This window comes from Enterococcus pallens ATCC BAA-351 (assembly GCF_000407485.1).
Taxonomy (GTDB): domain Bacteria; phylum Bacillota; class Bacilli; order Lactobacillales; family Enterococcaceae; genus Enterococcus_A; species Enterococcus_A pallens.
In genome coordinates, this window is record NZ_ASWD01000002.1 from 230686 (window position 1) to 461371 (window position 230686).

The 230686-nt window shown below is 41.6% G+C and carries 209 protein-coding genes, 2 pseudogenes and 1 other annotated feature (2 of these 212 running past the window's edge); of the genes and pseudogenes, 41 read left to right on the plus strand and 170 right to left on the minus strand.

Annotation, left to right across the window (positions count from 1 at the left end; genetic code table 11):
- Positions 1-363 carry the 3' portion of an SHOCT domain-containing protein gene (locus tag I588_RS07765; protein WP_010755597.1) on the plus strand. It extends 186 nt beyond the left edge of the window, so the window shows 363 of its 549 coding nt (coding positions 187-549); the start codon falls outside the window, past its left edge; the stop codon is at positions 361-363.
- 58 nt (positions 364-421) lie between these two features.
- Here the strand turns inward: I588_RS07765 and I588_RS07770 are convergent, their stop codons facing one another.
- From I588_RS07770 to dnaX, 11 genes are all read right to left on the minus strand, one after another.
- Positions 422-763: a P-II family nitrogen regulator gene (locus I588_RS07770; protein WP_010755596.1), complete on the minus strand. Its 342-nt coding sequence runs from the start codon at positions 761-763 to the stop codon at positions 422-424.
- A 15-nt stretch (positions 764-778) separates the two neighbouring features.
- Positions 779-1993, minus strand: coding sequence for an ammonium transporter (locus I588_RS07775; RefSeq protein ID WP_010755595.1), 1215 nt, complete (start codon positions 1991-1993; stop codon positions 779-781).
- A gap of 214 nt (positions 1994-2207) precedes the next feature.
- On the minus strand, positions 2208-3065 hold the full coding sequence (gene rsmI, locus I588_RS07780) for a 16S rRNA (cytidine(1402)-2'-O)-methyltransferase (protein WP_010755594.1): 858 nt from the start codon (positions 3063-3065) through the stop codon (positions 2208-2210).
- Between the two features lie 51 nt (positions 3066-3116).
- Entirely contained in the window at positions 3117-3467 is a 351-nt protein-coding gene (locus I588_RS07785) for a DNA replication initiation control protein YabA (RefSeq protein ID WP_034692566.1), read from the minus strand.
- Complete coding sequence (locus tag I588_RS07790; protein ID WP_010755592.1) at positions 3460-4284, minus strand: PSP1 domain-containing protein; 825 nt, start codon at positions 4282-4284, stop codon at positions 3460-3462. The genes I588_RS07785 and I588_RS07790 overlap by 8 nt, the downstream gene beginning before the upstream one ends.
- 30 nt (positions 4285-4314) lie before the next feature.
- Complete coding sequence (gene holB, locus I588_RS07795; RefSeq protein WP_010755591.1) at positions 4315-5256, minus strand: DNA polymerase III subunit delta'; 942 nt, start codon at positions 5254-5256, stop codon at positions 4315-4317.
- 1 nt (position 5257) lies between these two features.
- On the minus strand, positions 5258-5587 hold the full coding sequence (locus I588_RS07800) for a cyclic-di-AMP receptor (protein ID WP_010755590.1): 330 nt from the start codon (positions 5585-5587) through the stop codon (positions 5258-5260).
- Positions 5588-5600: 13 nt separating this feature from the next.
- Positions 5601-6245, minus strand: a complete 645-nt coding sequence (gene tmk, locus I588_RS07805) for a dTMP kinase (RefSeq protein ID WP_010755589.1) — start codon at positions 6243-6245, stop codon at positions 5601-5603.
- Positions 6246-6305: 60 nt separating this feature from the next.
- Positions 6306-6902, minus strand: a complete 597-nt coding sequence (gene recR, locus I588_RS07810) for a recombination mediator RecR (RefSeq protein WP_010755588.1) — start codon at positions 6900-6902, stop codon at positions 6306-6308.
- A gap of 28 nt (positions 6903-6930) precedes the next feature.
- Positions 6931-7245 (minus strand): YbaB/EbfC family nucleoid-associated protein, encoded by a 315-nt coding sequence (locus I588_RS07815; protein ID WP_174316921.1) that lies wholly within the window; start codon positions 7243-7245, stop codon positions 6931-6933.
- A 147-nt stretch (positions 7246-7392) separates the two neighbouring features.
- On the minus strand, positions 7393-9126 hold the full coding sequence (gene dnaX, locus I588_RS07820) for a DNA polymerase III subunit gamma/tau (protein ID WP_010755586.1): 1734 nt from the start codon (positions 9124-9126) through the stop codon (positions 7393-7395).
- A gap of 183 nt (positions 9127-9309) precedes the next feature.
- On the opposite strand from dnaX, the gene I588_RS07825 reads away from it, so the two are divergent.
- The 4 genes from I588_RS07825 to I588_RS07840 all read left to right on the plus strand — a co-directional run bounded on the left by I588_RS07825 (position 9310) and on the right by I588_RS07840 (position 13910).
- Complete coding sequence (locus I588_RS07825) at positions 9310-10539, plus strand: SPFH domain-containing protein (RefSeq protein ID WP_010755585.1); 1230 nt, start codon at positions 9310-9312, stop codon at positions 10537-10539.
- Between the two features lie 11 nt (positions 10540-10550).
- Positions 10551-11606: a TFIIB-type zinc ribbon-containing protein gene (locus I588_RS07830; protein ID WP_010755584.1), complete on the plus strand. Its 1056-nt coding sequence runs from the start codon at positions 10551-10553 to the stop codon at positions 11604-11606.
- Positions 11603-12430, plus strand: a complete 828-nt coding sequence (locus I588_RS07835) for a TPM domain-containing protein (protein WP_010755583.1) — start codon at positions 11603-11605, stop codon at positions 12428-12430. Before I588_RS07830 ends, I588_RS07835 begins: the two co-directional genes overlap by 4 nt.
- 187 nt (positions 12431-12617) lie before the next feature.
- Positions 12618-13910, plus strand: coding sequence for a serine hydrolase (locus tag I588_RS07840; RefSeq protein WP_010755582.1), 1293 nt, complete (start codon positions 12618-12620; stop codon positions 13908-13910).
- Positions 13911-13973: 63 nt separating this feature from the next.
- Here I588_RS07840 and I588_RS07845 read toward each other — a convergent pair whose 3' ends face one another.
- Positions 13974-14462 carry a GyrI-like domain-containing protein gene (locus tag I588_RS07845; RefSeq protein ID WP_010755581.1) on the minus strand — a complete coding sequence of 163 codons (489 nt, stop codon included), beginning with the start codon at positions 14460-14462 and terminating at the stop codon, positions 13974-13976.
- A gap of 320 nt (positions 14463-14782) precedes the next feature.
- Between I588_RS07845 and I588_RS07850 the strand changes: the two genes are divergently transcribed.
- The 3 genes from I588_RS07850 to I588_RS07860 all read left to right on the plus strand — a co-directional run bounded on the left by I588_RS07850 (position 14783) and on the right by I588_RS07860 (position 16823).
- On the plus strand, positions 14783-15034 hold the full coding sequence (locus tag I588_RS07850) for an AbrB/MazE/SpoVT family DNA-binding domain-containing protein (protein ID WP_010755580.1): 252 nt from the start codon (positions 14783-14785) through the stop codon (positions 15032-15034).
- Positions 15018-15353 carry a type II toxin-antitoxin system RelE/ParE family toxin gene (locus I588_RS07855; protein WP_010755579.1) on the plus strand — a complete coding sequence of 112 codons (336 nt, stop codon included), beginning with the start codon at positions 15018-15020 and terminating at the stop codon, positions 15351-15353. The genes I588_RS07850 and I588_RS07855 overlap by 17 nt, the downstream gene beginning before the upstream one ends.
- Before the next feature lie 255 nt (positions 15354-15608).
- Positions 15609-16823 carry a YdcF family protein gene (locus tag I588_RS07860; RefSeq protein ID WP_010755578.1) on the plus strand — a complete coding sequence of 405 codons (1215 nt, stop codon included), beginning with the start codon at positions 15609-15611 and terminating at the stop codon, positions 16821-16823.
- Between the two features lie 25 nt (positions 16824-16848).
- Here I588_RS07860 and I588_RS07865 read toward each other — a convergent pair whose 3' ends face one another.
- The 4 genes from I588_RS07865 to I588_RS07880 all read right to left on the minus strand — a co-directional run bounded on the left by I588_RS07865 (position 16849) and on the right by I588_RS07880 (position 21119).
- The gene (locus I588_RS07865; RefSeq protein WP_010755577.1) at positions 16849-17679 is read right to left on the minus strand and encodes an aldo/keto reductase; all 831 of its coding nucleotides are present in this window, start codon (positions 17677-17679) and stop codon (positions 16849-16851) included.
- 133 nt (positions 17680-17812) lie between these two features.
- The gene (locus tag I588_RS07870) at positions 17813-18805 is read right to left on the minus strand and encodes an RnfABCDGE type electron transport complex subunit D (protein WP_245569553.1); all 993 of its coding nucleotides are present in this window, start codon (positions 18803-18805) and stop codon (positions 17813-17815) included.
- Positions 18802-20118 (minus strand): electron transport complex subunit RsxC, encoded by a 1317-nt coding sequence (gene rsxC / locus I588_RS07875; RefSeq protein ID WP_010755575.1) that lies wholly within the window; start codon positions 20116-20118, stop codon positions 18802-18804. Before rsxC ends, I588_RS07870 begins: the two co-directional genes overlap by 4 nt.
- Positions 20119-20186: 68 nt before the next feature.
- Positions 20187-21119: an EamA family transporter gene (locus tag I588_RS07880; protein WP_245569552.1), complete on the minus strand. Its 933-nt coding sequence runs from the start codon at positions 21117-21119 to the stop codon at positions 20187-20189.
- A gap of 106 nt (positions 21120-21225) precedes the next feature.
- On the opposite strand from I588_RS07880, the gene I588_RS07885 reads away from it, so the two are divergent.
- A complete protein-coding gene (locus tag I588_RS07885) occupies positions 21226-21813 on the plus strand; it encodes a PepSY domain-containing protein (RefSeq protein WP_010755573.1) in 588 nt (195 codons plus the stop codon).
- 38 nt (positions 21814-21851) lie between these two features.
- Here I588_RS07885 and dapB read toward each other — a convergent pair whose 3' ends face one another.
- On the minus strand, positions 21852-22649 hold the full coding sequence (gene dapB, locus I588_RS07890) for a 4-hydroxy-tetrahydrodipicolinate reductase (protein WP_010755572.1): 798 nt from the start codon (positions 22647-22649) through the stop codon (positions 21852-21854).
- Between the two features lie 192 nt (positions 22650-22841).
- Between dapB and I588_RS07895 the strand changes: the two genes are divergently transcribed.
- Positions 22842-23213: a VOC family protein gene (locus I588_RS07895; protein ID WP_162141124.1), complete on the plus strand. Its 372-nt coding sequence runs from the start codon at positions 22842-22844 to the stop codon at positions 23211-23213.
- Positions 23214-23284: 71 nt separating this feature from the next.
- On the opposite strand, the gene I588_RS07900 is transcribed toward I588_RS07895, so the two are convergent.
- Positions 23285-30844 (minus strand): SpaA isopeptide-forming pilin-related protein, encoded by a 7560-nt coding sequence (locus I588_RS07900; RefSeq protein WP_010755570.1) that lies wholly within the window; start codon positions 30842-30844, stop codon positions 23285-23287.
- 199 nt (positions 30845-31043) lie between these two features.
- Here I588_RS07900 and I588_RS07905 point away from each other — a divergent pair, with 199 nt between their 5' ends.
- Positions 31044-31511, plus strand: a complete 468-nt coding sequence (locus I588_RS07905) for a DUF2798 domain-containing protein (RefSeq protein ID WP_010755569.1) — start codon at positions 31044-31046, stop codon at positions 31509-31511.
- 30 nt (positions 31512-31541) lie between these two features.
- Here the strand turns inward: I588_RS07905 and I588_RS07910 are convergent, their stop codons facing one another.
- The 12 genes from I588_RS07910 to I588_RS07960 all read right to left on the minus strand — a co-directional run bounded on the left by I588_RS07910 (position 31542) and on the right by I588_RS07960 (position 41058).
- Positions 31542-32285, minus strand: coding sequence for a uroporphyrinogen-III synthase (locus I588_RS07910; protein WP_081632972.1), 744 nt, complete (start codon positions 32283-32285; stop codon positions 31542-31544).
- Positions 32210-33103, minus strand: coding sequence for a hydroxymethylbilane synthase (gene hemC, locus I588_RS07915; RefSeq protein ID WP_010755567.1), 894 nt, complete (start codon positions 33101-33103; stop codon positions 32210-32212). The genes I588_RS07910 and hemC overlap by 76 nt, the downstream gene beginning before the upstream one ends.
- Before the next feature lie 19 nt (positions 33104-33122).
- On the minus strand, positions 33123-33944 hold the full coding sequence (locus I588_RS07920) for a formate/nitrite transporter family protein (protein ID WP_010755566.1): 822 nt from the start codon (positions 33942-33944) through the stop codon (positions 33123-33125).
- A 51-nt stretch (positions 33945-33995) separates the two neighbouring features.
- Entirely contained in the window at positions 33996-34121 is a 126-nt protein-coding gene (locus tag I588_RS28040; RefSeq protein ID WP_281169963.1) for a hypothetical protein, read from the minus strand.
- Between the two features lie 36 nt (positions 34122-34157).
- Positions 34158-34949 (minus strand): uroporphyrinogen-III C-methyltransferase, encoded by a 792-nt coding sequence (gene cobA, locus I588_RS07925; RefSeq protein ID WP_010755565.1) that lies wholly within the window; start codon positions 34947-34949, stop codon positions 34158-34160.
- 2 nt (positions 34950-34951) lie between these two features.
- The gene (locus I588_RS07930; RefSeq protein ID WP_010755564.1) at positions 34952-35254 is read right to left on the minus strand and encodes a nitrite reductase (NAD(P)H) small subunit; all 303 of its coding nucleotides are present in this window, start codon (positions 35252-35254) and stop codon (positions 34952-34954) included.
- A 1-nt stretch (position 35255) separates the two neighbouring features.
- Positions 35256-37688, minus strand: a complete 2433-nt coding sequence (gene nirB / locus I588_RS07935) for a nitrite reductase large subunit NirB (RefSeq protein ID WP_010755563.1) — start codon at positions 37686-37688, stop codon at positions 35256-35258.
- 167 nt (positions 37689-37855) lie between these two features.
- Positions 37856-38308: a precorrin-2 dehydrogenase/sirohydrochlorin ferrochelatase family protein gene (locus tag I588_RS07940; RefSeq protein WP_010755562.1), complete on the minus strand. Its 453-nt coding sequence runs from the start codon at positions 38306-38308 to the stop codon at positions 37856-37858.
- Positions 38293-38991 (minus strand): sirohydrochlorin chelatase, encoded by a 699-nt coding sequence (locus I588_RS07945; protein ID WP_010755561.1) that lies wholly within the window; start codon positions 38989-38991, stop codon positions 38293-38295. Before I588_RS07945 ends, I588_RS07940 begins: the two co-directional genes overlap by 16 nt.
- 10 nt (positions 38992-39001) lie before the next feature.
- Positions 39002-39634 carry a response regulator transcription factor gene (locus tag I588_RS07950; protein ID WP_010755560.1) on the minus strand — a complete coding sequence of 211 codons (633 nt, stop codon included), beginning with the start codon at positions 39632-39634 and terminating at the stop codon, positions 39002-39004.
- Between the two features lie 6 nt (positions 39635-39640).
- Positions 39641-40333: a sensor histidine kinase gene (locus tag I588_RS07955; RefSeq protein ID WP_010755559.1), complete on the minus strand. Its 693-nt coding sequence runs from the start codon at positions 40331-40333 to the stop codon at positions 39641-39643.
- Between the two features lie 296 nt (positions 40334-40629).
- Positions 40630-41058: a GAF domain-containing protein gene (locus I588_RS07960; RefSeq protein ID WP_010755558.1), complete on the minus strand. Its 429-nt coding sequence runs from the start codon at positions 41056-41058 to the stop codon at positions 40630-40632.
- A gap of 113 nt (positions 41059-41171) precedes the next feature.
- Between I588_RS07960 and I588_RS07965 the strand changes: the two genes are divergently transcribed.
- Positions 41172-42662 (plus strand): amino acid permease, encoded by a 1491-nt coding sequence (locus I588_RS07965; protein WP_428829816.1) that lies wholly within the window; start codon positions 41172-41174, stop codon positions 42660-42662.
- Between the two features lie 15 nt (positions 42663-42677).
- Here I588_RS07965 and I588_RS07970 read toward each other — a convergent pair whose 3' ends face one another.
- On the minus strand, positions 42678-43460 hold the full coding sequence (locus tag I588_RS07970) for a helix-turn-helix domain-containing protein (protein WP_010755556.1): 783 nt from the start codon (positions 43458-43460) through the stop codon (positions 42678-42680).
- A 653-nt stretch (positions 43461-44113) separates the two neighbouring features.
- On the opposite strand from I588_RS07970, the gene I588_RS07975 reads away from it, so the two are divergent.
- Complete coding sequence (locus I588_RS07975; protein ID WP_010755555.1) at positions 44114-45121, plus strand: hypothetical protein; 1008 nt, start codon at positions 44114-44116, stop codon at positions 45119-45121.
- A gap of 68 nt (positions 45122-45189) precedes the next feature.
- On the opposite strand, the gene I588_RS07980 is transcribed toward I588_RS07975, so the two are convergent.
- Genes I588_RS07980 through I588_RS08000 form a run of 5 tightly spaced genes read right to left on the minus strand, consistent with a single transcriptional unit; the run spans position 45190 to position 49239 of the window.
- The gene (locus tag I588_RS07980; RefSeq protein WP_010755554.1) at positions 45190-45915 is read right to left on the minus strand and encodes a tyrosine-protein phosphatase; all 726 of its coding nucleotides are present in this window, start codon (positions 45913-45915) and stop codon (positions 45190-45192) included.
- 15 nt (positions 45916-45930) lie between these two features.
- Complete coding sequence (locus I588_RS07985) at positions 45931-46716, minus strand: PhnE/PtxC family ABC transporter permease (RefSeq protein ID WP_010755553.1); 786 nt, start codon at positions 46714-46716, stop codon at positions 45931-45933.
- 9 nt (positions 46717-46725) lie between these two features.
- Complete coding sequence (gene phnE / locus I588_RS07990) at positions 46726-47520, minus strand: phosphonate ABC transporter, permease protein PhnE (RefSeq protein ID WP_010755552.1); 795 nt, start codon at positions 47518-47520, stop codon at positions 46726-46728.
- On the minus strand, positions 47507-48325 hold the full coding sequence (gene phnC / locus I588_RS07995; RefSeq protein WP_010755551.1) for a phosphonate ABC transporter ATP-binding protein: 819 nt from the start codon (positions 48323-48325) through the stop codon (positions 47507-47509). Before phnC ends, phnE begins: the two co-directional genes overlap by 14 nt.
- Complete coding sequence (locus I588_RS08000) at positions 48325-49239, minus strand: phosphate/phosphite/phosphonate ABC transporter substrate-binding protein (protein WP_010755550.1); 915 nt, start codon at positions 49237-49239, stop codon at positions 48325-48327. Before I588_RS08000 ends, phnC begins: the two co-directional genes overlap by 1 nt.
- 130 nt (positions 49240-49369) lie before the next feature.
- Here I588_RS08000 and I588_RS08005 point away from each other — a divergent pair, with 130 nt between their 5' ends.
- A complete protein-coding gene (locus tag I588_RS08005; RefSeq protein ID WP_010755549.1) occupies positions 49370-50023 on the plus strand; it encodes a GntR family transcriptional regulator in 654 nt (217 codons plus the stop codon).
- A gap of 267 nt (positions 50024-50290) precedes the next feature.
- Here I588_RS08005 and I588_RS27265 read toward each other — a convergent pair.
- The 15 genes and pseudogenes from I588_RS27265 to I588_RS08070 all read right to left on the minus strand — a co-directional run.
- A pseudogene (locus I588_RS27265) lies at positions 50291-50443 on the minus strand (tRNA epoxyqueuosine(34) reductase QueG); the annotation flags it as partial.
- A gap of 123 nt (positions 50444-50566) precedes the next feature.
- A complete protein-coding gene (locus tag I588_RS08010; RefSeq protein ID WP_010755548.1) occupies positions 50567-51916 on the minus strand; it encodes an MFS transporter in 1350 nt (449 codons plus the stop codon).
- Between the two features lie 39 nt (positions 51917-51955).
- Positions 51956-53536 (minus strand): alpha-L-rhamnosidase-related protein, encoded by a 1581-nt coding sequence (locus tag I588_RS08015; protein ID WP_010755547.1) that lies wholly within the window; start codon positions 53534-53536, stop codon positions 51956-51958.
- Positions 53537-53593: 57 nt separating this feature from the next.
- Complete coding sequence (locus I588_RS08020) at positions 53594-54841, minus strand: MFS transporter (RefSeq protein WP_174316922.1); 1248 nt, start codon at positions 54839-54841, stop codon at positions 53594-53596.
- A gap of 236 nt (positions 54842-55077) precedes the next feature.
- Positions 55078-56064: an AraC family transcriptional regulator gene (locus tag I588_RS08025; RefSeq protein WP_010755545.1), complete on the minus strand. Its 987-nt coding sequence runs from the start codon at positions 56062-56064 to the stop codon at positions 55078-55080.
- Between the two features lie 127 nt (positions 56065-56191).
- The gene (locus tag I588_RS08030; RefSeq protein ID WP_010755544.1) at positions 56192-57586 is read right to left on the minus strand and encodes an oxaloacetate decarboxylase subunit alpha; all 1395 of its coding nucleotides are present in this window, start codon (positions 57584-57586) and stop codon (positions 56192-56194) included.
- Positions 57579-58142: a citrate lyase holo-[acyl-carrier protein] synthase gene (gene citX / locus I588_RS08035; RefSeq protein ID WP_010755543.1), complete on the minus strand. Its 564-nt coding sequence runs from the start codon at positions 58140-58142 to the stop codon at positions 57579-57581. Before citX ends, I588_RS08030 begins: the two co-directional genes overlap by 8 nt.
- Positions 58123-59655, minus strand: coding sequence for a citrate lyase subunit alpha (gene citF / locus I588_RS08040; RefSeq protein WP_010755542.1), 1533 nt, complete (start codon positions 59653-59655; stop codon positions 58123-58125). The genes citX and citF overlap by 20 nt, the downstream gene beginning before the upstream one ends.
- Positions 59656-59657: 2 nt before the next feature.
- Positions 59658-60545 carry a citrate (pro-3S)-lyase subunit beta gene (citE, locus tag I588_RS08045; protein WP_010755541.1) on the minus strand — a complete coding sequence of 296 codons (888 nt, stop codon included), beginning with the start codon at positions 60543-60545 and terminating at the stop codon, positions 59658-59660.
- A complete protein-coding gene (citD, locus tag I588_RS08050; RefSeq protein ID WP_010755540.1) occupies positions 60533-60841 on the minus strand; it encodes a citrate lyase acyl carrier protein in 309 nt (102 codons plus the stop codon). The genes citE and citD overlap by 13 nt, the downstream gene beginning before the upstream one ends.
- A complete protein-coding gene (gene citC, locus I588_RS08055) occupies positions 60828-61847 on the minus strand; it encodes a [citrate (pro-3S)-lyase] ligase (protein WP_010755539.1) in 1020 nt (339 codons plus the stop codon). Before citC ends, citD begins: the two co-directional genes overlap by 14 nt.
- Before the next feature lie 15 nt (positions 61848-61862).
- A complete protein-coding gene (locus I588_RS28045) occupies positions 61863-61988 on the minus strand; it encodes an OadG-related small transporter subunit (RefSeq protein WP_010755538.1) in 126 nt (41 codons plus the stop codon).
- A 13-nt stretch (positions 61989-62001) separates the two neighbouring features.
- Positions 62002-63117 carry a sodium ion-translocating decarboxylase subunit beta gene (locus I588_RS08060; RefSeq protein WP_034692558.1) on the minus strand — a complete coding sequence of 372 codons (1116 nt, stop codon included), beginning with the start codon at positions 63115-63117 and terminating at the stop codon, positions 62002-62004.
- Positions 63118-63149: 32 nt separating this feature from the next.
- The gene (locus I588_RS08065; RefSeq protein WP_010755536.1) at positions 63150-63554 is read right to left on the minus strand and encodes an acetyl-CoA carboxylase biotin carboxyl carrier protein subunit; all 405 of its coding nucleotides are present in this window, start codon (positions 63552-63554) and stop codon (positions 63150-63152) included.
- A gap of 14 nt (positions 63555-63568) precedes the next feature.
- Complete coding sequence (locus tag I588_RS08070; RefSeq protein ID WP_010755535.1) at positions 63569-63904, minus strand: hypothetical protein; 336 nt, start codon at positions 63902-63904, stop codon at positions 63569-63571.
- 419 nt (positions 63905-64323) lie between these two features.
- On the opposite strand from I588_RS08070, the gene I588_RS08075 reads away from it, so the two are divergent.
- From I588_RS08075 to citG, 3 genes are all read left to right on the plus strand, one after another.
- Positions 64324-65670: a CitMHS family transporter gene (locus tag I588_RS08075; RefSeq protein ID WP_010755534.1), complete on the plus strand. Its 1347-nt coding sequence runs from the start codon at positions 64324-64326 to the stop codon at positions 65668-65670.
- A gap of 73 nt (positions 65671-65743) precedes the next feature.
- Positions 65744-66439: a GntR family transcriptional regulator gene (locus I588_RS08080; protein WP_010755533.1), complete on the plus strand. Its 696-nt coding sequence runs from the start codon at positions 65744-65746 to the stop codon at positions 66437-66439.
- Positions 66432-67322 carry a triphosphoribosyl-dephospho-CoA synthase CitG gene (gene citG, locus I588_RS08085; protein ID WP_010755532.1) on the plus strand — a complete coding sequence of 297 codons (891 nt, stop codon included), beginning with the start codon at positions 66432-66434 and terminating at the stop codon, positions 67320-67322. The genes I588_RS08080 and citG overlap by 8 nt, the downstream gene beginning before the upstream one ends.
- Here the strand turns inward: citG and I588_RS08090 are convergent.
- Entirely contained in the window at positions 67295-68005 is a 711-nt protein-coding gene (locus I588_RS08090) for a response regulator transcription factor (protein ID WP_010755531.1), read from the minus strand. The two genes, citG and I588_RS08090, sit on opposite strands and share 28 nt — an antisense overlap.
- A 54-nt stretch (positions 68006-68059) precedes the next feature.
- On the opposite strand from I588_RS08090, the gene I588_RS08095 reads away from it, so the two are divergent.
- Positions 68060-69880 (plus strand): sensor histidine kinase, encoded by a 1821-nt coding sequence (locus tag I588_RS08095; protein ID WP_010755530.1) that lies wholly within the window; start codon positions 68060-68062, stop codon positions 69878-69880.
- A gap of 10 nt (positions 69881-69890) precedes the next feature.
- Here I588_RS08095 and I588_RS08100 read toward each other — a convergent pair whose 3' ends face one another.
- From I588_RS08100 to I588_RS08155, 12 genes are all read right to left on the minus strand, one after another.
- Positions 69891-70313 carry a phosphate-starvation-inducible PsiE family protein gene (locus I588_RS08100; RefSeq protein WP_010755529.1) on the minus strand — a complete coding sequence of 141 codons (423 nt, stop codon included), beginning with the start codon at positions 70311-70313 and terminating at the stop codon, positions 69891-69893.
- A 220-nt stretch (positions 70314-70533) separates the two neighbouring features.
- The gene (locus tag I588_RS08105) at positions 70534-71949 is read right to left on the minus strand and encodes a PASTA domain-containing protein (RefSeq protein ID WP_010755528.1); all 1416 of its coding nucleotides are present in this window, start codon (positions 71947-71949) and stop codon (positions 70534-70536) included.
- A complete protein-coding gene (locus I588_RS08110; protein ID WP_010755527.1) occupies positions 71942-72616 on the minus strand; it encodes an ABC transporter ATP-binding protein in 675 nt (224 codons plus the stop codon). Before I588_RS08110 ends, I588_RS08105 begins: the two co-directional genes overlap by 8 nt.
- A gap of 12 nt (positions 72617-72628) precedes the next feature.
- Positions 72629-74098, minus strand: a complete 1470-nt coding sequence (locus I588_RS08115) for an ABC transporter permease (RefSeq protein WP_010755526.1) — start codon at positions 74096-74098, stop codon at positions 72629-72631.
- A gap of 43 nt (positions 74099-74141) precedes the next feature.
- A complete protein-coding gene (locus tag I588_RS08120; RefSeq protein ID WP_010755525.1) occupies positions 74142-74804 on the minus strand; it encodes an ATP-binding cassette domain-containing protein in 663 nt (220 codons plus the stop codon).
- Positions 74801-76075, minus strand: coding sequence for an ABC transporter permease (locus tag I588_RS08125; protein WP_010755524.1), 1275 nt, complete (start codon positions 76073-76075; stop codon positions 74801-74803). Before I588_RS08125 ends, I588_RS08120 begins: the two co-directional genes overlap by 4 nt.
- A 40-nt stretch (positions 76076-76115) precedes the next feature.
- Positions 76116-77216, minus strand: coding sequence for a sensor histidine kinase (locus I588_RS08130; RefSeq protein WP_010755523.1), 1101 nt, complete (start codon positions 77214-77216; stop codon positions 76116-76118).
- The gene (locus tag I588_RS08135; RefSeq protein ID WP_034692367.1) at positions 77207-77875 is read right to left on the minus strand and encodes a response regulator transcription factor; all 669 of its coding nucleotides are present in this window, start codon (positions 77873-77875) and stop codon (positions 77207-77209) included. Before I588_RS08135 ends, I588_RS08130 begins: the two co-directional genes overlap by 10 nt.
- A 167-nt stretch (positions 77876-78042) precedes the next feature.
- Positions 78043-79302, minus strand: coding sequence for a CaiB/BaiF CoA transferase family protein (locus I588_RS08140; RefSeq protein ID WP_010755521.1), 1260 nt, complete (start codon positions 79300-79302; stop codon positions 78043-78045).
- A 17-nt stretch (positions 79303-79319) separates the two neighbouring features.
- Entirely contained in the window at positions 79320-80321 is a 1002-nt protein-coding gene (locus tag I588_RS08145) for an electron transfer flavoprotein subunit alpha/FixB family protein (protein WP_010755520.1), read from the minus strand.
- Positions 80322-80331: 10 nt separating this feature from the next.
- On the minus strand, positions 80332-81117 hold the full coding sequence (locus tag I588_RS08150) for an electron transfer flavoprotein subunit beta/FixA family protein (protein WP_010755519.1): 786 nt from the start codon (positions 81115-81117) through the stop codon (positions 80332-80334).
- A 17-nt stretch (positions 81118-81134) separates the two neighbouring features.
- Positions 81135-82262, minus strand: coding sequence for an acyl-CoA dehydrogenase family protein (locus I588_RS08155; protein WP_010755518.1), 1128 nt, complete (start codon positions 82260-82262; stop codon positions 81135-81137).
- A gap of 354 nt (positions 82263-82616) precedes the next feature.
- Between I588_RS08155 and I588_RS26405 the strand changes: the two genes are divergently transcribed.
- Positions 82617-83636 carry an AraC family transcriptional regulator gene (locus I588_RS26405; protein WP_010755517.1) on the plus strand — a complete coding sequence of 340 codons (1020 nt, stop codon included), beginning with the start codon at positions 82617-82619 and terminating at the stop codon, positions 83634-83636.
- A gap of 136 nt (positions 83637-83772) precedes the next feature.
- Here I588_RS26405 and tnpA read toward each other — a convergent pair whose 3' ends face one another.
- The 9 genes from tnpA to I588_RS08205 all read right to left on the minus strand — a co-directional run bounded on the left by tnpA (position 83773) and on the right by I588_RS08205 (position 93940).
- Positions 83773-84246 carry an IS200/IS605 family transposase gene (gene tnpA / locus I588_RS08165; protein ID WP_010755290.1) on the minus strand — a complete coding sequence of 158 codons (474 nt, stop codon included), beginning with the start codon at positions 84244-84246 and terminating at the stop codon, positions 83773-83775.
- A gap of 179 nt (positions 84247-84425) precedes the next feature.
- Complete coding sequence (locus tag I588_RS08170) at positions 84426-85295, minus strand: ROK family protein (protein ID WP_010755516.1); 870 nt, start codon at positions 85293-85295, stop codon at positions 84426-84428.
- An 11-nt stretch (positions 85296-85306) separates the two neighbouring features.
- Positions 85307-86425, minus strand: a complete 1119-nt coding sequence (locus tag I588_RS08175) for a glycoside hydrolase family 172 protein (protein ID WP_010755515.1) — start codon at positions 86423-86425, stop codon at positions 85307-85309.
- Positions 86426-88516: a hypothetical protein gene (locus I588_RS08180; protein WP_010755514.1), complete on the minus strand. Its 2091-nt coding sequence runs from the start codon at positions 88514-88516 to the stop codon at positions 86426-86428. It lies immediately after the preceding gene.
- 90 nt (positions 88517-88606) lie between these two features.
- On the minus strand, positions 88607-89428 hold the full coding sequence (locus tag I588_RS08185; protein WP_010755513.1) for a PTS system mannose/fructose/sorbose family transporter subunit IID: 822 nt from the start codon (positions 89426-89428) through the stop codon (positions 88607-88609).
- Positions 89425-90231 carry a PTS sugar transporter subunit IIC gene (locus I588_RS08190; RefSeq protein WP_010755512.1) on the minus strand — a complete coding sequence of 269 codons (807 nt, stop codon included), beginning with the start codon at positions 90229-90231 and terminating at the stop codon, positions 89425-89427. Before I588_RS08190 ends, I588_RS08185 begins: the two co-directional genes overlap by 4 nt.
- A gap of 18 nt (positions 90232-90249) precedes the next feature.
- Positions 90250-90741, minus strand: coding sequence for a PTS sugar transporter subunit IIB (locus I588_RS08195; RefSeq protein WP_010755511.1), 492 nt, complete (start codon positions 90739-90741; stop codon positions 90250-90252).
- A gap of 18 nt (positions 90742-90759) precedes the next feature.
- Positions 90760-91188, minus strand: coding sequence for a PTS sugar transporter subunit IIA (locus tag I588_RS08200; protein WP_010755510.1), 429 nt, complete (start codon positions 91186-91188; stop codon positions 90760-90762).
- Between the two features lie 145 nt (positions 91189-91333).
- Positions 91334-93940 (minus strand): sigma 54-interacting transcriptional regulator, encoded by a 2607-nt coding sequence (locus I588_RS08205; protein ID WP_010755509.1) that lies wholly within the window; start codon positions 93938-93940, stop codon positions 91334-91336.
- 256 nt (positions 93941-94196) lie between these two features.
- On the opposite strand from I588_RS08205, the gene I588_RS08210 reads away from it, so the two are divergent.
- Entirely contained in the window at positions 94197-94820 is a 624-nt protein-coding gene (locus I588_RS08210) for a hypothetical protein (RefSeq protein WP_010755508.1), read from the plus strand.
- Positions 94821-94909: 89 nt separating this feature from the next.
- Here the strand turns inward: I588_RS08210 and I588_RS08215 are convergent, their stop codons facing one another.
- The 3 genes from I588_RS08215 to I588_RS08225 form a co-directional block, all read right to left on the minus strand.
- A complete protein-coding gene (locus I588_RS08215) occupies positions 94910-95335 on the minus strand; it encodes a heme-binding protein (protein ID WP_010755507.1) in 426 nt (141 codons plus the stop codon).
- 71 nt (positions 95336-95406) lie between these two features.
- Positions 95407-96279, minus strand: coding sequence for an ROK family protein (locus tag I588_RS08220; RefSeq protein WP_010755506.1), 873 nt, complete (start codon positions 96277-96279; stop codon positions 95407-95409).
- Positions 96280-96283: 4 nt separating this feature from the next.
- Positions 96284-97117 carry a helix-turn-helix domain-containing protein gene (locus tag I588_RS08225; RefSeq protein WP_010755505.1) on the minus strand — a complete coding sequence of 278 codons (834 nt, stop codon included), beginning with the start codon at positions 97115-97117 and terminating at the stop codon, positions 96284-96286.
- 90 nt (positions 97118-97207) lie between these two features.
- On the opposite strand from I588_RS08225, the gene I588_RS08230 reads away from it, so the two are divergent.
- The gene (locus tag I588_RS08230) at positions 97208-99379 is read left to right on the plus strand and encodes an alpha-galactosidase (RefSeq protein WP_010755504.1); all 2172 of its coding nucleotides are present in this window, start codon (positions 97208-97210) and stop codon (positions 99377-99379) included.
- 45 nt (positions 99380-99424) lie between these two features.
- Here the strand turns inward: I588_RS08230 and I588_RS08235 are convergent, their stop codons facing one another.
- Together I588_RS08235 and I588_RS08240 are read right to left on the minus strand one after the other, a co-directional pair.
- Entirely contained in the window at positions 99425-101056 is a 1632-nt protein-coding gene (locus I588_RS08235; protein ID WP_010755503.1) for a glycoside hydrolase family 13 protein, read from the minus strand.
- The gene (locus I588_RS08240; RefSeq protein WP_010755502.1) at positions 101049-103001 is read right to left on the minus strand and encodes a sucrose-specific PTS transporter subunit IIBC; all 1953 of its coding nucleotides are present in this window, start codon (positions 102999-103001) and stop codon (positions 101049-101051) included. The genes I588_RS08235 and I588_RS08240 overlap by 8 nt, the downstream gene beginning before the upstream one ends.
- A 218-nt stretch (positions 103002-103219) precedes the next feature.
- Here I588_RS08240 and I588_RS08245 point away from each other — a divergent pair, with 218 nt between their 5' ends.
- Both I588_RS08245 and I588_RS08250 read left to right on the plus strand, forming a co-directional pair.
- Entirely contained in the window at positions 103220-104716 is a 1497-nt protein-coding gene (locus I588_RS08245) for a sucrose-6-phosphate hydrolase (protein WP_010755501.1), read from the plus strand.
- 12 nt (positions 104717-104728) lie between these two features.
- Positions 104729-105712, plus strand: a complete 984-nt coding sequence (locus I588_RS08250; RefSeq protein WP_010755500.1) for a LacI family DNA-binding transcriptional regulator — start codon at positions 104729-104731, stop codon at positions 105710-105712.
- Between the two features lie 52 nt (positions 105713-105764).
- Here the strand turns inward: I588_RS08250 and I588_RS08255 are convergent, their stop codons facing one another.
- The 3 genes from I588_RS08255 to I588_RS08265 all read right to left on the minus strand — a co-directional run bounded on the left by I588_RS08255 (position 105765) and on the right by I588_RS08265 (position 108780).
- Complete coding sequence (locus I588_RS08255; protein ID WP_245569551.1) at positions 105765-106529, minus strand: aspartate/glutamate racemase family protein; 765 nt, start codon at positions 106527-106529, stop codon at positions 105765-105767.
- Between the two features lie 8 nt (positions 106530-106537).
- Positions 106538-107755 (minus strand): NAD/NADP octopine/nopaline dehydrogenase family protein, encoded by a 1218-nt coding sequence (locus tag I588_RS08260; protein ID WP_010755498.1) that lies wholly within the window; start codon positions 107753-107755, stop codon positions 106538-106540.
- 60 nt (positions 107756-107815) lie between these two features.
- Positions 107816-108061: a binding site (T-box leader), on the minus strand.
- 53 nt (positions 108062-108114) lie between these two features.
- Entirely contained in the window at positions 108115-108780 is a 666-nt protein-coding gene (locus I588_RS08265; RefSeq protein ID WP_010755497.1) for an HAD family hydrolase, read from the minus strand.
- Between the two features lie 257 nt (positions 108781-109037).
- On the opposite strand from I588_RS08265, the gene I588_RS08270 reads away from it, so the two are divergent.
- A complete protein-coding gene (locus I588_RS08270) occupies positions 109038-109298 on the plus strand; it encodes a PD-(D/E)XK nuclease family transposase (RefSeq protein ID WP_010755496.1) in 261 nt (86 codons plus the stop codon).
- Positions 109299-109374: 76 nt separating this feature from the next.
- Here I588_RS08270 and I588_RS08275 read toward each other — a convergent pair whose 3' ends face one another.
- The 3 genes from I588_RS08275 to I588_RS08285 are packed head-to-tail and all read right to left on the minus strand — an operon-like array spanning position 109375 to position 112574.
- Positions 109375-110355: a tyrosine-type recombinase/integrase gene (locus tag I588_RS08275; RefSeq protein ID WP_211219390.1), complete on the minus strand. Its 981-nt coding sequence runs from the start codon at positions 110353-110355 to the stop codon at positions 109375-109377.
- Between the two features lie 25 nt (positions 110356-110380).
- Positions 110381-111364 carry a tyrosine-type recombinase/integrase gene (locus I588_RS08280; protein ID WP_010755494.1) on the minus strand — a complete coding sequence of 328 codons (984 nt, stop codon included), beginning with the start codon at positions 111362-111364 and terminating at the stop codon, positions 110381-110383.
- On the minus strand, positions 111351-112574 hold the full coding sequence (locus I588_RS08285) for a tyrosine-type recombinase/integrase (protein ID WP_010755493.1): 1224 nt from the start codon (positions 112572-112574) through the stop codon (positions 111351-111353). The genes I588_RS08280 and I588_RS08285 overlap by 14 nt, the downstream gene beginning before the upstream one ends.
- 166 nt (positions 112575-112740) lie before the next feature.
- Here I588_RS08285 and I588_RS08290 point away from each other — a divergent pair, with 166 nt between their 5' ends.
- Complete coding sequence (locus tag I588_RS08290) at positions 112741-113385, plus strand: Rpn family recombination-promoting nuclease/putative transposase (RefSeq protein WP_010755492.1); 645 nt, start codon at positions 112741-112743, stop codon at positions 113383-113385.
- 97 nt (positions 113386-113482) lie between these two features.
- On the opposite strand, the gene I588_RS08295 is transcribed toward I588_RS08290, so the two are convergent.
- From I588_RS08295 to gnd, 10 genes are all read right to left on the minus strand, one after another.
- On the minus strand, positions 113483-114124 hold the full coding sequence (locus I588_RS08295; protein WP_010755491.1) for a bifunctional 4-hydroxy-2-oxoglutarate aldolase/2-dehydro-3-deoxy-phosphogluconate aldolase: 642 nt from the start codon (positions 114122-114124) through the stop codon (positions 113483-113485).
- 24 nt (positions 114125-114148) lie between these two features.
- Positions 114149-115222, minus strand: a complete 1074-nt coding sequence (gene uxuA, locus I588_RS08300; protein ID WP_010755490.1) for a mannonate dehydratase — start codon at positions 115220-115222, stop codon at positions 114149-114151.
- A 20-nt stretch (positions 115223-115242) separates the two neighbouring features.
- Positions 115243-115692 (minus strand): PTS sugar transporter subunit IIA, encoded by a 450-nt coding sequence (locus tag I588_RS08305; protein WP_010755489.1) that lies wholly within the window; start codon positions 115690-115692, stop codon positions 115243-115245.
- 19 nt (positions 115693-115711) lie between these two features.
- Positions 115712-116593 carry a hypothetical protein gene (locus I588_RS08310; protein ID WP_010755488.1) on the minus strand — a complete coding sequence of 294 codons (882 nt, stop codon included), beginning with the start codon at positions 116591-116593 and terminating at the stop codon, positions 115712-115714.
- An 81-nt stretch (positions 116594-116674) separates the two neighbouring features.
- Entirely contained in the window at positions 116675-117181 is a 507-nt protein-coding gene (locus I588_RS08315) for a PTS sugar transporter subunit IIB (RefSeq protein WP_010755487.1), read from the minus strand.
- 23 nt (positions 117182-117204) lie between these two features.
- Positions 117205-118062 (minus strand): PTS system mannose/fructose/sorbose family transporter subunit IID, encoded by an 858-nt coding sequence (locus I588_RS08320; protein WP_010755486.1) that lies wholly within the window; start codon positions 118060-118062, stop codon positions 117205-117207.
- A gap of 21 nt (positions 118063-118083) precedes the next feature.
- Positions 118084-118923: a PTS mannose/fructose/sorbose/N-acetylgalactosamine transporter subunit IIC gene (locus I588_RS08325; protein WP_010755485.1), complete on the minus strand. Its 840-nt coding sequence runs from the start codon at positions 118921-118923 to the stop codon at positions 118084-118086.
- 22 nt (positions 118924-118945) lie between these two features.
- On the minus strand, positions 118946-120043 hold the full coding sequence (locus I588_RS08330) for an iron-containing alcohol dehydrogenase family protein (protein WP_010755484.1): 1098 nt from the start codon (positions 120041-120043) through the stop codon (positions 118946-118948).
- Positions 120044-120060: 17 nt separating this feature from the next.
- Positions 120061-121059, minus strand: coding sequence for a D-isomer specific 2-hydroxyacid dehydrogenase family protein (locus I588_RS08335; protein WP_010755483.1), 999 nt, complete (start codon positions 121057-121059; stop codon positions 120061-120063).
- Between the two features lie 12 nt (positions 121060-121071).
- Positions 121072-121971: a phosphogluconate dehydrogenase (NAD(+)-dependent, decarboxylating) gene (gene gnd, locus I588_RS08340; protein ID WP_010755482.1), complete on the minus strand. Its 900-nt coding sequence runs from the start codon at positions 121969-121971 to the stop codon at positions 121072-121074.
- A 648-nt stretch (positions 121972-122619) separates the two neighbouring features.
- On the opposite strand from gnd, the gene I588_RS08345 reads away from it, so the two are divergent.
- On the plus strand, positions 122620-123519 hold the full coding sequence (locus tag I588_RS08345) for a MurR/RpiR family transcriptional regulator (RefSeq protein WP_010755481.1): 900 nt from the start codon (positions 122620-122622) through the stop codon (positions 123517-123519).
- Positions 123520-123572: 53 nt separating this feature from the next.
- Here the strand turns inward: I588_RS08345 and I588_RS08350 are convergent, their stop codons facing one another.
- The 20 genes from I588_RS08350 to I588_RS08450 form a co-directional block, all read right to left on the minus strand.
- Positions 123573-124394, minus strand: a complete 822-nt coding sequence (locus I588_RS08350; RefSeq protein WP_010755480.1) for an Asp23/Gls24 family envelope stress response protein — start codon at positions 124392-124394, stop codon at positions 123573-123575.
- Positions 124395-124508: 114 nt separating this feature from the next.
- Positions 124509-125087, minus strand: coding sequence for a TMEM175 family protein (locus I588_RS08355; RefSeq protein WP_010755479.1), 579 nt, complete (start codon positions 125085-125087; stop codon positions 124509-124511).
- A gap of 104 nt (positions 125088-125191) precedes the next feature.
- Positions 125192-126397, minus strand: a complete 1206-nt coding sequence (locus tag I588_RS08360; protein WP_010755478.1) for an ABC transporter permease — start codon at positions 126395-126397, stop codon at positions 125192-125194.
- Positions 126394-127071, minus strand: a complete 678-nt coding sequence (locus I588_RS08365; RefSeq protein ID WP_010755477.1) for an ABC transporter ATP-binding protein — start codon at positions 127069-127071, stop codon at positions 126394-126396. The genes I588_RS08360 and I588_RS08365 overlap by 4 nt, the downstream gene beginning before the upstream one ends.
- The gene (locus I588_RS08370; RefSeq protein WP_010755476.1) at positions 127064-128209 is read right to left on the minus strand and encodes an efflux RND transporter periplasmic adaptor subunit; all 1146 of its coding nucleotides are present in this window, start codon (positions 128207-128209) and stop codon (positions 127064-127066) included. The genes I588_RS08365 and I588_RS08370 overlap by 8 nt, the downstream gene beginning before the upstream one ends.
- Positions 128210-128369: 160 nt before the next feature.
- Positions 128370-129437, minus strand: coding sequence for a hypothetical protein (locus tag I588_RS08375; RefSeq protein ID WP_010755475.1), 1068 nt, complete (start codon positions 129435-129437; stop codon positions 128370-128372).
- A 330-nt stretch (positions 129438-129767) separates the two neighbouring features.
- On the minus strand, positions 129768-130535 hold the full coding sequence (locus tag I588_RS08380; RefSeq protein ID WP_010755474.1) for a helix-turn-helix domain-containing protein: 768 nt from the start codon (positions 130533-130535) through the stop codon (positions 129768-129770).
- Positions 130536-130552: 17 nt separating this feature from the next.
- Entirely contained in the window at positions 130553-131296 is a 744-nt protein-coding gene (locus I588_RS08385) for a recombinase family protein (protein WP_010755473.1), read from the minus strand.
- A 197-nt stretch (positions 131297-131493) separates the two neighbouring features.
- Positions 131494-134763, minus strand: coding sequence for a C-type lectin-like domain-containing protein (locus I588_RS08395; protein WP_010755471.1), 3270 nt, complete (start codon positions 134761-134763; stop codon positions 131494-131496).
- 111 nt (positions 134764-134874) lie between these two features.
- Entirely contained in the window at positions 134875-135519 is a 645-nt protein-coding gene (locus tag I588_RS08400; protein ID WP_010755470.1) for a hypothetical protein, read from the minus strand.
- A complete protein-coding gene (locus tag I588_RS08405; RefSeq protein ID WP_010755469.1) occupies positions 135519-136433 on the minus strand; it encodes a hypothetical protein in 915 nt (304 codons plus the stop codon). Before I588_RS08405 ends, I588_RS08400 begins: the two co-directional genes overlap by 1 nt.
- Positions 136430-137221 (minus strand): LPXTG cell wall anchor domain-containing protein, encoded by a 792-nt coding sequence (locus I588_RS08410; RefSeq protein WP_010755468.1) that lies wholly within the window; start codon positions 137219-137221, stop codon positions 136430-136432. Before I588_RS08410 ends, I588_RS08405 begins: the two co-directional genes overlap by 4 nt.
- Positions 137222-137248: 27 nt before the next feature.
- A complete protein-coding gene (locus I588_RS08415; protein WP_010755467.1) occupies positions 137249-138505 on the minus strand; it encodes a hypothetical protein in 1257 nt (418 codons plus the stop codon).
- Positions 138506-138562: 57 nt separating this feature from the next.
- The gene (locus tag I588_RS08420) at positions 138563-139513 is read right to left on the minus strand and encodes a signal peptidase I (RefSeq protein WP_010755466.1); all 951 of its coding nucleotides are present in this window, start codon (positions 139511-139513) and stop codon (positions 138563-138565) included.
- 13 nt (positions 139514-139526) lie between these two features.
- A complete protein-coding gene (locus I588_RS08425) occupies positions 139527-140612 on the minus strand; it encodes a glucosaminidase domain-containing protein (RefSeq protein ID WP_010755465.1) in 1086 nt (361 codons plus the stop codon).
- The gene (locus tag I588_RS08430) at positions 140602-140901 is read right to left on the minus strand and encodes a hypothetical protein (RefSeq protein WP_010755464.1); all 300 of its coding nucleotides are present in this window, start codon (positions 140899-140901) and stop codon (positions 140602-140604) included. The genes I588_RS08425 and I588_RS08430 overlap by 11 nt, the downstream gene beginning before the upstream one ends.
- Positions 140898-141362 (minus strand): signal peptidase I, encoded by a 465-nt coding sequence (lepB, locus tag I588_RS08435; RefSeq protein ID WP_034692358.1) that lies wholly within the window; start codon positions 141360-141362, stop codon positions 140898-140900. Before lepB (I588_RS08435) ends, I588_RS08430 begins: the two co-directional genes overlap by 4 nt.
- A gap of 51 nt (positions 141363-141413) precedes the next feature.
- On the minus strand, positions 141414-142541 hold the full coding sequence (locus I588_RS08440; protein ID WP_010755462.1) for a hypothetical protein: 1128 nt from the start codon (positions 142539-142541) through the stop codon (positions 141414-141416).
- A gap of 18 nt (positions 142542-142559) precedes the next feature.
- Positions 142560-143393, minus strand: a complete 834-nt coding sequence (locus tag I588_RS08445) for a coiled-coil domain-containing protein (protein WP_010755461.1) — start codon at positions 143391-143393, stop codon at positions 142560-142562.
- 388 nt (positions 143394-143781) lie between these two features.
- Positions 143782-144888, minus strand: a complete 1107-nt coding sequence (locus tag I588_RS08450; RefSeq protein ID WP_010755460.1) for a tyrosine-type recombinase/integrase — start codon at positions 144886-144888, stop codon at positions 143782-143784.
- A gap of 717 nt (positions 144889-145605) precedes the next feature.
- Here I588_RS08450 and I588_RS08455 point away from each other — a divergent pair.
- From I588_RS08455 to I588_RS27270, 6 genes are all read left to right on the plus strand, one after another.
- Complete coding sequence (locus I588_RS08455) at positions 145606-146370, plus strand: hypothetical protein (RefSeq protein WP_010755459.1); 765 nt, start codon at positions 145606-145608, stop codon at positions 146368-146370.
- 412 nt (positions 146371-146782) lie between these two features.
- Entirely contained in the window at positions 146783-146998 is a 216-nt protein-coding gene (locus I588_RS08460; protein ID WP_010755458.1) for a DUF1659 domain-containing protein, read from the plus strand.
- 2 nt (positions 146999-147000) lie between these two features.
- Complete coding sequence (locus I588_RS08465; protein WP_010755457.1) at positions 147001-147243, plus strand: DUF2922 domain-containing protein; 243 nt, start codon at positions 147001-147003, stop codon at positions 147241-147243.
- An 89-nt stretch (positions 147244-147332) separates the two neighbouring features.
- The gene (locus tag I588_RS08470; protein WP_010755456.1) at positions 147333-147725 is read left to right on the plus strand and encodes a hypothetical protein; all 393 of its coding nucleotides are present in this window, start codon (positions 147333-147335) and stop codon (positions 147723-147725) included.
- A gap of 59 nt (positions 147726-147784) precedes the next feature.
- On the plus strand, positions 147785-148378 hold the full coding sequence (locus I588_RS26800) for a DUF2922 family protein (protein WP_010755455.1): 594 nt from the start codon (positions 147785-147787) through the stop codon (positions 148376-148378).
- A gap of 77 nt (positions 148379-148455) precedes the next feature.
- Complete coding sequence (locus I588_RS27270; RefSeq protein WP_245569550.1) at positions 148456-148548, plus strand: type I toxin-antitoxin system Fst family toxin; 93 nt, start codon at positions 148456-148458, stop codon at positions 148546-148548.
- Between the two features lie 371 nt (positions 148549-148919).
- Here the strand turns inward: I588_RS27270 and I588_RS08480 are convergent, their stop codons facing one another.
- The 33 genes from I588_RS08480 to I588_RS08645 form a co-directional block, all read right to left on the minus strand.
- On the minus strand, positions 148920-149687 hold the full coding sequence (locus I588_RS08480; protein WP_010755454.1) for a helix-turn-helix domain-containing protein: 768 nt from the start codon (positions 149685-149687) through the stop codon (positions 148920-148922).
- A 17-nt stretch (positions 149688-149704) separates the two neighbouring features.
- Entirely contained in the window at positions 149705-150448 is a 744-nt protein-coding gene (locus tag I588_RS08485; RefSeq protein ID WP_010755453.1) for a recombinase family protein, read from the minus strand.
- Positions 150449-150645: 197 nt separating this feature from the next.
- A complete protein-coding gene (locus tag I588_RS08490) occupies positions 150646-153945 on the minus strand; it encodes a hypothetical protein (protein WP_010755452.1) in 3300 nt (1099 codons plus the stop codon).
- Between the two features lie 113 nt (positions 153946-154058).
- The gene (locus I588_RS08495; protein WP_010755078.1) at positions 154059-154706 is read right to left on the minus strand and encodes a hypothetical protein; all 648 of its coding nucleotides are present in this window, start codon (positions 154704-154706) and stop codon (positions 154059-154061) included.
- A 12-nt stretch (positions 154707-154718) separates the two neighbouring features.
- Positions 154719-155567: a BsaA family SipW-dependent biofilm matrix protein gene (locus I588_RS08500; RefSeq protein WP_010755451.1), complete on the minus strand. Its 849-nt coding sequence runs from the start codon at positions 155565-155567 to the stop codon at positions 154719-154721.
- Positions 155564-156322 carry an LPXTG cell wall anchor domain-containing protein gene (locus I588_RS08505; RefSeq protein WP_010755450.1) on the minus strand — a complete coding sequence of 253 codons (759 nt, stop codon included), beginning with the start codon at positions 156320-156322 and terminating at the stop codon, positions 155564-155566. The genes I588_RS08500 and I588_RS08505 overlap by 4 nt, the downstream gene beginning before the upstream one ends.
- 44 nt (positions 156323-156366) lie before the next feature.
- Positions 156367-157611: a hypothetical protein gene (locus I588_RS08510; protein ID WP_010755449.1), complete on the minus strand. Its 1245-nt coding sequence runs from the start codon at positions 157609-157611 to the stop codon at positions 156367-156369.
- Positions 157612-157674: 63 nt separating this feature from the next.
- A complete protein-coding gene (locus tag I588_RS08515) occupies positions 157675-158628 on the minus strand; it encodes a signal peptidase I (RefSeq protein ID WP_010755448.1) in 954 nt (317 codons plus the stop codon).
- 13 nt (positions 158629-158641) lie between these two features.
- A complete protein-coding gene (locus tag I588_RS08520; RefSeq protein ID WP_010755447.1) occupies positions 158642-159721 on the minus strand; it encodes a glucosaminidase domain-containing protein in 1080 nt (359 codons plus the stop codon).
- Positions 159711-160019, minus strand: a complete 309-nt coding sequence (locus tag I588_RS08525; RefSeq protein WP_010755446.1) for a hypothetical protein — start codon at positions 160017-160019, stop codon at positions 159711-159713. The genes I588_RS08520 and I588_RS08525 overlap by 11 nt, the downstream gene beginning before the upstream one ends.
- Positions 160016-160477: a signal peptidase I gene (gene lepB, locus I588_RS08530; protein WP_034692353.1), complete on the minus strand. Its 462-nt coding sequence runs from the start codon at positions 160475-160477 to the stop codon at positions 160016-160018. The genes I588_RS08525 and lepB (I588_RS08530) overlap by 4 nt, the downstream gene beginning before the upstream one ends.
- Before the next feature lie 54 nt (positions 160478-160531).
- On the minus strand, positions 160532-161686 hold the full coding sequence (locus tag I588_RS08535; protein ID WP_010755444.1) for a hypothetical protein: 1155 nt from the start codon (positions 161684-161686) through the stop codon (positions 160532-160534).
- An 18-nt stretch (positions 161687-161704) separates the two neighbouring features.
- On the minus strand, positions 161705-162604 hold the full coding sequence (locus tag I588_RS08540) for a coiled-coil domain-containing protein (RefSeq protein ID WP_010755443.1): 900 nt from the start codon (positions 162602-162604) through the stop codon (positions 161705-161707).
- A 368-nt stretch (positions 162605-162972) separates the two neighbouring features.
- Positions 162973-164079 (minus strand): tyrosine-type recombinase/integrase, encoded by a 1107-nt coding sequence (locus I588_RS08545; RefSeq protein WP_010755442.1) that lies wholly within the window; start codon positions 164077-164079, stop codon positions 162973-162975.
- 647 nt (positions 164080-164726) lie between these two features.
- Positions 164727-165494: a helix-turn-helix domain-containing protein gene (locus I588_RS08550; RefSeq protein ID WP_010755441.1), complete on the minus strand. Its 768-nt coding sequence runs from the start codon at positions 165492-165494 to the stop codon at positions 164727-164729.
- A 17-nt stretch (positions 165495-165511) separates the two neighbouring features.
- Positions 165512-166255, minus strand: coding sequence for a recombinase family protein (locus I588_RS08555; RefSeq protein WP_010755440.1), 744 nt, complete (start codon positions 166253-166255; stop codon positions 165512-165514).
- A gap of 197 nt (positions 166256-166452) precedes the next feature.
- Positions 166453-169698 (minus strand): C-type lectin-like domain-containing protein, encoded by a 3246-nt coding sequence (locus I588_RS08565; RefSeq protein WP_010755438.1) that lies wholly within the window; start codon positions 169696-169698, stop codon positions 166453-166455.
- Positions 169699-169810: 112 nt separating this feature from the next.
- Positions 169811-170449: a hypothetical protein gene (locus I588_RS08570; protein ID WP_010755437.1), complete on the minus strand. Its 639-nt coding sequence runs from the start codon at positions 170447-170449 to the stop codon at positions 169811-169813.
- Positions 170450-170461: 12 nt separating this feature from the next.
- A complete protein-coding gene (locus tag I588_RS08575) occupies positions 170462-171322 on the minus strand; it encodes a BsaA family SipW-dependent biofilm matrix protein (RefSeq protein WP_010755436.1) in 861 nt (286 codons plus the stop codon).
- Positions 171319-172059, minus strand: a complete 741-nt coding sequence (locus tag I588_RS08580) for an LPXTG cell wall anchor domain-containing protein (protein ID WP_010755435.1) — start codon at positions 172057-172059, stop codon at positions 171319-171321. The genes I588_RS08575 and I588_RS08580 overlap by 4 nt, the downstream gene beginning before the upstream one ends.
- Before the next feature lie 31 nt (positions 172060-172090).
- Positions 172091-173407, minus strand: a complete 1317-nt coding sequence (locus tag I588_RS08585) for a hypothetical protein (protein ID WP_010755434.1) — start codon at positions 173405-173407, stop codon at positions 172091-172093.
- Between the two features lie 53 nt (positions 173408-173460).
- Positions 173461-174438 (minus strand): signal peptidase I, encoded by a 978-nt coding sequence (locus tag I588_RS08590; RefSeq protein ID WP_010755433.1) that lies wholly within the window; start codon positions 174436-174438, stop codon positions 173461-173463.
- A 13-nt stretch (positions 174439-174451) separates the two neighbouring features.
- Positions 174452-175540 (minus strand): glucosaminidase domain-containing protein, encoded by a 1089-nt coding sequence (locus I588_RS08595; protein ID WP_010755432.1) that lies wholly within the window; start codon positions 175538-175540, stop codon positions 174452-174454.
- Positions 175530-175844: a hypothetical protein gene (locus I588_RS08600; RefSeq protein WP_010755431.1), complete on the minus strand. Its 315-nt coding sequence runs from the start codon at positions 175842-175844 to the stop codon at positions 175530-175532. Before I588_RS08600 ends, I588_RS08595 begins: the two co-directional genes overlap by 11 nt.
- Positions 175841-176302 (minus strand): signal peptidase I, encoded by a 462-nt coding sequence (gene lepB / locus I588_RS08605; RefSeq protein WP_034692346.1) that lies wholly within the window; start codon positions 176300-176302, stop codon positions 175841-175843. The genes I588_RS08600 and lepB (I588_RS08605) overlap by 4 nt, the downstream gene beginning before the upstream one ends.
- Positions 176303-176344: 42 nt before the next feature.
- Positions 176345-177499: a hypothetical protein gene (locus I588_RS08610; protein ID WP_010755429.1), complete on the minus strand. Its 1155-nt coding sequence runs from the start codon at positions 177497-177499 to the stop codon at positions 176345-176347.
- Positions 177500-177517: 18 nt separating this feature from the next.
- Entirely contained in the window at positions 177518-178420 is a 903-nt protein-coding gene (locus tag I588_RS08615) for a coiled-coil domain-containing protein (RefSeq protein WP_010755428.1), read from the minus strand.
- Between the two features lie 367 nt (positions 178421-178787).
- Positions 178788-179894 (minus strand): tyrosine-type recombinase/integrase, encoded by a 1107-nt coding sequence (locus I588_RS08620; protein WP_010755427.1) that lies wholly within the window; start codon positions 179892-179894, stop codon positions 178788-178790.
- Between the two features lie 503 nt (positions 179895-180397).
- Positions 180398-181432, minus strand: a complete 1035-nt coding sequence (locus I588_RS08625) for a C40 family peptidase (protein WP_010755426.1) — start codon at positions 181430-181432, stop codon at positions 180398-180400.
- 386 nt (positions 181433-181818) lie between these two features.
- Positions 181819-182856 (minus strand): galactofuranose ABC transporter, permease protein YjfF, encoded by a 1038-nt coding sequence (yjfF, locus tag I588_RS08630; protein ID WP_010755425.1) that lies wholly within the window; start codon positions 182854-182856, stop codon positions 181819-181821.
- On the minus strand, positions 182846-183853 hold the full coding sequence (locus I588_RS08635; RefSeq protein WP_010755424.1) for an ABC transporter permease: 1008 nt from the start codon (positions 183851-183853) through the stop codon (positions 182846-182848). The genes yjfF and I588_RS08635 overlap by 11 nt, the downstream gene beginning before the upstream one ends.
- A gap of 4 nt (positions 183854-183857) precedes the next feature.
- The gene (locus I588_RS08640; protein WP_245569559.1) at positions 183858-185348 is read right to left on the minus strand and encodes a sugar ABC transporter ATP-binding protein; all 1491 of its coding nucleotides are present in this window, start codon (positions 185346-185348) and stop codon (positions 183858-183860) included.
- Positions 185349-185605: 257 nt separating this feature from the next.
- On the minus strand, positions 185606-186607 hold the full coding sequence (locus I588_RS08645) for an ABC transporter substrate-binding protein (RefSeq protein ID WP_010755422.1): 1002 nt from the start codon (positions 186605-186607) through the stop codon (positions 185606-185608).
- Between the two features lie 259 nt (positions 186608-186866).
- Here I588_RS08645 and I588_RS08650 point away from each other — a divergent pair, with 259 nt between their 5' ends.
- Genes I588_RS08650 through I588_RS08660 form a run of 3 tightly spaced genes read left to right on the plus strand, consistent with a single transcriptional unit; the run spans position 186867 to position 190895 of the window.
- Positions 186867-187832, plus strand: coding sequence for an ABC transporter substrate-binding protein (locus I588_RS08650; RefSeq protein WP_010755421.1), 966 nt, complete (start codon positions 186867-186869; stop codon positions 187830-187832).
- Positions 187832-189289, plus strand: coding sequence for a sensor histidine kinase (locus I588_RS08655; RefSeq protein ID WP_010755420.1), 1458 nt, complete (start codon positions 187832-187834; stop codon positions 189287-189289). The genes I588_RS08650 and I588_RS08655 overlap by 1 nt, the downstream gene beginning before the upstream one ends.
- A complete protein-coding gene (locus tag I588_RS08660) occupies positions 189282-190895 on the plus strand; it encodes a response regulator transcription factor (protein WP_010755419.1) in 1614 nt (537 codons plus the stop codon). Before I588_RS08655 ends, I588_RS08660 begins: the two co-directional genes overlap by 8 nt.
- A 286-nt stretch (positions 190896-191181) precedes the next feature.
- Here I588_RS08660 and I588_RS08665 read toward each other — a convergent pair whose 3' ends face one another.
- The 8 genes and pseudogenes from I588_RS08665 to I588_RS08700 form a co-directional block, all read right to left on the minus strand.
- Positions 191182-192291: an ABC transporter ATP-binding protein gene (locus I588_RS08665; RefSeq protein WP_010755418.1), complete on the minus strand. Its 1110-nt coding sequence runs from the start codon at positions 192289-192291 to the stop codon at positions 191182-191184.
- A 43-nt stretch (positions 192292-192334) separates the two neighbouring features.
- A pseudogene (locus I588_RS27875) lies at positions 192335-193960 on the minus strand (alpha-glucosidase).
- On the minus strand, positions 193957-195621 hold the full coding sequence (locus I588_RS08675; RefSeq protein ID WP_010755415.1) for a glycoside hydrolase family 13 protein: 1665 nt from the start codon (positions 195619-195621) through the stop codon (positions 193957-193959). Before I588_RS08675 ends, I588_RS27875 begins: the two are co-directional and overlap by 4 nt.
- A 16-nt stretch (positions 195622-195637) precedes the next feature.
- Positions 195638-197863, minus strand: coding sequence for a glycoside hydrolase family 31 protein (locus I588_RS08680; protein WP_010755414.1), 2226 nt, complete (start codon positions 197861-197863; stop codon positions 195638-195640).
- 53 nt (positions 197864-197916) lie between these two features.
- Positions 197917-198555 (minus strand): YesL family protein, encoded by a 639-nt coding sequence (locus I588_RS08685; protein ID WP_010755413.1) that lies wholly within the window; start codon positions 198553-198555, stop codon positions 197917-197919.
- A gap of 74 nt (positions 198556-198629) precedes the next feature.
- Entirely contained in the window at positions 198630-200198 is a 1569-nt protein-coding gene (locus I588_RS08690) for a type 2 periplasmic-binding domain-containing protein (protein ID WP_010755412.1), read from the minus strand.
- A gap of 21 nt (positions 200199-200219) precedes the next feature.
- Positions 200220-201134 (minus strand): carbohydrate ABC transporter permease, encoded by a 915-nt coding sequence (locus I588_RS08695; RefSeq protein WP_010755411.1) that lies wholly within the window; start codon positions 201132-201134, stop codon positions 200220-200222.
- A gap of 18 nt (positions 201135-201152) precedes the next feature.
- Positions 201153-202079, minus strand: a complete 927-nt coding sequence (locus tag I588_RS08700; RefSeq protein ID WP_010755410.1) for an ABC transporter permease — start codon at positions 202077-202079, stop codon at positions 201153-201155.
- Between the two features lie 214 nt (positions 202080-202293).
- On the opposite strand from I588_RS08700, the gene I588_RS08705 reads away from it, so the two are divergent.
- Entirely contained in the window at positions 202294-203952 is a 1659-nt protein-coding gene (locus I588_RS08705) for a sensor histidine kinase (RefSeq protein WP_010755409.1), read from the plus strand.
- A 10-nt stretch (positions 203953-203962) separates the two neighbouring features.
- Positions 203963-205516 carry a response regulator transcription factor gene (locus tag I588_RS08710; protein ID WP_010755408.1) on the plus strand — a complete coding sequence of 518 codons (1554 nt, stop codon included), beginning with the start codon at positions 203963-203965 and terminating at the stop codon, positions 205514-205516.
- A gap of 168 nt (positions 205517-205684) precedes the next feature.
- Here the strand turns inward: I588_RS08710 and I588_RS08715 are convergent, their stop codons facing one another.
- The 9 genes from I588_RS08715 to I588_RS08755 all read right to left on the minus strand — a co-directional run bounded on the left by I588_RS08715 (position 205685) and on the right by I588_RS08755 (position 218810).
- The gene (locus I588_RS08715; RefSeq protein ID WP_010755406.1) at positions 205685-206743 is read right to left on the minus strand and encodes an aldose epimerase family protein; all 1059 of its coding nucleotides are present in this window, start codon (positions 206741-206743) and stop codon (positions 205685-205687) included.
- Between the two features lie 56 nt (positions 206744-206799).
- The gene (araA, locus tag I588_RS08720; protein ID WP_010755405.1) at positions 206800-208224 is read right to left on the minus strand and encodes an L-arabinose isomerase; all 1425 of its coding nucleotides are present in this window, start codon (positions 208222-208224) and stop codon (positions 206800-206802) included.
- A gap of 36 nt (positions 208225-208260) precedes the next feature.
- Entirely contained in the window at positions 208261-208959 is a 699-nt protein-coding gene (locus I588_RS08725; protein ID WP_010755404.1) for an L-ribulose-5-phosphate 4-epimerase, read from the minus strand.
- Between the two features lie 12 nt (positions 208960-208971).
- Positions 208972-210561: a xylulokinase gene (locus I588_RS08730; RefSeq protein WP_034692338.1), complete on the minus strand. Its 1590-nt coding sequence runs from the start codon at positions 210559-210561 to the stop codon at positions 208972-208974.
- Between the two features lie 151 nt (positions 210562-210712).
- Positions 210713-211786, minus strand: coding sequence for a GntR family transcriptional regulator (locus I588_RS08735; RefSeq protein ID WP_010755402.1), 1074 nt, complete (start codon positions 211784-211786; stop codon positions 210713-210715).
- Between the two features lie 120 nt (positions 211787-211906).
- Entirely contained in the window at positions 211907-213286 is a 1380-nt protein-coding gene (locus tag I588_RS08740; protein ID WP_010755401.1) for a glycoside-pentoside-hexuronide (GPH):cation symporter, read from the minus strand.
- 40 nt (positions 213287-213326) lie between these two features.
- Positions 213327-214193 (minus strand): helix-turn-helix transcriptional regulator, encoded by an 867-nt coding sequence (locus tag I588_RS08745; protein ID WP_010755400.1) that lies wholly within the window; start codon positions 214191-214193, stop codon positions 213327-213329.
- A gap of 31 nt (positions 214194-214224) precedes the next feature.
- Positions 214225-216600, minus strand: coding sequence for a hypothetical protein (locus I588_RS08750; RefSeq protein WP_010755399.1), 2376 nt, complete (start codon positions 216598-216600; stop codon positions 214225-214227).
- Between the two features lie 239 nt (positions 216601-216839).
- Entirely contained in the window at positions 216840-218810 is a 1971-nt protein-coding gene (locus tag I588_RS08755) for a glycoside hydrolase family 127 protein (protein ID WP_010755398.1), read from the minus strand.
- A gap of 216 nt (positions 218811-219026) precedes the next feature.
- On the opposite strand from I588_RS08755, the gene I588_RS08760 reads away from it, so the two are divergent.
- Complete coding sequence (locus tag I588_RS08760) at positions 219027-219965, plus strand: AraC family transcriptional regulator (protein ID WP_010755397.1); 939 nt, start codon at positions 219027-219029, stop codon at positions 219963-219965.
- A 154-nt stretch (positions 219966-220119) separates the two neighbouring features.
- A complete protein-coding gene (locus I588_RS08765; RefSeq protein ID WP_010755396.1) occupies positions 220120-221484 on the plus strand; it encodes a glycoside-pentoside-hexuronide (GPH):cation symporter in 1365 nt (454 codons plus the stop codon).
- A gap of 161 nt (positions 221485-221645) precedes the next feature.
- On the opposite strand, the gene arcC is transcribed toward I588_RS08765, so the two are convergent.
- From arcC to ptcA, 4 genes are all read right to left on the minus strand, one after another.
- Positions 221646-222578 carry a carbamate kinase gene (gene arcC / locus I588_RS08770; protein WP_010755395.1) on the minus strand — a complete coding sequence of 311 codons (933 nt, stop codon included), beginning with the start codon at positions 222576-222578 and terminating at the stop codon, positions 221646-221648.
- An 87-nt stretch (positions 222579-222665) separates the two neighbouring features.
- Positions 222666-223763, minus strand: coding sequence for an agmatine deiminase (aguA, locus tag I588_RS08775; RefSeq protein WP_010755394.1), 1098 nt, complete (start codon positions 223761-223763; stop codon positions 222666-222668).
- Entirely contained in the window at positions 223717-225135 is a 1419-nt protein-coding gene (locus I588_RS08780; RefSeq protein ID WP_010755393.1) for an APC family permease, read from the minus strand. The genes aguA and I588_RS08780 overlap by 47 nt, the downstream gene beginning before the upstream one ends.
- A 109-nt stretch (positions 225136-225244) precedes the next feature.
- Positions 225245-226264, minus strand: a complete 1020-nt coding sequence (gene ptcA / locus I588_RS08785) for a putrescine carbamoyltransferase (RefSeq protein ID WP_010755392.1) — start codon at positions 226262-226264, stop codon at positions 225245-225247.
- 290 nt (positions 226265-226554) lie between these two features.
- Here ptcA and I588_RS08790 point away from each other — a divergent pair, with 290 nt between their 5' ends.
- On the plus strand, positions 226555-227511 hold the full coding sequence (locus I588_RS08790; protein ID WP_034692334.1) for a response regulator transcription factor: 957 nt from the start codon (positions 226555-226557) through the stop codon (positions 227509-227511).
- A gap of 68 nt (positions 227512-227579) precedes the next feature.
- On the opposite strand, the gene I588_RS08795 is transcribed toward I588_RS08790, so the two are convergent.
- Complete coding sequence (locus I588_RS08795; RefSeq protein ID WP_010755390.1) at positions 227580-228302, minus strand: winged helix-turn-helix domain-containing protein; 723 nt, start codon at positions 228300-228302, stop codon at positions 227580-227582.
- Positions 228303-228645: 343 nt separating this feature from the next.
- Between I588_RS08795 and I588_RS08800 the strand changes: the two genes are divergently transcribed.
- On the plus strand, positions 228646-229512 hold the full coding sequence (locus I588_RS08800; RefSeq protein ID WP_010755389.1) for a LysR family transcriptional regulator: 867 nt from the start codon (positions 228646-228648) through the stop codon (positions 229510-229512).
- 384 nt (positions 229513-229896) lie between these two features.
- On the opposite strand, the gene tkt is transcribed toward I588_RS08800, so the two are convergent.
- A protein-coding gene (gene tkt / locus I588_RS08805; protein ID WP_010755388.1) for a transketolase crosses the window boundary here: on the minus strand, positions 229897-230686 show its end. It continues 1190 nt past the right edge of the window; the window shows 790 of its 1980 coding nt (coding positions 1191-1980); its start codon lies beyond the right edge, outside the window; the stop codon is at positions 229897-229899.

Here is a 230686-nt window from a genome sequence, read left to right on the forward strand (position 1 = left end):
GGCTACGCTTTGACCAATCGCCGCTTTATGATGGGTCAAAAGCGCTTAATTGGCGAAGATTTGAAAAGCATTCCCATAAATAATTTGCAAGATATTCAGCTGAAGATGGATTCTACTACAGCTACCTTAACAATTTTTACTTCTGATAATCCGGTGAGTATCATGTTGACCTCCCTTGAAGCAGAGGATATTGTTCAGAGTCTTAAGCAGAATGCTCAGGAAGACACTGCGTTGCCGAAGAAGGAAAAACCGCAAGAATCCTTAAGCAAAGCTGAGCAGCTGTTGAAAATGAAGGAGCTGCTGGATGCTGGCATTCTTTCTGATGAAGAATTTGAACAAGTCAAAAAAGATATTTTACAATAAAAAAAAGCAACTGGCTCAAACGGTCGTGTGACCGTCTGGAGCCAGTTGTCTTTTCCTATTAAATCGCTGCTTTACCAGATTCTCTGGTGCGGATACGAATAACTTCTTCAATTGGATAAACGAAGATCTTGCCGTTACCGTAATCCTCAGAGTGGCAAAGATCGATAATCAAATCGATCACACTATCTACTGCTTCATCATCTAAGACAAAGCTGACATTTACTTTAGGTAATAAGGTAGTAATTATCTCTTGACCGCGTACATGGGACTTTTGTCCTTTCTGTGCGCCACAGCCTAGTACTTGGGTAACGGTCATACCGCTGATCTCCACTTCTCGATCAACAGCTGCTTTTAACTCTTCTAATTTTTCTTGACGAATAATCGCTTCTACTTTTTTCATACTATTCCCTCCAGTTTAAGAATCCAAGCCCATAAAGGTTGGGTAGGCATTTTCATCGTGTTCGATTTGATCCAAGCCAATTGCTTCTTCATGTTCAGATACGCGAATTGGCATAATCGCTTTGATAAATGAGATAATCAAGAAGCTGGCAACCCCTGCAAAAACTAATGTAATCCCGATGCTGGCAAGCTGTGCTAGGAATAGATCCATTGAACCGTAGATGAGTCCTGTTCTTCCACCTACAGCAGGATCAGCAAAAATCCCAGTAACAATTCCGCCGAAAATTCCTCCAACACCATGACAACCAAACGCATCCAAGGCATCATCCAACCCTAGTTTTTGTTTGATGATTGCAATAAAGAAGTAACAGAAGGGACTAACAAACGCGCCAATTAGAATACTAGACCAAAGAGAGACAAAACCGGCACCTGGCGTAATTGCTACTAAGCCAACTACTGCACCTGTACATGCGCCTACTACAGTTGGTTTTCCATTCGTGATTTTTTCAATCAACATCCAAGAAAGCATTCCACAAGCAGCAGCTGTATTAGTCGTCAGCATCGCGTGAATCGCTAAACCATCGGCTGCTAATGCTGAACCGCCATTGAATCCAAACCAGCCAAACCATAATAAGCCTGCACCTAATACAACGAAAGGAACATTATGTGGACGATATTCTGTCAAATGATATTCGCGACGACGTCCTAAAACAATGGCCAATACTAAACCTGAAATTCCTGAACTGATATGCACTACGTTCCCACCGGCAAAATCAATTGATCCGATTTGATCTAAGAAACCGCCGCCCCAAACCATGTGAGCCATTGGGAAGTAAACAATCGGCAGCCATAAAGCGATAAAGAGAAAGATTGCGGAGAATTTCATTCTGCCTGCAACCGATCCGGTTAAAATTGCTGTAGTGATTAAAGCAAACATCATTTGGAAGAATGCGAATAGACCTTCAGGTATCCCGTCACCTTCAGTCATAGATACACCATTGAAAAAGACTTTATCCAAGTTTCCAATGAAGCTTCCTTCGCCGCTAAACGATAAAGAGTAACCGACTGTAATCCAAATCAGTGAGGCTAGCCCCATGGTACAGATTACCATCATCATGGTGTTTAAGATATTTTTGCGTCGCTCTAATCCTCCATAAAAGAAAGCTAACGCAGGAGTCATTAGAAACACCATTGCCGAACAAATTAAAATAAATCCAATATTCCCTGTCATAACACACACCTCATTCTTTAATATGTTACATATTCTAACACCATACAGAAAAATTACCAGTGATTTCCAAGCTTTTTTTCATCTTTTTCTAATTTAGTAACTATTCATGTTAGAAAACCTTACATTTATAATCGGTTTTTTTATCTGTTAATTGGTTTAGTAGCGATTATTTCACTAACAATAGAGTATAAAAAAAGACCGGATTTCTCCGATCTTACAGCTCATGAAATTCTTTGTATACTTCCTGTTTCTTTAGCTGATTACGCTTAGCCACTTCTTTAATCGCTTCTTTAGAAGAAAGGCCTGTTGCTATCAGATGCTCAACCTGCTCTTTCAAACTGCCTTCTGGAATTTCTTCCTCAACAACTTCCGAAGCTCCTGCTATCAGCAGGCAGCATTCTCCTTTTAAAGGATGCTCTGCCAAATAGTCAATCACTTCTTGCATGCTTCCGCGAATGTATTCCTCATAAAGCTTAGTGAGTTCTCGACAGATTACCACTTGTCGATCCTCTAGAACCTGTTCCGCATTCTTCAGCGTTTCCTTTACTCGATGCGGCGATTCGTAAAAAATCATGGTACTTGTTTGATTCTTCAACTGCTCCAGCTCTTTTTTCTGTTGGCTCTTTTTTCGCTGTAAAAAGCCATAAAAATAAAAAGGCTGAGGTGCCAGTCCTGAAGCAATCAATGCGGTCATCCCGGCAGTCGCCCCCGGCAAAGAGACAACCGGAATATTTTCTGCGATACAGGCTGCTACCAGCTCCTGACCAGGATCGCTAATCGAAGGCATTCCAGCATCACTTACCTGCGCGATTGTTTGTCCTTCTTTTAAAAGTGCAAGCAGTTCAGGAATCCGTTCGCGATAATTGTGCTCATGAAAGCTTTTTTGCGGAACCTTGATCTCGAAATGATTCAGTAATTTTTGCGTATTCCGCGTATCTTCACTAGCAATCAAATCTGCTGCCTGCAACGTTTTAACACTACGAAACGTCATATCCTCTAAATTGCCGATCGGCGTGGGAACAAGGTATAAGGTGCCCGTGTCGTGACTGCCATAGCTTCTTTGAATGTTCACTCATTCGTCCTCCTTGTCTCATTGAAAAAACCGGAACGAATTGTCCCGGTTTCATTTCCCTTGTTTGCTTTCGCGATAAATGACATCTAAACAAAATGCGCAAGGCTCATCGTGTTCCCGTCTGGACCCGTACAATAAGTTGCAGACATGGAAGCCATCTTCATAAATTTTTTCCAAATTCATCCGAGAACGTGACAGCTCTTGGCGTTCATCAGTAACCGGCGAAGCTTTCTGGTTCATTTCGCGAACCCGCTCTCTTAACCGTTCATTTTCCATTTCCAAGGTAGCATTTTTCTCAATTAGTTCTAGCAGATCTTCCTTCATCTCAGCTAGCTCGGCTACATTATGCTGCATTTCCTGCTCTAAACGATTCAGCCCATCATAAAGCGAACGTCTATCCATCATGCTGATCACCTGCTTTTACTGCCTGCAGCTCACTATAGTCGTATTCAATAGCAGTTTCTCGTCCAGGCAGACGAACTTTAATTACACGACTTAACAAGTTCAGGCCGATTACCCGCCCCTTGCCGTCTGGTGTTTGGACTTCTTTTCCGTAGTCTGGTAATTCACGTTTCGCAGCTTCATATTCGGTATTTTCATACTTCAAGCAGCACATTAAACGGCCGCATAAGCCTGAAATTTTGGTTGGATTCAAGGACAATCCTTGATCTTTGGCCATTTTAATCGACACAGGAATAAAGTCTCCCAAGAAGGTCGAACAGCATAACGGTCGACCGCAAGGACCAATCCCGCCTAAAATCTTCGCTTCATCACGTACGCCAATTTGGCGAAGTTCGATTCGAGTCCGAAACACCGAAGCTAAATCCTTCACTAATTCACGGAAATCTACCCGACCATCCGCAGTAAAATAGAAGATCATTTTGCTGCGATCGAAGGTATACTCCACTTGAATCAGCTTCATTTCTAGTTCATGATCCCGAATTTTTTCTTTGGCTACTTTAAAGGCTGCCTGCGCATCGCGTTCATTCTCCAGCGCTTTTTGCAGTTCTTTTTCTGAAGCTTTATGCAAAATTGTTTTTAAATCATCTGATAAATCACTAGAATCCATCTCTAATTTAGGGATGGCTACAGTGGCAATCTGATGCGCTTGTTGTGATTCAACTAATACTTTTTCATTATAATAGTATTCGTTTTTGCCTGGTGCATAATAATAAATATGCCCTGCTTCGCGAAAACGGACACCGACAACTTCAACCATTGGTCTCCCTACTCTCTGTAAAAAATAACATTAAGCAAATATAACATGCAACGTTATTTGTTCTGCAATATTTTGAAAGGATACATTGGCCTCTAGTTTCTGATTGGCAAGTAAAATCTCTTCTAACAGATGGTTATAGAAAGCGATGGACTGTTGATTTTGCTGAAGCATTTGATTACGCTTTTCTTTTACATAAAATGCCAGCATTTCAAAGGCTGTTCGCTGCTGCATCTTGTCCTTGAAAACTTTTACTAGTTTTTTTTGTACATAGATAAAGGCCTGCGGGTCCTGTTTTTCAAGGTAACTATACCATTGAATAACAGTATCCTTAGATTCATTAAACCATTCATCCTTTGATATTTCAACTGCTTTTGTATAACTATTTGTTAAATTCGTCAAGAGTTTCGCTGATTTGAGAGGGATATGGGCTTCTTTTTCCAACTGTTCGACCAATTTTTCTGTCGACAAGGCTTGAAAATGAATTATTTGACAACGTGAACGAATGGTCGGAAGGATCTTGCCGATTGCCTGTGTTTCTAAAATGATCATAAAATTCGCTGGCGGTTCCTCCAGAAATTTCAATAAGCTGTTGGCAGAATTGGTATTCATCCTTTCTGCTTCATGAATTAATACAACCTTTTTAGCTGATTCAAATCCGCTTTTCCCCAGCTCTACCTGCAGCTGGCGAATCTGTTCTACCTTGATGGTTTGACCATCTGGAGCGACCTCCACGACATCGGGATGCTCATGGTTGCCGATTCGCAGACAGTTGTTGCATTCTTCACACGGTAGTCCGTCTTTTAAGGACAGGCAGAACAGGTGCTTGGTAAACCATAAAGCCATTTCCGCTTTTCCGGTTCCCTGATCCCCTTCAAAAAGATAAGCATGGGCTAAACGACCATGCTTAAAGCTGTTCTGTAGTTGACGGAAAACAACCGGTTGAAGTTGTTGTAGTTTTTCTGCTTCTGTCATCTTAGTATTGGTGGAACCCTTCTACCGGCATTACGAACACGGTGGCTCCGCCTACTTCAACTTCCACTGGATAAGGAACTTGACCATCCAATGAAATATCCAAGGTAACAGGTGTCGTTACGTATTGGGTACGGGACTGACAAGTTTCCTTGATTAATCCCAGTGCTTCTTCTACCCGTTCATCTTCAATCCCGATGATAAAGGTGCTGTTGCCAGCCTTTAAAAATCCACCAGTAGAAGAAAGCTTGGTCGCACGGATGTTGGCATCGATAAATTCATTTGCTAAACGGTTGGAGTCCTTGTCTTGCACAATGGCCATAATTAATTTCATTTTCTACACCTCTCTAGTTTTGAAAATACTTAGGGTAACGGGAGATTAATTCGTAAAAACAATCCTCCACGACTAATTCTAGACGTTTTCTAGCGTCGATTTTAATAATACGTTCGGCGTGTTCATCTGCCAATTTTAAATAGGCATGACGTACCCGTTGATGAAATTGCAAGCCTTCTGCATCTAGTCGATCAATTTGATTGGTGCGACTGCTCATAATACGCTGCAGACCAGTATCAGAATCAACGTCTAAGTAAAGAGTGACATCAGGAACAGTTCCTTCAATGGCAAATTCATTAATTTGAGCGACTTCTCGCATCCCAATTCCCCGACCTGCTCCTTGATAAGCCAACGAGCTGTCGACAAAACGGTCACACAGCACAATTTTACCTTGCTCTAAAGCAGGCCAAATTTTCTCAATCAGATGCTGTCTGCGAGCTGCTGCATAAAGCAGTGCTTCTGTCCGATCATCCATTCGATCATTCTTAGGGTCCAAAATCACTTGGCGAATCTTTTCAGCGATCGGAATCCCACCAGGTTCTCTAGTTTTTACGATGTCCTTGGTGGCTACCTGCTGTAAGAGAGGAAACAATTCCTCAATCACGCTTGTCTTGCCAGCGCCGTCTGGACCTTCAATAGTAATAAATAAGCCGTTCACTCTTCGTTGCCTCCATTAGTTCTATTCTCATTGTACACAAAAACGTCGTGAAAGAAAAACCTAGAGTTCACGACGTCCTTCCACCGCTTTTAACAAAGTCACTTCATCTGCATATTCAATGTCGCTGCCAACGGACAAGCCGTGGGCCAAACGCGTAACTTTTATCCCTGCCGGTTTGATCAGCCGCGACAAGTACATGGCGGTTGCTTCCCCTTCAGTCGTAGCGTTGGTGGCAATAATGACTTCTTTCACTTCATCGTCATGCAGACGCTTAATCAATGGTGCGATATTGATATCTTCCGGGCCAGTCCCCTCCATAGGCGACAGAACACCGTGAAGCACATGATACAATCCGTGATAATCCCGAACCTTTTCCAGAGCCATAACATCCTTAGGCTCCTCTACTACTAAGATCGTACTGCGATCTCGAGTGGTATCACGACAAATTTCACAAGGATCTTCTTCAGTGATGTTGCCGCAGACACTGCAAAAATGCAGGTCCCGCTTCACACTGATCAGTGAGCGGGCAAAGTCATTTACGGTTTCATCCTTCATATCAATGGTAAAGAAAGCTAAGCGCGTAGCCGTTTTCTGTCCGATTCCCGGCAGCTTCATGTAGCTTTCGATTAGTTTTGCTATTGGTTCTGGGTATTGCATGGACTACTTCCTTTCAACCGAAAAGCAATTAGATCCCAGGTAATCCTTTGGTGTATTTACCCATTGTTTCTTCGGTTTCTTCGCTTATTTTTGTTAGCGCATCATTGACTGCCAAGATAACCATATCCTGCAGCATATCTGGATCTTCTGGATCAATTAATTCTGGATTGATTTCCATTGCTTTCATCGTTTTATCTCCAGTGAAAACAACTTTTACTAAATCATTAGCAGATGCACCGAAAAATTCTTTTGCATTCAATTCTTCTTGTGCCTTCATCATTTCCTTTTGCATTTTTTGCATTTGTTTCATCATACCTTGCATATTTCCCATTCCACGCATCACAATTGATCACTTCTCTTTCTTCTTTTTATCGATTAATTTTTCTATTATTATAGCTCACTTTAGATAGTAATTATCAAAAGCTGCTTAGAGCTAACTTGAAGCAAGTTATAACAAATTCTTCAAATTTGTCTGCATATTGCAGAGCGATTAGTCTTCTTGAATAGTAACTAAATCACCGAAAAGGCTTTTGGCTTGTTCAACGACTTGGTTTTCTTCCGGAATTAGTTCGATTTCGCCTTCTTCTTCCGTGTCGCTGACTTCCGGCTTCAGGTCTTTGTGCTGACTGACATAAGATTGGCGCAAACGCGGCCAGCTTTCTCGGGTAATAAAGACAAAATCTGGTGAGTAATCCTTAATCATTAGTCCTAATGAGTTTTGCATATTCGTACGTAATTCTTCGTTACCGTCTGCCCGCTGACAAACAATCTCATAATCAAAAGCTAGCAGCAGTAAGCTTGGTCCGGCGGCAACTGGCTCACTGGCCTTAAGCAGCGCGCGTTGTGTCACCGGTAAAGCCATCAGTAAGTCTTCCCATACGCCACGAATTCCTTGCAGATGATCCTTAGTCGCTTCAGACAGAACCTGGTAAACCCGTTCAGTCGGAATCCGATAAGCACTGCTGGTTTTCTTTGGTGCTCTTGCCTTTGGCTCTTCAGCTTTGGCTTGAGGGGCAGGTCGCTCCTTCAGCTGCTTGACTTCCGTTTGCAGCTGCACGATCTGACGTTTCAGCTCAAGAATTTCCTCACTGTTCACAGGAGCCGCTGCTGCAGGTTCTCCACCACTAACAGCTGGCGCTGCGTTGACTGGAGGTGCGGCTAGTTTTACCGTGGCAACCTCCAAATAGACATTGGCATGGTTGGTAAAACGAATTTCATTTTGCGTCTCGCTTAAAATCTTAATCATCCAATAGAAGCGATCAGCTGGTGTCTTCTCCGCCAACTCTTTGAAGGCTTCTGTTAAGTTGACCCGATCATTCAATAACTGCGGTGCTTGCTGATACATCAGCAAATCACGGCAATACAACAGTAAATCCTCCGTTAAGCGACGGGCCTCTTTCCCTTCTGCCAAAATATTTTCCAGCACCTCTAAAGCTGCACTGACATTTTGCGCTAAGCAGGCAGAAATAAAGGCATCCATCATTTCAGTAGTTAAGCTGCCGGTAACGGCTAGAGCATCAGCTAAGGTAATTGTTTCGTCACTAAAGGAAATCGCCTGATCCAAAATACTCAAGGCATCCCGCATCCCGCCTTCAGCAGCACGAGCAATTACTGACAAAGCCTGCTCCTCATAAGTCAGGTTGCTGGCATCTAAAATGTACTGCATCCGACCGACAATCGCTTGTACCCCGATTCGCTTGAAATCAAAGCGCTGTGTTCGTGAAATAATTGTCGCCGGAATCTTATGCGGTTCCGTGGTTGCTAAAATAAAAATCACATGCTCTTTTGGCTCTTCCAAGGTTTTCAACAAAGCGTTGAAGGCCCCAGTGGAAAGCATATGTACTTCATCGATAATATATACTTTGTATTCAGCAGTCGTTGGCGCATAGTTCGCCCGATCGCGAATGAAGCGGATCTCTTCGACACCATTATTGCTGGCCGCATCAATTTCAATAACATCCTCTTGGCGTCCCTCGGTAATCGAACGGCACATTTCGCATTCATTGCATGGTTCTCCGTCGACACTGTTGGGACAGTTGATGGCTTTGGCAAAGATTTTTGCAGCACTGGTTTTCCCGGTTCCTCTCGGTCCAGTAAACAAATACGCATGGGAGGTCTTTTTTTGTTTTATCGCATTTTTCAGCGTTTTGGTAATAGCCTCTTGTCCAACCACATCGTCAAAACGCTGCGAACGCCAGACACGATATAGTGCTTGATATGCCATAGTCACCCTCTTTTCTTTTGTGCCCTGCTTTAAAATCACCGCTCCCTATTATACGTGATTTTGTCAAAAATTACTACATTAATCCAGCTGGCTTAGCGAGTTTTTAAACTTGAAAAATCTTTATTTCTGAGCCCGATATTCTCTATGATATAATAAAAAAAGATATCTTAAGGAGGCTATTTTATGGGACTAATTAAAGCAGCAACAAGCACCATTGGCGGCGGCTTAGCGGACCAGTGGCTAGAGGTCATTGAACCTGCTGATATGGGGCAAACGACTGTTATGACTAAAGGCGTTGCCGTGCGTCAAGACGATCGCCGGGGATCAAATAAAAAAGGAACCAAGGACGTAATCACCGATGGTTCCGTGGTTCACGTTTACCCAAATATGATGATGCTTTTAGTTGACGGCGGCAAGGTCATTGACTTTACGGCTGAAGAAGGCTATTACACAGTGAAAAATGATTCTGCTCCTTCTATGTTCCAAGGTTCACTGAAGGAAGCCATCGCTGAAACCTTTGATCGCTTTAAATATGGTGGCGTGACTCCTCAAAAGCAGCAGGTTTATTACATTAACCTGCAGGAAATCAAAGGGATCAAGTTTGGCACACCCACACCATTGAACTATTTTGACAACTTTTATAATGCGGAGCTGTTTTTGAGAGCCCATGGTACGTACTCGATTAAAATTACCGATCCTATTTTATTCTTTGCCAATGCGGTACCGCGCAATCTGGAACAGGTGGACATTTCCGATATTAATGAACAATACCTGCAAGAATTTCTAACTGCCCTGCAAACAACCATCAACCAGTTGTCTGCTAACGGTGAGCGCATTTCCTATGTGCCATCAAAAAGCATGGAGCTGAGCAAATACATGTCCAATGTCTTGGATGATAACTGGCGTGAACTTCGCGGGATGGAAATTGTTTCTGTGGCAGTCGCTAGCATCTCTTATACTGATGACTCAACCGAACTGATTAACATGCGCAATAAAGGTGCCATGCTGGGTGATCCGGGAATTCGCGAAGGGTACGTGCAAGGTTCAGTCGCTCGTGGAATGGAAGCAGCAGGAAGCAATCAATCTGGCGCCGGCAATGCCTTCTTTGGAATGGGCATGGGAATGAATACGGGTGGCTCTTACCTGTCTCAGGCTTCAGAAACCAACCAGCAGCAAGCCCAGCAAAAACAAGCCCAGGGCGATACTTGGACCTGTCCGAAATGCGGCACTGAAAACTCAGGAAAATTCTGCAGCAATTGCGGCGAACCAAAGCCGGCTTCAGCGGACGCGGCAGCAACACCAAAAATTCAAATGAAATGCAGTGAATGCGGAGAAATCGTTGACTTGAGCAATGGCGTACCGAAATTCTGTCCTCATTGCGGCAAACCCTTTAAGGGAATTCCGCTGGATTAAGGAGGAAACTAATGGCTGATGTATTAACACACCATTGTCCCAACTGTGGCGGTCCTTTGACCTTTAACCCAGACGATCAAAAATTTCATTGCGATTATTGCTTGAGTATCTTTACTTCAGCCGATATTGACGAATTTGAAGCAAAGCATCCGGTAGAATCGGCGATTTCGGCAGAGGAAAAGGCCGAAACAGATGCAATGGACGTATTCAATTGTCCCAGCTGTGGGGCGGAAATCGTCACCGATGCCACTACAGCAGCAACCTACTGCTATTTCTGCCACAATCCGGTGATTTTAGCTGGGCGCTTATCGGGAGAGCTTTTGCCTAACAAAGTTTTACCTTTTCAAATTGATCGCCAAAAAGCGGAAGAACAATTTTTGGCTTGGACAAAGAAAAAATGGTTTATTCCGAAAGACTTTTTTAACAAGTCTCAAATTGAAAAGCTGACGGGTGTCTACTTTCCCTATTGGGTAGTGGATGCTCAGACACGAGGAGAATATACGGGTAAAGGGACTTCTGTGCGCGTCTGGGTTGTCGGAGATATCGAATATACCGAGACGAAGATTTACCAAGTCTACCGCAAAGGGAAAGCAACCATTAACAATTTAGTAAAAAATGCGCTAACCAAAAATCTTCAACAGAAAATGGTGGAGGCGGTTCAGCCCTTCCCGATTGATCAAGCAGTCGATTTCCAGACCGAATATCTGTCAGGCTTCCAGGCGGAGAAACGGGATATTGAAATTGCCGATATTACTCCTGAATTGCAGCAGGAGCTGAAAAAATACACCAATGATCTGCTGAGAGATACGGTTTCCGGCTATACCACCTTTAATAAAACCGGCAGCTCAGCAGCGATTAATTGGCAAAGCAACCATTACATGCTGCTGCCAGTTTGGCTGGTGACTTATCAGGGGAATAATGACAAGGTGTATTATTACGCCATGAACGGTCGAACGGGTAAAGTTAGCGGTATCTTGCCTATTAGTAATAAACGTCTGGCCTGGTTTTCATTAGGTATTTTCGTTGTTACGGCGATCATTATGTTGTTAGCGGGGTATTTCGTATGAGAAAGCTTATCTGGTTATTAGGCCTTTTACTAGTACTTGTTCCGGTAGGCGCTTTTGCTGCCGATGATACTGTTATTGATGAAGCCGCTCTGTTCACTCCTGAGCAGCAAACAGAACTGGCTAGTCTCGCCGATACGCTGAACGAGAAAATGGAAGGACAAGCCTTTGTCTTAACCACTAATTCGAATACAGAGGACCCGCAGCTGTTTGCTAACCAGCAGCTGAAAGCACGAGTGGGTGAAGACGGAAACGGCGCACTGCTGCTGTTAGATATGGGACAACGACAGCTTTATCTCACTTATTCGGGCAATATGATTGATTATATTACCGATCAAAGACGCGATAACATTCTAGATGCTGTCGAAGAAGCCATGCGGGATGGAAATTATTACCAAGCAGCCTCAAGCTATTTTACAATGGCCAGCGAATATGTCGATGCCGGTATTCCAAGCAATCACTATCGCGTTGATGGTGAAACTGGCGAAGTCGATGGCCAAACTAGTGAAGTCACTGAACCGCGTTCCCTGACTGAAACAGATGCAATTACTGCTTTGGTTGTAGGATTCATTGCCGCAATCGCCTTCTTCATTGTTGTCCGTATGCGATACCAGTTGAAGTTAGGAACCTATCGTTACCCGTATCGGGAACAATCCAGACTGGAATTAGAAGAGCGCCAAGATCAGCTGGTGAATTCCTTTGTCACCACGCGGCGAATTCCTAAGCCTTCCAAAGATAATAATGGCGGCGGTGGTTTCGGCGGTGGCGGCAGTACGACCAATTCCAGTGGTGGTGGAACCTTTGGCGGCGGCGGACGTGGTTTTTAACAAAATTCGTTATTTTTATAGTAGTTAACAGGAATCAAAACAACTGATTCCTGTTAATTATGGTGATTTTTGTAACGAAATAAGTAAAGACTTTCTTTCTTAATCTCGTTTAAAGCCTGAGAACACTTGAATTCAGCAGGATACTTTGCTAGAATTTTAGGGTTAAGAGAAAAAAAGGAGATTATTGATGCAAAATAAAAGAAAAATTCCCTTGCTTTTTGTAATTTTAGGTCTTTTTTTACAATTATTCACAGCAATTCCGGCACAAGCAGCCGATGATTTTACGATTAAAGCGGAGGCCGCCTTTGCGATTGATGCGGATTCGGGTAAAATCTTTTATGATCAAAATGGAAGCACCCCTTTGGCCATTGCTTCTGTTACTAAAATGATCACGACTTATTTAGTTTTGGATGCTATAAAGCAGCAAAGGACGACTTGGGATGCCCAGGTGCCTATTTCGGATTATGCAGCCGAAAATAGTACCAACCCAGAGTTATCCAACGTTCCTTTAAGTAAAGATCAAACCTATTCGGTGAAGGATTTGTATGATGCAGCCATTATTGAATCGGGAAATGCCGCTGCAATTGCCTTAGCTGAGTTTTTAGCTGGCAGCGAGCATGCCTTTGTAGATCAAATGCGTCAGCTGGTAGCCAGCTGGGGAATTACTGATGCGATTTTAGTGAATGCTTCTGGACTGAATAATTACTTTTTAGGAGATCGACGTTATCCTGATACAGGTGAAGAAGACGAGAACATGATGTCAGCCCGCAGTGTGGCCATTGTTGCTCGCCATTTGATTAAGGATCATCCTGAATATTTAGAAACATCCAAGGTTGCCAAAACCCAGTTTGCCCCAGGAACTGATTCCGCGGTTGAAATGGAAAACTCCAACAGTATGCTTCCAGGTTTAGCCAATGCCAAAGAAGGCGTAGATGGATTGAAAACCGGTACAACTGAAAAAGCCGGCGCCTGCTTTGCTGGAACAATGGAGCGTGACGGCCGCCGTGTCATCACAGTGGTATTGAATGCGTCAAACGAAGTCCGTGATAAAAATGCCCGCTTTGTTGAAACGAGTAATTTGATGGATTATTGCTTTAATAATTGGCAGCTGAAAACAGTTGATCTAGCTAATCAGCCGATGACTGGCGAAACTGAGCTTCCTGTTGTTGACGGTAAGCAAGAAGAGGTTCAACTGCAAAATGATGGCGTTGTTCAGGTTTGGGCGCGTAATGATATGGATTTGAATCAACTAACGACGGAAACCCAGATGAATGACACCTTACTGAATGACGGGAAATTAATTGCCCCAGTACGTAAAGGTGAAAAGCTTGGTGTGACTACAGTCAAATTGAATCAAGATGATTTAGGTTATGTTGATCCCAATGAAGCGCCTAGTGCCAGCGTAGTTACCAGCAGCTCAGTTGAAAAGGCCAATATCTTTTTGCTGATTTGGCGAAAAATTCTAGACTTTTTTAATTAAATGAAAGAACCGAGGATAGCTGCAGTACCCCCTTTTGGAGGTTGCAACGTTCCTCGGTTCTTTTTAACTGCTTGCTCGGATGGGGAAATACAGTTCAACTTCCCCTTCTGAAAAGCTTGGCAGATAATGCTCCTGCACAGCGCCAGCTAATTCAACCTTTTCTAAGGGAAAAACCTGCCCCAGCATCAGCTGAGTCGCTTCGTCAATCCGCTCGGCATCCGTTTTAATCGTTAGATAGGTCATTGCAGGAATTTCCCAGCGAATCCAGCCAAGAGGCGGTACTGCTTCCGCGGGTACTTGAACCCCTGCCAAATAGCGTCCTTCTTTTTGCCACGGCTCCAGCCAGTGATCGCCGTCACTCATGAGGCCCCATAAATGCAGCTGGCTCATATCGGCGGCATCGATCAGTCCGGCAATTTCCTCAAAGTGCTGATTCATTTGATCCCACAGCAAGGGAACCCACGAGCTTGATTCCTCGGCAAGTCCTCGACCTTCCTTGCCAATTACATAAAAATTAGGTGATTGCACGCGATTAATTCCTTTAATGTCCATAAATTTTCCTCCTAAATTCACTGATCAAGCTCATTATCATCAATCTTTAGCTATCTAAAGATAAAAAACTTTCGCCTTTAGTACAACAGTACAACTAGCTATTCTTCTTTTTTCTAAATCGAAGCGCAGGAAGAACTAACGCGATAAACCACCAGCGCTTTTTTATACCAATGAAGCTTCTTGATAAAGCCCAATATAAACTATCCTTCTTGCCAATCATTGTAATTATAACAAGTTTTCTAAAAAAATAGCAGTAATATGATGTGGCGCCCCCTGTTAAAGTTATAACGTGTTATAATGAAAAAAAGGAGATGCTTGTGATGGGAAAATTAAAGGTTCGTAAAATTGGTAATTCAGTTGGCGCACTTTTTCCAAAGGAATGGGGCTTACAGGACGGAGATATTTTAGAATATACCAAGGAAGGAAACAATTATATTCTAAATACCCAAAGTGCTGCCAAGCAGCATGACCGTCAGCTAATTGAAGAAAGCTTCGCTGATTTTGAAGTCGGTCGTTTTTCAACAGAAGAACAAATGAAGAAAGAGCTTGGAAACTATGGCTGGGGAGAATGAGCAAAAAAACTATCTGATTTTCTATGCAGCAAGCTTTACGGAGAGTCTAAAGGAGAACATTCGAGAGTGGGAAGAAGAGCTGGCTATTCCCGAGGAAAAGATCCGCACGTTTATCCAGTCGATTGACCGCTCGATAAATTTACTTAAGCTTTTTCCTGAGATGTACGAAAATGTCGCATCTATCTATGGTTTTTCGGAGCCTACTTATCGGATTTTAATTGGGAGCATCTATGGAATCTTTTATCGGATTGATCATGAGAATAAACGCATACTCATTGGAAATTTTTTTAAACAGAAACAATTGCACTTGCGCTTTTAGTCCAAGTAATCTGATTTCCATATCAAAATAGAAAAACAGAGCAGAACAATCCATACATGATCACTAGTGACCATGCATGGATTGTTTGATCTTTAAGTATCGTACATAATTTTTTCAATCAACTCTGCTAGCTGTGTGGATTGAAGGTTCCCTTTAGCAAGCCTACTGAGTATTAACAAAATGATCGGCTAAAAATCCTTCTCTGGCATTTTTTCTTGAATAATTTGCTATACTGATTGTGAAAGAGGTGTTAGGATGTATATCGCAAGAGATATAACTGCTCTTATTATTTATTTCATGATTATTGTTTTACTCAATATTTGGATAACCAAAGCTGGAAAAGAGGAACGTCTGCGTAAAAATCTGCTGGGGACCGGTGGATTTCTTATCCTGTACTTTTTATTAATCGAGATCCAGGAACGAACCTTTTATTTGGCCCTTCCAGTTGGTTTTTATTTGTTGTTCCACTTTTTCTATTTTAGAGAAAAGGCAAGACTGCGTAATGGCTGGCTATTCAATCTGTTTTTAATTAGCCTGTTTGCCTATTTGGGTGTTCTCTCCCTTACCTCAGCTTCTCTAATTACTATCGGGATCCTCTTTGTCTTGGGCGTACTGGGTATTTTGGTGCTGCTCTTCGGTTTTTATGCCCTGATTATTTTTCTGCTTTGGAACAGCTACTTGGTTTTTAAACGAGAATCTCATTCACTAGCCAACCTGCTAACCTTAATCTTGGCTTTGGGTGTGATTGTTGCTAGTGCTATCCGCAGATTTGGGACACAATTTGTTCCTAGCTGGTCAGCGCCGCTGTTGCTTATTCCTACGGCGATTCTGATCTATCTGTTTATTGTCTTTTGGAATTTTTTATCGATTTCTTTAATTTATCAGCTGAATGACCCTAAGCCAGATCAAGATTATGTAATTGTACTGGGAGCCGGACTGATCCAAGGGGAAAAAGTCTCCCCCTTGTTAGCCAAGCGAATCGATCGAGCGATTGCCTTTTACCATAAGCAAAGCCGCAAAACCTTGTCTCCGCCTCAATTGTTAATGTCTGGCGGCCAAGGTTCAGATGAAAAGGTTCCAGAAGCAGTCGCCATGAAAAACTATGCCTTAGAGCAAGGAATTCCGGAAGAGGAAATTCTAATTGAAACACATTCCACAACTACCTTGGAGAATATGCGCTTCAGCAAAGATATTATGGAACGGGAAAAACCAAGCGGCTATCGCGCGATTTTTGCCTCCAACAACTATCATATCTTTCGAGCAGGCATGTATGCCCAGCAGGTTGGCTTAAAGGCGGATGGTATCGGTGCAAAAACAGCGAAATATTATTTACCGAATGCCTTTTTGAGAGAATTCGCTGCTCTTTTAGTGATGAACAAGCGAATTCACATCATCATGGGCGCCCTCATTACCTTCGCTAGCGTTGGGCTTGCATTACTTCAATTGTTTCTTGACTGGTATGTCCGTTAAAGTCCTCGCTTGAGGGCTTTTTTTGTTAGAATTCTTGGTATTCAGCAGGATTTTGATTTTTCAAGCGGCCGTCTGGTTTAGATAAGCCATTGATTAGGGTCATTTCCTCAGCGGTCAGCTGGAAATCAAAAATATCTAGATTGGCTAATTGTCTCATAGTGCTGGAGGCCTTAGGAATTGGCAGTGTGTCCAATTGAATTTCCCAGCGCAGAATAATTTGCCCCACATTGCGGCCATATTTATTGGCGATTTCTGACAAAACAGGATGGTTAATTATTTCGCTGGCACGGCCTAGCGGGCTCCAGTCCTGCGTCAAAATGCCGCGTTGCGCATTGTATTCCCGTTGTTTTTCCTGATTGAAGTAAGGATGCAGCTCAATTTGATTGATTACTGGCAGTACACCGGTTTCAATTTCCAAGCGTTCCAGGTGTTCAGGTAAAAAATTAGAAACCCCAATCGAACGAACCAAACCAAAACGCTGCGCTGCAATTAAGGCTTGCCAAGCTTCTACATAACGGTCTTCCTTGGGATTAGGCCAATGAATCAAGTACAGATCGTAATAATCCAAACCTGCCCGCAGCAAAGATTCTTGAATCGTAGTAATGGCCTCATCGTAGGCATGATGTCTGCCTGGAAGCTTTGAAGCAACGATGATTTCCGAGCGCGGAACCTCTGAACGGCGAATGGCTTCCCCTACCGCTCCTTCATTTTCATAGTTAAAAGCCGAATCCAGTAACCGATAGCCGTTAGACAAGGCTTGAACCATCGTATTTACCCCTTCTAAGCCATTTAACTTGTAAGTACCAAACCCTACCTTTGGAACGACTAGTCCATCTCTTAATTGATACGTTTCCATATGCTTCCTCCTTTTTGTTTAGCTGCTTCTATCATACCTGTTTTTTTCAAAAAAAAGCGAGTAATCGACTTTAAAATCACAAAAAGCCTTGGAAATATCCGACGATTAGCCAAATAACCCCAAGGTCGATTTTTTACGTACGTTTTTCCCCATATACTCGGGGGATAATCAGATGATCAATCAGCGGGACAAAGCAATTCATGATCAATAAAATGAAGGTCATTCCTTCTGGCATCGAGGTAAACAGGCGCCAGCCCATCAAAAGCAAGCCACAGCAAATTCCATAAATCACTTCACCCTTAGGCGTTGTGGGCGAGGTGCTGTAATCGGTTGCCATAAAGAAAGCCCCCAGCATGGTAGCTCCGCCAAAAAGATGAGCAAAAACAATCGTCAGATCCCCTTGACCGACAATTAAAGCCACTACCGCAACTGTTGCCAGCATACACAGCGGAATATGCCAGGTAATCACTCGTTTATAAAGTAAAAACACCCCACCTAACAATAGTAAAATTGCAGTGGTTTCAGCATTTTTTCCAGCAATTAATCCCGTTAAGCTGTCGATCATTTGGGCGGAGGACAGACTTTCGCCAGCTTCGGCAGTCATCAAGGGCGTAGCTGTCGAAACAACATCCAGTCCACTGGTAGAAAACCATGGCTGCGGCTGCACATTGGCAGACATCTCCTGTACAAATACTAACCGCAAAACGGCTCGCCCCGTCAAGGCTGGATTCAACAAATTGCGGCCAATCCCACCAAACAATTCTTTCGCTAAAACAATCCCAATCACTCCACCTACTACGGGATACCACAAAGGCACACTAGCCGGCAAACTCATAGCTAAAAGCACTGCCGTAACCACTGCTGAAAAATCATTGGGCACCGTCTTTCTGCGAATTCTAAACCAAAGAATTTCACAAATCACACAGGTAGCAATCGAAATCACATACAGCAGCAGGGAACGCCAGCCAAAAAAGATAATCGAAGCGGCCACACTCGGTAAAAGTGCCAGTACCACCAGCTTCATGATACGATCCGTTTTCTCCCAGAATAGTAAATGAGGAGAAGCTTCCATCATTGGGTAGCGATTGCTGCGTAATGCTTCAAAGGAACGATTCTTCTCCATCATTCTGCCTTCCTTTCTTCAACTACCTGCTGACCAGCAATAATGTGCTCCGCTAAGTGACGGCGAGCGGGACAAATATACGTGCAGCAGCCGCAGTTAATACAGCTTTCTACATACAGCTTCTCCAGCCGCTCCCAATTTTGCTTCAAATAATTTTTCTCCAGCTGATGCGGCAGCAAACCGATGGGACAAACCTCCACACAGCGCGCACATTTAATGCAAGGGCTAGGCGTCATATCCTCATCATGCGTTTCATTAATAACAATTAATCCATTAGCTGATTTCGTCAAGGAAGCCGCTAACGTATCTACTGTGGTGCCCATCATAAATCCGCCGGTGATGATTTTAGACGGTTTTCCGTCAAAGCCGCCACAAAATTCAATCATGTCTTCAATGGTAGTACCTAATGGAAAATAGACATTCTTTTGTTCCATCACGTCACCAACCACCGAACAAATCCGATGACTCAACGGCCGTCCTGGTTCAATTGCTTCGTAAACGGCTACCGTGGTTGCCACATTGATAATTAAGTAGCCCACGTCCCGTGTCGAGCCACCAAAGGGTTCTTCTTTGCCCGTAACAGTTTTAAACAACATTTCCGTGCTGCCCTGAGGATAGACGGATGGGACCTCCATCACTGAAAGATTAGGAACGTCTTTACAATATTCCCGCATCGTTTGGATTGCTTCCTGCTTGTCATCTTCAATCGCAATGATCCCCTCCTTGGCACCCACGGCCTTCATCACGACCTTGCAGCCTTTCAGTAATTTTTCTCCTTCAGTCACCATTAAAGCCGCATCTGCCATTAGCAACGGCTCACATTCGGCCCCGTTGAAAATACAGGTGTGGATGTCTTCTTTAGGATTCAATTTAACATGACTGGGAAAAGTCGCACCTCCCAGACCAACGACCCCTGCCTCCTCGACACGCTGCACAATCGTTTCCCGATTCAGCTCTTCAAGCGGCTCATGGTGCTCCTCCTTTAACCGTTCTTGAAAGTCATTTTCGATAATGATGCAGGTCATTTCGTCCCCCTGCCCCTGATCAATTTCTTTGATACCCACGACTTTGCCGGAAACGCTGGCATGGACACTAGCTCCTAAGCCTTCATCCATTTTGGCAATGGTTTGCCCTAAATAAACCTCCTCACCAAGCGAAACGGTCACCTCAGGCACACCGCCAATATGCTGCTGCACTGGGATATATACTTTTTTAGGATTAATCTTTTCCACTTGTTTGTAATTCTCGATGCCTCGCAAATGCAAGGCTTCATCTTGATGTAAATCAATTCCACCCTTAAACCGCTGCTTCTTCATTCCATCTCCCCCCACATACTTTATATATTTAGTATAACACGAGAAAAAAACGGACAGCGGACTGTCCGTTATAATTTCTTTTGAATCAATAAAATCGACCCTAAAACCAATAAAAATCCTACGACCTCAAATAAAGTTAGCGGCAAGCTGAAAACTACAATTGAAAAAACCGTCGCCAACAAAGGCTCGAAGGCTGTTAAGGTGCTTGCCAGACTCGAACTAATATACTGCAGACTGGACAAGTATAAAAGAAAGGCCAGTGCAGTCCCAATGGTTACGACTAAGAAAATCGACACCATAGAGCCAGTCGTGAAGATCCCCGACGTCTGCCACATTGGCTGCAGGAGATTGGAAACGATGCTGCCAAACAGCATGCCCCAGCCAACCGTCACAAAGCTGCCGTAAGTCGCCAGCAATCGCCGCGGCTGCAAGGAATAGAAGGCCAAAGAAACCGCCGAACCAATCCCCCACACTAACGCACCGGCTGAGATGGATAAATTTGTAAATTCTCCTTTGGTTGCGATAAAAACCACTCCCAGCGCGGTGGTGAATAATAGCAGAATCGTCAAAAAGGAAGGGACTTTTCGTTGTTTGAAGGACTCATATAAAATGACGAAAAAAGGTCCCGTATACTGAATAATTGTCCCAAAAGAAGCATTGCTCAGCTCAATCGTCTTAAAGTAAGTCAGCTGAACAGCAAACATGCCAAAGACTGAAAAAATCAGAAGTGCTGCTAAATCACGCTTCTTTTTAAAGGGCGCAAAAACAGCTTCCTTCTTCCAGCCTTTTGCTAAGCCTAATAAAATAATTCCTGAGAAGAATAGCCGAACCGACACCAACCAATCTGCGCGAAAGTTATAATCGGTAAATAAGGATTGCCCCAAAATCCCTGAAATTGCCCAGAACGACGCAGCCAGCGCTGCGAACAAAATTCCTCGTTGTTTGATAACCCCCACCTGCTTTCTCAGCATATTATAATGGAAAAAACAGACAGCTGCCATTAGAAATCGTTTTCTGTCAGCAATTAACTTTTTCAAGGAGCTTTGGTAAAATAGAAGTGAAGACCTGTTGGCTTATTCTGGGATTTCGCAGTTAGGAGGAACCCCCATGAAAAAAATCGCTTTAACAATTGTTTTATTGTCCACTTTGACATTGGCCGGCTGTTCCCACCAAGGAAGTAATCCGCCACCAGCTGAACCTGAACCTGCCAGCTCTAGCATGTCGTCTGACACCAACCAATCAAAGGTCGGTATCGTTCAGCTAAAAGTATCTACTGAGGATGCTATCCAGCGTTATCGGGAGACTTACCCTGATACCGACATTACCTCGATCTCTTTAGAATACAAATTGGGCAGGCCAATTTATCAAATCGAGGGTGTTGATGATACAAAGGAATACGAACTCACAATTAATGCCGACACCAATGACATTTTGCAGCAGCAGGACGAAAACCTGGATCATGACGACCAAAACAAACGGCAAGAGGAGGCGCTGCAGCTAGATGGTATTCTAAACGCAGATAAAGTTGCTGAAATCGCCCATTCTAATGCTCGCGGCAGCGTTGTGGAAATGGAATTAACGAAGGATCTAGGTACCACTTATTGGGAAGTAAAATTAGAAGACGGCAAGCTTGAAACAGAGTTAAAGATTGATGCACAAACGGGAAATATTTTGGAAAAAGAGCAGGATGATTAGGAACAAAAGCGAGCCTTCCCAGCGGAGGCTCGCTTTTGTTAGAATTTGATGGCATCCTTAACCGTATAATACCCAGGCTTTTGGTCTGCTAAAAATGCAGCACAATCACAGGCGCCGCTGGCAAAGCAGCTGAAGTTGTAGCTGTGGTGACTGATTTCCAGCCGTTCACCGAAGCCGCCAAAGTTCACGATGTGGCTGCTTGGATAATCCCCCATGCGCATTGAATGATAGCCAATCGTATTTTCCTGGCGCAAGCTTTCACCTTTCCGACCAAATACGGCTACATCGGCAAGCTCAAGACCCAGCGCTTCTGCCAGCGCCTCACCTATTTCTTTAGAGGTACCACTTGGAGCATCCTTCTTCCAGCGGTCATGCATCTCGATAATTTCAATATCTGTTTCGTTGCCAATGGCTGTTGCCGCAATTTCCAACAAGCGGTTCATCACATTTACCAGCTTTGAAGTGTTGGCAGCGTACAACACCGGAATCTGTTGACTAGCTTCCTTGAATTTCTCCATTTCCTCTGGTGAAAAACCAGTCGTTCCACAAACAAATGCCTTTTTGTGAGCAACAGCTGCTTGTAAAGCTTCCAATGCCATTTCTCTAGTTGAAAAATCAATGAGTACATCGCAATCATCAATTACCTCTTCCAATCGATCCACTACTGGTACGTTCAGCGGATAACCGACTCCTGCTACATTTCCTAGGTCCTGGCCGATATACGCTCTTCCCACAGGACCTACGCCGCCAACCAGCGTCATGTCTTCCCGTTCTGCAGCAATCTGCGTAATTAATCGTCCCATTTTCCCCTTTGGACCTACTACAAGTACTTTCATACTTTTCGCCTCGCTTTTTACTTTGTTACTTGCAGTGTATCACGAAAGCTGGTAGTAAAATAAGAAATTTTGGAAAAGACCGGCTGATTTTAGTAAGCGGAATTGACTATTTCTTTATCTATCCGTTATTGTTCAGTTTTTTCTATGATACAATTTGTAAAACGTTTGCGCTTTTATATTTTACGAGGAGGGATGCTGGTGTTAGTAACTCATATTTATTTTAACGGCGAGTGCAAGAAAGCCATTGAGCTGTACAAAAAAGCGTTTGGTGCGACGGTTCAAACTCTGATAGAGGATGCCGAGCAGTCGCTTGTGGTTCATGGCGAAATCGTTATCCATAATGAGTTGTTAATGGTGAACGATTTTGGAAACAACGATGGTATTTCAACATCGGGAGGATACCAGATTTCGGTTCAATTTGACGACGAAGCTTCCCTGAAAAAAGCCTACACTGTACTGCAAGAACACAGTATTACCATCGAACCAATGCAGCCGACGGATTACAGTCCGTGTGTCGTTCGATTCATCGATCGCTTTGATGTCCGTTGGGCGTTTTGGGTTTAACGTCAACAATTTACCTGAACTTATCCACAAAGAAAAACACCCGCTAACGATTGTCAGCGGATGTTCATTTGCTATGGCCTATTTCTTCGTTTCAGCCAGAAGCCGACTCCCGCACTAACCACGATGAGAATCCCTACCAACCATAAGATTGGTGAATTTTGATCATTGGTTTGCGGATAACGGCTGCCCGTTGTGCTATTTGTACCATGTGGTGAAGCTGGTGTTTTCGGTGATGGTACTTTCTCGTTGGTTACCGTCGTTTCAACTGTTTTAGGTTTGCCCTCTGCTTTTGCAGGAATCACAAGCTTGTGCAGCTGATCGCTCTTTTGATAACCATTTGGTGCAATTAGTTCTTTGAAGTAGTAGGTACCTGGGGCCAACGCATTCAGGTTAATTTCTCCTTGCCCATTGGTATCCAAGGCTAATTCCAGAATTTCCTGTTTTTCATCCAGCAGCTGGAATACCGCACCCTTCAATTTTTCACCGCTGCCGTTCACCTTCGTCAAACGAGCTTGGCCTTGATAGTTGGTCCATTTACCTAAGTCTAATACTTTAGGTTGACCAGCCTGTTGAGCTTTAATCGTGAACTCTAAGGGTTTCGTATCACGAATATACCCGGCTGGCGCTTTGGTTTCCACTAATTGGTAGTCGCCTGGCGCTAGATCCTTCAGCTCAACTTCCCCCTGGCTGTTGGACACTAGTTTGCCGCTGTCTGGTACTTGATTGCCTTGCTGACTTTGTAACTGGAATTCGGCATCCTTCAACGGACGTTCATCCTCGTTTTGTTTAACTAAACGAATTCCTTGCTTGTAGTTGGCAAACTTGCCTAAATCCTGAACCTTTTGCTCAGCTGCTTTAGAAGCAATCGTAAAGTCGATTGGATCGGTGTTGACAATATAGCCGGCTGGGGCTTTCGTTTCTCTAAGTTCATAATCCCCAGGCTCTAAAGCCGTAATGTTAATCAGCCCTTCATTGTCAGAGTCTCTTTCTGTTATCTTGGTTTCATTCCCATTATCAACTTTCCAAAGCTCAAAATGAGCATCGGCCAAGGCTTTATCCTCTGCGTTTACCTTCTTCAGTTGAATGGTGCCTTTGAAGTTCATAAACTTGCCTACCTGCACGATGGCTGGTTTACCTTGCGCATTGTCTGCAATTGTAAATGGTTCAGAAGGTGTTTCGTTTAAGACATACCCGGGAGCCGCTTGAACCTCCTTGAAACGATACGTTCCTGGCGCTAGATTTTCGGCGGTGGCAATGCCATCGCTTTGACTTTCAATGCCCGTTGCGACTGTTTTCCCTTCTGCGTCAATGACGTCAAAGATAGCGCCTGGGAGAACCATTTCGCTACCGTTTTCCTCAGTGTATTTTTGAATTTGAGCCGTTCCTTGATAGTTGGTGGCTCCTAAGGTTTGCGCCTGACCACTGTCATCAATAAAGGTAGTAACTGTTTCTGGTGCACCGGCATTGTCTGCCGCGATTTCAAAGGCTGGTAAATCTGCTGTGTTCAGCAGATAACCGGCTGGCGCCTGTTCTTCCACAAAGCGGTACGTTCCCGGGCTTAGATTTTCTGCTGTTACTGACCCATCTTCCGCTGATTCCAGCCAATTAGCTTCATCCTGATAAGCTTCAACGGGGCTCCAGCCATCCGCGGTTTGCTGCTCTAAGCTGAATTTCGCTTCCGCCAATGGATTACCGGCTTCGTTTTGCTTAATCATCCGAGCAGAGCCTTGATAGTTCAACAGCTTGAGATCACCCTGGTCATTTGTTTTCACAACTTCCGGCTGCCCAAGTGCTGCATCAGAAATAGTGAATGGGACGGGTGTCGTATTGCGAATGTACCCGGCTGGTGCTTTTGTTTCGACAAACTGGTAATTTCCTGGTGCTAATTGATCAATGCGGACGGTTCCGGTTGCATCGGTTTCAAAGGTTGCATTCGGTTGAACAACCTCGCCAGCTTCGTTCAAAACTTCGAAGGCTGCATTTGACAAAACGGTTGTACCATCTGCTGCATATTTCACTAATTCGGCTGAGCCTAAGTAATTGGTTAGTGAAAGCGAATCTTGCTCATTTTCTTTCACGACCGCTGGTTTCCCGGCAGACTCAGCTGCAATCGTAAATGGAACCGGTGTTTCGTTGACTAAGTATTGCTTGTTAGCGGTGCTGACTTCCTTGAAATAATAATTTCCTGGTGCTAACCCTTCAACATAAACCTCACCAGCTGCATTACTTGTAGCCTCCGCAACTTTTTCGTTGCTAGCGGTATAAATTTCGAAGGCTGCTCCTGCTACGGGATCGTTGTCTTCGTTAACCTTCATTAACTGTGCTGCGCCTTTGTAATTGATGTTTTCGTCAGCAGCTATATCAATGTCTAGAATACCTGGATCACCAATTCCACCTGTTGGAACAGTGAAAGGAATCGGTTGAGTATTGCGGATATAGCCGGCTGGTGCTTCAGTTTCGATAAAGCGATAGCTGCCAGGGCTTAATTCCATTGCCCGGACATAGCCGTCTTCAGCTGAAAGGAAGTTTCCATCAGGATCGGCCCCTAGCTGTTCTGGGTTAGGAACTGCCTCCCATTGACCGTTGTTTTGGACTTCTAAGGAGTATTTTGCTCCTGCCAACGGGGTTGTAGCATTTTCACTAATCCGATCTTGGGCTAATTTTCTAAAACGAACATGCTCTTTATAGTTTTTAAAGGCGGTTGTTTCATCGTACACCAGCTTTTCGCCAGCATTGGTAATAAAGGTCGGCGTACTGCTGGCTGAGGTTGGCATGGTGAAGCGGATCACCGTATCATTACGAATATAACCACTCGGCGGTGTTACTTCACGAATGCGATATTCTTCGCCGGCCTGCAGGTTTTCAAAACTAAAGTAGCCATCCTGTCCAGAGGTAACTGGACTACCGACTTTGGTTGTTCCATCTGCTTTGTACAGCTGGAACACAGCTCCCGCCAGCGGCTTTTCTTCCCCTGGTTCAGCAAACACACTGCCATCCACTTTTCTAAAACGAGCATTGCCGAGATAGTCAATTAATGGATTGCTGGCGGTGTTCAGTTGAACCACAGCTGGTGAACCGTCCGTACCAGCTTGATCAATTGCAAAATTGAACAAATGATTGTTAACAAAGTACCCATCTGGTGCAGCCGTTTCCTTCACCCGATATTTCCCAGGAATTAAATCGGTTAATTCTAATTTTCCTTGGGCATTAGTAGTATAAATGGTTCCTGGTCGATAATCCGTAAAATCTTCAGAATTAAACGGTGCCCACTGAACAGAGAAGTTAGCTCCCTGCACTGGTACGCCAGCCTCATTATGCTTGTAAAGCTCCGCACTGCCTCGATAATTTTTAAGTGTTAAGGTATCTGTTGCAGTCCCATCGACTCGCACCTGCCGTCTGCCATCCGCATCTGGTGACACCGTAAAGGCCAAACGTGTTCGGTTAAAGAGATACCCTAAATTACCCGCCTCGTCTGTCGGAGGAATGATTTCAAACAATCGATAGTTGCCATCCGTCAAATTAGACAGCACCTTGCCTGAAGAATTCGCTGCAAAAGGCGAGTCATAAATTTCGTAATTTCCGTCAGCATTTTGCTTTTCTAAACTAAATAACCCGCCGGAAATAGCTTGATTCGCTGCATTTACTTTGTTAAAGGTAACTGACACCGGCTGGTTCTCAATGGTTTCTACCGCGTTCGCTGCAGAAGAATCCTGATTTACCACTAGCTCAATACCATTTACCAGCTCATCACTAATGGTATATCCGTTTGGAGCTTCTACTTCCTTCAAAATATAGCGGAAGCCATTGGTTGGATTGGTATTGGTATAAACCAGATTTCCAAATGTGGCACTGCCTGTTAGGTCTGTTGTCAGCTCATACAAGGGCTGATCTGGAATATTCGGATTAGCAAACACCCGGGTTAAAGTAAGCTTCGCTCCTGCTAAAACAGCTCCATGTCCATTTGTTTTACGAATCGTTACACTGCCCTTTTGCCCAATCGCTGTTCCGCTAGTATTAGAAATCTGAACTTGCGTGGCGGTCTCAGTGCCCGGACGTGGTATCACGCCTTCTTTAGTCGAAACATTCACTGAATTGCTCACCTGTTCAGAGGCAGTAGTGAAATTAGGTTTAGTACTATAGGTCAAACGATAAGGCTTCTCGATGAATCCTTTTTGGGTCTGACCATCCTCCAAGTAATTTTCGGAGAAGACAACCACCATCTGCTGCTGACCTGTCGTGTTATCGGTTGTGATGTTAACCGTGTAATCTGTCCCTTTGACTAAAGTCTGATTCGTTTCACTAACCGTTCCATCACTAGCCACTTCTCCCAAATGAATTTCGACTGAATCCGGATCAATGATTTGATTATTGGAGGGCGTATCAGTGATAGTCGGCTGTACCAGCAAGGATTGGTTTCGATTAATCCATAATCCCCAATTGATCTCATTGGTATTGGCGTCGTAGTTGACCGATTTATTCACCGTTTCCTGATTGTAGCGCAGGGAAATAGAGGCTGGTAAATTCTCAACAACTCCCTCAATGGATATATGGGCAATATTGTCATACGTACTTTGATCTTGTAGAATTTGACCTTTCAAGCTGGTTTTAAACTGGATCTGATACACACGAGGTGCACCTGCTGTATTCCAGCCAGGAATCGTTTGCTGAGCATCCCCTACAGAAATATTCAGTTCATTGGCAGCACCTGCAGGATCGGTAATAGTCCCATTGGAAAAATATTTTTCCGGTTCGGTGTAGTCGATATAACCTTGATCCTTTTGTTCTCCTTGATATTCAGAAGCTTGAGCAGCTATAAATTGTCCGTTAGCGTCATCAATTGTTCCTCGGGTAATCTTCAATGAGTCCTTAATATAGACTTGGTTTCCGGTAATCGGATCATTAAAGGTAAAGTTTTCTACCTGAGCATTGTTGTAGTTGGCCACAATCGTCCAGGTAATTTCTTTAGTCACTGGATTATAGCTGCCGGATTTTTCTCCTTTGTTGGCTTCCTGCGTACTAGTTTCAAAGCCATTATTCGATTTAGAATGGTGACTGGTATTGTTCTCGTCTGTCCAATCCAGTTCAATTCCGTTATTGTAGGCTAATCGTTGCGGATAAGGTGGATTCGTACTAGAAAACTGATTGTATTTTGTTTGGTACTCCATCCTAAACGTATGATCGGTTTCCTGATAATTATTCAAAAAACGAATCGTAAACTCACTATAAGGATCACCTTGCGCTTCGTTACCTGCGCCATTACTGGTAACGATATTGATTTCAAAATCTGGATTGCTGACGTTGCCTTGAGGTGTGCCATCAATCAACGTACGACCAGTCAATGTCTGATTGTTTGTCGTATCAACGATCCGAACGCCGGTTACATCCTGTCCCCCTTGCGGATAGTAAGGATACGAAAGATAGCCTTTTTCTGATTGATCCTGCTTGTCGGTAAACACCGCATTGTTTAGCTGATAGCCGTTGCGGTTAATATCTACTGACCACTTGGCAACTTTAGATCCAACCTCGACAGTTGGTCGATTCTTAATGACAGCCTGCTGCGCTGGCGGTGTGATATTTGGCGTAGTCGTAATCCCGCCGGTTTCTGCCCGATTGGTAATGACGGGATCATTTTCTCCCGAAACAATCGAATTCACTTTCGAGGTGTACTCAATATTAATCGCCTGATTTTGCTGAACAGTATCATTAAAAGTAACAGTCATCGTACTTGTTGGTGAACCTGGTGTAATAGTGACTGTATAGGCATCCGCAGGTACTGGCAGTCCTCGAGAGATTGCACCATTATCTGCAATAGCGACATAATAAGGCTGTACATCCTCCGCTTTTATATCCATGTTGCTTGAAAAAGTATCAGTTACAGTCGTTCCAGCGGCAATTTCCTTTTGCCCGTAATTATAACGAATCGTCCAGGTATACTCTTGGTTGGAGGCTGAATAATTGTCTTGAACCTTTTCAATTCGTTTGCCGTAATTAGCCGTTACCGTTGCACTGGCTGGCAAGTTGTTAAAGGTTGCGTTGTTGGTAAAGGTTGGATTTCCACCTTCTGACGGCTTAGCCTCATCATTAATCCGCGTAGTATAAACCACTCGGTAGGCTTGATTAATCGTACCGGAAAACGTGATATTGCCATTATTATCTATTTGGTACTGATCAGGTTCCAGTGCTGTGTTGCTGACTGAAGTGACTTCTCCATTAAAATTCACCTCCAGCGGAAATACTTGTGCTGACTCATAGGTAGTATTTGCCGGAAATGCTTCCGCTAAGGTTGGTGAAGCTAACGAAGACAAATCCTTATTTACATCGACTGACCAAATAATTTTTTCTGGATTGACCTGTTTGTCGAAGGTACCGGCCTTTGAAACAGACGTGCTGGTGGTTGGCTGAATCATCAGCGTCAATGGTGGCAGATTGTATTCACTAGGATAAATAATTTGATTGTTTCCTGGACGAGTAATCACCTGCTGATCAAAACGGGTAGAAAAATCAATCGCCCCGGTTTGAAAGGGTTCAAAGGTGCCCGTGGTTCCGCCGCTTGTATCGGTTAAAACAATGCGAATGGTTTTACTGGCAGGGTTAATCGTATATTTTCCCCAAATAATGCTTGGATCGTTGGGGTCAACCAAATTTTGATCGGCAATTAAAGAAGAAACATTCAAGCCCTGTGGCAAAGGTACTTCGTAATAATCACCAATTTGCAGCTGCGTACGAACAGTTTCTGGAATAGCAAAGTCAATGTGCAGACTACTGGGATCTGAAATGGTTGCTGGATTAGGAATGGTTGTTTCCACATTAGTAATAAAACGATCACCAGGAGAATATTGATCAATTAAATCTTTAATATTTTCGGCTTCACGCTGCGGTGCAGCAGCTCTTTGGACAGCCTCTTTATTTGATGAATCAGCTGATTCTTGGGTTTCGGTTGTTTTGCTGGAGCTGGTTGTTGTTTCGGTAGTACTGGCTTCAGACGATTGGGTTGTTGATTCCTCAGCAGTCGACTCAGACGATTGAGCTGTCGACGCGGCTTCGCTGCTGGTTTCGGTTGTTTCAACGCTACTTGATTCGTTGGCAGGCTGCGGAATTTCAGTGGTCAGCTGCTGTTGCGGACTAGCCGCGACTGTGATTTCCTTTTTGTCTGGTGAATCAACAGTTAATTTGATACGTACCACTGGACTACTATGCACATTCGGCTGTGTGACAAGGCGAAGTTGATTTTTAGTGATGGTCGTTGGTTTCAGCGGTTGAAGCGGGGACTCGGTTAATCCATCGCTGGAGGAGGTTGCTGCTTCAGGCTGGATTTGCGAAATACTTGACGGTTGATCGGCTGTTTCAGCCACAACAGTATTGTCTGTCGGCGTAACAGTTGCCTCTTGTACCGTGACTCCTTCATCGAAAGTGAGAATTGTCTCATTTATCGAAGACTGATCATTCCCCACGTCTAAATTGAGCTCCCCACTAATTTGTCCCTCGGCAGCTTCGGTTAGTTTAAACGTTTTTAATTGAATAATTTCATTGGTTGAAAGGGTTTCAGCAATTACCGTTAAAGGCGCAAGGTTGGAGAGTATTACGATAATTGTCATAAAAAAATAAATGATTTTGAAGCTGGTCTTTTTCATTTGTATCCTCCTTAATTACAACAGTTGTTATCTACTCGTTTATCTTATCAAATTACCCTATTTTTATGAAAAGATATGATTGTAAATGACAAGCTTCTAATTCTGAAATAGTTAAGGAAAATTTTTAAAAATAAAACTTACATGAAATTTTCAAATGTGCTATGGTAAAACCTGTACTTAAGAAAAGGAGTGGATTTATTTGCCAACAAACAAAAAAGAAGGAATTATTTTTACTACACTGATGTGCTTTTTAATGGTTTTGGGGATGAGCTCGTATAACCTGCTGCTTCACCAAAGCTTTACTCTTAGTGCTTTGCTGATTGGTTTAGTTCCGGGATTTGTGGTTGCGTTTATTTTGGATGTTTTTGTTGTGGGTGTTTATGCTAAGAAACTGGCGTTCAAGCTGCCAATTAACCGAGAAAAGAAATGGCAGGCGATTATTGCGATTTCTTCACTAATGGTTTTAGGGATGGTTACCTTCATGTCTTTATTCGGCATGATGATGGAAATTGGTTTTACCAGTCATTTGTTTTCTGACTACTTAATGGCTTGGAGAATGAACTTCATTGCGGCACTACCGCTGCAATTACTGTTCGTCGGACCTTTCTCACGGATGGTTCTACAAAAGATTCAAGCCAACAATGAGGAGTCACCAGCAGTCAGCTAAAACGAAAACGGACAAATCACAGCCTTTAGGCTAGATTTGTCCGTTTTCGTTTACTGCGGTATATTTTTCTATCAAGGTGGCTTTACAGCCCGTTTTTTCAATTGCCTGTTTGGTGGTTTCACCAATCGCGATCAATTCCAGCGGTAAATAATAGTGCTGATAAACAGAATAGAAACGTCGCCATGCAGATGGGCTGGTGAAATACACGCTTTGAACAGCTGCTTTTCTAAGCAGGTCATCCAGCTTGATCTGATTATCTGGCAAAAACAGATTTTGATAGGCGACAAAGCTGTGCACCTGATACGTATCTTCAAGCATTTGCTCCAGCAGATTGTCTGCCAGCTGACTTTTGGGATAAAAGATAGTGGTTGGCTGCGGATACAGCATTCGCCATTCCTTTACCATCTCCCGTTTGGTTTCCTTAGAGCTGATAAAAGCCGGTTCGACCCCCATTCTTCGAACGGCCTCCGCCGTTTTCTGGCCGATAACTGCTACATTGATCCCCGGCAGTACCTGGGCTAAAACTGTTGGGACTGCTGCCTGGCTGGTAAAAAACAGCCAGCTGCTCAAACGAAGCTGCTGCAATTCTTCCCCTGCTAACGGCAGAGTCTGAATCGATGTTAGCGGCAGCACCCTTGTTTGATAGCCGATTGCCTCAAAAAAAGCCTGATCTGCTGCATTCAGTCCATCCCCACGGGTCAGCAGTATTGTTTGCTGGGCATTACCTCCTTGATTGCCTGTTTGGCTAACGATAGCGGATCGCCTCCTGTCAATCGAATCCTAACACCTTCAGCTTCTAAATCCTCTGCCAAAAAACCATAAAATTCCCAGTCCCGCGATAATCGATTCGCAAAAGCACCAATCGGAATTTCGCAATTCCCATCCATCTGGCGCAAAAAGTAGCGTTCGGCCTCTGCAGCTAAATGCGTGTCTGGGTCACTGACCTGAGCCAACAGCTGCTGCAGCTCAACATCCTCCTTGCGACATTCAACGCCTAAAATTCCTTGTCCCACTGCCGGCACACATTCAGCTGGAGAAAGAATCCGATAGGCCGGCAGCTGATCAAAATAATTCATACGCTCCAAACCAGCACAGGCCAAAACAGTCCCATCCATGTTCTCAGTGACCATTTTTTTCAGTCTGGTTTCAATTTTTCCGCGAATAGGTACTATTTTCGCATGGGGATAAAGCCTGCTGATTTGCTTATTCCGGCGAATACTGCTGGTTCCAATAATAATTTCTTCCTTAGCTGCTAAATTCATTGGCTCCTTGAGAATCAAGCAATCATAGGGCATAGCTCGTTTAGGAGTAGCTGCTAACACTAGATCCTCAGGCAGGCGTGCTGGTAAATCCTTCAAGCTGTGTACGGCAAAATCAATCGTCTTTTGCTGCAAATGGTATTCAACTTCCTTTACAAAGACGCCCTTTCCCCCAATTTGGGTTAAGGGGGCGTGAGGCATACGATCGCCTTTAGTAGAAAGTCCGACAATCTCGATGTCTAACGGATAAATTTTTTTCAATTGATCCACTACTAGCTGGGTTTGACGCATAGCTAACGGACTTTTCCGCGTACCTACTCGTAAGGTCTTCATCATTTTCCCTCTATCTAACTTATTCTTCTATGATTATAGACGAGCTGTCTTGCTTTTCCAACTCTTTGCCAGCAGGCTTCATGCCTACCTTGAAGGCTAAAAAGTACATCCCTGCTAAAATGACTCCGCCGCCGACTAGATTGCCGCTCCAAACAAAGACCATGTTTTGCACAAATTCGCCAATAGTTGCTCCACCAGCTAAAATCCCTGCGGCAATTAAAAACATATTCGCTACCACGTGCTGATACCCTGCAATGACAAAACCCGCTACCGGCAGCAGCGTACCAAACATTTTCCCGACAAAATCACGGGAAGCCATATTCATGTAAACACCTGTACAAACCAAAATATTGCAGGCAATTCCCGATAAGAAGGCCTGCAGCGGCCCATCGGCTGTTCGTCCCTGGGCAACGGCAATCGTACGTTCCACAAATGCCCCCTGCAGCGTGTTGGAGAAATAACCGAAGAAAATCGCGACGGCTACTGCACCTACTAAATTAAACAGCGTAACTAGAAACATATTGCGTGCCCACTGCTTTAATGTAATTTCCTTGGCATACAAAGCCATACTGACTGCCAGCATATTTCCGGTAACCAGCTCGCCTCCAACCAGTAACAAACAAATAAGTCCAAAGGGAAAAATTAAGGCGCCCATTAAATTAACGAAGGTTCCCCACTCTTTTGGCATCGAACCCATCGTACGAATCATCGCTACGCCGGCTAATGCAATAAAAACACCCGCCATGATTCCTAATACTGCCGTGGTTAGAAGGCTGTAATTCGCCTTGGCTTTTCCGCGGGCAATCGCTTCATCTACTAACTCTTTTGGTGATAATGACATGTAAAACACTCCTACTAATTATTTTTTTGCCGTCTGTTTCCTCATGGATCGCTAATCCGGTTCAATTTCATAAACAGCCTTCGCTTGTTCATCAATGAACAATACTTGGCAAAAGGATTGCTCTGACAAATAGCGTTCGCTGATTTCGTCAAAGCGGCGATCCCGCTTTTCCCCCACCTGATGCCACCAAATATCGGCACCTTGACTCGTGAATTAAATCAATTCATCTATCGTTGGTTTTTTTGAGGCCACCAGCAGCATTCGTTCGCCAAACCTCGGCAATTGGTCAAACCAGCTGAATTTCGCTTCCGCCTTTACCGATTCGCCAATGATCGCCATTGCCGGATTCCTCATTCCTGCTTGGGTTACTTTTGCTTGGATAGTGGTAAAGTCGCCCACTACTTTTTGCTGACGGCCATAGGTTCCCCAACTAATTACGGCAATGTCAGTATCGGCTGCAAAGCCTTGCTGCTGCAGGTGTTTAAGAAATTTAGGCAAGGCCTCCATCCCCATATACAAACAAATCGTCTGCTCCTGCCCAAAAACGGGGAAGGTTTGCTGGTCGTCATTCTTCAAATGACCTGTCATAAAGGTTACCGAGCGCGCCTTGCCCCGTTCAGTCAGCGAAACTCCGCTATAGGCGGCAGCTCCACTTGCGGCCGTTATCCCTGGAACCACTTCAAAGGAAATCCCAGCAGCAGCCACGGCTTCCAGCTCTTCGGTTAAACGACCAAAGATCACTGAGTCGCCGCCTTTTAAGCGAACGACTCGTGGATAGCTTTGCTGACTTTCAAGTAATAGTCGGTTGATTTCACCTTGCTTCATGGTGTTTTGATAAGGTGTCTTTCCTACATAAATGAACTGACAAGTCTGTTTACAATGGAACAGCAGCAAAGGATTGACTAAGCGATCATAAATCACCGCGTCAGCCTCCTGCAACAGCCGCTGTCCTTTGACCGTTAACAATTCAATATCGCCAGGTCCGGCTCCGACAAACGAAATCATCGCTACACCTCTACAAAGATATCATCATCAATCACTTCAACTGGATAAACCTTCAGCTGACCTTCATCCGGCTCTTGAATGACACCATCAATCAACGAAATTTTGTATTCTCGCATCGGTTCATACAGATATTTCCCTGAAACAATTCCTTCTAAAACCGGTGCCTTAGTTAAGGGACAGTAATCCTCAATGGCAAAAATGCGGCCATCGCTGATTTGGAAAATAGCAATTTTTTGCTCCTCTAAAACGACCGAACGGCCAACCCGGGGCATTAGTTTTGATTTTTTAGTGGCTAATACACGCATATTATTCACCTGCTCCTACTAGTTCTGGTTTTTCGATGGTATACATTTTTTCACGCAGATCAACATCTTTGGTGATTGGTCCCCAGGCATCCTTGCGTCCTTTAGCTGCGATGGCTTTATTCAGCCCTTCCCACAGCTCCTTGCGTTTGTCTGCATCTAACAAAACGGTCTTTACATTTTCAAAGCCCATGCGTTCTACCCATGGTGCGGTCCGTTCCCCGTAAATACCGGTTTTTCGATAGTATTGCAGCATTGCCCCACAAAGATCGACAACTTCATCTTCCGTTTCAACCGTCACCAAGTGTTGTGCTTCAACCAATTCAGTCCCGCCATTTCCGCCGATCATGATTTGGAAGCCATTTTCAACCCCGATGATTCCGAAATCTTTGACTGCTGATTCGACACAGCTTCGAGGACAACCGGAAACGCCAACTTTAAATTTGTGAGGGGTATCAATGTATTCAAAGTTTTCTTCAATCCGAACCCCCAGCTCCATGGTTTTTTGCGTCCCGAAACGGCAGAAGCTTTGACCCACACAGGTTTTCACCGAACGGAAGACTTTGCCATAGGCTTGAGCAGCAACCATATCCAGTTCTTCCCAAATCTTCGGCAAGTCCTCTTTTTTCACACCGTACAAGCCAATCCGTTGAGAGCCGGTAACTTTTACCAGCGGCACCTGATAACGTTCTGCAACCTGCGCCAGCTTCATTAATTGCTGGGGCGAGGTCTGTCCGCCGCGCATTCTTGGTACCACTGAGAAGGTCCCATCTTTTTGAATGTTGGCATGCATCCGTTCGTTGGCAACGCGTGAGTCCCGTTCGTCTTCATGTTCTTCTGGCCAAGCTACGTTCAAGTAGAAGTTAACCGCCGGGCGACATTTCGAACACCCCTCAGCATTACGCCAGTCCAACGCGTCAAAGACTTCTTGGGTACTGGTTAAATGCTTGGCATAAATTTGCGTAACGACTTGATCACGATTCAAATCAGTACATGGACAAATGCCGGTAGCCGTCGTTACGGCATCGCCTAATTCGTATTCTAGCAAGGTTTGAACCTGCGGCTTACATTTCCCGCAGGAAGTTCCAGCCTTGGTGACTTTCCCCACTTCAGCGACACTGGATAAGCCTTTTTCACGAATTGATTGCAGGATTTTCCCTTTTTCAACCCCGTTACAGCCGCAGACAGTTTCGTCATCGTCCCATTCAATCACGTCTTGGCCCATGCCGGCCCCTTCGCCAATTGCCTGTAAGACAGCGATGGATTGTAAATCTTCAATCGTTTGTCCCTTTTTCATCATGTTGTAATAGCGACTGCCGTCATCTGTATCGCCATAAAGCACAATCCCTTGAATCTTGCCATCTTTTAGGAAGATTTTTTTGTATTTACGGGACGCACTGTCGAAGGCTTCGATACTGTCCATGCCTTCTGTATTCAAGATGTTTCCAGCTGAATACAGATCGGCACCGGAAACCTTCAAAGAAGTAAAGGTTTTAGAGCCTTGATATGCCTTAATCTCTGGTTGATCCGTTAACACATCTGCCAAGATTTTCCCTTGTTCAAACAATGGTGCAACTAAACCATAGCAAGTCCCATTATGCTCGACACATTCGCCTACACCATAAATATCCGGCAAACTGGTTGCCATGTAATCATCCACTACGATTCCGCGATTGACTGTTAAGCCGATTTCACGCGCCAGTTCAACAGCCGGACGAATGCCGATTGACATCACAATTAAATCGGTGTCGATTTCGGTATCATTAGAAAAACGCATGCCGCTCACTCGCTGCTCACCTAAAATTTCCTGGGTGCTATGCTCCATCAAGAATTTCAAGCCTTGGTCCTCCAGCTCAGCCTGCAGCAGTTTGCCTGCTTTCTCATCCAGCTGTGTCTCCATTAACCATTTGGCTAAATGAACAACGGTAACCTCCATGCCTTGCTCCTGCAGACCTTTTGCTGCTTCCAGCCCTAAAAGTCCGCCGCCGATAACGACTGCTTTTTTGTATTTGGCAGCTGCAGCCAGCATCTCAGCAGTATCATCAATTGTTCGAAACGCGACAACACCTGCTTTATCCGCACCTGGAATCGGCAGGATAAAAGGATGTGAGCCAGTTGCCATAATCAGCTTGTCGTAAGGAACCGTTTCGCCAGATTCCGTCGTAACAGTTTTCAATTCCGGGTCGACACCCACTGCTGGATTGTTATTGATCAAAAAGATCTGATTTTCTTCGTACCAGTCTAAGGGATTGGTGATGATTTCATCTACGGTCATTTTCTTTTGCAAGACATTGGACAGCATGATGCGATTGTAATTAGGGTATTCTTCCTTGCCGATAATCGTAATTTCGTAACGTTCAGGATCGCGATCCAAAATTTCCTCTACTGTGCGGACCCCGGCCATCCCGTTGCCGATAACAACTAAACGTTCTTTCATTCATTTCCACCTCAACCTGCTTATTGTTTGTTCATAACATCACAATAAAGGAAAAGCTGAGCCATTTATATTAGGGAATCCCCTATTTATTAGTCAAAAAGAGCAAAAAAATTTACAATAACGACTGATTTTGGTGCTTTATTCACTTTTTTGCCTAAAAAAAGCCGTTAGCTTTTAACTAACGACTTTAAGAAGCTTTGCACAGTTGCTCGTAGTTTTTTGGTTTTTTCTGGTGATTTTCCGCCGGTGGTAATCGCCAGACCGACGTCGCCCTCTTTGACAAAGGCCATATTGAAAAAGTTGCTGCGGCTTTGTTTAGTTGTGTCATTGACCAACTGCTGAGAAGTGGTTTCCTGCAAAATCTGCTGATTAACTGCTTCCTTATCGGTGCAAATAAAGATCATTTGAAAGCCTTTAGTATCGCCAGCTTGAAACGACCGCTTTTGCCAGACAATTTGACCGGCTTGCTCCAAGACCTTCAGCTCATCAGTTGCCTCAGGAGCCACTACGATTGGCCGACCGCCTTCTTCTACCAAGCCCTTAATCTTACGGGTAGCGATTTTTCCGCCGCCAATTACCAATACCTCTAAGCGACTTAAATTAACTAAGATTGGATACATGCGGCTTCCTCTAATCGTTCAATAATTGCCGCTGCTAGTGCCGGCTGATCCTGCAAGGTTGGCAGCAGCACGTCAATCGAGCCCCGCTGCTGCACAACTTCCTCTTTAATTTTCTTGGCTAAATAGCCTTCAGTCAAAAATAAACGCTGAATAATCAACAGTTCCGGATGCTGAACCAAAACTTCCTGGTAAAGATGGTCCCCATGATAATGGGCAGGATAAACTATTTTGCCGGTAGCCTGAGAAATTTCTTCTGCCAGCTGCTGCAGCTGCAGGTAAGGCTCTTCGTAATGAGGGGTGCCATGAGCAATCAATAAAACCGTGCTGTCAGCTGAAGCCGCCTCCTCCACCTGTTGAATCAAATATTGGCTGACAGCTTGGGTGGTTCCCAAGGTAGCTAAAATACGATAGGGCAATTTGCCCTCCAGCAAGGCCGCTGCTCGCTGCGGCAAGTCCTCTTTGGCATGAGTTGCTGGAAATAATAGGATCGGCAGGAAAATAATTTCCTCAACCTGCTGAGCTAACAAGCCGTCAATTGCCTCCTCCAGCGTTTGATGGTCTCCTTCCAGCAGACCAATTTTATAGGGACAGGTGAGACGCGGCGCTGTCTTTTCGATTAAAGCTAAGTTGGCTGTCGAGAGCTTATTTTTTCGTCCATGTAAAACAAATACAATTCCTTTCATGAGTCTCCTCCTAAAAATCTATTAAATGATGCTTCAAGCTGTACTGCAGCAGGCTGGCATAGCTTTCCAGCTGCAGCTTCTTGCGAACATTGGCTTTATGAACCTCTACCGTCTTCACTGAAATAAACAGACGCTCGGCAATTTGTTTGTTGTTGTAGCCTAAAGCTACCAGCGGCAGGATCTCTTTTTCCCGTTTAGAGAGACTGCCATACAAGGGGTCCTCTTGCTCCAAAGCAATCTCACTCAGAGCTTGCTCCGTATAGCCATCGTAGTGCCGTTTCCCTTGATAAACGGCACGAATCGTTTCGATCAAGGTTTCATCGTTGGCTGTTTTAAGGAGAAAACCATCCGCCTGAGCCTCCAAGGCTTCTCGTACATAAGACCGTTCATCATGCATTGTCAAAACAATCACCTTTACCTCAGGAAAAGATTCCTTTAAACGCTTAGTAGTCAGCAAGCCATTTTCTCCTGGAGGCATGCTGATATCAATTAGAACCACATCAATGTCGTTATTTTCCACCGTCATAAATACTTCATGACCATCGGCTGCATCGGCAACAACCGCCATATCCGGCTGGGCATTAATCAAAAAGGCCAAGGCATTGCGAATCATGGCATGATCATCAGCGATTAAAATCCTCATTCTTCTCTACCCCTCCTTCAACGGTACCTGCAGCTGAATAACGGTTCCCTGATTCGGCTGAGAATGAATCATCAGCTTGCTGCCAATCGAGGAAGCTCGTTCCCGCATATTAGCTAAACCAAAGCCGCCGCCCTGCTGAGTCATGTCAAAGCCGGCACCGTTATCCTGAATGCGAATAGCTAGCTGATTTTCTGTAAAGTCTAACGACAGATAAAGTAAATTCTCACCAGAATACTTCATAGCATTGGAAACTGCTTCTTGAATCATTCGATAAATAGCGATTCGCACAGGTTCTGTCAACGGCTGCTTAGCTCCAGTCACCGTTAGATCAATCTCGAAACCAGTCATTTCATTCGTTCGTTCAATAAATTGCTCTAACGCCTGAACCAGCCCAAACTCATCAATCGCCATGGGCCGCAGCTCACCTGCCAAATCCTTGATTTCATTCAGCACCTCCGAAAAATGCCGATCCAAGGCTTTCATCTTTTTCGGCTGTTCTTCCGCCGTCGCCCATTTCAACCCTCGGGCCTCCAGCATCAAGCTGTAAACACTTTGAGCAATCCCGTCATGGAGATTTTGGGCAATTTTCTTTCGTTCCAACTCCCGGACATTGTTCAAATAGTCAAACAGGGAGCCTTTCTGCTGATCCGCAGGCCGATTCTGAACCTGCAGCACCAGCTGCCCGTCAGCACTATCCACTCTGCCCCAAAACTCCTCTGTTTTGTCCTCTTCTTTAGTCAGCAAGACAAAAGGAAAACCTAGCGGCGAAACCTTGCCCTCCAGCGGACAATTTAAGCACTCGTCCTTTGTACTGTGTAAGGCACAGCCCTGACCACGGCTGATTTCCAGAACTGAGAGTAAATTAAACCGGTAGGTGTGCTCAATTTCCTGGGCTTTTTGGCTTCTGGCAACGAGTTGATCTTCATTATCTACTTAACCAGATGGCCTCTTGAATAGCTTTAAACAGTGTTTCATTTAACTCAAGCAAGACTTATTCACTTCCTTAATAGTTGACTAAGTTCGGCGGCAGCGGCCTCCAGCTGTTGTCTTTCCAACGCAGAAAACGAATGGTCCTCCCGATAACCACTCATCAAAACTGCCTGTACTTCCTTATCCTCCATCACTGGTGCAGCTAAGGCCGTTTGCAGCTTTTCGGTACGAGCTATCGGGTACTCCACCAGCTTGTCTGGCTGCTGATAAATGTGTTCATCCAGCTGCGTTCGGGCCGTTTTCCATACCATTCCGGCAATTCCCCGCCCTACCTGCAGACGAATATTTTTGTATGCTTCACTGCGATTGCCTGCGACATGCAGCCAACGTATTTCCTTTGGGGCATCCTCGGCGGCAACATCCATGGCAATTCCTAAAAAATCGCAGCCCCATTTTGCTTGATACCCCATTAACCATTCGCTTAACCGCTCCATCACGACTACTCCAATTCCCTATATATTTTTTTACTACTTGTAGTTTGTTATCCATTTCACTATGATAAAGATACTGATTCAGTACCATCATACCAGAAGTTTTAGAAAGGTGCGTGGGGAATTTGCGTAAGAATGTTTCCTTGCCAAGCTTAATTTTAATCATTACAACAACCGTCTATTCCTTTTCCAGTATGACCACGGCTTTCTTTATGTTAGGCAGCCGCTCGTTACTCTGGTTTTTGATTAGTGCTGCCTGCTATTTTATTCCCTATGCCTTGATTGTCGCTCAATATACTAAAAAATATGCCCAGCGTTCGGGATCCATTTATGATTGGCTGAAGGATTCCTTGTCGCCTAAGGCAGCGTTTGTGACCGCCTTTTTATGGTATTGCAGCTATTTTATTTGGATGATCAGCTTGTTTATGAAGCTGCTGATTCCGTTATCGATTTTACTTTTTGGACAGGATTTGACTGGAAAAATCGACTGGCTTGGCTTTCCACCTCAGGCTTGGCTGGCCTTCTTTGCCATTCTAGCCGTTTTCCTTTTAACCGCCTTAATTACTCGCGGCTTTCAAACGATTTTGTCCTTTTTGAAGCTCAGCAGCTATGCCATGATCGGCTTGCTCCTGCTGTCTTTGGTGAGTAATTTAACGATTATTTGGCAGCAGCCGCAGCTGATCGCCGTCAATCTAGCGCAAAGCTTGCAGGCACCCAGCTTTTTTGCCGGCACCAATGAACGTTTTTTATCTCAACTGCCCTTCTTTATTTTTTCCATCACTGCCTTTGGCGGCTTGGATACTGTTGCCAGCTTGGCTGATCGCACGAAAAAAAGTCAGACCCGTTTCCCTAAAGCGATTGTCTACAGTGCTGGATTGATTTTTCTGCTGTATTTTGGCGGTATTATTTTGTGGAGTGCTGCGGCTAATCTGGAACAGCTGAGAAGCGGTGATCCTATGCATTTAGGGAATTTGATGTATGGACTGATCGGAAGTACAGCGCATTCTCTGAGTCAGCTGTTCCATCTGAGCGGCAGTCAAAGTCAGCTATTGTATCAGGTATACATTCGTTACACTGCCTTTACTATGTTTGTTGCCTACCTCAGCTTGCTGTCGTCAATTACTTACGGTCCCTTGAAAAGCTTGATCCAAGGCACACCAAAGGAGCTTTGGCCGCAAAAATTGGTGCTCTTGAATAAGCAGCAAATGCCGGCGAAAGCTTTATGGGTACAGTCGCTGCTGTTAGCCCTATGTATTTTTGCTCTAGCCTTTAATCATTCCTTTGTCTCTGATTTATTTAATCAGTTAACGTACATGACGAATGTTTCGCGGGCACTGCCTTATTTTATCGTTGCTATGAGCTTTCCCTTCTTTTTGCAAAAGGGCATGGTTCAGCCGGACGAGCTGCTGCTTCAGCGAAGGAAAAGCAATTATACGCTGTCCTTTAGCGTTTGTACCTGTATCTTTTTAGCGATTGCCTTTCAAATTTATGAACCGTTAAAGATGGGCGATTACTTGAATTTTTTGACCTTAATTGTCGGTCCGTTAATTTTCGGTGGACTGGCCAGTTGGATTTATCAACGCTCTGAACGCAAGCAAATCGTGTAGAAAAAGAGGAATCGCTCACTGCGATTCCTCTTTTTGCGCCTGACGCTGGTGCATATATTCATAGATCGAATTTCCTTGGATTAACTCTGGCAGAATTTCATTGGGATCCTTAACCGGAACACCTTTTCTTTCCAGAAAAGCCACAAACTGCGGTAAAAAGCCTTTCGCATCGGCTGGCAGATCCAACGAAAAATCCCCTTGTTCCTTTGTTTTTACCGCTAAGTAAAATGGGTCCCGATTAACGTCAAGTGGTGAGTAACGGTCACGAATGACATAAGTAATGGCAATCGATTCAATCATTTCATAGGTTAAATTCGTTTGATTGCTTCTTTTTCTGATTAATTGCAGCGCTAATTTAAAAGGATTGCTGGAAAAGCTTTCTAACGTAATCTTCTGCTGATGAATTACCCAGTAATCCTCCACCAAGGTAGGCAGATTGGCTAAGGTGATTAGTAAAATTAAGACGATTACCACGAGAGAAATTACCCATGAAAATCCTAAAAGCGGCAGGAACATAAACAACAGCAGCCAGATAAACCAAAATTTCCCAATACTTGCCTTAAACATTCCTTTGCCTACTACATAAGGCTTTTTGAAAAAGGGACTGCCTTGAACCAGCTCATCCAGCGAAACATTGTAAAGATCACTCAATAAGATAAGATTATCGATACTGGGAACGGCTTCGCCATTTTCCCACTTAGCAACTGCTTGACGTGATAAATATAATTGATCGGCTAATTCTTGCTGTGTCCAATGTGCTTCCAGGCGCCGCATTTTTAATAATTGATTGATTTGCATTTTTCCTCAACTCCTCCTACCACTAGTGTACCAAATCCCGTCAAATAGGCACGCAACTGTTGGTTGACAAAGCAAAAAAGCTTTTAATGGACACTTCTTTTTGCTGGCTGCTTCCTCACTGATGCCATTTCCCTAGTCGACTATTTAGTTAATGGTACTTCCCAGAAATAGTTGAAAAAGGCTGCTTAAGGATTTATCACAGGATTACCTGTTTTGTGGCTGCTCTGCTTTTGAGATTCATCTCATTATCCTCTAGCTTTATTTTTCAAAAACTTGTTTTTTCAAATCTAGTATAGACGTATCGTACCTGACCTAGTTGTCTCGAAAATGGAAAAAGACTTTTCGTCGAGGAAATTGATTATGAGTTTAAAAGATAGTGCTGTTCAAGCTTTAACTGCAGGATTCTTGAAGCAAATCGATCTGTGTAAAGCGGATAACGCCCTCCATTAAAATAACGAGTGTTTTTTTAACAGCAAAAGAGTCTGCTTTGACACATCTTTATATATATGTTATTTACTCACTTATTTTCTATTGTATTCATGCCGGATTATAGGATTAATTATTGTTAATTAGAAATTATGCTTGATTTTGCCATTGGCCTATTTTATACTTATAACCATATTATAATAACGTAATGGATTGGAGCTGTAACAATGAAACCACTTGGCCAGAGACAATTTTTTGGAATGAAACGCGAGACGCTTGAGGCTCGCCTGATTGAAAACCATGCTCACGAAAAAGATAGCGCCTTCACGATTCAATCGGTACTGATTGCCCTCATTCGGAATGCCTTGAGTCCAGCTGATTTTTCTTTCCTGGCTAAGGAGTTAATTTGTACACTCTTTTTAGAAAAAAATGATCTCCAAGAGGTCAAGGAGCTGTGTATCTATTTTCGCCCATATTTTACCGATGATCAATGGGAAAAAGTGATCACTCGTCTCTTTCCAACCCCTCAGAAACGTTCAGCAATTACCGAGCAAGCTCGTTTATATAGTGAAAAATTCCCTCTGCTGCATTCCGGTGCACGGGACGTCGATACCAAGGCTGGCTTATTATCAACCTTTTTAGATGAACATGGCAAAAAGCATAGCTGGACCTTGAGTAATGTGGACCCGAATTTAACCTCCCAGCAGCACGAGGATTATTTGTCATTGCTAACTACCTTGACGATTCTGCAAAAGGACGGTGTTCGTCGCTTTACCGCGATTGTTGAAGTGAATTACACGCTTCACCAGACTAGTATTGGTCGTCGTACGCAAGAGGAAGTTGAGGCCAAAAAAGAGCTGACTGATGCTCTGCCGCGAGTAGCAACACTTGCCAAAACCGCACCGCAAAAAGAAGCGGATTCCGCTAAGTCGGATAAACAAGAAAACAACTCTGTGACAAACAACCCAAATCCAACGAAATCAAGTAAACTAGAGCAATCGGATTCCGTGTCTAAGCAGCCGCCATCACTTACTGAAACACCGCCTGAAGCCGATCCCTCTGATGAACTGAACGATGTTGAAAGTGTCACTGCCTACATGAACCAACTAAAAAGAAAAGCCGCTGGCAACCCACCTACCAGAGAAGAACGGAAAAGGCAAAATCAAATTAACAAAGCCTTAGGAAAAAAAGGCAAGAAAAGCAAAAAAAATAAAAAGAATAAGCGGCGGAAGTAGTTAGCAAGAATCGCTTGAACTGAATACAAAAAAACGCATAACCAATTGCTTGATTACACGTTAGGGGCTCAAACCAGGATTTTGTTGGGAACCATTCGGTCTTTCAGCTCCGTCAAGACGGCTTGCGCTACACCAAAGCTGCGCAAATAATTTTCAGCTGATTCATGATACGAATGCAGATAATCTAGAGCTTCCTCAATATAGCTAGGCAAGGAATACGACATTTCCACCGGATAGCTTCCGTGTGCGCGCATAAAGTTTGGATTTGCCTTGAGGTAGGTATGGGTAATTTGATAATTTGCGATAATATCCGCCTGACAAACGCCGGCTAATTCCAATAGAAATGCCGCAACAATTCCGGTACGGTCTTTTCCAGCGGCGCAATGAAACAGAATACAGCCTTCGCTTTCGGCAAACGCTTCAAAAATGTTAACCAAGCTGTCGGGATAGCGTTTCAAGCAATCCACATAAAAGCTGCCCATGGAATAATTCATTTCCTTGGTAATGTCCTTAGTGGCATCGGCTACATTGCCGGTCACTAAAGGAATATGCAGATTCTGAATCAGCGGAGAGCTCGGATTAGCCGACTCCCTTACCTCACTATCGCTGCGCAAGTCAACAATGGTCCGCACACCATAGTTTTCTAAGAAAGTGAGATCCTGCTCTGTTAAGTCAGACAGGCTGTCACTGCGTAAAAATTTTTGGAATTGGGTAATGCCCTGCTTTACAGGATAGCCTCCCAGCTCCCGAGTATTAAAGCTGCCGGCTAACGGCAAACGTGTGTAATTTGTCATCGTTTGATTTTGCTCCTATCTAATGGCTTTTTTGATTTGTCCAATCAGCAGTTCCACAGTGATCATGGTCACAAAGATGACTAAAATAATCGTGGAGATTTTAGCATACTCATACTTGCCGATTGAGCGTGTTAATACCATGCCGATACCACCAGCACCTACCATCCCTAAAGAGATTGATTCTGCAATATTGGATTCCAGCCGAATCGATGTCCAAGACAAAATCGGATTGGTTAAGCCTGGCAGCAAGCCTTCTGTGATCAGCTGCAGCCAGCCGGCACCGGTAGATTTCATGGTCTCGATAATTGCCGGGTCTTGCTCTTCAATCGAACTGATGAAGGACTTTGTTAAGTAACCCGTTGTTGGAAAAATCAGACCGACAACTCCAGCGGTATTGCCAAAGCCTAGGCTTGCTACCACAATTAAAATCCAGATTAATGCCGGGACTGCTCGCACAATTCCGACAATTCCCTTAATCAAACCGGCCAGTAAGGGATGAAGTGTTGTGTTGCTGGCCCCTAAAAAACTCAGGGGGATGGAAATAACAAAGCCTAAAGCTAAGCCGGCCACTGCCATGCAAAGAGAGACAAACAACTCAGAAATAATCGTCCCCAAATCCGAAAAATCTAGCACAAAGAATTTAGGCACTACCGCTCCCACTGAATCAAACCGACTGACAAAGGTCTTCACGTCCAGCTTTAAAAAATACAGACTCGCTGCAAATAAACTAATTAATCCCAGTCCAATGACGAGGGTGGTTACCTTTTCTCGTTTGCTGGATACTGCTATTTTTGCTTCCATAAGCTCCTCCTACCTTACAAATCGCCGCAGACGATTCACCACAAATTCTGTTGCCAGAACCATCAGCACTAAAATAATAATCAGGGACAGGGCTTCATGGTATTTAAACAGCCGAATATTGGTTTGAATCATGATCCCGATACCGCCAGCTCCTACCATCCCCAGAATTGAAGATGCTCGAATATTGATTTCAAAAGAAAACAGGGTCCAGTTAATCCAAGAAGGAATGAACTCTGGAATCAGGCCATGAAACAAAATTTGCCAATAAGAGGCACCGCTGGCCCGCAGTGCTTCCAGCTTACTGCCGGCAATTTCGTCAATCGAATCTGCATAAGATCGGGCCAGGAAACCTAATGTGGCGATAATCAATGCCAGCAGCCCTACCATATTGCCAATTCCAAAAATGTAAACCAGCAGCGAAGCCCAGACTAACACGGGAATATTTCTTAGAAAAGATATGAACATCCGTACAGCAATTCGCACCCAGCGAAAGGGATTGGTTTGCTCTGACATCAACAAGCCAAAAACAAAGGCTAAAATTGCTGAAAAGTAAGTCCCTACTACCGCAAACAGAATTGTTTCAACAATCAACGGCACATAGGTAGGCAGCTGACTAAAGTTGGCTGGCAGAAAATTGGTTAAAAAGAAGTGGAAGAAACCCGGAAAGGCCAGCAATGCCTCAAACACATTCACCTTTAAGTAGGCAAAAGCGAAAATAACCACAGCTAGAATCCCCATATACTTCATGATTGCTGAAAATTTCCGCTGGTCAGTCAAAACCACCTTATGACTAGATTTCTCCATAAGCCAAGCTTCCTTCCTCCATCACTGAAGCTGTTTTGCGCAGCTTCATTTGTTCTTCCTTACCTTGATAAATCATCGCAGTTGTTTGATCATCTAGTTCCTCGGGTTTGCCATCGAAAACGACTTTCCCTGCTTGAATGCCAATAATACGTGTCGCATATTTTTTGGCAAAATCAACCTGGTGCAGGTTTACAATGCAGGTAATGCCACGTTCCTTCGTGACATCCTGTAAATAATCCATCACAATATTAGCAGAATTAGGGTCCAAGGAAGCAATCGGCTCATCCGCCAAAATCAGCTTAGGATGCTGCATCATTGCCCGGCAGATGCCCACCCGCTGCATTTGTCCACCAGATAAGTCATTAGCCCGCTGGTAAATTTGCTGGCTCAGTCCGACCTTGTTTAATAAATCCACGGCCTCCTGCTTGTCACTTTCAGAATAGAGGCTAAACAAACTCTTGGCAAAGGAGATTTTCCCCAGTCGGCCATGTAGCACATTTTTGATCACGTTGGTACGGCCAATCAAGTTGTAATGCTGGAAAATCATGCCGATGTCTGAACGCTGGCGCTTCAATTCGCGGCCTTTAATCTTTTCCATGTGGGCACCATCAAAAATAATTTCGCCTTCTGATGGATCAATCATGCGATTAATTGAACGGATAAAGGTGGACTTGCCTGCCCCCGATGGTCCAATTACAACAATGAATTCTCCTTTATTAATGGTTAAATTAATATCCTTCAACGCATACTTTTTCTTGTCATAGGTTTTGCCTACATTTTTTAATTCCAGCAGCTTTTCTGTCATTATTCTGTCTCCTCAATGTTTAAGGTTTCGACCATTTCTTTTACAACGTCGTAATCTTCATCCTTGGCTTCCACAAAACGAACATCCTTACTGCCGTATAAGGTTTCAAAATAGTCGCCATTTTCATAATTCAAGTAGAAGTCTTTGATTTTGTCCTTCATTTCCTGCGGCAAATCCGCGCGGATAACAAAGCAGGCATTCGGAATAACATCTGTTTCGCCAACGATTCGAACATCATCTTCCTTCATCATACCGGCTTCCACCAGCTGAGGAATAATCTGTTCAGCCACAGCAGCTGCTTCATAGTCGCCTTTGATAACCCCCATAATACTGGAGTCATGCTTGCCAGAATAAGCGACTGTTTTGAAGAAATAATCTGGATTTTCCAGCTGATCTGGATCAAGATCCAATTCATTAACTAATTTTGATTTAGGAAACATGTAACCGGAAGAAGAAGCTGGATCAACAAAGGCAAAGGTCTTCCCCTTCAAATCTTCCAAGGACTGGGTTTCTTTGTCATCCTTATTCACAATGAACACGGTTCGGTAAGGCTTCTCAACCATTGAGGTGGTTGTCACCAGCGGTTCAACCCCGGCTACTTTTTTTGCTTGGTAATAGCTCATAGGAGTAACTAACAGGACATCTAATTTGCCTGCCTTCATGGCTTCAATTCCGACCGAATATTCTGCGCCCTCTAGTTCTTCTATCTCGATACCTAATTCTTTTTCCATATCCTTGCGAAACTGATCATTTTTGCTTCCTGCATCAGGATTGGTTTCATCCGGCATTTGAACAATTGTCAATTTATCTACTTCATCTGCAGCTGTCGCCGATTGATCATTTCCGCAACCAGTCATAGCTGCCAAAGCTGTGCCACATAGTAATGCCAAAACGGCTAGTTTTATTTTCTTCATTTTTTTAAAAGCTCCTTTTTTAAGTTTCAGTAGTATACCACTGAACAACTGTAGTATACTGTTGATGAAGAGCAGGAATCATCAAGATTCCGTAGTTTTTTTGTAAATTCTATGTAAAGGAATGAATGTCATGACTCAATCGATTGAATCCAGTGCGTACCAGGAGATCAAGCAAGCCATTCTTTATGGTCGGATTGAACCGGATGAAATTTTATCTGAGGCTTCTTTATCCAAAAAGCTGGGCCACAGCCGAACGCCGATCCGCTCTGCCTTGAAACAGCTGGAGCAAGAAAAGCTGGTAGTTTACAAGAAGAATCGCGGCGTGACTTTGCGTGAGGCTAGTGTGAAGGAAATGGTGGATGTAACTCAGATTTGTGTCGAGTGGATGATTTTGGCCACCAAAAAAGCCCAAACCGGACTAAGCATTCTTGATGTAGATGCTATCCAGGAACGACTAACTGCAGCCAAAAATTATCGCGCAGCTTTAGACTATGCGCAATATATTAATCAAATGCCCAAGGTTTACACCAAAATTATGGAAGCAGCCGGCAACGAATTGCTGATTCCTACCTATGAAAATCTGTGGGCCCGAGTAATCAGCACCTCTTTGTATCGCAAAATGGCGGATCCTCACAATTCACCAAAGAAAACGATCAGCACCGTTCAATTCTTTCAGGAATACTTGGCGCTGATTGAGAACAATCAGTTTGATCAAGCGATTGCTAAATTAATGGATTATCAAGAATACGCCAATCATCAAATTCTGCACTACGGCACCCTTTAGAAAAATTAAAAAAAGGTCGAATGATTTCAGTACTTCTACAAGTACCGGCTCATTCGGCCTATTTATGCTAATCTATCGATTGCCTGCTGGATTTCCTTCAGCGCTGCTTGATCTTGTTCTATTCGCTGTAATTCCTGCAAGTTCTCTAACCAAATGTCCGCTTCTTTCCCAACCGACCAATCGCTCAGGCTGCTGTTCCTCGAATTACCAGACGAACATCTTCCTTAGCTACCTTGAACAAGTCGGGTAAAGCGGAACGATCACCTAGGTTCGCTCTGGATATATCCGTTCCTTAATCACCGAATGCTCAAAACCTGAAGTGTAGGCTCATTCCTGCAAGGAAGCTTCCAATTCAGTGAACGGCTCCGCAGAAGCAAAGCCGATTTTATCAATTCCCAGCCGTTGACTTTCAGCGATGATTTTTCTTTAAGGGTCATTCTATAACTCCTCCCTTTAAGCTTGGTTATAACGGAGGAGCCTAATTTTTACGAAAAAAAGAGGACCCGCTGCGGCTTTTTTATGCCATCAGCGAGTACCTCTTTTTTATGCTGCTCTTTTTGCTTCCAATTCCTGTTTAATTTGCGGATAAATGCTGTCCAGCTGATAGAAAAGCATGGTCACAATGGAACCGATAATCAGCAGCAAAGGAATATACCCATACATGGCCTTGATTGCCCATACCGCCTGCGAACTTTGAGCTGCAGCCCCTGGTGTGTAATTTCCCCAAGCCAGTAAGGCTCCGGCGATCCCGCCAGATAAAGCTTGTGCCACCTTTCCTAAAAAACCGTTGATGGCCGAAAGTGAACCAGAAACGTTCACGCCGGTTTTCCATTCGCCGTAGTCCACTGGATCCGCCTGCATGGAGAAGTAAATACTTTCCTTCACGCCATAACCAATCGCTGAGACTACCGCTCCCGACAGGATAATCAAATGATTCACATCTCCCAGCAAAATAATCACAATTCCTAACGCCTGAACAACTGAAGCAGAAACATACAGATTCCGTTTACCTAGGCGTTTTGCCAAAAACGGCACGAAGAAGTTTGCAACCATTGGGACAATCGACATAATCGTTGCCACCGAAATCGATAAGGCGCGACTGCCTACCACCACCGTATAGTAATAAACTAAAGCACTGGTTTGAATAAAGAATCCGGTCCACATAAAGAGAATGTTCAAAGCAAAAATCAACCAAGGCTTGTTTTGCTTTAGGCTGGTAAAAATTTCTTTCACCGAAGCCTTCTCGGGGTTAATCGTCGCAGTTTCCCGAACACTAAAGAAGGTAAAGAAAAACAGCAGGCAGCCGATTACGCCAAAAATCGCCATCACAATTTTAAAGCCCACCGCTTGATTGTCCCCACCGAAGTAATTGACTAGCACTAAGGCAGATGAGCTAACTACGGTTGCTCCCATGAAGCCAAAGAATTTCCGGGAGGTCGATAAAGCGGTTCGTTCCTCCGTATCGTTCGTCAAGCTAGGCAGGATCGAAGCCATGGGTACATTCACGATCGTATAAGCCAACGAAAGACCAAAGTAAGTAATGTAGGCATATATCAATTTGCCATGAGCCGAAATATCCGGCACGTTAAAACAAAGAAAGGCAAACAAGGCAAAGGGCACCGCCCCAAAAAGAAAATACGGACGGGATTTGCCCCAACGGGTGTGGGTGTGATCAATTAAATAGCCAACCAACAGATCGGTGATTCCATCCACGAAGCGGGTCAAAACAAACATCAAACTAATCGCCGAAGCACTCAGCTGCATAATGTCAGTGTAAAAGAACAATAAATACAGCGAAATCATCTGCCAAATTAAATTACATGCCAAATCAGAAACGCCATAACCAATACGCTGCTGCCACTTTGAGATTGGTTTATCCGTCTGTGTACTCATTTTCAAAGACTCCATCTTCTTTCCCCATTTCTGTTGGTCTTACTTTATATATTTCTTGATTAAATATGCGGGTGTACAGCTCCAAGCATGGCAATAGCTGCTGATAATCGGACTGCCATAAGGTGAGAAGTCCAAATCCTCTGGCTTAAAGGCTTCCCAGAAAGTATCGGCCCCCATGCTGATCATCTTGCCCCAGTAATCCTTCATTAATTGCACTGCTGCTTCTGGCAATCCAGCCACAAACAGTGCCTCTACTACATGATGATACATGTACGGTGTACCAAAGCCGGTAATCGGAAATTGTTCTTTGATGGTTGTTTCCATAATTTCCTGATTAGTTTTAGTATCCATCACTTCAGCTAAAACCATCCAGACCTGACTGGCCACGTTTACTTCGCCACTGTCCTCAATTACAAATTGTTTTTTCGCTGCATCATACAAAGCGGTTTTAGCAAAGCTTTCTAATTTTTGGCAAGCTTCTTGATACTGGGCTAACTGCTGATCCTGCATTTTTTCCGCCAATTGGATAAAGCGTTTGATTGCATAAATCATGACGGCCTGCCCTGCAGTTGCTTTGTCAAAGTCGTTGGACCAATCAATAAATACTGGCCAATCTTCCGTTAACACTAAACGACCAGCTTCATCCACCTGCTGCAAAGCTAAATCTATTCCTTTTTTCGCTGCTGGATATAAATCCTGCAAAACCGCTTGATCTTGGGTATGTTGGACATAATCAAACAAGATCGTAGAAAAGAACAAGCTATAATCAAAGAGGAAGGTATCATCCGGTGTTAAATTAGGCTCGGTAAAAACGTTAGCCGGAATCTTGCCTTCGTCCGTCGTCATCCCGCCAAACAGATACATACAACGTTTCGTCAAAGCTAAATCATCAAAGGTGGCATAATTTGCTAAAGCCTGCAAGCGCAAATCGCCAATCCATAACCGGCGATCCCGTTTAGGTCCATCCTCAAAGACTGTTTGCATACAATCCTGCAGCGTTTTAACTGAAATATTGTAGATCGCCTCTAATTCCTTGTCCTCAATCACAGGCTGCGGCAGCTGTTCCATTGATACGCTGCTTTCTGCTGTGAAGGTAGGATTGCTGAAGCTGGCCTTCCATTTTGGCGAAGTATCAATCACACTCAGCTCGATATAGCGGCAGCTGTAGCGACGCGGCATTGCTAAGGTTGCCGGCAGCACATCCAGATGCACAAATTCCTCCTGAATCCATGACCGTGACAGCCAACCGTCATAGTCGGCGGACTCCGCCACGATTTCGGCCGGTACTTCGGCGAATTTTAACCGTAGATACAATGGCGCATCCATCGGCGAACCCACTGAATCAATATCAATGGTAAATTTCCCAACGTAATGATCGCCTAAGTCTAAGACGATTTTTTCATCTCGCCCCAGCGTATACTCAGGCAGCTGTCCAATGTTTTTCTCACTAACTACTGATTTGAAACCGTTGACACTTTTCCCATCAGGGACGATTTCGGCAATCGCAGTGGGTGTCACCGTTGTCTGAATCAAATCAGGCGTGTTGCTTTCCGCCTTGGCTAGTAGTTTTTCGTCGTGGTTCCAAACCACATCCTGATTAATTTGAAATGTAAATGCCATCTTTTTCCCTCCATGAATGGAGAAGCAATCCCTTGATTACTTCTCCGATTATTATCCTTAAACGGTTGCATCCTTCAGTTTTGATTCTTCGGTTGCTTGCTGCTCGCCAACGCCATGTTTCTTCTGCAGGCGCATCATGATCACTCCAGCAATTGTTGCCAGCAACACGATTCCGGCAAAGCCGTACATTGATGTTTGAATCCGGTCAGGTGCTACTAAAAATGGGGTTACGAAGGCAAACAAGCCGCAGCACATCCGAGAAAATCCGTTGATAAAGCCTTGTAATGATGCCCGAACCTCTGCTGGGAAGGACTCTTGAGTCCATACCTTGTAAATGGCTTCGCCAGCCAAAGGATTCCCAAAGTTGTAAAAAGCAATCGTGATTGCTAAAGCGATAAAGCCGGCACCGCCGCCAATTAAGGCCATACCCAGCATAGCTGCGAACTGAACAAATGCGCCAATAAAGAATGCTTTGTTGCGGTATTTCCCACCAGCCACTGAAGCAAAAACAATTGTTGTAGCTAAGGAAACAATGTTTAGAACAATTCCCAAACCAGTTGCTTGGGTTTGACTAGCCCCTGCATTGGTTAAGGCATAGGTTTGAAATTGGCCCCAAGTATTCGCCAGTAAATTCCAGCATACATAGAAAATTAAGATTGCGGCGAAGAAGCCCAGGTATTTGTTTTTATTTTGACCAAACAAGACCGTTTTGAAGGAAACTTCCTGCGGTGCATTTTGAATTGCTTTTTGTGCTAATTGACGAGCAGTCCCTTCTTCGTGAAACCGTTTGAACTTTTGTGAAAATGAACGCCATAACCAAGTAATTAAGGCAAAGGCAAACAAAATTCCAAAAACAATTCTTGCCCCTAAGACCCCTTCGATTCCTGAAAGCAGGAAGGAACAAATATACGAAATAAAAACCCCAATTTGCCAAAAAATCTGAGTAGAGGATACCAGCTGAGCCGAGGTTTGTTCATCCGGTGCATCATGGGAAACGACGGTTAAGCTGATTGGTAAATCGGCTCCAGAAGAAATTCCCATCACAATCACACCCGCTAATAGCATCGCAAAGCTATTTGACAGAATACATACACCAGCACCAATTGCGTAAAATAAATTCAACCAGTTAAACGAACGAATAAGACCGAAACCTTTAGTAATCTGACCGGCAAATAATGACCCGAAGGCAATCGCAAAGGTTAATCCTCCAGAAATAATTCCAACCTGACCAGCTGTCAATTCTAATCCCTTTTGCCAGACTGGAATAGTCGCTGACAAACCCACAATACAGCCTGATCCTAACATTGAGCCGATTCCAGCAGCTGTTGCTAATGGCGAATATTCCTTCACCAGTGTTGAGCTCTTTTGCTTACTCACAGTTAAACACTCTCCTTAAGTTCTATAATTTATTTGATTAACTACTTGAATTGTAAGCGCCTTACCGTTTTTCAGCTATTGCAAAATCCCACACATTTCTTATCCATTTCACAGATGAAGACAAAAAAACAAGAAGTACCGATCAAACGTACTTCTTGCTTTTCTTATGTTATATCCTTTGATAAAATCGCCGTTCTTAGCTCTTTTGGTGTTAAATCAGTGTATTTAGCAAACAGCTTATACAAGGAAGGGACTGTTTCAAAGCCGATCTCATAGGAAATCTCTTCAAAGCTTTTATCCGTTTCCTCCATCAATTCCAGCGCTGTCTGATACCGCAGCGAATTAATCAGCTCCTGAAAAGAACGGCCAGTTTCCTTCTTCAATTTGTTGCTGATGTAATTGGAATTATAGCCAAAATGCCGCGACAGCTCCGAAAGGGTTAAAGATGCATAATTCGCTTCAATATAGCGCAGGATGTTTAAAATTTCATCATCCCGTTCGCTGTATTGCTCCAAGCTGTCCTCCTCAATCACGCGAGTCAGCTCAATCATTAACAGGGACAGCCATAAATTCATCGCCCGCATGTAATAATTCTTTTTGCTGAAATATTCCAGCATCATTTGATGAATAATCGACTGCACGGCTGGATTATCGCCACTATGGAAATGAATAAAGGCATCGTGACTGCCATAATCGTTGGAGGCATTCATCAGAAACTCATTCACCAGCCCGTTAGATTTCACCATGTTCACCACAATCTCGGTGGTGATGGAGTCATCCCGCAATAAAATATTGATTAAAATATCATCCTCACCCAGCGCGTCAATCCGCTGAACAATTTCCTTATCAATCAGCAGAATTTCGCCTTCCTGCAGTTCAATCCGTTTGTCATTGATATACTGCACACAGCTGCCGGAAAACATGTAATTGAATTCCACAAATTCATGGGTATGCGCTGGCATCTCAGAATAGCGATGGTGCTTGTTTATAAAAATATTTCCCTCTTTGAAAAAGGACTTGCCCGGCATTTTAGGCACCGCCTCTTCATCATAAGGCAAATGCTGGTCATTAACATTGTAGCCTTCAATTCGCTGCTCCCGCTCAATCGCATTCTCAGCCCACAGCTGTCTTTTCAGTTCATTCAAATCCATGTGCTTCCCCCCTGCCATTCCGCTTTATTATAAACGTTTTCAATCAAAAAATGAACGCACAAAAAAACAGAAGCAACCAGCACTGCTTCTGTTTTCTATTTAAACTTATCATAAGGAGGATACAAAATTAAGGGATATCAATCGTTACTTGAACTGTTTGCAGAGGAACATCGTAAAAGCGATCTTCCCGACGGCCGAGAAAATCCTTGGCCTGCTGCGGGAATAAGGCATACATCAGAACATCTTCCTCTGATTTAGCGTATTCCTTGATTTCTTCTCGGAACGCTGGCAGCTGCGGCTCAATTAAGTCAGCCGGACGATTGGTAATCACTGCTTCGTCACCGATAATTTTTTCTTGTACTGCCGGATCAATTGGTGCTGGCGGACGGCCATAGAGCCCACGCACATAATCTTTGATTTCAGAAGGAACCAGTTTATAGCGTTCCTTGGATATAACATTCATTAGGGCTTGCGTTCCCACCATTTGCGACAACGGTGTAACCAATGGCGGATAGCCTAGATCGGCCCGAACCTTTGGCACTTCACTTAGGACTTCTTCATATTTATCCTGCATGCCCTGCTCAGTCAACTGACTTAGCAGATTGGACAACATGCCGCCAGGTACTTGATAGATCAAGGTTTTTGGTTCGATGTCCTTCACTTTAGGATTCAGAATGCCTTCATCACGGAAACGATCGCGAATCGGATTGAAGTAATTAGCAATTTCGCTCACTTTATCCATCTTCAAGCCTGTGTCAAAGCCTAGTTCTTCTAGCGCTAATGCCATTGATTCGGTTGCAGGCTGACTCGTACCGCTGGAGAAGGATGAAATAGCCGTATCGATAATATCCGCACCTGCTTCAGCAACCTTCAAATAGGTCATTTCTGAAATACCACTAGTGGCATGGGTATGAACTTCTAGCGGCAAATCAATTCGATCCTTGATCCGGCTGACTAGCTCAAACCCAGTCTGGGGCGTTAAAACACCCGCCATATCCTTAATACAAATTGAGTCAGCGCCTAAATCAGCCATTTCCTTCGCCAGCTTTACAAAATAATCCACCGTATGGATGTCGCTGGTAGTATAGGATATCGCGGTTTGGCAATGTCCGCCAGCTTCTTTGGCTGCCACAATAGAGGTAGTCAAATTACGCGTATCGTTTAATGCATCGAATACTCGAATGATATCAATCCCATTTTTAATGGATTTTTCAACAAAATCACGAACAACATCATCGGCATAGTTTTTGTAGCCTAATAAATTTTGACCCCGCAGCAGCATTTGCAGCTTGGTATTTTTGACTTCTTTGCGGATCAAGCGCAGTCTTTCCCATGGATCTTCATTCAAAAAGCGAATGCATGAATCAAAGGTGGCACCGCCCCACATTTCCAGCGAATGATAGCCTGCTTCATCTAAGGTTTTTAAAATCGGCAGCATATCCTCCGTTGGCATGCGCGTTGCGATTTGGCTTTGTTGACCATCCCGCAGTACGGTTTCCATGAACTGGATTTTTTTAGCCATGTTTCAACTCCTCTTCCTTTTCAACAATTTCAGCAATCGCCTGCTGCATTTCTAGAATGGAATGGGCTCTGGAACGGCCGCATTCCTTGGCATCCTTGTCACAAATAAAACAACGACGCGGGGCAAAGCCCAGCTCCTGTCTGCTGATGCTTTTAATTTTATCTCCCTCCTGCCACAGCACATCCAGGTCAACTAATCGACCATAAGGATGCTCTTCCTCAATCTGAACCATCTTGCTCTTCAGCTCTTGAGGCGCCAGCGGCAGCAGCAGATAATATTCCAGCCCCGTATTTTTCTCCCAATATAGATTGGCATTGGGAGAAATTCCGGTTAATTCCTGTTCAATTGCTTCAGTGATTGTTTTAAATATTTCCTCTAGCTTCACTGACGTCTTCACTGGACCAGGAATATTCATCGTCGCGCAAAGCAATGAACTCTGGTTGTCGGCGTGCAGCAAATCCTGTTGCATTGCCGCACGTTCTTCCCGGCTTTCCAGCATTTCCTCCAGTGAGATGTCTGGGCCGTTGAAGAGGTCATCAAACGTTTTTGACGACATCAATAATGGTCCCATCACGATATTCGATCAGCGCTACTACTTTGTCTCCGTATTGAATTGGCTCAGGATCCCCTACGATACTGTAAGCCTGCTCTTTTAGCTCTTCAATCGTGTATTGCGGTACAGCTAAATCTTTAAAGTGCTCAATCAGGTCCTGACGTTTTGGATTGATGGCAATCCCTACCTCGGTAATGACCACATCGATACTGTCACCAGGTGTAATTACCGTATTTACTTCATCCACGATTGTCGGAATTCTTCCCCGAATCAGCGGTGAAATCACCAAGCTCATCTTGCAGGCCATACTTGTATCGGAATGTCCGCCAGATGCCCCGCGAATTACGCCATCTGAACCGGTCATAACATTAATATTGAAGTTGGTATCAATTTCCAAAGCCGATAAAATCGCTGTATCCAGCTGATTGATAAATGATCCTTTGCTTAAAGGTGAAGCATACATGTTGGCATCAATTTCGTAATGCTGCGCATTTTTACCTAAGGATATCGCAGATGGATGATCGAAATCTTGGACGTCGATAATCTTTTCAACTAAGCCTTCCTCCAGCAATTCAACCATAGCGTTGGTAATACCGCCTAGTGCAAAGCTGGCCTTAATGCCGTCTTCAATCATGGCTTCCCGTAAGAAACGTGAAACTGCTAAGGACGCGCCGCCGGTTCCTGTTTGGAAAGAGAAGCCTTCTTTGTAATAAGGTGAACCGGTAATGACTTTAGCAGCATATTCGGCGATTAATAATTCTTTCGGATTCTTAGTGAAACGCGTCGCGCCTTTGGCAATCCCTTTTGGATCCCCGATCGCCTCTACTTCCACCACAAAATCCACATCTGTTTGAGGAATACTAATTGGTGTATTTGGGAATGGCACCAAGGTATCGGTAATGATGACCACTTGATCCGCATATTTCGCGTCCACCATAGCATAGCCTAATGAACCACAGGTAGCTTTGCCGACTGTTCCGTTAGCATTTCCGTAAGCATCTGAGCTAGGCGCTCCTAAGAAGGCCACATCAATATGAATGTCCCCCGCAGCAACTGCACGTGCACGTCCACCATGGGAACGAATTACTACAGGATTTTCCATAATCCCTTCCGAAATCGCAGCACCAACTTTATCTCGCAGGCCGCTAGAAGTGATATTGGTAATTACGCCATTTTTGATATGGTCAATCAACGGTTCATGCACATTGGCAATGGAGCTGGGTGCAATCGAAAGATTCTTAATCCCCATGTCCGCAATTTCCTGCATAACCATGTTCATCACATAGTCGCCTTCCCGGAAATGATGATGGAAGGAGATGGTCATGCCGTCCTTCAAACCGGTTTTTTCAATGGCTTCTCGTAAGCTGCCCACTAATTTTTGATCCCGTGGACGTTTAGGCTGAATGTGACGGCTAGCTTCTTGATAAGCATCAATATGAGCTAGTTCACCTTCGTATACACCATACTGATCCGCATAGACCTGAGGAATATCGCGATTCACTTTATTCATTACCATAATTAAATCTCCTCCTCGGTAATTAATTTTGCTGCTTTGGCTAAAGCAATCACTCGTTCTGCCCGTTCAACAATTGGTTTATCAATCATTTTACCGTTTAGCGAAATGACACCGGAGCCTTTTGCTTCAGCTTCACGAATTGCCCAAATGACTTCCTTGGCGTTTTGAATTTCTTTAGCGGTTGGCGCATAAATACTATTAACCAAAGGAATTTGGCGTGGGTTGATGACAGATTTTCCGTCAAAGCCTAGCTGTTTAATTAAGCGAACTTCGTCTTTGAAGCCTTCTGTGTTGTCCACATCTGAATAAACCGTATCAATCGCTGCAATTCCCGCTGCTCGTGCCGCATGCAAAATCATGCTGCGGGCAAAGAACAATTCCTGCCCATTAGGATAGCGGCGCGTTTTCATATTCGTCACATAGTCTTCCGCTCCTAAAGCGATACCAATTAGCCGCTCAGAAGCTTTAGCAATCTCGCGAGAATTCAGTACACCCTCAGCTGATTCGATCGCTGCCATCATTTTAGTGGTGCCGACTGGAATCTGATTGTCTTTTTCTACCTGAGTGATCACCGCTTCTACATCCACGATATCCTGAGCCGTTTCCGTTTTCGGCAACCGAATCACATCTACTCCAGCTAATACCATCGCTTCAATATCCAACGCACCGACAGTATCCAGACCGTTGATACGAACGACTGTTTCAACTTTGCTGTAATCAAAGGTTTTTAGCGCAAAGTGCACCAAGGTACGAGAAGAATCCTTTTCTTTTAAAGAAACCGCATCCTCTAGGTCGAACATAATCGAATCTGCTCCATATAAAGGGGCATCTCTTAACATAGCTGCATTGGCACCTGGCACAAACATCATTGTTCTTCTTAAGCGTTCCATGAGTCGATCTCCTTCCAGTTGTAGGCTTTTTGATCGGCTGCCCGATAAGCAGCGGTTACCGTACGGGCTTGAATGGTACAATCCAATGCGCCCTTATCCACCGCTACAACCTTGGCTGAAGTAATCCCCAGCTTTTCCAGCGTTTCCTTGATTACCTGGCGAATCTGATCACCAAACTGCTTTTCTACACTGCTGTCCAATTCGATTTCAATTGTTGAGCCTTCATGAGGATCAAGCGTAATCATAATGTCGCTTGATTCAACTGTACCGGCTACCGCACTCTTAGTAATTTCCACTGAACTCCACCTCTATTTTCTTGATTTTTTTCAAATAGTCATAGGTTGTTTTAGGAACAAGATGGGTTAACAATTCGACATCTTTTTCCTTTAATGCTTTACGTACATTGGTTGCACTAATTGCTGCACCTTCCACTTCCTTGCGAGGAACAATTACCAGCTCCAGCTCTTGGCCAAAAACCTCCTGCAATGAACGATTGTAGACCTCCGTTACTGGTGAAAATGGCTCCTCCCCAACAAAGCGGGAGCGAATATTCAAAATCGGTGCAATTTTTTCTTTAAACAGTTGAGCATCAACCGCGGCCTGAGTTTTGGCTACGGCTAGCGGTGCATTCTCTTTTAAGAAATAAGCTGGAAAGGTCGCTGTCGATACCATATAATCACGGCTAGGCAGGACAGTTACATTATCCAAATGGCTGACACCCAGCTTCACCATGTTCATTCGATCCTCACTAGAAAAATCCGAGCGATCCTCAGATAGAACAAAAACATAGACATGATCGCTCTTAGCTGCGGCCGTTTCCACTAAAAATTGATGCCCTTTAGTAAAAGGATTGGCATTCATGACAATACTGCTGGCTGTCCCTGTATGACGATGTTTCTCTAAGAGCTCCTGGTAGTCGTCAATATTAGGTGAGCCCTGCTCTGTAAACAGCACCGATTCGTTTTCTACTATCGTATGGAACCCCAGTGAGTGAAAAATTTTCGCCTCACTAGGTTTGGTATACAGGAAGTAATGATTCAGATCTTTTTCCCGCATCCGTTCCATTAAATGAATCATGATTTGAGTTAACAGGTTTTCTGACTGGTATTCTTTATCTACCGCTAAGCACTTAATAATGTTCTTTTGATAAGATCCTGAAGCAACCAATTGACCGTCTTTAAGTAGTCCTACTGTGTACTCGACACTTTCCTGCGGGCTTAAGCCGGAACGCTCCATTAGATCCGTCCATTGCTGAAGCATCGCTTTGTCTTTATCCAGCCAGAGCCTTTTTAAATCAAACATTTTAAAATCCCCTTTTTATTTTTTGACTGGGAACAATTTCGCTAACAATTGTGAAGCTACGTAAATAATCAGGATAACGACAAACACGCCGCCCCAACCAAATACCAATAGTTCAAATGACTTCATTAAATCTGCAGACATTCTTTTTTCCCTCCTAAACTAACAAGGCCAACAACAGCCCACCAGCAATAACTGAAGCAATCTGACCAGAAACATTGGCGCCTGCCGCATGCATTAGAATAAAGTTCTGCGGATCTTCCTCTGTTGCCATCTTCTGAATCACGCGACTAGACATCGGAAAGGCTGAAATACCGGCTGCTCCGATCATTGGGTTGATCTTCTCTTTACGGAACAGATTCAGTAATTTGGCGAATAGTACACCACCAACAGAATCCATTACAAAAGCGACTAAACCTAAGCCAATTACCATTAACGTATCTACCTGCAAGAATTCTGCATATTGCATTTTTACGGAAATAGAAAGTCCTAACAAAATACTAATAATATTCACCAGCTCATTTTGAGCAGTTAAGGATAGGCGATCCAATACGCCACACTCTCTTAACAGGTTCCCAAACATCAAGAAACCAACTAATGGCAGTGAAACTGGTGCAATCAGACCTGCAACAATTGAGATGACCACCGGGAATAAAATCTTCGCTGTTTGTGAAACCTCACCGGCACGATAATTCATGCGAATTTGACGTTCTTTTTTCGTCGTTACAGCCTTAATCGCAACTGGCTGAATAATCGGCACTAGTGCCATATAGGAATAAGCGGCTACCATGATGGCGCCCATGTATTTCGAATTCAGGGTATTTGCTACAAAGATGGAGGTTGGTCCATCGGCTGCTCCAATAATTCCAATCGAAGCCGCATCATTCAAATCAAACCCTAACAATACTGCGACAATAATCGTAAAGAAAATACCAAATTGAGCCGCAGCCCCAAATAATAGTAGAAACGGATTTTGCAGCAATGGTCCAAAGTCAATCATCGCCCCAATTCCGATAAACAACAGCAAGGGGAATAATTCCGTGCTTATTCCAAAATCAAACAATACTTGGAACGGTCCCGGTTCTCCTGCAGCACTCAACACACCGGAGTTCGGGAAGTTTACTAGGATTGTTCCTAACCCCATCGGTACCAGCAGGGTTGGTTCATATTCCTTCTTGATACCTAAGTACATTAGTACAGCGCCGATCACCATCATGACGATGCGTCCTGGCTCCTGCCCCATGCCTAAAACTCCTTCAATCAATGTTTCCAACAAAAGTCACTTCCTTTTTCCATATTTATTTCTTAACCAACTGTGATCAAAGGATCGCCTGGGTTTACTACATCGCCTTGTTGTACATGAATACCGGTAACGGTACCGTCACTGCTGGCCACAATTTCATTTTCCATCTTCATCGCTTCCAAAATCATTAATGGTTGGTTTTGCTTCACTGCATCCCCTACATTTACTAGAATTTTCAAAATAGCGCCGGGCATTGGTGCTGTCAGCGCATCGGCTCCCGCTGGTGCGGATGCTGCCGCTGGCGCTGCTGGTGCTTCTGCTGCAGGGGCTGCCGCTTGAACTGGTTCAGCAGCTGCAGGTGCCGGAGCTGCTGGAGCAGCCGGTGCTGGCTGAGGAACCCCGCCGATTTCTTCCATTTCTACTAAATATTCTTGACCATCAATTGAGATTTTAAATTTGCGTAACATTTTCTTCCTCCTAATTACTTTCTCTTTGAAATTTTTCGAACACTTAACTGACTGTCTGGATGAGCTCCCGCAGCTAGGCTGGCAGCAATCAACGCTACCTGTTTCGCTTCAGGATTTCGCTTCAAAATCCGCTTCACTACAAACTGACTGTCAGGCTGATCGCCAGTGGCTATGGCGGTGGCAATCAAGCTAACTAACGGATAGCCCTTTGGATCGGTAGCAATAAAAGCTGGCACTTCTTCCCATCCATCGTTATCTTTCGCCGGTGACTCTTCCTTCATACTCTTGGCAGTTGGCTGATCCATTTGTTCAATTTTATTCTTTTTAAAAAACTTATTGAATAAAGACACGTCAATCTCCTTTCCAACTTTATTTGCTTGAGTCCAGATTAAATGATTTCACCAGCAATTGGATAGTCTTAAATCCCGAATTATTGTTCTTTCATTGTTCCTTTTATAGAAAAAAACGGGTAAACTCCTTAAAAACGTTGATTTAATAGGTTTTTCAAGGCGTTAAGATTCTATTAATATCTTGTTAAGTAATCGCTAAGACTATCAGTTGATAATTGTTCTTTTCCTGTTCTTTTTTCCCTTTGGCTCTTTTTTGTGGAGGAAGAATTGATTATTCTATAGGTGCTAAGCGGTTACACACCCACGATAAATAACATAAGTATTATACAAATCAAAAAAAGCTATATTTTATCACCGGGGTTTGTCAACGCTTACAACAAAAAAGAGTTTTAGCTTCATATGAGAAAGGAAGGGAAAAAATGTTATTAACTGTATTGTCTTATTTAATGATTATTGTCTTTATGTTTGTAATCATGAAAAAGAAAATGTCCCCATTTACCTCGCTGGTGGTCATTCCATTAATCTTCACCTTAATTGCCATGGCGGCTGGGGTAGCTGAAAAAGGAAATATCGGGGATTTTGTTTTAGAAGGCATTAGTACAACCTCTACTACAGGTATTATGCTGCTTTTTGCTATTTTATATTTCTCTATTATGTTGGATGCGGGATTATTTGATCCGGTAACCAAGAAAATGATTCACTTTGCCAAAGGCGATCCAATGAAGGTGTTGATCGCAACGGCAGTAGTTGCAGCAGCTGTTTCATTGAATGGTGATGGAACAACCACTACCTTAATCTGTTGTTCAGCTTTTATTCCTATTTATAAGAAACTAAACATGAAAATGATGAACCTAGGTGTCTTGGTTATTCTACAAAACACTATCATGAACCTGCTTCCATGGGGCGGTCCAACAGCTCGTGCGATGGCCGTACTAGAAGTAGACGCCGACATCTTAAGTTATTTAGCACCAGGAATGGTATTATCTATTCTTTATGTAATCTTGTTTGTTGCTCGTCGTATGGGTAAACAGGAACGTGCCCGCTTAGGGATTACTGAATTATCTGATGCTGAAATTGAAGAAATGACTACTGTAACGGATCCAGAAACCTTAGAAATCCGTCGTCCGAAAAACTTTATCTTTAATGGTATTTTGACAATTGGTTTGATTGCCTGGTTAGTAGCTGGATCATTCTATGAGCCAATCGGTTTGCCACCATTATTGTTGTTCTTAGTTGGTACTTGTATCGCTTTAATGGTAAACTATCCAGTGCTGAAGCATCAGTCAGCTCGAATCGGTGCAAACGGCGGGGATGCTGTACAAGTAGTTATCCTAGTATTTGCAGCAGGGGTATTCATGGGCTTGTTCCAAGGCTCAGGAATGGCAACTGCCTTGGCTAACAGCTTCACCACAATTATTCCTAAACAACTAGCTGGCTTCTGGGGTTTAGTAATTGCCTTAATTTCAGCACCAGGTACTTTCTTCATCTCCAACGATGGATTCTACTTCGGTGTATTGCCGGTCTTGGCGGAAGCAGGTCGTGCTTACGGCTTTACCAATATGCAAATGGCTTTAGCCTCTTTAATGGGACAAGCCTTCCACTTATTGAGTCCTTTAGTAGCCTTTATCTATTTATTGCTGCGTCTAACAGGCTTAGACATGGGACAATGGCAAAAAGAATCTGCCAAATATGCATTAGGTATTTTCATAATCTTCATCGTTACCTTAGTATTATTTGGTTATATGCCACTATACATTCCTCAATAAGAAAACCTGCAAGGCCGGATTTCTGGCCTTGCTTTTCCTGTTTTATCCTATGCTAAATGAAAGGAAGAAAATCATGAGTCCTTACGTAGAAGCAATTCGTAAAAATTTGGACCTGACCCAAAATAAAACATTAAAGGTCTTAATTTATGAAGCATTTCGCAAAACAATTATTTTAGGAGAAATCCCGGCGGGCGCAAGAATCAATGAAAAAGAATTTTCTGAGGTATTGAATATCAGCCGTACTCCCATCCGCTATGCCATGACCCAATTAGTGAAGGAACAATTGGTGGAGCATGTACCAAGAGTTGGCATTGTTGTAAAGGGAATCAGTATTAAGGATGCCTACGAGATTTACGATATCCGCAAGGCGCTAGATACGATGGCTACTATTAAAGCCATGGAAAGCATGACGGAAGCTGATTTTGTTGAATTAAAGGAGCTGCTGGAATACGGTGAACAGCTAAATAAAGAAGACAAAGTAGAGGAAGTGCTGAAGAATTTCTCTGACTTTAATGCCTTCATTTATGAAAAAAGTCAGATGCCTCGCTTGAAATCAATTGTGCTGAATTTACAGGCTTACCTTGTCTATTTTCGCGATATTGCTATTCGCTCCTCCAATCGCCGAGACCAAGCCTTGAAGGAACACTGGTTAATTTATCGCGGTATGAAAACCAATAATGTTGAACAAATTACCTTGATTACCCATGAGCATTTGGAACGTTCACTGAAATTCATTTTAACGGAAATGGAGCGGCGGAAAATTGATTAGTCTAGAAAACGCCATTGTCAGCTGTGCTGAAAAAGCGCTGTGGCTGGAGGTAGCTTTAACGCCTAAGCCGGGACTGGTGGACCGAGTGACCAACGGCGCCCACAACGATATGGACTTTACTACCTTTATTCACAGTATTGTCAGTCTGCGTCCATTTCTGCAAAACTATTTTGAATTAGGCTATCAGCATACCGGCAGCCTACCTGATTTGTTCAATCAGCTAAGACAAACCGGCAGCTTAGCTGAAGAAGCTATGCTGACAGCAACAAAGGGGATCAATACCCATAAAGGTGCTAATTTTTCCTTTGCTGTATTGCTAGGCGCTACTGGCTTGTATCTTCAAGGAAAATCAGCTTCTCAGCTGCCCTTCTCACCTGCCGATACTCAAGCAATTCTAAAGCTGGCTAGTGAATTAACCAAGCCTTTGCTGGTGGAGGATTTTCAACATTTAAATAGGAAGAAAAACCTTTCCTATGGTGAAAAGCTATACTTAGAAAAAGGCAGTACCGGCATTCGCGGTGAAGCAGCGGCTGGTTACCCGGCTTTAGCAAATGTTCTGCTGCCCTACCTGCGGACCAATCAGCAAGAGAAAACCGATATCCTGCTGCTGCGCAGCTTGATTTATTTAATGAGTGAAATTGAAGACAGCAATCTCCTGCATCGCGGCGGCAGCGAAGCCTTAGAAACCGTTCGTAAAGAAAGCAAAAAAATTCATCAAGCAGCTCTTTTAGAAAAAGAATTGCTTAATGAACTCACAAATTATGATAAACTATTAACGAAGCGTCATCTTAGTCCCGGAGGTTCCGCCGATTTACTGGCTCTGGGAATTTATTTTGCTCAGCTGGAGGGCTTGTTCTACTCCCCATTTGGCAAAAAGGTGTAACCCAAGCCCCAAATAGTCTTAATGTATCGGGCATCCTTAGGGTCATCTTCAATTTTATTGCGCAGATGATTGATGAACACCATGATCGTATTGGCATCCATTTCGCCATCTCCCCAGACACTATGGTAGATCTGCTCCTTGGAGAAAACCTGATCGGGGTTCTCCATGAAGAACTGAATCAGCTTGATTTCCTTTGAGGACAGCTTGATGGGTTCGCCCTTTTTGTACAGCTGATAACGGCTGCGGTCAAAGCGAAAATCCCCCTCAATGATTTCATTCTTATTCTCAGTCGTCTGATGGTTCTTAAGGATTTTTCCGCGGTCCAGAGTGGCCACGACTTGAGCCTTTAACAAATTCGGTGAAAAAGGCTTGGTCATATAGTAGTCGGCCCCTACCTCTAGTCCGTTGATAATGTCCTCTTCATTCTTCTTACCACTAAGAAAAATGATTGGAACAACCTGATCCTGTTCTCTAATCAGCTGGGCCAAATGATAGCCGTCATTGTCATGCTCCAGACTGATATCTAGAATAAACAGGTCAAACTTGACACGACTCATAATATCAACCGTTTTTTCCACTGAGTCGCTTTGATAAATTAAAATACCTGTTGATTGTAATGATTTCCAAATTAAACGCCGAATGGCTGAATCGTCGTCTACAACCAAAATCTTTTCGTTTCTCACATTCGTTCCTCCTAATGATGGGTGGATATTTCTTTTTTTCGGAAAGGATCATTTATGAATAAACCTTCAAATAAATGGTTGATTATCAGCCTAATCAGCATCCTCTGCTTAACAATAATTGGGATTGTCGTGACGGCGACTACCTATCGCAGCACACAGAAGCATGCGCTGAAAATGGGAACTGATCAGCTAATTAAAATAAACGATTATGCAATCAATATTCTTACGTTAGAAATTGAGTCTTACTCCTTGTCGCTGGAGGATTATGCCTCCAATGTCTTTTTTGACGATACACCGCTGGAATTAACCAAAACCGAACAAATCGAAAACAGCTTAAGCAATAAATCAGCCGCTATTACGGGGCTTTATCTGCTGGATTTGCAAGGGAACCTGCTAGACGGCAAGTCATTTGAGAACAAAACCTTTACTTCTCAAGCTGAATTGCCGGCAGTGATAAAAAAGGACAGCTATTTTTCGAAAGCCTTAAAGGGGCAGGTAGATCAAAATGGCGACAGCTACTTTGAAGCTGGTCATGCTTATTTAAACCTGTATCGCTTGATAAAAAACAGTCAGAATCAGCCGATTGCACTGCTGATTTTGCCCCTTAATTTAGAGCAGCTGTATCATTCAACCTTGGATCCAGATGATCAATTCAGCGGCTATACCATGATTAAAGACCGCGATATGAAGGTGCTCATGCACCCCTCCCATGAACAAATCAGTTGGTCAATTGTGGAGGATCGTCAAAAAAAATACCCTGATCTTGATTATACCGATCTCGAACGCTTAGAAAAGACGCAATTAGCCAACGCTAATGGAACCATGAGCTATTATTCCTATTGGTGGGACAAAAAGGACCCTGCCCGTGCCCGCGTCCTCAAGCTGACTGCTTACCGCTGGATTACCATCGGAAAAGCCCGCTGGATCGTTGCCACCAATTCTGATTTTTATGAACAAAACGGCATGGCCATCCAAGAAAGTCTGATTATTTTAGGTCTGCTTTGCATCCTGCTGGCAACGATTTTACTGCTGGCCTTTAGTTTACGAAGCTACTCGCGGCGCAACCAAAGCTACCTTGAAAATTTACGCCTCATTGAACGACAAAAGCTGATGAACGAACGGCACTCCCTGGAAAAAAGCATGCTGCAGGAATCCAAACTAGAAACCATCGGCCTGCTGACGACTTCGATTGTTCATGATATGAATAATTTCTTAACTCCGATGATTGGTAATTTAGAACTAATGATCGAAGAACACCAGCAAAATCCAGAATTAGTCGAGGATCTGCAGGAAGTTTATCATGCTGCCCAACGTGGACAGAAGCTTTCTACCAATGTCCTGCGTTTTTCCAAACTGGCCTCTAATACGAAGGAGACCGTTAATATTACCTCCGCCGTTGCCGAAGCAATTGAAACAATGCGGATTCTGATTCCTAAAAAAGTTCGGCTGACCTTTCAACAGCAGGCTACCGGCTACAGCTATTTTGAAAAAGAAGAGCTGCAGGTAATTCTGTACAACTTGTTAACCAATGCCTACCAAGCTCGCAAAGCCAATACGGTGATTGATGTTTTGGTTAAACGGGCTGATGAACAGGAATGCCAGCAATTCCAAAAACATTCGCTGGCTTACAGTACCAAAGACTTTGCCTTAATTCAAATTACCGATAATGGGCCCGGTATCCCGAAAGAAATTGAAGACAAAATCTTCACGCCCTTCTTCACCACGAAAACTGCCAGTGGTGGTACTGGACTAGGTCTGTTTATTGTTTCCTCGATTATTAAAAAGAACGATTGGCTGCTTTCAGTCACCAGTTCAGATGCCGGAACCTCCTTTGTTATTGGAATTCCATTGACTGATGACCCGCCAACAACCTAACCAACGCCTTTCACAATTCGCTATCGGATTTGTGGAAGGCTTTTATTCGTTCTAAGATAAACAATACAAACACTAAAACTAAGATGGACAGTGCCAAAAAGAGTGTTTCGACACCTTCTCCCTGAGCCAGCAGCAGCTCCCGTAGAATCGCTGTAATACTAATCAAAATCAAGTAACGAACCGGAATATGATGGCCTTCCTTAACATAGCGCAGCAGCATCAAAATAATTTCCAGCAAAATAAACAACGTAGCAACTTCTTCAATTAAAATCGACAATTCTTCCATTGAAGCTAACGGAATAACATGGGTAATGATGGTAAAAATAGCTTCTCCCATAACAATCAAAACCACAATAATTAAAAGCGCTAACAAAAGGTCAATAAAAGAACTGATTCCTTTTTCAAATAATTTAAATTTATTCCCCAAACGCATTCCTCCTTATCCTTCCTTTAATTATAACGAAAAAAACCATGCTTTTTTAGCTAAACACAATAAAAAGACAATAAAATTTCTAGGTTTCCATCTCAGCAAACCTTCAGATTTCAAGATCCTTATAACAAAAAAAAGAACAACCACCGCTGAGTATAACACAAGCGATGATTATTCTTTTCATAATTACTAGTCATTTTGCTATTAAGGCTATAAACAACTTTTATTCTTGTCCTTGAGTATCTCCTTGGGACTCGCCGCTTCCGCCCTGCTGCTGATTGTTGCTGTTAGGAATACTATCTGCTGAGCCTAAATTTCCTAAACTAATATCCAGTGAAACTGTATAGTCCAGTGGCAGATAAACATTGCGGGTACTCATGCCCACCACGGTTCCTTTTGGCTGATCAGAATCCACATGACGGATGACATAATGAATATTGGCTCCTTTAGATTGAAACTCATTGTAAAAATACTTCTGCAAATCGCCTTCAACCGTCGTTCCTCTAAGATCCTTTAAATACGGTTGTCCCAATGAATACAATACTTGAACCCGTAAATCATTTTTAGCGTTTAGTACTGTCCCGGCAGCAACACTTTGAGAAACCAGCTGACCATACGGCAGATCGTTGGTATAAATCCCTTTTGCTTGAACCTGAACACCTTCGACTGCATTGGCGGCATCTTCTAAGCTGTAGTCTGCAAAGTTGGGAATCGTGAACCCTTTGCCTAGTGACACAACGACTGTCATGGCATCCTTTTTCGCAATTTTTTCGTCCTTCGAGAGATTTTGCGAAATAATGCTGTCTGCCGGTACATCGTTGGAGGTCGCTTCTTCGTAGGTCACATTAATTTCATTGGTTTTTGCCCAGGATTCTACTTCTCCCCGGGTTTTGCGAATGAAATCCGGCACTGCAATATTCTTCTTGTAGGTTTCCTTCCCTTTTGAGTAGAAGACCTTAGCAGCATCCTTGCGTCGATAATTTTGGTTGGTTACCTCAGGGTTGGCAATCTCAAAATTAAGATACTTCCCTTTCTCAGCTGTATCGCTATATTCCTCGATCAACGAAATATTGGTTGCCTGATGTTCCTTGATCCAATTTTCCGCCTGCTGCTTGCTTAAGGTTGAAAAGTCCGGCAGCTTCAGCTTCTGGTCAGGATCCGGTCCCTTGCTGGTCGTCAGCTGAAGATTGCCGCCTTTTTTGACCTGGCTGCCTGCTTTCTGCGATTGAGATAAAATAGTGTTGGCTTCCTTCTTCAGTGAAAATTCCTGTTTAGTCTCCACCTGTATTTTGTTTTCAGTTGCCCAGACCCGAGCTTCTGACAAGGGCTTGTCCGCGAAATTAGGCATTTTTACATGGCTAATCCGATAGTAGACCATTATACCGACAATTGCAGCAACGATCATCCCTATCACAATCCGTCTTTTTTTCTTCTTTTGCTTGGCTTGATAGGTATCGTCTATCTCAGTCATTTCAGTCTTTTGACGGCGGCTTTCGCTTTTTGGTTCCTCTGAAGCTGACGCTTGTTCAGGCTCCTCCTCGACGGGCTCTTTGGGGAGAGATGATGTTGGCTCATCAGAAGAGGGTTTGTCCGTCTTATGGTAGTTGTTGCTGTTAAAATTAGAGAGAAAATCACTCATAGCTGACCAACTCGCCTTGTTTTAGGAAGAAGGTTTTATCCGATTGCTTGGCAATTTCCTTGGAATGGGTAACCACAATCACACATTTATTGTGAGTGAAGGCCAGATCCTTGAAGATATCCACAATTTCCTGCTCCATTTCTTCATCCAAGTTGCCGGTGGGCTCATCCGCCAAAATGATATCCACATTCGTCGATAATGCCCGAGCAATCGCTACCCGCTGCTGCTCTCCCCCTGAAAGCTGTGTCACTAATCGGTCCGCCTTCGTCTTGGTAATACCAATATAATCCAACAGATTGTAAGCTACCTCCTGTTGAGCTGCTGGTAATTTATTATCTGTAATGGTCATAGCCACCAAAACATTTTCCAAAGCAGTCAAATAGGGAACCAAGTTGTAATTTTGGAAAATAATACTAATATCATCTCTGCGATACTCATCGTAGCCAATTTCTTTAATATTCTTATCGTGATAAAGAATTTGTCCGGACTTTGGTTCGTCCAACGCACTAATCAGTGATAAAAAAGTCGTTTTTCCTGAACCTGAATCACCTAAAATAGTATAAAACTGTCCCTGCTCAAAGCTAATCGAGGTATCCTGCAGAATAATCCGTTTTTGATCGCCATCCTGGTAAAAATAGCTTACGTTTTTTGCTTTTAAAATTGTCATCTAGTTTTCCTCCTACATCATGATTTTCTTTGGATTTAGGCGCATCACGTAGGTCAGCGGTAAGACAGCTGACAATAATACGGTAGCTAATCCTGAAACAAGGAACGTCACAATATAAGACAAGGAGAACGTCACTTCATAATTGTTGATGACATCATCGGTCGTTAGACCAGAGCCTAGACTTTGGCTGCCAGCCACAATCATCTGACTCCCTGCAGCACTTTGAACCTCGGCCAAGGCATCGCTGGAAACCAAAGATTCTGAGATCAGTTTTCCTAAGAAATTACCGGTCACTAACGACAGACACATCGCCACCAAACTAATCACTAACAGCTCCAAAACAACCTGACGCATAATATTCTTGCGGCGCTCGCCTAAGGAAAGGTAAATGCCCCACTCATGCTTTCTATCTCGTAAGAATAGAACCACCACTAACGAAATAATCAGTAAAGAGGCAATAATCGATAGAATCACCACATAGCCAGAAATCGTGGACAGCTTCTTCACACTAGCGCCAACCTTATCAAACTCATCGGTAGAGGCCGTCGCTTTGTAGCCTTCTGGCAGCATGGTACTCATTTCTTCCTTGAAGGCTTCGACATCATCGGGACTTTTCAAGGTATAAATTGGAGTAATTTGATCAGTGCTGCTGGCATCATCATAAGCTGCTGGATCAATTTCTTTGCCCTTTTCAAACTCAGCTTGGGTAATGGATTTCACCAACTTATTGGGCATGTACGCCGTATTAAACTGATCCATTTCCATGAATTGCTCTTGAATCCCGCCACCTTTGCCATCGTTTTTCTTTTTATCTAATTTAATTGGTTCAAAAAGGCCGACGATCTTCACTGAATGCTTCAATGATTCCTGAGAATCGGTACTGCCATCTGCTTTTTGCGAAACAAACGTGGTGTCCAGCACCATTTGATCACCGACACTTAAGCCGTTCTCATCGGCAACCTTTTTAGAAATCACCGCCGTTGATTGACCATTTTTGATATCCTCCTGTGACGGGAAGCTGCCTTCTACCAGCTTGACTTTTTTATTTTTAAAATCTGCCGGCTCGGTCTTATTGCTGCCCTTTAACGTCAGCATATTCATCCCGCCGTTGATACTAATACTATCCTGTTCTAACTGATAAGTTTTAAAGGAATCCAACGTAAGATAACCTGTGTAGCTGTAATCGTAATCCTTCACATAAGAAGATTCACCAATCTTTTTAACAAGCTCTTCTTTTAGAGGCTCCGGCCCCTTCATAGCTGCCGTTGAATCGCTACCCTGCATCAGCTTATCCAAGTCCACCTCAGCCGAGACGGTTGCCCCCAGCTGCTGCTTCATTTTTTTCTCCACATTTCCTGTAGACTGCTGAATTGCAATCGCTCCGGCAATGACATTTCCTAAAACAAAAATTACGGCAAAAAGAATCAATGATTTCCCTTTTCTCCGACTGACACTGCTCCATGCTCGCTTCCAATAATTCATTTGCTTTCCTTTCACTCGCCGAACAGTGTTGTACTCCCCCAGTTTACTGTTCTTTGATAAATAGTAGTTTTCCTCCATTCAAACCCCAAAGTTCATCAGCAAATTTGATCGTCGTGTGCGACTGTGAAGCGATAATTAAGCATTTTTCTTTTTGCCGGCAAAATTCAGACAGTTCCTCTAGCGTTTCCTCGATGGCCAGCTCTGAAAACAATTTGGACGGCTCATCCAGCAGCACTAGCGGCGCTTTGCTGGCCATTACTTTAGCCAAGCTCACCAGCTGCTGAGTTCGTTTATCCAGCTTGTTCACTGTCGTCTTGATTTGTTTCGGCGTTAATCCTACCTGTTGAAGAATAGTCGTCAGCTCACTAATCGCCACTTCCTGTTGGGCAATGGTTGCTTCCAATGCCAAATTAGCCAGCGGCGTATCCTTAACCAGACTGCCTGTTTGAAAAAGACAGCTGACCTTGCGTGCTCGATAATCGTCCCGGTTTATCGCGGTCAGATTTTGTCCATCAAACGTGATCGCCCCTTCTGAACAGGTCTTCAAACCAGCCAATAAATAAAGCAGCGTAGTTTTGCCAGACTGAGCATGGCCTAAAATCACATACACCTTGCCTGGTAAAAATTCCGCATTCAACTGATGAATAAGTTCAATTGCTGGTTTATTGGTAGAATAGCTGACATTTTTCAGTAAAAGCTGTCTCATATGCTTCTCCTTAACTGAAAAGAATACTCACCAAAGACAAAAATCATTCGGCTGGTTAATCCCACAATCACCAAAAGCATACTCGCAAAGTACGGCAATAAAAATTTCAAAAATTTACTATTTTCCAGTAATTGGCGAATTTCAGCAGCAGACAAATTTGCCTGCTTGATGGTGATTAAGGGAATCTGAGTGGTGCTAGTCTGGCGCAGGCCCCTTAACCAGTTTGCTACCAGGCCTTCACTAATGAAGCTGGCACAGACATAGGCTAAGCAAGAACTAAGCAGGGCAATCAATGTAATCTCAAGGATATTGCTGCCAATCAGCTGCATCGGCCGCATTCCCATCAAACGCAGTGCGAAAATATCTGATTCCCGCCGCTTGAATAGCTGACTATAAAACAGGACCACAAAGAATAAACTCAAAACTCCGGCAGCAATCACCCCATTCAACAGCAATTCTTGTTGACTGACAAAAGAGTCAAAAACCTGCAGATACTCCTGATCAGCGTAAATCTGGTACTGATCAAACGCGGGCAATTTACGCAGCTCTTTTTCAAACGCACGAGCAGCCTGCTGACTACTTAAACGCACCGTTACCGTATTGAAGCTGCTTTGTTTCCCTTCCGCTAAGTATTCGTTTGTTTGCAGATTGATGAATATTCCACCAAAAACCTCCTGCAGCTCCTGCTTGCCGGAAACAATCCCGACAATTTTCAGCTTTTTGCTGCCATTACCGATACTTAATTCATCTCCCAGCTTCAGCTTGTTGCCTTTAGCAACCTGTTCTGTCACTAGACAGGTGCCCTGCTCTAATGGCAGCTCTCCTTGAAAGGATACCTTCTTTGATGCCTGAAAATATCTTTTCAACGAAGCATTGTCCAAAGCAGTCACCCCCATTTGAGGAGTTCTCATTGTGCTGACAGCACCGGAATGAACGGTCTCAACATTTTCGCCCGCATCCATAACCAGACCTGTAACTTCCACCGCTGAGTAGCCCATCAATACGCTTTCTTCAACATTAGGCAATTCATTTAATGCTTGTAAATCGGCTTCATTCAAATTTGTGACATGCTCTTGTTTTTCAAAATCTGGTTTCACGTTTATCAGCGTGTCGGTTTGTTTTTTCGTTTCCGCCAGCGAATGTTCCACCGCCCCATAGACCTGCAGCAGGCAAAAGAAACTCAGCAGTATGCCAAAAAAAAGCAAGCCGATGAAAAAATCATTACGCTTATTCCGTTTCAGATTTAAAAAAGCATGTTGGATGAACATCATCACCATTTCCTCCTACCTCTGCATACTAGCAAATCAATTGTTAACTCTGTGTTAACTCTCCAGCACTGGGAAAAGTTAAATAAAAGGTCGATCCCTGCTGCTCTTCACTTTCCAAATAAACAAAGCCTTTACACAGGCTGCACACATGCATGACTACTGACAATCCAATTCCATAGCCATCCTGCTTCAAGCCATGAATCCGATAATTATGAGCAAATATTTCTGCTTGCTTCTTTTTAGGAATTCCAGCCCCCTGATCGGCTACCTTCAACAGCACACTGCCCTTTTTATTTTCCACCGATACCGTAATCGGCTGATCCTCGCCATACTTAATAGCATTGTCCACTAAATTAGAAATCGCCCGATAAATCCAACGATCCTTGCCGTAAATCAAGGCCGGCAGCTCCTCATCAAACTCAAAATGCAGCTGCTGATAATTCCGTTTATACAAATCACAAACCTCCGCACTAATCATCGCCACATCCACCAGCTCCTCAGTTAAATCCCCTTCATTGTTGGACAAGGTTAAAATATCGTCAATGCTGTCGGTCAAACGATCCAAGACCTGCAAATTGGCCTGCCCTGCAGCCTCCAGCTCAAGATTGGTTCGCAAAATAGCAATCGCATTTTTCTGTTCATGAGTTAAGTAACTGTTTAAGCGCTTGTAGTCAGCCAAATGGCCATCAAATTTCTGCTTCAAATTCTCAAAAGCACTAGAAACTGCTTCATCCTTCACACTGCCTTGAGACAGCTGCTCAATAAAATTCATGTCGTGAGTGATCGCCAAAACCTGCGAACCATATATTTTTCGCAAAACCGCCCACAGTACAAACGTAAGCAGCAAAATAACCCCACAGATCCCTAAAGCAATCGACGGCAAATATTTAAAATATTCCTTCATGTAGATATTGTCCAAGGTCTCACTGCTGACTGCCAGCTTGGAAACGGTCAAACTCTCATCACTACTGACCTCAATTTGAGCCTGCTCCATATTTTCTACAAAAAAAGTGTCGCCTAACGAATCAGCGACATTCATTTGAACAATATTGGTTCGCAGTAAAACAAAGCTGGAAATCAACACAGCCGTAACCAGCAGCGAAAAGACCAGCATGACTAAGGTCATTTTAAAATTTAATCGCATAGCTGATACCCCTTTCCTCGGATGTTCTTCAATACTTCCTTACCTGCTGCATCCCCTAATTTCTTTTTCAAGCGAGCCATATGCACCCGCAGCACCGAGGAAAAAGGATCAAAATCCTCGTCATAAACATGCTCTGCAATTTTCATCACCGGTACAATAGCCGGGTAATTTTCCGCAATACACAACAAAATATCAAATTCCTTCGGCTTCAGCTCAATTACCTGGCCGCTATAAGATACCTCACGACAAACCGGATTTACCACCAAATCGCCAATCGTAATTTGCGGCGTTGTTCGACCATGGAACCGGCGAATAATCGCCCGCAGACGCGCATTCAGCTCCAACAGCTCAAAGGGCTTGACCAAATAATCATCTGCACCAAAATCCAACCCCTTTGCTCGTTCCTGAATCTCATCTCGAGCCGTAATAATAATAATCGGCGTCTCAATTTCAGCACTTCTTAAAAAGTTAAGGATCTCCAATCCATCCTTATCCGGCAGGTTTAAGTCTAATAAAATCGCATCGTATTGATTCACAAAGGCCTTCTCTTCTCCTGCTATGCCAGTATAAGCCGCATCAACGGAAATATTTTCCCGCTCCAGCCCAGCCTTCACCGTATTCGCCAGCTCAATACTATCTTCAATCATCAATACTCTCATTTATTGAACACACACCCTTTTCTCTCTTGTTTCTAAGAATAGTATAGAAGATTTACCTTTGTCTACGCTTTTTTATTGAAGAAATCGTGAAGACGAGCTTCTAGAACGCTCAAAAAGTCTTGAAGAAACTGGATAATTCACCAGATTCTTCAAGACTTTTTCGTTTCTTAAATCAATTCTTTTTCCCGTAAAATCATAATCTTTTTATCATCATATTTCAAAATCTTCCGTAAAATATCTTCCGTATCTTGGCCTAAGCTTGGGGCTCCTCGCCAAACTTTACCAGGTGTTTCGCTTAATTTTGGTACCACACCAAAGGCAGTAACTTCCCCACCAGTTGTTTGATCCTGATACTTAATAAAGTTATCCCGCTTGATGAAGTGTTCATTCTTCAAGCAATCCTCCGCTGTATTGACCCGACTGCAAGGTACCTTCACCTCCGCCATTGCTTCTTCGATTTCCTCAGCGCTGCGAGCCAAACACCATTCAACTGTCTTTCTATCCAGCTCCTGTCCTTTTTCTGAAGCTACTGCTTCGACTCCTGAAGAACAATCCTTGTAATTAAAGTAGTCTAAATCAAAGCCAGCGCCCTTAATGAAGCGTTTGTATACACCTGGTCCAAAAGCACCCAAGGCCACATCGTATCCATCCTTTGATTTAAACAATCCATAAGGCTGGAAGGCAGCTGATTTATTCCCTGTTCGACCACGAACATTTCCAGTCATGGTATAGGTAGTAAAGGTATCACACATATACATCGCCATCGCTTCATATTGAGCCACATCGACAATTTGACCTTTTCCTGTTTTTTGTACCCCAGCATAGGCCGCAAAAATACCAAACACGGTCGCCATTGCCGAGACAAAATCGTTGGTCCAAGGCTTGGCAATCACCGGATCACCATCGGCATCTCCATTTAGGTTCATCCAGCCGGAAAAGGCTTGTCCAATCATATCGTAGGAAGCGCGGTCACAAAACTCAGGTACCCCGCCAAAAGCTGGATTTCCATACCCGCTAACATGAACAATAATCAGCTTTGGATTCACTTTCAGCAACTCTTCATCACGAATTCCTAGTTTTTCCAACCAAACCATATTCTCCATAAAAATATCTGATTCACGAATCAATTCATAAAAAGCTTCCTTGACCTCAGGGTGCTTTAGATTTAATTCCATCGTCATACTCAGCTTATTACGGCCATCTTGTACCCATGAAGTACTTACCTTTTTTCCATTAACATCAGCAAACGGAGCTAATCCTCTTAGCGTATCCCCTACTTTGGGACGTTCAATATGGATCACTTCAGCCCCAAAATCCGCCATTAATGTTGCAGCGTAAGGCATAGCTACTAAAGATCCAGTATCAACAATCCGAATGCCTGCAAAGGGACCAAATTCAGGAACTAAAAATTCTCTGTTTGTTGTCATATTCCTCGCTTCCTTTCTTATCCTTGCTGCTTGCGCTTGTTAATTTCATTAATTACTGCTGGAAGAAGTTCTGTATAATCTGCGACGATACCATAATCGGAAATGGCAAAAATTTCAGCAGATTGATTGCGATTTACACTGATAATCGTTTTGGCATTTTGCATACCAACAACGTACTGCACTGCCCCTGAAATACCAATATTAATAATCAACTTGGGCTTAACTGTAATACCGCTTTGCCCAATTTGAAGTTCGTGGGTAAACCAGCCTTGATCCACCAGCGGCCGCGTACATCCCACTTCCCCTTGAAGCAACTCCGCCAACTCATTCAATAGTGCCAAATCCTGTTGATTCTTAACTCCTCGCCCGCAAGACACAATAATCTCTGCTTCGGTAATCGCGCTGCCTGAAGCCGATACTGGACAGCTTTCAATGATTTCGTACGCTTCATCGTCCAGCACTTCCACTGCCTCTTCCCTTAATTTCCCTTGAGGATTAACTAAAGGCTCAATTTTAGAGAACACTCCTGGGCGAACTGTAGCCATCTGAGGTAGTGCGTTTTCAATAACAATCGTACACATAATATTTCCGCCATATGAGGGCTTCTCCTGAACCAGCAACCCTTGTTCGTCGATTGATAAATCTAAGCAATCAGCAGTCAATCCCGTTTGCAGCTGACACATGACCCGTGGTGCAAGATCTCTACCTTGTGAGGTAGCACTTAACAAGACAATCGCTGGCTGGTAGTCTCTAATCAACTTTACCAGTACACGTTCAAAAGTACGTGGTTTATAGTATTTCAACACCTCATCATCTACAATTCGTACGATATCAGCTCCGTAACAAAGTAGCTCTTGAGCAGCTTCCTTGATCTGACTGCCTAATAAAATTGCGGTGATTTCTTGATTAGCAGCTTTCTTCAACTCTAAAGCCTTCGCCAGTAGTTCAAAAGAAGCCTCCAAAACTTTGCCGCCCTTTTGCTCAGCAACCACCCAAATTCCGTTATTCTTTTTATCCATGACAGACCTCCTATATAATGTGCTGCTCTTCCAAAAGGTCCACCAAACCTGCAGCAAGTTCTTCTATAGTTCCTTCCAGCAACTGCAAATTACCTGTTTCATGAACCGGCTCATATATCTTGCGCACCGTTGAAGGAGAACCAGACTGACCCACGCGGTCTTCATCACACCCCAAATCCTCATTAGACCAGATAAATTGCGGTTTTTTACCAGCCTTCATGATATTAATCGGAGTTGCGTAGCGTGGTTCGTTTAGCTCGCTGGTAACGGTCAATAATGTCGGCAGCTTTACCTTAACAGTTTCCACACAATCATCCAGCAGTCGTTCACATAATAAGAATTGATCCTCTACTTCAATAGAACGAACAAAAGTAACCTGTGGCAACCCCAGCAAACTCGCAACAATCGGTCCTGTTTGCCCGGTGTCAGCATCTACTGCATGTCGGCCGAACAAAAGCACGTCTAACGAATCCAGCTTTTCGGCGGCTTTGGCTAACACATAGCCGGTTGCCAAAGTATCGGCCCCCACAAATTTGCGGTCACTCAACAATACGGCCTCATCACAGCCCATCGCCAAAGCCTTCTTTAAAGCAGCCTGAGCTTGCATTGGTCCCATTGTTAAAACAGTAACTTTGCCGTCCACCTGTTCCTTTAATTGAAGACCTGCCTCAATGGCATGCAGATCAAACGGATTAATCGTGCTTTCAATACCTTCTCGCTCCAAATTCCCCGTCTTAGGATCTATTTTTACCTCTACTGTATCTGGTACTTGCTTAATAAAAACAGCTATATTCATACGAAAAATCCTTCCTGTTACTGAGCCAAAACTGTACTACCAATCAACATTCGCAGAATTTCACTTGTTCCTTCGCCAATCTGCAGCAATTTAGCATCCCTAACAAACCGTTCAACATGATATTCTTTACTATAGCCGTAACCGCCGAACACCTGTAAACATTCATTACAAATGTTGAAGCAGGTTTCACCGCTAAACAATTTAACCTCGGCAGCCTCTAGCGTATGGCGCTTACCGGCAGCTTTAATTTGGGCCGCATTGTATGTCATTAGAGTCATGGCCCGAATTCCTGCTGACATATCTGCAAACTTGAACATCACACCTTGATGCTTGCCAATTGGCCGACCAAATGTATGTCGTTCATTAGCATATTTTCTCGCCAACTCCATCGCATGTTCCGCCAATCCTGTAGCAATGGCACCAATACTAATACGAGCACCATCCAAAGCAATCATGGCAATCTTGAAGCCATTTCCTAAATTCCCTAGCAAGGCATCCTTTGGCAAACGAAGATTATCAAAGGAAAGCTCGGTAGTGCTTGTTCCTCGCATCCCCATCTTGTTTTCGTGCTTGCCAACAATCAATCCTGGAGTATTTGCTTCGATAATAAAAGCTGAAACACCCCGAGCACCCGCATCCGGTTCAGTTTTGGCTAAAATGACATACACATCTGCGATTCCCGAATTGGTAATCCATGCCTTGCCGCCATTTAGCACCCAGCCATCATCTTCCGCCACCGCAATCGACTTAATTCCGGCTACATCACTTCCTGCACAAGCTTCAGTCAATCCAAACGCAAAGATCTGCCCAGCAGCGGCCATCGGTAAGTATTTCTTTTTCTGTTCTTCGGTACCATGATGCAAAATACAATCAGCTGCCAACCAGTGGGCATCTAAAAACAGGGCTTCACTAGCACTCCCTTTAGCAATTTCATGAATGACAATCGCACTTGTTACTGCATCACCGCCGCCACCACCATATTCCTCAGGCAAATGTATCCCCATTAAGCCTGTCTCACTCATTTTCTTGTGAAGGTCGTGGTCAAATCCGCTAACGTCCATCCAAGCATCCCGTGGCTCGACTTCCTTCTTTGTGAATTCTCTTACCATATCTCTAATCATGACTTGTTCTTCCGTAAAATCCATGTACCTATACCTCCTTCTTTTTACTTACACTCTTATTTTAGAAAGCGCTCTCTAATTTGTGAATAATCTATTTTGTGGTAAACCTCTGAAATCTTGCTCGATCCGATAGTAACAATCTAAAATTTTTTTTGCATACAATATTAATGAGCCATTGACAGATCAATACGAATCCTTTACTTTAAGGAAAAGTACCATTTTCCCCTTAATTTATTCTAATTTCTTACCAAGTCTCTATTCGATATCTTGCTTTTTCATCAAGAATATTGCTTACATTTTTTTCACAAGAAAGATTAGAAGAATTTCATTTATAATAAAGTTGTGCAGATGTGAGCAAACTGTAAGGGGGAAGACAACATGGTTCATGATCAGCCAAAGGATGCAACAGCCTTTTTCTCTTCTTTGTTAATCGGAGAAATCAAACAAACCTTAGATGATTCCTATCTGACTAACGAATTCATTGCCAATGCTTTAGCCGAAGAGGACGTCACAAATTTACATATTCAAAAAAATTCATTGCCTGAATCTTTAAAACTGGAACATTCTCGTTTCTATACGTACAATCAGCTGCCCAGCTTTGCGGCGGTAAAACCGTTACGTACAACCGTTGTGGACATCCCCGCCTCCGGTATTTTTATTCACTCAGATACACCCGTCTATTTAATTCTCTATACGATTGCAGGAAAGGGAAAGGTCTCCTTTACTGAACAAGAAATCTCACTAAGTACCAACGAAGGTATGATCATTAATTGTCAAAACTACCACAAATACTTTGCTGCCTCAGAAGACGCTTGGCGCAACATTATGATTCGCGTAACTGGCGATATGGTAAGTCATATTTACGAACAAATGGTGCAGGAACGCTATTACAAATTTTCTTTTTTTGATAGTGGACATTTTCGCTCCTTGCTGCGAGAGCTATTGTACCCAGCTGCCGACGCTGCCAGCTCTATTAGTACCAATGCTCTTTTTATTATCACTGAGCTATTGTGTGAAATTGGCCTGGAAATCGACAAAAAGAAGCGAAAACAGCATATAGTTCCCCATTACATCAAAGAAATTCAATATTATATGGAACAGCATTATCAGCACAATATTACGCTGGATACTTTATCCAAACAGTTCAATTTCAGCAAATACCATTTATCCAGAGAATTCAAAAAACACATTGGTCAACCACCCATTGATTACTTGATTGATCATCGCATCCAAATAGCTAAGGAACTGCTAGTCACTACTAATCTTAGTATTGAAGAAATCAGTCAGGCAGTGGGCATCTCCAATTCAAGCCATTTCTTTTATCTTTTCAATAAGAAAGAAAACACTTCTCCTTCTAAATTTCGCAATACCTTACCGAAAATTATGGATTCCAATTAACAATCAAAACCACCCGTGGTAACGGGTGGTTTGCTCTTCGGCTGAAAGCCTCTTTTACCGGCCTTGGCCTAAAAGGCCTTCTGAAGGGGCTTCCTCCCGCACCACTATTACCCACTGATTCTAAAAGAATCTCGGATTATTTCTTTTTGTTTTTTTCTCCTGTAAACGGATCATATTCTTCAAATAATGTTAACTGATCTGCTGCATAATCATCTTGTAATTGATTACGAATATATTCTGCTATCTTCTCCTTGTTTCGTCCGACTGTATCCACGTAATAGCCACGACACCAAAATTTTCGATTCCCATAACGATATTTTAGATTGGAATGACGATCGAATATCATCAAACTACTTTTTCCTTTCAAGTAACCCATGAATTGAGAAATACTTATTTTGGGCGGGACGCTAACAAGTAGGTGAATGTGGTCTTTACAGGCATTTGCTTCGAGAATTTCTACTCCTTTTCGTTCGCATAATTCTCGAATAATCTCGCCGATGCTTTGTTTGTATTTTCCATAGATAATCTGCCTTCTATACTTTGGGGCAAATACAACGTGGTACTTACATCTCCAACTGGTATGTGATAAACTTTCTTTGTCCTTTTTCATAAGGGTACCTCCTAATTTGTTTGCGATGCGGTCGGGAAACCAGCATCAGTTTAACATTCTAGGAGGTTTTTTCACTACCACGCTGGAAGCTCTCCGGAACCACCTGCATAGCAGGTGGTTTTCAAAGCATACAACAAAAAGGAACGAACAGACTCCCCATCTGCTCGTTCCTTATTCCTCTATGAATGCAGTTTACTATCTCTCGCCAGAGCCAAACATCCAACAGTCCCGGCATTATCTCCCAATTCTGGTGTTACGATATATTCTTCCAGCTTCGGGGTTTTCACATAGCCCTTCATCAGCTCTTCAAAGGCTTGGTAAATCTTAGGCAGTAATTGTTTCTGCTTCATGATTCCACCGCCTAAAATAATCTTGTCTGGTGACAACATCAAGGTAGTATTGTAAGCACATTGAGCCAAATAATAAGCTTCGATCTCCCAGTTTGGATCATCTGCCGCTAATTCCTGCCCTTTTTTGCCTGCACGTTTTTCCATTGCTGGGCCTGCCGCCATGCCTTCTAGACAGGTTTTATGGAAAGGGCAATTGCCTTCAAAGGAATCGTCTGGGTGATTGCGCACCAGCATGTGTCCCATTTCTGGATGACTGAAGCCCTCCACAAAGACGCCGTCTTGCAGTGCACCGCCGCCAACACCCGTTCCAACAGTATAATAAACCACACTAGAATATCCTTTTCCTTCGCCAGCGATATATTCCCCATAGCACGCCGCATTTACATCCGTTGTCCATGCCATCGGAATATCGAATTCTTTTTTCAAAGTGCCGACAAAATCAAAGTTCTGCCAGGCCAGCTTTGGGGTTGAAGTAATATAGCCATAGGTTGGTGAATCGCGATGAATATCAATTGGCCCAAAGGATCCGATTCCGATACTTTCTAATTCATGCTGATATTCCTTGAAGAAATCAATCACCAGCTTCATGGTTTCATCAGGGGTGGTAGTTGGGAAGCTCACCCGTTTTGTAATGTTTAAATCGCCGTCACCAATGGCACAAACAAATTTGGTGCCGCCTGCTTCAATTGCTCCGTACATTTATCAATCTCCTATCTTGGTAATCGTTCGCGCCGACTCAAGATCGGTGTAGCTAATCCATTTGAATCTGTTGAATACCAATAAGCTACCGTCGCTACATCATCCTGACGTTCAAACAGCTGCACATCATCATTACCAATCTGCTGCAGCGTAACTGTCAAATCTTCATTAAACACAATCGGGTCCTGCAAATGCCAGCGATACAAGCCGTGACATGGTAAGGCATCGTCTCCAAAGGCATGAACCGCATTTAGCTTGCCTGTTTCAAAGCGTTCGCGAGTGGTATCTCGATTGGACTGGTAGGGGTACCCGAGAAATGGCGTACAATAATTTTTAGCATGAGGACGGCCAAATTCATCAAACTCATGAAAGGCCCAAGCACCGCCAAAGTAGTCCTCTGTTCCAGTAGAGGTAATCGTCGGATAATTGGAATCGCCATCGATATAAAACTTAAATTCACCTTCACCCCACCAATATCTTTCCAAACAAGTTAATGCCAAATACGTTCCCACGTAATAACCGCTTCCCTTTAAACCACTAATCAGCTGATAGTCCTGCTGATAATTAGTCATTCGTTCTCGTCGCCAATTAGCATGGAAATACATCGTTTCCTCTGGTAATTCTTCCACCAAGGCATAGTTAATGGTGTAAAAAAAGGAAGTCATATCCTTGGGATGCTGATTTTCAATCGTAACTCTTGCTGCTCGCTGGAAGGGCATTTCAAAATAGGAATTAAAACCACCTGTCGGATTCACCACAATCGGCAACGAATTCACATCACAGCGCTGACCAAAGCCGTTGCAAAAGAAATCCCCTAACGGACTTTCCACAGCTGGAAATTCTGAATCCTCCCAATAAATTCGTAAAATCAAATCCCGCAGCACAAAACTGCCGAACTCCGTCCGATCACGAATCGTCATCCACATGTGGCGAATGATTCCCGGACCTTCAATTTGAGCAATCACGGTTTCTTCCCCGCTTTTCAACGGAATTGCTCCTTTGCCTTTACGACTTGGCCCCAATGGACTTGGCAGCATCGCCGCCTTGCCCTTCTCCCCCGTAGGATTTTCCGGCGTGATTGCTCGGCTTTGCATTTTTTTATATTGGGTAATTTCACTTAAAATACTCACTTAACTCTTCCTCTCTATCGTTACCTGATCCTTTACTAACCATTCAGTCGTTGAAAAACTCGCACCAGCTACCCTTAGCACAAACGGCTGCTCTCTGTGATTGACGACCACCACTTGTTCCTTCTCAAAATAAATACTCAGCTGTTTATCTCCTAATCGGAAATTCTCCCAAGAAAACACCTCTATCCCTTCCATTGGTGCAAAGGATAAAATCCCTGCTTCTTGCTTCAACCCTAAATAATGCGTAATAAACAAGCTGATAAAAATTCCCGAAGCCCAGCCGCATTTTCCACAACCAAAATTGCGCACCACTTCTCCTTGTTTAGGCTGTAACGGATAAGGCCACCACCACCAAGAACCATCCAAATCAGCCAATCGCTTTAAAACTTCCAGCCTTTTCTTGAATGCTACTGCATTTAGGGAGCCACTCATCAGCATCGTCGTATAGCCTGGAAACGTTGCGCCTGATTCCAATCCCCAGGTGATTCCTTCAATCGTCTCACTATAAGTAGGGTTTTCGGGGCTCGCTGCAAAACGCATGCTGTTTTGATAAATAAGATTTTCTATTGGTAAAAATCCGTAAAAGGCTGACAAGGTTGTGTCTGATTCCTCACCATCATGCATTAACAGATTGATCTTTTCCCCTTCAATCACTGCTTCCAAAAAGATCAATCCCTGCTGGAGAATCGGCTGCTGATACTGAGCCAATGAAGTATAAGCAGCACCACTTTGATCGGCCCCTTCTAAAAACTGCCGACCATACGGCCCTTCAATGGTTAGGAGCTCCAGAATATCAGCCTTAACCCTTTCGGCCACCTCTGAGTATTTGTCAGCCAGCCCTGTTTCTCCACTTGCTCGATACAACTGTGCCAGTCCCTCACAGGCTTTCCAAAAACAAATATTGGTGCCCGTATGATAATCTCCCAAGGCGTAGGCATCACTAATCCAAATGGAATGAACCAAATAACGGCTAGTATCTTCACGAGTCGCCAACAGTTCTTCCACTAACTGCTGACCCTTTTCACAAATTTCCGGATGTTCCTTAAAAAAATCGTTTCTGTAATAATCCAAATACAAGCTGCTTAACAATAAAGGTGCTAAAGCATTGCTCACTGAATGAGAGATTCCACCAGCAAATTTAGTGCCCGGAAATTTAATGGCGTATTGCTGAAACCATAAAATGGTCTGCTCCATCAGTTCCTGATCAAAAAACAAAAAAGGCAGCGAAGAATAATACATATCCTTATTCCAAATCCGGTTAGTCGCAGGATAACTGCCCCAGTTGCTGCCCACCAGCTGACCTTCTCGATTCATACCAAAGGCTGCAAAGCTCTGATAAGCCGCCCGCTGGAACAAGCTGGCTAGATACTCATCCTCCATTGTCAGCTTGCCAAAGCGTCCTCGAAAGTAGTCCATCGTATCCGCAAACCACTCCTCACAGTTGGCCACCGCAAAAAGATCCATCAGCTGATAACAATTAGGATCAATTAAGGCAATCGCTGCAGTAGTTGTTTTCTGAGGAGCGATTTGAACAGCTTTCAATTGCTGCCCTACAATCAGGACATTTTGCTGATCCGACAATTTTTGCTGATAGAGCTGCGGAAGCGCAAAGCTGACTTCCAAGGCCTCATTGCTTATGTTCTCCACTTCAAACCCATAAACTAGACAGCTCAACCGCTCTCCTGCAACAATTGGGCAAAACGGTCGAATTGTCAGACGAAATTCAGGATACTCATGAACAAAATGTGGATTCAGATTATCTTCTACATCTACTGTCACTCGATGCAGCCCATCGTCCAGCTGATACACAACCTGATTCACAGTTACCGTAAAGGAAATATTTTGGGTTTGGATCAGCTGCTTATTTACCCAAACTCCCGGCTTCTCCTCAGTCAAAAAATTCTGCTGGTAAAAGGTCAAGGTTTCCAAATTGCCAAAGACATCTAGATTAGCTAACACTTTTTGATTTGATACATCATAGGTCAATCCCTCATGGGACAAATTGCCTCGATAATAGCTGATCGTATTCTTCGTTGTATAGTGACCCTTTTCTATTTGCAATTGAAAATAAGGATTGGTTTTCTGCTTCATCAATTCATCTCCTTTAGATAGGCTAATTGTCTTTGAAAAGCCGAATAGGATAAAAAATGAGATGAAGAAGCCTCCTCATCTCATTACATTTTAGGCAATTCCTAAGAAGGAAAGTACGATACCTAATACCACGATACCGAAAATCATTTTGATTACGCCCACTTTTTTATCCAACAGCTTAAAGCAGCCTAGCGTGATTGCCAATGGGATAATCCCTTTAAAGATACTGTCCAGTACTTCCTGGACATTCATGATTTCTTCTCCCTTCATAGAGAAGGTTAAAATCGTATTGAAATTCACCATACTGATGGTCATCGCCCCCACCATGATTAAGCCTAAAATACTAGCCGCTTTAGTCAAAATTTCAATCAACCCGTTGGCATACATTTTTTCAATATATTTCGAACCCAGCGAATACCCCAGCAATCCACCATAATAACGCATGGCGTAGTTAGGAATATTGAACATAACTAAAAAGATGATCGGAGCGAAAATATTCCCCGCATTCGCTAAGTTAATCGCCAGCCCAGCTGATACTACACGCCAAACACCCCAAAACAATGAATCGCCAATTCCGGCTAAAGGACCCATCAAGCTCGTCTTAATCGCATTGATACTTTCTACATCAAAGCCGCTTTTTTCTGAATTTTCCTTTTCCATCGAAGCCGCAATTCCCATAATAAACGAGGCACAAGGAATCGTGGTAGAAAAATACTGGGTGTGACGTTCCAAGGCAGCCGCTTTTTGTTCCTCATCCTTGTAGAAATGATTGATAAACGGCATCATGGAATATGCGAAACCGCCGCCTCCCATGGTAACCGGATTGACTGAAGCGTACATGGTCATCGAGCGCCAAAACATTTTAGTGACTAGCTTTTTCTCTTCTTTAGTAATCGTTTGTCCTAATTTCATTGGAAAAATTCCTCCTCTTCTGCATCTAATCCCACCGATCCAGCAGGTCCTTCAGCTTGTGGTGCAGGTGCTTTTTTCAGCTGCATATCTCTTTGGGCAATAACAATGGCGATGATCGCACCGATTACTGCAATTGCAATTAACGGTAATTCGAAATAGGCCATCAATACCACACCTAAGAAGAACCAAACAGCGATCGATTTGCTCCAAAGCATCCGTAACAGCATCGCCATACCAACCGCTGGCAGCAGATTTCCAGCAACCGTCAAGCCGTTCATAATAACCTCAGGAATATTGTCTAAAACAGCCTTCACTACATCTGCGCCAAACAATACAGCAAAGAAAGGAATAAGAGCATACAGCGCATAGTGGACAACCCACATGAAGAAGTGCAGTGAAATGACACCCTTTTGATTGTTTTCTTTGGCTAAGGTTAAAAATTTAGCGGCCATCGGCCCACAAACAAAGGAGAAAATCATATTCATCAGCTGCAAGCCTAAAACAGCTAATGGAAAGACTAACGGAATAACGGCATCTATGTTTCCACCCATTTTAATTGCAAAAGCAGTCGCTAAGCCGGCAGCCAAGGAAGGTTCAGCCGTACTGGAGATCCCAATATTGACCACTCCCATAAAAATCGCCTCTAATGAAGCACCAACAATTAACCCAGTTTGCACATCTCCCATCAAAGCACCGGCTAAAGGAGCAACGACAATCGGTCGACTCAGCATCGCCATTCCAAACATTTCATGACCCGCAACGCCAATAAAGACTGCGAGTGCTACTACAAAAGCATCGTACATTTTTTCATCTCTCCTTTTTTAATTTGCTAACACATCTTTGGCTAAGCGTTTTTCCATTACTGGTGTCGCTTGAAAAACCGTCTCAGGATACAATTCAATCAATTCCCCCAAAGCAGTAATCTCATCAGGCGTCAGCATTACTTCTTTCGTCAAAAGCTTTTTATCTGGCGAAGGCGGCGTCATTTTACCGGCATTACCCACATTCATAAACTCAATTTGATTAGGAAAAGCTTTAGCCACTCTGACGGCATCCTTAACCGTTGGCACTAATACCATCAAACGCATTTCCTGTGATCGGGGATTTTGCAACAGCTGAATAGCGCCGTCTACCGATTTAATAATCGTTCGCACATCAGCGGGTGCCGCCATTTTCAAGGTCATCTTTTGAATATCATTTTCTGCTGCCTCATCGCTGGCTACTACTAAGCCATCCAAATTCAATGTCTTTGTCCAGGTCATGGCTACCTGTCCATGAATCAATCGTTCATCTACACGTACTGCTGTAATCATCTTGTTTCCTCCTATTTTTTAGCTAAAAAAATCTTCTTCTGCATCTTCAATTACCAGCTGCGGATCCAATACATTCATTTGTAATTCACGCCGCGACTTTTCAATCATTTCCTCCAACATTTCTGAAGTAATCGTTTCTGGTCCCAGTAAAATTTCCAAAATCACAGGGAAATTAAATCCGCTGATAATGCGAATCGCCAACCCCTCTCGCATGAAACGTTCCGTAATTTTCTGGTTCACACTGCCTCCATACAAATCAGTAAAAACAAATACTTCATCAGCTGCTTCTACACTTTGGATGAAGCCTGTTAATTCCCCATCCAAATCAACGCCTTCTTGATAGGCATTTATCGTAGTAATGCCTGCCGTTGATCCAGTGATCATTTGTATGCTGCTCAGCATCCCCTTTGCCAAATCGCCATGGGAGGCGATCAATAGTTTCTTCATAGGCTTAATTCCTTCCTTCTACATTTCACTTTTCTATAAAGCAAGTCCTGTGCCAACTTTTTATTTCCTTGATTTAATAGGCTTTTTTCGTCAAAAAAAGATGTGTCTAATCTCATTATGGCAGATTAGACACATCCTTAGACACTTATTTTTCGATGAATGGTCCCAGCAGCTCATACAGCAGCGAAATCTCATAAGCCGTGACCTTGAAGTTAAACTTCATCTCCATCGGCTGAAAAATACTGCGGGAAACATAATGAAATTCCTCCGCTTCCTTAGACATTTCTGGCAAGATATCCTCTGTTTTCTCAGTGCGAGCCAAAAATAAACGTTCAATCATTAAGGCTGTGTGCATGTAAAGATTCAGCTTCACCTTGCCATGCAGTTTGAACTGGTAATAATTTTCATACTTGGCTACTGCGGATTCGACTTCTCCCATTACCAAAGCCGGATTCAAAAAGGTCAATCGATCGGCAATTCCTTCAAAGGAGAAGAACTTCACCAGCTCCTCGATCAAACGCTGGAATTCCTGCGGGTTCATCTCCTCGCTTAATAATTCCTCCAGCTGCTGACCACCCTTTTCATCCAAAACATTGTAGATGTTGATATTGTCGATAGCAAAGGATTTAGGCAAATCAGATGTAGTAATCACCAGCTTGGTTTTGTTAAAGTAATTTTCTTCGTTTTGATTAATCAGTGTTTTCAGCTCTTTGTACTCCTTGGTAAAAACCTCTAAATTACTGGAGGACAAATGCTCGCGGAAAATATCCTTCAGCTTATCGGAAATTCCTAGCCCTGACATGCAGGAGATGATAATGTTGCTCTTTTTAGCAAAGCCTTCAAAGTACTGGACATTAATCGAATAGTTCGCATTGGCATCTTCAGCAATCCGATCAAAAGGAGCATTAATCGACATCTTCAAGCCGATATCTAAGGCAATCGAGGTAGTCAAATTATTAATCAGCAGCAGTTCGCCCTTCAGGTCATTTTTGATTTGGGTATAAATTTGATTCAACGAGCCCATATCCACAATCAAAACTAAGCTATCCGTATTCACTTGCTTATGGACAAAGGATTTGGTTTGCTCCACCAGCTCTGACACATTACTTTCTACTGGCATATCCAATGCTTCAAAAACATAATTTTCACACAGCTGATTGACTACTGACTGGATACTGGTGGCGGTACTTTCTCCATGAGCCAGCAGCAAGCCCTTCAGCTCAATTTTCTCATCCACATAATCAGACAAAACAAGAATCAAAATCAACAACAGCTGCTGCCGCTCTTGAAAGGTTTGTTTAGGCAAAGCTGCGATAAACTGCTCCGCAACATGAGCTGAACGGGGGTAATTCTTGGTTAGAACTTTAATCGCCCCTTGAAGCTCCTGGTTTGAATAAGCGATATGCGAAAAGAAGACGCTGCTCGTGCTGCCAGCCGCTCCGCTTTTTACCAGTCCATACTTTTTCATTACGATCCGATTCCATAAATATTGATAAGTGGCCGACAATAATTTTTGCAATTTCGTCGTTCCAGCTTGATTGACCTGTGCTAACAGCTCTAATACTTCACGTTTGATCGGTCCTTCATTTACTTCCAAGCCCTGATTAATTGCATCAACAATCACCTGCAGCTGCTTTTCATACGTAAAGCCTTCAGAAAAATAGCTCAAGTTCTTCTGCCATTCTACTAGAACATCTTCAGTAAACAAGACATCGTTCTTCAAATGAGGCAGCTCCAGCAGCTGAGCAAGTTCTTGCTCCGAAATTCGCAAGACCGGCCCCAGCTCCCGACTAAAAACACTGGCACAGCTGATCTTAACAATATTCTTCAGCCCACCAACATTGCCGGTAAAATCGTGAGCAACTAAAAGCGTTAAGGCTTCCTTAGTTAATAAAATATCCCGTTGAATCGTTTGCGCCTCCTGATGGAAGAACGTTTCGATCATATGCAGCTTCTCCATCAACGGACGACTATGAAAGGGTGGCAGCTCCACAGATAATTGAATCCGGCGTGCAAAGGTATCCAGCAAATACTCTTCTTTTCGTTCTGTCGTGGCAAAAATGAAGCGAACATTGGAAGTGGACCAAACTTGATTTTCCCCAATTGGTCGATAGTTGCCGCTATCCATAAACAAGAAGAGCTTTTCCTGATTTTCTTTAGACAAGCGATGGACTTCGTCTAAAAACAAATATCCTGTATCAGCTGCAGCCAACAAACCTTGTGTATCACTTTCAGCACCTGTGAAGGCACCCTTCTTGTAACCAAATAAGGTAGCTGCCAACAATTCCGGATTATCTGCATAATCCGCACAGTTCAGCACAACAAAAGGTGCATCCTCCGCCAAAACCTGCTGTTCAACAGCATAATCATGGATCTGCTTTGCTAAGTAGCTTTTCCCCACACCGGTATCACCTGTAATCAAGACACTTAATCCATTTGGCGGATACTTTACCGCAGCAATACACTGCTGGATGGCTTCCTTCAAGCTGCCGTTGTAGCCAATCACCTTGCGAAAAACCGTCGCCTCCTGCTCGCTTAACTGACCATTTTCAGATAAGTCTGCTTCCCAGCGAACCGGCTTTCCAGGAATTTTAGCCACTGCTCTTTCTTCTAACAAACGAGATAAATAGTGGCTGGCATTTTGACGGGAAATGTCCAGCTGTTCTGCCACTTTCTCAGCAGTAACCGCCCCAAAGCTTTGATTCAATTGGATCAAACAATCATAGACTCGTTCTTTTGCGCTTTTTCTCATCTTATTTCCCTCTTTACGATCTGTCTAAAACGATCATACACAAAATGATTTCAACTGTCTAATCAAGATTTACAGCAAATATCCATTAATTAGAATGAAACAGCCTCAAAAGATCAGTTATTCATCTATTATATATTCAATATATATAGTACTATTTTAGTGAGAGCATTACTGGGGAGTAATAAATGATTAAAAATAGGAGGGATGAATAAAAGAACGGAACGTCTAACCAAAACGGAGGGAAAAGAGGGAGAAAATGAAAAAGTTACTGAAGCTTGGGTTGGTTTTGTCCTTGGGATTAACTCTTACAGGCTGTGGAGCTGGCAACAGTGAGGAAACCATCACTCAACAATCACAAACAATTGAGTCACTGGAAAAAGAAAACAAGGAATTAACAAAAACGGTTTCTTCCTTAGAAAAAACCGTCAATTCCTATGAGAAAGAAAAGCAGGCCGAAACTAAAGAATCAAAAGAAGCGAAGGCCAAAGCTAAAAAGGCTGAAGAAGAAAAAGCGAAAGCTGCGGCTAAAAAAGCTGAAGAGGAGCAAGCGGCCGCTAAAAAAGCCGAAGAAGAACGAATTGCTGCCGAACAAGCCGAAGCTGCTAAAAGGGCCGAAGAAGAACGAATTGCCGCCGAGCAAGCAGAGGCTCAGCGCAAAGCAGAAGAAGCGCGAATTGCCCAGGAAGCGGCTGCCCAACAGCAGGCGGCCGCCGAAGCACAAGCACAACAGGCTGCTCAACCCGCTCAAGGAACAACGGTCTATATAACACCGACTGGCAGTAAATACCATACCCACAAATGCGGAAACGGCACGTACAATCCGGCAACTCTGGAGGAAGCCCAAGCACAAGGATTAACACCTTGTTCAAAATGTTACTAAGAAAGACTGCTCATTTTTCGAGCTATATACCTAAATTTTTAATGAACAGCGCAAGAAACTGACTTTCCCAGTTTCTTGCGCTGTTTTATCTAAATAAACTCCCGAACTGTTTCGGTCAATAGCGCATGGTCTTCATCATGCTTCAAGCCTGAAACTCCAATCACACCACGAACCTCATCATTAATAATTATTGGGAATCCGCCACCACAAACAGCGTACTGCTCATCGTTGAGCCAATCCTTGTAATCCTCCTGATGAAAAAAGACATACAGCGAAGAATGTCCACTGTCTAACACAGTCTTTTCTTTACGCTTTAGCCAATTGTCTTCACTTTTACCATCCATTAAATATTGAAATACCAGCAGGTCGTCGAAAAGAATTCGGACACCCACGCTTTTTAGCTGACGTTCCTTTACCTTTTCAATAATTCGCTGCGCAATCTTAAAACCCAGCTCATGTGTAAACTCGTTAAAAACTACCTTTTGCTCATCTTGAATCACTTGGTGTTTATCCATTCGACTGCCTCCTTCTTTTTTTAAAACAAAAGCCACTAAACGTTAGCTAACTAACGTTTAGCGACCTATTTTTATGAATGTAATTTGCTGTCTCTCGCCAGAGCCAAACATCCTACAGTCCCGGCATTATCTCCCAATTCTGGTGTTACGATATATTCTTCCAGCTTCGGTGTTTTCACATAGCCCTTCATCAGCTCTTCAAAGGCTTGGTAAATCTTAGGCAATAATTGTTTCTGCTTCATGATTCCGCCACCTAAAATAATCTTGTCTGGTGACAACATCAAGGTAGTATTGTAAGCACATTGAGCCAAATAATAAGCTTCGATCTCCCAGTTCGGATCATCTGCCGCTAATTCCTGCCCTTTTTTGCCTGCACGTTTTTCCATTGCTGGACCTGCCGCCATGCCTTCTAGACAGGTTTTATGGAAAGGACAATTGCCTTCAAAGGAATCGTCTGGATGATTGCGCACCAGCATGTGTCCCATTTCTGGATGACTGAAGCCCTCCACAAAGACGCCGTCTTGCAGCGCACCACCGCCAACACCCGTTCCAACAGTATAATAAACCACACTAGAATATCCTTTTCCTTCGCCAGCAATGTATTCCCCATAGCACGCCGCATTTACATCAGTTGTCCATGCCATCGGAATGTCGAACTCTTTTTTCAAAGTGCCGACAAAATCAAAGTTCTGCCAGGCCAGCTTCGGGGTTGAAGTAATATAGCCATAGGTTGGTGAATCGCGATGAATATCAATTGGCCCAAAGGATCCGATTCCGATACTTTCTAATTCCGTCTGATATTCCTTGAAGAAATCAATCACCAGCTTCATGGTTTCATCAGGGGTGGTAGTTGGGAAGCTCACTCGTTTTGTAATGTTTAAATCGCCGTCACCAATGGCACAAACAAATTTGGTGCCGCCTGCTTCAATAGATCCGTATACCATGTTGTCACTCCTCATTTTGATTAATTGCTGTCTCTGTAAATAATTGTTTATTTTTCTGATAGTCGCTAGGAGTCATTCCCAGCTCCATCTTAAACACTTTAGCAAAATAGTTGCCATTGGAAAAACCCACGTGCTGAGCAATGTCATCAACCGTTCGCTGCCCCTCAAGCAAGAAAGGCAGGGCTCGCATTACGCGATACCTTTTCAAGTAAGCCATCGGGGAACTGTCAAAGGCCTGTTCAAATAGTCGAATACTTTTGTATTTAGACAGCTGAAAAGTCTCCTCGATATCCGTTAAGCTAATCGGCTCTCGGTAATGCTGTTCTAAATAGGTTTTTATTTTTTCAGCCAGCGGATGTTCTTCCGTTTTCTTCGTCAGCAGCTCCTTTTTCAGCTCGACAATCAATTGGTAAGCAGCTTGAGTGTTGGAAAAAAACGCCAATTCCGGACACGCCCTCAGCTCCTCTACTAGGTTCGATAAAAATTGCTGAAAATGGGGGGAGCCCTTCTGTTGGCTTTGATTAATCGGATAGAACCACGGAAGAATATCTTTTGAAAACTCAAAGAATAGAAACTGCCAGTCAACTTGACCATAATACCGACTATCCCCAGGAACCTCCGCCAAAAAGAAGCTGCCAGCTTGCTGCCGAAAGGTCTGATCCGCAGTTTCAAAGGTTCCCGTCCCTGCCAACGTATACTGCAGAACGATCAAATTGTCTTTGCGTTTTCGACTGTCCCAATAATAGCTTTCACTGCCATGCCCATAGCCGACACCTTTTAAATAGGGCAGCGAATAGTGGTCCAAATAGTAATAATTATGCGAAAAATAGTTTTGCAATTTTTTACCTCATACCTACAATTATTTCGTCTTGTTTGTAATCGATTCGTTGCTTATTCTTACAGTATACAGAAGAAGGGAGCAGATTTCATGCCCATTTTATACGATTCCGAAAAACAGTTCTTCCATCTAACCAATTCCCAAATCAGTTATGTCATAGGGATTGAGAAAGACCGCTATCTAGTTCATCGCTATTTTGGCAGCGCCTTGCCTTTTTACACCGGCAGCAATGCTCTTCAACGGATTGACCGCGGATTTGCCACTAATCCTGACGAGCTGGATCGAAGCTTTTCACTAAATGCCCTGCCAATGGAGACCAGTACTCAAGGAAACGGCGATCACCGGATCAGCAATTATCAAATTCGCTCCGCCAACGGCTCAAACGTCACTAATTTCTTTTATCGCAGCCATAAAATCACTTCAGGCAAGCCCGTATTACCAGGTCTGCCTAGTTTACGTGGCGAACAAGCCGCAACCTTGGAAGTTTCCCTCTATGATGCTGTTCAAGATTTGGAAATGGTGCTGCTTTACTCTATTTATGACGATCAGCCAGTCATTACCCGTAGTGTTCGCTTTGAAAATCATGGAACCAACACGGTCTTTCTAGAAAATGCCGGTTCCATGATGCTAGATCTGCCTAGCACACAGTTTGATTTGATTACTTTAAATGGCGCACATACGAATGAAGCAAATCTTTCACGCCAGCCCCTGCACGCTGGCATTCAAAAAATCGAAAGCTCTCGAGGAACCAGCAGCCCTCAGCACCAGCCATTTCTGGCGCTCGCTGATCCAAGTACCAATGAATTCCAGGGAGAAGTTTACGCCTTTCATTTTATCTACAGCGGAAACTTTGCCGCTCAGGTTGAAGTTGAGCAATATGGCTCCAGCCGGATTCAATTAGGTATTCAGCCTGAAACCTTTGAGTGGCGCTTAGAACCTAAACAAGACTTTCAGACACCAGAAGTGGTCATAAATTATTCAACCGCTGGATTCAACGGGATGTCGCAAACCTTTCACGACCTGTATCAGCAACACTTAGTTCCAGCAGCCTGGCAAAAACAAGAACGGCCGATTTTGCTGAATACTTGGGAGGCTAATTATTTCGATTTTCATGAAACCGAGCTGTTAAGGCAAGCTGATCTTGCTAAAGAAACTGGAATTGAATTGTTTGTCTTGGATGATGGCTGGTTTGGTCAACGCAACGACGATACCTCTTCTTTAGGTGACTGGCAGGAAAATCTAGAAAAACTGCCCCAAGGGATTGCTGGACTAGCTGATAAAATCCATCAAAAAGGCCTGCAGTTTGGCCTATGGTTCGAACCAGAAATGATTTCAAGAAACAGTCAGCTGTTTAAAACGCATCCTGATTGGGCTCTGCAGGTTCCTGATTATCCACTGACTGAAGGACGGCGCCAATATGTCTTAGATTTAAGCCAGACGGTTGTTCAAGATTACCTAATTGAGATGTTAAGCAGTTATTTAGCTACGGGCAAAATTGACTACATTAAATGGGACATGAACCGGCATCTGACTGAGGTTGGCAGCCTAGCCTTTCCAGCGAATCAGCAAAAGGAAATTTCCCATCGCTACGTATTAGGCCTCTATCGGATTTTGGAAATAATTACCAGCAAGTATCCGGAATGCTTATTCGAAAACTGCTCCAGCGGCGGTGGACGTTTTGATCCCGGCATGATGCATTACATGCCTCAAACCTGGACGAGTGATAACACGGATGCCCTTTGCCGCAGTCAAATTCAGTATGGCTACAGCTACTTATATCCGCCAATTATGATGGGAGCGCATGTTTCTCCGGTTCCCAATCACCAGGTGGGACGAATCACCAATTTGCAAACACGCGGATTAATCGCTATGAGCGGCAACTTCGGCTACGAGCTGGATCTAACGAATTTGCCAGCCAACCAGCAGGCAGAAATTGCGCAGCAAATTACTTTTTACAAAGCGCATCGCTCCTTGTTCCAGTTTGGCCGCTTCTACCGTCTGCAGCCAGCCAACGAATTTTTTGCGACTGCCTGGCTGGTTGTCAACAAGGAAGAAGCGGCTGTGATCTACTTTAATGGTCTGGCTCGCCCAGCTGTACCAGTTAAATATTTAAAAACTCATTACCTGGAAGATCAAGCAATTTACCAAGATCTAGCAACTGGTCAACAAATCTCAGGCGCTGAATTAAACTACGCTGGGATTACTATTCCTCGAATTAAAGAAGATTTTGCGACCCTGCTTTTCCACTGGAAAAAGTGTTAACTCAAAGATTCCCTTGCCGCCATTGAACAGCTGCAAGGGAGTTTTTTATTTCTTACGTTTCACAGCGAATGCTTCATACGGCTTCAGCTGCGTCCATTGCTGAGAGCTTTCAGGATAGTTATGGATCAGCTCTTCAGCTGCTTGCCAATCCTGATCTGCTAAATGATAGCTTTGGGTTTCCTTAGAGAAATTAACAACTACCAAGATTTCCTCACTGCCAGTAAAGCGTCGATAAGCCAGCACCTCAGGATTATTGGCAGCAACAGCTTGATAGCTGCCTGACACAATCACCTGGTACTGTTTTCTTAGCTGAATCAGTTTCTGATACGTGTAGAAAAGTGACGTTTTATCTGCCAACGCTGCTTCCACATTGATCGTTGGATAATCAGGATGAACCGGCAACCAAGGCTCTGCTTCACTAAAGCCGGCATTGGTCTGCTGATTCCATTGCATTGGATGACGCGCGTTATCTCGTCCCTTAGCATTAATCGAAGCAATCACGTCTTCTACCGGATAGCCTTCTGCCACACGGTGATTGTAAGTCCGAATGCTTTCAATATCGTCCACTTCATCAATCGATTGAATCGGGTAGTTGATCATCCCAATTTCTTCACCTTGATAAATATAAGGTGTTCCCTTCATGAAATGCAGATAGATCGCCAGCATCTTGCCGCTCAATTCCCGGAACTTCGGTGAGTCATCCCCCCAGCGAGAAATAATTCGCGGCAGATCATGATTGTTCCAAAACAGCGAATTCCAGCCCTTTTGATCCAATTGAATCTGCCATTTAGAAAATACGTCATGCAGCTCCTGCGGGTCTAACGCCTTCAAATCCCATTTGCGTTTTCCTGGCTGTTTATCTAAATTAATATGCTCAAATTGAAAAACCATCGACAATTCATTCCGTTCAGGCCCCGAATACAGCTCCGCAATTTCAGGGGTTGCTCCCCAGGTTTCCCCAACAGTCAGAACATCGTATTTACCAAAGGTTTTCTGGTTCATTTCCTGCAATAGCTCGTGCAGCTTGGGACCATTTTTAGTAATACCACGATCCGGCTCTTTCCCAATTAAATCAATTACATCTAGGCGAAAGCCGCCAATCCCTTTGGCTAACCAATAATTCATCATATCCCAAATTGCCTGCTTCATCTTAGGATTTTCCCAATTCAAATCCGGCTGTTTTTTCGAATGAAGATGCAAATAGTATTCATCCAAATGAGGTACATAGGTCCATGCTGAGCTGGTGAAATTCGACTGTAAATCATTGGGTGGGCCACCATCAACACCTTTACGCCAGACATAAAAATCATAATAAGGATTGTCTGGTCCTTTTAGCGCCTCTTGAAACCAAGGGTGTTCATCTGAGGTATGATTCACCACTAAGTCCATCACAATTTTAATCTGGCTTTTTTTAGCTTCTTCAATCAGCCGATCCATATCCTCCATCGTGCCATATTCTGGACCGATGGCTTCATAGTCGCTAATATCATAACCGTTATCGTCATTAGGCGAACGATAAACAGGGCTCAACCACAGAGCATCTACACCCAAGAGGGCTAGATAATCTAGCCGTTGGGTAATACCATTCAGATCGCCAATTCCATCGTTGTTGCTATCTTGAAAACTGCGAGGATACACTTGATAAATGACTGCTTCTTGCCACCAAGGATTATTCATACGCTACACTCACTGCTACCAAATCATCGCCAGCAGAAACCTGCGCTTTATCTAAGTCAGCTACTTCTCCATAAGCCGCAGTATTCGTAACCAGCAGCATTACTGTATCATCGTAGCCAGCTTCCTTGATTGCTGTTCGATCAAAGGTTCCCAATAATTCGCCTTTCTTGACTCGTTCACCTCGTTTTTTATTGGTGGTGAAGAATTTGCCCGCCAAGTTAACCGTGTCAATACCGATATGGATCAAAATTTCCGCACCATTATCTGATTGAATCCCATAAGCATGCTTCGAGTCATACATTACCGTTAATACGCCATCTGCGGGTGCGAATACTTGATTGTCTTCAGGAATAACTGCGATTCCTTTACCCATCATTTCCGTTGAAAATACGGGATCATTGACTTCTTTTAAAGGAACCACTTTTCCCGCAACCGCAGTAGCTAAGACTTCATCATGGAGCACTGCTGCTTGATCAGGGTTCTCATTAATTGCAACCGCAGCTTTGTCGTCTGTTGTTTCTGTTGCGGGAACCTCCATTTTCTTTTTGCCGTAAACAAAGGTTAAAGCAAAACCAAGCACGAAGCTGATTACAACACCAATCATAAAGAATGGAATGGATTTAGGCGCAATGGAGATAAACCCGATCACACTGGCTGGTCCCATTGCAACGGACAATACATGGAAAATTCCTAACGATACACTGGCAATCCCAGAAGCAATCATGGCACAAATAAAAGGAAATTTCATCTTCAAGTTGATTCCGAAAATAGCCGGCTCGGTGATTCCTAATAAAGCTGAGATACTAGCGGAAGAAGCCAAGCTCTTTTGCTTCTCATTTTTAGTTAAAAAGAAAATCGCTAAGGTTGCTGCTCCTTGTGCAATATTAGCCATGGAAGCAACTGGGAAAATGAAGGATCCGCCAGTTCGAGCAACATCTGCCAGCAAGGTCGTCTCAATCGCCGGGAAGCTTTGGTGCAAGCCGGTAATTACAATCGGTGAGTAGAACAAACCGAAGATTCCTAAACCAACTGCGCCGGTCGTTTGATATAGCCACACTAAGCCGTCCGTTAAACCATCAGAAACCGTACGCATCACCGGTCCAACAATAATAAAGGTCAAAAATCCAGTAATAATAAGTGCTAACATTGGTGTAAACGTATAATCAAAAGCTGCTGAGATTTTTTTATGGAAGAATTTTTCCAAGGTCGCCAATATCCATGAAACGGCCAAGACTGGTAATACCGAACCTTGATAGCCGGCTTGGGCAACCTCTAAACCAAAAATATTCCAGTAAGGCATGGTACCTTCAGTAATCGCATTAGCAACCCCATAACCATTAATCAGATCAGGCATCACCATCGCCATCCCCATTGCGGCCCCAAGATAACCGTTTCCGCCAAAGCGTTTGGTAGCAGAGAAACCAACTAAGATCGGCAAGAAAGCAAAAGGTGCTGATGACAATAGATTAATAATACTGGCAACGTCTTTAATGTTAGGAAACATTTCAACGACTGATTGTGGGCCAAACAGATTAGGTGATGTCAAAACATTGTTGATCGCCATTAACAGACCACCAGCAACTAAAGCTGGGACAATTGGAACAAAAATATCAGATAATACCTTGATAAAGGCCATCGCTGGGTTAGTCTTTTTCCCCTCTGCTGCTACAGCTTTCAAGTCCTCTGTAGATGCTTCCTTTACATTGGTTAACTTAACCAATTCGGCATACACCTTATTTACGTCTCCTGGTCCAATAATAATTTGAAATTGTCCGTTAGCTTCAAAGGTTCCTTTAACGTCCTCGTTATTGTCCAAAGCAGCCTGATCAACCTTGCTGGGATCCTTTAATACTAAACGTAACCGAGTGGCACAGTGAGCAGCGGCTTGAATGTTGCCCTCCCCAACGGCTTTGTTTACCTCTTGTGCTACCTTTTGATGATTCATAATTATGCTCCTTCCCATGTAATCGCTTTTTTCATCCTAATCATACAAAGATATTCACCAAATGTCAAACGTTTAACAAAATTATTTTTAGAAAATCTCTAAATCCAAAATGAACCAATAATCATAAGGTGATCAAAAATGATATACGTTTGACATTTTTATGTAGATACAGTATCTTAATAGCAAAGGAATACGTTTTCTAAAAGGGGAGCTTACAAATGGAATTAATCAAGAATTGGACCGACGAACTGCGCTATCAGCCTTATTATCAATGGGACAAACAGTATAAGCAGCTGCTGACTGAAACAGTGAACCATTCTAAGTGGCGACAACATTATCACATTCAACCTGAAAGCGGCCTGTTAAATGATCCCAACGGCTTCTCCTATTTTAATGGACAATGGCATCTTTTCTATCAAGCTTACCCGATGGGACCAGTGCATGGGGTGAAATCCTGGTACCACGTTACTTCTAACAATTTGATTGATTGGCACTCAGAAGGATTAGCTCTTTTACCCGATATGGCTTATGACAGTCATGGTGTCTACTCTGGCTCTGGAATTGTCGTGGATGGTGAGCTGGTGCTGGCCTACACTGGAAATGTACGCGATCAAAACTGGCAGCGTAAGTCTTATCAAATGCTGGCAAAAATGAATCCACAAGGAGAAATCACGAAAGCTGACAAGCCTTTTATTCCGGCTCCGCCAAAGGGTTATACGCATGAATTTCGTGATCCGCAGGTGTTCAAGTATCAAAATCAATACTGGCTCTTGATCGGTGCTCAAACTGATCAGTCGGAAGGAAAAGTTTTAGCTTATTCTGGAGACAGCCTAGAAAACCTAATATTTCAAGGTGAGCTGCACTTTACTAACGAATCCATGGGCTTCATGGTGGAATGTCCCAATTTAGTGTTCATTGAAGAAACACCAGTACTTCTTTTCTGTCCACAAGGCTTAGACAAAGAAGTGTTGGATTATCAAACTATCTACCCAAATACTTATATTGTTGCTAAAGAATTTGATACCGAAAAACTGGCTCTTACACAACCAACTTCCTTGAAAAATCTGGACGAAGGCTTTGATGTTTATGCGACTCAAGCATTTAATGCTCCAGATGGACGGGCGTTAGCTGTCAGCTGGATTGGGATGCCTGAGATTGCTTATCCTAGTGATCAGGAAGGCTGGGCCCACTGCTTAAGTATCGTCAAAGAACTGAAATTGAAAAACGGCCATTTGTATCAAACACCTGTTAAGGAACAGGCCGAATTACGTCAAGAGCATACAATGCTTGCTGGCGAATTAACACCGCAGCCAACAACTTTACTAGCAAAAACGAACAACTGCTACGAGCTGATTTTGGATTTCCCTGCTGACAGTCAAGGAAAGCTGCATTTGTTTGCTGATCAGTCATTGAATCACTCGATGGTTATCGATTTTGACACAAAAAATGGTATGATTAAGGTGGATCGCACAAACGCTGGCAGTCCTTTTGCTGAAGAGTACGGAACTACGCGTTCTGTTTCCGTCGAAAAGAATCAGCCGCTTACCTTGCAGCTCTTAGTTGACCAATCCGTTTGCGAATTATTTATCAACGGTGGGCAACAGGTTGTTACCGCTCGAGTCTTTCCTGGCGAAGGAGAGGAATCAGTATTGATTGAAGGAGCAGGTTCTTATACAGGTGATTTCTGGCGTTTGCGCAAGATGAAAAACGACTAAGGAGTACAAGCAATGGCAATTAAATTAACCGATGTTGCTAAAAAAGCCGGGGTCTCCCCTACAACGGTTTCCCGTGTCATTAATAACTACGGATCATTAAGTCAAAAAACCATTGATAAAGTTCAGGCAGCTATGGAGGAGTTAAACTATCAGCCCAATTCTCTCGCCCGTTCCCTGCAAGGAAAAAACACCCAGCTGATTGGGCTCATTTTCCCAACGGTTTCGAATCCTTTTTTTGGCGAATTAGTGGATAAACTGGAAACCACGTTGTTCGAGCAAGGCTACAAAACAATTCTTTGCAACAGTGCCAACAACAAAGAAAAGGAACGGGCCTATATTAATATGCTGGCAGCCAATCGTGTGGATGGTATCATTGCCGGTGCTCACAACCTTGGGATCAAGGAATATGAAAACATCGGTCTGCCGATTGTTTCCTTTGACCGCTACCTGTCGGAAAGTATTCCGATTATCGGCAGCGACAACTTCCGCGGCGGCTATCTGGCAACCGAAAACTTATATCTGCGAGGCTGTCGCAAAATCGGTATTTTAACTGGTAGTTTAAAATCCAACTCTCCTACCAACGGGCGGCTGGAGGGGTATGAACAGCTGCTGCAGGAAAAAGAGTTGGCGCCTCGTATTTTCACCATTGATTCCCGAGCCAGCTCGATGGCTTTGAAGACATTGGAAATTAAACGAATTTTAGAAAAAGAAGACCTGGATAGTCTCTTCTGTACCGACGATTTAACGGCCATTCTAGTTTATAACATTTGCCAGGAAATGCAGATTTCAATTCCAGAAGACCTGAAGCTAATCGGCTACGACGGGACCAAATTCGTTCAGAATTATTTCCCGCAATTATCAACAATTGCGCAGCCGATTTCTGATTTTGCTGATTTGCTGGTGGATTTGCTGATTCAACGGATTACCACTCCTGATAAAAAATTGGAACAGCATTATTCCCTGCCAGTGAAGCTGATTCAGGGCAGAACAACCTAGAAAAAAGCGAGAAAATCAGAAGAGTGATTTTCTCGCTTTTGCCTTTATCTATTTAAAAATGACCATAATACGGCCGCTGCACCACACTGCTGTATACCCAATGAATCAAAGTAATAAAATCAAACACAGCGAGTCCGGTTGCCTGCTGCAATGCACAAGCATAGGGTGGCAAGTCACTGCATTCCAATAAGATTGCTCCAATCTCAGGATGCTCTGCTAGCTGATTCTGAATCATTGTCACCAAATCCTGTGTCAACTGTTGGTTGTCCAGCTGCGTTTTGCCCCAACGGATCGGAGCAAAGCTTTCTAAAGAACCAATTTCGCAAATTAAACAATCTTCCAGCTGTGCACCTGATTTGCGGAAAAATGCTGGACTCACATCCTCTCCACTAGCTACCAAGGTGAGAATTTTTTGCTGCTTTTTCAAGCCTAGCTTAATCAAAGGTACCTGACTAATGCTAGACATAAAAACGGGAATCTCTACAGCCTCTGCCACTGCCTGTTGGAAATGCCCAAAATAGCCGCATGCCCCAACAATTGCTCGGACACCACAATCCGCTAACTTTTTAGCAGCAGCTATAATTTGTGCCTCAATTGCAGCAGCTCCAGCAAAGAGTTCTTCAATCTCAAACTCAACCACCTCATACAAAACGGGAAAAGGAAATGTTGTGGCATTGGCTACATTTCCCGGAAGTTTAGGATAGTTTAGGTTCACAGCAATAATCCCGATTGCATAACCAGCAAACGGCGCAGCCGGCACTTGATGAACCCCCTGAAGTTCATTCGGATTGTTCAAGGTCCCTCTCCAATGCATCATTTGTCCTCCTATAGCTTGCCAGTTTCCAAGTACGTTAACAGCTCATCTTTTTCTAAATGACCAATTCCTAGATCATCCAAGGTCAGCCCTTCCTTTAAGAAATCCCGACCCGTCATCACAGACGCCAAAGTAATCATACTGTCGATAACTTTAGTTTCTACCCCAAATTTTTTGCCCAGCTCATGATAAATGTGGCAGCCTACTGGAATATCTTCAGTGATATACCGATCCTGAATACTGAAAGGACCAGTACCGATTGCCATTTCATATTGTTCATCAAACGGAACAATGCAATCATCTCCCATGTATTCAGGCCCTAAAATACTAGTCCGAGACAAGAAATTCTTTTTCGGGAAGCGCTGCAAATCCACACCAATCGCTTCAGCCAATGCCACCTCTTCTAAATAGAAGGCGTATTGCACTTTCGAAATCGATTCACAATAAGCATGGGAATAAATCGAGTAGGTAGATTTATCATTGCCGCCAAATACGCGCCCCCAGTTTTCCATTACCCCTACACCCAAAATCGTTCCCGGACAATGCAGCACCGGATTAACGTTACTAAAACCGACATCTAGAACCGTTTTCCCACTGGTTGGCCCGTCGCCTTCTGTAATCGCATCAAAACAGCCTAATTGTTTCGTGCTTTCCAAGAACGCTTCTTGATCAGTTGAAGGCAAGCTTGCCCCGCGTAAAGTAATCGCTCGATAGATCAAACCGATTTCTGAAGTCATCACACCGCCTTCCTTCACAACTCGCGCACCATAGGGGGCACTGGACCAGCCACCGATGATTACTTGCTTTGTGCAGTTGGCTTCCCGCATTTTTTTGCGTAATTTCAATGAACCAAAGTTGTCAGGAATAATATGGATAATCATGCCATCTTCTAACACCGGAACCAGTTCTTCAAAAAAGGCATCGTGGGCAATCGATGGTACGGCTACTATCAACAATTTACAGCCCTTCACACAATCCGCCACATTATCAGTAATCTTTTCAAAGCGAGCATTACCGGAACGCTTAAAGCCATACTTGCTGTTTTGCTTGCCGGTTATATTAATCCCTGTTCGTTTAACCGATGCCAGCGTTGTTTCAAAAAAATTGGGCAAATCACAAATATTAACCTTGTTTCCACCTAGTACACAATCCGCTGCAACGGCTTTGCCAGCTGCACCACCCCCTAAAACCGCTACTGTTGTATCTGGCAAATTTTCCTTCAAAACCATTTCCTTCACTCCTTTTTCTAAATAAAAAAAAACGCCCCTGATTTGCATACGAAATGCTAAACCAAGGACGATTACAACCTGTGATCGTGGTACCACCTTTTTTTACTTGTATAAACAAGCCTCTCAGCTACGGAAATGACTTCGATAGCCTCGTCGCGATATCGGGCGAACCCGCAGCACCTTAGGAATTCCCCTCAGCGACTGATGCCAAAAGACCATCTTCCTATCCGCTCGAATATCTCTTTTCACCAGCCAGAGACTCTCTAAAACTCTTGCAAATAGTACTCTTCTTTTCCATGCATAATTATTAAAAATAGATTAGTAATTACCTAGTATCTTATAATTACTCCCAGCGTCTGTCAATGCTTTTTCAAATAATCTAAAACAAGTTGCAAATCATTTCCTCGCTGAATGACTCCAGCTGGCACCTTAGTAATATCCAACTCAAAATTCGCATCCGGCACCATTAAAACCTTCAATCCAGCATTCTCAGCTGCCTGACTTCCGGGAATCGAATCTTCTACCGCAATCCCAGCATCAGCAGTAAAACCAGCCCGTTTTAATACTTCCAAATATACGTCTGGTGCTGGCTTCAGGTTTGCTACATCATCGCCAAATACCGGGTAATCAATATAGTCTAAGAACCCCAAGCCTGCTAACACATCTCCTGCCCGTTTGGCAACCGTAGATGTTGCCAAACCAACTGTATGGTTTTCCTTAGCTGCTTGTAATGCTTCCTTAGCATAAGGCTTAGGAGGAACCCTTCCCTCATCCAATTCTTGATAAAAATATTTTTCCCTAGTCTTACGAATTGCCATCACTAAATCTCGGTCGTTAGTCAGCTTCACCAGCTCTTCAGTGGTCTCATGATAGCCTTTGCCTACCCAGCCATGAAACATTTCAGCTGGCAGCTGAACTCCATGATAATTCGCTGCATACTCCCACCCATCGCGATAAACCCTTTCTGTATCAACCAATAGCCCATCCATATCAAAGATGACAATCTTTAACTCACTTTGGCTCATGTAACTCCTCCTAACAGTATTTACTTCTTCTTTCATTTTGACGGTTTTATTGTTAGATTGCAATGGGAATTGTCGTTATAGCCCTTTCTCCAAGGCAGCCAACAACTTTCACAAAACAACTTAAGCAATTTAGAATTTCAACGAATTTTTACTCTATTTTTGCGTATATTATCTTGAACCAGATTTTGATAGAGAATAGTCTGCCATGATATACTAATGGTGAAGAAATTCTCTATCCACGAAAGGTAGAGAATTTGATGAAGAAGATGTTCAAGGTTTTGCCTACAACTGACTTGTTATTCCGAAAATTATTTACAAGCAAGGATTCGTCTCATATTTTAAAAGCATTTGTCCAAGATGTTTTAGACAAAAATTTTAAGTCTCTGAAGCCAAGAGAGACGTATCATATTGACAACTATAAGAAAACCTTTAGCGAAGATCCAGAATTGCTGCGTACAGAAGTAGACATTTTAGCGGAAACGGAAGACGGTTGTCATGTCACTATTGAGATGTTATGAAAAGTAAATAGTTATGTAAAGAACATCAAAATAGTGCCCGTAGATCAACTATCGTGATGCTCTTTACTTTACATAACTAAAGTGAAGTTTTCAACCATTCAACCAATTCTGATTTTTTTTCGTCCGTATACTTTGTATCAGAATGAACTTCTGAATAGTTTTTTTCCAATATCCTTCGCTTTATTTCTGGGTTTACCCTTGCATAAATTTCTGTCGTATTCACTGAGGCATGTCCTAATAAATCTCGGATATAAATCAAATTAACCCCAGCTTCCAACAAATGCATGGCTTTACTATGCCTCAAACTATGGTTGGAAATTTTTTTGAGAAATAAGTGTGGATTCTCCTGTCGAGCTTTTTGGATATTTTTATCCAATATATACTGGACGCCTGCTCGGGTCAATTTCTTATTTACATTATTTCGAAAGACGTATTGTTCTGAAGAAATATTCAGATTTTGATCTTTAAGGTATTCCCTCAGTAAGTCACGGACTTCTAATGAAAAAGGTATTTGACGATATTTAGCGCCTTTTCCAAGAACCTCCACTGAAGGTGGCGAAGAAAAGCGAATATTACATATTTGGGTCTCAATTATCTCTTGAACGCGACAGCCTGTATCATACATAAAGGATAATAACGCCTTTTCTCTGCGCCCCTTTTTAGTAGTATTATCAGGCATAGATAAAAGTATTTTTAACTCTTTTATTGTTAAATATGCTATTTGTTGAGTGATCTTTTTTTTGCTAGGAATGTCTGTTATTCTTTCCCATTGACTCAAAAAGGCAAACTCTTTTCGTTTTAAATAATTCGCAAAACTTTTTAAGCAACCTAAGCGTTGATTTCTTGTATTGATACTATTTCCACGATTTTCTTCTAAATAGTTGAGGAACCTTTCAACGATTGCTTCATTAAAATCTTCTAGCTTTATGTTGTCAGAAGTAATTCTTTCGTGCGTTGCTAAATAGTCAAAAAAGAGCACGAAAGTGTCTCGATAAGATTCAATAGTCTTTTTTGAGCAACCTAAGAATTTAGTTAAATAACTTGAAAAATAATTCATCACATAAAATGAAAAGCCATGCATGTCAATCTTCCTCTCCTTGATAGAACAAGTTACCGATATACTTTTTCACTTTTGTGCTCACATTTTTATGTTGCTGAACGGTTAGTCGTAAATAGTTTTCAGTTTGAGTCAGGTGTTCATGTCCTAAATAAACAGACAATAAAGGAAGTGCGGCATAAAGATCAATTCCTTCTTTTTCTGCCTTTTCAAGCGCATGAATGGCAAACGTATGACGTAAGTCATGAATTCGAGGTAAATTACCGCCCTGTCGATATGGAATGTAAGAGTCTACTAGTAGTTTCCTATATCTACGATATAGAGACCCTATAGAATAATGTTCGTCATAAGAATTCGGGTGATGAAAAATGAATTGGTTAGGTTCTAAGTGGGAACTGTAAGAGGTCATATAGCTTTGTAATTGTGCATGCACACTATCAGATAATGGAATGATTCGACTTATATGATTTTTAGAATCAATGATTTCAATAATCCCTTGATCCACTTTACAATGTTTTTTCCGTAAATGCAGTCCTTCGGAGCGACGCAGACCACAAGAGTAGTACAAAATGAATAATAAGGTAAACGCATCATTTGAATAATCCTTTTGATTGACGATCTTTTTTAGATTATCAAATAGACGGATAATCTCCTCGTGAGTAAAAATGTAAGGGACAAAAGAGCTTTTCAGGTATCTCGGTTCAAATGGATCAATATAAATATTTGGATAACCCATGTCAGTTAATATATGACAAATATCACAGAGTACTTTGATTCGCATGTTATGGTAGACTTTTCCTTCATTGTCAGTTTGTTCGCACCATTTCTCATACATTTCCTGTGTAATAATTGGTTTCGTTGGTTTAAACTGACTGAGAAATTTTGCAATTCGTCTATAAAAACCAACATAGCAGTCGCCATAATCATAACCTATTCCTCGTTTGTATTGAATAACACGCTCAAATGGTTCGTTGTAAGGTTCGGCGAACTTATAATTATAAAAAGACATAAGGCACCTCCAAAGAAAATTCTCTTAATTTGGTTTCGTCAATGGTCAGATATTTCTCTGTCGATCTTATTTGCTTGTGTCCTAGAACATTAGAAATTGCGCTAATTGGAACTGACTCCTGCATCAAATTTGTCGCAAGTGAATGTCTCATGGCATGGGCCCCCGCATGCTTACCAGTAATATCAATTTCTGCTCTTAGAAAGACTCGTTTAACGATAGAAGAAATTCCACCAATAGAAAATTTGTGATAGGGAGCACAGCTAATTAAAAAAATATGATCCAAGTCCTCATTGACCGCTTTTCTGCTGTTCTTAATGTAATCTAACAAGGCAAATTTCATTTCGGGCAATAATGGAAGTGTCAGAGGTTCGCCGCTTTTCTTTTGCCTGATAAAGAAAACATCGTTTTCCCAATCAAGTTGCGCAAACGTCATCTCTAATAAATCAGATGCACGTATTCCAGTATAATAAAGAGTTGTAATAACTGCCATTTCAAGTTTACCTTGAACAGAGTTTATATCGATAACATCAAATGCTTTTCTCATATCTTCTTTACTATAATAAGATAATATAGATAATCTCTGACTAGAATGGATAACTGGAAAGATAGAATACCCAGAAAACGGGCAAATTTGTTTATCAAACATCCAATCAATTGCTTGTCTAAGATTTCCACGATGTAAATCCTTAGTATTTGGAGAGCTTTCTAAACTATTGATGAATTGATGGACAAGTGTAGTAGATAGTTCTCTAAATGAATAGACCCGGTTTTTATCTAAAAAAAGAAGGAATTTTCCCATTGTCCATAACTTATTTTTTTTTGCTTGCTTCTGACAAGTGATTAAATTATCTACGAAATCTTTGTATTCTAAATAAAAATCTAAAAATGCAGTAGGGATATTTGTATAAGCCGTGTTGTGATGTCTTAATAAGTAATTTCCAGTGTGATAAAATTCAAACAGTAAAAGTACGGGGCGGCGAAGAGTAAATTGTAATTGGCAGTTAGGGGCATCTAAATCAAAGTCGAAGGATTCTTTAAAAAAATTTCGAGCTTCATTAGAGTTCACCTTCTGAATATTTCTCTTAACACAGAAAGTTTCAAAAGTATGACCAATCCATAAAAAATGATCCAGTGTATTGTCGGAATATCCATCGCCTTTCATTTTTTTGATAAGTTGATTCATAGTAGGAACAATCTGATCGGTATCCATGTAAAAACCTCCTTTTCTTTTATTTGGATACAAATCAACTGTACCACCATCTTTCATTATGTGAAGAAAAAAGTGAATAGACATTGACAAATCAACGTCTGTTCACTCAACTTTACATAACTATTTACTTTTCATAACATCTCTTATGTAAAGCTTTGCATAAGAAATGCAAGTCCAGTCCCACGATTTTTTTGTTGAACGCGCGCTCTTTTATTTAGGAGAAGCCTATCGCAGCTCATTAGGCAATCAAGAAGTGGAGGATTTCATCAAAAGCAATAATTTTTCCGCTTTGCGCCCAACCTATGGTATTAATATCGTTGATTTTCATTTGTTTGAAAGAGAAGATCCGGCAATCCGCAAGTTTGCCCTGCTAGACTTGGATTCCCACAAATTGTTGCAAGCCCATCAAGGAGACGAATTGATTATTCTATGCTTTTTCAGTTTAAAGAATAAAATAATTGATCAAAACAGCCCTGCTTTTCTTTGGCAACAGTTTTTTAGAACTGGTGAAGTGCCCGATAATGCCCCAGATTATTTAAAAGAAGCTCAAAAAAAGACCAACTACTACTCGTTAGATGAGGAGGAACAAAAAATGATCATGAATATGAATAAGGCAAAGATGATTAACGATGCAGTGATGTCAACCGCAGTGAGAAAAGCTGAGGAACGTGGGATTAAAGAAGGTGCTGATATGAGATCAGTGGATATCGCTTTGAATCTCCTAAAGATGGGGCTTTCGGTGGAACAAGTGGCTGTTGGTACTGGCTTAGCCATTAAAGAAATTGAAGAAATTCGAAATAGTTTACAGTAACACGTTTACCTAGTTTCAGAGCTATTAAAAAATCTTCAATAAATTGTAGAAAACGTAATTAAAAACACCGGAGACTTTTACGTCCCCGGTGAAATTGTTACCCTTTGGTTCTCGCTACTAACTCACGTAAATTCTCATCCGCACTTTTTCCGTCGTCCTTTTTCAAAAGTGCTTCAGAAATAATGAATGAGCCGCCAACGCCAATGATATGATCATTTTCAAGATACTCCATGAAGTTCTCTTGGTTAATCCCGCCAGTTGGCAAAAACTTCACGTCGTAAAACGGCCCGCTTAACGCTTTGATTGCTTTTAAACCGCCATAAATATCTGCTGGGAAGAATTTTACAACGTTAATGCCGTATTCCATTGCTCGCTGGATATCTCCAGGTGTTGCAGTCCCTGGAAAGACTGGTACATCCCGTTCGATACAGTAGTCAATCACTTCTGGAACAATCGCCGGTGAAACAACAAATTTCGCACCATTTTCCAATGCCACCTTGGCCTCTGCTAAGGTTCTGACTGTACCAGCTCCCACAATTAATTCACCTGAAACAGCTAAGCGCTTGATGGCTTCAGCTGCTAGGTCGCTGCGAAAGGCAACTTCGATAAACCGAACATCATTTTTTACCAGTACTTCTTCTAGTTTATCTAAACAATCCAAATCAGTTACTGTATATAGTGGCAGTAATTTAACCTCCGCTAATTGTTGATAAAGTTCATGATCCATATTTGCTAACATCGTTCGTCTCACTTTCCCGCAAAATTAGTTTGCTTTCTTAGACTTAACTGCTGCTTCATGCAGACCCTGCAAGTAGGTAATTCCCATTGCCCGATCATACAAGCCATAACCAGGCATTGCAACTTCACCCCAGACAGTTCGACCATGGTCAGGACGGATTGGTCCCTCGAAGCCAACATCAACTAAGGCCTCCATTATAGCATACATATCTAGAGAACCCTCCGTACTTAAATGAGCCGTTTCTTTAAATTTACGTTCACCCATAAAGCCAACATTGCGGAAGTGAACAAAGTTAATTCTGTGACCAATTTCACGAACCATCTCAACTAGATCGTTATTGGGATCAGCACCAAGGGACCCTGTGCAGAAAGTAATTCCGTTATAAGGTGAATCAACGATGCTCAAAATTTTCTTCAGATCCTCTAGATTTTTAGTAATCCGTGGCAGGTCAAAGATTTCCCAAGGCGGATCATCCGGATGGATCGCCATTTTGACATCCATTTCCTCACATACTGGAATAATGCGAGTTAGAAAATATTCTAAATTTTCAAATAATTTTTCTTCTGTTACACCCTCATAGGTAGCCATTAAGCTGTTAAATTTTTTCAACCGCTCTTCTTCCCACCCAGGTAGCTTAAATCCTTTTGATTGGCTATGGATCAACTTATACATATCACTTGGTTCCATATTGTCCACAACTGATTGATCATAAACCAATGAATAGCTGCCATCTTCATTCTCATAATTTAAAGTTGTTTTAGCCCAGCCAAATATTGGCTTGAAGCTGTAACAAATCATATGAACATCGCAGGCTGATAAATTTTTGATAGTCTGGATATAATTATCAATGTACTGATCTCGTTCAGCTGTTCCGGCTTTGATAGCATCATGAATTGCAACACTTTCAATTCCTAAGAGCTCCAAGTTTTCCTTCTCGATGGAGTCCTTCAACTCTTGAATTTCGTTTACTTCCCAGACATCTCCTGGAAGTTTATTTAATAAAGTACCGACAATCCCATTCATACCTGGAATTTGACGCACATTGTTTAATGGAATGGAATCACCTTTCTCTCCATACCATCTAAATCCCCATTTCATTATAGACCTTCCCCCATTTCTTAAAAATCGTCCTCATCATCATCGTCTGATGCATCTACCATAGAAACATGCCACATGCTTAAGCTTTCAGTACCTTGGTTAATCACAGCTTGCGCAGTTTGTTCTACTGGCGTGCTTAAAATTTGATGATTAATCGTTTCTAGCAGCATTGGCAGGTTTACACCACCAATAATATATACCATTTCTTGCAATTCCGCTTCCAAGCTATTCACCATCAATACTGACTGGTTGTAAGGACTCGCACTTGCCAAGTCAACAAGTACAATAACACCTTCGCCTTGATTAACTTCAAGAATTGCTTCTTTGATTTTTGTTCCTAATGCTTGAACATCGTCTCCCTGATTCAGGTTTACAGTAGCGATGTTGTTGGTAGCACCGATGATGACTTCAGCTGAATCCTTCAATCCATCACTTAACTTGCCATGTGTTGCTATGACGATACCTAACATGTAAAAAGCCTCCTATTCTTTATTGGAACAACTTGATAATCTTCGTTAAATTTTCCATATTCAAAGTCTTTTGCTTTAGCTCTACTTTATCCAAAATATACTGAGTACCTTCTGAAGTTTCACTAACATTAGCACCAAATAAATAATTGATATTTCCTATCCCAGGATGCTGACGAACAGCTGATTGCTGCAACATTTCACTGGAGAATCCTTTTCCTTTAGCATGCAGTTCCGTATGAGCACCAACTGCATCCAAAGAATAAATTTTCGCTGATGACTTGCAGGAATCTTTCAGAACATTTAGCCCCACATCTCCATAAGCACCTTCATCAATAAAAGCGAAGGCCATCTTTTTGTTTTGTATACTATTAATCAACTGTAAGATAGCCAAAATAGATGACGTATTCCGAATCAACGTATTGCGATTCGACAATCCCTTAGCTACTTTCCCTAAAAAGATGAAATATGCTCCATAGCAAACCGCTACAAAGATAGTCAGAGGTGAAGAAAGATCAAAAGCACTTGGTGCAACTTGCATATAGGCAAAAGTAAATAGCAAACCTGCCAGCAGTGTCAACAAAGCACTGGCTAGAATAAAGCTTGTAGTTCCTTTGCTTTGTTTTTTTCGGTCAAATAAATAATAAGGACCAAAATGCTGAGGCGGTGTATCATAATAGGTGCAAATGATCTGATCGGCTTTTTCAATATCTCCAACGTAAATATTATTGGCAGCATATTTTTTATGACGGTTGTATTCAATCACCTGAATATCTTCCCTCATTTTGGCAATATCCGTAGCCAATGCCGTAATGAATCTACGTTTTTGTTTCGCGGTACGCCTTACCCGATATACATATTGATAACGAAACAGCCAATCGTTAAAAATCTCATTTTGTTCCATTTACTTCACTTCCCAACATTTTGGTCTTTCCTTAAAAGAAAATTACCATCGGATACTGCGTGATGGTAATTTTCAACAATTTTATAAACCGAATTGCCCTAATACATCCTTCAATGAAGACTTAGGTGCAGATGGTGTTGCTTGGAAATAAATATCCTCTACACCATAATCTTCATGCAATTCTTTTAGCTTTTCAGCATCTTCCTTGTTTAGATAAACAGACTTTGTTACCAACAAATCTTTGTCAGGATCTTTTTGAGCAATCCCACCGATATTCAATTCCTTCATTGGTAAGCCATGTTTAACCAAATCATAGATGACGCTAACAGTTTTGGTAATCAGGATACAATTGTAATCTTTGAAATTATACTCATCCCAATAGAATTTCGCTTTTTCTGGTGTAATAACTATGGTCTTTTGACCAGTACGACTTCCTGCACTCTTGTATAGATCACGCATAAATTTGTCTTTAGCTACTACTTCATCTACTACAAATATTGAGTTTACTCCACTCTTTTGTGATAAGGTCATCATTACTTGACCATGGATCAAACGCTCATCAACACGTGCTAAATTTACTACTCCCATTACGGATCACTTCCTTTTAAATTTTATAGAATTCCTACAGCTGCTAAAACAATCAGAATTGCTGTCAACCAAAGCAGTGCCTGAGTAACCTTCAAGCCCTTCTTGGTATAGAACCAATAGACACCCATTACGACAGCCAAAGGCAAGATTCCCGGAACAATTTGATCCAGTATTTCTTGAACAACAAATTCTCGACCCGACAGACTGAATTTCAAGGTTGATGCCACTTTGACATAGTTTCCAGCTAGAATCCCCATCATGAACAAACCAAGTACGGACAATGTTTCAATTGCTGTTTGCACACCTGTACTTTGCATCAAACCAGTTGCATTACGCCCCATTGAGAAGGCTTGCTGTGCGAAGAATACCCCAAGCAATACTTGATATAAAGCAAAACATACGAATGGGAATAACGCACCTAATGCGCTACCCTCTTGAGCCCAAGGAACAGCAATCGCAATAAAGATATATTGAACAGTTCCAGAGTCGATCGCATCCCCAATACCTGCTAGAGCGCCCATTAAACCGGCTTTGGTGTTGTACATTAAATCATCTTGCATCATAATTTCTTTTTGCTCATATTCTTCTTCTGCCCTTTGTTGTTCCATTGAGGACATTAAACCGGTAATAACTCCACCACCCCAGCTTAACTGAGTATTGAAGAATAGTAATTGCCGTTTGTAAGCAGCTTTTAACTTATCATCATCTTTGTATAATTTTCTTAAAATTGGCATCATAGCATATAGTAAAGACGGTGCCAAATAACGTTCAAATGAATGCGGAATTTCATTGGCAAAGTGCCAGCGAAGATACGCTTTGGTTACATCTTTTTTAGTAATTTCTTCTGGTGCTAAATTGGTTGTTTTAGTTGCTTCTGTCATTGTTTTTTCCCTCCTTATCAATTAAAATCCATCATCGTAATCATCGTCGTCATCATCCATTGAGGTTGGTGTACTTGATCCGCTGTCAGATGCTTGTACTAATTTACCTTTTTGTGATTGTACAAAAATTAAGGCAATAATTATGCCGAAGACAGCATAAGTAACCATGGTAATTTCCAATGATTTGAAGACAACACTCATGAAGTACGCAAGGAAGAAGAAGACCATGTAATCTTTTCGACCAATAACATAAACTGTTGTTGCAATCCCAATTGCGGCTAATCCGCCACCGACTACTTCTAGGACGTGGATAACTACGGTTCCCTCTAAAGCAGTAATGACATCTGCAATAACTGGTGCACCTAAGAACAATGCTACAAATACTAATGGTACAAATAATAAGAATGAAGCAATAGTTGGATAAGTAATGATTGAACGGGCAATTGCTCGTGGATTCAGATCTTCCACTGCTTTATCCGTGTATTTCCCTAAAAAAGTATTGATGAAGAATCTAAATTGATAAAGATAACTACCTAAAAGTCCTACTGGTACGGCTACGGCAATTGCCGCTTCTGGTTTCAAATTTCCTAGCAAAGCTACTGGTACGGCAATCGCTGCTGCGATAGAAGGTTCTGCCGGCATTGATCCACCCGGTGAGAATACCCCCATGTAGATCATCTGAAGTGCTGCGGTAACAATCATTGCCTGGGAAACATTTCCCATTACCACCCCTACAAAAAGTCCTGTCATTAATGGAGAGAAACGCAGGGTCAGTGTTGCCCCGCCCCCTAGCCATCTTGACATAACAGCCGCAACCCATAGCGCGATTAACAAACTCTGCATTACACTTAAAGTTTCCATATGTCCTCCTTTTGAAGCTCGTTTAATTTATATATTGCTCTAAACTTTCAATTGTTTCTTTTAATTTCTGTTTCGTAATGGTTAGTGGAATCAAATGAACCTTCTCTTTGGAATCAATGAATTCAACCAGCTGATCAAGCACCGCTTCATCCTCAGGGTAAATGCCCATTTGATGCATGGAAGTTGGTAAATTCAATTCCTGGTAAAACGGCATTAAACGATCAATGGTTGACCACTTGCCTTCCAGTGCCAGTTGGAAAAAGATTCCGTAAGCTACCTTTTCACCATGGAGATAACGGTGACAAGCTGGAATATATTTACTCATCCCATCGTGCATTGCATGGGCAGCAGCATTTCTAGCGTATTTATCTCCCAAACCGCCTACTAATCCAGCAACACCAAAGACAATTTCTGACAGATGAACAAATTCATCAGATAATCGCTGATCTTTCATGTCTTGAATAGCTTTAGCCGAATCACGCGTAATTACTTCTTCACAAAGCTTTGCCGTATACCCTGCCATTTGTAAAAAAGGCTCATTCTTTAAATGATCCTGTGCCAGAATGGCTTCTGATTCGTACCATTTAGCGATGGTGTCAGCCAATCCGGCAATAAAATAATCAACTGGTGAGTCAATCACTAGTTCAGGCTCTGTGATCAAGAAAGCAGCCTGCCGTAGAAAATGTTCACTCTTTCCTTCTGAATCTCCATTCTCCTTATACATCACTGCCAGCGGAGTCCAGGGAGCACAGTTACTAGCTAGTGTAGGGATTACTCCGAAATTTACATTGAATTTATGGGCAGCGTAACCAACCAAATCTGTCAATTTCCCTCCACCAACACCAATGATAAAATCAATGTCTTCCTTTTGAACCACTTCACCAATTAAGTCTGCTCCGTAATAGCTGCATTCCCCCGTGTACTGATGATAGGTAAAGCAATAGCTCTCCTCTTTTAAAAAGTCTAGGCGAGGTTGAGCCTTTTGCCACGATATAGTTCCATGAACAATCAATACATTTTTGGCATCATATTCTTCCAACAAGGCAGGGACCATTTCAAATGCATTTGAACAATACTGATAAAATTGTGGTCCTACCTTTACCTTCAAACCTTCTAACATCGGCAATTTCTCCCTGTCTATTTGATATAGCTGCTTACTGGCTGCACTGCTCTTTCCGGCAGCTGCCCTTTTGCCACATCCTCTACATCACGAACACATTTTTTACCCATTTCCTCAAGACATTCCATCGTATAAGCTGACGTATGCGGTGTCATTACCACATTGTCAAATGCTAGGTAGGGATGGTCTTTACGTCCTGGCTCTTCTTCTAAAACATCTGTTGCAAAACCAGCAATTTTGCCGGTCTTCAATCCTTTTACAACCGCTTGTTCATCCAATAACGCACCACGAGCACTGTTAGATATATAAACATGCTCCTTCATTTGTGCAATTTCCTTATCACCAATCATATGATAATTTTCTTCTGTTAAATTAGCACATAAACAAATGATATCCGCTGATTGGAGCAATTCCTCCAATTCAACTTTTTTCGCTCCACGACTCTGAATATCCAACTCTGATTTGTATGGATCGTAGGCTAGTACGTTGCAACGGAAACCATTTCGCAAAATTTCTACGACGCAGCTGCCGGTATTACCAACGCCTATGACACCCACAGTTTTATTAAATAAAGTCCGACCAACAAATTCAGCACGCTCTTCCCAACGGTCCTCAGTCACTCGCTGATGAGCTTCCACTGTTTTCCGTAAAATCGCCATCAAATTAGTTACATTATTCTCAGCTACGGCATCTCTTTCTACTAATGCCGGGATAATCGTCACAATTGTATTGTGCTTTTTAGCCGCTTCAGTATCGACATTATTAAAACCAATCCCATGTCGAGTAATTAAAATAAGTTCATCCTTGTGATCAAAAAATTCTTGCGTAAAAAATGGAGTAACACTCGCAATAATAATGTTATAACCCTGAAGTGTCTCTGCTAATTCCCGGCCTTTAATTTCACCATCCACTGTAAAATGCTTTACTGATCCAATCTCTTCCAAACGCTGAATATGTTCGGGAAATACTCGACCAAAACTACTGGAGTTAACAATTGCAATGTTGTATTTTGACATTTTTAAGCCCCTTTAATTGCTCTTTACGACAGCATGCCCACCGAAACCATGTCTTAATGAAGCGACGACCTTATTGGAAAAGCTGTCTGAAATTTTACTTTGGTTACGAACGAATAAGGATAACGCGATAGTTGGTACTGGAATATCCAAGCTTAAAGCCTCTTCGATCGTCCATTTTGCTTCACCACTGGCATCTACCTCGCCTTTGATTTCATCTAAATGAGGATCTTGTGCAAATGACTGCTCCGCTAATTCCATTAGCTTGGCCTCAATCACTGAACCATGGTTCCAAACGTTTGCTACTTTTTCTAGATCAAAAGAGTAGTCGGAAGCTTCCAACAGCTGGAAACCTTCACCAATTGCCTGCATCATGGCATATTCGATTCCGTTGTGCACCATCTTCAAATAATGACCTGAACCGGCCTTACCCGAATATAAATAACCATCCTCACAAGCTAAATCTTTCAAGAAAGGCTCAACGATCTTCACTGCCTCTTCATCACCACCGACCATTAAACATGCACCGTTACGAGCGCCTTCCATTCCACCAGACGTGCCGCAATCAACAAAATGTATACCTTGCTCTTTAGCTGCTTGATAATTCTTTAAGCTATCATTGAAATTAGAATTACCACTGTCAATAATCACATCGCCTTTATCAAGCGCTTTCAACAAGTCTTCCACTAATGAATTCGTAATTCTTCCAGCTGGTGTGCTTAGAAAAATTATCTTTTGTTCATCTAAAGAATCTAACAAAGCTTCAATTGTAGAAACCGTTTGAACAGTTGCTGCATCGGCTCGCTCACGTGCTTGGCTGCTTGCATCAAAACCAATAACTTCCCATTGTTTATCCATTACATTCAGCGCCATGTTTAAGCCCATTTTGCCAAGCCCAATGAATCCTATTCTCATATTTCTTGTTCACCGCCCTCCTGCTATACTAAAATCATATTGCGAAAAGAATAAATTGTAAACAATTACCCTAAATAAAAAATATTTTTTATTCGTGTTTTTTTTACTGTGTTATTCTATTCAATAAATTATCTACATAAGTTAAAGCACTCCTTTGTAACCGTTACCATCATTGTTACTGAGTTCTTTTGGCTTATAATCTGTTACAAAAATTAGAAAACACCAATAGAAGTATTAGATAAAAAAAACGATTACTATTATAGCAAGCTTTTTTACTACAGCAAAAAGAATTAAATAGGAGTTTTTTTAATAATACATTCCTCACTTTCAAGTAAGCGTTTCGATAAATGCTAGCTGTCTTTCACGACTGTCTCGATTTATCTTTACTTCAAATTCTTAAACCTGTTCTTATTTAATAAAATATTTATAGCTTTTGAATAAAGATTATTTATTTTGAAGGATTGGCTGTCAAACAGTTGATAAAAGCCGTTCTCATAGGCTTTTAGAAGAGTTAAGGACTTATATAAAGGAAAAAAGATATTTTGAAGAAATTGTCTTTTAGAGTACACTTCACTATAATGAGCATAAGATCTTTCGGAAAATCATCAATGTAACCGCTTGAATTAGAATTTGAATGGAGGAAAAGACATGAAAAACCATTACCTTGATCAGCGGATTAGAATAAAAAGACCCAAGCTTAGTGATACTGAGCAAAAAATAGCGAATTACCTTGTTCACTCAGAAGAAGGCGTTGCTCATAAAACCTTAGACGAATTAGCTAATGAAATTGGTGTTTCACAATCTTCTGTATACCAGTTCGTTAAACGAATCGGATATGGAGGGTTTCAGGAATTTAAAATAGATATTGCTCGCAATTCCAATTACCAGCCGAATTTCCAAGCAGTTAATACGATGAGCGGAACAAGCGGAACGGATGATATTACTTCAGAAGATTCCAGTATCGACATTGCTAAAAAAGTGCTGCAGTCAAATCTGCATTCCTTAAGCAACTCGACTCATTTTATCACTGAAGAGCTGTTAGATAATGCTCTAGCCTTAATATATTCAGCAAAGACCTTGCACTTTTTTGGTCAAGGAGGATCGACAATTGTAGCTTTCGACAGCTTCCATAAGTTTATACGAACTAAGTACCGCTGCAACTACGTTTTTGATTACCACATGCAGCTAAGTTTCGCAACTAAACTAACGAGTGAAGACTGTGTTTTTATCTTTTCACATTCGGGCCAAACTAAGGAATCAATCAATTTAGCCCGTCAAGTAAAAAAAACTGATGCTAAGCTGATTACTCTTACTGGTAATGGCGGTTCAGAGCTGGTCAACCTTTCAGACGAAGCAATTATTGTTGTTACTGATGAAAGCTTATTTCGAACAGAAGCCCTCTCTTCCAGAATCGGCTACTTAACAGTAATGGATATTCTATACACCAATGTCATGCATCACAACTACGATCAAAATACGGATTCTCTGAAGAAAATCCGGGATAATATCAGCACTACAAAGATTGACCCTCACAATTTCATGATGTAAAAAAAACAAGGCAAGACCGAAGATGGTCTTGCCTTGTAGCTATAGCTAATGGCCTATTTCACACGTGGTTCTTCAGATTTTTCTTCTTTTTTATCGTCATCAGACATTTCTTCACGTTTTTCGTTTACATATTCTTTGGCTTGGTCTGCTTGTTCAGAAGCTTTGTCTTGCAAGGTTTCTTTATCTTTTTCATGTTCTTCTTTGGTCTTAATGTCAACGACCTTCAAGTTCACTTCGATAACATCTAAACCTGTCATTTGTTTAACTTCTTTAGCAACTACTTGTTTTAGGTTGTTGAAGATTTCTTGGATGTCTTTGCCGTATTCAACAACTACGTCCATATCAATTGCTACTTGTTTTTTGCCAACTTCAGTTTCAATTCCAGCAGTATCGTCCGCATTGTTGCTGATCTTCTTAGCAGTGTTTGAGAAGAAGCCGCCATCTACGTTTAATAAACCATCTACGCTGTCTAATGCCACCGCAATAATTTTCTTGATTACTGAGTCGTCGTACTCAACTTCACCACGGATATTTTCGATGTCTTTAGTGTCAGTTGATTTTTGGTCCTTCTTGTCTGCTTCCTTATTCATATCTTTGTTCATGTCGTTACTCATAGCTTTCGCTTCCTCCTTATTATCTGAATTTTTTTCTTCACTTTTTTGCTTTACTTCAGCAGCTTTTACATCTTTGCCGCTTTTTGTTTCTTTGCTGTTTTGATCGTCTTTCACATCAGGTGATTTAACCTTTTGATCTTCGACCTTGTTTTCATCTTTTTTGATGTCTTGTGAATTTCCGCCGGCTGCATCATGTGCTTCTTTGACACTTTCGGTAACTTCTTTTTTCATGTCTTTATCTACTAAGTTTTGAATTTCCATGTTTCATCCTCCTCTTTTCTTATGTATTAAGCATAGAGCAGAATGTAAAAATTTCAAAATAAAACGCTTGATTGTGTCAATCAAGCGTTTTTCTTTATCCATTTTTGACTATTTTTAGTCCAAATTAACTTTTTCTAATCTCTTTTCAGGGATAAACCACAACAATAACATGAAACCATTAATCCCAATAACTAATAATGGATGGATTAACCAGCCGGCCAATAAAGCGATGACGTTCAGCGAAAGTGTCACCCACATTTTCTTATAATGACTAAACAATTTACCAATGGCCGAATTTTTTCCATTGCAACGGACTAGCGATAAACCCAACAGATAGTAAGCCACATCTGTTCCTAAAATAACTAAGCCATAAAAAATTTGCGGTGCCAGCGATGTCGGATAATCCGTGACCCAAACTGTCACATATGGAAAAAGTGACATCATCAAGATCAACAAATTATTCATCCACAACACTAAACCATCTACTTTTTTTACCATGTGAAAAAGGTGATGATGATTGTTCCAGTAAATAGCCAGCGAAATAAAACTGACCAAGTAAATGATAAATTGATGCGCATGGCCTTCAAAAGCAAAAAACGTGTCGCCATTTGGCTCGTGCAGCTCCAAAACTAATAAAGTCATAACAATGGCAATGACTGCATCGGTGAAGGCTTCAATTCTATTTTTAGGCATTCAAAATTCCTCCCTACATTCCTTTTTGAGTCTACTACATGTTCTCTGAAAAGTCTGGTTTGAAGCCTTTTACACACGAAAAAGACTCCTAAAAAATTAGGAGACTATTTCAAAATATCAATTAATTCCTTTTTAGCTGCTGCTGAAGCTGGTAGATAGCTGAAGCAAACACCAATCAACGTTGACGTTCCAATAGAAATCAAAACAGTCATCAAATCTGGACGAACTGAAAAAGGTAACGCAAAGGAAGCAGCAAAAGCAATTAGAATTCCTAACACATAGCCGATTATCCCACCACTCAAGGTTAGGACAATTCCCTCAAAGAGAAATTGCTGCTTAATGGATTTCGCATTGGCACCCAGTGCACGCCGTATTCCAATTTCTTTGGTACGTTCTGATACCGAAATATACATCATGTTCATTACCCCGACACCCGCTATAAATAACGAAATTGCTGCTACAGCACTAATGAACAGCGTCATCTGATCCAGCATAGAGCCCAATTGTTTTATCTCAGCTGAAGGATCATAGCTTTGATATTCACCTTGCAATCGGCTTTCTCCATTAACATTCAACTGCTTAAGTACCTTGTCCATCGCCGCTCCATCCTCTGTTTGCGTATTGAACTTGATTGCCAATACAGAGTGATCTTCCTTCTTACCTAAATAGCGGGTATAAGTCTTTTTAGGAAAATAAGCCAATGGTTCATAGTTTTGCGGACCGATCTCTCCAGAGGTATTAGCGGAGATGCCAACTACCGTAAATACTTGCCCATTCAATTCAAAGCCTTTATTTAAGGCCGCCTCAGCCGAACCAAAAACTTGCTTTGCAACAACTTCGTCTAGGACAACTACCTTATTTAATCCATCATTATCAGCTAGATTCAACTGACGTCCTGTTAAAATGGATAACTCGGTTTTTTCAGTTGGCTCAACAGTCATGGTCAGCTTCGTATTTTTGTCGTAGAAATCCACCGAAGGATTGCTGTCTTTTTTAGTCGCTTTGTAATAAGTAACTTCTTTCACTTCTGGCAGATTAGCGACCATATTTTTATCGGTTTGAGAAATTCCCGAATCTTCCTTGATCAGATTCTCAAAATCATTGTATTTGATATTGATGTATTGCGTCTGACCCGTTTCATCAGCTCCGGTTGTTTCTGCTAAAATATTACGCTTAAAACCATTCCCTAAAGCGACAATCGTAATCACTGCAGCAATCCCAATGATAATACCAAACATAGTCAGGAAGCTGCGGCGCTTATTTTTAAAAATCGAGCGAAAAGCGGTACGCCAAAGAATGTACTTTCTCATGATTGCACTACCTCCTCAATCATCTGTCCATCTCGGATCTTCAACAAACGGTCGCAATAAACAACTGTTTCTGGATCATGAGTAACGAGGATAATAGTAACCCCTTCATCATTCAACTGCTTAAACAGCTGCATAATCTCGTCGGTTGTATGAGTATCCAAGGCCCCTGTTGGTTCGTCAGCAATAATAAAGCTAGGCTGATTAATCAATGCCCGCGCAATTGCTACTCGCTGCTGTTGTCCACCAGAGAGCTGCTTTGGCAGCTGATCCAGCTTGTCCGCCAATCCTACCCTTTCCAACGCCTGCTTTGTCTTTTTTTGGGTTTCATTATGCTTAGCACCATTGTACAAAAGCGGCAGCTCGACGTTTTCCGCAACAGTCAAATTTTCAATCAGACTAAAATTTTGGAAAACAAAACCCACTGACTGATTACGAATCTCGGATAGTTCTTCATCCTTAAACTCATCAATTTCCCGACCTTTAAAGAAGTAATGTCCCTCGAACGTTCGATCAATAAAGCCTAAAAGATTAATTAATGTCGATTTCCCAGAACCAGACGGCCCCATAATCGCTACAAATTCACCAGCATCAATCGTAAAGTTGATATCATTTAGCACATTCAGCTTCGTCTCACCGGTTTCATAGTATTTATAAATATGCTCCAGCTTAATCATTGGCACTCACCTGAATCTCTGCGCCATCCTTCAAGTCAGCATCCGGATTTTCAATGATTTGATCCTTCGCTTTAAGCCCTGCTTGAACAACCTTGCGTCCGTTAACTTCTTGCGTTTGAATTTCCGTTTGCTTCACTTTGCCATTGTTGTATTTAAAGACATATTGCTTGTCTCCTTTTTGCTTAATGGCTGCATCAGGCAAGATAAGCTGGTCCTGTTTTAAGGTAATTACCGTTGATAAATCATCTGACCAAGGAAAATTTCCTTCCACAATAAACTCATAAGAAGCAACATTATTATTATCGTTACTAGCAGCAATCGCACTAGAGGCAACACTCTTGATCTTGCCTTCAGCCTGTTGATTATCGCCCACAGTGGCTACTTGAACGGTTTGACCAGGCACCAATTTGTCTAGATCATACTCTGTTACAATGCCTTTTATTTGTTTGGTTTTACTAGAGATTGTGACAACTGGTACTTCTGGTGAAGCTTTTCCCTTTTCTTCAACGGATACGATGCCATCAATTTCAGCATTAACAGTCGTTGAGGCTTGCTGCTGTTGTCCGGTTAGTACATCTTTTGCAGATTGGACGTCTTCGTAAGCACCCTGTACGGCAAAACGTGCTTGGCTTAATTGATCATTCGCCGATTGCAGCTCTGCTTGCTGCTGCTTCAATTGTTCGTTGAGACCAGCCTTTTCTTCCTCATCCTGTGCCTGTGCAAGCTTTCGCTGTGTATCAGCTATCTGGTTGGTCACTGCCTGAACCTGCCGCTCACCTGATGTAACAGCCGCTTCTGCCTGGGAGGCTTCTAAAGAGCTCTTATTCACCGCATGTTGTTGTGTAACCAGTTCATTTTGTGCGGTATCGTTTTGATATTCCAGTAAAGGTGTGCCCACGGAAACTTCCTGTCCATTGGCAACAGGAATCGTTTTGATTGCTCCTTTGGTAGTATCTAGAAAGTAAAGCTGCTTTTGAATCGGTTCAACTTTTCCCTTTAGCTGTAAAGAATCCGCAGTTTTTACTGTATATGCACTATATGTAGATTCCGATTTTCCTGATCTTAAGGCCATAAATCCACAACCTGCAATAACTAAACCCGCAACACCAGCAATAATTATTTTTGTCTTTTTCTTCATGTTTTTCCTCCAAATAAACTTTCTAGCTCTAGTTTACTGAAGGCAAGGAGAAATCGACATCGAATCAGCTAAAATCAATCTAACAAAAAAGTAAGGTGAGAGCGGACAAAAAAACAACCTAAGCTCGAAAAAGCATAGGCTGTTAATTAGCTGTGTATTTCTAAACTGCGAACTCTTGACTCAGCAAAGCTTCCAATCGTGCAAGCTGCTCATCATTAAGATAAGGCGAATAAGCACTCAGCAATGCTCGACGTTGTGCCTCATCTAATTCTGACATATTTGCTTCAAATTGCTGATACAGCATCTCGAACTCTCCATCTGACAGCTCTTCTAGTTCTTCATCCCCTTGATAAAATTCACCGGATACACCGCTCAGCTCTTGCGGTTCAAAAAGACTATCTAGCTCTTCCTCAGGAACAATGTCCTGCTCTTTTGGCATTGAAATAGCCTTCTTCGTTTTACTTGGCGTGAGTACGGCCTTCATCGTCATCTTTTGTTCCGAGTCCCGCATTTTTACCGTACAGTCCGTTTTTAATGTCTTTTTATTAATTTTCATTGTTAACGTCATATTGTGTAAACTCTCTTCAGTATCTTCACCGAGATTAACGCTTTTAGCTAGCTTTTCTAGCTCTTTGCTGGTGAAGGTGTGAGAAACGGTCTCGCCATCACTCTTGAAGCTGTCTTCTTTGGCTTTCTTTAACAAATTATTCGTTTTACTTCTAACTTCCTTAGGATCTAGCGTATCCTCGTCGTCATTATCTGCTGTCATTTCTTCTGGATCAATCGCAATATATTTTCCTTTTAACTCAGCTACTTGTTCTTGATTCACTTCAGCTGGCATACCAAAACTGTTCATGAACGTCAGCATGCCATCAACGAAGGAAGTCGATAGATACACTTCATTTCCTTTTCCAACTAATTCAATAGGCATTGTGTTCCCGAATGCTTTCACATCCGCATCAAAACGGAAGCTTTCATCTTTCTCGTCATACTGATAGTCCCCATCAATTGACATGTCTTTCAAGCTTTCACTTAACCTACTAGCCCAAGCTGCTCCAGTAGTCTGATTCATTTGAAAATCTGTGATCGACACCTCAAATTTTCCAGCATTGTACTCTTCACTGCCCAGCGCACTGTAAGCACCGATAAACTCTTCTTTCGGACTCTTGCTGCAAGCCCCTAAAAGCAAGACTACCCCAAGCAAAACTATTAACTTAACCCTTTTCATTTTCTTCTCCTCCAACTATGTCTTCGCCTTTTATCAGTCATAACAATGAAAGTGTTCCCCAACAGATGATTCATTCATCTTCTTACAGTATACCTAGTCCTAAAAAGAAAGAAAAGCCTGCTTGGCAGCATACTGCACTCTTTGCTTCTGATAAGAGAAATAGCTGTTTTTAAAGAGTTTTTGCTTGAATCAATAGCGAGCAATACATTTACAATAAAATTTGAGACTAATCCTAAAAAAATAGCTGAACGATTATGTCCTATCCTGACGAATAGACATACAATCGTTCAGCGTTTCTTTTTTCAGACCAGTATCAAACCTTTTTCTAATTTAAATAACCGACTGAGGAGAATACAGCTGTGCTTCCTGTTCCTCAGCTAACCAGCGTTGGTAAAACTCTTCATTTAGCTTATAACCTCTGCCCCATAGTGTGGTGATAATTTCATGGGAAAAGCCAATGTGCTCAAACTTTATTTTGATTTTATTGATCAAACAAGACAGCTGACTCATATTGGAGGAAGTCTGTCCATCATCCCACAGATATTCGCACAACTCCTGTCTGGACAATACGCCACCATGACTTTGTGCCCATAATAATCGCTCAAATACCTTTTTCTCAGTCTTAGAAAAACTCTTTTGAACACTTCGCAATAACCCAACCGTTGAAGTATTTACCTCACTTGTTGGAAAATCCAAGATTTGGATTTGACTAGTACTCACTCGCTGCTCTTCCAGTAAGCGAAGTGCATCCACCAGCCCTTCTCGCAATTCTTGAATCGTCGGACTTTTGATAATCCAATGATGAATCCCTTGTTCCAGCCATGCCTCCTGTTCACTAGCAGTTACAGATTCGCCTACACGAATAACGGCTAGTGAATAGCGATTTAAGGTTGGCAAGAGTTGTTCAGCTTCGCTGTTGCTGACTGTCTCACTAATAATTACTAGATGAAAATAAGAGATAACCGGTGACATTCTTCCTTTCTGTAGAGATTGAATCAAATCGGCTGAGCATAAGACTTCATAATTCAAATAGTGAAGCTGCTGAATCAAGGGTTCTTCGGATAAAACATTTTTCGTTAAAATAAGTACATGTTGCATGGGGATTCACCTTCTCTTTAAATTTTTGGTGTTTTCTTCTCTTTTATAGGCGGCCTTGCCTCGGTTTCTTCCGTATCGATTAGGACATTCCACAGGATGACCAATGTTACAACCACACAAATGGCTATCTGAATCCATAGCTGGTCGAAATAGGATTGCGCTAACTTAATACTAAAAATTGCCAGTAGGAAACAAATGACTAGGATAATCGCTAGTTGAACTTGTTTCAGCTCCTGTTGAACACGATAAGCTGTTTCTATCGGTACGCGTTTTCGTTGGGCTACTTGTCGAACGGAATTCTTCTCCACCAATAACCAGATCATTTCGCGATAGAGCTTGCGTGCTTCTGGCTCTCTGCTAAACAACGAATATGCATCCTTACTACGATCTCGTTCCTTCCCTGCTTTGACTAATACGGGATGAAGCAGTCGATCGTTCCGTAATGACCAACGAAAAATCTGGCGCCATTCTTCAATCGTTAGCTGTGGAAGATTGAGAACATCTAATGTCAGCTCCTGTGCATCTAACTGATCCAAGCAAGCCAGCAGCTGACGATAATCACGGGAAACAACTTCCCACGAAGCAATTACTAAATGGTCCCCTGGCTGAGCAAAATTCATTAACGCTTGAAATTCACTCGTCGGTGAGTGCAAGGCTTCCACCTCTTGTGCCCCATCAGAAAAGAGTTCGTCCACTGGGTAATCCTCCAGCATATCCAATTGTTGGGTCAGTTGAAACCCGCGTGCATAGCCAAGATTCATCGTGTCCTTCCTCTTTCTGTTGGAGTTTTTCGTTTTTCAGGTTTCCAACGCTGCTTTGTTCGCAGCAGTCGGGCTACTTTTTTCTGTAAATCCTGTTGAGTTCGCATCAGCGAGAACAGTAAATAGCTTTGGACCAATACAATCAGGCCTAGCACTAGTAATAATAGATAGACCATATTCTGTCTCGCCTCTTTCGTTTATTGGGTTTTAATTTCCCCTAAATCATTTTTCTTATAATCCCAGCTGTATGGTTGCGGAGTCTTTCCAGCTGTAGTTGGCTTTATATAAAGTGTAATAAAATACTCTCTATCCATATCTATATCTCTTCTTGAACGTTCTATGATCCCACCATATAAATCATTTTCTGTTTTGCCTTGGTGATCTGCTCCCATGGGATCGTTGGGGTCTTCAAAATGACGTGGAGTTATAAAATTACCTACATATTCATAAAATTCAGGCAAGATTAAGTTAAGGCTCAATTGATCAAGCTCATCGGTCATGTGTTTTGTACTTACTACAAACGTTTCAAAATCAGAAACCGCATCAGTATGTTGAGACGGTATTTGTGTTTGTATTAGTTGACTAGAATCCTCAACATGATTACCACTATCTACATCATATAGCGATGTTTTCAGATTCAAATATCCCTTTTCTGGATTAACTAATTGATTCTCAGGCTCCAGTACAACTTGGCGAACATGCAGCATGACTTGCCTATTCGCATAAATGAAGGCACCCTCTTGAAAATCTTTCGTAATGGTATACTGGTTACCTAGTGGTCGAGCACCTTGTACACTATCCCCCATGCGCTCTCTATGTTCCAAAAATGTGAATAATTCGAAGTCATTCGGTTGTGCTGTAATTTGTTTACCTATTCTTAACTCCTGATCGTAAATGATATCTCCTCGAGCGAGACGTTGAGTTTGACCTAAACGTTCAGTATAAGCTTGTATGTTAATTTTTTGAGGTATGGCTGCTTTCCAGCAAACATCTGTGATTTCTTCTCCCTCCGTTTGTCCACCGTATTCGGAGAATTCGACATAGTAACCGTGATTATATCGTTGATCATACCCTAAATCACCATGTAGATCATTCCATTCCTTACTGTCATCTTTAGCAAATTGAAGAATATATTCTCCGCCAACTTCGATGGCATTATTAGGCTCACCAGGTGCAAAAGAACTGTATGCATTTGCTGGAGTGTTACCAACAATTGCATCTTTTCCTACGAAAAAAACTTCTCCAGATTCAGGTCCTGAAACCCAGTACCAATCATCTTGATCAATGTCATATTCGTCTCTAGTTTGTGGAATAATAGAATCATCATCTATTTTGCTTCCATCCGCTAATACCGCTCTTGCTCCTCCAAGTAAGCCAGGCGCTCTGGCAATATTATCAAAAATAAAATCGTGTTCTTCTGCAGAAGTAATCGTCGCAAGATAACCAGTTAATCCCCTGTATCTCAACTGTTTAGCCTTATTGTATGCTTGAAACCAGTTTGTACCTGGTTCTGTTGTATCCTCTATAAACACGTAATAATGCGTCGTCCCATCTTCATCTACCCAAGAAGTATACACTTTCTCATGTAAAATTACCTTTATACTTCCTGAAGCATCGACAGGATCCGTAATGGTAAATCGTAATTCTTCTAAAAAATCTTTAATAGTTGCTGCACTATTATTGTCTTCCATCGCAAAACTAAAAGAATAGTAATCAACCGTTTCGCTGTTTTCAAAAGAGTACCAATCCATTGGTAAAGTTAATGAGGCAAAATCTTTAATTTCTGTATTCTTTGGAATTTGAATTTCGATGGATTTCATTTTGTCTTCAACTGAGCTATCTAATTCCACTTCTACTAATTTTGCTTCGTCAGCTGTTCGTTCAACTTCGAAGTCAACCTGTTGAGTGACATCTTTGATTTGCACTGTTGTAACCTCACTGACATTACCTGAACGATCTACTGCAATCACTTGAAGATATTTTTCTGAGTCCTGTTTTTCATTAATCGTAAAAGAAGCGGTTGTATTATAAGAAAGAGAATCATTGTTTGGTGCAACATACAAATTTGGATCAAATTCACTTTCATCAATTCGGTTATGAGTACTATCCTTCTTAGCTATTATACTTGCTTTATATGACACATCATCTGGTGTATCTACTACCTGATAAAAGTACCCCGCAATGTTACTAATAATTTCTTCTTCCACTGTATCGGATTTTTTAACACCATGATCCTTTATATCAGCTTCTACGTACCATCTGTATTTCTTTCCAACATCTTGAGCATTGACCCGAATATTTAAGTTTTCACGATCACCGCAACGTATATCTAGGCTTGGACTATTGGGAGCCTGATCATCTTCCACAGTACGCTCATTAGCATTATTTTCTAAAGATACTTGAGCCAAATTATAAAGAACATTGGCGATAATCTTATTTTCCCCAACTGTAGACTGTCCATTACTGTGTCCAGTCTGAATTGCAGCTACATTGTTATTGGTTTTTAAGTACCATCCGCCTCTCCATATTCCATCATCATAGATATCTTGTCTGTTAGTACTCGAAAAAGGTTCAATAAATTCAGCCCATACTGTCCCAACACTCTGATCAGAAAGTGTTGTATTATGCGTTTCAGGAATTGTCAATTCTTCTTCATTTTGCATTGCAAAAGGATACTTCATGAGATAACCATCGTTCAGAATTCTTACCTTTTCCCCACCCGTCCAAGAACTTGTATTTGGGATATAATTATTGGATACACTTAAGTCATCAGGAAACCCAATACCTAAGCTATCGTAAAATTCAAAAAAATAGTCCTTTCCACCAGGTGGAGGCTTTACTGTAACGTGTTGAAGCATTGTGTCATGCCCAAATAGCACACCTCTTCCAGAATCAATGAAAGCTTTTGTAGCATCATATCCATCTTTAGCTAACATTTTCTGATTGTAAAAGTCCCAGCTCCCAAACATTATCACATCATATTTATAGTTATCTCCGTCTTTTAGAATATTATTTGCACCAGCATTAAAGTCAGTAATAGTACAAGAATCTACTTCAATTAACTGATTATCATCTTTCCAATCCAATCCTGCCATCCAACCCTCTAACGTATCGGATTCGGGTTTATCGGGATATACATTTAACACTGTGATCTGTTGATTGTATTTAAGAGAACGTTGATTCCAATCAGTTTGGTTTTCAGATTGATACAGTTGATAACCATTTTGTGATAAGTTAGATAAGGAGTCCCAATTCAATTCAGCATAATTCTTCTTTTCAGTCTCATCCCATCTATTTTCTGCTGTTAAATCAAATTCCCCCTCAGTAATCACTGTTGATGCTTCAATTTTTTTAACAGAAACGGTTTTCGAATAAAAGTAATAGCCTGTCCCAACTAGTAGTGTTATCAGTATTGATAGAAATATACTTCGTTGTACACGTCTTTTCCTTATTTTTTCCACTTTCATCTTCTCTCCCTCTTTCAACACTTATCAAATCAATGTTCTACTCGATAAAACACTCACCTCATGAGTGTTGTTTCTTCATAACTACTGGGATACAGTGGGGAAACTGCATCCCTAATTTTCGGTCAATGCTTCTAATGCATCGTCCACCGCTTTTAATGGTGAGTCTGCTTCAGGTGTATTTCCTTGCCACCAAGCATCTCTATAGGCAAATTCTGCACAATTGATTGTTTCCACCTTCAAGGAAATCGTCAAGTCTGTCTGATGATAACGATCACTTAACTGATCCGGCAGCTTTACTGACTCAAACAAATAGCTAGTCCTGGCTTTGGCATCTAATCTCTTATTGTAGTAGTAGTACCCATCACCGCCATCAACCCAATCAGCTGTCACCATTCCTTCTAGTTCAATACTTGTACCAATGGGTAGTGGCAGAACTTGTTCATTTTGAGCATCTCCCACAATACTCTTTCGAACCTCTGGTAAGATCATGACACGTACAAACTGTCGGATTGTTCCCGTATTTTCGATTCGTACTTCTTTAGGGATGGATTGATCTTTTGGTATTTCGGTCATGGTTTCGTCAAAATTTTCCTCAAAAATCCTTGTTTCTACCTGTCCAACCTGAAAGTCATTTTCTTTACGATCTTGAGCAGTCATAGCTGCATAAACTAGATAGCTTCCTCCAATTAAAAGTAAAAAGCAGATAAAACCTAATACAAGGTAAAGTCGACGGTGAATTTTTCTTTTTTGCTTCATTATCCTCCGCCTCCTTGATTGCTTTTACTCATAAAAACCAAATGATCCTTATACATATCCTCTACTGGACTGCCAGCAATTCCCCAATCAGTTAGAATCGATTCGGTTATATCGTGGGCATCCATTTCAGGTACCAGTTTGTATAAAGCCCCCTTGTACTGATTGGCATATCCAGCATCTAAGGTAATGCTTTCCAATAAATTGACCGTTAGATTCTCTGTTTGAGGGGTCAATGGGTCATCCTTTGACTGTAAGACTTCAGAATAGTAGAAGAAACCATCATGGTAAAACCAATAGTTTTCCTCTCCAACTGTATCGTCAGGATCATCAAAAACCTTAGCAGCTTGAAAGTTCAACTGAAAGGCAGACAATGGTTCTGTTCTTGCCGCTTTATAAAGATAATCGTGATCTTGTACACTAGCATTGGCTACGTAATGCTTCGTTCCATCAACTGAATAAACATTACCAACCGCCCAAGTACTTGTGTTTTTTGTGTCAATTAACGTATCATTTTGCTCATCCAATTCATGAAGTGTCAGATTCGCATTCCCGTTTAAAATGTTGGCATCCTGTCGGTGATTATCAGTCGTGTCTATCTCAAATCCTACAAAAAACTCTTTAAAAGACAGCCGGACAATTGCCGGTGTTTCTCCATCATTCTTCACTCGAACAGCTTTCGTTTGCGTAGTTCCCGGTGCCCAATGAAAGACTTGGTTAAAGTCTTCATCAATTCGAGCAGATAATTGTTTGCGAGTGGCTTCACTGCGATTCACCCGTTCATCGTCAGAGGTAATCCAAGCATAGGTGCTACCTACGACCAGCAATAAACTCAGCACGAGAGAGAAGCAGGCGAATAATCCTTTACTGCGAACAAAGGTCCGAAACAAATGCCGACGTTTTTCTTTTTGGTTCATCCCTGCTCCTCCTCCCGTCGTTTTTTCCATAAGAACAAGACAATCAACACCAACAACATCCCGCTTAGAAACATATACACAATTTCTTCCCCAGTTTGTGGCAATCGTTTACCAGAACCAGAGGCTTGGGGAGGGCCTCCAGTATTTGGTAAATTGCCCCGACCAGTGCCCGATCCAGTTCCAGAATCAGACGGAGCTGTCGGAACAGAAGAATCAGAAGATGAAGGTTTCGTTGGTTCAGTTGGCTTAGTCGGCTGTTGATCTCTGGTTCCCACAAAAGTCCAGTAAAACTCCAGCTTGCTTTGTTCTCGCAAATCTTCATTCGTCAAACTGGAATCCAGTGTAAATCTTGCGGTTAAAAGTTTATCCGTACCGTACTTGCAAATACCCAGTTCTAACGGTGTCTTCGACCAGTCAAATTCACCATTGCCTAACAATGGTCCCTTGTAGATTTCCTTTCCATCCAGTACCAACGTCAACGTGATATGGTCTTTCCATAACACAGAACCACTAGAGGAAACTTCTTCTACCAACAGACCTAAAGAAAAAGGTTCCTCCAAGTCCAAACTACGGATGGTGATTTCCTTTTCATAGGTTTCACCTGGGAGAATATCTTGTAAGTCAATGTAATATTCTCCTTCAGAAGTGACATAAATCCCTTCTGAATCGGCAATGACTAAACCTGGTGGCAAGGTATTGGCAGCCTCACTAATTTGTCCATGACCAAAAGACAGGAGGAAAAGAGAAATGCCCAACAAACGGATTACCATTGATTTTAGGTAGTTCATACACCTCCTCCTCCCCAGTCCTCATTGTTATGCTCCGATGCGAGCAACCAATTGTTGCACAATTTTGTCCGTGTCACTATCATCTACCGCACCATCCAGATTCCAACCAGCTGAATCTTTCAATGCTTCTTCAGTGGCTTGAATTGCTTCCATCTTCACGACTAAATCGTATGTCGCATTGGTGTATTCGCCACCTAAATCTTTGTCATAAATCAATTTTTTCAATAGTTGAGGGGTTGTCACACTTGGCTTCAATGGCTCAGTGAAGTAGAACCAACCATCGTCTTTGTTGTAAACCCATTTAGTCGCTGCTAAAGCGTCAACCGTTGTAATGTCTGTCCCGTATCCGATACGGATATGGTTTTTGTTTAGCCCTGTTTTATCCGCTTGAACACCCTTCGCATCGTTATTTGCTAATGGAATTTGATCTGCGTCTGTTGCTGGAGCAGGTGTTGGAATAGAAGCAATTCCTAATGTTCCAATCGTGTAGTCATAATCCACTCCATGACGATTCCCTGTGGTTCCTAGCAAAGCATGACCGGTAAGCGTGTTGTCTTTATTAGGTAAAGAAGACTTCGCCCAGTTCACCACGGCATTTTGGTAACCACCTGCGTAGTAACTGTATTTCAAATCACTAACTTCAAATTCCCAATCTTTTGCAGCGAGAGCTCTGTCAGGAATGTCTTCGGTTGGTGTCACTGTATATTGCATTGCTTGGTATTCACCAGTCGCATACTCATGAACAACGACTGCTTCGTAACTTACAGAACGTTCGCTTGTTGTCGGATCAATGGTTAACCCACCTTTGACAAATAATTTCGTCTTTGCTTCTAATCCAGTTACTTGTGTACTTGGATCTGTCACTTCAGAGAAACCGTTGGCTGCACTGATTTTATCTGCGCTGTATTTAACGGGAACATGAGAAGTTAGTGTATTCGCAGCACTCGGATCATATTTTGCTCCAGCTACTGTGTTGTCACCATGAGAAACTACCCCTTTACTTGCTAAATGCTTCAGCACTTCTTCATAGGAAACGCGTACAAACACATTGGCATTTCCTGTATTCGTTACGCTTACTTCCTTCGTTGCTTCGGTTCCTGGTACCATTGGTTTTGGTTCCCATTTTTCATTTACGGTAACACTGTCATCGACTACTGCCGCCGACTCCACTCGGTTAATCCGTTGTTGTTGTGAGGTGATCCAGGCAAATGTCCCTGAAATTACCGCAACTAGTGCAAGCAATGCCGCGATGGCCAACAACTTTTTCTTTTTACGTTCTTTCATTTCTTTTCTCCCCTTAACGTTATATTTTTTATATAAACATTTGCAGTTAAACAAATGTTATATCCTTGATGGCTGGTGTCCCGGTTGGCTGCCCTTTTCTGGCGGTAGAAAATATGCCTTCAATACTAGAATAAAGCCAAAGGTGGATAAGGCACAGACCAAGCATAACCAGACATTTTCTTGAACAAAGGCTAAAAAAGTGCCCATCTTAGGAATGACAAACGTTACTTTACCGTAGACGCGATCCGCTTCTATAGGCGGATCATTACTGTTATTGGCGTCCCCTTTCGTCACGATGTATTCCCCTGGTACACCATTCAATTCATCCAGACGCTCCACCATCCTGTGGGTTAAGTAACGATCGCCTTCTCCTACCCGAAAAGTCACCACATCGCCTTCTTTGACCTCAGAACCATTCATCAATTTAACGATCACGATATCCCCTGCATAGAAACCACCTTTAGGCGAATCTGCCTGAGGTGCCATGGAATCTGTCAATACCTGATAAAAACGATGACCCAAAATAGCTGCATCTGATTTCTCACTGAAGGCAAACATTAAGGAACTCAACAGAATGCCAATCGTTAAGGTGTAGAAGAACAGATTATAGGCAAACAAGAAAATTTTTTGATTCGTGGATTTCTTCGCTTGTTGCAAAGTCGGTTTTCCTTGTTGCACAGGTCTTGGGCGCTGAGGTCTTGGCCTCGGTGGTCCCAGTTGTTCCCGTTCGTATCCATAGTTATTGGGTCGTGTTCGTAAATATCCTTGTCGGTTCGGCCTCCCTCTTGGTGGATAAGAATCCCGTGAAGGTGGCACTGTTCGACGTGAGTAATCACCTTCTCGACCTCGATTAGTTGGTCGTTGAGACGGATAGTATCTCCGATCCTCGTATTCTTCTTCGTAATAGTCACTTCTTCTAGTTGGTCGGCGATTGGAAGGGGCTTGTTCACGATACGGCGATTCGTCATACTCGTAGTCATGATCCCGATAGTCACGTTGTCTCGACATAGTTCCCCTTCTTTCATTGGACTGGTTGATTCCCTGACAGCTGCTTGGCTGGTCGCTGGGCAGTTGATGGAATAAATATTATCGGCTGCCTTGTTTGATTGATTTGTAGTTCCTGTTCACTACTCTCACCTGATCTTTCCACTGCCTGATTTTCTTCTGAACTATCTTCTTGTTGGATTGGCTCATTCACTGGTTGTTCTCGTTCTGTTTCAATACTTATTTCTGGGTTCTGATCATAGGAAGTTAACTTGTAGGCTTCAATCAGAGCAATCAGCTTCTTATCATAAGATGTATCTGTCGCATACTTTCCAGTTAAAGACTTTGCCGCTTCTTGATATGTTGCAGCATTCACTTTCCACGTTTCTTGGTAGAATCTAAAATTCCCTGAGAGACCATTTTTCAAAAGAGCCGCATAGTCTTCTAATGACTCTCTGTAACTAGGATATTGCCGAAAAGCAGATTGAATCGTATAAAGCTGTCCATTTCCTTTATCCTCTTGTGTTTTGAAGGACACCTGCTTGCCTTGATAACTACCTTTGATGCCAAACAAATTGTGATAAGGCGGCCGAGCTAACTGACTGTTGCCTGATCCTGTTTCTAAGATCGCTTGGGCAATCATGACTGACGCATACAGCCCTTCATTCCAAGCAATCTGTTGAGCATCCTTACCAATCAGTTGAATGAATGTTTCGGTTGTTTGATTCTTACTCACTGAAAACTGATAATTCTCTACAACTTTTTCTGCTGGAAGCGGTGTTTGAACCTGGCTCACTTCTTCTGAAACAGAAGTACTTGGCAGCTCTTGGTTTATTTTTGATTCACTTGTTTCGGTACTTGCAGAAAGTAATTCTTTTTCCTCGGTACTCTTTGTCTCTTTAATAGAAGAAACAGATGAAGAATCAATAGAGTCAATGACTTTGTCATTCTCCATACTGATAACAGTCGAATCGGTTTCTACCTCTGGGAGTGTCTCTGCTTGAGAAGAAACCATTCTCTTTGTTTCTGCCAGTACTGTTTGTTTTACTTGTTTTTGGCATCCAGTAAGAATAAACAAACAACTGCTTAACAAAAAACATCCCAGCAGAATTTTACCCTTCATCTGACCTCCGCCTTTCCGGTTGCCCCCGCGGTTTTCTTCTTGGTCGAGCCATTCGTTTTAAGTCTTGAAGTGTCGAATGGTAATGTAATGCCGTCATTCGTAAATAGATCGCCAATAACATCAGTAACAACAATAGAAACAATTGACTAACGGTTACCACTTCCTGAAAATCGGTGAAGTAAAAGAAAATTCCTAACACAACAACACCTAACAAGACGACCAGAGAAAACAACCAATAAACCCAATACCAAAAGGTGTACCATTCGATTTTTTCCTGCAATGTCTTCATTTTCGATAAAGCCCCTCATGGACGATCCCTAATATTTGGGGCTCGGTAATCAAGCCAAAATGGCGGCTGTCGCAAGACAATTCCCGATTATCTCCTAAAATAAAGTAATAGCCTTCCGGGATTCGATCTCGAGAAAAGTCATCCCAGATAAAGTCATCAGTCTCTGGGGCAAACGGATCGTGTACCCGCTTTTTATTGACAAATAATTTTCCATTATGATAATCAATCCGTTCTCCCGGCAGACCAATCACCCGTTTTAAGTAAGTCCCTTCTGGATTTTCTGGCGGATGCAGAACAATCACATCAAAGCGTTTAGGTTTATGATGGGCTGTAATTTGAATCACTTCCTCTTCTTTAAAGGTTGGGTACATGGACAAGCCGCTGACTGAGTATTTGGGATATAGCCAGTGATACGCTTGAAAGAAACTAAAAAATATCAGATACAGTCCGACAAAAAGCAGAGCGACTTTTGTTGGAAGCGGCCATCTGCTGAAAGGATTGCGTCTCCCACCTCAACCCGCCTCCTCGGCGTCTTTTACCGGGGGATCCTGATGCTCCCGGACCATCTTTTCTAAAATGGAACTTTCACCTTGAAGCAAATCAAAGTACGCTGCCTTGCCTAACAGGTTGTCGTAATCCATCTTCATTAATTTGACATACGGCTTACGAAACCAGGGCCTGGCGTGAACTTGCGCGCGAGATTCAATCACCTGACATTCATAGATCACAAAATGAATATCACGCGCAGAGAAATTGGCCTTGATCTGTTTGACTTGATCTCGTTCATAAACTAACTGATTCGCAGTCACAGTCATCTTTTCGGTCTTATTCACCAGCTCACCATTTAAATGCCACATTTGTTCTAAGAAGCGAGCCTTTTGTAATAGATAGGTATATTCTCGCAAGCTGATCTTCAGCGGTTTATCCCAGTTGCTTTCTTCTTTCTGTTCCTGTTTAAAGTACTGAATGCCGCTATAAAGCATGGAGAGCTCTAATTTCTCAATCACTAACTCCAGCTTTTGATTCACCGCTCGCAGGCGGGCCTTGCTTTGGCTTTCGAGATTTTCTTCCTCTTTTTGAACTCTATCGATTGATGATGTTTCGATTGAATCAACTGCTGTCGTAGTGGTTGATTGCTCTAATTCTTTCTCCAGTTGTTGGGCAGCTAATTCTTGGAAAAGCTGTTCGGCTCGCTTCAACGCTTCCTCTGGTGCCAAGGCAAATTGTTGAGACAGACTTTCTTCTAAATGGACCGCGAAAGGAAACCCTTCTTTTCTTAATGTCAGTGGTACAAAATCAAAGCGATAGACTTGACGTCCATATTTAGGTTCTTCTGTTTGTCCCTTTAGCCAAGCAAACTGAGGAAAAAACTGTTGAATAGCCTGCCAGAAAGCTTGCCAGTCAAATTCGCCTGGCTCTAACAACAGCTCCAGATGATAGCTGCCGTCCATCCATTGAAACAACTGTTTAAAATGGGACTGAATTTTTTCTCTTTGATTTCCATCTAAGCTGCCCTCTGGGGCATACAAATACTCACAGGCTTTTTCGATAGCCACTAATAAGTTTGTTTCAGCCAAAACATCGGTCATCTCTGGTGCCGGGGTGGGATACAGTGTTACTTGTGTCTGTTTCGTCTTCACTGTGGATCATCCCTTCTGTTACTCTTCATCTAATAGATGATCGCTGTTGGCTAATAATTTAACGAAAAACTGGGCCGTTTCTTCCTGTACTGCTCGCAGGCGCTTGCGGTAATTCTTGATCTCTTGTTTCATCACTCGCAGCTCTAAGGCCGCATCATGCATTAACTGTTGGGCTTCATGCTCGGCTTGGTGACGAATGCCATTGGCTTCGTATTCCGCCCGTTCCAGAATTTCCCGCTCTTGTTTTTTGGATTCCACCAAAACACTGGCCAGTTCATCCTTCATTTCCTCATTGGCTGATAGTTCTTGTTTTAATTGTTTGATTTGCTGCTTAGCCTCAATCAATGCAGAGGCATCGGATTCTTTTTCCTCTAGCTCTTGATTGAGTTGCTGGATCTCAGTTTTAACATGTTCCAGTTGCTCAGTTTGTTCAGTTAACTGACTTTTTTGCTGGTCGCATATTGCTTGTTGATCTTGAAGCTGCTGTTCTTTTTCGGTCAACGTTGTTGCCATACTGGTCAACTCAGTCTGTTTTACTTCTAATTGATGTTTTAATTGCGCTACCGTTTCTTCCAAGCGTTCAACTTCCTGTTGTAACGGTTGTTCCTTAGCAGTTGTTACTTCCTTTCGTCCTGTTTGTTCCTCTTGATAGTTATCTTCAGTTCGTTGGCGCGAACGTCTGCCTCCCCGTTCATACTCGTTATAGGGTTCAACTGGTCGTTCGTACCCTTCTTCTGGATAAGAATCGTACCCGTAATCCTCTTCATAACCTTCTTCGTACTCATCATAGTAGTAGTCTTCCTGTGGACCTTCTTGAAATGTCTCTTTTTTCTGCTTGCCAAATCCGAACATGCAGTTTCCCCTCCAGCTCATTCAAAATATTTTTGCTATATTTGATTCGTTGCTCTATACTTTTACTTAATATTGGTAAATGGCGATTATTTCTTTCCTAGTCTAAGTCAGACTAGGAAAAAACTTAATAAAGCTTATAAGGACAACAAAAAATCAGCTCCCGATTGACGGTAGCTGACGGTTGAAGAAATCAAAAAAAAATTCAATATTACCCATTAAATAACAATTTAAACAAGGAGTTACCCGCTTTTTAAAATAACACATGTTATATTATATTTTCTATTTCTTAACAAGACAAAAATATAGTGTATACTATTCAGTAAGCGCTTTCTCTCGATACGCAAAAAAATCCTTCCCAATATCCAAATTTGTTATTTTTGAAAGCGGTTTACAAGATTGCTTGTTCCATTTGAGCGACAACCTGAATTCGTTGTTCTACTAGGGTTCCTGCATAGGTATCTAACGTCATTTGAGTCGAACTGTGGCCTAATAACGCGCTAACACTCATGATATCTCCCTGACTTTCTAAACAACGCGTCGCAAAGGTATGGCGCAGCTGATGGAAATGGACATGGGTTAACCCCGCTTTCTTGCGAATGCGATGGAAATGATAGGTTAATAAACGTGGTTCCCACGGACGATGTTTCCGACAAAAGACATAAGGACCATCTGCCTGCTCTTTATGCTGCAGTAACTGATTTTTAACTGCTTGACTCATGGGAATCGAACGGGTAGAAGTCGCCGTTTTTGAACTGCTATAGAGTAATTCCGTTTTCCGACCATTGTACACCCCGAAAATTCGTTGGAACGTTGAATGGACATGGATCAGATTATTGTTAAAATCAATATCTTGCCAAGTAAGCGCAGAGATTTCACCAATCCGCAAGCCAGCATGCAGCGCCAATAGTGTGGGCAATCCTTGACCTTTTTCTTCCTTTAAAGCCACTGTTTCCAGTCTTTTTTGTTCTTGTTTTGTAAGCGCCTGGTTTCTATTTTTTTCCACTTTAGGAAGTTTGATCAATCCAAAAGGGTTTTCCTTTATCAGTTTTTTTCGAATTGCATGATTAATGCATTGTTTGGTAATTCGGAAGATGACTTGAATGGTCGAAGGCTTCAAATCCTGTTCCACCAAGGTCGTTAATAGCTCCTCTGCCACAGCTTCGTCCAATTCATTGAGGTTATACGGCCCAATCACCGACAAAACATAATGAACCAGCTTGTGTTCATAGTTGGCATAGGTAGAAGGCTTAACCCCAGGTTTTACCTCTTGTAACCAGCGATAGCCCCATTCGTTCAAAGGAATAGCAGCTTCTCCTTGAACCGTTTGGATGAGTTGATACTTTATTTTCAATGGATAAAGCTTTGCTCGTACTTCCTGTAATGACTTTCCGTATACAGATCCATACTTAGTTTTACCATTAGCTTTTTTACCTTTTGGATAACGACCCTCCCAACGTTTATCTTTGCGGCGATAGATATTTTCGCCTCTGCGCATGTGTGAACATCCTTTCTATTTTGACGGTAAATTTGACGGTATATAAAAACTACGATTTTTCCGCTTTTTACTACATTCGATTGACAAGTTACCTCTTTAATATGTAGAAGAGAATATCTAAATATTCATTTTAATTATTTTTATAAAAGATATTGCGTAATCATTAGCGATAATCTATAATTAAAACAACAGATGTATAAAAAATGAAAGACAACAACATAAAACGAGTAATAAAATCCTAGTCTGACTTAGACTAGGATTTTTTCATACTCACTCCTTAATTTTTTTAACTTAAAATCGCCAATTTTTTTCAAGTTATATCGCTATACAGTTTTCAGATTTACATATTCAATTATTCAAAAAATAACTTTTGTTATTCTATAAGAACAACATCCATGAAATTATATCATAATATTATACTGAATAATTATAAATTTTAGACTTTTCATCTATCAATACCTTACGTTTTTTTAACACAAGGTCATTTTTATGAGGTAAAATTGAAGTACGTCATAGTATTCATTCCTATGACTAAAGATTTCATCAGGCTGAAAAGTATAGAAGAACCACGAATCCATACCGATTGAGATGAGAGGCCTCTCATGACAAACCAGAAAAAAACAACTCGTTGATACGCGGTCAACGATAGTCGGTAGCTGATTCAAGGGAGTTTTCCGATCTTCTTCAGTGACTGAAAAAAAAAAGGAGTGTAAACATATGGGGAATTACCTTATTAGCGGTTGTATTGAAAGCGTTCTTTTGGAAAGTGACTTTTTTTCGGAGAATTGGGAGAAAGTGTTGGCTCAGCTAGAGCTGTATGCTCCACCAGAAGATCCTGTACTCTCGCTAGTGTTGCCAGTTCCTGAACGTAACGGGACTGCTCTCTTTGGTACAACAGGTGGGTATTATTCTCCTCATCAATCGTTGGCAGCCCTGAAAAGAGACGAAGCTGTCCATAATTATTTGGACTATACTGCCCTGTCTTATACTTTAAAGCGCTTCAGCTGCTTTGGGAACAAAGCACTGCCGTTGGTCAACCTGTGTTCGGTCTTATTTCCTATTGGAAGAGCGCGCAATGCCAGTTGGATCAATCCCTTAATGATTGACCAATTGAATGAACAGGGGCCATTTACTCAGATTCAATTGATTAATGGGCTCATCATCGAAGTAGCGATTAGCCATCAATCCATTCTTAATCGAGCAGAAGCTGCACTTTCTGTTTTATCTATGATCCAACGAGATTGTTTGATTGTCGGTAAAGCTGGCCCTCATTCACCTTTAGAGGTGCTGCAGCTGCCAAATACGCCTTTTGCGCAAGCCATCAGTCGGCAACCGTTGCTTCAACAGTTTCCACTACCTATTCGGGCGTTGAAAACAGCTTATGAACAAGCTTATGCGTTACAGACCCTTCTTCGTATGGAGCATTCGATCGAAGGGATGGACTGGATTCATGAGTCACTTCACACCCTACCTATTAAGTAAAACCAATTAAATTTATTCACGCAGCTAAAGCTGTCTTCGTTATTTAACTTCCCAGCCGGGAGACGAAGACAGCTTTTTTTCTGCCTGTTTTTTGGTGATTCACTAATACAAACATGATTATATCAACAAATATAGACTTTTAGTTCACAAACTACTTTTGGAATTTGGGACATGGGAAAATTTTTTTAAATGTCCCAAATGACCCCTTTTTCCGCTTTGAAAGCGAGTGAAAATTTACGAAAGCTGATTAAATGAGGATTCTCGAAAAATGAAAGGGACATTTTGGGACATGCCCAAGTACTTTCGTCGTTTTTCAATTTCATGTTATTGAAGTATGGTTTAGTCACCGGCCGGGAAACACAACTAGCAACACCAAATCAAATTCAAAACAGAACATGGAGGAATGAAAAAAATGATCCAAAAACTAGGGACGAAATTACAAGTACAAATCGAACAAGCAGGCGAAGACAAACAGAAGAAAGTGAACTTTTCAAATGTAATTGATAATCCACCTGAAGAAGATGTGGTGAAATTAGGCGAAATTATGGCAGATCTGTCTCAGCAAGGCAGTTCATTGGATAGTGTGATTATGACCGTGCAGTCACGTATTACGAAGGAGGTTGAATAAGGATGAATCGAGTCGTGAAATTAGTTTCTATGTTTAGAAATGGTGCAGGAAAAAGCCAAACGTGGTCTTTAAATAATCCAGACACAACTAAAACACCTTCACAAATTAAAGCTCTTTTGGAAGATTTAACTAAGCTGAACCTGTTCCAAAAGGATGGCATTCGCCTCTTTGATACAGTGGTTAGTGCGAAGTATGTCGAAACGATTGAAACACCGATCTTTGAAGAAGTTCCTGTTACACGCTAATTATTAGTCGAGAAGCAGCGGCAGACGTGTCGCTCTTCTCTTACTTTACTTACCTTATATAAATTATTTAGAGAAATGAGGAATCCATTATGATGTCAGAGCAACCCTTCACTCACCAGCAACTATTTAATCTAAAACTTGAAACCATCGAACAAAGACTCATGGAATATTATCAGGAAACCCAGAATGGCACCATGACCATCAAACTATTACTTGCTTTACGTGTACGATATCAGCTTGGTGCAAAGGAGTTCGCTCTGGTATTGCAAGACTTAGTTCGTTACTTATTTATGAATACCAAGGCTACGAAAACTATGAAGCAATTCTTCTGGTATTTCGTGGATTATTTTGAAACTAGCGAGTTGCGGATCTTGAATTTAAAACTGAATCCGGTTCGCAACTTTATCGAAAAAACCAAGTCTCTTATCAAGTCACAAGTTGCCAAGCTATTCCATACAGAAGCCGACACTGAAGCCACCTGAAAATGATACTTATTGTCTGTCTCACCTACGCGAATAAATAAAAGAAAGGAGTCCAGTAAATGATCAAACTAGTATCCACCTTCCTGAACAGTGCAGGAAAAACACATAATTTTACGGTTAAAGATCCGGATACGACCAAAAGTCCAGAAGAGATCAAAGAATCATTGAAGCTATTAAGCAGTTTACATCTGTTTGAAAAAGATGGCGTTATCCTGTTCCAAGAAGTGGTTAAAGCCAAATTTGTAGAAACCATTGAACGACCAATTTTCGAAGGCGACGAATTGTTTGGTGTTCCAGTACCAGAAGAGAAACCGGAAGAAATTGACCAGCCTGAACAACGGACAACACTACATTGCACCTGGCAGGAAGCGCCGAAAGTTCCAGAAATATCCTTAGATTTACCACCAATTAGAAGTGAGGTGCACGATACTCTGCGTTCTGTAGTTGAGAACGACGGAGAGGTTAAGGAAATTGCTGCAACTGAACGCCCTTCTATTGAAGTAACAACTACTTTAGATAAGGAAACCTCTTTAAATCCTCCTGCCGGAAGTCCTTATGATGCCGTGAAAGAAATGATTCGCCGGAGAAAACGGAGGAAGGCCAAAGAAAAAGAGCGTCAGAAACGGAACGGTCCACCTGACACCCCTTCTTGATTGTTTGATCATTTACCAGCGTAGGTAGATAAATTCTTGTCTGGATCATGATTAAGCACTGAAAGGAGGTGATGAACTTGCATCCTCTTGTGCAGTATATTTTAGCCCCAATCTTTGTTGGGGTGATTGTCGCTGTGGTTAATCACTGGCTAGACGATCATGATCCATGACGAAGCAATAGAGATTGACACTTGCGAATTGGGCCCATTCGCAAGTTGTTCAATCTTCTGCTATCAGATCTTACTACGCAAATTAAATTCGATCGTTGAAAACTAAATATTTATAGATTGGCGTACTGAAATAAAGGTTTAAGGTTATCTTTAGTGAGATGGACACATCACATCCTTCCTATGAGAAATAGTGATAGAGAAGTTTAAATGAACTGCTACTCTTTTTATTGTCTCTCTTGCAAAGACAAAATTCTTTGCCTTCTACATAGTAAAGTCATTAGGAGAATAAGTTGGTTACAGCATGCTCATTGCTTAAATATTTTCAATCCTAAAAAAGCACTCAATCAATATTGACTGAATGCTTTGAGCCACTAACTCATGGCAGAATAATACTTTAATTCTTCCAGCTGCTGGGAGTTTTCCAGCCAGTATTCGTAAAACGCACTGCTTAATTTGTAGCCTCTACCCCACAAGGTAGTGATGGTTTCGCCCTTAATACCATGCAATTCGAATTTGTGCTTCAATTTGTTGATTAAGCAAGATAGCTGGCTCATGTTTGATGAGGTGCCGCCATCTTGCCATAAGTAGTTGCACAGTTCTTGGCGGGATAAAACACCACTAGTAGAATAGGACTGAATTAAACATTCAAAAACCCGCTTTTCTGTTTTGGAGAGACTCTTAATCAACAACTTCAGATTATTCGAGGTAGTTTCTTCTCCCTGTATCGTAGGAAAGGTCAGAATTTGGTTACCGATTGCTACATCTTGTTTTACTTGTTGCTGCAGCTCGTTCATTTTTTCGCGTAAAAGTTCATAGCTGGTTTCTTTTGATATCCAGTCGACTAGGCCTCGTTCTTGCCAGTAGGCCTGTTCTTCCTCATTTGGGATATTTTCCACTACTCGCAAAACTAGTAACGGATGATTTTTCAACATTTGCAGAATATGTTCCACTTCTGAGTTACATAGACTTTCGCTTAAGATCATCCATTGAAAATAAGATAAAAATGGGCTAATCGTTCCTGCTTTCAATCGTTTGAACAGATCTGTCGAACAGAGAATCTCACAATTCATTCGTTGCAATTTCTGGACCAGCGGCTCTTCAGCCAAGGAGTTTTTCGTTAAAATAAGTACATGTTGCATGGGGACTCACCTTCTCTTTAAATTTTTGGTCTTTTCTTCTCTTTTATAGGTGGCTTTGCCTCGGTTTCTTCCGTGTCGATTAGGACATTCCATAAGATGACTAGCGTTACTACCACACAAATGGCTACCTGAATCCACAACTGATCGAAATAAGATTCAGCTAGCTTGATACTGAAAATTGCCAGTAGGAAACAAATCACTAAGATAATTGCTAATTGGACTTGTTTTAATTCCTGTTGTACACGATAAGCCGTTTCTATCGGGACTCGTTTTTGTTGGGCTACCTGTCGAACAGAATTCTTCTCCGCTAAAAGCCAGATCATTTCACGATAAAGCTTACGAGCTTCTGGTTCCTTACTAAACAAGGAGTAAGCATCTTTACTGCGGTCTCGCTCTTTTCCTGCCTTAACCAATACTGGATGGAGTAAACGATCGTTGCGTAATGACCAACGAAAAACCTGACGCCATTCTTCGATTGTTAATTGAGGCAAGCTCAGTACATCCAAAGTTAATTCTTGCGCATCCAGCTGATCCAAGCAAGCTAACAGCTGCCTGTAATCACGGGAAATAACTTCCCAAGATGCAATCACTAAATGGTCTCCTGGCTGGGCAAAGTTCATTAATGCCTGGAATTCACTTGTTGGTGAATGTAGAGCTTCTACCTCTTGTGCGCCATCAGAAAAGAGTTCGTCCACTGGGTAATCCTCCAGCATATCCAATTGTTGGGTGAGTTGAAACCCACGTGCATAGCCAAGATTCATCGTGTCCTTCCTCTTTCTATTGAAGTTTTTCGCCTATCGGAACCCGGCCGCTGCTTGCTTCGCAGTAGCCGAGTCATCTTATTCTGCAAGTCCCGTTGATCCTTCATCAGCGAGAACAGTAAATAGCTTTGGACCAATACAATCAGGCCTAGTACCAGTAATAATAGATAGACCACGTTCTGTCTCGCCTCTTTCGTTTACTTGGTTTTAATTTTTCCTAAGTCGTTTTTCTTATAGTCCCAGCTGTAGGGCTGAATTGCCTTTTGGTTTCCAGCATCATCCTCATTCGGTTTGATATAGAAGGTGATCCAGAATTCACTATTTTCAAGTGGTGAAATGATTGTCCCTTTATCAATTATGGCTTGTCCAAGTGCCAGTGACTGATGCCCTTGATCATGGCTTTGACCATTTGGATCAGATATTCCATGAGAAACAAATTGTCCTACATAGTGATAATTTTCTGGAACAACCAGAGACAAAAGGATCTCATCTTCATCATTTGCTAAATGATCCACAGAAACAGCAAACGTAGTAAACGAGAGTGAATCCGCTTGTTCCTGTGTATTTATTATTTTATTCGTCTGATATGTCGGTTCTGTGTCTACCTGACCAAGTAACCTATTTTCAATTTTCACATATCCCTCCTGAGGAATAACCAGTTTAGCAGAAGGATTCAACACTACTTGACGAACGTGTAGTAGGGCGTCTCCAGTCAAGGTTACATTTAAATGGCCTGTCATAGCAACATCCTTTGTGTGATGATTGTCAGTATTTTCTTTCCATACATATTCAACAATTTGAGGAACAACACCTGGACTTAGCGCACCTTGAATTTCGTTTATTAATCGCACGTTTAAGTCCTCAGGATTTTTGGTGGAGTCTGCCAATGTTGGCAACTCTCCGTTATCTAATGTGCTATCTGTTTCGTGTGTGGTATCAAAGTAATCATACACACGTACGTTTCCTCGTTCCCGGACATTCTGTGCATTGTGTCCACCTCGCAAACGAAACGGTATTGAATAATCATCAGCGTAAAACACCATACCATTTGTATCTTCTGGAGAATCATTTTCATTATTTGGTAGTGTATTGGTTGTTGTTACAAACACCCAAACACGATTAGTTAGGGACACACCGTTCTCTGGTTTATACGTCACATCCACTGGATAAGGCTTAGCAACCTTCGCATTTCGGAGCACATCTAATTGATCTTCATCTATTTCCACTTTTCCTGATATTTTATTAGAGTCTGTCCCATCTTCATCAAGTCCGTATCCTTGATCTCCAGTATTTTCATCATGGTCTTCTGTATTCCAAGCCTTTGTTTTAGCCAGTTCTTTGAATTTTTCAACCTTGAAAGCTTCAGGTATTGCTGCATCAATGCCAGTCAAAGGGATATGAAAGTTTTGGGCGTCTAGCGCATAGTCATCTGTTTCAATTGTTTGAAAAGTTTTTGCATTGATCCATCGAGAGGTAGTAGTCGTTTGTGATTCCGAGTCTGTTATAAAATAGGTCACTCTTTGTGGGCCTACTTCGTCTATGTCGAACCCTAATTTACTCCATTCAATATCAGCATCTATGTCCCTTGGATTTCTATTTATGCGCATTTCAATCCACTCTTGTCCTAAAGATGTATTTTCTGAGTCCATAGTGTCATATACTCTAACCGCATCATCATTACTAGAGTCAGCAAGTGTTCCATTTTTTCTACCAGTAATCAACCAATTGTCTAAACACGTCCAATTAAAAGTATTCTTGTCCGTGTTTCTTAAATCAACATCCGTAATATCGAGACTAATACTTTTTTCAGCTTTAATAACCGGTGGATAATCATCCTTAGCTTTAACAAACCCCATAAAGGCTTCTAAGCAAATTTCTCCTGGTTCTTCATCCGTACTAGTAATTGTCCCCGTTTCACCAATTTTATGGTGTTCATCGACAAATAGATTATTAGTAGAAATTGTACGTCCAAAAATTAAGGCTCCCCCATTACCTTGTTTCATGAAATCAGGCGAAATGGTACCATCAATAGTAAAAGCATAGAGTGATTGCCGGTCAAAATTTTGATCCAAAACACCTTGTACGTAAAAACTGTTTCCTTGAATTGTTGTAGATAATACTCGATGTTCAAATTCACCTTGTAAAGAACTAGTGGAACCAAAATAGAAGACTTTAGTTTGATCGTCAGGATTTTTTACGAAATTCAAAACGGTGTCTCTAGGATAGACTTTAACAGTCTCTTGAGTGTATTGTCCTCCCAATTCAATTCTTATCAACTTGCTCTCTGTTTCTTCTGTTGAAAAAATATAAACTTCATCCTCAGTACATAACTCCTCCACGACGTGTAGTTTTCCATTACTCTGACGCGTACTATTGTATAATACTTTTCTTCGTATCATAGGTCTTCCATTTGAGTTATCAATGTCATTTTTATCAAATATCTGAAACGTGCGTTGTGTTTCTCCACCTTGTGATCCAGCAAAATATTGATAGACTCCATATACATGATTTTCAGTTATTGTGGTACTTATAACATCTAAATACCCATAGCTAGCGTTTCCTACAGGATTATTAGCCCCTGCAGGGATATAGTTCTCTAAAGAATATTCATATTGGGTGCTATGGGTAAAACTTGGATTAACATTATTCCAACCGTTAATGGACATGGTGGCAATTGGAACTCTAAAACGCAAACACGGATTTGCGTTATATGCATTCCTATTATCAAAATATACTGTTCCTGCAATAGAAGTTTGTCTATTATTATTTGATGACGAATCAGCAATCGTTAAATATCCTACACCTAAAGTTGTTTGTGGCTTATTATTACCATTGACAGTAACTTTCTCTCTGGTAACAGAGATTGGATCCGTTGTTTCGTCAAGCATGTATTTATAATAATTGCTGCCACCACTAGTACCAACTAAAAAGTTTGTACCATTGTCAATAGAATACAATTTCGTATCTACACGATCGACTGTACTATTTAAATCACCTTGCATATCTTTATAAATACACACGCCAGAAGGGTTGATTACGCATACACCAATGATCCCACCTACACCCGTTCCAGACCCCCCTAAGAGGACAAAATAATTTCCTTCTATAGTTTGCTGAACATCTTTAACTGACCACCCTACACCTTGTAATCTTCCGCCTTTATCTATTGACTCACTCCAAAATGCTTCAACGTTTTCTTTTGTTAAAATAGGGATTGTTTCGCCAGGTTGCTGTACATATCCATCAAATTGAGTTGTTAACTCCTTAAGAGCCTGCTCTTCTAAATCTACTGCATCTATCGGCACCTTAAACTCTGTATTCCCACTTCCTAGATTTATACTACTTGTTGGGTGGGCAGAAACTTTTTCCTTTTTTTGAAAGGAATTTAACAATACAACAATACTGACTAAAAGAATCCCTAACATACAAATAAGTCTTATATATCTAGACCATTTTTTGTTGATTGGTCGTCGCTGTTCTATTTTATTCTTCCACATCTTCTTACTCCTTCTTTCAACACCTATCAAATCAATGCTTTAGTCACCATAAAACACTCACCTCATGAGTGTTGTTTCTTTTTATAAAGAGATACAGCGGGGAAACTGCATCCCTAATTTTCTGTTTTTCCTGTTAATGCTTCATCTACTATCTTTAAAGGATCTCCATTCACACTAGGAACAACACCTTGCCACCAAGCGTCACGATATACATGTTTCGCACAGTTAATGGTTTCAACCTTTAGTGAGATGGTGAATGTGGCATCATGATACTGATCACTTATTTGAGCAGATAATCTGATTTTTTCAAAAAGCGCTGTTGTTGGCTTACCAGGTTCTAGTGCTTCTTTAATATAGTAGTAATACCCGTCTTCTCCATCTACCCATTCAGTCGCATCCAGTCCCTCTAAAATCAAATCTGTTCCAAGCTTTAAGGACAATATCTGATAATTATCAGGATCTCCAGCAATACTCGTTCGGACCTCTGGTAAAATCATCACTCGTACGAATTGATTGATTGTACCGGTATTTTTAATCTTTACAGTCTTTGTAACCGAAGTATTCTTTTTTATCTCTTGAATACCTTCGTTGAAAACTTCGTCCAGCTCGGTTTCTACCTGCCCGATTAAAAAATCATTCTCTTTCTTGTCCTCTGCCGTCATTGCTGCATACACTAAATAACTTCCACCAAGCAATAGGAGGAGACAACTAACTGCAATGAATAGATAGAACTTTCGACGATTTTTTCTTCGCTGCTTCATCTTGCTCCTCCTTTACTTGACTAGTTTATCTTTGTATAACTGATAGGCATGATCATCGGTAGCTTGAATTCCCCAGTCACTGATTAGTTCTTTGGTCAGGTCATGAGCATCCATCTCAGGAACTAATTTGTACAAGGCTCCTTTATGTTGATTCCCATAAGCTGCACTTAACGTGACACTGTCCAATAAATTAGGTGTAACCTCTGTTGGCTGAAGGACCTCTGAATAATAGAAATATCCCTTCTCGTAATACCAGTAATTGGTGTCACTGGCAGTTGGAGGTGTATTTTGATCAAAAACTTTTCCAGCTTCAAAGTTCAATTCAATAGACGGTAAAGGATTTGCTCTTGTTCCTTTGTAAGGATACGTCTGATCTAATAAAGCAATATTGGCCTTATAATGCGTATTGGCCTTCTTTCCATACGTGTTGCCAACAACCCAGGTATTGGTTTTCTTGACATCTATCGTTACTGCACTGGGTGTTCCGTAGACTTTCAAATCGCCATTGCCATCACCAATACCATGATTGTCAGTGACATCTGTTTCAAAACCAACGAAGAATTCTTTTAGAGAAATGCGCACAATTGCTGGTGTTTCTCCCGTGTTACGCACTCGAACGTTTTTCTCCTTCGTGGTTCCAGGCGACCAGTGGAAAACTTGATTAAAGTCTTCTTCTACAATTGCCGATAATTTTCGGTCGTTAGCATCTGCTCGGTTCACCCGTTCATCGGCAGAGGTGATCCACGCATAGGTACTGCCTACGATTAATAACAAGCTCAACACTAGAGAGAAGCAGGCGAACAGTCCTTTACTGCGGACAAAGGTCTGAAATAGATGTTTTCGCTTTTCCTTCTGGTTCATCCCTGCTCCTCCTCTCGTCGTTTTTTCCATAGAAACAATGCAAGTAACACCAATAACAACCCGGAAAGAAACTGGTAAACAAGCTGTTCACCGGTTTGCGGCAAACGTTTTCCGCTACCAGAGGTTCCTGCAGCAATCGTTGAACCAGTTCTTGGTAAATCTCCCGAACCACCAGGCGCTTTAGAATCGCTTGGTACAGTAGGCTCTGTTGGTTCGCTGGGTTCCGTGGGTTTTTGATCCTTAGTACCAATAAAAGTCCAGTAGAATTGTAAGGTACTGTCTTCTCGCAAATCTTCGTTAGTTAAACTGCTTTCGACAGAAAATTTTGCGACGAGAATCTTTTCAGTCCCATACTTACACACACCTAGTTCCAAAGGAGTCTTAGTCCAATCCGTTTTGCCATCGCCTAATATCGGACCATGATAAATTTCTTTTTCATCCAAAGTTAAGGTCATAGTAATATGATCTTTCCAATCCAATGAACCCGTAGAATCAATTTTTTCCACCAGCATTCCTAGTGAAAAAGGCTCTTCCAAATCTAAACTGCGAATGGTTATCTCTTTTTCATACGTCTCACCAGGCAGAATATCCACTAAATCAACATAGTAGTCCCCTTCAGATGTTGCATAGACGCCATCAGAATCACCGATTACCATGCCAGGAGGAAGTGCTTGGGCGGCCTCTGCTGAGCGAATTCCTCCCAAACAAATAAGCAGACACAACCATATGCTGAGTTTAGCTTTGAGTTTGCGCAACTTTTTCCACTCCTCCCTTTTTCATGGTTTTATTTCCATAGTGATTATTGTGTTAATTTGTCGTAAATAGCCTTAGTAATTGGTTTATCTGCTGAAGTAATATCTAATTTCCAACCAGTACTATCAGTTAACGCCTCTTCTGTTGCTTGGATTGCTTCCATTTTTACAACTAAATCATAAGAAGCATTGGTATACTCTTTACCCATTGCACTGCCGAAGACTAATTTGTCCAACAATTCAGCTGTAGTCACACCGTTTTTCAGTGGTTGAGTATAGTAGAACCAACCATCTTCAGAGTTGTAAATCCAGTTATCTGTTGCGGCAGCTAAACCAGCTTGACCAATAACTGCTGCAGTATAATTTACGTTGATTTCACTCTTGCCTAAACCTGTAGCATTAGTGTCTGCTTGAACAGCTTTTTGTCCAGCGCCTGTAGGAATTTGCGCAGTGTTTGTTGTTACTGATTCACCAGGAATATTAACTAGATCCAATGCTGTAGTTGTGTAATTGTAAGTCACACCATGACGGTTACCACTTGTTCCCAACAAAGCATTCCCAGTTACTGATCCTGCTTCATCTTCTAATGAAGATTTTGCCCAGTTGGCAACAGTATGTTTATACCCATCTTCGTAGTAACCATATTGCGAATCAGAAACCGTATAGGTCCAATCTTTCGCATCATTACTTGTTTCAGTATCTTTGTTAGGAACAGAGACAGTCGCATTCATTACTTGGTATTTCCCAGTAGTATACTCATGAACAACTTTTGCTTCATCATTGTATGAAATAGCTCCAGTCACACCATCAACAATTCTTCCGCCTTTGACAAATAATTTTGTACTAGATTCCAATCCAGTTACATTTGTTGCTTCTACATAACCAGTCACTAATGTGTCTACAGGCATATGTTTGTCTAGGCCTGAATCATTTGCCTCATAGACATACTTAGCATCAACTACTGCTCCTGTACCAGTAGTCGGCGCATATTTAACGTTTCCTTTATCTGTCAAATGCTTTAAGACTTCTTCATAAGAAACCCGAACAAATACACTTGCAGTACCTGTGTTAGAGATAGATACTTTTTTAGTAGCCTCTGTACCCGCTACTAATGGCTTTGGTTCCCATTCCTCATTGATAGTTACACTGTTATCAACAACCGCTGATGAACTCACCTTATTGATCCGTTGATCTTGTGACGTAATCCAGGCAAATGTCCCGGAAATAGCTGCGATTAAGGCTAAACCTGCTGCTGCAGCCATCAGCTTTTTCTTTTTACTGTTCTTCTTCATTTCTTTTCCTCCTATAGTTTTCCTTTTTTTGTTTTTTTATATAAACACCTGCAATGCAGATGGTTATACCCCATTTGGATACCTATTTCTTTTGGTTGATTCTCTTACTGTGTCTGGTTGTAAAAAGTAGGCTTTGAGTACCAGAAAGAACCCAAAGGTCGATAAGATACAAACCAGACATAGCCACAGATTTTCTTGTACAAAATTCAAGACACTTCCCATTTTTGGAATGACAAAGGTGACTTTTCCGTATACTCTGTCAGCTGAAATTGGTGGATCCTTACTATTGTTGGCATCCCCTTTTGTAACGATGTAGTCGCCTTCTTTACCATTCAATTCAGTTAAACGCTCTACCATTCTATGAGTCAGGTAACGATCACCATCACCAACCTGGAAGGTAACGATATCTCCTTCCTTCACCTGACTGCCATCCGTCATCTTCACCAATACAATGTCGCCAGAGTAAAATCCTTTAGAAGGCGAATCCGGCTGTGGTGCCATCGAATCAGTCAACACGCGATAAAAGCGATGACCAAAAATAGCCGCATCGGACTTTTCACTAAAAGCAAACATCAGCGAACTCAACAAAATCCCAATCGTCAACGTGTAGAAAAACAAGTTGTAAATGAATAAAAAGATTTTTCGATTTGTAGACCTCTTTGCCTCTTGCAGTGGTGGCGTTCCTTGTTGGACAGGTCTAGGTCGTTGTGGTCGTGCTCTTGGCGGTGTCGATTGATCCCGGTCATATCTATAATCACTGGGTCGTGACTGTCCATATCGTTCCGTTGCCCTTCGAGGGGGATACGTTCCTCGGTCAGGCGGAACCTCCCGACGAGGATAGCCGCCTTCTCGCCCTCGATTAACTGGTCGTTGCGGTGGATAGGATCTTCGATCGTCATACTCATCTTCGTAATAGTTACGTCTTCTCGGTGGTCTATGATTTGAAGGGGCCCTGTCACGATATGATGGTTCGTCAAAATCATCGTCGTACTCCCGATATTCACGTTGTCTCGACATATCTCCCCTTCTTTCATTGGACACTTCGATTACCATATAGCTGCTTTGCTGGTCGTTGCGCAGTTGGTGGAATCATTACTGCTGTTTGTGTTGTCTTATTGACAATAATGGATTGTTCATCCGTTTCATTGGATGCTTCCCCTGGTTGGTTTTCTTCTGAACGCTCTTCTAATCGGATAGAATGATCCGTTAGTTGTCCGTTCTCTGCTTCAGCATTGATTACTGGATTTTGGTCGTAAATCGTTAAATTGTAGGCTTCGATCAGAGCAATCAATTTCTTGTCATAGGATGTATCTGTCGCGTATTTTCCAGTTAAAGCTTTCGCCGCTTCTTGATAGGTTGCAGCATTCGATTTCCACGTTCCTTGGTAGAAACCAGCATTGCTGGAAATTCCTTTTTTTAAAAGTGCCGCGTAATCTTCCAAGGATTCTTTATAACTGGGATACTGACGGAAAGCAGATTGAATCGTGTAGAGCTCTCCATTCCCTTTATCTTCTTGTGTTTTGAAAGATACCTGTTTGCCTTGATAGCTGCCTTTGATTCCGAACAGATTATGATAAGGCGGTCGTGCTAATTGACTATTGCCGGATCCTGTTTCTAAGATCGCTTGGGCAATCATGACCGAAGCATACAGCTCTTCATTCCAAGCGATTTGTTGGGCATCTTTGCCAATGAGTTGAATAAAAGCTTCGGTTGTTTGATTCTTACTAACAGAGAATTGATAGTTTTTCTCAACTTTCTCTGCAGAAAGTACTGGTTGAATGTTTACAGTCGTTTCTGGAGCTGATGGCAACGATTCACTCGATTCGTTTGTTACTTCTTTTGCTTCATTTACCGCAATAGATGAACGGTTTGTTTCGGCTGGTTTACTGTTCGTGCTTTCTTCGATAGACGAAGATATTACGGGTTTCGTTGATTCGACTGGCTCTTCAATGGTGTTGCTGCTAGCCACTTCGGTACTTACTGTTGTCTCCTGTTTTAGAACAGCCGTTTCCTTTGTTTCGGCTGATACAGCTTGCTTTGCAAATATTTGATAGCTGCTAAATAAACACACACATATCATCAAACTACCCAACAAAGCTTTACCCTTCATCCAGCTTCCGCCTTTCCTGCGGCCGCGGGCGTTCTCTTGGCCTTCTTGGTCTAGCGGCTGCTTGCTTCAGCTTCAACAGGACATTATGGTAATACAACGCAGTCATTCGTAAATAAAGTGCCAAAAGCATCAGTAATAATAGAAGAAACAATTGACTAACAGTGACTACCTCTTGAAAATCAGTGAAGTAGAAAAAGATTCCTAATACAACGACTCCTAACAGCACCGCTAAAGAGAACAACCAATAAACCCAGTACCAAAAGGTGTACCATTCAATTTTTTCCTGCAATGACTTCATTTCTCCGTGTTCCCCTCTTGGACGATGCCTAAAATTTGTTTTTCTGAGACTAATCCGAAAATTCGGCTGTCTTTAGAAATGGTGCGATTGTCTCCCAAGACAAAATAATAGCCTTCTGGAATGGGTTTCTTTGAGATACTTTCCCAAACAAAATCTTCCGTACGATAAGCAAATTCATCAGCAACTATTTCACCACTTACGAATAGCTCCCCGCTTTGATACTCAATCCGTTCTCCCGGCAGTCCGATCACTCGTTTCAAATACAACTCATCGGGGACATCCGGCGGGTGAAGCACTACCACATCGAAACGTTTTGGCTTGCGATGAGCTTTCACTTGTACAACTTCTTGTTCCCAGTAAGTGGGATTCATGGATTCCCCACTAACAAAGTATTTTGGGTACAACCAGTAGTAAGTTCGGAATGACATGAGAAATAGCAAGTAACAAAGAACAAATATTCCTGCTATTTTCGAAACTATTGGCCATTGATTTAATCGTGGAAATCTCCGACCTCAACCAGCCTCCTGGGCTTCTTTGACTGGTGTATCTCTTTGTTCCCGAACCATTCTCTCCAGCAGTGCACTTTCTCCTTGTAATAGATCGAAGTAAGCCGCCTTGCTTAACAAGTTGTCGTAATCCATTTTCATCAACTTGACATAAGGTTTTCGAAACCAAGGTCGCGCATGAACCTTTGCACGAGATTCGATTACTTGGCACTCATATAAGACAAAGTGAATATCTCTCGCCGAAAGATTCGCTTTGATTTGTTTCACTTGGTCTCGTTCGTAAACCAATTTATTTCCAGTGACAGTCATCTTTTCGGATTTGTTAATTAGTTCCCCATTTAAATGCCACATCTGTTCTAGAAAGCGAGCCTTTTGAAGCAAATAGGTATATTCTCGCAAACTGATTTTGATTCGCTTATCCCAGTCGCTTTCTTCGCTACTCTTTTGATCAAAATATTGAATGCCACTGTAGAGCATAGAAAGTTCCAATTTTTCAATTACCAGCTCCAGCTTTTGATTCACGGCCCGCAAACGAGCTTTACTTTGACTCTCTTGCCGAACCTCTTCTTTCTGGATTGGATCCATAGGCATTGTGGATTCTTGCGTCTGCTTGATTATTGGTTTAATTGGATTGGCCTCTTCAGGTTGTGGTTCTTGCACAATCCCTTCAGAAAAATGTTGTTCTGCTAATTCCAGCAACAGCTGCTCTGCTCGTTCCAATGCATTTTCGTTAGTTGTCGGAAACTGCTGATTCAAGCTATCCTCCAAATGAATCGCAAAGGGGAAGCCTGCTTCTCTGTAAACCAACGGAACAAAGTCAAAGCGATAAACCTGTCGACCATATTTTGGTTCTTCGGTCTGAGCATTTAGCCAAGCAAACTGGGGAAAGAACTGATGTAGTGCTTGCCAAAATGCTTTCCAGTTTAATGTTCCTGGGATCAAAAGTAATTCGATATGGTAGCTGCTATTCATTAATCGAAATAATTGCTCAAAATGCTGGTAAATCTTCTCTCGTTGTTCATCATTCAATGTGCCATGTGAGGCATATAAATATTCACAGGCTCGTTCGATTTCTTCTAATAACGATCGTGTGACTAACTCTTCCTGCATACTTGGAGCCGGTGTTGGGTAAAGAGTGAGTTGATTCTGTGATTGCTTCACCGAAAAACCTCCCCTCTTCTATTCGTCATCCAATAAGTTGTCGCTTGTCGCTAACAAACGCACAAAAAATTGAGTCGTTTCTTCTTGGACTGAACGCAGACGTTTACGGTAGTTTTTAATCTCTTGTTTCATGACTCGTAACTCTAGTGAAGCATCGTGAATGACTTGATGGGCTTCTTGTTCCGCTTGGCTGATGATTCCTTTAGCTTCGTATTCTGCCCGTTCCAAAATTGCGCGTTCTTGTTTTTTGGTTTCAATCAGAATCGTAGTTAGCTCCGCCTTCATCTCTTCATTTTCTTCTCGTGTTTGTTTCAGTTCCTTCACTTGTCGGCGTGCTTGAATCAAGGCCTCGGTTTGATTGGTTTGGCTGTCCTTCAAATCAGTTTTCAACTGTTCGACTTGTTTCAACAACTCTTGAATTTGACGATCTTTTTCAGACTGTAAGTTTCCTAGTTCTTCCTGCTTTTCCTTTTGCAGCTGGATTTCTTTTTCCTGTTGCTGCTGAAGCGCCTGATCTTTCTCTGACAAGGTGGCTGCCATAGTAGTCATTTCTGATTGTTTGACTTCCAGCTGATGCTTCAACTGTGCGACAGTTTCTTCCAACCGTTCGACTTCTTGTTGCAGTGGTGACTCTTGACGTTCAGGCTTTTCCTCAAGCTCTGGTCCTCGCATTGATTCAGCTTCGCCACCATAGCGGTTATCGTACCGCTCATCTGTAGAAGGTTCTGTGCGACTGCGTGAACGCCGATCTCCACGGTCATATTCCCGATAATTTTCTACTGGTCGGTCATAGTCCTCTTCGGGATACGAATTATATCCGTAATCGTCCTCGTACCCTTCGTCATAGTCATCGTAAAAATAGTCATCTTGAGTTGTTTCTTGATAGCTATCCTTCTTCTGTTTGCCAAAACCAAACATGCCGCTTCCCCCTCTATCCACTGGTCTCTAAATACTGATTTTTGATAATTTTGCTTGTTTCATCTATACTTTTAGCAAGCACAAAAAAGCTGCTCTTTTTTCATAGTCTTTATAAGACTATGAAACTTCTTAAAAGGCCCATCAGACCAACAAAAAAAGACCGTCGTTTGACGGTGACTGACGGTATAAAAAAGAACAGGAATAATTTCTCTTGTGAAAATAAGGCAATTCTTCTGCTAACGAATGCAAACTAACTACAGAAAAACAAAAAACTCTAATTCACCTATTCACTCTTTGAAAAAAGCGCTTACTTTAAAAAAGATAAAAAAAGCCTCCCTAATGAAGAATTCGTCTTTTTTGAAAGCGGTTTATCTAACTGACTTCTCCATTTGTCCAACTACCTGGAAACGTTGTTCCATGAGAGAACCCGCATATGTATCTAAGGTCATTTGCGTGGAGCTATGTCCCATTAAGGCGCTGACACTCATGATGTCTCCCCGACTTTCTAAACAACGGGTCGCAAATGTATGCCTCAATTGATGGAAATGGATTGTAGTCAATTTAGCTTTTTCGCGGATTTTATGAAAATGATAGGTCAACAGTCTTGGCTCTACTGGGTTCTCATGACTAGTGAGAATAAATTTGCCTTTTGACCGTTGTTTCTGTTTCAACAACACTTGTTTTAGCAATTGACTCATAGGAATCAAGCGCGTAGAAGAAGCTGTTTTTGAACTAGCATAAAGTAACTCGGTCTTCTTTCCATCAAATACTCCAGAAATTCGCTGCACCGTTGAATGAACATGAATTAAATTGTTCTCAAAATCAAGATCCTCCCAAGTTAACGCTGAAATCTCCCCAATCCTCAAACCAGCGTAAAGAGCCAGCAGTGTCGCGATTCCGCGCCCTTTCTTTTCCGCTAAAGCCATTGTTTCCAGGCGTTTTTGTTCTTGTTTTGTAAGGGCCTGATTCCTATTTTTTACTAGTTTGGGCAATCGAACCAAAGCGAACGGGTTTTCCTTAATCATCTTTTTTCGAACGGCTAGATTCATACATTGTTTGGCAATACGGAATACTGCATGGATCGTTGAGGGCTTCAGTTTTCTTTTTTCTAAGTCGTTTAATAAGATTTCCGCAGTACTCTCGTCCAATTCGTTTAAACTATATTCACCAAGAAGATTCAATACATAGTGCTCCAATTTATGCTCATAATTCGCATAGGTGGATTGCTTCACACTGGCTTGAATTTCCCGTAGCCACAGGTATGCCCACTCATTAAAGCTTATTGCGGCATCCCCCTGATTCTTTTGGATAAATTGATAGTGCATTTTTAAAGGGTAGAGCTTTTCCCGTACTTCCTTTAATGTCTTGCCGTACACTGATCCGTACATAGTTTTGCCCTCTGCGTTTTTGCCTTTGGAATAGCGGCCTTCCCAGCGTTTGTCTTTGCGACGATAGATATTTTCACCTCTGCGCATCTTTTCGCTTCCTTCCTATATACTAATTATTAACGACGTGGGTTTTGACGGTGAATAATTTCTCCGTCTGTTTCAAGGGATTTTCTCTTCCTTGATTGTTGTAAAGAGTTCCAAAGAAATAATTTTAATTATTTTTATAAAACATATTGCGTATTTCTAGCTCCTAATCTATAATTAGACTAGTTAATAACCCACAAATATAAATAAACATAATTACTTAACGAAACATCTCATAGTCTTATAAAAACCAAGAAATAAATTCAAACCTTTTCGTCATTCATCATTATTGAATGGCATTTTTTATTTTCAAAGATTAATAACCCCTTGTACATTATATAGATTAACTAGACCGAAAAAACGATAAATTTTATTAGAAACAAAAAAAAATGATGAAATTAGTTTTATACCCCTGTTCTAATTACCGACTAACCTTTCCTAAGCCATAATAAAGAAGCATTTGCAAAATGGGCGTCCTTTGCAAATGCTTCTTTCAATTAGTTTTCTAATTCATACCCTTTACTCATCTGTTTTCTTAAAATTCTAAGATTGTCTGCCGAACCTTTTCTTTATTAGTGGACCAAACTATCACAGAAATTCTTATTAACTAAAAACCACTCAATCACTAATCGATTGAGTGGTTTGCTTGGTTAGTTCATGGCAGAATAATACTTTAATTCTTCTAATTGTTGGGAATTTTCCAACCAGTATTCATAAAAGGAACTGCTTAATTTGTAGCCTCTGCCCCACAGTGTGGTGATGGTTTCTCCCTTAATACCATGCAATTCGAATTTGTGCTTCAATTTGTTAATCAAGCAAGACAGTTGGCTCATGTTTGATGAGGTGCCGCCATCCTGCCATAAGTAGTTGCACAGTTCTTGGCGGGATAAAACACCACTAGTAGAATAGGACTGAATTAAACATTCAAAAACCCGCTTTTCTGTTTTGGAGAGACTTTTGATTAGTAACTTCAGATTATTCGGAGTGCTTTCTTCTCCTGGTGTCGTTGGAAAGCTCAGAATTTGATTGCCAGTCACTGCATCTTGTTTTACTTGTTGTTGCAGCTCGTTCATTTTTTCGCGTAAAAGTTCATAGCTGGTTTCTTTTGATATCCAGTCGACTAATCCGCGTTCTTGCCAGTAGGCGTGTTCTTCCTCATTCGGAATAGTTTCCACTACTCGCAAAACTAGTAACGGATGATTTTTCAACATTTGCAGAATATGTTCCACTTCTGAGTTACATAGACTTTCACTCAAGATAATCCATTGGAAATAAGAAAGAAATGGGCTAATCGTTCCTGCTTTTAGCCGTTTGAATAGATCTGTCGAACAAAGAATTTCACAATTCATTCGTTGCAATTTCTGAACCAGCGGCTCTTCAGCCAAGGAGTTTTTCGTTAAAATAAGTACATGTTGCATGGGGACTCACCTTCTCTTTAAATTTTTGGTGTTTTCTTCTCTTTTATAGGTGGCTTGGTCTCGGTTTCTTCGGTGTCGATCAGTACGTTCCACAGAATAACTAACGTTACAACCACGCAAATGGCTACCTGAATCCACAGCTGATCGAAATACGATTCTGCTAGCTTGATACTGAAAATTGCCAGCAGGAAACAAATGACTAGGATAAACGCTAGTTGGACTTGTTTTAGTTCCTGTTGAACTCGATAAGCCGTTTCAATCGGGACTCGTTTTTGTTGGGCTACCTGTCGAACGGAATTCTTCTCGGCTAAAAGCCAGATCATCTCGCGATAGAGCTTGCGTGCCTCTGGTTCTTTACTAAACAGAGAGTATGCATCTTTACTACGATCTCGCTCTTTTCCTGCTTTAACTAATACGGGATGAAGTAAGCGATCATTGCGTAACGACCAACGAAAAACTTGTCGCCATTCTTCAATTGTTAATTGTGGAAGATTCAGTACATCCAGCGTCAATTCTTGTGTTTCCAGTTGGTCTAGGCAAGCCAGCAGCTGTCGGTAATCACGGGAAATAACTTCCCAAGAAGCAATTACTAGATGATCACCTGGTTGAGCAAAGTTCATTAACGCTTGAAATTCACTTGTCGGTGAATGCAGGGCTTCCACCTCTTGTGCACCATCCGAAAAGAGTTCGTCCACCGGGTAATCTTCCAGCATATCCAATTGTTGGGTCAGTTGAAATCCGCGTGCATAGCCAAGATTCATCGTGTCCTTCCTCTTTCTATTGAAGTTTTCCGCCTATCGGAACCCGGCCGCTGCTTGCTTCGCAGTAGCCGAGCCATCTTATTCTTTAAGTCCCGTTGATCTTTCATCAGCGAGAACAGTAAATAGCTTTGAACCAGTACAATCAGGCCTAGTACTAGTAATAATAGATAGACCATGTTCTGCCTCGCCTCTTTCGTTTATTGGGTTTTAATTTTTCCTAAGTCGTTCTTTTTGTAATCCCAGCTGTAAGGCTGCGGTGTTATATTTTCTCCATCTGCCGTTTGATTTGGTTGGAGATAAATAGTCAGCCACAATTCATTATTGGCATCAATTGTTCCTCGGTTCAGTATCGCAGGACCAGCAGTGATTGCCGTGTTGCTCTGATGGCTGGCGGCTTCGGTGGTCACATAATGGCCGAGATACTCATAAAAGGACGGAATCACTGGTTGTATAACCATCTGATCTGAATCATCTGTTAATGGCTTGGTTGTCAAAATAAAATTGGTAAATGCAGGATTGTCCGCATTCTTCCCAGAATTGACAATTGTATTGGCTTGATAAGTCGGATCAATAGCTGGATTACCACTATTAAATAGTCGATTTTTAATCTCTATATATCCTTCTGTTGGTACCACTAGTTCATTGGATGGCTTCATCACTACCTGTCGAACGTGAAGGATTGCTTTTCTTAAGGAGTAGATTGCCTTTCCTTCTTGATAGGTTGCAGAAACTGTATAGCCAGTTCCTCTTGGTGTATCATCTGTCTCCCGAAGTTCAACAAAGCTGTAAAATTCTAGACTTTTAGGTTGAACGGTAATCGTCTGGTCCAGTCGCAGTTGTTGATCAAAAAGTAGATCTCCATCTGTCACAGCCGTTCCCTGCTCATCATAGGCTTTCAGAGATATTTTCTGCGGAATAGCTGCGTTCCAACAGACATCGGTTATTTCTTCTCCTTCTGTTTGACCACCGTATTCGGAGAATTCGATATAAAAGCCGGCAACTACAGTTCCACCGCTGTAAACCCCATCATATACAACGTCATTCCAATACTTTGTTTCATTAGCTTGTGCAAATTGTAAAACACATTCATTATTCAAATTATTGTTAGGCTCATGGGACGGCGATGCTGAATAGTTATCAGGATTATTAAATCCGTTATAGACGCCAACCGGTGATTTCCCTCCTTCAGCAAAAGTTGGTTTATCAAAGAAAACCGTCCCAGCTTCTGGCCCGTTCACCCAGTACCAGTCACTTGCTGTACCTACTGCATAAGTATAGTGAGTAATATTAGGAGAGATATAGGATTCATCATCAATTCGTTTAGCTGAAGGTGTCGTCATCCTCAGCCTAGTACCTCCCAGCCAGCCATAAGTTTTTCCGATGTTGTCATAAACAAAGTCATGTTCTTCTTCTGAGGTTAACGTTGCTAGATAGCCTGTTAACCCACGATAAGACATCGTTTTGGCTCGATTATATGCCTCCATCCAAGTATGCACCTCGGGAATAAATGCATAATAATGCCTCTTCCCACTAGGATCAATCCAATACGTATAAGCTTCTTCATGAAGAATTATTTTAATGTTGCCAGAAGTATTTACCGAGTTCTTAATAGTAAATCGTAATCCTTCAAGAAATGTTTGAATGGTCGCTGCACTATTATTTGTTTCCATCGCAAAGCTGAAAGAATAATAGTCAGTTGTTTCACTATTTTCAAACGAATACCAGTCTGCTGGTAGAGTTAGCGAAGAGAAATCTTTAATCTCTGTATTTTTCGGAATTTGAACTTCAATCGACTTCATCTTATTATCCATTGTAGAATCGACAGCTAGCTCTACTAATTTTGCTTCATTACCTGTCCGTTCAATCTCAAAGTCAATCGGCTGGGTCATATCCTTGATTTGTTGGCTGGAAACAGTCCCCACATTATTGGCACGATCAACTGCAAGCACATGAACATATTTTCCAGAAGTATTTTTTTCTGTTAAGCTAAAGCTTGCCGCAGTTTCGTACTTCACTGAATCATCATTTGGTGCTACGTAAAGATCATAGTCACTAGGATCAATGCGACCAAACGCATCTTTCTTTGCTTCTACTTGGGCAGCTAAAGTTGAGGTAGGCGAGTTCGACACTTCATAAAAATAGCCTGCAATATTACTAGTAATGGTTTCTTTCACCTTATCCGAAGTTTTCACTCCACTATTTTTAGTGTTCGCTTCAACGTACCATTGATATTCTTTTCCTTTATCTGTAGCATCCACCCGAATATTTACGTTTTCTTCATTCCCACACCGAATAATAAGCTCTGGCTGTTCAGGCTTCGCGTTGTCTAATACTGTATAATCATTAGCTTTGGATTCTAACGTAATTTGTGCCAAGTTATATAGAGTATTAGCGATTATTTTTCGTTCATCAATTGTAGAACGATTTGCGCTTTCACTACTATGCCCGGTTTGAATCATCCCTGCATTTCCATTTGTTACTAAATAGAAGTTAGCCGTAGAAGTCGGGGTATCATGGATTTTGCTTAGATCCCACGTTCCAGGGTTTTTAAAATTAAGCCAAATTGTTCCGTTATGTGCGCTTCCAGCAGCTTGACCGAATGAATGTGTATAAGGTACAGTAAGTTCTTGATCATTTTCTAATTCATGAGGATATTTCATTAAATAGCCATTATTATTAACAATGACGGTAGCTGATCCTGGATATAATTCACCAAGAGCATGTTGGTTTCTCAGCTCAATCCCCAAATAAGGAGCTAAACGATTATTTTGGGTTAAATCAGCCGTTAATCCCGCCCATCCCCGTGTATTGCCAGATAACACGTCATGCCCCACCAATAAACCTCTGCCTGCATCAATAAACTCAATAAGTCTATCAACGGCTTTTTCATTAAAGGAAACATTATTATTGGCATTTGCAGTTCCTACAAAAACAACATCATATTGATATTCTCCTTGAGCATTCTTCAAGTAACCAAGAGGATCATTATTGGAATTGGTGTTAAAATCCGTGAGAGAAACTGGTGTAACATCGATTAAACCTAACCCCACAGTCGGATCACTCATCCAGTCACGAACATCATTAGGATAAACATCCGGGTAAATATTCAAAACCTTTATTGCATCCCCATACCTGGTAGAACGTACATCCCAAGTAGTTCCATCTTCTGATTGATACAGGCGATACCCTTCTGAACTTAAATCAGGAACATCATCCCAATTCAACTCAGCATAGCTTTTTTTATCGGTTCCATCCCATCGATTATCCGCGGTTAGTCGGAAAGCTCCGTCAGTTACTACTTCAGAAGCTTCGATCTTTTCTTTTTTGGGACTATCTTTGTTAGTAAAAAACGCAAACATCCCAGCAACAGCTATCATTGCTACTAAAATTCCCAAAGCGATTCGAGAATGATAATTCGTTCCTTTTTTCGACCCATTTTTCATTTCTTATCAATCCCTTTCCCTTCAACACTTATCAAATCAATGTTCTACTCGATAAAACACTCATCTCATGAGTGCTGCACTTTTTCATGAAGGGACACAGAAACCTGTATCCCTACTTATCAACCTTTGTTTTCAGTGCATCATCTACATCTTTTAATGGGGCTGTGGTTGGTGTGTTTCCTTGCCACCAAGCATCCCGGTAAGCAAATTCTGCACAATTAATCGTTTCAGCTTTCAAAATAATACTCAGCTTGGCATCGTGATACCGATCTCTTAACTGATCAGAAAGCTTCACCTTCTTGAATAGCTCACTGGTCTCTTTTCCAGGTTTAACGGCTTCCTTAATATAGTAGTAATAACCGTCTCCGCCATCTAACCAATCCGACGTAGTCATTTCTTCCAATATTAAGTCTGTCCCAATTTTCAATGGCAAGATCTGCTTGTTCTGGGCATCACCAGCTATTTCTGCTTGTACCTGTGGAGACACCATTACTCGAACGAACTGATTGATAGATCCATTGTTTTTGATTGAAACTTCTTTTTTAACTGAAAAATCTTTAGGAACCTCCGTTCGAACTTCAAAATCTTCCACAATACTCGTTTCCACCTGACCAACCCGAAAATCATTTTCTTCCCGATCTGTTGCTGTCATTGTTGCATATACCAGATAACTGCCGCCAATTAATAGGAGGAGACAACTGAATGCAATGACAAGGTATAACGTGCGACGATTTTTTCTTCGCTGCTTCATCGTGCTCCTCCTCTACTTGACTAATTTATCCTTGTATAACTGATAGGCGTGATCGCTACTGGTAATTCCCCAATCAGCAAGCAAATCTTTCGTAAGATCGTGGGCCTCCATTTCAGGAACTAATTTGTACAATGCACCTTTATATTGATTGGCATACCCTTGATTTAGGGAAATACTTTCCGTCAGATCAGTAGTTGATTCCTTTGGCTGCAAAATTTCTGAGTAGTAAAAATACCCATCTTCGTAATACCAATAGTTGTCTTTCCCACTCGCTGCAGCTGGTGTATCAAATACCTTATTCGCAGTAAAGGTTAGCTCAAATGCTGATAATGGCAGCGTACGAGCCCCACCATATACGTAAGGTTGATCAACTAGAGCCGTATCTGCTTTGTAGTAAGTATTGGAATTTACTTCGTAGGTGTTACCCACTACCCAGGTTTCAGTTCTCTTTACATCAATTAAAGTAGTAAAGCTGTCGAAAACCTTCAAATTCCCGTTACCATTCAAATTGTTTTGCGGATTGGTATCCAAACGATGATTATCCGATGTATCTACCTCAAAGCTGACAAAAAATTCCGTCAAAGATAGACGAACAATTGCCGGAACTTCTCCATTATTGGTTACTTTTATCTTTTTAGTTTTTTTCACTCCTGGTGCCCAGTCGTAAACCCGCTGGAAATCTTCTTCGATTAGCGCAGATAACGACTTATGGTTTGCGTTGGCACGGTTCACCCGTTCATCAGCAGATGTAATCCAGGCGTAGGTACTGCCTACAATTAAAAGCAAACTCAAAACAAGTGAGAAGCAGGCAAAAAGCAGCTTGCTTTTTAGAAATACACGAAAAAGATGTTGCCGTTTTTCTTTTTGGTTCATTCCTGCTCCTCCTCTCGCCGTTTTTTCCATAGGAATAATGCAATCATTACCAGTAATAAGCCAGTCAGAAACATGTAAACCATTTGTTCGCCTGTTTGCGGCAATAGCTTCCGATTAGAAGGAATTCCTTGTCCAGTGGACGGTAAATTGCCTGATCCTCCAGGTGAACTGGGGATTGTCGGTTCAGATGGTTGCGTTGGTGTTGGAGGTTCTGTCGGTTGATCCCTAGTTCCCACAAAGGTCCAATAAAACTCCAGCTTGCTTTGTTCCCGTAAATCATCATTGGTAAGATGTGCATCCATCGTGAAGCGTGCCTTCAACAGTTTATCTGTTCCGTACCTGCATACCCCCAGTTCTAAAGGAGTCTTTGACCAGTCAAAGCTGCCATCTCCTAGTATCGAACCTTGATAGATTTCCTTTTCATCCAAAAGAAGGGTTAAGGTAATGTGCTCTTTCCAAAAAATTGATCCGGTTGATCCTACTTCCTCCACTAACAGGCCTAGAGAAAAAGGGTCTTCCAGGTCTAAACTGCGGATGGTAATTTCCTTTTCATAGACCTCTCCAGGGAGAATACCGACTAAATCAATATAGTATTCTCCCTCAGAGGTGGCATACATGCCTTCAGAATCACCAATCACCAAGCCAGGAGGAAGTGTTTTGGCTGCCTCAACAGCTAGAGAACCGCTGAACAGAATGATGAGACTGAGTATTCCAATAAGTATTCTGCGCATGTTCATTCACTCCCTCCTTGCTTAAAACCTCATCAAGTTAAATACCAGCAACTAGTTTGTTTACAATTGCTAACGTATCGCCAGTTGGTGTTGAACCACCACCTAGGTTCCATCCTGCACTGTCTGTTAATGCTGCTTCTGTTGCCTGTACAGCTTCCATCTTCACAACTAAATCGAAGGATGCATTGGTGTATTCAACGCCTAACGCACTTTCGAAGACCAATTTCTTCAATAGATCTGGAGTTGTTTCACCAGATTTCAATGGAACAGTGTAGTAGAACCAGCCATCTTCTTCGTTGTATACCCATTTGCTGCTTGCTAAGGTTGCAATGTCAGTGATATCTGTTCCATAACCGACACGGATATGATTTTTACCTAAACCAGTCGTATCTGCTTGTAACCCGTAATTAGTTGAAGAAGCGATTGGTTTTTGGTCTGCTACAGTGGCTGGAGTTGGTCCAGGAATAGTAAAGCCAGCACCTAAACCAGCTGCTGTGTTCGTGTAGTTGTAGTCTACGCTGTAACGTACGCCAGTAGTTCCCAGCAATGCGTTACCTGAAGCAGCACCGGCTTCATCTGGTAAAGTAGATTTTGCCCAGTTAGCTACGGTATGCTTGTAACCATTTTCGTAATAACCGTATTTTACATTTGATACGGTGAAGTCCCAATCAACCCCATCATTACTGCTGTTTTCATTAGTTACATTAATATCACAAGTCATTGCTTGGTATTTATTTTTTGTTGCATCAAAGCCTGGATCTCCTGGATTTAAACCAGCATTGGATGGATCCGTGTAATACTCATGAACCATTTTAGTTTCCAAGTTGTTGCTAATAGATCCTGTTAGCGGATCCACTACTTTTCCACCTTTAGCTAGTAATTTTACATTGGTGTCTTGCGCAGTTAAGCCAGTGACTTGCGCAGTTGGAACAATGGCATACCCGTCATTGAACATTGCTGCTGCATTGGCATTTACTGGCATATGTTTGCCTAAACCAGGATCATTGGCTACATACGTGTATTTTGCATTAGCTGTAGTAGCTGGATCGTACTTCACATCCCCTTTTTCAGTTAGATGCTTCAGCACTTCTTCATAAGAAATTCGGACAAATACACTGGCATTCCCTGTATTGGAAACCGACACTTCCTTCTTCGCTTCTGTCCCTGCAACTAACGGCATTGGTTCCCATTGTTCTTTCAATACCACACTGTCGTCATTTACCGCCGCGGATTCTGCCCGGTTAATCCGTTGATCCTGAGCAGTAATCCAGGCAAACGTCCCAGAGATGGCTGCGATTAACGCCAAAGCTGCTGCGGCAGCCATCAGCTTTTTCTTTTTGCTGTTCTTCTTCATTCCTTTTTCCTCCTATACATCCTTTTTTCTTTTTTTATATAAACACTCGCAACTTACGAGCGGTTATACCCCGTTGGATACCCATTTCTTTTTATTGGTCGTTTGGCTGGTTCTGGTTGCAGAAAATAAGCTTTCAACACCAAGAAGAAGCCAAAAGTCGATAGCACACACACAATACACAGCCACAGATTTTCCTGCACAAAGTTTAAGATACTGCCCATTTTGGGAACGACAAACGTCACTTTTCCTCGCACACGATCAGCGGAAATGGGCGGATCCTTGCTTTTGTTGGCATCCCCTTTAGTGACAATGTAGTCACCCTTTTCCCCATTTAGTTCATCTAGCCGCTCCACCATTCTATGGGTCAGGTAACGATCGCCCTCACCGACTTGGAAAGTGACAATATCGCCTTCTTTGACTTGACTGCCGTCAGTCATCTTTACCAGTACGATATCCCCAGCATAGAAACCTCGTGAAGGAGAATCCGGTTGCGGTGCCATGGAATCGGTCAACACTTGATAAAAGCGATAACCAAAAATAGCGGCATCGGATTTTTCACTAAAGGCAAACATCAAGGAGCTAAGTAAAATACCAATCGTCAACGTGTAGAAAAACAGATTGTAGATAAACATAAAGATTTTTCGATTGGTTGATTTTTTGGCTTCCTGTAAAGGCAATGCCGTTTGTGGCGGAGCCATTGGCCGCTGCGGTCGTGCTCCTCTAGGTGGCGGCATTCGCTCGCGATCGTAAACGTCAGCATACGACGGCCGCGGGTTACGCGGTATCCGATTTGGCGGATAATCTTCAGTATGTCTTCCTCTAGGATGGCCGTATTGTCCCTCCCGTTTTCTTGATTCTTCATACATTCGTTCAGCCGGTCGTCTTGGAGCAGACCCTCTAGGATTCGGATAGTCTTCTTCATACTCGTATCCTCGAGAAGAGCGGCGACTAGAAAGGGGCCGTTCTTCACGGTAAGATGGTCGTTCTTCATGCTCGTAGTCCCGTTCTCGATAACCTCGTTGTCTTGGCATAGCTCCCCTTCTTTCATTGTGCCGTTCGATTGCCTGTCACCTCTTTTGCCGGTCGCTGAGTGATTGGTGGAATTGTTACCACTGTTTGTTTGGTCTCGCTTGTTAGAATGTTTGTGTTTTCAGGGGTACTTGATTCCGTTTTTTCGTTTTTTATCTGCTCTACGGAAGATTCTGTACTTTCCTCTGAGATTTCTAGGTCTTTGGATGAAGGATTTTCTTCTTCCGCATCAGGATCAGCATCAAATACCGTTAAGTGATAGGTTTGGATCAACGCATTTAGCTTTTTGTCGTAGAACGTATCAGTGGCGTATTTTCCTGTCAGTCCTTTCGTCGCCACTTGGTAACTCTCTGCATATTCTTTCCAAGTTGCCTGATAAAAGCCTGCATTCCCCGAAATACCCTTTTTCAGTAACACCGCATAGTCTTCTAAAGATTCTTTGTAGCTTGGATACTGCCGAAAAGCCGATTGAATCGTGTACAACTGACCGTTTCCTTTGTCTTCTTGCGTATTAAATGACACGTTTTTCCCTTGATAACTCCCTTTAATTCCAAATAAATTGTGATGCGGTGGTCGTGCCAACTGACTGTTGCCTGATCCTGTTTCTAAGATCGCTTGGGCAATCATGACTGAAGCATATAAATCTTCCTGCCAAGCAATTACTTGCGCATCTTTCCCTATGACTTGAATGAAGGCTTCGGTTGTCTGATTTTTACTTACCGAGAATTGGTAGTTTTCCTCTACTTTTTTTGCAGGCAGATTTGTTTGAATCTTATTCGTTACTTCTGAAATGAGTAGTGAAGATTCATTCGATTCTTCTGTTTTTTCTAATTCACTGGACAATATAGTCGATGTGCTTGAATTAGATGCTTCGCTACTTCTGCTTTCTTTTATGGAAGAAGCTAAAGATATTGTTGATTCGACTGGTTCGCTAGCTGTACTACTGCTAGCGATGATTCCATTCTCTGTACTTGCCGCTGTCTCCAGTTGGAAATCAGCTGATTCCCTCACTTCTGCTAAAACGATTTGTTTTATTGATAGCTGATTTCCAGTAATTAAAATAATGCCCAGTGCCAAACTGCCAAGCAGAATTTTACCCTTCATTAGGCTCCCGCCTTTCATGCGACGGTGGTCGCGGCTTTCCTCTCGGCCTTCTTGGTCTGGCAGCTGCTTGTTTCAGCTTCAATAGGACATTATGGTAATACAACGCAGTCATCCGTAAATAAAGTGCCAAAAGCATTAGCAATAATAGAAGAAACAATTGACTAACAGTGACTACCTCTTGAAAATCGGTAAAATAGAAAAAAATTCCTAATACAAGAACTCCTAACAGCACCACCAAGGAAAACAACCAGTAAACCCAATACCAAAAGGTGTACCATTCAATTTTTTCTTGCAATGTTTTCATTTATTACTGTTCCCCTCTTGGACGATACCTAAAATTTGTTTTTCTGAGACTAAGCCAAAGATGCGGCTGTCTTTAGAAATGGTGCGATTGTCTCCTAGGACAAAATAATAGCCTCCAGGAATCGGTTCATTTGAGATGCTTTCCCAAACAAAGTCCTCTGTTCGATAGGCGAAAGCGTCGGCTATTACTTCATGGTTAACGAGTAACTCACCAGCTTGATAATCAATTCGTTCCCCTGGCAAACCAATCACTCGTTTCAAATACAACTCGTCGGGCGAATCCGGCGGGTGAAGGACCACCACATCGAAACGTTTCGGCTTGCGATGGGCTTTCACTTGGACAATCTCTTGTTCCCAATAAGTGGGATTCATGGATTCACCACTGACAAAGTATTTCGGATACAACCAGTAATAGGTCCGGAATGCAATAAGAAATATGAGGTAGCAAAGAACAAACAAACCTGCCAGCTTTGAAGCTATTGACCACTGAAATCTCCGACCTCAGCCAACCTCCTGAGCTTCTTTGACTGGTGTATCCTGTTGTTCTCGAACCATTCGTTCGAGTAATGCACTTTCTCCTTGAAGCAAATCAAAGTAAGCCGCCTTACTTAACAAATTGTCGTAATCCATCTTCATCAACTTGACATAAGGCTTTCTAAACCAGGGTCTGGCATGCACCTTGGCTCGAGACTCGATTACCTGACATTCATACAAGACAAAGTGAATGTCTCTCGCCGAAAGATTCGCTTTAATTTGTTTGACTTGATCTCGCTCGTAAACCAGTTTATTTCCAGTGACTGTCATCTTTTCCGTCTTGTTAATTAACTCCCCGTTTAGATGCCACATCTGTTCTAGGAAGCGAGCTTTTTGTAATAGATAGGTGTACTCCCGCAAACTAATCTTGATTCGTTTGTCCCAGTCGTTTTCTTCGCTACTCTTTTGATCAAAGTATTGAATCCCGCTGTAAAGCATGGAGAGCTCCAGTTTCTCAATCACCATTTCCAGTTTTTGATTCACGGCCCGCAGCCGAGCTTTGCTTTGACTCTCTTGCCGAACCTCTTCTTTCTGGATTGGATCCACAGGTACTGTGGATTCTTGAGTCTGCTTGATTATTGGTTTGCTTGGACTGGGCTCTCCATTTTGTTTTTCTTGAACAATCCCTTCAGAAAAATGTTGTTCTGCCATTTCTAACAATAATTGTTCTGCTTGCTCCAAATTATTCTCTGTATTCATTGGAAATTGTTGCTTTAAGCTGTCTTCCAAATGAATCGCAAAAGGGAAGCCTGTTTCTCTATAAACCAACGGAATAAAATCAAAGCGATAGACTTGTCGGCCATACTTGGGTTCTTCCGTCTGGGCCTTAATCCAAGCGAACTGTGGAAAGAATTGATGTAGTGATTGCCAAAGTGCCTTCCAGTTTAATGTTCCTGGGATCAAAAGTAATTCGACATGGTAGCTGCTATTCATTAATCGAAATAATTGCTCAAAGTGCTGGTAAATCTTTTCCCGTTGCTCATCATTCAATGTGCCATGTGGGGCATATAAATATTCACAGGCTCGTTCAATTTCTTCTAACAGCGGCTGTGAAACCAACTCCTCCTGCATGGTGGGAGCCGGTGTTGGATAAAGGGTAAGTTGGTTCTGTGATTGCTTCACCGAAAAACCTCCCCTCTTCTATTCGTCATCCAATAAGTTGTCGCTTGTCGCTAACAAACGCACAAAAAACTGGGTCGTTTCTTCTTGTACTGAACGCAGACGTTTACGATAGTTTTTAATCTCTTGCTTCATCACCCGTAATTCCAGTGAAGCATCATGAATGACTTGATGGGCTTCTTGTTCTGCCTGGCTGCGAATACCTTTAGCTTCATATTCTGCTCGTTCCAAAATTGCTCGTTCCTGCTTCTTGGTTTCAATCAGAATCGTAGCCAGCTCTGCCTTCATCTCTTCATTTTCTTTTTGGGTTTGTTTCAGCTCTTCGACTTGTCGGCGTGCTTGAATCAAGGCCTCGGTTTGATTGGTTTGACTATCTTTCAAATCAGCTTTTAGCTGTTCTACTTTATCCGTTAATTCCTGAATCTCACGATCTTTATCTAGTTTCAGCTGTTGTAATTCTTTTTTATTCTCTTTTTTCAGTTGTTCTGTTTCAGACTGATGTACCTGAAGCGCTTGATCTTTCTCTGACAAGGTGGTTGCCATAGTAGTCATTTCAGTTTGTTTGACTTCCAACTGATGCTTTAACTGAGCAACGGTTTCTTCCAACCGTTCCACTTCTTGTTGCAGTGGTGACTCTTGTCGTATTGGTTGTTCTTCCTCAAAAGCGGGTGAGTGCTTTGGTTCAGGCTCACCACCATAACGATTGTCATAACGTTCCTCTGCAGAAGGCTCCGCCCGTCTGCGTGAGCGCCGATCTCCACGGTCATAGTCCCGATAATTTTCTACTGGCCGCTCATATTCTTCTTCGGGATACGCATCATATCCGTAATCATCTTCGTACCCTTCGTCATAGTCGTCGTAATAGTAGTCGTCTTGATTCGTTTCTTGATAGCTATCCTTCTTCTGTTTGCCAAATCCAAACATGCCGCTTCCTCCTCTATCCACTAACTCCTAAATACTGCTTTTTGATAATTCTGCTTGTTTCATCTATACTTTTAGCAAGCACAAAAAAGCTGCTTTTTTCATAGTCTTTGGAAGACTATGAAACCTCCCTAAAGGCCTATCAGGCCAACAAAAAAAGACCGTCCTTTGACGGTTGTTGACGGTATAAAAAATGGATGTACTCTTTTTCGTCACTTCAATTAAACAATTTCTCCGAAAAATAAAACAAACAGTCACACAAAGACCTTAAAATCCTTAACTTATTACCTCACCCTTAAAGAAAACGCTTACCTAGAAAAAGATAAAAAAAGCCTCCCCAATGAAGAATATCGTCTTTTTTGAAAACGGTTTAGCTAATTGCCTTCTCCATTTGACCAACTACCTGGAATCGTTGTTCCATGAGAGAACCTGCGTATGTATCTAAGGTCATTTGCGTGGAGCTATGTCCCATTAAGGCGCTGACACTCATGATATCCCCCCGACTTTCTAAGCAGCGAGTCGCAAAGGTATGTCTCAATTGATGGAAATGGATTGTCGTCAATTTAGCTTTCTCGCGAATCTTATGAAAATGATACGTCAACAGTCTTGGCTCTACGGGTTTCTCATGATTGGTGAGAACAAATTTTCCTTTTGCCTGCTGCTTTCGTTGCAATAAGACTTTTTTCAGTGTCTGACTCATTGGAATCAAGCGCGTGGAAGAAGCTGTTTTTGAACTGGTATAAACTAACTCAGTTTTCTTCCCATTGAATGCCCCGATGATACGCTGCACCGTTGAATGAACATGAATCAAGTTGTTCTCAAAATCAAGATCTCCCCAAGTAAGAGCAGAAATCTCTCCGATTCTCAAACCAGCATGAAGAGCCAGCAACGTTGCGATTCCGCGCCCTTTCTTTTCCGACAAAGCCAGAGTTTCCAAGCCTTTTTGTTCCTGTTTTGTAAGGGCCTGATTCTTATTCTTCACCAATTTAGGCAGCTTTACTGAAGCAAATGGATTCTCATTAATCATTTTTTTCCGAATGGCTAGATTGATGCATTGCTTGGTAATGCGGAAGACCGCATGAATTGTTGAAGGCTTCAGTGCTCGCTTTTCTAAGTTCTTTAATAAAATTTCTGCCGCGTCTTCATCCAATTCGTTTAAATTATATTCACCAAGAATATTCAATACATAATGCTCCAGTTTATGCTCATAATTTGCATAGGTGGACTGCTTCACCTTGGCCTGAACCTCCTGAAGCCACAGGTAGGCCCACTCATTAAAGCTGATTGCGGAAGTTCCCTGATTACTTTGGATAAATTGATAATGCAGCTTTAAGGGATACAGCTTTTCACGGACTTCTTTTAAAGTCTTGCCGTACACTGATCCATACATAGTTTTGCCCTCTGCGTTTTTGCCTTTGGAATAGCGGCCCTCCCAGCGTTTGTCTTTGCGGCGATAGATATTTTCACCTCTGCGCATGTTTTCACTTCTTTCTATTATATTCATTAAGGACGTGATTTTTGACGGTGAATAGATTTTCCGTCTATTTCAGGGGATTCCTACTCTGTTAACCAGGGCAAGAAGTTCCAAAGAAATAATTTTAATTATTTTTATAAAACATATTGCGTATTTCTACCTCCTAATCTATAATTAGACTAGTTAATAATCCACAAATATAAATAAACATAATTACTTACGAAATCATCTCATAGTCTTCCAAATACTATGAAATAAATTCAATTCTTTCAGTCATTCATCATTATTGAATGGCTTTTTTATTTCCAAAGATTAATAACCCCTTGTACATTATATAGATTAACCAAGCTAAAAAAACGATAATTTTTGTTAGATACATCAAAAATATTGATAAGATTTATTTTTGAGTCTATCCGTCTCCTTAGTTAATCATTTCTTCGCACAATAAAAAGAAGCACCTGCCATCGAGTACTCCGTTCGCAGATGCTTCTTTTCTTTATTCAATTTTAGTTCAACACTCTTCCGGCACTTTCAAATGGATACCAGCTGACATGAGTAATTTTCACGACATCACCTGGCTGCGGTGCTTGGATAAAGTATCCATCTCCAATATACAATGCCACATGGTGAGCAGGCCTGCCCCAGAAAACTAAATCGCCTGGCTGCACTTCATTAATCGGTATTTCCTTCACTGCTGCCTGTTGGGCTTGGCTGACTCGCGGAATTCCAATCCCATTTTCGGCAAAGACCCATTGCATAAGTCCACTACAATCGAAGCCGTTTGGAGTAGTACCACCCCAGACATATGGAACACCAAGGTATTTTTTAGCTGACAAGATGATCGCTTGAGCTTTGTCCGAAACTTCTTCATCCGTCGATAAGCTTTGACCTAAGATAACTTGATCTAGTAGCGCTTGTTGCTGCGACTTCAAGGCTTCTTCCTGTCGGCGTTCTTCCTCTTGTATCTGAGCCAGTAAGGCTTCATTGTCCTTCAGTTCTTTTTCCAGTTGTTCCTTGCTGGACTGTTGCGTTGCCATCGTAGCGTTTAATTGTTCTTGAGTGGCTTGATATTCTGCTCGTTTTTTCTCCAGCTCTTTTTGCTGCTTGGTAAGGTTCTCGGTTAATTCGGTATATTCCTTAGCTTTGGCATCATCCGATTGACGAACCTTCTCAACTCCTTTGATGGAGCTTAGCATTTTTGACCAGCCCTCTAATTGAAAGAAATTCACTTTCCGATCGGCATCCTTCAGTTGAATGGCTCGTACTCGTTCTTGAATTTCCTTTTCCAGCTGTGTCAGCTTGTCTGTCGTATCCGCCACTTTTTTCTCCTGAATAATGATTTCTTGATCTAAGCTTTGGATCTTTTTTTCTTGCTGCTCTTGTTCCACTACGGTTGTTGAAATTTCATCATTTAGTTGGCTCAAGCGCTCCTGCAATTCCGTAATCGCCTGTTGAGCTTCTTCTTTCGGCTCAGCGTGGGCCGGAGTCATGAAACAAAATAACCCCATACTTACGATAACCGCTATGTACAACTTTTTCATTTAAGCACCTCTGTTCTTACCCTTTTTCGACCTATACTAACTCTTGCTTGCTTCAGCATTCATATCAAAAGATGCTTGCCATCTTGTTCGATCAAATGAAGCTGGTAATTTTCTTTTACAAATATAATGTATAAAAATGTGTTCCCTTCATTATATTCATATTTGAACGCGACTAGCAAGACCCTATGTACAAATATTTTTGCTTTTTTTAACTTAAATATAGCAAGCACCAACTTTTTTACTATTTAGAGCTCTGCCTTGTCGAATAATTCGTTGTCTCGTTTTATGAGAACTCGATAAATAAAAAAAGAGAGAAGGTAACTTGACCAATAGATGGTTAGTTATTCTCTCTCATTTGTTAAAATTATTCGCTTATTTACAGTTTTTTAAGCAACTTCTACTTTTGAATCTTCTTCCTTCTCTTCAGGCGCCTTCTCGATTATCTCCGAACCTTTTTTAATTTTTCCTCGTTTGACAATTCCAACCTGCATGACGATACAGATCAGCATTAAGGTTCCAACAAAAATTTTGGTCCACCAAGAGCTTAGTGTTCCCTGAAAATCCACCATTGTTCGAATCACTCCTGAGGTTAATACACCAATAAATGGGCCAAACAGTGAACCGACACCCCCTGTCAGCAGTACGCCGCCAATCACACAGGCGGCTATGGCATCCATTTCCAGTCCTTGTGCATGCAATCCATAGCCAGAAAGTGTATACAACGTAAACATAATCCCTGCCAGAGAAGAGCTGAAGCCGGAAAAGCTGTAAACTAAGATTTTCGTCCGCTCAACAGGCAGACCCATTAAAACTGCGGATTGATAATTTCCTCCCATTGCATAAATCGTACGTCCGAATTTAGTAAATTTAGAAAGATAGACACAAACCAATAAGAATACCAAAGCAATCAGGACATTCAACGAAATAAAGTAACCTGGCAATAGGTAAATCTTAAACTGCGAGATTGCATGAAAGGTATCATCTGTAATCGGAATGGTTTTTACATCGATCAAGTAGCAGACACCTCTAGCAAAAAACATTCCGGCTAAAGTGACGATCCACGGATGTAGCTTGAAATACTGAATTAAGAAGCCCTGCAAGGTTCCAAATAGACTCCCAACTACTAAGCAAATCAAGATCACTGCAAATGCTGGCAAACCAGCTCTTAACAAACCAGCAGCAATCATACTAGTCATCGCAATTACCGCACCAACTGACAGGTCAATGCCTCCTGTCAAAATAGTGAAACAAATACCGCAGGCTAAAACAATGACGTGTGCATTGCTAATCAGCAGGTTCAAGATTACGCGCAACGACAGAAAATTGCTATACATTACTGAGCCAGCTAAAAACAATAGCAGAAAAATACCCAGGGCTGCGAAAAGCGGCAGGCTATTTGCTTTAATTTTTATTTTACTCTTCAATCGAAACACCTGCTTTCTTAAATGGAAGGTGCTGGGTCCATTCCTTTGTTCGTTCCGAAGACAGTAAGACAACGAAAATGACTACAATCGCTTTTACCACCATAATAGTTTCTGCTGGTACGCCAAAGGTAAAGATCGTCGTTGTCAGCGTTTGAATAAACAGTGCACCGACGACGGTTCCCCCTAGATGAAACTTGCCGCCATCCATTGATGTTCCTCCTAGGACGACTGCTAAAATAGCATCCAGTTCTAGGTTTAATCCGTTGTTGTTGCCATCTGCACTGGATACATTGGCACTTTCCATCATCCCAGATAAAGCAGCCAGCATGCCGCACACGATGTAGCAGAACCATAGGATTTTCTGAGTATCAATACCTGAATAGCGGGCCGATTCCTCATTAATTCCGACTGCTTCAATGCCTAGGCCTAGAGATGTTTTACGCGTGACAAAATAAATAAGCAAGGTGACTGCAACCATCAAAATTGTGGCAAAAGGAATACCGAACACGTAGCCTCGCCCTAAAAAGGAATAAGCTGGACTAGTAATAGTTAAAATTTCTCCATTAGAAATAATTTGAGCCAGCCCCCGCCCGACTGTCATCAATATTAAGGTGGCAATCATCGGCTGAATGTTCAAGCGAGCCACCAATAATCCGTTCCAAATACCACAGAGCATTCCTGCCAGCAGGCCTGCCAAAATGGCAACTGGAACAGCCGCACCAGAAACACCTAGCAGATAAACAGCGGTCATCGCTCCTAATGCACTGACTGAGCCTACGGAAATATCAATGCCTCGCGTGGCGATTACTAACGTCATTCCCAGAGAGACAATCACCAGGGAAGCCCCGCGGTTTAATACATCAATCATCGAACCGTATAGATGACCATCCGTAATCGCTATTTTAAAGAAGCTGGGAGAAAAAATTAGATTAAACAGCAAAATCAAGCCTAATCCAATCACCGCCCACAGCTCTTTCATCGTTAAAAGTTTCTTCATGTTTTTACACCGCCTCTCCGGCAATCGCCTTCATAATGTTCTCTTCAGAAATTCGTTCTTCAATTAACGTCCCCACCTGCTCACGGTCCCGCATCACCAAAATACGGTCGCAGCAACGAATCATTTCTTCATATTCTGAGGAAATGAACAAGATGGACATTCCTTCTCTTGAGAGTTTCAAAATCAATTGTTCAATTTCCCGTTTCGAACCGATATCAATCCCTCTGGTCGGTTCATCTAAAATCAGCAGCTCCGGCTCAGTTACCAGCCAACGTGCCAGCAGGACTTTTTGTTGGTTCCCACCGGACAGCTCACCAATTTTCTTCTCGGCATTGGGTGTTTTGATATTTAACAGCTTGATGTATTTATCGGCTATTTCCTTTTGCTGCTTTTCCGGGATCTTTTTTAAGCCTTTGCGTGCCTGCAACGATAAAATGATATTTTCTCGAATGCTTAAATCAGCAACGATTCCTGAAGCTTTGCGATCCTCTGAACAAAAGCCCATGTTTTCCTTGATTGCCTTTTGAGGAAACATTCGTTTTATTTCTTCCTGGCCGATGTACAGCACACCGCTGTCAAATTGCTTTGCGCCAAATAATAATTCCGCAATTTCACTGCGGCCCGATCCTAAAAGTCCAGCTAGGCCTAATACCTCCCCTTTGCGAATATCCATTGAATAGTCGTAAAGCACTCCTCGCTTAGTTACCTTTTCCATCTTGGCGAAAATTTCTCGGGAATACTCTTGATCCTTGCGGAAGGCGCGAGTATCCTCATCCTTGAATTCCTGACCGATCATTTTGGTAACTAATTCAATTTGGCTTAATTGACTGGCCAAATATTCGCCTACAAACTTGCCATTTCGCAAAACAGTAATTCGATCGGAAACAGCATAGACCTGATCCAAAAAGTGCGTGACAAACAGAATTGCCATGCCTTGCTCTTTTAAGTTCCGTATAATACCAAATAATTGTTCTACTTCGTTTTCATCCAAGCTGGAGGTTGGTTCATCTAAAATCAGGACACCTGCTGACATATCTACCGCTCGAGCAATCGCAATCATCTGTTGGATAGAGACAGAATAATTGTCCAAGGTTTCGGTGACGTCTACCTGGATGTGCAGCGATTCTAATAATGCCTTGGCTTTTTGGTTCATCGTTTTCCAGTCTACACGCCCCTGCTTCATGGGCTGCCGGCCAATGTAAATATTCTCAGCTACTGTTAAATTGGGGCATAGATTGATTTCTTGATAAACCGTACTAATTCCTTCTCTTTGCGCTTCTTCGGGACTTTGAGGATCAATTTCTTTGCCGTTTAAGGAAATTGTTCCCTGTGTCTTGGTGTGTACGCCAGTGATCACTTTGATCATCGTTGATTTTCCAGCACCGTTTTCTCCCATTAAGGCATGGACTTCCCCTTTGTATAAGTTCAATTGCACGTCATCTAAGGCCTTCACACCAGGAAACTCCTTGGATACATGCTGCAAGGCTAATACCACTTCTTCCAATAGTTCTCACTCCCTTGTAGTGTCAATAGTTGGAGGTTGTGACAGAAGCGTTCAGCTCCGAGAAATAAGACGGATAATCCGAAAATTGCTGAGAGACACAACGGACATCGGAGTTGATGTCGAACAGTACCTACCCGGAGCTTCTCATATTTTTGCGATTATTCGGCTTATTTCCGAAGGAGTTGCTTCAGTCACACCGATTATACGTTTTTAGTGACTGTGACGTTTTATGTCACAGTCACTTAAGGTTAATATGGTCGAGGCATGTTTTCTTCGACATTCTTTGCATCAAAGATTCCTTCTTCAACGAAGACTTCTTTTTCAACATCTTCTCCGTTTTTAATCTTTGTTGCAGTCTCCATAATGTCTTCTCCTGACAATGGATTACATTCAATGACTGCATTGATTTTGCCGTCTTTGATTTGCTGCAAAGCATCATTGGTTCCATCAAAGGAAATAATGATGATGTCCTTACCTGGCACTTTTCCGACTTCTTCAATGGCTTGGATAGCTCCCATAGTCATATCATCGTTCTCTGAAACCAGCACGTTGATTTTATCCCCTGAGGATTTTAAGAAAGCTTCCATTACTTCTTTTCCTTCTGCACGAGTAAAGTTACCAGACTGCTGCTCAATAATTTTCCAGTTTTTATTCGCCTTTACTCCTTCTTCCAGCCCTTCCGTACGTCCGACCTGAGCAGAAGAACCGGTTGTTCCTTGAAGATGTGCAATATTCATTTGTTCTTGATCCTTGCCTTGTTCCTTCAAGTAACCTTCTAACCAAGTAGCAGCCTTCACACCTTCCTCTTTCATATCAGCACCAATCCAAGAGGTGTACAGCTCATCTACATTTTTCCCAGTGATTTGGCGATCTACTAGAATAACTGGAATATTTGCATCCTTGGCCTCAGTTAAGACGGTTTCCCAGCCGGTTTCAACAACCGGTGCTACCGCAATTACATCTACTCCCTGTTGAATAAAATTGCGAATTGCAGAGATTTGGTTTTCCTGCTTTTGCTGGGCATCAGAGAATTTAAGCGTAATCTTGTCATTGTTTTTAGCCGCATCCTGAACAGATTTTGTATTGGCTGTTCGCCATTGGGACTCTGCACCTAGCTGAGAAAATCCGACTGTTACCTTACCATCAGATTTGTCATCTGCTTTGGCATCGCCTCCTCCATTTCCACACCCTGCTAAAAAAGCGCCACAAATTACTAACCCTAACATTGTTTTAAACAGATTTTTTTTCATTGACTGTTTGCCTCCTTTTTTCTTATGAGTTAAGTGTAAGCGTTTGTTGCTAGCGGTTTCATTCTTATTTTTGGGTAAAATCTTTGAATATTTTCGCTTCACCGCAGCAGGATAACGCTTTCTTGGATATCTTTTGATTTTTCCTTGAAATTCTTTTGATCCCTGTTGATTCCTGAAAATTAACGGGTTAGGCCATTCACCAAAATGCCGGCATCGGTTATTATTAATTTATAGGATTAGCTAACTTAGGAGGGAAGTTATGAAGAAGCGGATCACACTTTTGTTGTTTATTTTCTTGAGCTTTTTGGTTGGTGGCTGCGAGGAAAAGTCCGAACCGGAAAAAGAGATTGTCATCGGTTTTTCTCAGCTGGGAAGTGAAAGCGCTTGGCGTGAGCGCAATACACAATCAATTTTAGAAGCGGCTGAAATGACTGATTATAAGATCCTATTTGCAAATGGCCAGCAAAAACAAAATAAGCAAATCAAAGATCTCCGCTCCTTTATTGCTTCAAGAGTAGATGTGATCGTTCTATCCCCTATTGTTGAGACTGGCTGGGAGAATGTTCTGGAAGAAGCCAAGGAAGCGGATATCCCTGTAATCTTGAATGATCGCAGTATTGTTGTAGATGATCCCAGTCTGTATCAAACACTAGTTGGAACTGATGGGATTGCCCAAGGCAGAAGAGCCGCTGAATTTTTACAAAAGAAATTTGCTGGTTACGAGGACTCGATCGAAATCGTAGAAATTACCGGGACCCCTGGCTCCTCCTCAGCTGAAAAACGTGGAGAAGGCTTTCGCGAGATAATAAATACCGATCCTCGCTTCAGCATTATCACTTCAGAAAACGGTGATTACATGCTATCAAAAGGAAAACAAGTGATTAGAAAGCTGGACCAAGCAGGACAATTGGAAAACATTGATGTCATCTTCAGCCACAATGATGACATGACCGTAGGAATTGTGGAATATTTAGAAACGACTACAATCGAACCTGGGAAAGATATTGTGATTGTTTCTGTAGATGCCCAGCAGGAAGCGATTGAGCTGTTAAAAGCAGGCAAAATTAATTGTACGGTGGAATGTAATCCCAATAGCGGACCTAAGCTGATGACCACCATTAATCATTTATTGAACAACGGAAAACTGGAAAAGCATAACTACCTTTCTGAACAGGTTTTTTCCGAGTTTTCTGATTTAGCTGCCATCAAGGATCGGGGGTATTAATGTTGAAGCTAAAGGCGCTCACTGCTACCAGTATTCAAGGGGCCTTACATTTTAGTCATCGGCTGATGATTTTGTTAACGGTTTTGCCAGTCGTATTGATTTCCTTGTTTTATTTCATCAGTATGAATCAGTACCGCAACATCATTAAAAATGTAAACAACGCGGATGAAATTCGTTCCTCCGCTCCTGCTGAGATTAACAATGCGCTCTGGTATCAAGTTGCCGGAAAAGCCACCGATGAACAGAATCCGATTGCGGTTATTACTATGTATGCTGAAAAATTAACCGAGTTAAAAGCTGCGGCTTCTACTACTGAATTGCGGCAAACAGCTGTTGTTGCCTCCCGTATCTTAGAAACCGTAGAGCATTATGCTTGGCGCATTGACTCTAATATCAACAACAATCTTCCCGTGGAGGAAAATGAAAAAGTTCTAGAGGAAATTTATGAAGTCAATGAGCTACTGGAAGATACGTTAGGAGAGTATGTAGCCAGTGAAATTAACGTAGCTGCTCAAAAGAATAATTACATGTCTACCGTCATTATTGTGCTGGTTATTTTAGAGCTGCTCCTTGTTTTTGCTTTGTTGATTTTCATCCGTTCTTTCCAGCGCTACTTGGACCGCACGATTCAGGAGCCTATCACCAATTTTTCCCAGATGACTGCTGAAATTTCTCAGGGAAATTGGCAAGCACGGGTCGATCATGTTCATGTCACCGAGCTTGACTCACTAGGGAATAACTTGAATCAAATGGCTAATCAGATTGAACGCTTATTCGATGAAAATACACAAAAACAAAAAAGTCTGGCTTTATCAGAAATGAAGGTACTGCAGGCGCAGATTACCCCTCACTTCATTTACAATACCTTGGATGCCATCGTGTCCTTAGCCCAGCAAGGCGACAATCAACGGGTGGAGGAAATTACCTACGCCTTGTCGAATTTCTTCAAAATCACCTTAAACAAGGGGAACGAGTGGACCACCGTTTCCACAGAGATGAAGCATGTAAAAAGCTATCTGGATATTTTGAAAACCCGTTACGGCCCTATTTTATCCTACGAAATCACTGTTGATCCTAGCTTGAATCAAGAAGTTATCTTGAAAATGATTTTACAGCCGTTAGTAGAAAACGCGGTTTATCATGGGATTAAAAAAAGCCGAAAACGTGGTTTAGTAGAAATTCTAGCTGGCAGAAAGGATCAACAGCTCTTTTTCACGGTGACAGACAATGGCACTGGAATGACGGAAGCAGATTTAGCCAAGGTGAAAGAGAATCTAGAAAAGGTCATCACCGATGAAGACTTTTCAAATCAGCTTCACGGCTATGGCTTATACAACGTGTATCGCCGCTTAAAGCTTTATTTTGCTGATGAAGCTGAACTGTTGATTGAAAGTCACTATGACATGGGAACGAGTGTAACAATTATTTTGCCAGAAAAGGGTGAAAAAAATGACTGATCAGTCCTTACTGAAGGTATTTATTGTTGAAGATGAATTGCTGATTCGAGAAAGTCTGCGAAATCTTTTGGTGACCTACGAAGAGTCCCATCAGATTGTTTACGCTGGTGAAGCCAGTGATGGAGAAATTGCTCTATCTATGATGCGGGAGATTAAACCAGACATTCTATTGACCGATATTCGCATGCCTTTTATGGATGGTTTAACTTTAGCCAAGTATGCAAAGGAGCTGTTTCCTTGGCTGCATGTGGTAATCATCAGTGGCCATCAAGATTTTGAGTATTTACAAGAAGCGATTACTGTTGGAGTAGACGGCTATTTAACAAAGCCCATCCTGTCGAAAGAATTAGATGATGTGCTGAAACGGATTCGGGGCAAGCGTGAAAAAAAGCTGCTGGAGCAAAGCAATCCTTTAAATCAGGAGATCATGATTGATTTTGAGTATTATAAAGAACATTTTGTGAAGAAGCTGAAGGAAGGCAAATACAGTGCAGATGATTTGTTTGAACGTGAAAAACGCTTGGCTATCACATTTGTTGGTAAGACCTTTACGATTTTGACTGCCAAGCTGGAGCCGTTATCGGCGAATAAATCCTTTTATTACCAACTCATCACTCGTTTTTCTGAATTGTTTCAAGCAGATGATCATGTATTATTAACTATATTCGATAATTTTACAATGGTCGGCATAATTGCAGGCAACAGCTTTAAAGAATCCCTGAATAAGGCCTATTATGTTGCTGACATTATTCAATATGAATTACGCAAACAAGCCATCGAAACCTTCTTAATTGGGATCGGCAGCACAACGAATCGCCTTTCCGAATTGGCTTCAGCCATTCAAAAAAGTGAAGATGCTCTTGCTTTAACGAGCTTTTCTCCTCAACAACAGATTGTTGAGCTGACTGTTCCTTCTTCAAGAGTACCCAAGGAATTTTCAGTTACCTTAATGAAGCTGCTAGAAGCGGAAAGCTTGAACATTCCTGAAATATTAAAGGACATAGAAACGATTCAAATCACAGACAAAACCACCAATCCATTAATATTAAACCAAGCCATTTTAGACACCTTCTTTTTATGGATTAAGCAAATGGATGAGACAAGCTACGACGAATTAACGCAGGAATATTCCAGCAGCAACCTTGAAATGATTTGCCAGACTCCTACCCTGTTTAAACTGACAAGTCGCTTGCTTTTGGAAGAGGTGGAACGGCTAAAAAAACAAGAACGGACAGACGGGGCTCATTCAAGAGCAGACTTACTGATCCAAAAGTGTGTGGACTACTTGCGAGAAAACTACAATAACCCAAATCTTTCCTTGCAGTTTCTAGCTGACCATCTAGAATTAAGTCCGGCCTATTTAAGTACTATTTTTTCGCAAATCGAAGGCATTACCTTTATTGACTATTTAACAAATATTCGGATGGAGCAAGCCAAAAAGCTGTTGACTGAAACCCAACACAAAATAATCGATATTACCTTTGAAATAGGCTACAATGATCCCAATTATTTCAGCTTTACCTTTAAGAAGAGAAATGGATTGTCTCCAAAGGAATATCGGAAACAGCATACAAAAAAGGCAAGGTATGACGATCAGAGTCACTGAAAAAGTCTGTTTCTCAGATACAGTCAACATGACTTCTATTACAAAAAATACAGTGGAATCGTCTTTTGAAGAGTTTTCGCTGCTCGTCAAAAGATAATCCACTGCATAGCGCTTACGTCCGATTGCTGAACGTAATATATAGAACACTTAACTGCCATCAGCTGTCATTTAAGCAGCTTTTGTCTGATCTGACGAAAGGGTGTCAGACGAAGACATGGCGAGAGGTTCACAAAAATAAGTATTTCATTGGCTGGATGAACTTTTTCTGTTCCAGCTGAGGAGTCTATTAAGGAAGTTTAATGACTTCTCCTGTTGCTTTGTCAAAGAAGTGTGCCTTATTCATATTAAAAGCAAGAGTGACTCTTGCACCAGGATCATAAGTATCACGGGCGTTTACTTTTGAAATAAAACCAGTTTGACCAATTCTCGAATGCAGCATAGTTTCTGCTCCTAATAGTTCAGATACTTCAATCGTTGCCAGAATTGTCGAATCGATTGACGCTTCAATCGCTACTTGTTCGCTGTGAATATCCTCTGGACGAATACCAAATACCACTTCTTGTTTGTTATAACCTTTTTCAAGAAGAGCCTTAGCTTTGCCTTCTGGGATCTTCATTTTTAGATTTCCTTCAGCTAATATTTGATCTTCCTCAATGATTACCTCGAAGAAATTCATAGCCGGTGAACCGATAAAGCTGGCCACAAACATATTAACTGGTGAGTTATAGACTTCTTTAGGGGACCCTATCTGCTGAACAAAGCCATCTTTCATAATAACAATTCGATCTGCCATGGTCATCGCTTCTGTCTGATCGTGAGTCACATAAATCGTTGTGGTCCCCAAACTTCGATGCAACTTGGCGATTTCCGCCCGCATAGCAACCCGCAACTTAGCATCTAAATTAGATAAAGGTTCGTCCATTAAAAAGACTTTTGCATCTCGTACAATTGCACGTCCTAGAGCAACCCGTTGCCTCTGTCCACCTGATAATGCCGCTGGCTTTCGATCCAAATATTCTGTCAAGCCTAAAATATCTGCAGCATGAACAACTTTTTTCTTAATTTCTTCCTTATTATATTTGCGTAATTTAAGGCCAAAAGCCATATTATCATAAACAGTCATATGAGGATAAAGAGCATAATTTTGAAATACCATCGCAATATCTCGATCTTTTGGAGCGACATCATTCATCACCTTATTACCAATACTAAATTCACCTTCAGAAATATCTTCTAAGCCTGCGATCATGCGCAAGGTTGTGGATTTCCCACAGCCAGAAGGACCTACGAAAACGATAAATTCTTTATCTGAAATTGTTAAATTAAAATCAGTAACCGAATAGTTTTCGTTATTGTCATATTTTTTATAGATTTGTTTTAATGCCATTTCTACCATTAGTAGTTCCGCCTTTCAGGATGTCTCTGGAATTAGCTGCCGTTTACATAATTTTATACAGCCTTGCCTCATAGGAACGTAATATATTTGTACTTATCGAATCATAATTGGTTAACATAATTGGATAGTTAAAAAATTCTTCTAGCGAGTCAATCACTTGTTCAGTTTCACCTAAATTCACTATTATTATGAACCGGCTTGATGCATCGAATCGTTCATAGCAAAAGACTGCGTCCTGTGAAATTTCAATTGAACGGAACTCTCCATAAGTAAGCCCTGTATTTTCTTTTCTAAGACGAATAAGCTGCTGATAAAAGTGGAACAATGATTGTTGATTACTTCTCTCGTTTTCTACGTTGATGTCTATTTTATTTGGGTTGATCAGTAACCATGGCTTAGCCTCAGAAAATCCAGCATATTCTGAATCATCCCACTGCATAGGAGTTCTTGCATTGTCACGGGTGGTATCGGCAACGATTTTCATAGCCTCTTTTGGCGATTTTTTTGTTTCTAGCAATTGATTGTACAAATGGACTGAGTCTACAGCATCAATTTGATTGATAGCCGTGAAAGGAGCGTTCGTCATGCCAATTTCTTGCCCTTGATAAATGAACGGCGTCCCTTGCAGTAGCATGAAAGTCATGGCTAAGGCTTTCCCTGAAAGTATGCGATACTCTGGGTGGTCATTTCCAAAAACAGAAACACTTCTAGGAATGTCATGATTTTCCATGTATAAGGCATTCCAACCCTTCCCGTTACTCAAGGCGGTTTGCCAACGAATAAGCGATTGTTTGAAAGATCGAAAGTCGAGACCTTGGTTGGCTTCTGTTCGCTAAAGATTGATGTGCTCAAACTCAAACATCATATCAAAATGGCCATCTGGCCCTACCCACTTAGTCGCTTCTTCAGCATAGACACCCGACGCTTCCCCTACTGACATCATCTGATGTTTTTTTAATAAGCTGCTTAATTCTTTCAGGTAGCTATCGATGCCTTCGGTATTTTGAAAATGCTCAAATGGTCTTTCTGGACAGAAGGGCTGGTTCCACTCGGATTTTTTTATATGAGAAATAGCATCAATCCGAAAACCGTCAATTCCTTGAGCAATCCACCATTCAATCATGGCAAAAACCTGCCGCTTCATTGCTTCAGAATCCCAGTTTAAATCTGGCTGTTCTTTGGCAAAAGTATGGAAATAATACTCTCCTCTAGTTTCATCAAATTCCCAAACTGAACCGCCAAAGATTGCTTGCCAGTCGTTTGGTGCTTGACCATTAACTGGCTTGTGCCAAATATAGTAATCACTATAGTCATTAGTGTCGTTTTCCCGAGATTTTTCAAACCAGTAATGCTGATTTGAAGTGTGATTGATAACTAAATCCATAATCAGCTTAATTTCCACTTGTTTTGCTTCATAAACTAGCTGCTTAAAATCTTCCATCGTCCCAAAATCTTCAGATATGCTGCAATAATCGGAAATATCGTACCCATTATCAACATTTGGCGATTGATAGATAGGAGTGATCCAGATAAAGTCAACACCCAGTTCCTTTAGATACGGCAGCTTTTCTCGAATTCCATTAATATCTCCAATCCCGTCTTGGTTTGTATCCTTAAAACTCCTTGGGTAAATTTGATACCCTATTGCTTCCTTCCACCAGCTGCTCATAGCTTCTTCTCCTCATTGCTACTTAGTCTAGCTACTTCATTTTTCACTTTGAAAACTAGAGCCTGCCAAGGTCGAAGCTTTATATTGCTAAGCTGGTTTATCGGACACCTATAATTTTGAATGATTAGTTCCTCAATCTTATCCTCACAAGAAAATACCTGCTCTTCATTTGAAAAATTAGTGATAATCAGCCAGCGCTGATCTTGATACGTTCGATAAAAGCTGAATACTTGCTCAGCAGTATCCAAAAGTTCAAATTCTCCCCATACCATGAGTGGGTATTCTTTACGCAGCTGAATCAATTGCTGATATGTATAAAACAGCGAATTGGGATCAGCTAAAGCAGCAGCCACATTGATCGTTTCATAATTTTCATTTAGCTCCAACCAAGGTGTTCCTGTTGTAAAACCGCCTTGATCACTATTGTCCCAAGCCATTGGCCTTCTAGCATTGTCTCGTCCTTTTGCATTAATCGAGGCTAAAATATCTTTTGAATCAAACCCGGCTTCTAGCCTTTCATGGTACATATTGATCGACTCAATATCTTCTGCTTCAGCGATATCGTTAATCGGTGTATTGATCATTCCAATTTCTTCACCTTGATAAATATATGGAGTCCCTCTCATCATATGCAGTAAAATAGCTAACAGTTTGCCACTTTCCTCACGATACTCTTGATCGTTGCCCCAGCGGGAAATAATACGTGGTAGATCATGATTATTCCAAAATAAGGAATTCCACCCATCGTTACCCAATTTTACCTGCCATTTAGTTAAGACTTTTTTTAATTCACCCACATCAAGCGGATATAAGTCCCATTTATCTTTTCCTGGCTGCTGATCCAAAGAGACATGTTCAAATTGGAAAACCATTGACAGTTCATTACGTTTAGGATCCGAATACAGCTTAGCAAGTTCTGGAGTTGCTCCCCAAGTTTCGCCAACTGTCAACAAATCATACGCCCCAAAGGTTTTTTGATTCATTTCCTGCAAGTACTGGTGAAGTTTAGGTCCATTTCCAGTGATTCCTTCTAAAGGTACTTTACCAATTAAGTCGATGACATCCATTCGGAACCCGCCGATCCCTTTTGCAATCCAAAAATTCATCATATCGTAAACAGCCTGACGTACTTGAGGGTTCTCCCAGTTTAAATCTGGTTGTTTTTTGCTAAATAAATGAAAATAGTACTGTCCACTGGCTTCATCCAACTCCCAGGCAGGACCTGAAAAGGTTGAAGTGAGGTTGTTAGGTACACCACCATCCACTCCTGGATCAGACCAGACATAGTAATCCCGATACGGATTGTCTCGTCCTTTTTTAGCTTCAATAAACCAATTATGCTCATCAGAAGTATGATTAACAACTAAATCCATCACTATGCGAATATCGCGCTTATTAGCTTCTGATATAAATATCTCCATATCAGCCATCTCACCAAATTCCTGCATAATTGCTTGATAATCAGAAATATCATAACCGTTATCATCATTTGGCGACTGATACACTGGTGACAGCCAGATAGCACCAATACCAAGTTTTTGTAAATAATCCAGCTTCTCAATTATCCCTTGAATATCACCAATTCCGTCTCCGTTACTATCTTTAAAGCTGCGGGGATAAATTTGATAAACAACTACTTCCTGCCACCAATTCTTAGTCATTGTTTGGCTCCTTTTGTTAATTTTCTTCTGTGTAATAAATTTCAAAAATACGATTTCGTAATTCTGGCTCTAGACGCTGAATGATCTTCATTACTTGCCTGTGATTGTGATTATCCTTTAACTGAGACCAGATACTATCCTTCAAGTCATAAGCAATTTCAGCATTGTTTAAACATTCAAATAATCGAGCATTTCGATCTTCCACATGTGGGAGAAACTCGTTAAAATTATATTCTTGATCAGCATTGCCTAAAATGATTTCTTCTGTCTGTAAATTATGAAAAATCAATTGGTGCTGGCGTTCTTCTGGAAGTATTTGCTGATCACCAGAAATTTCTAGCGTCAACTTGCGGTTTTCCCAATCTAAAGTAAGCGTAGTAACTACTCGTAGATCTGCTTCATCTTCCACTAATTCGAAACAATTGGATGCTCCTGGGAAAATATGCCAATCTATTTGTTCTGGCAGGTCCGTTCCCGTCAGCACAGGCTGATGATCTAAAGGAATCAGTCCACCTGCTTTTACAAAAACAGGTATCTCATCTACTTGACGGTAGATGTCTAACTGAGAATCCCCTTCATATTTCATTCCAGTGAAGAAATCATACCAAGTTCCTTCTGGCAGCCAAACCTCTGTCTTGGCTGTCTTATAAGTTGCGTTGGCTTTTTCAGTAATCGGTGCCACGATGAACTCACTGCCAAAAAAATATTGGTTGGGTACTTGATAGCTAGCTTCCACTTGTGGATAGTGATAGTACATCGGCTGTATTAATGGTAAACTATCCTCATTTGTTCTAACATTCATTGTATATAAGTAGGGTAGCAGTTCATGACGTAAATGCAGAAATTTCTTCATCCCTTGACAGGTTCTTTCTGAATAACTCCAAGGTTCCTTTCCACTGAAAGGACTAGGAGCACTATGCAACCGATTGATGGGGCTAAATACACCAAATTGGAACCAACGCAACGCCAGTTCTTCGTCATGAGAACCTCCGATATGTCCACCAATATCATGACTCCACCAGGTATACCCGATATTGGAAGCCGTACTTGTAAAATAGGGTTGAAATGCCAATGACTCCCATGTGGTTATTGTGTCACCTGAAAAACCAACCGGATAACGATGACTACCTGGTCCCGCATAACGAGAGAGTATGATGTCGTGTTTGCCTTTTCTTGAAATATCTTGATAATGGTAATAATTTAACAACCACAAAGGATCCATTTCAGACATTTTTCCTTTAATGCCCTGCTGCCAATCAATCCACCAAAAATCAACACCTTGTTCCTCCAAGGGATGGTGCACATCTTCAAAATAGGCCTCGCGGAACGCTGGATCGGCTATATCAAAGATTGCTGGGGTTTCTAATTCCTGATTCAACCCTATTCGTTTGGCAACTTGTGGATAGGCCGCCTCAAAAGCTCGAATTCCATCAGCAGGATGAACATTTAAAGTCGTAGCCAAGCCTTTGTTTCGTAGTTTTTTCAAAAAACGCTTAGGATCTGGAAACAACTCGTGGTTCCATGTGTAGCCCGTCCATCCACTGCCAAAACGCTCAGGAACTTCTGTTAAATGCCAGTCCATATCAATTACACTGACCGCTAAAGGAACCTGTTCTTTTTCAAAGTGTTCCATTAATTCTAAGTATTCATCTTCTGAATAACGCCAAAAGCGGCTCCACCAGTTTCCTAATGCATATCGAGGTAATAAAGGTGTCTGTCCAGTTAATTGATAAAAATCCTTTAGCGCACCTAAATAGTCTCGACCATGGGCAAAGAAATAAAGATCGATTTCCTTCTCCGGCCGAACGTTCGGGCCATCTGCTCCTAATAGAAAGCTATCGGAATCATCCAAGACCGCGAAGCCGTTTTTACTGAGAATTCCTTCATCCAGTTCGATCGCTCCATTGGCACCATCCAAGGTTCGAGCAGTTCCCTTTAAGGTTTCGTAGGTTTCACCATAATACCAGCGATTCCCGTAAGCTGAATAATTATTGCGAGCATCTATAAATAGATTTTGAGGCGAAAAAGGGCCTTTTTTATAGTGAATGTGAAAAGCATCTGTGATAATTTCTACCTTTTTATGGTCTTCATTTACTTCAAATGCCACATCTGGAAAATCCCGATTTTGAACAACCTGCGTTAGTCCATCTTCAAAGTAGCCGGCTGGTGAATACTCTAATCGTACCAGCTGACGGGTTAAAACCGTGATACGGTAATTGTCTCCCTGAAATATTTTCGTCATTTGTCTTACTCCTTAGTCAAGTCATTAGCTATTTGTTACTTTTTGAAAGCTTTCTAACCAATAGCCAGTCGATTTTCAATCTGTTGAAACATTTTCTTTACAATGAGACTGTTTAGCAAAGCTAATAGAGAGAAACCTCCAAAGGTATAAAGATAGATTGCTGTCATCAACCGCTCAGGCGTGCTGATACTGAAGTAAATTGCCCCAACATTTAAAATGATCAGCAGTAATGCTTGTACTGGTGTACTTAAGGCAATCAATAAACTATTTTTCAAGCTGCGCAGCAATTGATCTTCATACCTGCCTTGATAGGCAAAGACCACTGACATTAGTAATAACCAGGCAATGACAAAAGGGGCTAGGAGCAGCATTCCAAAATAATTTATCGGACTATCTTGCTGGCTGATTAATAGAAAATCTAATGAAAAAAAGCCTCCAAAAAGTACCAAACCGATCCAAAGAAGTGTCGAGCGGGCAAAATTAGCTTTAAACAGTCGTAAATAATTAAATACGATTTCTGAATCATTTCCCCGTAACATTCTTTGCCAACTGGTATTCAAACTAGTAATTGATGCGCCAATCGTAATAATTGGCAAACTTGTCACAATAAACAGTACATTCAGTAAAAACAGATCAGTTACCTTGGCTAAAGTCCTCATAATTGAACTTTCCAGGCTAAATATCTCTTTCATCTAGTACAAGCTCCTCTCACATAACTTAACTAGTAAGTTAAAGCTGACTAATTCCGTCAGCTTCAACCATCTTTTTATTCCTCAACTAATTCTTCATATCTTTCATAAGCATCACGTTGAATTTTGTTAAAATCTTTTAGCCCCATAGATTCCAGCTGTTTAATATAACCGTCCCACTCTTTTTCAATTCCACCTTCAACGACCCATTTTGAAGCCATTTGTTTTACATACGGGTCAAGATCTACATAGATAGAAGACAGCTGAGTTAATTCTTCTTGAGAGTAGTTGACATTTGGAAAGGCTGGTTTAGCATATTGATTAATTTCCTTATCTAATTCTAGCTTCAAACCATCTCCTTGTGTACGGTCAATGTCTACTCGTTCATTTAGCGTATCATCAGAATACTTAGGTCCAAAATCTCGTAAAGAATGAATCCAAGCCCACTCGTCCGCTGCTTTATTGTCCTGTGGCGGCAACACCTTATACCGATCACCATCTTTTTCAGTTCCGACACCAAATGAACCATAAAAATTTTGGATACTGGCATCGTCAGTATACAGTTGATCTGCCCACCTCAGCAGTTTAGCTGGATCTTCACAGCTGGTAGTAACCATAAATTCGTTACGCCCGTAGTTGTAATGGTCTGGATCCGAAATGATGTAACGTTCTCCGTCAGGTCCTTTCAGCGGCTTCATGGCCACATACTCATCTGCATTCACTCCAAACACCGCATCAGCAGTCCAACCTGAGGAAACGCCTACCCGTGCAGCCTTTTTATCCATCCGTTTAGATGAAGCCATTGATTCATCGTGGGTATATAATTCAGTATCGATCAATCCATTTTTATAAGCTTCATGCATCCATGCAATCCCTTCTTTGTAGCTTTCTTCTGTTCGAAGATAAACTGGCTTACCGTCTTTTAACGACATTTCATACGTATTATCAGCACCTAGTCGATTATCAAAGGGTAAAATGAACGAGAAGGTTTCGCTAAAATTACCTGAGCTATAAGGAATTTCATCGTCTGGATCGCCATTTCCGTTTGCATCTTCTTCCTTAAAGGCTGTTAAAACCTTGATAAAATCTTCATAGGTATCAGGCATCTCCAGACCTAAATTATCCAACCAGGTTTGGTTAATAAATAATTGATTTCCAGACAATGGACGCATTGGAAGTTTTCGTGGTAAGCTGTAAATGTGCCCATCAGGTGAAGATACTTGAGCTTTTAGCTTAGGATCTTTTTTCATTGCTGCTGTCAAATTAGGCATGTTTTCTTCAATCAAATCTTCTAAGGGAATGAAAACTGCCTGATTCTGGGCTAGCTCCGCATCATTGAAGGAATTCGAGCCTAAGAATGCGTCTGGCAAGTCGCCACTAGCCATTAGAACAGATTTCTTATCTCCCCAGTCAGAAGCTACATGGATATCCCAGTCAATCGTAATACCAGCTGCTTCCTGTGATTCTTCCATAAAACCTTTAGTAAAGTCATCTCCCCAGTCGCTCCAGCGAACAGTGGTAATTTTATAATCTGCTTTATCAGCGTTGGCTTGACTTGATTTACTCTTGTCTGAACTACTGCAGGCAGTCAACAAACTAATTGCCAGTGTGGATAACAGCAGACAACCCCATTTATTTTGTTTCATCTTCTTTTCCTCCTGTTAGTTTTATTCTTTGAGTGCGCCAATCATGACGCCTTGATTGAAATATTTTTGTAAAAATGGATACAACATCATGATTGGTGCGGTTGAAACAACGATTGCCGCATATTTCATCATGTCTGCTGTTGCTCTCAATTGTGTAGCCATTTCGCCGGATGCTTGACTTTGTAACATCTGATTGCTGATCAGCAGTCTTCTTAAAATCAGCTGAAGCGGTTGCAGCTTTTCGTCGGTCAAATAGATTAATGCATTAAACCAAGAGTTCCAGATTCCAACCGCGGTCCATAAACCAATTACTGCTAAAATCGCTTTAGAAAGAGGCAGCACCATACTGAAAAAGTAACGAATCGTACTGCAGCCGTCAATTTGAGCAGCTTCCCACAAACCATCAGGAATACTATTAGAGAAAAAGGTACGTGCCACAATGATGTTATAGGTTGAGACAGCAAAAGGAATAACCATCACCCAAAAAGAATCCACTAAGCCAACACCTTTTACTGTTAAATAGGTAGGAATTAATCCTCCCGAAACAAACATCGGAATAATAAAGAGGAGCGACAGCCATTTTCGACCTAACAAATCTTTCCTTGATAACGCATAAGCAGCTGGAATATTTACGATTAATGCAAAGCCTGTTCCAACTACAGTATACAAAACGGTATTCAAATAGCTACGCCAAAACAAGTTTTGCTCAAATAATTTTTGATACCCCTCCAAGTGCCACTCTCGCGGCCAAAGCCAGACAGTCCCGTTGGCAACATCTGCCGGGTTACTAAATGAGGCAATAATGACAAACCATAAGGGATAGATAATCAATAACATTAACAGAATAGCCAATCCATAGATAAATACATCGAAAACTATTTCTGAGGATGCTTTTTTACGAATTTTTTCTTTCTCCTTTAAAGGGGCTGCTTCCATAGTTTTTTCCTCCTACTATTAAAATAATCCTGTTTTAGTGGTTCGACGGGAAAACCAATTGACGAACAACAAAATAACAATATTTACTACTGTATTAAATAAGCTGATTGCCGTTGAGTAACTGTATTGAAAATTGAGCATCCCGACTTTATATACATAGGTAGAAATAATCTCACTTCCAGCTAAATTTAACGGATTTTGTAAAAGCAGGACCTTTTCAAACCCAACACTTAACAGGCTGCCCGCTCTCAAAATGAGTAAAATCATTGTCGTTGGTAAAAGTAGCGGCATATCGATATGTCTTATTTTTTGTAAACGTGAAGCTCCATCCATAGTAGCAGCTTCATAATAGGTTGGATCAATCGCTGAAAGAGCGGCTAAATAAATAATACTGTCCCAGCCAACATGCTGCCACACATCACTCCAAGCGTATACACCCGCAAAGCTTCCCGGTTTTGATAATAAAGCCGGCATATCAATTCCGAATAAGCCTAAAAAATTGGCAATCAAACCACTGCTGGGAGAAAAGAATAAAATTAGCATCCCACACATCACCATTGTGGAGATAAAGTGTGGTAAATACGTAGTTACCTGAAAAAACTTTTTAAACTTCTCTACCCGAATCTGATTACAAATAAGTGCTAATAGAATGGGTAAAGGAAAGCCAATTAAAATACTATACAGTGAAATTTTTAAGGTGTTTCTCATGGTAATTCCAAATTGATACGAGCTAAAAAACTGAATGAAATGTTTAAATCCCACCCACGGACTGCCAAAAACTCCTAACGAAGGTGAATAGTCTTTAAAAGCAAGGATTAATCCAGCCATAGGTATGTATGAAAAGACAAGCAGCAGAATAACCGCTGGCAGCATTAAACCATACAATGGAACACTACGTTTAAATCTATCCCCAAAAAAGCGTGTTGTTACTCGTGGTTTTTCCATATGAATTCCCCTTTCATTTATTATTATAGGGTCTCACTGAAAAAATAGATAAGCCATTTGAGAACGTTTCCATGTATTATTCCGACTAATTGAATCCGATTACAAGCAAAAAAATGAAATCTATTGCACAATTCCGACTTGTTTATAAAAACAGGTCGGAATTATGCAAAGTCCCTTGATTCAATTTGTGTATAATGGAAGAGAGGTGGGGAAAATGGAAAAAATCAAATTAACCAAGTCTGGACATTCAATTGATTTTTTTGCGAAGATTTTGGTATTGTTACTGATACTTATTATGGGAATCAACCTTTTTCTAAGCTACTTAAGTTTGACCACCATCAAGAAACAAAATCTAAATCACATTTCTAACACAATCAATATTTTTGCTGGCTCGCTAAGTAAAGAATTGGTTGCTGTGGATCGTTTTATGTATTGGTCTGTGCTTCATGATGAAACAATTGATGCTTTGAACAATAGCGAAAATACCCAAAATTATAAAGAGGCTTTAGATAAAACCCGAATTCGTTTCAATGATTTTAAGTACTACAATCGAGTGGATTACACATTCTTAATTCAAAATAAGGAAAAAGGCATTTTTACTAATGCTTCTCAGACTTATATTCCCTATTCTGACTATCTTTTTCTAAAAAAATTTTTTAATGAAGAAAAACAGCAAGAAACTACTGCAGCAGATGCTTGGCTGCCAATACAAATTGGAAAAAACGACTACATGTACAAAACCGTTATCTATGAAAACAAAGCGCTACATGCTGTGGTTTCTTCTGAGGATCTTTTGAAACCGCTGAGGCAAATTGACATTGGCAAGAAAGGCACGTTATCCTTGATAGAAAATAAAGAAACTTCTGCAAAATTAAATGCTCCTTTTTCGAATCAACATCTTTTAGTCGCCAAAAAGAATCAGACGAATCTACCTTTTAACCTCTATATAACTGTCGATTATCAAGGTGCCTTCCGGAACATGGTGGCACTACAGCTAGTTATGCTGCTGATCCCTTTGTTCATTTGTATATGTTCACTGGTTTTGCTGATTTATATCCAAAAAAAAGTTATACGGCCTGTGAAGCGTTTGACAGTTCGACTCAGTCAAGCATCCGAGGGACAGCCTGTTTTGTTTAATGAGGAGGGTGTGATTGAAATCGATCATGCCAATGATCAAATCAGTCATATGGTAAAAGAAATGCAAACACTGCGAATCAATGTTTACGAAGCCGAGCTAAAACAAAAGAGAATCGAAATGAATCATTTACGTAACCAAATTCGGCCCCATTTCTATCTCAATATTTTGACTATGATTCATAGTATGATGCAAACTCAGCATTATCATGAGATTGAACAACTGACTCTTTCTACTTCTAACTATTTCCGTTACCTTTTTCAAACTAATCAGGACTTTATTTCATTAAAGGGAGAGCTGAATCATATTCATGACTATCTTGACATTCAGAAGCTACGCTACGGTGACAGCTTTCAATTCAATCTTAAGGTGAATCCTCAGTTGGAAAATGTTTTAATTCCACCGCTGATTTTACAGACCTTTATTGAGAATATTTTTAAGCATTGCTTTTCTGTCGATACGAATCTAGTCATATCTATGGAAATAGATTATGCACCTGATTCCCTCGAATTTTATCGTATTATCATCGAGGATAATGGTCCTGGGTTCCTAGAAGAAGAATTAAGCAAGCTTCGTGCTCGGGTATCTTTAGTTACCGAAGAAGGGAAACATGTAGGATTGACCAATACTTTCGAGCGCTTAGATTTATTGTATTCTGAAAACTATCAACTACTATTAAGCAATAGGCTCGATCAAGGAGCAAGTATTCACTTAATTTTGCCTATTGAGCTAGCTTAAAGGAGGCCCTATGAACACTTTAATTGTAGATGACGATCGTTACATTATTCAGGCTCTTCAAGAAAAAATTGATTGGGAGGACTTAGGAATAGAAACCGTCTTCTCCGCCTACAATATGCGCCAAGCACAAGGAATCATTAAAGAACATCACATTGACCTGCTGATTAGTGATATTGAGATGCCTCAAGGAAGCGGTCTGCAATTATTAGCTTGGATTAGGCAAGAAAACTATCATCTCCAAGCAATCTTTCTTACAAACTATGCCGATTTCAATTACGCTCAAAAAGCTATCGAATTGCAAAGCTTTGAATATTTTTTAAAACCAATTGAATTTGATAAGTTGGAATTAATCATTAGAAAGGTGCTAAAACGCATCAAACAAGAAGCTTTCCAGCAAAAGAGCCATAGTTTAATTGAGGATTCCTTCTGGTTTGATTATTTACGTAAATCCACTCTCCAAAGAGAAGCTGAGTTTTTGTTTGAGGCGGCTAGCAAAAAAGTCTCAGTATCAAAAGACGAAAAGCTTCTACCAGCGGTGATAACTCTGGATCTCTTGGAACAAGATACCGCTATCGAAAATCACTCTTGGAGCAAACTACTGCGAGAAACTCTTGTTACTGCTACAGCTGAATTGACATCCTTGTCTTTGGTCACTTCTTTTAAAATAGACAATTACTCGGATAAATATTTTTGTTTACTAAAAACTTCACCAGCTGAGTTTTCGAAACTGCAGGTATCTGTCCTACATGATCTCGTGACGGATAAGCTGAACAAAACGAATCAATTTGTCGTAGGTGAGCTTTCTTCAATGGAGAATATCTTGGTAAATACCCATCAGATATATCATTTTATCCAAGATTTTTGTGGGCATAATGATCAGCTCTATTTCATTAGTAAGAATAGCTATCCTTTACCAGATCATGAAGTTCTTAAACTGAATTTTTCTAACTTTTTGACTTCCAGTTCTGAATCACTTGAGGAACTAATTCAAAAAGAAATAGGTCGCTACGAAAAAAAAGACGTCATTGCTATGACTATCCTAAAAAGCTTGCGCCCAGATTTGATTCAAAAAATAGGCATTTATTTAGATCAAAAAGAAATTTTAGCACATAAGCTATTTCAAAATCCGAAGCATGATTTTTTGATTCAACGAAGCTATAACTCCATTGAGGCATTTGTTCGTTACGTTTCTTATTACATTCAAACTGCTAAAGATCAAGTGGACTTTCTTGAATCAAAGCAATCCATCGCTCAGTTATTACTTGATTATATTGATCGCCACTACACGGAAGAAATTAATCGAAAAACATTAGCAGAACACTTTTTCTTAAGTCCGGATTATTTGGCACGATTATTTAAAAAAGAGACTGGAGACACCTTGATTAATTACTTAACTGAAAAAAGAGTAGCTAGAGGAAAAGAGCTGCTGCTGGAAACCGAGACCCCTGTCTACTTGATCGCTAGTCAGATCGGCTATGACAATTATTCTTATTTCTCAAAGGTTTTTAAGAAGACCACAGGAATGTCACCCATAGATTTCAGGAATGAAGGAAAGCCTTCATAAAAGTAAAAAAGCCTTTCAAAACTGCAGTGCTAATTTAATAATGTTTTCAGACTCCAAATTAAAAAAGAAAATACGATCAAGAGAAAAAAAGGTTTCTTTTGGTCGTATTTTCATATAGCGCTTAGTTCCTTAGCCTTTTCAGTTGCTCCACAACAATTTCGCAGCCTTTTATTTGTCTTCTAAGAAAAAGCGGAAACTTGTCTGATAGCTAATCGGTGTATCCGCTGGCAAAATCGGTGCAGCAAAATTTGGTTCCTTAACTGCATTTGGAAAATACTGCGTTTCCAGGCATACCCCTGATCGAGATTGGTAATAAACATTTTGTTTCCCACGTTCGTTGTCAACAAAATTTCCTGAGTAAAATTGTATACCAGGCAAATCGGTAGAAACCGCCATAGAAATTCCACTGCTATCTCCGGTCAGAATTCCCGCCTCTCCAAGGGTTTCCGCAGGCTTGTCCAACACAAAATTATGATCATATCCACCGGTAAACTCCAGCTGCTGGCAGGCTGCATCAATTTCCGCGCCAATTTTTTTCTTTTGCGTAAAGTCAAAGGGCGTGTCTTTTACTGTGACTATTTCACCAGTAGGAATCGAGTCACTATTCAGTACTGGCGTATATTCCTTCGCATTTAATTGCAGCTCATGATTTAAAATAGATCCGCTATCGTGTCCGTTCAAGTTAAAATAGCTATGATTGGTCGGATTGAAAACCGTTGTCTCGTCTGCTTCACCTGAAAAAGTGATACTCAAAGAGTTGTCCACTTTCAATTGGTAAGCAACGCTGCAAATCAAAGTACCGGGAAATCCTTGATCACCAGCTGGACTGTTTAATTCAAAGATAATTTTATTAGCAGCTTCGTCGATTGTTTTAACCTGCCACAACCGTAATTGAAATCCATTTGGACCACTATGAAGATTGTTTTCCCCTTCATTTTTGGCTAGCTGATGTCTCTCTCCGGCTAGGTCAAATGCGGAATTTGCAATTCGATTCGCATTGCGGCCAATGGTTGCGCCAAAAAAGGTCTTAGTATTGTTGAGGTATTGCTCACTGTTGTCATAGCCTAGAACAACATCTCTTAGATGGCCTTGTTTATCTGGCACCCAAAGATTGATCAGGGTTGCCCCAAGATTGCTGACAGTCATTTTCATCCCTGAAGTGTTTTCAAAATCAAACAGGTAAGCTGTTTCACCATTAGGTAGTGAGCCAAAAAATCTCTTTTCCATTTTATCCTCCTAAACGAATAGATTGGCCTGGAGCTTTCCAAGCCAATCCATGGAATTTATTTAATCGTTACGTATTCTAAATCAACCAGCTTCGCCCAAGCTTCAATTTGTTCAGTTGTCAGATTCAATGAAACGACCGTGTGATGTCCACCACCTGTGCGAATCCATGCCCCGACACCATCATGGAAATTCGGTTTCACCTTCCATAATACCCGTGCCACTGGTAAGTTTGGTGCTTCCTCAGTTGGTTCAAAAGCTTCTACTTCATTGATTAACAGCTTGTAGTGCGTACCAAAGTCGGCCATCGAAACCACGACCCCATCTCCAGCTTTTCCATCAAAGACTAATCGAGCAGGATCTTCACGATCACCCATTGATAATGGAGAAACGACAATTTTTGGTTTGTTAACAGCTAAGGTAGGATCAACCTCCATCATATGAGACTGTAAAATTGCTTCTTTTCCAGCCGCTAATTCATACGTATAGTCTTCCATGAAGCCAGTGTTTTCGTTGTTGGCCATCACCTTCAACAACCGATCCAAGGCAGCTGTTTTCCAGTCGCCTTCTCCAGCGAATCCATAGCCTTCAGCCATTAATCGTTGAACGGCTAAGCCTGGCAGCTGCTGCATGCCGTACAAATCTTCAAAATTAGAACTGAAGGCATTGTAATTCCCTGCCTCTAAAAAGCGTCGCAAGCCAATTTCCTGTTTCGCCTGCACCTTCACATGAGCTTCCCAAGTCTCATGATCATAATCACCGTAATCAAAATCATAAAGCTCTTTGTATTCGGCAAATAAGGCTTCCACTTCTTCTTCCTTCACAGCATCAATAAATTGAACTAAATCCCCGATTCCAAAATAATCCACTACCCAGCCAAATTGAATCTGAGCTTCTACCTTGTCGCCTTCTGTCACAGCTACATTGCGCATATTGTCACCAAAGCGAGCGACTTTAATATTAAAGCTTTCATTGTAAGCCACCGCAACATCCATCCAGTCAGCAATTTGGGCTTGGACACTTTCAGTTTGCCAGTAGCCAACAACGATTTGGTTTTGCTTTTTCAAGCGTGCATTGATGAAGCCATATTCACGATCCCCATGAGCCGATTGGTTTAAATTCATGAAGTCCATATCAATTGTTTCCCAAGGGATACTTTCATTAAATTGAGTCGCTAAATGCAGTAAGGGCTTTTGCAGCAGCTTGGTCCCACGAATCCACATTTTTGCTGGAGAGAAAGTATGCATCCAAGTGATAACACCAGCTACCTCATCTCGATAGTTAACTTCCTTCATGATGTTTGTGATCGTATCTGCTGTTACTGCTAGTTCCTTTAATACAATTGGATAGCGCATCTTGCCGCTTTCGTTTAAGCCCTTGACGATGGTTTCTGCATTGCTTTTCACGTTTTGCAACGCTTCTTCTCCATATAAGTGCTGTGACCCTACAACAAACCAAAATTCCTTTTTACTGATTGCTAACATTGTATTCGCTCCTCTAAATTAATTATTTTTTCTTGTTTACTTTGCTTGCCCGTAATAGGCGTTTTTTCCATGTTTTCGTAAATAATGTTTATCCAATACCCGCTGCGGCAGTTCCTCTGCGTAGCTATTTAATTGGCGCGTGAACAAATTCATTTTTGCTACCTCATCCAACACTACCGCATTCATTACGGCACTTTTAGCATCCTTGCCCCAAGTAAAGGGTCCATGCCCATGCAGTAGAACACCAGGAATCTCCATAACATCGATTGCTCTTTCTTTAAAAGTCTCTATAATGACATTGCCTGTCTCATATTCATACCCAGCATCAATTTCTTGTTGGGTTAAAAATCGGGCACAGGGAACACTGCCGTAAAAAGTGTCCGCATGAGTGGTTCCCATCGCTGGCAAATCTAAACCAGATTGCGCCCAAATCGTTGCCCACGTAGAATGCGTATGGCAAATCCCGCCAATTTCTGGAAAAGCTTTGTACAAAACGGCGTGTGTCGCTGTATCCGAAGAAGGATTCATTTCTCCTTCAATCACCTGATTCTCTAAATCTACCACCACCATATCGGAAGCCTTCATCTCTTCATAGCTGACTCCGCTTGGTTTGATGACAAAATAACCTGTTTCGGCATCAAAAGCACTCACGTTTCCCCAGGTGTACTTAATCAAACCTTGCTTGGGTAATTCTAAATTGGCTTGAAAAACTTCTTCTTTTAATTGCTCCAGCATCTAATCCACTCCTTATTTCAACGCATCAATTGCAGCTTTTTCAATCGTTAGTCCTTTTAAATAGCGCTCAGTAAATTGTTCATAGCCTTGCAAATCCTCTTCGGTGGGAATAATCGTAACGCCTTCATCTCCAGCAAAAACCTTTTGCTCCAAGAACTCAGCTAGAGATAATGACTCTTCCTCCATTTGATAAGCAGCTAACAAAGCGATCCCCCAAGCTCCGCCTTCACCAGCTGTTTCCAGCACAGTCACAGGAGCTTCCATTGCTGCTGCTAAGATCCGCTGACCAACTTCAGGGGTTTTGAATATTCCTCCATGACCAACTAATTTGTCGATCTGAATTTGTTCTTTTTTCAAAATTTCCATTCCGATGCGCATGGCACCAAACGCACTAGACAAGTGCAGACGCATGAAGTTGGCTAAGCTAAAATCACTCTCAGGTGTCCGAACAAATAATGGTCTGCCTTCATTAACTCCGGTAATATTTTCGCCAGAGTAATAGCCATAAGACAGTAATCCGCCACAGTCAGGAGCGCCCTCTAAAGCTTTAGTGAATAACGTGTCATATAGCTTTTCTCCGCTAATTTCCAGTCCCAAGCTTTCAGCAAATTCTTTGAACACTTTTACCCAGGCATTAATTTCAGAGGAGCAATTGTTGGTGTGAACCATCGCTACTAAATCGCCTGCAGGTGTGGTCACCAAGTCAATCTCAGGATGAACCTCCTTTAATTCTTCCTCCAAAACGATCATGGCAAAAGCCGACGTGCCTGCCGAGACATTTCCAGTCCGTTGACCAACACTATTGGTGGCAACCATCCCGGTTCCCGCATCGCCTTCAGGTGGACAAAGAGGAATTCCTGGCTGAAGTGTTCCTGTCGGATCAAGCAAATAGGCGCCTTCTTGGGTCAGAGTACCTGCATTTTCTCCAGCTAGCAGAACCTTAGGCAAAAGCGCCTGCAGCTCTTTAGTAAAGCCTTCCTTTTCAGCCAGCTCCTTGAAAATGTTCAACATCGTCTGATCGTAATTTTTGGTCGTACTATTGATTGGGAACATGCCAGACGCATCACCAACACCTAATACTTTTTGTCCGGTCAACTGCCAATGAATGTAGCCTGCCAGGGTGGTAAAATAAGTGATTTCTGCTAAATGCTCTTCACGATTCAATATTGCCTGATACAAATGAGCAATGCTCCAGCGTTGAGGAATATTGTAGTGAAAAGCAGCGGTCAGCTTTTCTTCTGCCTCACTTGTGATAGCGTTGCGCCAAGTTCTAAAGGGAACCAGCAGCTCATCCTGTTCATCGAAGGCCATGTAGCCATGCATCATTGCGCTAAAACCGATTGAGCCAATCTTAGTTAAGGTTTCACCATACTTTTCAAACACTTCTGCGGCCATTTTCCGATAGCTGACGCGTAAGCCCTTCCAAATTTCCTCTAATGAATACGTCCAGATGCCCTCTTCCAGCTTGTTCTCCCACTCATAGCTTCCACCTGCAACGGGTGTCAAATCCGATCCAATTAACACAGCCTTGATGCGTGTCGACCCAAACTCAATACCCAAAGCTGTCCGTCCATCCATAATATCCAGCTTGGTCTGAACCATCTTTTCTTCGCTTTTAATAGGAATCGCCTCCTTATTTCCACTATTTGATAAGCCCAGTATATAATTCATGTACGTACATGTCAACAATAATATTTAAATTTGTACGTACACAAAGACAAAAAATAAACAGCCCATTACAGGCTGTTAGTTTTTACTTTTTCAATACAGAATCTCTGGTTACTAATTCAGGTTCGTAAAGAATACTTTCTCCATATTTTCCAGTTTCAACGGCTTGAATAATCCAATTTGCTGCATCATTTCCCATTCTTTCCTTCGGATGTATCAGAGTGGACAGCTTTACTGCTCCAACCTTACTTAACGAAGAATCATCATTGCCGATAATCGAAATTTGTTCTGGTACTTGATAGCCAGCTTCCACTAAACGATCCAGCAGTAAACTTGCAATCTGATCATTGTAACAAACTATTCCGGTGATTTCCGGGGCTTCTTTTAACCGGGACTTTACTAAGTCCGGTACTTGCTTTCTGGTTTCCGTCGTATACGTTACGATATCCTCTGGGGCAAATTGAATGTCGTATTGCTCACAGGCCTGAATAAAGCCTTTCATCCGATATTTCCCTTGCAGGTCGTCAATTTTGGTCACAAACAGCAGCTTGTCATGCTGCTGATGAATCAAATATTCTGCCGCTAAAAAACCCACCTTCACATCATCCACACAAATGGATGCAGATTCCAGCTCTTCATATACCGCATTAATCATTACCATCGGGATTCCTTGTTCCCTTAACCGCACATACAAAGCAAGGTTGGGATTGTATTGATTGCTTTTGGTTGGCTCGACGATTAATCCGTCCACGCCATAACGAATCATCTTCTCCAAACAAGCCTTTTCCTGCTGATAATCATTGTTGGTGCTGGCCAGCAATAAAGAATACCCATGCTCACTTAAGGTTTTCTCAATTCCGCGAATAATCGAAGGAAAGATATAATCAGACAAGTAAGTAGTAATTACCCCGATTGTTTTGGGTGTTGGACCTTTACTTCTTTTGTAGGCATCGTCAACATACGTACCTGAACCCTTTTCTTTTCTTAAATAGCCTTCATTGACCAGCTGGGCGATTGACTGCCGAACGGTATGGCGACTCACATCATAATCCTTTTGCAGCTGCAATTCAGGAGGAATCGTTGTGCCTACTGGATAATCACCAGAGAAAATCTTTTCTTTTAGTTCATCTGCAATAATTTGATACTTTGTTTTGCTCATGTGGATAGTCCTTCCTAAGAATTTGTCCGAACAATTTTTTTAATTGTAGCATACTTCCTCGGTGAAAGGGAATGCCTACAAAAAAGAGAGCCCTCTTTCTAAGGTCTCTCTCCATTACAATTATCGTGTTTTTTCTCTCCTTAATTCCAATTCCTTTAATACAGTTCCTTCATTTTTTTCATATTTAAAGTAGGTTAGAATAATCAATGCCCCACTAATAAAGAAAACTGCTGGCAGATAGGAAAAAGCAAATTTTATTGCACTTAGAGCCGCTGTAGTCTGTTCTTGATTCGCAACGTATCCAAAATGCTGCATCAATTTCAAAGGAACAAAATCTCCCAAACCAGTTCCAATTTGCAGCCCTACTGCACTGCCGACTGCTGTTAGAAACCCACTGGCTCGTATGCCTGTTTTATATTCTCCATAGTCCACAGTGTCTGAAAGCATGGCAAAAGGCATAGACACGGCAATACCTGTTCCAATACTAGTTACTACCCACATCGCTGCTAGCATTGGAAAATTGCCACCAGCAACACCTAACAGCACTTGACCAACTGCTGCCGTGAACATTCCAATCATCATAGTTTGTGTTTTAGAAAAATGCTTGACCAAGAAAGGAATACAGATAACCCCAATCATTTGCGTCAATACAAGTCCATTGAGCACTGACACATAATTTTGGTTACCTAAATTATAGCGGGCATAATAAATCAACGAAGAGGTGCGTGTTGAGTTTCCTAGCCAATAGCACATACTTGCTAAAACAATAATAACCCAAGGCCAATTGCCTCTTAAAGCTTTGAAGCTTTCTCGAACAGGTAAGCTTTTACCTGCTCCTTCTGAATTAATTTCTTTTGTATTTTTAAATGCGTAGAAAAATATCACTGCTGAAACTAAAGCATAAATTGCTACAGTGAAAAAGAAGCCTTGCTGGCGATTGTTTCCTCCTAAAATTGTTACTAAAGTCAAGGTGAAAGTTGCTGTAATAAAATAGCCAACATTTCCGCCAATCATTCGAAAAGAATTTAATTTGGTTCGTTCAAGTGAGTCGTTACTTAAGTTAGGTAAGATCGCCGTAATTGGTGTCGAAATTCCTGTATACAAAATACTTGCTGTTAAATAAGTAAATGCGGCATACGCAACCTTAGCTGTTCCATCCAATCCGGGTGTGAAAAAAGTCAACGCCATAAACACCCCAAAAGGAATCGCTAATCGGGCAAACCAGGGACGAGCTTTCCCATATTTTGATTTAGTTTTATCAATGGCTAATCCCCAAAGCGGAACTGTTGCTGTATTAATGATTCGGACCATTAAAGCAATGGTTGCCGCAGTTCCGATTGAAAGCCCAAATACATCTGTGTGAAAAAAATTGATAAAGCTAGTTAATGTGCAATAAAGTAAGTTACCTGCTGCATCCGTGCCAGCGTAGGCTAATCGATTGTTCAAGCTTAGACCTTTTTGTCTAGTTTTTGTCAATTCATTCATTTTTGTTTGATCCATGATTTCTCCCCTCATTTATCTGAAGTAATTAGGGAAATTATTAGCTTTTGTATTTTTTTCGGTAGCGCTGCGGTGAAAGTCCTTCTAATTTCTTAAATCGATTTGAAAAATAAATTTCCGAATTGAAGCCGACCATTTTAGAAATTTGCTGAATCTCTAAATCTGTGCGCAGCAGGTACTGCTTGGCACGCTCCATCCGGATATCCGCTAAAATTTCTAAAGGTGTTTTGCCAAATGTCTTCTTCATCGCAGTCGAAATATAATTGCTGTGCAAGTGAAAATGCTCCTCAAGCAATTGATTCGTTACTGCTTTTTCACTATTATTTTCAAGAAACAGCTGTACCTGCTCGGCTAAAACCGTCAAACGATCCCGATGAATCCCTTGATTTTCAATAAATTTTAAAAAACGCAGAAAGAGTTCTTCTGTTTGCCAGATATCGTGTTCTTCCGTTTCAATGACTGTACTATCTAAAATAGTTTGGATCAGCTCAAATAAAATTTCAGGTTCCTTGATCGTCGCATGCTTTTGCAAATGCAAGGTATAGGAACGCTGATGAAAATGAAGATCCGGAATCGGTAAATCCGAAATAAAACGACTAGGTCTAGTACTTTGTTTCCATTGCGCGGTCGTATAAAAATGAAGCCAATAAAATCCAGTTTCCTCTTCAACAGGCCGCCAAGTATAGTGATGCTTGTCAGGAAGCAGGATCAGCATCTCATTTTGTTTCACTTCAAATTGCTGATTTTCTTCAATTAAATAAAGGCAGCCCTTTTTTACAACAATCAAATCGAAATAACCTAATGCTTTGCGATTTGGATGATTTTGACCCTTTTGAAAGACCCGGTAGTTTCCCTCGATAAAATCTGGAAACGGCGGGATTGAGATCGAAATGATTTCTCCTGACATTTTACCAACTCCTTTCTTGGCGGCACATCTTTTATCTAGCTGTTACTAATGAAAAAAGTTCTGCTTTTTTTAGACGAAGCTCTTGACTGCTTTCCTCAATAATCCTAATTTTATCATCTTCCAGCACATAATAAGCCTGAATAAAAGGAGCAAAACTAGTAATTAAATAGTCCTCGCCTTGTTCTTCAAAGCTACCATTAATTACATTTATTTCTTGTCCGCGTTTAATAATAAACGTTTTCTGTCCAAAGCTTTCCATATAGGCAACCAGTTCTTCTCCCATATCCCAATCAGGTGTTTGACTGTCATTTTCAAACAATCGGCTAAAAATTCCACCATCTTTCCAGAAGGTTGCTTGTCCAAATCGTTCGCGAGAAAGATCTGGTCGATTGAGGTGCGGTCCAGCTGCAGCGTAAGTAGAAGCTGCCATTCCTTTTTCTAAAGGCAGTGTCGTTGAAGAATGCGTATCGTAGCAATACAAAATCCCCGCCGTTGCTCGATAACTAGCCTCCAAATATTCTACGTCTTGTAAAAATTCAAAAACCTTGAACGTTGCTGCTGCAGTTACACCACCCCAGAGAGAATGAATCATATAGGTCAAGGCCTCCCACCAACGATCAGCGTTTTGCCCACGAAAATCATTGGCATATCCAATGTTAGCCAACAATAATTCACCATATTTTTTAGCACTTTCGTGCAAACCAGCCTCACTTAATGCCCCAGCTGTTGGACCAAAACCCGCATTATCGTAAAAGTGCTCTGTTATGGCTGCTTTATAGCTTACTGATTCAGCGTCCACTCGATTCGTCACTTCTCCCCAAAGCTTACGAATCGTTTCGTATTTCTCGATCAGTCCATGGGCCTTCAGTTTAGCCAGCAACTCTTGGATATAAAGGAAATAGACTCCTAGCATTTGTGCTTCTTCCTTGCCTCTTAGATCCGAATGCAGGTCCGGGTTCACTCGTAATTCAAAGACCTCTGCTGCCCAGCCTAAGTAAGTATCTGCTGAATGCAGCTGTAGAGTGTCCTCTTCAAATTCCGAAAGCAAGAAGAAGAGATGTCCAATATATTCAAAATCCATACAGCGATAAAAATCGCCATAAAGCTTTCTTGGCTGCGTGAAATCCCCATTAATAAACCACTTAGGTCTTACATAACGTACAGCACTTTCTTCCACTTTACGTACCTGCTCTCCGTTCAGCCGTCCCAACAGATTTTTCTTCAGTACCAAATTCATTTTCCCTAAAGATTCTCCCTGATTAGAGATGGGCTTAAAAGCAAAAGGAATGGCTCCACTGGCTCCAGTGTAGAGTGTGTCACAAATGTATTCTGCTCGCTCTTCTATCACCGTTGCCAGGTCGTTCATTACATTGAGTACCACAAAATCTTCACTGCCATCTGTGAAGGTACAAACTACTTTATGTTCACCGAGAGTATCTGGTTTAAAGGTCACGACATGGCTTCCATCCTCTTGTAAATCAGCAAATAAATTTTTGGAAACCAGATTCTGATCTTTTTGATAAATCGCTACGATGTCTTTCAAAGCCACTCCTTCTGGCAGTTGTATCGTTATTCGAGCTATTTTTCCTAAGATATTTAACGGTGTATAAGCTATTTTCGGATGCTTCAGCTGTAAACCTTTTTGATAAAAATCTGATTGGTTTTCATTTTTTAAAAGTGTATACTCCCATTTTTGGCTTGCCTTTGGTTCTAAAAACAAAGCTGTTTTAGGATAAATCCAATCTCTATTTTTAAAATTTTCAGGATATCCTCCGGCCAAGATCAGCTTATGAAATAACAAACCGTCCAACGAAGGGGATACATTTTCAAAAAACAAATTTTCGTATTCGCAAAAAGTCCCTACAGACAAGGTCCGACCTTTTGTTTGATATATGCCAAGATTGCCCCCTCGATTATCACGACGAACAGCATTTATTTTTGTATAGTTAGTAGAAATTGATGAAAAGACAGCAGCAGAATTATGAATGTTCCGCAAAACATTTTTATCGCGAAACATGACATAACTCAATGCAGCCCAGACCCCAAAATCTTGAATAGTTAATGTTCGCTCTGTTTCGTTTACCACTTCAATTGTCCAAACAATTCCATTAGAAATCTGATTCAGCTCATATTTACTGATTACGCTTACATTATCGAAAGAATAAGTAACCTCTATCTGGTGATCCCTTGATACAATCGTTGGGACAACATCAATACTTAAAAAACTTTTCCCATCAACGATTAAATCAAATTGTCCGAACAACTTCTCTCTATCATTATAACCTACCTTTCTTAAGTATTCTTCTTCAATTACCCAGTTCATCTGATAAGGATCATCCTTAAACAACAGCTTCGAAACATGTCCATCTTTCGCAATAGCCAATTGAAATTGTTCATTTTCCAGCATACATTTCCTCCTCTGTTTTCTATGTAATTAAGATACCATCCTATGAAAGCGATAACTATTTGTGATTTCAACGAAAAGTTAAGAGATTTCACACAAACTCGACAACAAACTTATTCCGGTTTTCCTATAAAATTGACTATCCGCATCGTTACAAATCAGTTTTTATTGGTGCACAAAAAAGGTTTTGCTCATCTAACAAGAGCAAAACCCTTTTTTATTTCTTAAAGCTGTCTATATCATTAGTTTTTCTCCCGATCCAACCAAACCGCCATATTCCCTTCCTCTCGATTGGCCCAAGCATAGTAAGGAATCAGTTTTATTTGTGTGTCTATCCATTCCATTGGAGTATATTCATGATAAAGAGAATGATCGCTTTTTTCTTTCGGTGTTTTAGCTGCTGCATAAATTACTCCTAAGCCACCTAATAATTCTGATTCAAAGCGATAATCCAGCTGTTCATCCGAAGCCAGACAATATTTCCAAACGGATTTTTCTTGATCTACCTCTTCAAGGCAATAAACCAAGGGTCCTCTTTGAATTGCGACCTTTCCAAAATTGTAAACCACATTGGTATTGGATTGATATTTCTTAATTGACATGTCTAGAAGCAGTTCAATGCTTGTTATACCAGGTGTAGCTTCCAAATAGACGAAGCCATCATTTAATTGATAGTCTTGCAGTTCCCCATTGATTGATAGTCGGGCGTTTTTCTGTGACCATTGAGGAATTCGAATACCAAAAGTACAGGTTTCCTCGGACGTATTTTCTAATTTATAGTTGATGGTACCTTCCCATGGAAAATTGCTTTCCTGCTGAACAGTCAGACCGTTTTCAAAGGTCGCTTGGTTAGAAATAAACTGATGAGAAAGAATTACGTCTTCTTTTACTGCATAAATGTATTGGTCCACTGAAGCTACAAGTCGCGCAACATTACTAGGGCAACAAGCACAGCCAAACCATTCTGCCCGCTGTGTTAAGACATGGTTGCGACTAGGATTATGCGTTGAAATATCTGGATCAGCCTGCAATGGATTCACATAAAAGAAGTGCGTGCCATCCAAGGAAATGCCGCTAATAATCCCATTAAATAATTGCTTTTCTAATACATCTGCATACTCGCCTTTAGTTTCCAGCTTAAGCATTTCTCTGGCAAAAAATGCCATGCCTACAGAGGCGCAGGTTTCACCATACATGGTATCATTAGGCAAATCGTAGTTACCTGTAAAGGATTCACCAACATTTGTGGAGCCTATACCGCCAGTAATGTACATTTTTTGATGCACGATATTGTTCCAGAAGCGTCGACAGGTTTCCAGCAGACTTTCATCACCAGTCAGTCGCGCAACCTGCGCCATACCGGTACAAAGATAAACGACTCTCACCGCATGACCTTCTGCTGTTTCTTGTTGGCGTACCGGTTCAGCCGCTTGGTAATAGGATAAAGGAAAGTTTCTCATCCCATCAATGACATCTCGGTCTATTCCGTCTGCAGCAATTTGTCGATCAAAGAAATCGTCTTGTCCTCGTTGATTGATAAAAAAATGAGCTAAGTCTAAATAGTTTGATTCTTCAGTTAGCTCATAAAGTCTTGCTAATGCCAACTCGATCTCAGGATGACCATCGTATCCTGGAATTTGATCTGCACCCTCCCCAAAATGCTCCAGCATGCAGTCAGCCATTTTAACTGCAATGGATAAAGCTTTTTGATTTCCTGTAACTTCAAAATAAGCAACCGCAGCTTCAATATAATGGCCCATTGTATATAATTCATGGGACTGTTTTAATCGAGCAAACTTGCGGTCTGGTGCCTCAATTTGGAAAAAGCTGACTAAATAGCCGTCCTCCTCCTGAGCCTGAGCAATTAAATCAATCAATCGATCGGTAATTGTTCTTAACTCCTGATCTGGATGATAGGTCAATGAATAGGCTGCAGCTTCCAGCCATTTATAAACATCGGTGTCTTGAAAAGTATAGCCATTATGCCTGCCTTCTTTTAGCCCAGCTGCAATTTCTAAATTTTGGATTGCATGGCTGTGCTCCTGATGCTCTTCGTTTCCGCCGGGTTCATGAGTGATGGAAATATCGGCCGAATCGTTCATCACTTCCCACTGATAGGGCAATACCTCCTTTACAATTAATTCCCGGTATTGGTTCCAGAATTCAGAAGTAATTTGGATGTCTTTTAACTGATTTTTCTTTTTTGTAATCATTTTTTCCTTCCTTTCCAGCATCGTTTGCTTGTACCTAAAAATATAAGCTTTCAAACTCTGCTTGTAAGCGTATACTTCTGTATAAAAGGTGGACTTTTGCGCGACCGTTCAATTTTGATTAGTTTTTTCCGTAGAAAAAGTAGATAAATCCGGAAATTAAATCCATTTACGGATTTTTTCGTTATAATCAAGGCAAACTAGTTAGGAGGAACTGCGATGTTAGCGATTGATTTGCAGCAACCAGTGTTTTACTATAAAGCTGGTGAATTTTCTGCTGGTACTGGCTGGCAGCACAAAAAAATGTTCCATGATAAGGATTTTGAGATTATTTTTTGTTTGGAAAACCGCTTGTCTTTAATGATTGACGGTCAGCCGATTCATTTGAAGAAAAACGACTGCTTAGTTTTACCACCCGAAACAACCATTGAAGGTGCGCAGCTTTCAGCCCAACCGGTTCGTTTTTATTGGTTGCATTTTTACGCGCAGTGGCAGCTGTTACCTGCTGATGATCAAACGGTTAGTCAGCTGCAAACGGCTTTTAATCAGCACAAAATACTACCAGTTTACAATAATCACTGTGTGCTGCCTTCCTTGTTTACAATCAAGGAGCCCAACTTCTTAATTATCTTGATGAATCAATTGTTGAATGTCTCCAATACTTATTACTATAGTTCCAAAATGGCAGATACCTTGACGCAAACCATATTGATTGAATTATGTAATCAATACTTAACTGTTTCTTCCGCCATTGGTGAGGAGTACGATGCCAAGATTCATCAAGTTGCCGAATGGATTCGTGCAAACATGAGTGAAGAGTTATCAATCCAAGACATTGCCGATCATTTTGAAGTCTCTCAAGATTATCTGTCTCGCCAATTTAAAAAAGCCTTTGGCAAGAATTTACGAGACTATTTAATCAATTTAAAAATTTCTGTCGCAAAAGTATTGCTGGTACAGACTACTTTGCCGATTAAGGCAATTGCCGAATTGTCTTATTATGCAGACGAAAAATATTTTATTCGCATGTTTAAAAAGCGTACAGGCTTGACCCCTAACAAATACCGAAAAGCCTATTCTGGTACGCATCAAAACAATCCCTATATCGATCCAAAGCTGCCGATTCCTCAAGCAGTCGAAAAACTACTGGGACAATAGCAAAACTCCAGCCACTCAAAATTTGAGTGGTCTTTTTTATCAAAAAAACGGAAATGTATACTTTTGCTACGTTTTAATCCGTTTTATTCTCTTTTGTAACCTCTTACAATTATTCACATAGATATCTATGAAATTGAAGAGAAGGAGCAAGAAAATGAAAGAAATTGTTGCGACGAAGAAAAAAGCCCACCCGTTAGTTAAGAAGCTGGCTTATGCTAGTACAGATGGTGCTGGAAATTTATTGTTTTGTATTATCAGCAGTTATATTCTCTATTTTTATACAGATGTTTATGGATTAACTGTGGGAGCAGCAGGTATTCTACTACTGATTGCGCGAATTGTTGATTCCTTTGATGCCCCGTTTTGGGGTTCCATTATTGACCACACCAAGAGCAAATATGGGCAAAGTCGGCCTTGGTTTTTATGGTTGGCCATCCCCTTTGCAATTGCTACTGTTTTGGCATTTTCCACACCTAATTTATCTGGAACGGCAAAGGTAATCTATGCTGGAGTGACCTATGTAGTTGCTGGCACGATTTACAGTGGCATTGCTACGCCGATTACTTCTATTTTGCCGAACTTATCCAACGATCCAGATGAGCGGATTCATCTAAATTCTTTTAGAATGGTGGGAGGCAATGTTGGAAACTTCGCTGCTGTTACTTTTGCATTGCCGTTAGTTGCACTCTTTGGTGGAGGCGATGATCGAAAAGGCTTCAGTCTAATGGTGGCCTTCTTCGCAGTTATTGCAGTTGGCCTACTCTTCTTTGCCTTTTTTAACTTAGAAGAGATCAATACTAAAAAAGCGGTAAGCATTCCTTTCAAAGATAGTTTGAAAGCGGTTAAGGGGAATTGGCCTTGGGTATTGCTGGTTTTAGCTAATTTAGCTTTTTGGATGGCTTTGACCGTACGAACGTCTGCCTTACTTTATTATTTCGAATACAATCTAGGCAGTAAAAATCTAGTTCCTTTGATAAACGGAATTTCTCTGATTCAAGTCGGAGGCATGATGGCCATTCCGTTTATTTCTAAGCGACTTAAAAAGACGGGTACGATGATTGTTGGATTAGGATTGGCGGTAGTCGGGCAATTCCTGCTGTTTTTATCTGGAACCTCAATGACTTTCTTGGTGATTTCTTGGGCAATTGCCTGCATTGGTTCAGGAATCGCTTGTTCCATGCCTTTTGCGATGCTTTCAGATGCGGTAGATTTTGGTGAATGGAAAAGCGGCATTCGTTCCAGTGGATTTCTGTCAGCAATGGGCAGTTCTTTCTGTATCAAAGTTGGAGCTGGTCTAGGCAGCTACTTTTTATCTGTCATTATGGCAAAAACTGACTACGTTGCCAATCAAGTGCAGACTAGTCAGGCCTTAGCAGGAATTCAATTTGTTTTCCTGTGGTTACCGGCCATTCTATTTGCCCTAGCAGCCGTTCCAATGCTGCGCTATTATAGATATGAAAAACAAGAAGGCTTCATTCGAGCTGAATTATTGACTCGCCGTGAACCAGCAGAACAGTAAGAAAAGTGGTAACTTGAAAAGACCAGATTTATTAGAGCATTCATCTAGAGCCTTTACAGATGAATGCTCTTTTTATATCCGTCCTTCTTTATTAGGAAACCAATACACAGGAAAAGCCGCTTAACAAAATTGTTAAGCGGACTTCGGTCAATAGGTATGGTTTATTGTTGAACAGTTGTACCGCTTTTGCCAGTGATGGCTTCAGAGGCTTGCTCTAGCGAAGCGATGATAGCTTTGCGACCAGCTTTTGATTCCGCAAAGTCAATGGCTGCTTCAACTTTTGGCAGCATGCTGCCAGGAGCGAACTGATCTTCTTTAATATACTCTTTCATTTTCTCCACTGTGGTATCGACTAACGCTTCTTGATTTTCTTTACCGAAGTTGACGAAGACATGGTCAACTGCTGTTAAGATAATAAAGATATCGGCATCGATTAAGGCTGCCATTTTAGAAGCAGCGAAATCTTTGTCAATTACTGCGTCCACGCCCTCATAGCGTTTGCCATGATAAACGACTGGAATACCGCCTCCTCCGCAGGCAATCACTACCTGACCTGCATCTACTAAGGTTTGCAGGCTGATTTTTTCATAGATATCCATTGGTTTTGGTGAAGGAACTACTCGGCGCCACCCACGCCCAGCATCTTCTTTATAGATATCGCCGGTTTCATCCATAATTTTTTTGGCTGTGGCTTCATCGTAATAGCCGCCAATTGGTTTAGTCGGATTCTTGAAGGCCGGATCTTCTGGATCAACGACTACTTGAGTAAGCATTGAGACAACTGGTACATCATTTACTCCGCGAGCAACTAATTCTTCATCGATGGCTTGCTGTAAGTGATAACCAATATATCCTTGGCTCATGGCTGTACATTCTGGGAATGGCATCACCTTCTCAGGATCATCCCCGCCCATATTTTCAAAGGCTAAGCGGATTTGACCTACCTGCGGACCGTTTCCATGAGCAATGACTACATGGTGTCCAGCTAGGATCAAATCAGCAATTGATTTTGCTGCTAATTCGGCTTTAGTTAATTGTTCGTTGGCTGAGTTGCCTAAGGCGTTACCACCTAGAGCAATAACAATTTTCGACATGTGGAACCCTCATTTCTGATTTCGTTAAAAATCTTTATTGGATAATTTTCCGGCTACCCTTTTTGAAAAGATAGCCGGAGTAATGATTTAGCGTTTTGGTTGTTGTTGGGTGATACAGTGAATATTTCCGCCGCCGTAAACAACTTCTACAGTATTTACACCCACGACTTCTTTGTCTGGGAACATTTCTTTCACTTGCTCCAAGGCTAATGCATCGTTTTCGTCGCCGTATTGCGGTACGATAACGCCGCCGTTGGTAATCAAGAAGTTCATATATGAAGCGATACAAATGTCGCCGTCTTCACGAGGCATTGTTCCTTCTACATAATCAATCTTAAAGTTGCCGTCAATGGTTACTGTTTCAACTGGACAGCATAATTTGTGTACTTTCAGCTTACGGCCTTTCGCATCAGTCATTTCTGACAAGCGTTTGTAGGCATCTTGAGCTGCTTCATAGAATGGGCTCTTTTCATCTTCAGTATAGATACAAGCTACTTCACCTGGTGCGACGAAGCAAGCCACATCATCTACGTGTCCGTTCGTTTCTTCAGGATCAATTCCATCGCCTAACCATAAAACTTTTTCAACGTTTAAGTAGTCGCAGAGCATTTTTTCGATTTCTTCTTTAGACATATGCGGGTTGCGGCCTTCACTTAACAGACACATTTCAGTGGTTAAAACAGTACCTTCGCCATCTACGTGGAATGATCCGCCTTCTAATACGAATCCGCTAGTCCGATAAGAATCCACATGTTCAATTTCACAAACTTTTTGTGCAATTAGGTCATCTTGATCCCATGGGAAGTACAGGCCATCAACTAATCCGCCCCAAGCATTGAATTCCCAGTCTGCTGCACGTAATTCACCTTTGTCATTGATTAAGAATGTCGGACCGCAGTCACGAATCCAAGCATCATTGTTGGACATTTCGTAAACGGTAATTTCTGGTGGTAATTGACGACGACAGTTTTGGAATTGCTGCTGTGATACCACCACGTTCATTGGTGTAAATTTGCTGATTGCTTTTGCCACTTCAGTAAAGGCTTCTTGTACGGGTTTCCCACCGTCACGCCAGTTATCTGGACGTTCAGGCCAAATCATCCATACTTTTTCCTGTGGTGCAAACTCTGCGGGCATTCTAAACCCGTCTTGTTTCGGTGTTGTCGCTTCGATTCTCTTCGCCATTGTTATCGGCTCCTTCTTTAGTTATTTTTTTGAAAACAATAATCGCTTCGCCAAACAAGATAAATATGATTGCTCCAATGGTGATCGGCAGCTGTTCAGCTAAGGTAGCTGCATCGAACTGCAATGGAATCGCAGTAAAGACTAGAGAAATAATGATCATCAGCATTGGTGCTATTACTAATAGTTTCAACATGCCATCTCCACCGCCGACTTTAAATGGTCGTGGAGTATCTGGATCAATTTTACGCAATTTGTAAAAGGCTGGGAACACTGGTACATAAGACAAAAGGAACATTACCAGGTTCAATGAGAAGAAGGCCCAGAACAAATCTTGGTTCGGTAAGATTGGAGCAATCACAACTACAACTGTCGCAACAATTCCGTTCATTAAAGCCGCCCCAATTGGCATTTCATTCTTTTGGCTGCGTTTTGCAAAGAATTTTGGCATGTCGCCATTCTCAGCTGCGTAGCAGGCCGTGTTGTTTACACCTAATGACCAAGAGATCATGTTTCCAAATAGGGTTAACAGGAAGAAGAAGGCCATTAAAATAATAAACCAACCACCAGTTGAGCCAGTTAACAGCTTGAAGCTGTCCATCATTCCGCTGCCGGTACTGATTTGATCAGTCGGGATGGCTACCCCAATACCAAAGGCAGAGAAGATGTAAATCGCTGCAATTACGATTCCTGCGGCAACAATCGCCTGCGGAATTTGTTTTTTAGGATTTTCCATATCATCGGCAAAGGTACAGATAACTTCAAATCCTAACAAGTTGAAAATGATAACTGAAATAAAGGAAAGACTGTTTAAATCAAAGGATGGCAGCATTGATTTAACGGTAAATTCGTTCGCCATCCCTCTAGTGAAGGCTACATAAAGACCCAATCCGCCAATTAATACGGCTAAAATCATTTTGATTACGGCTGCACCATTCAAAATCCATACACTGTCACTGACTGGATAAAAGCTGATCCAGACAACCAGCCAGATAAAGACAAGCTGAATGATGATTGACGGGATAACTGGGAATTCAATTCCGGTCATAGTGGTAAGCAATTCTGGACACATTACCGCCAGTGAAGCCAACCACAAAGGGAAGTTAATCCAATAATACCAAGAAACCCGTGAGCCCCAGCGGTGACCAAAGGCTTTGGTAACCCAGTCATAAATACCGCCATCGCCAATATAAGTGGTTCCTAATTCTGAAGAAATGAGGCCATAAGGCAATAAAAAGGCAACCAGCAGGAAAATCCACCAGAAGAACTGTGAATTTCCAATTGCGGCAACTGGTGCGGCAGCTTCCGCTACGAATACCACACAAATTACGGAAAGAATGGCACTCATCAAGCTAAATTTTTTCTTTTGTTCCATTTTTCTCTTCCTCTCTATAATGGAAGGAATGGTCGAGGCGGATGCCTCAACCATCTAATGGAAATAAGTCCTTAGCGAAAAACAGAGTTATTTCCATTCCTACGCTGTTTTACAGTGGCTTTTTAATAAACATTTCCAATTCTGCTTTGGCTTCAGCTGTTGCAGCTTCATCAATTGGGTTCTTTTCAGCATAATCGTTCATCAAGTAAACTAATAGTCCACGAATAGAAGTCAAACGGTTTTCCGCTTCATCAAAACAGATAGAGTTTGGTCCGTCCATTACTTCATCTGTTACTTCTTCGCCACGAGTTGCTGGTAAGCAATGCATGAATTTCGCATTTTTACCGGCTTTGTTCATTAATTCTTCGTTTACTTGGTATTTCGGATAGAATGTGCTCATGCGTTCTTCTTCTGATAATTCTGCTTCGTATAAGCCGTACCATACATCCGTGTAAACGAAGTCAGCACCTACGATTGCTTCAATATCATCAGTTACAGTGTACGTTCCGCCAGACACTTTGCAGTTCGCTTCTAATTTAGCTTTGTGATCGTCGTTTAACTGGAAGCCCTCTGGTCCAAATTGTACAAAATCCATCCCCATCTTAGTAGTAACTAAACCTAATGAGAAGCAGACCTGCGTTGCATCCCCGATAAAGGCAACTTTACAGTCTTCTAATTTCTTGCCTTCTGGTAAATGTTCTACCATAGTAGTTAAGTCGCCAACCTCTTGTGTTGGGTGATTATAATCAGACATTCCGTTGATTACTGGAATAGTTGCGTGAGTTGCTAAGTCATTTACACTATGATGACGTTCTACCCGTGCCATTAAGATATCTACTAAGCGAGATAATACACGACTCGTATCTTCAATTGTTTCGTGTCCGCCTAACTGAATTTGTCCTGGTGCTAAATATTGTGCATGTCCACCTAATTGAGTCATCGCTGTTTCAAAGGATACCCGTGTTCTAGTAGAAGATTGTTGGAAGATCATTCCCAATGTTTTGTTTTTTAATAGAGGTGGATAGAAGCCATTTTTGATCGCCTTTTTAATTTTTAATGATAGATCAACGATGTATAAAATTTCCTCCTTCGTATAATTCTCCGTAGTAATGAAATCGCGTTTTGCCATGATAATTCCTCCTATAAAAATATTTTTTCGTTTTGCTTTACATCCACAATGTACCAATCTATGAAAGGGTTTACGATAATCTTTTAGTTGTAAACGCTACCAACGGGAAACACGGCTTAAAACCAGGGTTTATTTATAGATATAAACCGCTTTCTTTAAAAGGTTTAGAAAAGTTTAGACAGTGGTTTAGCCTATTTCTGCAAAAAACTCCGCAAAAAAATGTTATAATTGGTTCAAGGAAAATTTGGGACCGAATTTTAGTAAATGGTTTATCGAAAGGGGTTACAATTATGATCGCCATTTTCATATACAACATTGTTTTGATTGTTTTATATACCATTACCATGTCTACTTCCCTCGTCTTTTATCTGAGAGAAAAACGAAAAATTTTTCTTGCCTTCTCCGTCTATTTGGCCTTTTTTATTCTTGATAATGTTATTATTTACATGACTGAATTCTTCAATACCTTTGCTCACCAGTACAACCAAACGTTTATGAGTGTACCGGCCGCCAAGACCATTATTTTCGTAGTGAATGCTTTTTGTTCCTTATGGATTGTAAATTTGCTTGCGAAATCCAAATTCAAGCCTTACCAGAATGCTCTGCTGATTATGTTAGCCGTCTGGATGCTGCTGACACCTCTTTTGGCTAATACAGCTTTCAAGGTTTGGCTGTACTATCTGCCAAATCAATTGTTTCTTTTCTATGTAGGATGCTACGCCTGGAATCGCTACAAAAAGACCGAGGGACTATCACCAACCGAAACAAGCTATTTAAAGCGGATTGCCATTCTAGCGATTGTCGCCAGTCTGGCTATTCTAGTAGAAGATACCTTTGTCATCTTCAATATTGATCAGTACACCTCACTGACAATAAAAATCTACAATCGCAATATTTGTGAGGATATTTTTTCGATCTTGGTTTGTGTGATTGGGTTGAACTATTTCCTGCGAGGAAGTGTTTCGCAGTCAGAGGCAGAAGTCGCCGAAGATGTCCAAGAGGAGCGCTTGTTTGAACAGTTCTGTGCTGCTTATCAATTTACCCAACGGGAGATGGAAATATTCCGCCTGCTGTTGGAGCATAAGCAGAATCAAGAGATTGCTGATGAGCTGTTTTTGTCGGTAGGAACCGTCAAAACACATGTCCATAATATCTTTATTAAGCTGGATATTAAAAAGCGAACGCAGATTCAAGGTTTATACGAGAAATACAAGCTGGATTTGGATGCTAACCTGTTGGGAAGCTGAAAAGGGCACCCCAAAAGCTGTCTTATGGAAGACAGTTTTTGAGGTGTCTTTTGGCTGTTTGGTCTATTTTAGAAAGTAACCGGCAGCTTCATTTCTTCAACATAGCGTTCGTACACTTCTTCTGCTAAAGAGTAACCTTTGCCCCAGTGAGTTTCAATGGTTGAGCCTTGGGCACCATCCTTTTCAAAGGCATTGCGGATGCGCTTCATAATCCAAGAGATTTGTGATAAGTGAGAACGGCTGGCACCATCCCCCCATATGTATGAACACAAGTCTTCCCGAGAAATAATCTCTCCACGAGTTTGATACAGCTTGCGTAAAACACGCGCTTCCATTTTAGTTAGCTGCAGCGAGCTAAGCAGCCGCACTTCTCTTTGAACTGGTGTATTTCTCGGATCAAAGGAATAAATTGCCGCCTCACGGGAGATCGTTTCATCCCGCTTGAACAAACTTTCACGAAGTTCTTCAAGATTCATGGATTCTGTGATTACACCGTTGATTCCCTCTACGGATTCCTCTATCTCGCTATCGAAGTATTGATCGACCTTACGCAAAATAATCTTAGGAGTCGTTCTCAGGCTCGGCATAATCCATTGAAGCTCTTCATTGGTCACTGTTTCACTAATGATGACACAATTAAAATAGTTGGCTAACAGGATTTCATTCGGGCGTTCAATTAACAAGCTCAACGTTTTTGGGGAAGCAAATACTTCACAATTCAATCGTTGCAGCCGCGTTTGGAGCTTTTGCTCCACTAAAATATTCTTCGTTAAAATTAATACAGAAGTCATTTTTCCACCTTTTCTTTAGTAGTAATAATCATAAGATATTTTTATTGTTCTTCCACATACATTTTTTACAGCTTCAGCTATTCAAAACATAACAATGAAAACATCTAGATAATAACAAAATATTCATAAAATGTAAAGAGACTGTATTTATTCCGACAACAGCAACCTTATAATAAATACAATATAATAGAACAGACAAACTAAACGTCGTAATTTATAAAATAACACTATTTATCTTTGTAATTCATCAATTAGCGGAATTTTTTTGTAGCTTTTTGAGTTTTCATGCTAAAAACTTCACATTCCCTTATAATAGGAGTAACTAACAGAAGAGGATCTGCTTATGGACATTCAAAAAATCGAAACCTTTATTCAGCTAGCAAAATATTTAAATTATTCTAAAGCTGCCGAAAAAGCTTATACTACGCAGGGAAATATTTCCAAACACATTTTAGCTTTGGAAAAGGAATTAAATGTGAATCTGTTTAATCGTTCCAAACGCCAAGTTACTTTAACCGAAGCTGGCTGTCAGTTATTGCCCTATGCTCAACAAATTGTGCAGCAGGCCCATCTTATGCAGGAAACAGCAGCTCAGATAAATCAAAAGCATCAGCACTCATTGACTATCTACACTATCCCAACCTTAATTAGCTACCCTGGCCTAGAAAAGATTGCAGCCTTTCGCAATCTGCATCCAGAAGTTAATTTGCTATTGAAGGAAACGGAAAATGCGCCCTTATCATCAATCGATTTTTTTGATGAGAATACGTTGTTTTTTACGCGCTTATTTCATTTGCCGGAGAGCTCCTATGAATACAAGACTGTTGATCAGGATCACTTCGTAGCTGTACTGCCGGCAGATCATCCCTTAGCTGGTGAAAAGGAGTTGGCTTTAGAGTGTTTAGAAAGAGAAGCCTTCTTGTTATTGGGAAAAGAGACCGGTCTTTTGACACCGATTCTTCAGCTATGCCAGCAGGCTGGTTTTACTCCTAAGAATAATTATGGCGGTTCACGAATTGATTTAATTTTGAACATGATCGCCAGCGGTCTGGGCATTTCATTGTTAATGGAAAAAACGATTCAGGAAAAATTGCCTGATCAAGTTGTTTATCTGCCTATCGTGCCCACTAAGCTTAGTCATCTGTGCTTTGTTCGCAAAAAGGGACAACATAGTGCTGCAAATGAGTTGTTTTGGGAGTCGATCATTTAATGTTGATTCCTTCAAAAAGGAAATCATTTGGGCTTCTTCAATAAGGTATCAGTAAAACTGATTCTGAAATCATTAATAAAGACTATTCAAAAGTATGGCCCATTTTGAATACTCTTTTTGAGGATTAGTTTGTTTTATTTACACATAGATTTTGATAAATTCTTTTCTGTACAACTTTTATCAAGTATAGTTTTCTCTGCTGATTTCTCAGGCTTCATTAACTTGTTGAATTTCTTCCTTAACATCAAACTTAAGTTACTACCACCCCCTTTTTTTTCTTGTCAAACAGGTTATAAAAATATGGTTTCATTTTTCTGCTCTTTAAATATCCATTTTAAAAAGCAGAACACCAAGATTATTCACTTGATGTTCTGCTCTGTTCTACTATTTATTTTTTTCAATTAACTGTTGGGCTTCTTTAACAATTCGCTCCACTGTGAAGTTATAATCGTTTAGCAAATCTCCTGCAGGGGCTGATTTACCAAATTGTTCTACCCCTAATGATTTTCCTTTTTCTCCTACATATTTCGACCAGCCAATAGTTGATCCTAGTTCTACCGATAACTTGTTAACAATATGATTCGGCAAAACGGATTCTTTGTATTCGTCACTTTGCGCATCAAATAGCTCCCAGCTAGGGAAGGAAACGACATTTACTTTATGCTGAGCTAGCTGTTCTTTGGCAAGTATGGCCATCTCAACTTCAGAACCGCTCGCAATCAGAATTAAATCTGGTTCATCTGCATCTTTTGATAATATATATGCGCCCCTTTCTGCTGCCTCAAAGTCAACCTCTGCAATAACTGGAACGTCATGACGCCCTAATGCGATTAAGAAAGGCCGATCCTTCGATTCTGCTGCCAGCTTCCATGCTACAACCGTTTCATTCGCTTCTGCTGGACGAAAGACAACCAAGTTAGGCATTGCTCTTAAGGAAATTAAATGTTCAACTGGTTGGTGCGTTGGGCCATCCTGTCCTACCTGCAAACTATCGTGAGTCATAATATAAGTTACTGGCACACCCATTAAAGCAGAATGGCGAATTGCTGAACGCATGTAGTCAGAAAAGACTAGAAAAGTCCCACAATAACCTCTCAGGCCTCCATGTAAAGTAAGCCCATTACAAATTGAAGCCATTGCGAACTCACGAACTCCAAAATAAATATTAGGCCCA

Excerpts from the sequence above, each read along its gene's own strand:
- I588_RS07770 (WP_010755596.1), bottom strand. The coding sequence starts at position 763 with ATGAAAAAAGTAGAAGCGATTATTCGTCAAGAAAAATTAGAAGAGTTA.
- I588_RS07775 (WP_010755595.1), bottom strand. The coding sequence starts at position 1,993 with ATGACAGGGAATATTGGATTTATTTTAATTTGTTCGGCAATGGTGTTT.
- I588_RS07785 (WP_034692566.1), bottom strand. The coding sequence starts at position 3,467 with ATGGATAGACGTTCGCTTTATGATGGGCTGAATCGTTTAGAGCAGGAA.
- I588_RS07790 (WP_010755592.1), bottom strand. The coding sequence starts at position 4,284 with ATGGTTGAAGTTGTCGGTGTCCGTTTTCGCGAAGCAGGGCATATTTAT.
- holB (WP_010755591.1), bottom strand. The coding sequence starts at position 5,256 with ATGACAGAAGCAGAAAAACTACAACAACTTCAACCGGTTGTTTTCCGT.
- I588_RS07800 (WP_010755590.1), bottom strand. The coding sequence starts at position 5,587 with ATGAAATTAATTATGGCCATTGTGCAAGACAAGGACTCCAACCGTTTA.
- recR (WP_010755588.1), bottom strand. The coding sequence starts at position 6,902 with ATGCAATACCCAGAACCAATAGCAAAACTAATCGAAAGCTACATGAAG.
- dnaX (WP_010755586.1), bottom strand. The coding sequence starts at position 9,126 with ATGGCATATCAAGCACTATATCGTGTCTGGCGTTCGCAGCGTTTTGAC.
- I588_RS07825 (WP_010755585.1), top strand. The coding sequence starts at position 9,310 with ATGGGACTAATTAAAGCAGCAACAAGCACCATTGGCGGCGGCTTAGCG.
- I588_RS07830 (WP_010755584.1), top strand. The coding sequence starts at position 10,551 with ATGGCTGATGTATTAACACACCATTGTCCCAACTGTGGCGGTCCTTTG.
- I588_RS07835 (WP_010755583.1), top strand. The coding sequence starts at position 11,603 with ATGAGAAAGCTTATCTGGTTATTAGGCCTTTTACTAGTACTTGTTCCG.
- I588_RS07840 (WP_010755582.1), top strand. The coding sequence starts at position 12,618 with ATGCAAAATAAAAGAAAAATTCCCTTGCTTTTTGTAATTTTAGGTCTT.
- I588_RS07845 (WP_010755581.1), bottom strand. The coding sequence starts at position 14,462 with ATGGACATTAAAGGAATTAATCGCGTGCAATCACCTAATTTTTATGTA.
- I588_RS07850 (WP_010755580.1), top strand. The coding sequence starts at position 14,783 with ATGGGAAAATTAAAGGTTCGTAAAATTGGTAATTCAGTTGGCGCACTT.
- I588_RS07855 (WP_010755579.1), top strand. The coding sequence starts at position 15,018 with ATGGCTGGGGAGAATGAGCAAAAAAACTATCTGATTTTCTATGCAGCA.
- I588_RS07860 (WP_010755578.1), top strand. The coding sequence starts at position 15,609 with ATGTATATCGCAAGAGATATAACTGCTCTTATTATTTATTTCATGATT.
- I588_RS07865 (WP_010755577.1), bottom strand. The coding sequence starts at position 17,679 with ATGGAAACGTATCAATTAAGAGATGGACTAGTCGTTCCAAAGGTAGGG.
- I588_RS07870 (WP_245569553.1), bottom strand. The coding sequence starts at position 18,805 with ATGATGGAGAAGAATCGTTCCTTTGAAGCATTACGCAGCAATCGCTAC.
- rsxC (WP_010755575.1), bottom strand. The coding sequence starts at position 20,118 with ATGAAGAAGCAGCGGTTTAAGGGTGGAATTGATTTACATCAAGATGAA.
- I588_RS07880 (WP_245569552.1), bottom strand. The coding sequence starts at position 21,119 with ATGGCAGCTGTCTGTTTTTTCCATTATAATATGCTGAGAAAGCAGGTG.
- I588_RS07885 (WP_010755573.1), top strand. The coding sequence starts at position 21,226 with ATGAAAAAAATCGCTTTAACAATTGTTTTATTGTCCACTTTGACATTG.
- dapB (WP_010755572.1), bottom strand. The coding sequence starts at position 22,649 with ATGAAAGTACTTGTAGTAGGTCCAAAGGGGAAAATGGGACGATTAATT.
- I588_RS07895 (WP_162141124.1), top strand. The coding sequence starts at position 22,842 with ATGCTGGTGTTAGTAACTCATATTTATTTTAACGGCGAGTGCAAGAAA.
- I588_RS07900 (WP_010755570.1), bottom strand. The coding sequence starts at position 30,844 with ATGAAAAAGACCAGCTTCAAAATCATTTATTTTTTTATGACAATTATC.
- hemC (WP_010755567.1), bottom strand. The coding sequence starts at position 33,103 with ATGAAGACCTTACGAGTAGGTACGCGGAAAAGTCCGTTAGCTATGCGT.
- I588_RS07920 (WP_010755566.1), bottom strand. The coding sequence starts at position 33,944 with ATGTCATTATCACCAAAAGAGTTAGTAGATGAAGCGATTGCCCGCGGA.
- cobA (WP_010755565.1), bottom strand. The coding sequence starts at position 34,949 with ATGATTTCGTTTGTCGGAGCCGGACCTGGCGATATTGAATTGTTAACG.
- I588_RS07930 (WP_010755564.1), bottom strand. The coding sequence starts at position 35,254 with ATGCGTGTATTAGCCACTAAAAAATCAAAACTAATGCCCCGGGTTGGC.
- nirB (WP_010755563.1), bottom strand. The coding sequence starts at position 37,688 with ATGAAAGAACGTTTAGTTGTTATCGGCAACGGGATGGCCGGGGTCCGC.
- I588_RS07940 (WP_010755562.1), bottom strand. The coding sequence starts at position 38,308 with ATGTATCCAATCTTAGTTAATTTAAGTCGCTTAGAGGTATTGGTAATT.
- I588_RS07945 (WP_010755561.1), bottom strand. The coding sequence starts at position 38,991 with ATGAAAGGAATTGTATTTGTTTTACATGGACGAAAAAATAAGCTCTCG.
- I588_RS07950 (WP_010755560.1), bottom strand. The coding sequence starts at position 39,634 with ATGAGGATTTTAATCGCTGATGATCATGCCATGATTCGCAATGCCTTG.
- I588_RS07960 (WP_010755558.1), bottom strand. The coding sequence starts at position 41,058 with ATGGAGCGGTTAAGCGAATGGTTAATGGGGTATCAAGCAAAATGGGGC.
- I588_RS07970 (WP_010755556.1), bottom strand. The coding sequence starts at position 43,460 with ATGCAAATCAATCAATTATTAAAAATGCGGCGCCTGGAAGCACATTGG.
- I588_RS07975 (WP_010755555.1), top strand. The coding sequence starts at position 44,114 with ATGAAACCACTTGGCCAGAGACAATTTTTTGGAATGAAACGCGAGACG.
- I588_RS07980 (WP_010755554.1), bottom strand. The coding sequence starts at position 45,915 with ATGACAAATTACACACGTTTGCCGTTAGCCGGCAGCTTTAATACTCGG.
- I588_RS07985 (WP_010755553.1), bottom strand. The coding sequence starts at position 46,716 with ATGGAAGCAAAAATAGCAGTATCCAGCAAACGAGAAAAGGTAACCACC.
- phnE (WP_010755552.1), bottom strand. The coding sequence starts at position 47,520 with ATGGAGAAATCTAGTCATAAGGTGGTTTTGACTGACCAGCGGAAATTT.
- phnC (WP_010755551.1), bottom strand. The coding sequence starts at position 48,325 with ATGACAGAAAAGCTGCTGGAATTAAAAAATGTAGGCAAAACCTATGAC.
- I588_RS08000 (WP_010755550.1), bottom strand. The coding sequence starts at position 49,239 with ATGAAGAAAATAAAACTAGCCGTTTTGGCATTACTATGTGGCACAGCT.
- I588_RS08005 (WP_010755549.1), top strand. The coding sequence starts at position 49,370 with ATGACTCAATCGATTGAATCCAGTGCGTACCAGGAGATCAAGCAAGCC.
- I588_RS08010 (WP_010755548.1), bottom strand. The coding sequence starts at position 51,916 with ATGAGTACACAGACGGATAAACCAATCTCAAAGTGGCAGCAGCGTATT.
- I588_RS08015 (WP_010755547.1), bottom strand. The coding sequence starts at position 53,536 with ATGGCATTTACATTTCAAATTAATCAGGATGTGGTTTGGAACCACGAC.
- I588_RS08020 (WP_174316922.1), bottom strand. The coding sequence starts at position 54,841 with ATGTTAGGATCAGGCTGTATTGTGGGTTTGTCAGCGACTATTCCAGTC.
- I588_RS08025 (WP_010755545.1), bottom strand. The coding sequence starts at position 56,064 with ATGGATTTGAATGAACTGAAAAGACAGCTGTGGGCTGAGAATGCGATT.
- I588_RS08030 (WP_010755544.1), bottom strand. The coding sequence starts at position 57,586 with ATGGCTAAAAAAATCCAGTTCATGGAAACCGTACTGCGGGATGGTCAA.
- citX (WP_010755543.1), bottom strand. The coding sequence starts at position 58,142 with ATGTCGTCAAAAACGTTTGATGACCTCTTCAACGGCCCAGACATCTCA.
- citF (WP_010755542.1), bottom strand. The coding sequence starts at position 59,655 with ATGGTAATGAATAAAGTGAATCGCGATATTCCTCAGGTCTATGCGGAT.
- citE (WP_010755541.1), bottom strand. The coding sequence starts at position 60,545 with ATGGAACGCTTAAGAAGAACAATGATGTTTGTGCCAGGTGCCAATGCA.
- citC (WP_010755539.1), bottom strand. The coding sequence starts at position 61,847 with ATGTTTGATTTAAAAAGGCTCTGGCTGGATAAAGACAAAGCGATGCTT.
- I588_RS28045 (WP_010755538.1), bottom strand. The coding sequence starts at position 61,988 with ATGTCTGCAGATTTAATGAAGTCATTTGAACTATTGGTATTTGGTTGG.
- I588_RS08065 (WP_010755536.1), bottom strand. The coding sequence starts at position 63,554 with ATGTTACGCAAATTTAAAATCTCAATTGATGGTCAAGAATATTTAGTA.
- I588_RS08075 (WP_010755534.1), top strand. The coding sequence starts at position 64,324 with ATGTTATTAACTGTATTGTCTTATTTAATGATTATTGTCTTTATGTTT.
- I588_RS08080 (WP_010755533.1), top strand. The coding sequence starts at position 65,744 with ATGAGTCCTTACGTAGAAGCAATTCGTAAAAATTTGGACCTGACCCAA.
- I588_RS08095 (WP_010755530.1), top strand. The coding sequence starts at position 68,060 with ATGAATAAACCTTCAAATAAATGGTTGATTATCAGCCTAATCAGCATC.
- I588_RS08100 (WP_010755529.1), bottom strand. The coding sequence starts at position 70,313 with ATGCGTTTGGGGAATAAATTTAAATTATTTGAAAAAGGAATCAGTTCT.
- I588_RS08105 (WP_010755528.1), bottom strand. The coding sequence starts at position 71,949 with ATGAGTGATTTTCTCTCTAATTTTAACAGCAACAACTACCATAAGACG.
- I588_RS08110 (WP_010755527.1), bottom strand. The coding sequence starts at position 72,616 with ATGACAATTTTAAAAGCAAAAAACGTAAGCTATTTTTACCAGGATGGC.
- I588_RS08115 (WP_010755526.1), bottom strand. The coding sequence starts at position 74,098 with ATGAATTATTGGAAGCGAGCATGGAGCAGTGTCAGTCGGAGAAAAGGG.
- I588_RS08120 (WP_010755525.1), bottom strand. The coding sequence starts at position 74,804 with ATGAGACAGCTTTTACTGAAAAATGTCAGCTATTCTACCAATAAACCA.
- I588_RS08125 (WP_010755524.1), bottom strand. The coding sequence starts at position 76,075 with ATGATGTTCATCCAACATGCTTTTTTAAATCTGAAACGGAATAAGCGT.
- I588_RS08130 (WP_010755523.1), bottom strand. The coding sequence starts at position 77,216 with ATGCGATTAAATTTTAAAATGACCTTAGTCATGCTGGTCTTTTCGCTG.
- I588_RS08135 (WP_034692367.1), bottom strand. The coding sequence starts at position 77,875 with ATGAGAGTATTGATGATTGAAGATAGTATTGAGCTGGCGAATACGGTG.
- I588_RS08140 (WP_010755521.1), bottom strand. The coding sequence starts at position 79,302 with ATGACAACAAACAGAGAATTTTTAGTTCCTGAATTTGGTCCCTTTGCA.
- I588_RS08145 (WP_010755520.1), bottom strand. The coding sequence starts at position 80,321 with ATGGATAAAAAGAATAACGGAATTTGGGTGGTTGCTGAGCAAAAGGGC.
- I588_RS08150 (WP_010755519.1), bottom strand. The coding sequence starts at position 81,117 with ATGAATATAGCTGTTTTTATTAAGCAAGTACCAGATACAGTAGAGGTA.
- I588_RS08155 (WP_010755518.1), bottom strand. The coding sequence starts at position 82,262 with ATGGATTTTACGGAAGAACAAGTCATGATTAGAGATATGGTAAGAGAA.
- I588_RS26405 (WP_010755517.1), top strand. The coding sequence starts at position 82,617 with ATGGTTCATGATCAGCCAAAGGATGCAACAGCCTTTTTCTCTTCTTTG.
- tnpA (WP_010755290.1), bottom strand. The coding sequence starts at position 84,246 with ATGAAAAAGGACAAAGAAAGTTTATCACATACCAGTTGGAGATGTAAG.
- I588_RS08170 (WP_010755516.1), bottom strand. The coding sequence starts at position 85,295 with ATGTACGGAGCAATTGAAGCAGGCGGCACCAAATTTGTTTGTGCCATT.
- I588_RS08180 (WP_010755514.1), bottom strand. The coding sequence starts at position 88,516 with ATGAAGCAGAAAACCAATCCTTATTTTCAATTGCAAATAGAAAAGGGT.
- I588_RS08185 (WP_010755513.1), bottom strand. The coding sequence starts at position 89,428 with ATGAAATTAGGACAAACGATTACTAAAGAAGAGAAAAAGCTAGTCACT.
- I588_RS08190 (WP_010755512.1), bottom strand. The coding sequence starts at position 90,231 with ATGTACGATGCTTTTGTAGTAGCACTCGCAGTCTTTATTGGCGTTGCG.
- I588_RS08195 (WP_010755511.1), bottom strand. The coding sequence starts at position 90,741 with ATGATTACAGCAGTACGTGTAGATGAACGATTGATTCATGGACAGGTA.
- I588_RS08200 (WP_010755510.1), bottom strand. The coding sequence starts at position 91,188 with ATGAAGAAACTATTGATCGCCTCCCATGGCGATTTGGCAAAGGGGATG.
- I588_RS08205 (WP_010755509.1), bottom strand. The coding sequence starts at position 93,940 with ATGAGAAAAAGCGCAAAAGAACGAGTCTATGATTGTTTGATCCAATTG.
- I588_RS08210 (WP_010755508.1), top strand. The coding sequence starts at position 94,197 with ATGAAAAAGTTACTGAAGCTTGGGTTGGTTTTGTCCTTGGGATTAACT.
- I588_RS08215 (WP_010755507.1), bottom strand. The coding sequence starts at position 95,335 with ATGGATAAACACCAAGTGATTCAAGATGAGCAAAAGGTAGTTTTTAAC.
- I588_RS08220 (WP_010755506.1), bottom strand. The coding sequence starts at position 96,279 with ATGGTATACGGATCTATTGAAGCAGGCGGCACCAAATTTGTTTGTGCC.
- I588_RS08230 (WP_010755504.1), top strand. The coding sequence starts at position 97,208 with ATGCCCATTTTATACGATTCCGAAAAACAGTTCTTCCATCTAACCAAT.
- I588_RS08235 (WP_010755503.1), bottom strand. The coding sequence starts at position 101,056 with ATGAATAATCCTTGGTGGCAAGAAGCAGTCATTTATCAAGTGTATCCT.
- I588_RS08240 (WP_010755502.1), bottom strand. The coding sequence starts at position 103,001 with ATGAATCATCAAAAGGTAGCACAAGAGGTAAACAAAGCCGTTGGGGAG.
- I588_RS08245 (WP_010755501.1), top strand. The coding sequence starts at position 103,220 with ATGGAATTAATCAAGAATTGGACCGACGAACTGCGCTATCAGCCTTAT.
- I588_RS08250 (WP_010755500.1), top strand. The coding sequence starts at position 104,729 with ATGGCAATTAAATTAACCGATGTTGCTAAAAAAGCCGGGGTCTCCCCT.
- I588_RS08255 (WP_245569551.1), bottom strand. The coding sequence starts at position 106,529 with ATGATGCATTGGAGAGGGACCTTGAACAATCCGAATGAACTTCAGGGG.
- I588_RS08260 (WP_010755498.1), bottom strand. The coding sequence starts at position 107,755 with ATGGTTTTGAAGGAAAATTTGCCAGATACAACAGTAGCGGTTTTAGGG.
- I588_RS08265 (WP_010755497.1), bottom strand. The coding sequence starts at position 108,780 with ATGAGCCAAAGTGAGTTAAAGATTGTCATCTTTGATATGGATGGGCTA.
- I588_RS08270 (WP_010755496.1), top strand. The coding sequence starts at position 109,038 with ATGAAGAAGATGTTCAAGGTTTTGCCTACAACTGACTTGTTATTCCGA.
- I588_RS08275 (WP_211219390.1), bottom strand. The coding sequence starts at position 110,355 with ATGAATTATTTTTCAAGTTATTTAACTAAATTCTTAGGTTGCTCAAAA.
- I588_RS08280 (WP_010755494.1), bottom strand. The coding sequence starts at position 111,364 with ATGTCTTTTTATAATTATAAGTTCGCCGAACCTTACAACGAACCATTT.
- I588_RS08285 (WP_010755493.1), bottom strand. The coding sequence starts at position 112,574 with ATGGATACCGATCAGATTGTTCCTACTATGAATCAACTTATCAAAAAA.
- I588_RS08290 (WP_010755492.1), top strand. The coding sequence starts at position 112,741 with ATGCAAGTCCAGTCCCACGATTTTTTTGTTGAACGCGCGCTCTTTTAT.
- I588_RS08295 (WP_010755491.1), bottom strand. The coding sequence starts at position 114,124 with ATGTTAGCAAATATGGATCATGAACTTTATCAACAATTAGCGGAGGTT.
- uxuA (WP_010755490.1), bottom strand. The coding sequence starts at position 115,222 with ATGAAATGGGGATTTAGATGGTATGGAGAGAAAGGTGATTCCATTCCA.
- I588_RS08305 (WP_010755489.1), bottom strand. The coding sequence starts at position 115,692 with ATGTTAGGTATCGTCATAGCAACACATGGCAAGTTAAGTGATGGATTG.
- I588_RS08310 (WP_010755488.1), bottom strand. The coding sequence starts at position 116,593 with ATGGAACAAAATGAGATTTTTAACGATTGGCTGTTTCGTTATCAATAT.
- I588_RS08315 (WP_010755487.1), bottom strand. The coding sequence starts at position 117,181 with ATGGGAGTAGTAAATTTAGCACGTGTTGATGAGCGTTTGATCCATGGT.
- I588_RS08320 (WP_010755486.1), bottom strand. The coding sequence starts at position 118,062 with ATGACAGAAGCAACTAAAACAACCAATTTAGCACCAGAAGAAATTACT.
- I588_RS08325 (WP_010755485.1), bottom strand. The coding sequence starts at position 118,923 with ATGGAAACTTTAAGTGTAATGCAGAGTTTGTTAATCGCGCTATGGGTT.
- I588_RS08330 (WP_010755484.1), bottom strand. The coding sequence starts at position 120,043 with ATGTTAGAAGGTTTGAAGGTAAAGGTAGGACCACAATTTTATCAGTAT.
- I588_RS08335 (WP_010755483.1), bottom strand. The coding sequence starts at position 121,059 with ATGTCAAAATACAACATTGCAATTGTTAACTCCAGTAGTTTTGGTCGA.
- gnd (WP_010755482.1), bottom strand. The coding sequence starts at position 121,971 with ATGAGAATAGGATTCATTGGGCTTGGCAAAATGGGCTTAAACATGGCG.
- I588_RS08345 (WP_010755481.1), top strand. The coding sequence starts at position 122,620 with ATGAAAAACCATTACCTTGATCAGCGGATTAGAATAAAAAGACCCAAG.
- I588_RS08350 (WP_010755480.1), bottom strand. The coding sequence starts at position 124,394 with ATGGAAATTCAAAACTTAGTAGATAAAGACATGAAAAAAGAAGTTACC.
- I588_RS08355 (WP_010755479.1), bottom strand. The coding sequence starts at position 125,087 with ATGCCTAAAAATAGAATTGAAGCCTTCACCGATGCAGTCATTGCCATT.
- I588_RS08360 (WP_010755478.1), bottom strand. The coding sequence starts at position 126,397 with ATGAGAAAGTACATTCTTTGGCGTACCGCTTTTCGCTCGATTTTTAAA.
- I588_RS08365 (WP_010755477.1), bottom strand. The coding sequence starts at position 127,071 with ATGATTAAGCTGGAGCATATTTATAAATACTATGAAACCGGTGAGACG.
- I588_RS08370 (WP_010755476.1), bottom strand. The coding sequence starts at position 128,209 with ATGAAGAAAAAGACAAAAATAATTATTGCTGGTGTTGCGGGTTTAGTT.
- I588_RS08375 (WP_010755475.1), bottom strand. The coding sequence starts at position 129,437 with ATGAAAAGGGTTAAGTTAATAGTTTTGCTTGGGGTAGTCTTGCTTTTA.
- I588_RS08380 (WP_010755474.1), bottom strand. The coding sequence starts at position 130,535 with ATGCAACATGTACTTATTTTAACGAAAAATGTTTTATCCGAAGAACCC.
- I588_RS08385 (WP_010755473.1), bottom strand. The coding sequence starts at position 131,296 with ATGAATCTTGGCTATGCACGCGGGTTTCAACTGACCCAACAATTGGAT.
- I588_RS08395 (WP_010755471.1), bottom strand. The coding sequence starts at position 134,763 with ATGAAAGTGGAAAAAATAAGGAAAAGACGTGTACAACGAAGTATATTT.
- I588_RS08400 (WP_010755470.1), bottom strand. The coding sequence starts at position 135,519 with ATGAAGCAAAAAAGAAAAATTCACCGTCGACTTTACCTTGTATTAGGT.
- I588_RS08405 (WP_010755469.1), bottom strand. The coding sequence starts at position 136,433 with ATGAACCAAAAAGAAAAACGTCGGCATTTGTTTCGGACCTTTGTTCGC.
- I588_RS08410 (WP_010755468.1), bottom strand. The coding sequence starts at position 137,221 with ATGAACTACCTAAAATCAATGGTAATCCGTTTGTTGGGCATTTCTCTT.
- I588_RS08415 (WP_010755467.1), bottom strand. The coding sequence starts at position 138,505 with ATGAAAGAACGTAAAAAGAAAAAGTTGTTGGCCATCGCGGCATTGCTT.
- I588_RS08420 (WP_010755466.1), bottom strand. The coding sequence starts at position 139,513 with ATGTCGAGACAACGTGACTATCGGGATCATGACTACGAGTATGACGAA.
- I588_RS08425 (WP_010755465.1), bottom strand. The coding sequence starts at position 140,612 with ATGAAGGGTAAAATTCTGCTGGGATGTTTTTTGTTAAGCAGTTGTTTG.
- I588_RS08430 (WP_010755464.1), bottom strand. The coding sequence starts at position 140,901 with ATGAAGACATTGCAGGAAAAAATCGAATGGTACACCTTTTGGTATTGG.
- I588_RS08445 (WP_010755461.1), bottom strand. The coding sequence starts at position 143,393 with ATGTTCGGATTTGGCAAGCAGAAAAAAGAGACATTTCAAGAAGGTCCA.
- I588_RS08450 (WP_010755460.1), bottom strand. The coding sequence starts at position 144,888 with ATGCGCAGAGGCGAAAATATCTATCGCCGCAAAGATAAACGTTGGGAG.
- I588_RS08455 (WP_010755459.1), top strand. The coding sequence starts at position 145,606 with ATGGGGAATTACCTTATTAGCGGTTGTATTGAAAGCGTTCTTTTGGAA.
- I588_RS08460 (WP_010755458.1), top strand. The coding sequence starts at position 146,783 with ATGATCCAAAAACTAGGGACGAAATTACAAGTACAAATCGAACAAGCA.
- I588_RS08465 (WP_010755457.1), top strand. The coding sequence starts at position 147,001 with ATGAATCGAGTCGTGAAATTAGTTTCTATGTTTAGAAATGGTGCAGGA.
- I588_RS08470 (WP_010755456.1), top strand. The coding sequence starts at position 147,333 with ATGATGTCAGAGCAACCCTTCACTCACCAGCAACTATTTAATCTAAAA.
- I588_RS26800 (WP_010755455.1), top strand. The coding sequence starts at position 147,785 with ATGATCAAACTAGTATCCACCTTCCTGAACAGTGCAGGAAAAACACAT.
- I588_RS08480 (WP_010755454.1), bottom strand. The coding sequence starts at position 149,687 with ATGCAACATGTACTTATTTTAACGAAAAACTCCTTGGCTGAAGAGCCG.
- I588_RS08485 (WP_010755453.1), bottom strand. The coding sequence starts at position 150,448 with ATGAATCTTGGCTATGCACGTGGGTTTCAACTCACCCAACAATTGGAT.
- I588_RS08490 (WP_010755452.1), bottom strand. The coding sequence starts at position 153,945 with ATGTGGAAGAATAAAATAGAACAGCGACGACCAATCAACAAAAAATGG.
- I588_RS08495 (WP_010755078.1), bottom strand. The coding sequence starts at position 154,706 with ATGAAGCAGCGAAGAAAAAATCGTCGAAAGTTCTATCTATTCATTGCA.
- I588_RS08500 (WP_010755451.1), bottom strand. The coding sequence starts at position 155,567 with ATGAACCAGAAGGAAAAGCGAAAACATCTATTTCAGACCTTTGTCCGC.
- I588_RS08510 (WP_010755449.1), bottom strand. The coding sequence starts at position 157,611 with ATGAAGAAGAACAGTAAAAAGAAAAAGCTGATGGCTGCAGCAGCAGGT.
- I588_RS08515 (WP_010755448.1), bottom strand. The coding sequence starts at position 158,628 with ATGTCGAGACAACGTGAATATCGGGAGTACGACGATGATTTTGACGAA.
- I588_RS08520 (WP_010755447.1), bottom strand. The coding sequence starts at position 159,721 with ATGAAGGGTAAAGCTTTGTTGGGTAGTTTGATGATATGTGTGTGTTTA.
- I588_RS08525 (WP_010755446.1), bottom strand. The coding sequence starts at position 160,019 with ATGAAGTCATTGCAGGAAAAAATTGAATGGTACACCTTTTGGTACTGG.
- I588_RS08540 (WP_010755443.1), bottom strand. The coding sequence starts at position 162,604 with ATGTTTGGTTTTGGCAAACAGAAGAAGGATAGCTATCAAGAAACAACT.
- I588_RS08545 (WP_010755442.1), bottom strand. The coding sequence starts at position 164,079 with ATGCGCAGAGGTGAAAATATCTATCGTCGCAAAGACAAACGCTGGGAA.
- I588_RS08550 (WP_010755441.1), bottom strand. The coding sequence starts at position 165,494 with ATGCAACATGTACTTATTTTAACGAAAAACTCCTTGGCTGAAGAGCCG.
- I588_RS08555 (WP_010755440.1), bottom strand. The coding sequence starts at position 166,255 with ATGAATCTTGGCTATGCACGCGGATTTCAACTGACCCAACAATTGGAT.
- I588_RS08565 (WP_010755438.1), bottom strand. The coding sequence starts at position 169,698 with ATGAAAAATGGGTCGAAAAAAGGAACGAATTATCATTCTCGAATCGCT.
- I588_RS08570 (WP_010755437.1), bottom strand. The coding sequence starts at position 170,449 with ATGAAGCAGCGAAGAAAAAATCGTCGCACGTTATACCTTGTCATTGCA.
- I588_RS08575 (WP_010755436.1), bottom strand. The coding sequence starts at position 171,322 with ATGAACCAAAAAGAAAAACGGCAACATCTTTTTCGTGTATTTCTAAAA.
- I588_RS08580 (WP_010755435.1), bottom strand. The coding sequence starts at position 172,059 with ATGAACATGCGCAGAATACTTATTGGAATACTCAGTCTCATCATTCTG.
- I588_RS08585 (WP_010755434.1), bottom strand. The coding sequence starts at position 173,407 with ATGAAGAAGAACAGCAAAAAGAAAAAGCTGATGGCTGCCGCAGCAGCT.
- I588_RS08590 (WP_010755433.1), bottom strand. The coding sequence starts at position 174,438 with ATGCCAAGACAACGAGGTTATCGAGAACGGGACTACGAGCATGAAGAA.
- I588_RS08595 (WP_010755432.1), bottom strand. The coding sequence starts at position 175,540 with ATGAAGGGTAAAATTCTGCTTGGCAGTTTGGCACTGGGCATTATTTTA.
- I588_RS08600 (WP_010755431.1), bottom strand. The coding sequence starts at position 175,844 with ATGAAAACATTGCAAGAAAAAATTGAATGGTACACCTTTTGGTATTGG.
- I588_RS08615 (WP_010755428.1), bottom strand. The coding sequence starts at position 178,420 with ATGTTTGGATTTGGCAAACAGAAGAAGGATAGCTATCAAGAAACGAAT.
- I588_RS08620 (WP_010755427.1), bottom strand. The coding sequence starts at position 179,894 with ATGCGCAGAGGTGAAAATATCTATCGCCGCAAAGACAAACGCTGGGAG.
- I588_RS08625 (WP_010755426.1), bottom strand. The coding sequence starts at position 181,432 with ATGAAAAAGTTGTACATAGCGGTTATCGTAAGTATGGGGTTATTTTGT.
- I588_RS08635 (WP_010755424.1), bottom strand. The coding sequence starts at position 183,853 with ATGAAGAAACTTTTAACGATGAAAGAGCTGTGGGCGGTGATTGGATTA.
- I588_RS08645 (WP_010755422.1), bottom strand. The coding sequence starts at position 186,607 with ATGAAAAAAAATCTGTTTAAAACAATGTTAGGGTTAGTAATTTGTGGC.
- I588_RS08650 (WP_010755421.1), top strand. The coding sequence starts at position 186,867 with ATGAAGAAGCGGATCACACTTTTGTTGTTTATTTTCTTGAGCTTTTTG.
- I588_RS08655 (WP_010755420.1), top strand. The coding sequence starts at position 187,832 with ATGTTGAAGCTAAAGGCGCTCACTGCTACCAGTATTCAAGGGGCCTTA.
- I588_RS08660 (WP_010755419.1), top strand. The coding sequence starts at position 189,282 with ATGACTGATCAGTCCTTACTGAAGGTATTTATTGTTGAAGATGAATTG.
- I588_RS08665 (WP_010755418.1), bottom strand. The coding sequence starts at position 192,291 with ATGGTAGAAATGGCATTAAAACAAATCTATAAAAAATATGACAATAAC.
- I588_RS08675 (WP_010755415.1), bottom strand. The coding sequence starts at position 195,621 with ATGACTAAGAATTGGTGGCAGGAAGTAGTTGTTTATCAAATTTATCCC.
- I588_RS08680 (WP_010755414.1), bottom strand. The coding sequence starts at position 197,863 with ATGACGAAAATATTTCAGGGAGACAATTACCGTATCACGGTTTTAACC.
- I588_RS08685 (WP_010755413.1), bottom strand. The coding sequence starts at position 198,555 with ATGAAAGAGATATTTAGCCTGGAAAGTTCAATTATGAGGACTTTAGCC.
- I588_RS08690 (WP_010755412.1), bottom strand. The coding sequence starts at position 200,198 with ATGAAACAAAATAAATGGGGTTGTCTGCTGTTATCCACACTGGCAATT.
- I588_RS08695 (WP_010755411.1), bottom strand. The coding sequence starts at position 201,134 with ATGGAAGCAGCCCCTTTAAAGGAGAAAGAAAAAATTCGTAAAAAAGCA.
- I588_RS08700 (WP_010755410.1), bottom strand. The coding sequence starts at position 202,079 with ATGGAAAAACCACGAGTAACAACACGCTTTTTTGGGGATAGATTTAAA.
- I588_RS08705 (WP_010755409.1), top strand. The coding sequence starts at position 202,294 with ATGGAAAAAATCAAATTAACCAAGTCTGGACATTCAATTGATTTTTTT.
- I588_RS08710 (WP_010755408.1), top strand. The coding sequence starts at position 203,963 with ATGAACACTTTAATTGTAGATGACGATCGTTACATTATTCAGGCTCTT.
- I588_RS08715 (WP_010755406.1), bottom strand. The coding sequence starts at position 206,743 with ATGGAAAAGAGATTTTTTGGCTCACTACCTAATGGTGAAACAGCTTAC.
- araA (WP_010755405.1), bottom strand. The coding sequence starts at position 208,224 with ATGTTAGCAATCAGTAAAAAGGAATTTTGGTTTGTTGTAGGGTCACAG.
- I588_RS08725 (WP_010755404.1), bottom strand. The coding sequence starts at position 208,959 with ATGCTGGAGCAATTAAAAGAAGAAGTTTTTCAAGCCAATTTAGAATTA.
- I588_RS08730 (WP_034692338.1), bottom strand. The coding sequence starts at position 210,561 with ATGGTTCAGACCAAGCTGGATATTATGGATGGACGGACAGCTTTGGGT.
- I588_RS08735 (WP_010755402.1), bottom strand. The coding sequence starts at position 211,786 with ATGAGCAAAACAAAGTATCAAATTATTGCAGATGAACTAAAAGAAAAG.
- I588_RS08740 (WP_010755401.1), bottom strand. The coding sequence starts at position 213,286 with ATGGATCAAACAAAAATGAATGAATTGACAAAAACTAGACAAAAAGGT.
- I588_RS08745 (WP_010755400.1), bottom strand. The coding sequence starts at position 214,193 with ATGTCAGGAGAAATCATTTCGATCTCAATCCCGCCGTTTCCAGATTTT.
- I588_RS08750 (WP_010755399.1), bottom strand. The coding sequence starts at position 216,600 with ATGCTGGAAAATGAACAATTTCAATTGGCTATTGCGAAAGATGGACAT.
- I588_RS08755 (WP_010755398.1), bottom strand. The coding sequence starts at position 218,810 with ATGATTACAAAAAAGAAAAATCAGTTAAAAGACATCCAAATTACTTCT.
- I588_RS08760 (WP_010755397.1), top strand. The coding sequence starts at position 219,027 with ATGTTAGCGATTGATTTGCAGCAACCAGTGTTTTACTATAAAGCTGGT.
- I588_RS08765 (WP_010755396.1), top strand. The coding sequence starts at position 220,120 with ATGAAAGAAATTGTTGCGACGAAGAAAAAAGCCCACCCGTTAGTTAAG.
- arcC (WP_010755395.1), bottom strand. The coding sequence starts at position 222,578 with ATGTCGAAAATTGTTATTGCTCTAGGTGGTAACGCCTTAGGCAACTCA.
- aguA (WP_010755394.1), bottom strand. The coding sequence starts at position 223,763 with ATGGCGAAGAGAATCGAAGCGACAACACCGAAACAAGACGGGTTTAGA.
- I588_RS08780 (WP_010755393.1), bottom strand. The coding sequence starts at position 225,135 with ATGGAACAAAAGAAAAAATTTAGCTTGATGAGTGCCATTCTTTCCGTA.
- ptcA (WP_010755392.1), bottom strand. The coding sequence starts at position 226,264 with ATGGCAAAACGCGATTTCATTACTACGGAGAATTATACGAAGGAGGAA.
- I588_RS08790 (WP_034692334.1), top strand. The coding sequence starts at position 226,555 with ATGATCGCCATTTTCATATACAACATTGTTTTGATTGTTTTATATACC.
- I588_RS08795 (WP_010755390.1), bottom strand. The coding sequence starts at position 228,302 with ATGACTTCTGTATTAATTTTAACGAAGAATATTTTAGTGGAGCAAAAG.
- I588_RS08800 (WP_010755389.1), top strand. The coding sequence starts at position 228,646 with ATGGACATTCAAAAAATCGAAACCTTTATTCAGCTAGCAAAATATTTA.